Below are 227,357 nucleotides of genomic sequence, written 5' to 3'. Positions count from 1 at the left end.
GTTTCAAGTGCTCGTCGTGCTTCGACATGAAAAACCCCAAGGGTCGGATCTATGTCCAACTCTCGGGGTTCAGTTCAATTTTCGACCGGGCCTTTTGTTTGGCGTGATCGCGCCGTGATGTGCCGCTGCCGGGTGGCGCTCAGTGCGCCGCCGACGCCGCCGCACCGGCATCGCCGCCGCCCGCGCGTTCGGGCTTGGTGATCCAGATCAAGCCGATCAGCAGCACGAAGATCGCGGCCGAAATGTAGAACAGATCGTTCACGCCGAGCTGCGCCGCCTGCTGCGTGGCCATGTTGTTGATCAGGCCGTGTGCCTGCTCCTGCGTGAGCCCGAGATTACCCATCTGCGTGACGGCCTGATTGAACGTCGGGTTGTACGGATTCGTCTGTTCGACCAGTTGCGCGTGGTGGAAGTTGTTCCGATGATCCCACGCGGTCTGGAAGATCGACGTACCGATGCCGCCGCACATGATCCGCACGAAGTTCGACAGGCCGGACGCCGCTGGAATGCGGTGGCCGGGCAGCCCGGACAACGTGATCGACACGAGCGGGATGAAGAAGCCCGCCATCGCGATACCCTGCACGAGCGTCGGCAGCGTCAGCGACCATTCGTCGACGCCGGTCGTGTAGCGTGAACGCATCCAGAAGCACAGCGCGAACGTCAGGAACGACGCCGTCGAGATGAAGCGCGGATCGGTGCGCGGCAGATACTTCCCGGTGAGTGGCGACAACAGGATGGCGAACAACCCGACCGGTGCCATCACGAGGCCGGCGTCGGTCGCGGTGTAGCCGATTTGCGTCTGCAGCCACAGCGGTAACAGCACGAGATTGCCGAAGTACAGGCCGTAGCCGATCGACAGCGCGACCGTGCCGCCGGTGAAGTTTCGTATGCGGAACAGCGACAGGTCGACGACCGGGTGCTCGGCGGTCAGCTCCCAGATCACGAAGAACGCGAACGCGATGACGGCGGTCAGCGCGAGCACGACGATCGTCGTCGACGCGAACCAGTCCAGATCCTTGCCCTTGTCGAGCATGATCTGCAGCGAGCCGACCCAGACGACCAGCAGCGCGAGGCCCACGCCGTCGATCGGCGCACGGCGCACGGCCGACTCCCGACTCCGGTAGATCACCCACGTCGCGGCGGCGGCGGCGATGCCAACCGGGATGTTGACGTAGAAGATCCACGGCCACGAATAGTTGTCCGAGATCCAGCCGCCGAGAATCGGGCCCGCGACGGGTGCGATCAGCGTCGTCATCGCCCATAGTGCGAGCGCCATCGGCGCTTTCGCGCGTGGATAGCTCGACAGCAGGAGCGCTTGCGACAGCGGAATCATCGGGCCCGCGACGGCCCCCTGGAGCACGCGCGACGCGAGCAGGAACGGCAGGCTCGGCGCCAGCCCGCACATCCACGACGAGATGACGAACAGGACGATCGACGCGAGGAACAGGCGGACTTGCCCGAAACGGTCGGTCAGCCAGCCGGTCAGCGGCACCGAGATTGCGTTCGCGACCGCGAACGACGTGATGACCCACGTGCCCTGATCGGACGACACGCCGAGGTCGCCCGAGATGGTCGGGATCGCGACGTTCGCGATGGACGTGTCGAGCACGTTCATGAACACCGCGAGCGATACCGCGATCGTCCCGAGCAGGAGTTGTCCGCCCTGCAGCGGCGGATGGGAGACAGGAGCCTGTGCCATGTCGGTTGCCTTTCCGGAGTCGGAACCGTTACATCAGTTACATCATTTTCGCGGCGCTGCTCTGCTTCGCCGCGACCGGCGCCGACGCGTTGCCGCCGGCGTTCTCGGCGATGATGCGCGCGATTTCGGCGTCGGCTTCGTCGCCGTATTTCGCGAACACGTTGGTCTCGTAGACGGTGTTCGGTGCGTTGACGAGCTGGTCGCCGCGTTCGTCCTTGATGTCCACGTCGACCTGCATCGACAGGCCGATGCGCAGCGGATGCTTGTCGAGATCCTTCGGGTCGAGCTCGATCCGCACCGGCAGGCGCTGCACGACCTTGATCCAGTTGCCGGTCGCGTTTTGCGCGGGCAGCAGCGAGAACGCCGAACCCGTGCCGGCCGAGAAGCCGACGACCTTGCCGTGGTACGTGACCGACGAACCGTAGATGTCGGCCGTCATCTCGACCGGCTGGCCGATGCGCATGTGCTTCAGCTGGACTTCCTTGAAGTTCGCGTCGACCCACACGGCATTGAGCGGCACCACCGACATCAGCGGGTTGCCGGGCGACACGCGTTGGCCGACCTGCACCGAGCGCTTCGCGACGTAGCCGGTGACCGGCGCCGGCAGCACGTTACGCGCGTTCGCGAGGTACGCGTCGCGCACCTTCGCGGCGGCGGCCATCACGTTCGGGTGCGAGGCGATCGTCGTGTTCGCGGTCAATGCGCGATTCGATGCGAGCTGCTGTTGCGCGGCGTCGACCGATGCCTGCGCGGCCTTCACCGCGTCGCGGGCGTGCGAGATTTCTTCCTGCGACACGGCGCCCGTCTGCGCGACGGCCAACCGGCGGCGCAGGTCGTCCTGCGCCTTCGACAGGTCGGACTGGCGCAACGCGACCTGCGCACGGTACTGGTCGTCGTTGACGAACAGGCCGCGCACCTGGCGCACCGTCTGCGCGAGGTTCGCTTCGGCCTGCTGCAGCGCGACCTGCGAGTCGGCCGGGTCGAGCACGACGAGCGGATCGCCGGCCTTGACCGTTTGCGTGTCGTCCGCCTTCACGGCGATCACGGTGCCGGTGACCTGCGGCGTGATCTGCACGACGTTGCCGTTCACGTACGCATCGTCGGTGTCTTCATGGAAGCGGGCGACGAGGAAGTAGTACAGGCCGTATGCGATGGCCGCGATCACGATGACCGCGACGAGCAGCGTCATCATTCGTTTGCGCTTGCCGTTGTTCTGCGGCTGCGCGCTGGCGGCGTTTTGTTGGTCGCTCATGGCGATTTTCTCCGTCCGTTATTTCGAGTGTCTGCGTAGTGGTGGCGCCGGATCAGTTGGCGGCCTGTTTGGTCGGCGTGGCCGCATCGGGCGCGGCGAGCGGCGTGCCGGTCGCGTCGAATCCGCCGCCGAGCGCCTTGATGAGGGCAAGCTGCATGTCGCGCCGGCGCATTTTCAGGTTGGTCACCGTCTGCTCCGATGCGAGGCGGTTGCTGTCCGCCGTCAGCACCTGCAGTTGCGGCGACAGGCCGGCCTTGTAGCGGATGACCGCGAGATCGTACGCCCGCGTCGAGGCGTCGAGCGCACGTTGAGCGTCGCCCATCTGGCGATCGATTGCGCGGATCGACGCGACTTGCGTCGCGACGTCGTTCAGCGCGCTGATCAGCGTCTGGTTGTAGTTCGCGACCGACAGGTCGAAGTCGGCGTAGCGGCCCTTGAGCTGGGCGCGCAGCGCGCCGGCATCGAAGATCGGCAGGTGGATCGCGGGGCCGAACTGCGCCTGGCGACTCGCGAAGTTCAGGAATTTGCCCCAGCCGAACGCATCGAAGCCGAACCCGGCCGCGAGGTTCACGTCCGGGAAGAACTCGGCCTTCGCTTCCTTCACGTCGTGCATCGCGGCTTCGACCTGCCAGCGCGCGGCGACGATGTCGGGCCGGCGCGACACGAGGTCGGCGGGAAGATTGCCGGGCAGCGCGACTTCGCCGGTGGGGTTCATCACCGGCGCCGCGATCTGCAGCCCGCGATCCGGACCCTTGCCGAGCAGCGCGGCGAGCTGGTAGCGCACCGTCGTGATCTGGCCGTCGAGGTCCGACAGGGATGCCTGGGTGGTCGCGATGTTGCCGCGGGCCGTCTGGCGTTCGACGTTGGTATCGAGGCCGGCCGATACGCGGCCGTCGGTGATCTTGCCGACCGTCTCGCGGTTGGTGATCTCGCGTTGCGCGATGTCGCGCAACGCATAGAGCTGGGCGAGCGAGTTGTAGGTGCGTGCGACCGACGACGCGAGCGTGATGCGCGCCTGTTGCATGTCGGCTTCGGCGGCCTTTTCCTGCGACACGGCCGTGTGCAGGCGCTCGCGGTTCTTGCCCCACAGGTCGAGTTCCCACGAGGCGCTCGCCAGCGCGTTGTTTTCGCTGTACCACTGGCCGCCGTACGGGGGCGGGAACAGGCCGTTCGCCGAATACAGTTCACGCGTCCAGGAATAACTGGCTTCGGCCTTCGGCATCAGGTTGGAGCGCGACGATTCGATGTACGACGAGGCTTTCGCGATGCGCGCCTGCGCCTGTGCGATCGACGGGTTGCCCTGCAGCGCTTCGTCGATCAGCTTCGGCAATTGCGGATCGCCGAACTGGCTGGCCCAGTCGAGTGCCGGCCATTGGCCGCCCTGGGCCGGCAGGCTCTGGGCGGATTCGAATTGCGACGCGGGGGCGATCTGTTTGTCGCTCTTGATGCCGATGTAATTCGCGCAGCCCGCCAGCGCCAGCGCGGCGACCGCGGCGGCGACGGCGGCGCGGCACGACCCGGCGCGCACGGACAACGGGGAGGATTTCATCGCGCTAACCCCTGACTCGGAATGAATGATGGACACTGCAAGGATTTCCTTACATTAATCTGTCAAAAGTAATTGTTATGGCAACTATTACGTGATGCTGCCGCCGGCCGTCTCGCAATAGTTGCTGAGAATGCGGCGCAGCATGCTCTTCAGGAACCCGACTTCTTCCGGCGTAAACCCGTCCAGCACCTGGTCGAGCACGCTGCGAAAAATGGGCGGTAGCCGTTCGGCCAGCGCACGGCCTTCGTCGGTGAGCTCGAGGCGCACGACGCGTCGGTCCTCGATGCTGCGCACGCGCGACAGCAGGCCGCGTTTCTCGACCCGGTCGAGCAGGCGCGTGACCGCGCTTGCGTCGATCCCGTATTCGCGCGCGAGTTCGGCGGCCGTCGAGCACTTGCCGACCGCGATCATGAACAGCATGCTCGCCTGGGTGCCCGTGATGCCGAGCTCTTCCTGCGTGCGCTGCGTGACGAGGTTGGTCATCACCGACTTCACGCGCGACATCAGATAACCGACGCTGTCGTTCATCTGATACGAAGACAACTGCGAAACGGGCGGAGAGGTAGGAGAATCCGACATAAAACCCTGAAGCTGCAATAGTTGACTAGGCAGCAGTATAGGCACAATTGCTTGCCGCGGCAAATGTTAATCGAACGGCCAAACCCGCGCTGTGTCTGGCGAGAATCCCTTGTCTCGATAAGGTTTTTCGGCCGATCGGGGAGCGTGCGGAAGAGGATTCGTCCGTTCGGCAGAGGAGGGCGAAGCGGCCCGTTTTGCTGCATTGCAATGCGCGGGTCGGCTCTCGACACTCGCACGTGCTATAATTTGAGGCTTTCCAAGCTGCAACGCGCGCGCCCGTGAAAAACACGAGCGCGCGCGTTTGCGCGTTCAAACGATTTCCAGGTTTCTATGACCCGCGCCCTTCGCAATATCGCCATCATCGCCCACGTCGACCACGGCAAGACCACGCTCGTCGACCAACTGCTCCGCCAGTCCGGCACCTTCCGCGAGAACCAGCAGATTGCGGAGCGGGTGATGGACTCGAACGACATCGAAAAAGAGCGCGGGATCACGATTCTCGCGAAGAACTGCGCGGTCGAATACGAAGGCACGCACATCAACATCGTCGACACGCCGGGGCACGCGGACTTCGGCGGCGAAGTCGAGCGCGTGCTGTCGATGGTCGACTCGGTGCTGCTGCTCGTCGACGCGGTCGAAGGCCCGATGCCGCAGACGCGCTTCGTCACGAAGAAGGCGCTCGCGCTCGGCCTGAAGCCGATCGTCGTCGTCAACAAGATCGATCGTCCGGGCGCGCGGATCGACTGGGTCATCAACCAGACCTTCGACCTGTTCGACAAGCTCGGCGCGACCGAAGAGCAGCTCGACTTCCCGATCGTGTACGCATCGGGCCTGAACGGCTACGCGTCGCTCGACCCGGCTGCTCGCGAAGGCGACATGCGCCCGCTGTTCGAGGCGATCCTCGCGCACGTGCCGGTTCGCCCGGCCGATCCGGAAGCGCCGCTGCAGCTCCAGATCACGTCGCTCGACTATTCGACGTACGTCGGCCGGATCGGCGTCGGCCGCATCACGCGCGGCCGCATCAAGCCGGGCCAGCCGGTCGCGATGCGTTTCGGCCCGGAAGGCGACGTGCTGAACCGCAAGATCAACCAGGTGCTGTCGTTCAAGGGCTTGGAGCGCGTGCAGGTCGAGTCGGCCGAGGCGGGCGACATCGTGCTGATCAACGGTATTGAAGACGTCGGCATCGGCGCGACGATCTGCGCGGTCGACACGCCGGAAGCGCTGCCGATGATCACCGTCGACGAGCCGACGCTGACGATGAACTTCCTCGTCAACTCGTCGCCGCTCGCCGGCCGCGAAGGCAAGTTCGTGACGAGCCGCCAGATCCGCGACCGTCTGATGAAGGAGCTGAACCACAACGTCGCGCTGCGCGTGAAGGATACCGGCGACGAAACGGTGTTCGAAGTGTCGGGTCGCGGCGAACTGCACCTGACGATTCTCGTCGAGAACATGCGCCGCGAAGGCTACGAGCTGGCCGTGTCGCGTCCGCGCGTCGTGATGCAGGAGATCGACGGCGTGCGTCACGAGCCGTACGAGCTGCTGACGGTCGACGTCGAGGACGAACACCAGGGCGGCGTGATGGAAGAGCTGGGCCGCCGCAAGGGCGAGATGCTCGACATGGCGTCGGACGGCCGCGGCCGCACGCGTCTGGAATACAAGATCTCGGCGCGTGGCCTGATCGGCTTCCAGAGCGAATTCCTGACGCTCACGCGCGGCACGGGCCTGATGAGCCACATCTTCGACTCGTACGCGCCGGTCAAGGACGGCTCGGTCTTCGAACGCCGCAACGGCGTGCTGATCTCGCAGGACGATGGCGCCGCGGTCGCGTACGCGCTGTGGAAGCTGCAGGATCGCGGCCGCATGTTCGTGAAGCCGGGCGACGCGCTGTATGAGGGCATGATCATCGGCATCCACAGCCGCGACAACGACCTCGTCGTCAACCCGATCAAGGGCAAGCAGTTGACCAACGTGCGCGCGTCGGGCACCGACGAAGCCGTGCGTCTCGTGCCGCCGGTCCAGATGTCGCTGGAATACGCGGTCGAATTCATCGACGACGACGAGCTCGTCGAAGTGACGCCGCAGTCGATCCGCCTGCGCAAGCGCTTCCTGAAGGAGCACGAGCGTCGCCGCGCGAGCCGCGAAGGCGCGGTCGACTAAGCATCGACTGTTCCCGAGCACGACGAAAAGGCTGCCTTCGGGCAGCCTTTTTCGCATCTGCGCGGCGGGCAACCGGGCGACCTGCAAAACACTGTTCCCGCAGGCCGCGGCAATCCGGCAAAACCCCGCCGCGCGGTGCTTTCGCGCGCATTTCGCCGTGAACTCCGGTATCGGTTCTGTGATATGCTGCGCGCACGCAAGTTTTAGGTCCTTCCAAGCAAGACTTGATTCGCAATCCGCTAAACGGTCAGGCCGTGTCGCGGAAGGTTGAGTAACCCGCTATTTCTCGAGAAGCTCGAAGAAAGGTGAGCGTAAAATGTCAGATGTAATGAAGCAGTTTCAGCTGAACTCCTATCTGTTCGGCGGCAATGCTTCGTACGTTGAAGAACTGTACGATGCATACCTCAACAATCCGGCATCGGTGCCGGAGAACTGGCGAGAGTATTTCGACGCGCTGCAGAACGTGCCTGCGACGGACGGCTCGAATGCCAATGACGTCGCTCACTTCCCGATCGTCGAATCGTTCGCCGAGCGTGCGAAGGCCAATGCCTTCATTCCGCGCGAAAGCACTAGCAATCTCGCGACCGCACGCAAGCAGGTGCACGTCCAGTCGCTCATCAGCGCCTATCGCTTCCTCGGCTCGCAATGGGCCAACCTCGATCCGCTGAAGCGTCGCGAGCGTCCGGCCATTCCCGAGCTCGAACCCGCGTTCTACGATTTCTCCGAAGGCGACCTCGACCAGACGTACAGCGCAAGCAACCTGTACTTCGGTTTCGACCAGGCTTCGCTGCGCGACATCGTCAAGGGTCTGCGCGACACGTACTGCGGCACGATCGGCGCCGAGTACATGTACATCAGCGATCCGGAGCAGAAGCGCTGGTGGCAGGAGCGCCTGGAATCGACCCGCGCGACCCCGGCCTTCTCGGCCGACAAGAAGAAGCACATCCTGAATCGCCTGACGGCCGCCGAAGGCCTCGAGCGCTACCTGCACACCAAGTACGTCGGCCAGAAGCGCTTCTCGCTCGAAGGCGGCGAAAGCTTCATCGCGGCGATGGACGAAGTCGTCCAGCACGCGGGCAAGAGCGGTGTGCAGGAAATCATCATCGGCATGGCGCACCGCGGCCGTCTGAACGTGCTGGTCAACACGCTGGGCAAGATGCCGGCCGACCTGTTCGCCGAATTCGAAGGCAAGCACGTCGACGACCTGCCGGCCGGCGACGTGAAATACCACAAGGGCTTCTCGTCGGACGTGTCGACGGAAGGCGGCCCGGTCCACCTGTCGCTCGCGTTCAACCCGTCGCACCTCGAAATCGTGAACCCGGTGGTCGAAGGTTCCGCGAAGGCGCGGATGGACCGTCGCGGCGACGAAGACGGCCTGCAGGTGCTGCCGGTGCAGATCCACGGCGACGCGGCGTTCGCCGGCCAGGGCGTCGTGATGGAAACGCTGAACCTCGCGCAGACGCGCGGTTACGGCACGCACGGCACGCTGCACATCGTCATCAACAACCAGATCGGCTTCACGACGTCCGACCCGCGCGACGCGCGCTCGACGCTGTACTGTACCGACGTCGTCAAGATGATCGAAGCGCCGGTGCTGCACGTGAACGGCGACGATCCGGAAGCCGTCGTGCTCGCGATCCAGATCGCGATCGACTACCGGATGCAGTTCCACAAGGATGTCGTGATCGACATCGTCTGCTTCCGCAAGCTGGGTCACAACGAGCAGGACACGCCGGCCGTCACGCAGCCGCTGATGTACAAGAAGATCGCGCAGCACCCGGGCACCCGTGCGCTGTATGCCGAGAAGCTCGTGCAGCAGGGCGTGATCACCGCGGAAGACGCCGACAACTACGTGAAGGCGTACCGCAAGGCGATGGACGACGGCCACCACACCGTCGATCCGGTCCTGTCGAACTACAAGAGCAAGTACGCGGTCGACTGGGTGCCGTTCCTGAACCGCAAGTGGACGGACGCGGCCGACACGGCCGTGCCGCTCGCCGAACTGAAGCGCCTGGGCGAACGCATCACGACGGTCCCGGAAAACTTCAAGGTTCACCCGCTCGTCGAGCGCGTGATCAACGACCGCCGCAACATGGCGCGCGGCGACCAGCCGCTCGACTGGGGCATGGGCGAACACCTCGCATTCGCGTCGCTCGTCGCATCGGGCTACTCGGTGCGCCTGACGGGCCAGGACTCGGGCCGCGGCACGTTCACGCACCGTCACGCGGTGCTGCACGACCAGAACCGCGAGCGCTGGAACGACGGCACGTACGTGCCGCTGCAGAACATCGCCGAAGGTCAGGCGAAGTTCACGGTGATCGACTCGGTGCTGTCGGAAGAAGCGGTGCTGGGCTTCGAATACGGTTACTCGACCGCCGAGCCGAACACGCTCGTGCTGTGGGAAGCGCAGTTCGGCGACTTCGTCAACGGCGCGCAAGTCGTGATCGACCAGTTCATCTCGTCGGGCGAAGTGAAGTGGGGCCGCGTGTCGGGCCTCACGATGCTGCTGCCGCACGGCTACGAAGGCCAGGGTCCGGAACACTCGTCCACGCGTATCGAGCGTTTCCTGCAACTGTGTGCCGACCACAACATGCAGGTCGTCCAGCCGACGACGCCGGCGCAGATCTTCCACCTGCTGCGTCGCCAGATGATCCGCCTGTTCCGCAAGCCGCTGATCGTCGCCACGCCGAAGTCGCTGCTGCGTCACAAGGAAGCGGTGTCGGATCTGTCGGAACTGGCGAAGGGGTCGTTCCAGCCGGTGCTGGGCGAAACCGACGGCGGCATCGACGCGAAGAAGGTCAAGCGCGTGCTGGTGTGCTCGGGCCGCGTGTACTACGACCTCGTCGCGCATCGCCGCGAAGCGAAGGCGAACGACGTCGCGATCATCCGTATCGAGCAGCTGTATCCGTTCGCGCACAAGCAGTTCGAAGCCGAAATGAAGAAGTACGAGAACGCGACTGAAGTGGTCTGGGTGCAGGACGAGCCGCAGAACCAGGGCCCCTGGTTCTACGTCGAGCACCACCTGAAGGAAGGCATGAAGGAAGGGCAGAAGCTGGCATACAGCGGCCGTCCGGCTTCGGCCTCGCCGGCGGTTGGCTACTACGCGAAGCACTACGAGCAGCAGAAGGCCCTGATCGAAGGTGCATTCGGCCGCCTGAAGAGCGCATCGATCGCGAAATAATCGACGTCAAGCGAAACGGGAAGGCGCGCGGCGCTTTCCCGTTCCTTTTGGCCTGCCGGGCGCGTCGCGCGCCGCACCGGCCGAAGGAATCGCACGAACCTCGTCACACCCCAGATTAAGCATCCAGGAAAATCACATGGCTATCGTAGAAGTCAAAGTCCCCCAGCTTTCGGAGTCGGTGTCGGAAGCCACCATGCTGCAGTGGAAGAAGAAGCCGGGCGAAGCAGTCGCGCAGGACGAAATCCTGATCGAACTCGAGACCGACAAGGTCGTCCTCGAAGTGCCGGCGCCGGCAGCGGGCGTGCTCGCGCAAGTGCTGCAGAACGACGGCGACACGGTGGTCGCCGATCAGGTGATCGCGACGATCGACACCGAAGCGAAGGCAGGTGCTGCCGAAGCAGCGGCAGGCGCCGCCGAAGTCAAGCCGGCGGCAGCGCCCGCCGCAGCCGCACCGGCCGCACAGCCGGCCGCCGCGACCGCATCGAGCTCGGCCGCCGCATCGCCGGCCGCAGCGAAGCTGCTGGCCGAGAAGGGCCTGTCGACGGGCGACGTCGCAGGTTCGGGCCGTGACGGCCGTGTCACGAAGGGCGACGCGCTGGCCGCAGGCAGCGCACCGAAGGCTGCTCCGGCCGCCGCACCGGCGAAGACCGCCGCCGCGAAGCCGGCGCTGCCGGAAGTGAAGGTGCCGGCGTCGGCAGCGACGTGGCTGAACGACCGTCCGGAGCAGCGCGTGCCGATGTCGCGCCTGCGTGCGCGTATCGCCGAGCGCCTGCTCGAATCGCAGCAGACCAACGCGATCCTGACGACGTTCAACGAAGTGAACATGGCTCCGGTCATGGAACTGCGTAACAAGTACAAGGACAAGTTCGAGAAGGAACACGGCGTGAAGCTCGGCTTCATGTCGTTCTTCGTGAAGGCGGCCGTTCATGCGCTGAAGAAGTTCCCGCTCGTGAACGCGTCGATCGACGGTAACGACATCGTCTACCACGGCTACTTCGACATCGGTATCGCGGTCGGTTCGCCGCGCGGCCTGGTCGTGCCGATCCTGCGCAACGCGGATCAGCTGAGCCTCGCCGAAATCGAGAAGAAGATCGCCGAATTCGGCCAGAAGGCGAAGGACGGCAAGCTGTCGATCGAGGAAATGACGGGCGGTACGTTCTCGATCTCGAACGGCGGCGTGTTCGGTTCGATGCTGTCGACCCCGATCATCAACCCGCCGCAGTCGGCCATTCTCGGCGTGCACGCGACGAAGGAGCGCCCGGTCGTCGAAAACGGCCAGATCGTGATCCGCCCGATCAACTACCTGGCGCTGTCGTACGACCACCGCATCATCGACGGCCGCGAAGCCGTGCTGTCGCTCGTCGCGATGAAGGATGCGCTGGAAGATCCGGCACGCCTGCTGCTCGACCTGTAAGCCGAGTCTCACTGCATCGACCCGTTCGCAGGTTCGCGCGCATGCGTGAACCTGCGGGCGTACAAGTAGAAAGGATTGTCATGTCCAAGGAATTTGACGTCGTCGTGATCGGCGCCGGCCCCGGCGGCTACATCGCCGCGATTCGCGCCGCGCAGCTCGGCAAGACCGTTGCCTGTATTGAGAAGTGGAAGAACCCGGCCGGCGCGCTGAAGCTCGGCGGCACCTGCCTGAACGTCGGCTGCATTCCGTCGAAAGCGCTGCTCGCGTCGTCGGAAGAGTTCGAGAATGCGTCGCATCACCTGGCCGACCACGGCATCACGGTCGACGGCGTGAAGATCGACGTCGCGAAGATGCTCGGCCGCAAGGACGCGATCGTCGAGAAGATGACGAGCGGGATCGAGTTCCTGTTCAAGAAGAACAAGATCACCTGGCTGAAGGGCCATGGCAAGTTCACCGGCAAGACCGATGCCGGCGTGCAGATCGAAGTGAGCGGCGAGGGTGAAACCGAAGTCGTCACCGCGAAGAACGTGATCATCGCGACGGGTTCGAAGGCGCGTCACCTGCCGAACATCCCGGTCGACAACAAGATCGTGTCGGACAACGAAGGTGCGCTGACGTTCGACTCGGTGCCGAAGAAGCTCGCCGTGATCGGCGCGGGCGTGATCGGTCTCGAGCTCGGCTCGGTGTGGCGCCGCCTCGGCGCCGACGTGACGGTGCTCGAAGCGCTGCCGGCATTCCTCGGCGCAGCCGACGAAGCGCTTGCGAAGGAAGCGGCGAAGCTGTTCAAGAAGCAGGGCCTCGACATCCATCTCGGCGTGAAGATCGGCGAAGTGAAGACGACCGCGAACGGCGTGTCGATCGCTTACACGGACAAGGACGGCAACGCGCAGACGCTCGACGCCGACCGCCTGATCGTGTCGGTCGGCCGCGTGCCGAACACCGACAACCTCGGCCTCGAAGCCATCGGCCTGAAGGCGAACGAGCGCGGCTTCATCGACGTGGACGACCACTGCCGCACGGCCGTGCCGAACGTGTACGCGATCGGCGACGTGGTGCGCGGCCCGATGCTCGCGCACAAGGCGGAAGACGAAGGCGTGCTGGTCGCGGAAGTGATCGACGGTCAGAAGCCGCACATCGACTACAACTGCATTCCGTGGGTGATCTACACGTACCCGGAAATCGCATGGGTCGGCAAGACGGAACAGCAGCTGAAGGCCGAAGGCCGCGAGATCAAGACGGGCAAGTTCCCGTTCTCGATCAACGGCCGCGCGCTCGGCATGAACGCGCCGGACGGTTTCGTGAAGATGATCGCGGACGCGAAGACCGACGAACTGCTCGGCGTGCACGTGATCGCCGCGAACGCGTCGGACCTGATCGCGGAAGCCGTGGTGGCGATGGAGTTCAAGGCGGCGTCGGAAGACATCGCTCGCATCTGCCATCCGCACCCGTCGATGTCGGAAGTGATGCGCGAAGCGGCGCTCGCGGTCGACAAGCGCTCGCTGAACAGCTGAGCACGGTGTAGCGCCTGCCGGCCGTCGGCCGGCGCAGCCGTCTCATGACGAAGGCGGGCGGGGTTTCCCGCTCGCCTTCGTTCTTTCCGGTTTGCCCGATGAACGTCACCGAATACTACACGCGCGAACTGACCACGCGCGGCTATCAGTCCGATCCCGCTCAGCGCGCGGCCGTCGATCGCCTGCAGCGCTGTTTCGACGAGTGGGTCGACTACAAGGCGCGCCGCTCGAACGCTTTCAAGAAGCTCATCAATCACCCGGATCTCCCGCGCGGCGTCTACATGTGGGGCGGTGTCGGTCGCGGCAAGAGCTTCCTGATGGACAGCTTCTACGCAGTCGTACCCGTGCAGCGCAAGACGCGCCTGCATTTCCACGAATTCATGCGGGAAGTGCACCGCGAGCTCGAGGAACTGAAAGGGCAGGCCGATCCGCTCGACGAACTCGCGCGGCGCATCGCGAAGCGTTACCGGCTGATCTGCTTCGACGAGTTCCACGTGTCGGACATCGCCGACGCGATGATCCTGTATCGCTTGCTCGATCGCCTGTTCAACAACGGCGTGCAGTTCGTGATGACGTCCAATTACGATCCCGACGACCTGTATCCGGACGGCCTGCATCGCGATCGCATGCTGCCGGCGATCGCGCTGATCAAGGAAAAGCTCGACGTGCTCAACGTCGACGCAGGGGTCGATTATCGCCAGCGCACGCTCGCGCAGGTGAAGATGTATCACACGCCGCTCGGCGCGGAAGCCGATCGCGAACTGCGCCATGCATTCGGCAAGCTCGCGGCCGTGCCCGACGAGAGCCCGATCCTGCATATCGAGAAGCGCGAACTGAAGGCGCTGCGCAAGGCGGACGGCGTCGTGTGGTTCGATTTCGCGACGCTGTGCGGCGGCCCGCGTTCGCAGAACGACTACCTCGAACTGGCGAGCCGTTTTCATGCGATCGTGCTGTCCGAGGTGCCGCAGATGTCGCCGCGGATGGCGTCCGAGGCGCGCCGCTTCACCTGGCTCATCGACGTGCTCTACGATCACAAGGTCAAGCTGCTGATGTCCGCGGCGGTGCCGGCCGAAGCGTTGTACGTCGAAGGCCCGATGGCCAACGAATTCGCGCGTACGGTCTCGCGCATCGTCGAGATGCAGTCGAAGGAGTATCTCGAAACGCCGCGCCGCATCGTCGATACGTCGTTGACCTGAGCGGATGGCGGGTGCTCGCAATTGGCGTCATTCAAACGTCAATTTCGGTTAGATTCAGCCAATCCTCGGGTATTTTCGGATTTGTCTTATATTCATCGTTGAGGTGAGCCGATATTGTGGTGTCATGGTTATTAAGGCTGGAGATGTCCATGACACCGTATCGCGATTTGACCGACCACGAATGGCGCTGCGTCGCGCCGCTTCTGCCCGAAATGCAGCCGCGCACCGAGTTGCGCGGCCGGCCGTTAGCCAATACGCGGGCCGTGCTGAACGGTGTGCTTTGGGTGATCTACAGTGGCGCAACATGGTCGGCCATGCCGCGCCGTTACCCGTCGTATCAGACATGCCATCGCCGTTTCAAGGTATGGCACGAAACGGGCACGCTGATGAACGTGATGCGTGAGCTCTACGGCGACGCCGGCATGAATCTGTGCAACGAACTGTCCGCGCGGATGCGCAAGCATACGCAATCGAAGGCGGCGGAGGCGCGTAGCAACGCGGCGCCCGCGTATCGTGCACCGGGTAGCTATGCATCGGATGCGATGAAGCACGCGGCGTGATGTCCTTCGGTTTTCGCTGTGCCCGCCCCAAAAGGAAATCGGCCTGACGACGTCGTCGCAGGCCGATTTTTTTATTGAGCCGCGCGTTTTGGCGCGTACTGCGGGCGCGTACTGCGTTATTGCTGGCGGACCCAGGTCTGCGACCGGCCCAGCAGCGACACGCCGATGTAGCCGCGCACCACGAGCTTCTGGCCGCCGTCTTCAAGCGTCATCTTGCACTTGTAGACCTTGCCGTTCTCCGGGTCGAGAATGTTGCCGCCGTCCCAGTGGTCGCCGTCCTTCTTCATCGCCTTGATGATCGTCATGCCCTTGATGAGCTGATCCTTGCGCTCGTCCGTGCACGCGGTGCAGCGGCGATCGGGCGTATCGTTCGCGCCGAGGCCCTTGACGACCTTGCCCGTCAGCGAGCCGTCGCCGTCCTCGGCGATCTGCACGAGCGCCTTCGGTTGATGGGTGTTGTCGTCGATCGTCTGCCACATGCCGACGGGGCTGTCGGCTTGCGCGAACGTGGGGGTTGCGCACGCGAGCAGAGCGCCGGCAATGGCGATCGCCCGCAACGGGCGGGTCAGTTGAATCATTGTCATCCTCCTTGTTTTGCATGTCTGTTCGATTTGCCCGTACGCCCGTCTGCATGGGGCGGGTCTGTTGCGAGCTTCGCCAGAATACGTGAAACCGTGCGCCACGTTTGATAGAGGGGACTCTAATCGAAACAGCCCGCGTGACGCGGGCTGTGGGGTGACTTTGGTGACCGATCAGTTGAGCTGATACGAGAACGCGGCGTTGATGCGCGGGCTGCGTGACGCGCTTTCGACCGGTGCGTCGCCCACCGGTTTCGCGACGTTCAGATCGAGACTGTAGTAGCGGCTGTCCGTGAGCCGCACGCCGATGCCGACCGACGACATGCGGTTCGGCGATGGCGTGCCCGAGTGAAGATACACACGCGCCATGTCGTATGCGATGTACGGCGTAATCGATTTCAGATACGTCCAGCCCGGTGTGAAACCGCGGTTGACCTCCAGCGACATCCCCCAGCCCGAGTCGCCCGACGTTTCGCCCGGCTGGTAGCCGAGCGCGTAGCGGGTCGAGCCGAACGAGATCTGTTCGGACGTCGGCAGCGAGTCGGGACTGTATTGCCCGGTCAGCGACACCGACGTGCCGATCCGGAACGGCCATTCGTTCGTCTGCGTGAAGGTCGCGCCGGTGCGGACGAAGGTCAGCGAGATGGGGTCGTCGTAGTTTGTTGTGGTGCCGCCGTTGGTACCGACCTGCGATTTCGATGCGCCGAGGATATCGAATGCCTTGGCGACGTTGACGCTCAATTTACGTACCTGCTTCGGTTGGACACTCGTGTAGTCGAGCTGCATTTGAAGGACACGAACCTGCGACCGGTTGTCGAGCGTCGCACCGGTGATTTTGTTCTGGTAGCGATCTTCGTTATGCGACGCATAACCCGACACGGTGCCAAGCAGGCTGCGCTGGTTGTTCAATAAAATCGGATAGGAAGCCGAAAGACCTAGTTTTTCGTTCTTGACTGTACGTTCGATAGTCGACGGCAACCCCGGGTTATCGGTCGGTTTGCCGCGATACGTGCTGGCATCGAGGCGCGTGATCAGGCCGCTGCTGCCGACTGGCAGGGCGCCGCTGAACGCGAAGTAGGTCTGCTTGTCGCGTCCCGGCGGCGCGAGCGCCGAGATGCTCAGTTGCTCGCCGAACCGCGTCAGGCCGTTTTCGGTTGCGGTGATGAGGCCCTGGACGCCCGGGTGGTTGAAGTCGATACCCGTGCTGACGTTGAACGGCTTGCGATCCACCGCAAGTTCGAGCGTCGTCGCGCCGTCGGTGGTTTGCGGCGGCGGGACATTCGCTTTCACCGTCAGGCCGGGCAGCAGGCCGAACGTGTTCACGTAGCGCTCGAACGTCGCGCGGCGCAGCGGACGGTCGGCCGTGATGTGCGCGGCGATCGCGCGAATCTTCGGTTCCATCGCGCCGGGTTTGCCGGTGACCTTGACGTCCGCCACGTAACCTTCGACCACCGTGATGCGCACGACACCGTTCTCGAACGTCTGCGCGGGAACGAATGCGAACGACAGCGCGTAGCCGCGCTCCTGGTACAGCTTCGTCACGCCGTTGGCGGTTTCGATCAGCTCGCCGATCGTAATGTCCTTGCCGACGAGCGGTGTGAAGCGGCGCGTGATTTCCTCGAACGGTACCGACTTCACGCCTTCGACCTGGAACGTCGTCGGCGTCAGGTGCCGCGACAGCAGCTCCTGCAATTGCGGCGCCTGCGGGGCGACCTGAACGGTGACGTTCGGGCCCGTCTTCGGTGCGTTGATCTGGGGAAGGGAGTCGAGCGGGTTACCGCCGACGCGCGTTTGTGCCTGTGCCGTGCCTGCTGCCGCGATGGCGAGCAGCATCATCCATCTGTCGAGTCTGGATTTCATTGTTCTTCCTCGTAGGCCTTGCTTTTCGTCTTCTTTGTAATGCCGGCGCACGACACCAGGGTGTCGCGCGCCGCGTGCCGCAATGCCGGTTGTGTTTGTACGGCCGCGTCATTCGCTCCGGCTGCGATGACGCGACCGTCCTCCTTACTTGCCAACGCTACCCAACGTACCCAGCAACCCCGTGACCGGTGCCAGCAGCCCCGTCGAACCGCTGCCCGACGACGCCGTACCCGACACGCTGCCGACCAGCGACGTGACCGGCGCGAGCGGGCTCGAGCCCCCGGAGCCTGCCGCACCGCCAACCGCTCCGGTGACAGTATTCAGCAAACCGGTGACGGGCGCGAGAGGGTTAGCACTGCCCGCGCCACCCGTTGCGCCGCCGAGCGTGCCGGTGACCGTCGACACGAGATTCGTGACGGGCGCGAGCGGGCTGCTGCCCGAGCCGCCCGCTGCGCCGCCGAGCGCGCCCGTGAGCGAGCCGAGCGGCGTCGAGCCGAGACCCGACAGCAGGCCGCCGAGCGGGTTCGTCGAACCGGAACCGGAGGACGAGCCGTTCTGGACGGTTGCCGTCGAGCCGCCGACGAGGCTCGTGATCAGGCCGGGGATCGGTGCTGCGCCGTTCGGGCCGTTCGGATTGACGAGGCCGCCCGCGTTGGTCACGGTATTGCCGACCGCGGTCACGAGCTGGCCGACGTCGCCGACGAGCGGCTGGCTCGACGTGCCGGCGACCTGCTTGCCGGCCGAGCTGATTGCGCCGCCGATCTGGCCGAGCAGGCCCGAGACGGGTTGGCCCAGGCCGGTCGTCGTGCCGACCTGCTGCGTGACCTGGCCGGCGGTGATCACGAGCGGCGTAATCGCCGAGCTGATCGGTTGCGTCACCTGCTGAACGGCGCCCGACGACAGCGTCGAGCCGATCGTCGTGCCGGCGGCCGTCAGGCCGTTGGCGACCGTATCGAGCACGGTGCCGACCGGCGTCGTGACCGGTGCGAGCGGTGCCAACGGGCCGGTGCCCAGCGCCTTGACCGTCGAGCTCAGGCCGGACACCGTGTTGCTGGTCGCGCCGACGACGTTGCCGAGACCGGCAACCGTGGTGCCGACCGGGTCCTTCGTCGAGCCGATCTGCCCCAGCCCGTTGCTCACCGCATCGGCGGCCGCGCCGACGATCGTGCCGGTGCTGGACAGCGTGCTGCCGACGCCCTTCGTCACACCGTCGCCGAGGCCCGGCAGGCTGATGTTGCCGACCGTGCTGCCGAGGTCGGTGGCCGTCTGGCCGACCGTGCTGATGACGCCCTTGGTGCCGGTCGGCGAACCGCTGGTGCCGCTCGTGCCGGGCGTGCCGCTCGTGCTCGGGTTGTTGTTGTCGTTGCTGCTGGTCGGCGGCGAGCTGACGCCGCCACCGCCGCAGGCGGCCAGCAGGCACGCTGCGGCGAAGGCGGTGAGGGGCATGCGCCAGTGGCGCAGGGCGACCGTCGTGATGGAACGTTGCTGGGACATGATGGACTCCTCGCTGTCTTTTCGATGAATGGATGTCGGATTACTTGCCGTGCGTGCCGCCGAGCAGGCCGCCGATCAGCGACGTGACGGGCGCAAGCGGATTCGACGACGAGCCCGCGTTCGTGACGGCACCCGTGCCGCCGCTCAGTGCCGGTACGCCGACCGTGCTCGTGACCGTGGAGACGGCATTCGTCACCGGGGCGAGCGGGCTGCTGCCGCCTGCGCCACCCGTCACGCCGCCGAGTGCGCCCGTGACTGCGCCGAGGAGGCCCGTGACCGGGGCGAGCGGGCCGCCGCTGGTACCGCCCGTTGCGCCGCCGAGCGCGCCGGTGACCGTCGAGACGAGGCCCGTGACCGGTGCGAGCGGACCGCCGCTGCCGCCTGCTGCGCCGCCCAGTGCACCCGTGACCGTCGAGACGAGGCCCGTGACCGGTGCGAGCGGACCGCCGCTGCCGCCTGCTGCGCCACCCAGTGCACCCGTGACCGTCGAGACGAGGCCCGTGACCGGTGCGAGCGGACCGCCGCTGCCGCCTGCTGCGCCACCCAGTGCGCCCGTGACGGTCGAGACCAGGCCCGTGACCGGTGCGAGCGGGCCGCTGCCGCCACCCGTTGCGCCGCCGAGTGCGCCGGTAACCGTCGACACGAGACCCGTGAGCGGGGCAAGCGGGTTTGTCACGCCGCCGGTGCCGCCCGTGAGCAGGCCGCCGACGGCCTTCACGGTGTTGCCCGTCGACGAGACGGTGTTGCCGAGGCCGGTGGTGACCGGGTTGCCGCCCGTCGATGCGAGCAGCGCGCCGGCCTGATTCAGCCCGTTGCCGACCGTGCCGAGCAGCGTGTTGACCGGCGCGCCGAGGCCGGTTGCCGTGCCGATCGTCTGGGTCGTCTGGCCGACCATCGTCGTGATCGGCGTGATGGCCGAGCTGACCGTCTGCGTCACCTGCTGAATCGGGCCCGTCGACAGTGCGTTGGTGAGCGTAGTGCCGCCGTTCGACACGGCGCCGCCGAGCGTCGTGACGAGGCCGCCGACCGCGCCCGTAACCGGCGCGAGCGGCGACAGCGGGCCGCTGCCGAGGCTCGTGACCAGGTTGCCCGTTTGCGTGACTGCGCCGCCGAGCTGATTGACCACGCCGCCCGTGCTGGCGACCGTGGTGCCGATCGGATCCTTCGTCGCGCCGAGCTGGCCGAGCCCGTTGCCGAGGCCGTTGCCCAGCGCGGAGACCGCGCCGCCCACGCTTTGCACGATGCCGCCCGCGGCTTGCGTGGTGGCCGGATTGACGCCCGGCAGCGTTTGGCTACCGATGACGGAGCCGAGACCGGAGACGGTGCTGCCGGCATTCGTGATGATGTTGCTGCCGCTTGCGAGGACATTTCCCACCGGGTTCGCCGACACACCGGAGGTGCCGGACGTACCGCTCGTGCCCGACGTTCCGCTCGTGCCGGACGTGCCGCTCGTACCCGAGGTTCCGCTGGTGCCGGACGTGCCGCTCGTGCCCGAGGTTCCGCTCGTGCCGGAGGTGCCGCTCGTACCCGAGGTGCCGCTCGAGCCGTTGCCGCCCGACGTGGAGATCGTATCGCCGCCGCCGGAGCTCGAGCCGCCGCCGAGACCCTGGCTGATGGAGCCGGAGCCGCCGCACGCGGAAAGGGAAAGCATGGCTGCAACGGTGGCCGCGATCAGAGTCGTCCGGAACACGCCATGAGGGATAACCTTAATGTCCATTTCGTCCTCGCATTAAAAATGTGTTGTGAACTGCGTTGTGTTGAGTGGTGCGAGGACTACTCTGCAACTGTCGTGCCATTTCGATGCCCGACGGTTCGACAACCGGTTTTAAACGAGGCAATTCCTTGTCGGAGAAGGAGGTTATGGAAATTGAAAGATTGTTGAATCTGTTTAAGTGAGGATGAATGAGAACGGTTTCGGCCGTTTCGTAACGTAACGTCACAACATTGGCGTTACGGATGCGGCGTAACGTGGGGCCCAAGCAGGCTTGGTGGACGAGGCAATTGTTTTACTGGTGGATTAGGTGTGCACATCTAACCTATCGTAAATCCTATGTGTAAGTCGTACCGAAACGCCGTACAAATACGTTGTGCTCCTGATCATTTTTTCCGCCCGAGTAGTTGAAAAGAGGTTGGAATTTAAATGGGAACGGATATAGAATCGGGAGCAGATGTAAGCAAATGTACGGTTCGGTACACTACGTTCGAGGAGGGGCACTATCGCGAATGTTAACTTGCATCAAATCGTGAGCAATGCCCTTCGGGGCGACCTATAAAGAAAGCGCACCCGGTTGTCGTTACAGCAGATGTGGCGAACGGCTGGGGCAAACGGCCAGATATGCGGGGACGTATACGTATAAAAGGCCAGAATACGTAAATACAGGCACGAGGAATAAAATGAAAGCAATCATCAAGCGTTTCCTTAAGGAAGAAGACGGGGTTACCGCAGTCGAGTACGGACTCATCGCCGGACTCATCGCCGTCGCTCTCGTCAGTGCGATGAGCACGTTGACGGGTGGCATCTCGGGTGCGTTCACCTACATCGCCAGCAAACTGCCGGCGGCATAACGAACGAGCTTTGCTCATTTCCCTGTTGTCAGGGGCGCGGATTGCTTCGGCAATCCGCGCGGTAAGTTTTGCCGTTCGGGGTGTAAATGATCCTGCTCACTGGCGTCGGGGTTTTCCTCGCGTGGGCGATGCTTGTCGCGCTCGAGGACATCCGTCATAGGCGTATACCGAATTCACTGGTGATCGGTGGATTCGCGTTTGCATTTGTACTCGCCGGACATAATCCGTTCGGCATATCCGTGAATCAGGCGCTCATTGGCGTACTGGTCGGTTTTCTGAGCCTCTTTCCCTTTTTTGTGCTGCGCGTAATGGGTGCCGCGGATGTCAAGGTATTCGCGGTGCTGGGCGCGTGGTGCGGCCCGCATGCGCTGCTGTGGCTCTGGATCATTGCGAGCCTGCTGGCATTCGCGCATGCCGGTACGCTGATCTTCGCCACCCGTACGCCCGTGTCGGCGTTGTGGCAGCGGCGTTCGCCGACGATGCAGATCGCCGGTTTCCGGGCGTCGCCGTATGCCGCATTCCTCGTGATTCCCGCGGCGCTGTGGTGCCTGTACCGGATCGCGACCGGGGGGATGCAATGACGGTCGTTCGTCCGGTATCCGGTATGCGACGTCGCGAGCGCGGTGCGACGGCGATCGAATTTGCGCTGATGTTGCCCGTGTTCTTCCTGATCCTGTACGCGATCATCACGTACGGGATGATCTTCGCGGCCCAGCAGAACCTGACGCTTGCCGCAACGGAAGGCGCTCGCGCCGCGCTGAACTATCAGCAGGTCGGTGCGGCCGCGTCGGTGCAGGCAGCGCAGCAAGCTGCGTTGGCGGCGCGAGCCCAGGCCGCATGCACGGCCGCGACGAACCTGACCACGTGGCTGAAAGGGTCGACATGCTCGCCCACGCAGCAAGGCAATTGTTCGTACGACCCGACGATGCTGTGCGTGCAGATCACGCTGACCTACCCATACTCGCAGAGTCCCCTGATTCCGTCGTTCCCGCTGCTCGGTTCGCTGTTGCCGGTGCCATCGACACTCACCGGAACCGCGATGGTCCAGATCAGCCCGGTCAACATCATATAGACGGCAGCTGCGGCGTCGTGCCGGGTCGAGGGCGCCCGGTCGGCAACGTTGCGCGGAGAATTCAATCGTGAGTAGCGGGGAAGCATAACAACACCATGGCCAACAATCTGACGAAGATCATTGCGGGTTTGCTGATCGCGATCGCGATTCTGCTCGGCGTCTATGCATGGATGCTCGGTCGCAAGCCGGCCGATGTCGCGCCGGTTGCCTCGACGGTCGCCACGCAGAGCGTGCCGGTCGTCGTGACGACTCGGCCGTTGCAAGCCGGCCAACCGATTCCGGCCGATGCGCTGAAAGTCCAGCAGTCGACCGCCGCGCCCCAGGGGGCGTTCGCCGATCCGCTGCAACTGGTCGGTCGCACCCCGGCAGCCGACATTCCCGCACATGCGGCCGTCGTCGCGAGCGCATTGTCGTCCGGTCTCGCCGAGCAGATCGCACCGGGAGAGCGCGCCGTCGCGATCAAGGTCGACGAGACCAACGCGGTCGGCAATCGCGTGCGCCCCGGCAACTATGTCGACGTGTTCGTGAATCTGAAGCGCGACGGGACCGGCGTGGCGATCGGCGGGACGTCGACGGCGGAGATCGTGAATACTCAGGCGCGGCTGCTGATGTCGAAGGTTCGTGTGCTGTCGTTCGGCGATGCCACGACCGAGCGAGACAGTTCGAACGGCTCGGTGGTCGGGACGCGGACCGCGGTGCTGGCCGTGCCCACCGCACAGGTCGACGCGCTGACGCTCGCCGAGCAGAGCGGTCGACTCCTGCTCGCGCTGCGTAACCCGCGCGACGACGATGTCGCGGCGCAAACCGTCGCGGTTCGCGTCGGCGACGACAAGAGCCCGTCGGCGGTTGCCGCCGCCGGCATGGTGCTGGGCGAGTTGTCGAAGAGTGCGACGGCGCCGGCTCCGCGTGTGGCGCCGCGGGTGGTCGCACGGCGTCCGAGCGGTGGCGGCATCGAAGTGATTCGGGGTGGGCGGACCGAAACGGTCGCTTATTGAGTGGGACGAAGACGGCAAACAATGAAAAAGAAACTGATTGGTTTGGCTATTGCATTGAGCGCGCTGGCGATGCCGCCGCTGTCGGACGCGGCCGACACGAGCGGGACGATCAGCCTTGCAATCGGCGCGCAACGGCAGCTTGCGACGGGGCGTGCGCTGCAGCGGGTCGCGGTCGGCGATCCGTCGGTGGCCGACGTGCTCGTCGTCAAGGGCGGGCACGGCGGCGTGCTGCTGGTGGCGAAGAATGCCGGCGCGACGAACGTGATGATCTGGGAGCGCGGCCGCGACGAGCCGACCGTCTATAACGTGAACGTCACGAGCGGGGCGGCGCGGGCACTCCTCGACGGTGCGTCGCCGAGCGTGAACACGTACGGCGGCACGACGGTGATCGGCGGTACGTCCGGAACGCTCGACGGGCATCAGCGGGCCGTGCATGCGGCGAAGACAGTCGGCGGCAAGGACGGGACGACGCTGGATGCGTCGACGATCTCCGGCAAGAATGTCGTGCAGGTCGACGTGCGGGTCGTCGAATTCAGCCGCTCGGTGCTGAAGCAGGCGGGGCTCAACTTCTTCAAGCAGAGCAACGGCTTTGCGTTCGGGGCCTTCGCGCCGACGGGGCTGACAGCGATTACCGGCTCGCCGAACAGCTCGCTCACCTACAACACGAACGTGCCGATTTCGTCGGCGTTCAACCTCGTCATCCATTCCATGTCCCGCGGGTTGTTCGCCGACCTGTCGATTCTCGAGGCGAATAACCTGGCCCGAGTACTCGCGCAGCCGACGCTCGTCGCGTTGTCCGGTCAGAGCGCGAATTTCCTCGCGGGCGGCGAAATTCCGGTGCCGGTGCCGCAATCGCTCGGCACGATCTCGATCGAGTGGAAACCCTACGGCGTCGGACTGACGGTTACGCCGACCGTGCTGAATCCGCGGCGGATCGCGCTGAAGGTCGCGCCCGAATCGAGCCAGCTCGACTTCGTGCATTCGATCACGATCAACGGCGTGCAGGTGCCCGCGCTGACGACGCGGCGTGCGGACACGACGGTCGAGCTCGGCGACGGCGAAAGCTTCGTGATCGGCGGCTTGATCGACCGCGAGACCACGTCCAACGTCAACAAGGTGCCGTTCCTGGGCGATCTGCCGATCATCGGCGCGTTTTTCAAGAATCTGAGCTACCAGCAGAACGACAAGGAGCTCGTGATCATCGTGACGCCGCATCTCGTTGCACCGATCGCGCAGGGCGCACCGCTGCCGGCGACGCCGGGGGAGCTGTCCGAGCAGCGCGACGGTCCGGTGTGGCGTTCGTACCTGGGCGGCATGGCATCGCCGGACGCAGGGCCGGGGTTCTCGAAATGAGCGCGCCGAATCGTTACCGGACCGCGCAGGCCGTCGCGCATGACGCGATGCCTTGCTTCATTGGGAGTATTCAAGATGAATGCGAGAACCTATTCCTTGGCTGAGCCCGCCGTCACCGACCACTTCGTCTGCGCATCCTCTCTTGCCGAGCATGTGCATTGGCTGTCGCAATCGCTGGTGTCCGCCGGCGCGGTCGAAGGGGTACCGCTCGACGGCGCCGCGCTGTCGCAGCGTATCGGCGTGTTGAATCCGGCGCTGGCATTCATCGATTTTTCCGGTGATTGCGCGGCTGCAAGCACGGTGGTATCCGCGGTACGCGCGGCGCATCCGGGCGTGCCGGTCGTCGCACTGGGCTCGCTCGCGCAACCCGAAGGCGCACTCGCCGCGCTGCGCGCGGGGGTGCGCGATTTCGTCGATTTTTCCGCACCGGCCGACGAAGCGCTGCGGATCACGCGGGTGTTGCTCGACAACGTCGGCGAGCCGGCGAATCGCCACGGGAAGGTCACCGCCTTGCTCGGCGCGCGCGCCGGGATGGGGGTGAGCACGCTCGCCGCGAACCTGTCGGTGCTGATGCAGCGCCGGCCGGCCGCCCCCGCGCACACGGCGGCGCTCCTCGATCTCGGGCTGCCGGCCGGCGACGGCGCGCTGTTCCTGAACACGCGCTGCGAATTTCACTTCGTCGAGGCGGTGCGCAACCTGCGCCGGATCGACCGCACGTTCGTGACGACTGCGCTCGCGCGCCACTCGAGCGGCGTCGCCCTGACGACGCTGCCGCCGAATCTCGCCGAGCTGCGCGACGTGGCGACGGCGTCGTGCGCGGCGCTGCTGAACCGGCTGCGGGCGTTCTTCGATCATCAGATCGTCGATCTCGGCGGCTTTCCGAATCGCGAATTCATCGCGCAGGTCGTGAACCTGGCGGACGAAGCATGGCTGGTTTGCGACCAGGGCGTGGCGTCGGTCGTGTCTGCCGTCGAGATGCTGGACGGGTTGCGCGAGGCCGGTGCCGCGACCGACCGGATCCGGCTCGTCGTCAACCAGTTCGACGCCGAGCTCGGCTTGATGCCCGCGCAGATCGCCGAACGGCTCGAACTGTCGCTGGTTGCGACACTGCCGTCGCGGCGCGTGTCGATCGGGCATGCGGCGAACCAGGGCAAGCTGATCGCCGAGGTCGCGGAACGCGATCCGTACGTCCGTGCGCTCGGGCCGCTGGTCGAGCGCCTCGCGGGCGCGCCGGCGCCCGGAGCGACCCCGCGTGCGACCGGCGGCCTCTCGGCGCTCAGGCGCATCATTCAATCCTCAACGAAGCGGTCGTAAGCGATGGCACACGACATTCAATTTGCCGACGGCGCAGCGCCGTTCTCGCAAACGCAACAGTTCCACGACATCAAGAATGCCGCGCACGAGCATCTGCTCACGCGGATCGAGGAGCTGGGTGCCGAATTCGGCCGTTGGTCGCGACAGGCGATCAACCAGTTCGTCGATCTCGAAATCGACAGCTTCGTGCGGCTACGGCGCATCCCGCTCAACGAGAGCGAGGTGCGCGCGGTGGCCGAGGCGCTGACGAAGGAGCTCGCCGGCTTCGGGCCGATCGAAGACCTGTTGGCCGACCCGCACGTCGAGGACATCCTGATCAACGGCTACAACGACATCTACGTGTCGCGCCACGGGATCCTGTCGAAGCTGCCGATCCGCTTTACCGACAACGCGCATCTGCTGCGGATCGTGCGACGGATTCTCGCACCGGTCGGCCGGCGGCTCGACGAATCGAACCCGATGGTCGATGCGCGGCTGCCCGACGGCGGGCGGGTCAACGTCGTGATCGAACCGCTGTCGATCGACGGGCCGGTCGTATCGATCCGGAAATTCCGCAAGGACCCGCTGAAGCCCGAGGACCTGCTGGGCAACGGCACCTACAACGAGGAAATCGGCCGGCTGCTCGAAGCGGCGGTCGACGCGCGCTGCAACGTCCTCGTGTCGGGCGGCACCAGTTCGGGCAAGACGTCGCTGCTGAACGCGCTGGCGTTTCACATCCCGATGGCCGAACGCGTCGTGACGATCGAGGATACGGCCGAACTGTCGTTGAATCACCCGCACGTCGTGCGGCTCGAGAGCCGTCCCGGCGGGTTCGACGGCAGCGGCGTCGTGACGATTCGCGACCTGCTGCGAAACACGCTGCGGATGCGGCCGGACCGGATCATCGTCGGCGAAGTGCGCGGCGGCGAAGTGCTCGAAATGCTGCAGGCGATGAATACCGGCCACGACGGATCGATGGGTACCGTGCACGCCAGCTCGCCGCGCGAATGCCTGTACCGGCTCGAGATGCTGGCCGGCTTCGCCGGTTTTCAGGGCACCGAAGCAAGCCTGCGGCGGCAGATCGCCAACGCGATCGACTTCATCGTGCAGATCGGCCGGCTGTCCAACGGCCGCCGCCGCATCCTGTCGATCACCGAAGTCACCGGCATGTCGGACAACGTCGTGTCGACGCAGGAGCTGTATCGCTACGAGGCGCGTGTCACGCCGGAGGGCGAAGAGATCGATCATTGGGAGTCGCTCGGCATTCATCCGCATTCGCCGAAGCTGGCACGTTTCCGCAGCACGCTGGTGTCCGCGGGCGGCGGCGGGTTCGGTGGCAACTTCGGGCGAGGCGGGGGCTTCAATGTCTAGCGCCACCTTGCTCGCGCTGATGTTCGCGCTGATCTGCGCGGCGGCCGGATTGTTGCTGTGGCGCGGAAGTCAGGTGCGTGAAGGGCGTGCGCATACGCAGCGGTTCTTCGACAGCCGCGTGGGACAGGGCGCGCGTTCCGCTCCCCCGACTGGCGATACGCGCCCCGCACGCGCCCCGGCGGCCGGTACGGCGAACGCGCAGGCAGTCGAGCAAGGGCTCGCGCGCTGGCGCGCGTCGGTGCTCGACGCGTGGACCGTGCTGTCCGACCGCGCGGGCCTCGATGAAGTGCGCACCGGGCTCGTGATGGTGCTTGCAGTCATCGTGCTACTCGCGTTGTGGGCCGGCATGGCCGGCGGCGTGCTCGCCGCGGCGGCGGCGGCCGTGGCGGGCAGTGTGCTCGTCGTTCTGTGGGTCACGTCGCGCATCAGCCGGCGCCGCCTGAAGATCGTCCGTCAGTTGCCGTCGTTTCTCGACGGGATCGTGCGGCTCGTGACGCTCGGGAACAGCGTGCCGGCGGCGTTCCAGTCGGCGCTGCAGACGGCCGAGATGCCGCTGCGCCGCTGCCTCGACGACGTGTCGCAGATGCTGCGCTCCGGCGTCGAGATCGACCGCGCGATGCTGCACATCGCGCACACCTACCGTATCCGCGAATTCGAACTGGTCGGGGCGGTGTTGCGTCTGTCGGTCCGCTACGGCGGACGGGCGGACGTGATGCTCGACCGGATGTCGACCTTCATGCGCGATCTCGAGCAGGCGGAACGCGAACTGTCCGCGATGTCGGCCGAGACCCGGCTGTCCGCCTGGGTGCTGGCGCTGTTGCCGATCGCGGTCGGCAGTTTCGTCATCGCGACGAGCCCGCGCTACTTCACGGCGATGTGGAGCGACGATAACGGACGTCAGCTGATTTACCTGGCGTTCGCGCTGCAGGCGATCGGCGGTCTCTGGCTGTTCCGGCTCGCGCGGCTGAGGTGAATCGATGGATGCAAACCGTTTAGGCGCACTTGCGCTGGTGCTCGGATCGATCGGCGTGCTGCTGCTTGCCGCGCTCGCGATCGTCCGCGTCGTGCTCGTGCAGCGTGCCGAGCGCGCGCTGGCGCATGCGCTCGACCGCCGGGCCGCCGCAGTCGAAGCGGCTGCCGCGCGCGCCGGCTCCGCCGAAGCGGCACGCGAGGCGGTGACACCGCCCGCGCCGCGTGTCCGTTTCGCGGGGCTGCGCGAACGTTTCGAAGACGTCGGGATGCGGTGGCTCGATACCGGCTTCAGCAGATATCTGATCGCCGACGAAGATCGCCAACTGCTCGAACAGTGCGGTTTCGTCGACGTGCGTGCCAGAGCGCTGTTCGTCGGCGCTCGCATCGTCTGCGCGATCCTGCTGCCGGCGCTCGCGGTGCTGGTACTGATCGGCCGCGGGCAACAGGCGCGCTGGCCGCTGTGGATATCCGTCGCGCTCGTGACCGGCTACATGCTGCCGAAGATCTATGTGCGCCGGCGCGCCACCGCGCGCCGGCAGAGCATCGCGGCCGAACTGCCGCTGCTCGTCGACATGTTGCGGCTGCTGCAGGGCGTCGGCCTGTCGCTCGACCAGAGCATCCAGGTCGTCACGCACGATTTTCAGACGATGCTGCCGGTGCTGTCGTGGGAGCTCGGCGTCGCGCAGCGGCAGTTCGCGGCCGGGCGCACGCGCGAACAATCGCTGCAACGCCTGACGAACAGTTTCGACAACGAGGATTTGCGCGCGATCGTGCGCTTGCTGATTCAGGTCGACAAGCATGGCGGCGCGGTGCAAGAGCCGCTGAAACAATTCGGTGACCGTCTGCGCGAAGGGCGTCGCGCGACGCTGCGCGAACAGATCGGTCGCCTGACGGTGAAGATGACCGGCGTGATGATCGTCACGCTGTTGCCGGCACTGTTGATCGTGACCGCGGGGCCGGGGATCATGACCGTGCTGTCCGCGCTCGCTGCGATTCAGCATTGATGCGGCATGAGGGGAAGGAGCGACACGAGATGAATCGATTGGGTTGGGTTCGCACGCTCGCAGGCGCGACGGCGTGCGCGTTGCTCGCCAGCGGGTGTGCGATGTTCAAGGAGTCCGGATACGGAATCGGCGCGCAGGCCGAACGCGGCGCGCTGATGCAGGCCGCCGCCGACAAGAATGCGCCGCCCGATACGCCGGGCATGTATCTGGGCCTGATCGAGCGGATGCAGGGGCAGGGGCTGTATTTTGCGTCGCTCGCGCACATCGATCAGTACGAGAAGCAATATGGCGCATCGCCGGACACGATCCTGCTGCGTGCCGACGCGTTGCGCGCGACCGGCCAGTACGACGCCGGCGTGGCCGCCTATACCAAGTTGCTGACGACGCCGCTTGCCGCGCGCGGCTATCGCGGGCTGGGGCTGACCGCCGGCGCCCGCGGCGATTTCGCGCTGGCCGCGCAGCAGCTCGAACAGGCGACGGCACTTGCGCCGACCGATGCGGCGACGTTGTCCGACCTCGCGTATTCGAAGATGCGTGAAGGCGATCTGGCGGGGGCGCGCGTGCCGCTGCTGAAGGCGGCCGAACTCGAGCAGAAGAACCCGAAGATCCTCAGCAACTTCGTGCTGTATCTGCTCGCGACCGGCCATGCGAAAGATGCGCGGCGGCTGATGGATCAGCAGAAGCTGTCGCCCGCGGTGCGCGGCCAGATTCGTGACGACGAGACGAAGGTTGCGGCGGCGATGCGCGCGAAGCAGCGCGCCATCGCCTATGCGCCGGCCAGCGTGTCCGTGCCGTCGGTGGCGAGCAGCGACAATTTCGATCTTGCCGTGCCGCTGCTGCAGCGTTTCGCGCGATAACGACGATATTCACGGAGGCCATCATGTTTCACCTTTCCTTAATCCGCGTGCGGGCCGTGGGCATCGCGTTCGCGTGCTCGCTGAGCGCGGGCGTCGCGCATGCGCAAAGCGACACGCCGGCGTCCGAAATCGGTCATGCGACCAGCGCGCTGCTCGACCTGCAGCGCTCGAATCGGGCGGCCGCTACGCCGCAACCGATCGACGGCACGGCCGGGACGTATGCGTATCAGCGCTATATCGACTCGTTCAAGACGCCGATTCCGCAGTGGTTCGGCACGATGTCGGCGTCGGGCGGCGGCAGCAGCGGCGGCAGCGGCAGCGGCGGGCTGTCCGGCGGCGATCTCGCGCGCTGACGGAGCAAAACGGTGACTACCCGGCACAGTGGCGGCACGATCCGCCGCGCGTCACGACAGCGCGGCGCGTTCTCGGTGATGGCGATCATCGCGATGCTGATCGCCGTCACCACGCTTGGCGCCATTGGCGTCGGTAATCTCTTTTACCAGCGTCGAGACGTGCAGCGAATTGCCGACATGGCTGCGCTCGCGGCCGTGCAGCGGATGGACGATGCCTGTTCGCAGCCGACTGCCACCGCGACCAGCAATGCGCAGTCGAACGGGCTCAATGCGTCGAACGGCGACACGATCAGCATCGAATGCGGCCGCTGGGATACGTCTGCCAATCCGGCACCCAGCTACTACGCCGCCGCGACATCCGGGACCACGCAGTTGAACGCCGCCAAGGTGGTCGTCACGCGCCAGGTGCCGTTCTTCTTCGTCGGACCGCCGCAGACGGTGTCCGCGGTATCGACCGCGCGTTCGACGAACATCGATACGTTCTCGGTGGGCGCGACCCTTGCCGCGCTCGGCGGGGTTGGCTGCTCGGGCGGATCGGCGCCGACGTCCGGCAATCCGGGGCTCGTCAACGGGTTGATCGGCGCGCTGCTCGGCGCCAACCTGAACCTCAACATCGCGTCGTATCAAGCGCTTGCGTGCACCAACGTGACGGTCGGTGACCTCGTCGTGGCGGCGGGCGTCGGCACGGTCGATCAACTGCTCGCGCTGAAGCTCACGCTGCCGCAACTGATCCAGTTGATGGTGAAGGCGGCCTCGCAGACGTCCGTCGTGAACGCAAGCCTGCAGGCGAGCGTGGCCGCGCTGCAGGCGATCGTGAACGCCAACGTCCCGGGGACGTCGATCGGTCTCGGCGGCGCGGGCGGGTTGCTGAACGTCGCGCTCGCGGATACGCAAGCGGCGCTCAACGCGCAGGTCGATCTGCTCGACCTGCTGATGGTCGGCGCGGAGATTGCGGCAACGGGCAAGCCGGCGGTTACTGTCAACGTGCCGTCGCTGAATCTCGGCGGGCTGACGGGAACGCAGTTGCAGGTGCAGATCATCAGCCCGCCGTCGATCGGCGTTGGCGAGGGCGGGATCGATCCGGCGACGGGAACGTGGCGTACGAAGGCGTCGACGGCGGCAGTGGGCGTGTATCTGAATGTCGCTCTCGGCACCGCGCAGTTACCGATACTCGGAACGTTGCTGAATCAGATCGCATCGATCAATGTCAAGCTCCCGATTTACTTGCAAGTCGGCACCGGTAGCGCATGGCTGAATTCGACGCAATGCGCGTCCACGCAGGAGGCAAGTACCGTCGTCATTACGGCGCAACCGGGCGTGGCCAATCTGTGCATCGGTCAGCCGCCGCTCGACGCATCAGGCAAGATCAGTCTGTCGTCGAATTACAGTTGTGCGTCGCCGGCGCAGATCATCGACATGAACGCGGTGCTCGGGCTTGTTCGGGTGACGGCCTCCATGTCGAACGTATCTGTCCAGGTGCAGGGTGCTTCCCAATCGCATACGTTCAATGGCGTGCCGGGAACCGATGCGAACTATTGGACCGTGAATTCGAATGCACTCGGCTCAGCGCTCAGTTCGGCGCTGACTCAACTCGCGGCTGCGACGATCACTGTCAACCTCCGCTTGGCCGACCTGACCAGTTTGCCGATCCCCTCGACCTTCGTATCGACGCTGCTCGGTTTTCTGACCAGTCTGCTCGGCCCGGTGCTGTCGAGCCTTGACGCAGTCCTCGTGCCGCTGCTGAATCTGCTCGGCGTCCAGGTCGGCGCGGCGACGGTCCATCAGATCTCGCTTAGTTGCGGGGTCGCCCAAACGGTTTACTGAAGAAGCAGATCAGATGAGAAATACGCCCGCAATCGAAGAGCTCGACCTGTACGTCTGGGAAGGCAAGGCGGACATCGTCGACCGCGTCGCCCGATGCATGGCGAGCTTCGACGTCGAAGTGATCCGCGCCGACAACGCGGCGGTCTCGCCCGAGCGCGCCGCGATGCGGCGGTCGCTGGCGATCATCAGCGTGACGATGATCGAAGGCGGCGCGGCATTCCTGCGCGACTGGCAGGCCAACATCGGCATGCCGGTGGTCTGGGTCGGCGCGGCGCGCGACCACGACGCGTCGCAGTATCCGCCCGAGTATTCGCACATCCTGCCGCTCGACTTCACGTGCGCGGAATTGCGCGGCATGATCGGCAAGCTCGTCACGCAACTGCGTGCGCACGCGGCCGAAACGTTGCAGCCATCCGAACTCGTCGCGCACTCCGAATCGATGCAGGCGCTGCTGCACGAAGTCGATACGTTCGCCGATTGCGACACCAACGTGCTGCTGCACGGCGAAACCGGCGTCGGCAAGGAGCGCATCGCGCAACTGCTGCACGAAAAGCATTCGCGCTACCGGCACGGCGAATTCGTGCCGGTAAACTGCGGCGCGATTCCGGACGGCCTGTTCGAATCGCTGTTCTTCGGCCATGCGAAAGGGTCGTTCACCGGCGCGGTTGTTGCGCATAAAGGCTATTTCGAACAGGCGGCCGGCGGCACGCTGTTCCTCGACGAAGTCGGCGATCTGCCGCTGTATCAGCAGGTCAAGCTGCTGCGGGTGCTCGAGGACGGCGCGGTGCTGCGGGTCGGCGCGACGGCGCCGGTGAAGGTCGATTTCCGTCTGGTCGCGGCGAGCAACAAGAAGCTGCCGCAGCTCGTCAAGGAAGGGTTGTTCCGCGCCGATCTCTACTACCGGCTCGCGGTGATCGAGCTGAGCATCCCGTCGCTGGAGGAGCGCGGCGCGGTGGACAAGATCGCGCTGTTCAAGTCGTTCGTCGCCCAGGTGGTCGGCGAGGAGCGGCTCGCCGAGCTGTCCGATCTGCCGTACTGGCTCACGGATTCGGTCGCGGACAGCTATTTCCCCGGCAACGTGCGCGAATTGCGCAACCTCGCCGAGCGCGTCGGCGTGACGGTGCGGCAGACGGGCGGCTGGGACGCCGCGCGACTGCAGCGGCTGATCGCGCACGCACGCAGCGCGGCCCAGCCGGTGCCGGCGGAGAGTGCGGCCGAGGTGTTCGTCGATCGCAGCAAGTGGGACATGAACGAGCGCAGCCGCGTGATCGCGGCGCTCGACGCAAACGGTTGGCGGCGTCAGGACACGGCCCAGCAGCTCGGCATCAGCCGCAAGGTATTGTGGGAAAAAATGCGCAAATATCAGATCTTCGACGAAGAGCCCGAGACCCGCGAAAGCGAGTAATTAATGAGATAAAATCGCGGTGAATTACAACGACTCGGGCGGGAATAAAATTTCATGAGCCATATGACGGGGTTGAGGCGGGTAGGCGTGTTGCTCGCCATGATGGGAGGCATGCAAGGCGCGTTCGCGCAGGGGCTGGCAGGCAGCGATTCGCCGGCGGTGCAGCAGGCGTCGGCGCCGGTGGCCGCGATTCCGGTGATCGATTCGCAGGCGCAGACGTCGATACAGCCGCAGGCCGGCGAGACGACGGGGCCGAGCACGGTCGACGATTTGCAACGCCAGATCCAGGCGCATTCGCTGACGGAAATGCGCACGAGCTACAACGGCAGCTACGGCGCCAGCCTGCTGTTCAACGTCAAGGACGGTGCGTATTTCGTCGCGCTGTTCCAGCAGAAGGCGTTCTGGCGCGTGATCAAGACTTACGACGAAACGCGCGCGGAAGCGATCTATCGCGATTTCTCGCATCAGGCGGAGCGGCTGGCCGTCAACGAACTGCGGGCGGCGAAGCTGGAATCGCAGAAGGCGCAAATGGACAAGCAGATCGAAGTCACGCAGGAGCGCGCGCGGCGGCTGCAGGCGGACATCTCGATCGCGCGCCAGCAGCAGGCTGCGGTGGCGGATCGCCAGAAGAGCGTGCGGAGCGAAACGGCAGCGCTGCAAGCGCAACAGGCGCAGCTGCAGTCGCAATTGCGGGCGTTGCAGCAGCAGGTGCGTTCGCTGCAGCGCGAGGCCGACGCGGGGCTGCCGACGACGGCCCGCTGAACCCGGTGACGGCGGTGCGGCGACGCGCCGCATCGGCCGTACCAGTGAAAAGGGCAAGCCGGTTGGCTTGCCCTTTTTGTTTTACTGGCCGTCCGGCACGATTCGCCGGCGGCGCGTCACGATGACCGGCCCGTTGCCGCCGCGGGAATCCGACGGCGCGGCGTTGCCGGATGCATCGCCGGTGTCGCGCGGCGCGCCGTAGCTTTCACGCGGCTCGCGAGGTTCACGCGGTGCGCCGTAGCCTTCGCGCGGTTCGCGCGAACCGTAGCCTTCACGCGGCTCGCGGGCGCCGTAGCCGCCGTCGCCGCGCGATTCGCGCGGGCCGCCGTGCGAGCCGTACGGGCTGTGACCGCCGCCTTCACGGCCGCCGGGGCGACCGCCGGTGCGCGGGCCGCGGGGGCCGCCGCCGGGGCGCGAGCCGCCGGTGTCGAGCTGGATCGTGGAAATCGCACGCTTGTAGATGCCTTGCAGACCCACGGGGGTGCGCAGCATCACCAGATACTGGTCGAACGACTCGATACACCCCGTCAGACGAATGCCGTTGACGAGATAGATTTCAACACGCTTACGTTCCTTGCGTGCCGAATTGATGAAGTCGTTTTGCGGATGGGATTCTGCGGGATTGGCCATTGAGGTGCGGCAGGAGCCTGCGTCAGAGAATATGTTGTGCGTGTGTGTGGCGTGTTCGTCCACAAGGCGTTTGGCGGAATTCTACCTTGTTCGATAGGGAAGCGCGCAGTCGTGATTGTGTCGAACCGTAACCCACTATAGACGTTCCCGCGCATTTTCGCGATTAGGCCGAACGGCCAACGTCGTTTCGTTACGTCGCGTTACGACTCTCGCAGCCCCGTATCACCTCGGTGCGCGCGTCGCGCTTACATTGATCGCGCGAGCCGGGCAGGCCGGCTCATCAGGGATCCGGAGCATGAACAAGAGGCAAGTGGCAGGGATGATCGGGAGCATGGCGTTGCTCGTTTCCGGTAGTGCAATGGCGGGGCATGTGGACCTGTCGGTCGGCATCGGCGTGCCGGTCGCGCCGGTCTATGTCGAACCGGCGCCGGTCTATGTGGCGCCGCAGCCCGCCGTCGTCGCCTATCCGGGCTACGGATACGACTATGACGGCGATGACGACGACGATCGCTATCGCAAGTGGCGCAAGCACTATTACAAGCACTGGCATCGGCACCACGGCGACGACGATGACGATTGAGCCCCGTGGCGGCCCCGTCGGTGCGCGTCAGAACGCGTAGTCGGGGTTTTTCGGGTCGAATGCGGTGTCGTCGAGGGTCGCGGGCGCGATTTTCTCGATGACGATCCGCTCGAAGATCCTGCCGTCGTTGTCATAGGACTCGACGGTCCGGAAATAGGGGGCGTGCAGGTCGAGCCCCAGTACTTCCTTTTTCGCATAGAACTGCGGCCGGCCGGTCGGCGTTTCGTACGTGAGCGCGACGACGCGCACGCCGCCGATCGTCCTGGCTTCCACGTCGGTCGGCCGCTGCACGCCGGCTTCCAGGTATTTCTTCCCTTCGGTCAGGTACAGGTTCGCGATGAACTCGGTGCCGAGATCCTTCACCTGGTGATTCGACTGGGCGCGCGCGAGCGCGCCGTCGATCGCGGTCCATAACGGAATCTTGCCGAGCAGGCCGCCGAGATGGCCGTACATCTCGTCCTTGCGCTGCGTCGTGTCGTAGATCGTCTCCTGCCCGGCATGCGCGCCGCCCGGCAGCCATTTCGCATACACGCGCAGCGGCTCGCGGGTCGTCTTCACGAGCATGCGGTCGGGCGTGTCGGACCATTTCCCGTTGATGCGCTCCTGACGCACCATCGTGAACTGGTAAGACGGATAGCCGTTGGGGCCGTTACGGATATAGAGCGGCACGGCCAGCGGATCGAGCGCCTTGAAGAGCGCCGTGAGCGTCGCATCGTCGAGTTGCGCGAGCGTGCCGCGCTGGGCCGCCGTGCGCAGCCAGCGCGCCTGCTGCGCGAGCGGCTCGTGCGCGACCTTCGCGAGATCCGCGGGGAGCGCGGCGGCCGGTGCCGCGCTCGCGGCGTCGGCCTGTTCCTGTGCATGCAAGCCCGCCTGCGCGAGCGACAGCACGCATGCGACGGCTGCCGCGGCGGCATGCCGCGCGCGGCGCTTCATTCCTTCGTTCATCGATAGCGTCTCCCGCAGCGATGGATCGTTCAGCCTTGCTTCGCGGCCTGGATTTTGGCGAGTTCCTCGTCGCGCAGCGCGCGGCGCAGGATCTTGCCGACGTTCGTCTGCGGCAGTGCGTCGCGGAACTCGACGAATTTCGGCATCTTGTAGCCGGTCAGGTTCTTGCGGCAGTGCGCGAGTACGTCCTCGGCCGTCAACGACGGGTCGCGACGCACGACGAACACCTTGATCCGCTCGCCCTGTACTTCGTCCGGAATGCCGATCGCCGCGGCTTCGCTGATGCCGGGATGCATCACGAGCACTTCCTCGATCTCGTTCGGATACACGTTGAAGCCCGACACGAGGATCATGTCCTTCTTGCGATCGATGAGGCGGATGAAGCCGCGCTCGTCCATCACGCCGATGTCGCCGGTGGCGAGCCAGCCGTCGGCGTCGATCACCTTGGCCGTCTCGTCGGGGCGCTGCCAGTAGCCGCGCATCACCTGCGGGCCGCGCACGCACAGCTCGCCCGGCTCGCCGATCGCGGCCCAGGTGCCGTCCTCGCGACGAAAGCGCACGACGGTCGACGGCGCGGGCAGGCCGATCGAACCGCTGAACGCTGCCATGTCGTTCAGGTCCACGGGATTCATCGTGACGATCGGAGAACACTCCGTGAGACCGTAGCCTTCGACCACCGGCCGGCCCGTCACCTGCTGGAAGCGCTCGGCGACCGCGCGCTGCATCGCCATCCCGCCCGCCATCGCGAGCTTGAGCTTCGAGAAGTCGCGCTGGCGGAATTCGTCGTTGTCGAGGAACGCGTTGTACAGCGTGTTGATGCCGGTGATTCCCGTGAACGTCTCGTGGCGGATGATCTTCATCACCATCTTCATGTCGCGCGGGTTCGCGATCAGGATGTTGCGCCCGCCGAGCCCCATGAAGATGAACGCGTTCACCGTCAGCGAATAGATATGATAGAGCGGCAGCGGCGTGAGCACGGTTTCGACGTCGCCCGACACCTGGTCGGCGATCCAGGCCTTCGCCTGCAGCAGGTTCGCGATCAGGTTGCCGTGTGTGAGCATCGCGCCTTTCGCGACGCCGGTCGTGCCGCCCGTGTACTGCAGGAACGCGAGATCGTCGCGCGTGGTCTGCACCGGTTGCGGCTTGCCGCGCGCGCCGAGCGCGAGGGCGGAGCGCAGCCGGATCGCCTGCGGCAGGTGATAGGCCGGCACGAGCTTCTTCACGTGCTTCAGCACGAAATTGATCAGGCGTCCTTTCGCGTTGAAACCGTCGGCGAGCAGATCGCCGAGCGCGGTGACGACGATGTGTTTCACCTGCGTTTCCGGCAGCGCGTCCTGCAGCGTGCGCGCGAAGTTCTCGAACACGACGATCGTCTGCGCGCCGCTGTCCTTCAACTGGTGCGCGAGTTCGCGCACGGTGTAGAGCGGATTCACGTTGACGACGATCGCGCCGGCCTTCAGCGTGCCGAACAGCGCGACCGGATACTGGAACGTGTTCGGCAGCATGATCGCGACGCGGTCGCCGGGCTTCACGCCGAGGCTTTGCAGATACGACGCGAACGCGTCGACTTTCCGCGCGAGCGTGCGGTAGGTCATCGACGCGCCGGCGCTCACGTAGGCGACGCGGTCGGCGAAGCGGGTCGTGCATTCGTCGAAGAACTGCACGAGCGACGCGTATTGCGTGACGTCGATCTCGTGCGGGACGCCGGGCGGGTACGACGCGTACCAGATGGCATCGGTGTTCGGCGGAATCTGAGCCGAGGTGGGTGCTGCGGAAGATGACATGACGTGTCTCCGGTCTTGGCGCTCGGCGAGGGTCGGCGCGCCAGCGCCAGCCCATGCCCCGTGCTTCGCGGCCGGTCGACGCGGGCGCCTCGACGCCGCGCACGACCGCGCGTATCAATCAAATCGTGAACAGGAAGCCGCGCGTGGCCTCGCGCGCTCAGTTCGTGGAATGCAGCGGCGCCGTCTCGGCGGCGGTCGACCCCGACTGCGGCAGCCCGAATGCTTCGCTTGCACCGGCGTCGTCGAGCACCGCCGCGAAGATCGACAGTTGTGCGCTGTCGGGCATCGGCGCCTTCAGCGCGGCGACGATCAGCGACGACAGCCGCGCGATCATCTGCACGTCGTTCATCGTGCGGCCTTGCGAGAATTCGTCGATCAGGCTTTCCGTTTCGGCGCCCGCGAGCGCGCCGGACAGCGCGCCGATCGCGAAGTGCAGCCGCCAGCCGAGCTCGGTGCGGGGCAGGTGCGGCAGCGCGCGCTGGAAGGCGTCGAAGAAGCGGCCCGCGACGCTCGCGTAGTGCGCGGTCAGGAAGTTGCGCACGAACGGCGAAGGATCGGTGTAGGCGCGGCCGATCAGCCGCAGAAACCCCGGCCCGCCGCGTTCGGGATCGCGCGATGCCTTCAGCGCCGGAATGAACATCGCGCCGAGCACGTGCTCGCAAGTGATGTGCGTGCCGAGTTGCGCATCGAAGCGGTCGAGGATGCCGAGGCGCTCCTGGTTCAACTGGTCGAGCCGGCGCGACAGCATCGCGTGGATCAGCGCTTCCTTGCTGCCGAAGTGGTAGTTGACCGCGGCGAGATTGACCGCCGCGCGCGAGGTGATCTGCCGCATCGACATCGCTTCGAAGCCGTGTTCGATGAACAGATCCTCGGCCGCATCGAGAATGCGCGCCTTCGTCCCGCCGGTCTGCCGCGTGCCGGATGACCGCGCCCCGGACGACCGTCCCGCAGATGGCCGCCCCTCCTGACTTACTGCCATGTTCCGCCTCCCATGCCGGTTGCCCGGCCGCGAACAGGTGATTTGATTATCTGATTCAAACAGTCGTTTTTATTAAGATAAAAAAACGCGGGCGCACCGGGCAAGCGCGGAATCTGGACCAATTCCTCTAGTTCGATGTGCAGGTGCGGAAAGCGCGGCACCCGCTCCCGGCGGGGCGGGGCGCGCGCGATGATGCGATGCCGCAACGGGCGGGTTCACCCGGCGGTGGTACGCGTATTGACCGATTGCGTCATGTCGATGCCGCGCCGCTCGCGGCTGAACAGGATCAGCACCGCGATCGCGACGGCGACGATGCCGGCCACCAGTGCGAGCGCGAAGCCGTAATTGTTGTGGTTCGACACGGCGAGCGACGCCTGCATCGTCGCGTTGCCCGACGCGAGCAGGTTGCCGAGCTGGTAGACGACGCCGGGGAAGGTCGCGCGGATCTCGTCGGGCGAGATCTCGTTCAGGTGAACCGGTATCACGCCCCACGCGCCCTGTACCGAGATCTGCATCAGGAACGCGCCGGCGGCGAGCGCGATCGCGCCGCTCGAGAACGCCCACAGCGGCAGCACGGGCAGCGCGATCAGCGCGGCGATGAAGATCGCGCGGCGTCGGCCGATGCGCTCCGAGATCGCGCCGAACGACAGGCCGCCGACGATCGCGCCGATGTTCAGCACGATCGTGATCCACGATACGGTATGCGGATCGAAGCGATGCTGCTCGCGCAGGAACGTCGGATAGAGATCCTGCGTGCCGTGCGAGAAGAAGTTGAACGCGGTCATCAGCACGATCGCGTAGATCGTGAGCTTCCAGTTCTGCTTCAGCGTGGCGCCGAGGCTCGGGCGCGGGCGCTTCTCCATCTGTTTCCATGCCGGCGATTCGGGCACGTGCGCCCGCACGTACAGCACGAGCAGCGCGGGCAGCACGCCGACCATGAACATCCCGCGCCAGCCGATGTATTGGTAGAACAGGCCGAACACGACGGATGCGAGCAGATAGCCGCTCGGATAGCCGGCCTGCAGCAGCCCCGACACGAAGCCGCGCGCGTGGGTCGGCACGGTTTCCATCGTCAGCGCGGAGCCGACGCCCCATTCGCCGCCCATCGCGATGCCGAACAGCGCGCGCAGCACGAGCAGCGCGGTCAGGCTCGGCGCGAAACCCGACGCCAGTTCGAGCAGCGAATAGCACGCGATGTTGACCATCAGCGTCGGGCGGCGACCGAAGCGGTCGGCGAGCCGGCCGAAGATCAATGCGCCGAGCGGGCGCATCGCGAGCGTCAGCGTGAGCGCGAACGCGACGGCGGGAATCGTCGACGAGAATTCCGCGGCGATGTCCTTCAGCACGAAAACCATCAGGAAAAAATCGAATGCATCGAGCGTCCAGCCCAGGTAGGCGGCGATCGTGACGTTGCGTTGCTCGCGGGTCCAGCTCATGTCCGGGGTCTCCTCGTTGGCTTGCGCGCTCGCGATTTGCATGCGGATGCCGGCCCGGCGCGCGCGCGGCGCGGGGGCACTGATCGAGTGTAGGCTTGCGCGCCGCGCGAGGTGGGGCGCGATAACCGCGAATCGGGAATAATCCCTACGAAATGCACTGTTTCGGAAACGGAAACGGAACCGCGCGACGCACGCGACAGGTATCTGTATCCTTCCGGAAGGATTTTTGTATCCGTTCTGTAATGCGCTCGATGCGCAACGCCACCGCATCAGGAGTCCCGATGAATGACCGTTCCGCCGACACGTTGCCCGTGCTCGAAACCGCGAGGCTGTGGCTGCGGCCGCGCGTGTTGGCCGATCTCGATGCATGCATCGAGATGGATCGCGATCCCGAGGTCACGCGCCACATCGCGGGCCCGTGGCATGACCCCGACGAGCATCGACGCTTCGTCACGCACCGGATCACGTGCGACTATCCGCCGGGCCTCGGCTACTGGTCGATCTTCGAGAAGGCCGCGCCCGAGGTGTTCATCGGCTGGATCCTGCTGATTCCCGACTATCAGGACGCGTCGCGCGACGTCGAGATCGGCTGGCGGCTCGTGCGGGCGACGTGGGGGCGCGGCATCGCGAGCGAAGCCGCGGCGGCCGTCGTGCGGCATGCGTTCGACACCGTGCGCCTGCCGCGCGTGATCGCCGATATCGCGCAGGCCAATCTCGGCTCGCTGAACGTCGCGCGCAAGCTCGGCATGCGGCGCGTGAGCGTCGTGCACGACGGCATTCCTTACATTCGGCATCGTCTCGAACGCAACGATTTGCGCGCGTAGTGCGACGTCGTGCGCGCGGGCAGGTGTCAGAGATCGTCAAGCGGACGCACGTCGCGGTCATGAGGGATTAACGGCTTGCGCGATCAGGAGTATCGTTGCCGGAAATTCGCAACATGGGGTACGACCATGGCACTCGGCAACGACGTTCATCTCATTCCCGTCAGGCTCGACGCGCTGCGTCCGACCCAGATGACGGTCGGCTATCGCGAAGTCAAGGCGAAGCGCAAACACTGGAAGGCGCTGAACAAGCGCGCGCGCAAGGCCGCGATCGAATCGCACTGGTTCCCGGCCGTTCTCGGCCCGGACGGGCTGCACTACATCACCGATCACCACCATCTCGGCCTCGCGCTGATCGAGGAGGGCGAGGCGCGCGTGAACGCGATGCTGCTGAAGGACCTGTCGTGGCTCGACGACACGATCTTCTGGCGGATGATGGAGCACAACCAGTGGGTGCATCCGTTCGGCCCGGACGGCTCGCGGCGCGACTATGCGCATTTGCCGAAGGCGCTTACGGGGCTCGAGGACGATCCGTACCGCAGCCTCGCCGGCGAGCTGCGCACGGCGGGCGGCTATGCGAAGGACGCGACGCCGTTCAGCGAATTCCTGTGGGCCGACTATTTGCGTCAGCACATATCGCTCGACCAGATCCGCAAGAACTTCGCGAAGGCGCTCGATATCGCGCTGCAGCGCGCGCACGACCAGGACGCGCGCTATCTGCCCGGCTGGTCGGGCGTGATTGCCGTCAAACCCTGACCGGCGCCGACCGCCTCATGACGACCGCCCCGATCCGCCCCGACGCCGGCCCGCAGCGTCCGGACCATTTCGCGGCGCTCGACGCGCCGCCCGCACCGCGCATGCGGCGCGTCGGCCTCGATGCGCTGGCCGGCCTGTCGATTGCCGGCCTGCTGATTCCCGAGGCGGTCGCGTATGCGGGGCTCGCCAACCTGCCGCCGCAGGCCGGCCTGATCGCGCTGCTGTCGGGGCTCGTCGTCTATGCGCTGACGGGCAGCAGCCGCTTCGCGATCGTGTCGTCGACGTCGTCGTCGGCCGCGGTGCTCGCCGCGACCGTGCTTGCCGAATCGGGAATGGCGCTGGACGCCCAGCGTGCGCTCGCGGCCGCACTCGTCGCGATGACGGGCGTGCTGTTCATCCTGGCCGGGGCCGCGCGACTCGGCGGCATGTCGGATTTCGTCGCGCGGCCCGTGTTGCGCGGCTTCACGTTTGGTCTCGCGCTGACGATCGTCATCAAGCAGCTCCCGAAGATTCTCGCGATTGCCGTGCAGCACGGCGATGCGCCGCATGTCGCGCTCGACCTGCTCGCCGGCGCGCCGCACGCGAATCTCGCGAGCGCGGTGCTCGGCGCGACGGCGCTCGCGCTGCTGTTCGTACTCGGCCGCGGCTCGCGCGTGCCCGCGACGCTCGTCGTGATCGTGCTGTCGATCGCGGCGGGTTATGCGATCGACTGGAGGCGGTACGGAATCGCGGTCGTCGGCCATATCGATTTCCGGCACTTCGAATTCGGCTTGCCGTATCTCGACCGCAACGCATGGATGCAGACGGTCGAGCTCGCATTCGCGCTGATGCTGATCCTGTATGCGGAGTCGTACGGATCGATCCGCAATTTCGCGCTGAAGCACGGCGATACCGTGTCGCCGAACCGCGACCTCGTCGCGCTCGGCTGTGCGAATCTCGTGTCGGGCCTGCTGCACGGGATGCCGGTCGGCGCCGGCTATTCGGCGACTTCGGCGAACGAGGCGGCCGGTGCGCAGTCGCGCGTGGCCGGCCTGTGCGCGGCTGCCGTGGTCGCGCTGATCGTCTGGCTGCTGCTGCCGCAGCTCGCGCGTACGCCCGAGCCCGTGCTCGCGGCGATCGTGATCTTCGCGGTCAGCCACTCGCTGCATCCGTCCGTGTTCCGGCCGTACTGGGCCTGGCATCGCGACCGGCTCGTCGTGATCGCGTCGCTGCTCGCGGTGCTCGTGCTCGGCGTGCTGCACGGGCTGCTCGCGGCCATCGGCGTGAGCCTGCTGCTGACGCTGCGCAAGCTGTCCGAACCGAACGTCAGCGTGCTCGGCCGGCTGCGCGACAGCCACGATTTCGTCGACGTCGCGAGCCATGCCGACGCGAAGCCGGTGCCGGGCGTGCTGATCGTGCGGCCCGAGGCGCAGTTGTTCTTCGCGAATGCGGACCGGATGCTCAATCGCGTGCGTGCGCTGATGAAGGCCGCGCCGGACACACGGACCGTGATGTTGAGTCTCGAGGAAACGCCGGATGTCGACGGCACGACGATCGAATCGTTGCGCACGTTCGCGGCCGAATGCGCGGCGCGCGGGCTGCGGCTCGCGCTCGTGCGGCTCAAGGTGCACGCGCTGCATGCGCTGCGCCGCGCGGCGGACGACACGCTGCACGACGTTGCGATGTCGGAACTGAGCGTCGACGAAAGCCTGCAACTGTTGCAGGCCGGCAGTCCGCCGAACGGCAACGACGGCACGCCCGCCGCGTGACGGCGCGGCGCGTCGGCGCCGTCTATCGCGAAAGCGCGGCGCCGGCGGCGGTGCGCTCGATCATGTCGGCCACTTCCGCGGCCGTCGGCGCATAGGCACCCGCATGCGCACAGGCGACGGCCGCGCACGCGGCCGCGTAGCGCAGATGCTCGACGGCCGACGCGTCGGGCCGTGCAAGCTGGCTCGCGAGCCAGCCGCCGATGCTCGCGTCGCCGCAGCCGACCGTGTCGGCAACTTCGGTCGGGAACGCGGGCTGGAACAGCACGGTATCGCGATGCAGCAGTTGCATGCCGGCTGCGCCGCGCGTGACGAGCATCGTCGCGTCGGGCGCCCACGCGCGCAGTTGCGCGAGCGCGGCCGCTTCGTCGAATTCCGGAAACAGCCCGCGCAGATCCTCGTCGGATACCTTGATCCAGTCGGCGAGCGCGGTCAGCCGGCGTAGCGTGTCGCGATACGACGGCGCGGCCATCGGCGCGCGGAAGTTCGGGTCGAACGAGATTCGCTTGCCGGCCGCGCGCGCGGCCTGCGCGAGCGCGATCAGGCGCGACGCGAGCGGCTCGCGCACGACGCCGAGCGAGCCGACGTGCACGATGTCGGCCGCGTCGAGGGCGCCGGCGGGCAAGTCGTCCGGATCGAACGCGAGATCGGCGCTGTTTTCGCCGATGAAGAAATAGTGGGGCGGCTGCTTCGATACGACCATCGCGAGCAGCGGTGCGCGGTCGACCTGCCGGATGAAACGCATGTCGAGCCCGGCGTCGGCGCTCTTGCGCATCAGTTCGTCGCCGAAGATGTCGCGGCTCACCGTGCCGGCGAAGGCCGTCGGCGCGCCGAGTCGCGACGCGACGCGCGCGACGTTCCAGCACGAGCCGCCGGCGATGCTGTGCCAGTGCCGTGCGTCGTCGCGAATGAAATCGGTCAGCGCTTCGCCGAAAACGATCAGGCGGGGAAACGTCGTCGTCATGTTGAAACCTCGTGCCGCGGCGTCGCGCGCGGCCGTACGGCGGTTGATCCGAATCCGAACGGGCGGGCCGTGCCGACCGTCGCGCGCGGCGACGTGGCCCGGCACCGCCCGGCCTCGCGGGCGGGTCGCCGCGATCAGCGCGGGGAACTCCAGCCCTTGTAGCCCTTCACGTTGTCGCGCGTGACGAGCGTCGGCTCGATCAGGATCATCGGGTTGGCCGGCTTCTGGCCGTTCATGATCCCGTAGCCGACGTTGACGGCCTGCTGCGCCATCGCCCACGGATCCTGGCTCGACGACGCCTGCACGAGCGTGTTCGACTTCAGCGCGACCTCGATGTCGGGCGCGCCGTCGACCGACGTGATCACGATGTTCGGGCGGTTCAGCTGTTTCGCCGCGAGATCGCTGCCGATCGCCTGCGGGTCGTTGATCGTGAACACGCCGTCGAGCTTCGGAAAGCGCGTCAGGTAGCCCTGCATCGCGTTCATCCCGCCTTCGCGCGAGCCCTTGCCGTCCTGGTCGCTCGACAGCAGCTTGATGCCGGGATTCTTCGCGAGCACGGCCTTGCAGCCGTTCACGCGGTCGATCACGGCCGACACCTGCGGGCCATTCTCGATGATCACGTTGCCCTTGCCGTTCAGCTTCTTCGCGAGGTAGTCGCACGCGAGTTCGCCGGCCTTCACGTTGTTGGTCTGCACGGTCGCGTTCGCGCCGGCCGCCGCGACGTCCACCGCGACGACCGTGATGCCGGCCGCCTGCGCCTTCTTCACCGCCGGCTCGATCGCCTTCGGATCGGTCGCGTTGAGCAGGATCATGTCGACGTGCGCGGAGATGAAGTTGTCGATCTGCGTGAACTGCTTGTTCAGGTCGTAGTCGGCCGATACGGCCGTGATCTTCGCATTCGGGTTGAGCTGCTTCGCGCGCGCTTCGGCGCCTTTCACGATCGTGACGAAGTACGGGTTGCCGAGCGACCCGACCGTGACGCCGATCGATTTCAGCGGCTTGTCGGCTGCATGGGCGGCGCCGGCGCCGAAGGCGAGTGCGCAGGCGACGGCGGTCAGGGCGGCGGTGTGCTTGAACATGTCGTTGTGTCTCCGTGAGGTCTGTTGGCGAACGGGCGCAGGAGGACCGGCCTGCGCCTCGATGGTTGAGCGACGAGGAAAGGGATGTCAGGTCCGGGCCGAGTCGCGCTGGCGATAGCGGTCGAGCGCGACCGCGCCGATGATCACGAGCCCCTTGATGATGTACTGCCAGATGTCGGACACGCCGAGCAGCACGAGGCCGTTGGTCAGCACCGCGATGATCAGCGCGCCGATCAGCGTGCCGACGATCGAACCGACGCCGCCGACGAAGCTCGTGCCGCCGAGGATCACCGCGGCGATCGCGTCGAGCTCGTACGACTGGCCGAGCTGCAGGCCGTTGGCCGCGTACAGGCGCGCGGCCGACATCACCGCGCCGAGGCCCGCGAGCAGGCCCGACGCCGCATACACGAACATCTGGATCGCCCGCACGTTGATGCCGGACAGGCGCGCGGCTTCCGGGTTGCCGCCGACCGAGTAGATCCGCATGCCGAGCACCGTGCGGCGCAGGATGAACCACGAGATCGCGATCACCGCGCATGCGATCACGACGAGCCACGGTACGCCGAGGATCGAGCCGTTGCCGATGAACGCGAACGGCAGTTGCGGATTGAACACCGTCGTGTCGTTGCCGATCAGGCGGGCGACGCCGCGCACGGCCGTCATCGCGCCGAGCGTGACGATGAACGGCGGCAGGCGCAGGAACGAGATCAGCCCGCCGTTGATCGCGCCGAACACGAGGCCGACGGCGAGCGCGAACGGCACGCCGAGCCAGCCCCAGCCGGGAATGGTCGACGCGAGCAGCGCCGCGACGGCCGCGGCGGCGAGCACCGAGCCGACCGACAGGTCGATGCCGCCCGTCAGGATCACGAAGGTCATGCCGGCGGCGAGCACGATGTTGATCGACGCCTGCTGCGTGACGATCGACAGGTTCTGCAGCGTGAAGAAGCCGTCGGTCAGGAAGCCGAAGCCGACGCACAGGACCAGCAGCACCGGCAGCATGCCGGCCGTGCGGATCAGCGATTGCATGCGGGCGCGATGATCGGCGCCGCGCATCAGGGGCGTGCGGTTGGCGACCGGGTGGGCGGTCGCGGAAGCGAGGTTCCGCTGCTTGGTCGGGTTGATCATTTCGGTACCTTGAAAGAAGAGGGAAATGAAGGGGCCGTGGTCAGTGCGCGTCGGCCAGTTCGGCCTGCGAGCCGGTGGCGAGCGCGATGATCGCTTCCTGCGTGATCGGCGTATGCGTGTGGCCGCCGAGTTCGCCCGCGATCTCGCCTTCGCGCATCACGAGCACGCGGTCGGCGACGCCGATGATTTCCGGCAGCTCGCTCGAGATCACGATCACGCCTACGCCGGCACGGGCCAGTTCGTTGATGATCCGGTAGATCTCGGATTTCGCGCCGATGTCGACGCCGCGCGTCGGCTCGTCGAGGATCAGCACGCGCGGCTTCGTTTCGAGCAGGCGCGACAGCAGCACTTTCTGCTGGTTGCCGCCCGACAGCGCGCCGACGTTGACGTTCGCGTGCGGTACGCGGATCGACAGCGATGCGATCGCGTCGCGTGCGCGTTCGGCGCCGCGGGCGAGATCGAGCGCGCCGAGCCGCGCATCGCGGCTGCACACCGAGATGTTGATGTTGTCGCGCACGCTCATGTCGAGGAACAGGCCCTGGCGCTTGCGGTCCTCGGTCAGGTAGACGAGGCCCGCGTCGATCGCGTCGCGCGGCGAGTGCGCGCCGAACGTGCGCTCGCCGAGCTTCACGTCGCCGCGCACGCGCGGCTCGGCGCCGAAGATCAGCCGCGCGAGTTCGGTGCGGCCAGCGCCGACGAGGCCCGCGATGCCGAGCACCTCGCCCGCATGCAGGTCGAGGCTGCAGCCGCGCACGCGTGCGCCGTCGGCGACGTCGCGGACCGACAGCAGCAGGTGGCCGGGGTCGTACGGCGCGTGTTCCTTCTTGTAGAACCCGGAGATGTCGCGGCCGACCATCATCGCGACGAGCCGCTCGGCCGACAGCGCCGCGCGCTCCAGCGTGCCGACGTACGCGCCGTCGCGCAGCACCGACACGCGGTCGGACAGTTCGTAGATCTCCGCCATCCGGTGGCTGATGTAGATGATCGCGAGGCCTTCCTCGCGCAGCTGGCGGATCAGACGGAACAGGTGTTCGGTTTCGCGCGACGACAACGGCGTGGTCGGCTCGTCCATCACGAGGATGCGGGCGCGGGTGTGCACGGCGCGTGCGATTTCGACGAGCTGCTGTTCGGCGATCGACAGCGTGTCGACGAGCGTGTCGGGGCCGAACGGGGCGCCCAGGCGCGCGAGCACGTCCTGGCAGCCGCGCGCCATCGCCGCGCGGTCGATGGTGCCCCAGCGCCGGTTGCCGCGGCGCAGTTCGCGGCCGACGTAGATGTTTTCCGCGACGGTCAGGTTCGGCGACAGGCACAGCTCCTGGTAGATCACCGCGACGCCGGCATCGCGCGCGGCGAGCGGGCCGTCGATGTCGATGCGTTGGCCGTCGATCAGGATCTCGCCGCCTGCGTCGGCGCGATAGGCGCCCGACAGGATCTTCATCAGCGTCGATTTGCCCGCGCCGTTCTCGCCCATCAGCGAATGGATCTCGCCCGGATAGACGGTCAGGCTGACGTTGTCGAGCGCGCGCACGGCCGGGAACGTCTTGCTGATCCCGCGCATCTCGAGCAACGGACGGGGCGACTCAGATCGCGACATGGTTGACCTCCTGCGAGTCGGTGCGGGCGCCCTTGAGGATGCCGGCCCGCGGGGAGAAGTTGAAAAACATCGGCAGCGTGGCGGCGCCGATCGCGCCGGCGTCGGCGCCGAACGTGCCGCGCACGAGCACGGGCGTACCGCGCGCCTCCGGCGCGGTGGCCACGAGCGCCGCGCGCAGGCGGGTCGTGACCGCGTCGAGCAGGCCGGCGTCGGTGTCGGCGTCGATCACGACCACCGGCGCGTCGATCACGCACAGCACCGCGCGCAACGCTGGCGCGAGCGCATCGACGCAATCGTCGATCCATTCGTCGACGGCCGGCAGGCCGCGGGCGATGCATGCTTCGAGATCGGCGCGGTTCTCGACCGTTTCGCCGCGATGGCGCAGGTGGCGCACGAGTGCATGCAGCGACGCGCGCGCGAGCAGGATGTCCCATTGGCCGCGCGGCGGCGGCGCGGACGCCAGCCGGCTCGGCGGCACCGGAATCACCGCGATGTCCCCCGCATTGCCCGTCACGCCGCGCAGGCAGTCGCCGTCGATCGCGATCCCGCCGCCGATCGCCGGCCCGATGAACAGGTAGACGAAGTCGTCGCACTGCCGGCCGTATCCGTAGAACAGTTCGGCGATCGCGGCTGCGTTGCCGTCGTTTTCGCCGAAGACGGGCAGCGACAGCGTGCGACCGAGGTCGGCCGCGAAATCGACGTCTTCCCACGCGCGGAACGTGTCGGGCGCGAGGCCGAGCTCGCGCATCCACGCGCCGAGGTTGTACGGCTGCGCGACGCCGATGCCGGTCAGGCGGGCGCGTTCATGGTCGGGGAGCAGGGCCTGCATCGCGTCGATGTCGCGACGCACGATCTCGAGCACGTCGGCGGGCGGGGGAAGCAGCGTGTCATGCGAGCGGCGGCCGAGCACGTCGCCCGCGAAATTGACGAGCGCCGTCTCGATGCGCATCCGGTCGAGATGGACGCCGATGCCGAACGCGCCGCGCGGATCGAGCCGGATCAGCGAAGCCGGCTGGCCGCGCTGGCCTTCGGTGCGGCCGGCGAACTCGATCAGCTTTGCGTCGGCGAGCGACGCGATGATGCTGCCGACCGCCGTACCCGTCATGCTCGCGAGACGGGCGAGATCGGCCTTCGATGCGCTGCCCGCGCGGCGCAGCGTCTTCAGCAACAAGCGCTCGTTGTAACGGCGCACGTTGGCCGAATTGCTTCCCTGGCCGAAGTGCGGGCTTCTCATGGCGTCTCCTTCCATGTCGCACCGCTGGGCGGCGCATTAAATAAATCACGTTGATTTATTTAACCGCGCGAGCGAGAACCTGTCAGCCTAGGGAAATCCCGGTTTCTGTTTCGTGACGAGCGACGGAAGAGGGCGGGCGCGGACACCCGAAATCGGGGAGGGATGGCGGAGGGCCTGCAACGGTTCCGGGGCCGGAAATGAAAAAAGGCCGGCTAAAAGCCGGCCTTTTCAAAAAACAGATGGTGCCCAGGAGAGGACTCGAACCTCCACGGTGTTGCCACCGCTAGGACCTGAACCTAGTGCGTCTACCAATTCCGCCACCTGGGCACGTTCGCTTGCTGCGATGCGAAGACCGCTATTGTAGCGTGTCTTCGCGGACTGTCAACATAATTTTGGGACGCGAACCAAAATAATGGGCAGTTTGATGGAGGCGAAGCCCGTGCCGAACATGCGCATCGATTCGGAGGCTCGAAATGAAAAAAGGCCGGCTGAAAGCCGACCTTTTCAAAAACAGATGGTGCCCAGGAGAGGACTCGAACCTCCACGATGTTGCCACCGCTAGGACCTGAACCTAGTGCGTCTACCAATTCCGCCACCTGGGCACGTTTCGCTTGCTGCGATGCGAAGACCGCTATTGTAGCGTGCCGGGAAAGTCTGTCAATACAATTTCATCCGGCAACATAAAAAAATTTGCGGCCCTCGCGCGGCGGCATCTCACACGCCGACCGGCTCCGCGCGATTCGCCGTGAAATTCCAGCGCTGCGCTTCTTGCGTGTCGACTCGGGTCGGCAAGACCCCGGCCGCGAGGAACGTGTCGGCGATCTGCTGCTGCTCGCCGAAGTGTTGCGCGATCACCGGCCGCACGAGGTAGCTGCGTCGCGAATTCGCGCGTGCGATCGTCGCGGCGTCGAGCCCCCAGATGGGCGCGAGCGTATTCGCGACTTCCTGCTGGTGATCGCGCAGCCACGTGCCCGTCTGCGACAAGCGGTCGAACAGAATCCGGACGGCATCGGGATGCGCGGCGGCGAAGCCGCTCGATGCGAGGTAGTAGCGCTGATAGGATGCGAGTCCGCTGCCGTCGGCGAGAATCCGCACATCGGGACGCTGGTCGACCGACGCGATATAGGGATCCCACGTGATCCAGGCGTCCACGCTGTCGCGCTCGAACGCCGCGCGGCCGTCCGCGGGCGTCAGGTAGTGGATCGCCGTATCGGCGGCAGCGAGCCGTGCGCGTGCGAGCGCGGCGAGCAACAGGTAGTGGCTGCCGGCGGCCTTGGTGACCGCGATGCGCTTGCCCTTCAGGTCGGCGAGGGTGCGCAATGCGCTGTCCTTCTTCACGATGATCGCCTGTGCTTTCGGCGACGGCGCTTCCTGCGCGACATACACGAAACGCGCATGGGCCGCCTGCGCGAAGACCGGGACCGTATCGGCGACGTCGGCGCTGAAATCGACGGCGCCGACGTTGAGCGCCTCGGTCAGCGGCAATCCGCTCGCGAATTCATGCCACGACACGCGCAGGCCGAGCGGCGCAAGCGCGTGCTCGAGTGTGCCGTGCGCCTTGAGCAGCGTGATCAGCGTCGACGATTTCTGGTAGCCGATGCGCAGCGCGGCAGGCGCATTTTCCGCACGCGTGCGGATACCCGCGGCGGCGAGGCCCGCGGCCAGTATCGTGCGCGCAAACGCGCGGCGGTTCATCGACGTCATCAAGCGGGTTCCTCGGTGGATGGGTTGCGGTGAGGCGAGCCGGCTAACGTACCAACGCCGAGGGCGGTCGATAACCGATAAATTCTGCTATCGATCCAACCAGTCGGCATAAGCGGAGCGCTCGCTGATTCGGATGCGTTCGCCGGGTGTCGGAGCGTGCCGGTTTTCGGCTGCGCGCGGGGTGACCCGGATTGCGCCGAGCAGTCGCCGCACACGCGCGCGCTTCAAAGTGCGCCGGGTACGACCGTTGCTCGAAACAGCGCGTATGCCTTTATCGAGGAGAGTGATCATGCCCGAACAAAGAGCAATCCAGCGAGCGCGCGCCGACAAGCGCAGCGGCAAGTCGCCGAGCACGCAAGCAGGCGAGTTCGTCAAGGAAGAGATCGACCGCGTACGCAGCGGCAAGCACGGCGTACGCTCCGCCAAACAGGCAATCGCCATCGGTCTGTCGCAGGCGCGGCGTGCGGGTGTCGATCTCGAGCCGCCCGCGAAGGGCAAGACGAGCGAAGCGACCCGCAAGAAGGCGGCGCAGGACACCGCTGCGGGACAAGGCAGGAAAAAGACGAGCCCGAGCACCGAATCGAAAGCGAAACGCTCGCGCACCACGACCGCCGTGTTGAAGCGCGAGAGTAAGAAGGGGGCGTCGTCGACCGCGATGTCGGAGCAGGCGAAGCGCGCTGCCGCGCGCCGTCCGGCCGCGAGCCGTTCCGCGGCGGCCAGGAAGGCGGCGCAGACCAAGGGCGCGGCAGGCCGCTCGGCAGCGGCAAAGAAGGCGGCACAGACGCGGGCGGCTCGTTCGCATCATCACTGACGCGTTGGCCGACCGGCAACGCGCGCTCGATCGCGGCGCCGGCGAAGCGTCGGCAGCACGGGCAGACCTTGCGCGCTCGCGCGGAATGGGCTGCTGCGCGAGCACCCGCTGCCGCAGCGGTTGCCGGCTATGCCGGGCTCGATACGGCGTGGCCGGCATGCGATCTCTATCGAGGCGGAGACAGCCGCCTGAAGCGCTTCCACAATTTCTTCATGTGAGCGTAATCGGCGGCCACGCGCGAAGCCCAGAACCCTCGCACGAAAGCTGCGCCCGATGCGGTATCGGCGTGGACGCGGGGAAGCGAATCCAGCAGACGGTCCGCGACCACCGCGTCGTTGCGCCAGCCCAGATCGTCCTGCAGCGTACTCAACGTCGCCACGTAATGCTTCACGGCCGACTTCGAAAACAACGAGGCAAAGAATTCCGTCGCATACCGAAGTTTCTTCGCGGCGATACGCGCCCGATGTCGGCGGCGATCGTCGAGCCCGGCCAGCCCGCGGCCGCGTTTGAGCAACTTTTTGTGCCTGCGACGCACTATGTCGGATGCAAGCCGCTTCGCCGGCTTTTGCACGGCTTCGGACGCCTCGGGCGACATGCCGTCACGCCAGCGTGCACCGTTTAGCCATAGCGTCAGTTGCAGAATCAGTCGCGTGTAACGGACGGACGCCGCGGCAGCGGCCGCCTTGGCGCGCTTTTCCGTCGCCACCCGCTGGCACGCGCGTTCCACTGCCCGACGTTCCGGCTTCTTCTGCGTTTGCTCGAGTGCCTGGCCGAGTGTCGAGCGCACGAGTACCTCCCAGTCGCGCGCCTCTCCGAGCTCCGATGCGATCCAGCGCAGTTCGTCCTGAAGCCCCGGATAAGGGGGAATAACCTTGTCGAACAGATCGAGCGCCGAGCGCAGACGCCGCAGGCCGACCCGCATCTGATGCACGCTCGACGGGTCGTGACCGGACACGACACCGCGTTCGTTCGCGTGAATGTGCTCGAGGCAATTGTGCGCGATCTGGCGGAAGGCGTCTTCGATGCTGTCCCGTTTATGAAGCGTCACCGGCTTCGCTTTCACGGGCGTCTGGTGTCGTTGCACAAGCATTTCGTAGCCGCGATCGGCCTTGCTCAGGTGGTCGAAGCGCAACGGGACCGTCGCGAGCAGATCGAGCGCGATCTGATAGAGACGGTCGGGCCGGCCTCGCTTCAATTCCATCTCGACCGCGACGATGGGCGTCGAAGCCGTGTCGGTTTCGATGGTGCCCTCGTCGATCGCAAACTCGACTTCTTCGTCCGACGGCAGGCGCAATGGCAGCACCGTGCGGCGAATCCTGGTGACGAAGCGCGCTTCGAGATTCGAGGCAGTGCGTTCGTCGCGAATCAGCTTTCCCAGATCGCTGTCGGCGGGGATCGAATCGGTGAACAAGCTCAGATCCGGTACGTGACCGTCGACCGGCATTTCGAATTCATCGCGCTCGTACACGCCTGCCTGCGCCGAGCCGTCGAGCTTGATGGTCTGGACCGTCTCGTCACCGTGATCGCGCACGCGCAGCGACGCATTGCAGCGGCGAAATGCGAGTTCCGATGTGTCGTAGTAGATGCTGACGAGCGTTGTGTCCGACCACCCGGCGTTCCTGCTTTTCGCGAACAGCGGCGACTCGCGGATTCGACCCACATGCTCGCGGTCTACCAGCAGCTTCAGTTCCCTTTCCATTGCACTTCCTTGCTCTCGTCATCGGCCGGTCGACTCGCACGCCGTTTGGCGGCGGCGCTTCGCCGTCTGACGCAGGCGAGCATTTTTTGCACCCTTCGGCGGCGGCCTTGACCGTCCCGCCGATGGCGCCCGGCATGCCGACATACCCTGCGGGCTCGCGCCCCTCTGCATCCTCCCCGCCATGCGCCGCGGTCCGGACACGTACAGGTGCGCGAGCCAGGTAAAACGTACAAATCGACTGGTCGTCATCGGGAAGGGGGCATTCGAATCGAAGCGGTTCGACCGGTTGCGCGCTGCTGGCGGGTATGCGGCTTGCTGCACACGGGCACCCGGACCGATGCGTGACGTTTCCGCTACGCGACCTGACGCGTCGGGACTGGCGCAGTGCGATCGATCCGAACGCGTTGCGCAAACGCCGGCGTTCGCGGCAGCCTGGAGACGGCTCGACCGGGCTGTCACGACAGCGGCAAGGTGCCGCCCGCGCCGTTGGACGATTGGGAGAGGGCCCGGCATGGAATCACGAGATCCGACAGTTCATGAGCCGGCCACGACGCGCGGGGGCGACACGTGTGGCCGGCGATAGCCTCGTACGACGATTGAAGGAAATCGCGTGCCGCGTGCCCGGTATCGCATGGCTCGGCACGTACCGGATGGCCTGGCTGGCGGGCGACGCCACCGCGGGGGTGACGCTGAGCGCCGTGCTGGTGCCCGCCGGCATGGCCTATGCGATCGCGTCCGGCCTGTCCGCCGCGTCGGGGCTCTATGCGTCGATTGCCGCGCTGGTCACTTATGCGGTGTTCGGACCGAGCCGCATCCTCGTGCTCGGGCCCGATTCCGCGCTCATTGCGCTGATCGCGGCGAGCATCGTGCCGCTCGCGCACGGCAACTCCGCGCATGCGGCCGCGCTCGCGGGCGCGCTTGCGTTGCTGTCCGGCGGCCTGTGTCTGGCGGTTGGCCTGTTCCGGCTGGGCTTCATCACCGATCTGCTGTCTACGCCGATCCGCTACGGCTATCTGAACGGCATCATCGTCACGATCATCGTCAGCCAGTTACCGAAGCTGCTCGGCCTGACCGTGCATGAAGCATCGATTCTGCAGCAACTGCGCGCGGTAGCGAGCGCCATTTCTGCCGGCAAAACGAACCTCGCGGCCTTGTCGATCGGTGTGCTGTCGCTCGCCGTCATTCTCGCGTTCAGGCGCTGGGCGCCGAAAGTACCGGGAGTGCTGGTCGCCGTGGCCGTCGCCACCGTCGGGACCGCCTGTTTCGATCTGGCGGCCCGGGCCGGCGTCAGCGTAGTGGGCACATTGCCCCGGGGGCTACCGTCGCCGGACTTTCCGGCGCTTGCGTCGAGCGAATGGCTCGCACTGTCGGCCAGTGCCGCCGCCATCGCGCTGGTGTCGTTTACGGACATCAGCATGCTGTCGCAGATATACGGGATGCGCAGCGGCGACGGTGTCGACCGCAATCGCGAATTCGTCGCGCTCGGGATCGCGAATATCGCGGCAGGACTGTTCCAGGGCTTTTCGGTCGCGGCCAGCGGATCGCGCACGCCGGTCGCGGAGGGGGCCGGTGCGAAGAGTCAGGCCTGCGGCCTGATTGCCGCGCTCATCGTGGCGGCGTTGCTGGTTTTTGCCCCGCAGGCGCTCCGCGATACGCCGCAAGCCACCCTGGGGGCCGTGGTCGTGGCCGCCTCGTTTTCGTTGATCGAAATCGCCGGCCTGCGGCGGCTTTACCGGCTGCGCCGTCCGGAATTCGTGCAGTCGCTCGCATGCTTTGCCGGGGTCGTGCTGTCGGGCGTGGTGGCCGGCGTGGGTATCGCACTCGGGCTTGCCGTGCTGGCTTTCCTCTGGCGGGCGTGGCGTCCTTATTCGGCCGTGCTCGGCCGGCGCGACGGCGTGAAGGGCTATCACGATATCGCGCGTCATCCGGACGCGCGGCGCATCCCCGGGCTGGTTCTGCTGCGCTGGGATGCGCCGCTGTTCTTCGCCAATGCGGAAATCTTTCACGAGCGCGTGATGACCGCGGCGCGCGATGCGCCTACCCGTACCCGTTGGGTCGCCATCGCGGCCGAGCCCGTGACGGATATCGACGTCACCGCCGCCGACATGCTGGCGAGGCTCGACGGCGAACTCGACGATGCGGACATGCAGCTCTGCTTCGCGGAACTCAAGGGGCCGGTCAAGGACAGCCTGAAGCGATACGGATTGTACGAGCGGATCGGCGAGGATTACTTCATGCCGACGGTCGGCGAAACCGTGTCGGCGTATCTGAAATCCCATTCGGTCGAGTGGCACGATTGGGAAGGCGAAGGATGATGCGCCGCGTCCGGGCGGCGACGACGGGGTGCGGGTAGCGAGACGCGCGTCGCGAAAGCCGTTCCTTGCGAAGTGCGCGCAGCCCGCGCTGGGCGGGCAGGCATCACCGCGATGGTGGCGACGAGATCGTCCGGGTCGCCGCGGCCCGACATGCACGGTACCGACTGCGCATGGTCGGCCGGTTCCTGACTCGCTGCGGAGTCTGGCCGTCAGGCCGGGCGATTGCCACTCCAGTCGCCCCGTTGCGGTAGCCGGCAATGGCGGGCATTGAATTTCCCCGACGCGCAATGGTCGGCCGTGCCCGGCGGCCGGTCTTCAGTCGTTCCGGGTTCGGGCGGAAGGACGACCGGTGCAACAGCGGGAGTCAGCGCGTTGTCTTGGGTAACGGCATGCCGAGGACGGCGGAACGAGTCGCGTCCCCGACCGGCGTGCCCGGCGGCAGGCGCAGTCCTTTGGCCTTCTTGCGTTGGCCCGGCGGCGGGGCGGTCGGTTGCTGCGACTGCATCGCCGCGATCAGTTGCTGGCACGGCAGCGGTTTGTTGTTGCTCGGCGCGATCAGCGGAATCAGCGCGGCGAACGGATTGACGATGCCGAGGCCGACCATCGCGCCGCCGCGTAGCGCGAGCGCGGTCGGGTTCACGCCGACGTGCGGATTCTTGAAGGTACCCTTGACGTAGAGCGGCGAGCGCAGCGTGAAAATGCGAAAGCCCTTCGTGTGCGGGTGGACGCCGAGATCCATCGTTTCGTTCTTCATGTTCACCTTGCCGTCGATGTTGATGACGGCGTCGTCCGTGTCGAGTGCGAACGCATGCGAATCGAGCACGCCATCGGTGACGACGAAATCGGCGGCCGCGCAGTTGATGTGCACGGTGCGATCGCCATACAGCTTTTCGTAGACGACATTCGCGACGTTCAGGCCCGCGGCTTCCATGAGCAGTCGGCTCAGCACGCCGTCGGTAACGAGCAGCTTCACCTCGCCGTTGGCGCTGGCCGCGAGCGCCGCCGGCGTGTTGCCGGTCGCGGACAACTGCGCGTCGCCATTGACTTCGCCGAGCGCGCTTTGCATCGTCTTCACGGTGGGCAGCAGCTGCTTGAGCTTGAGATGGCGCACGCGCGTCGACGCGCGCGCCTTGAGCGGCCGCTCGCGGCCGTCGAGATGAAGGTCCGATGCGATCGAGCCACCCGCGACGCCGAACTTGAGCGGCTCCAGCGACAGCACGCCATCGATCATCACGATGTGCGTGTACAGATCCGTAATGGGCAGCGCCGGATCCTTGACGATGCGGCGGCCCGTGAATTTCACGTCGGCATCGATCGCCTTCCAGCGCTCGGTCCTGAAGCCCTCGACAGGCAGGGCCTTGTTCGGCGGCTGACGCGCGGTGTTGCCGCGTCTGGCCTTGCTCGCGTTGCTGTCCGCGCCGACCACCGGTGCCAGATCCTTGAACTGCAGCAGATTCGAGACCACCTCGCCCGTGAGCAGCGGTCGCGGTGCGCGCTGCGTATAGATCAGCGTGCCGTCGAGATCGCTGCCGCCCACGCGGCTTGAAAATTTTTCATAACGGAACACGCTGCCGCCGGCTTTGATGTTGCCCGTCAGATGACCCTCCGTGGCATAGGGCGGGGTCTGGGGGAGCGTGATGCCCGTCAATGGATACAGGCGATCGAGGCTCGAGCCTTGCAGCCACAGGCGCAAATCGACGGCAGCCAGATGGGCGGGGTCGGTGACGGTCCCGACCAATGAAACATGCAGGTCGCCCGCCTTGACGTCGGCCTGTACCGGGACGGGCCGCGACGCGTCCTGCAGCGCGAGCACGCCGCCGAGCTTGCCGCTGCCCGACAGCGCCGAATGCTTGTAGCTGCCTGTCGCTGTCCAGCCGATGCCGTATTGCGGCTCGCTCGTCGGTTGCGTGACGGCGGCAGCCGTTCCGCTTGCGGGCGGTTGGCCGGCAGAAGCGGGGCTTCCGGGCATGGTCGGCGCTGCCGATACGCCGGATGCCGCCGATGCCGCCGACGCCGACGCCGACGCCGCCGATGCCGCAGATGCCGCCGCTTGCGCCTGCGTGCTCAGTTTTTGCGCGCCGCGCTTGCCGACCACGTCGGCCGACGCGCTGCGCGACTTGTTTTCCTGTTGCTTCAGGACTTCGCCGATCGGGATCGCATGACCGAGCGTATTGACCGTCGCCTGCATCGCCACGTCTTGTGGCTGGTCGGACAGCGCGATGTTGCCCTGGTCGAGCCGAATGTCGTGCAGGTCGAGCTTCCACTCGAGCGGGTGCGCGGAGGACTTGAGCTTGAAGGTCCAGTTGTTTCGTCCATCGGCGACGCGTTCGAGGTCGATGGAAGGACGCACCAGGTTGATGGTCGGAATGACGATGTCGTGCGTGAGCAGCGGAAGCAGCTTCACCTGGAAGTCGATTTCGTCGAGCGTGGCGAAGTAGCGCTGTTTCGTCCAGTCCGGGTTCGCGATCGTGATGTTTCGCGCTGCAAAGGTCGGCCAAAGAATCCACGCGCGCCAGCCGGTTTCGCCGCTGGCGCGATGCCAGCTCACGGTCAGGTCGCCGTTGATCGTGAACGTACGACCGATCGCGGCGCTCACCTTGTCGTCGACCATGGGCCGCGCCCGGTTCCAGTCGAACGTGAAAATGAACAGCGCGATCGCCGCGATCAGAATGATCAGTACTGCGACGAGCCACGCAACGACTTTGCCTGCCATTCTGGCGATCGTCATTCCGGACGCGTTCAGTGGAGCCATGGCGAAGGTCTTGAGGTTGGTGGTCCGGCCCCCTCACGGGCCGGCCTTCGGCACGAAGGCAGCAATCGCCGTACCGCGAGCGGGCCCATGCGTTGCGGGACGATCGAGCAGTACCGAGCAGGTATCGATTTTGCTGTCCACATCGGGCAGCAGATTTTCTTACCGGATAAAGGAGCAGATCGATGACGAAATCACCTGCAACCCATGACGCCATACCCGAATCCAGCGACCCGTTCGTACTGGACCTCAAGAAAATTCGCGAGGACGCGCGCAAGCACATGTCGGACGGCCCGGTCACGCAAACGTACGGCGCGGACCGCACCAAGGTGCTGAAGCTGCTCAATGACGCGCTGGCGACCGAGATCGTCTGCACGCTGCGTTACAAGCGGCATTACTTCATGGCCAGAGGCATCAATTCGGAAGCCGTGGCGCAGGAATTCGCGCAGCATGCGACCGAAGAGCAGGAGCACGCCGACCGGATCGCCGAGCGCATCGTGCAGCTCGGCGGCGAACCCGATTTCGCGCCGGACGGCCTGAAAACGCGTGCGCATTCGGAGTACCGGGAAGGCACGAACCTGACCAGCATGATCGGCGAGAATCTGGTCGCCGAGCGGATTGCCATCGATACGTATCGGGAGATCATCCGCTACCTCGGCGAGAAGGATGTCACGACGCGCCGGCTGTTCGAGGAGATTCTCGCGGTCGAGGAAGAGCATGCCGACGATATGGCCGATCTGCTCCAGGGGCGCGGATAGTCCGTTGAAGACGTCGCGCCGGGGAACCCAGGCAACGCCTGCGGGCGGGGCGACAGGCGCGGGAAGGGCGTCCGGTCGGGCGGTGCTTCCCGCGAGAATGTTTTCTGCACCCGGGCGCGCCGGGAGGCGCGGGGCCTGCGAGCCTTCGCACAAAGTGGGCGGGCGCGGTGTTTCCCGAGCTCGAAATGAAAAAAGGCCGGCTAGAAGCCGACCTTTTCAAAAACAGATGGTGCCCAGGAGAGGACTCGAACCTCCACGATGTTGCCACCGCTAGGACCTGAACCTAGTGCGTCTACCAATTCCGCCACCTGGGCACGTTTTGCAGTAGCTGCTTGCTGCAAAGAAGCGAAATTATAGCGCCCCAATTATTCCTGTCAACATCTTTTTGCGATGCATCGCAAACCGGCCGCCGCCGTGCGCGGCCGCGGCATTCCCGTCATTTGGCGACACGGGCGGGTGATAGAATGACCCGCCGCCGTCAATATAGAACTGTCTCGGACGGACACCTCTATGTTGATGCCGTGCACCATCGGTCAACGCAACGAGAACAATCATCGACAAACCCTTGAGCAAATATCCGTACCCCATTCCGAGCCGTGAAGAGATTCTCGGCGTGCTGCGTACGAGCGACGCGCCGCTGGCCGCCAACGACATCGCCGAAGCCCTGTCGATCAAGCGTCAGGAGCGCGAGGGGTTCTTCCGGCGTGTCGCCGCGATGGAGCGCGACGGCCAGATCCGCCTCGACAAGCGCGGCCATTACCAGTTGACCCATCCGTCGAATTTCGTCGCGGGACGTGTGCAGGGGCATCGCGACGGCTACGGGTTCGTGATCCGCGACGACGGCCAGGACGACCTGTTTTTGCCGAACGGCGAAATGCAGAAGGTGATGCACAACGACCGCGTGCTCGCGCGGATCGTCGGCTACGATCGCCGCGGCCGGCCCGAAGGGCATGTCGTCGAAGTCACCGAGCGCGCGAACAAGCGCGTGATCGGGCGCCTGCTGAACGAGAACGGCGCGCTGATCGTCGCGCCGGAAGACAAGCGCATCGGCCACGACATCCTGATCACGCAGAACGTGAAGAAGGCGAAGGTCGGGCAGGTCGTCGTCGTCGAGCTGACCGATTTCCCGAGCCGCCATTCGCAGCCGCTCGGCCGCGTCGTCGAAGTGCTCGGCGATATCGACGATCCGGGCATGGAAATCGAAATCGCGGTGCGCAAGTACGGCGTGCCGCACGAATTCAGCCAGCCGGCGCTCGACGAAGCCGCCGCGCTGCCCGACAAGGTGCGGCCGGCCGACCTGCGTTTTCGCGTCGACCTGCGCGACGTGCCGCTCGTGACGATCGACGGCGAGGACGCCCGCGACTTCGACGACGCCGTCTACTGCGAGCCGGTCAAGGTCGGCCGCGGCGACGGCTTCCGGCTGATCGTCGCGATCGCCGACGTGTCGCACTACGTCCAGCCGGGTAGCGGGCTCGATGCCGACGCGCTCGAGCGCAGCACGTCGGTCTACTTCCCGCGCCGTGTGATCCCGATGCTGCCGGAGAAGCTGTCGAACGGCCTCTGTTCGCTGAATCCGCAGGTCGATCGCTGCGTGCTCGCGTGCGACATGGTGATCACCGCGCGCGGCGAGATCAAGGCATACCAGTTCTATCCGGCCGTGATCCATTCGGCGGCGCGCCTGACGTACACCGAAGTCGCGGCCGTGCTGTCGAATACGAAGGGGCCGGAGGCTGCGCGCCGCGCCGATCTGCTGCCGCACCTGCAGGATCTGTACGGCGTCTACAAGTCGCTGTTCGCCGCGCGGCAAAAGCGCGGTGCGATCGACTTCGACACGACCGAGACCTACATCGTCTGCAATTCGCAGGGCAAGATCGAGCAGATCGTGCCGCGTCAGCGCAACGACGCGCACAAGCTGATCGAGGAATGCATGCTGGCCGCGAACGTCTGCGCGGCCGATTTCCTGAAGCGCAACAAGCATCCGGGCCTGTACCGCGTGCACGCGGGGCCGACGCCGGAGAAGCTGGAGAACCTGCGCGCGTTCCTGCGCGGCATGGGTCTGTCGCTCGGCGGCGGCGACAAGCCGCATGCGAGCGACTACGCGGCGCTGATGGCGCAGATCCGCGACCGGCCGGACGCGCAGATGCTGCAGCCGATGCTGCTGCGCTCGATGCAGCAGGCCGTCTACAGCCCGGACAACATCGGCCACTTCGGTCTCGCGTACGAGGCATACGCGCACTTCACGAGCCCGATCCGCCGTTATCCGGACCTGCTCACGCACCGCGCGATCTACGCGATCCTGTCGGGCAAGAAGTACGTGCCGAAGGCGCCGGAAGGCTTCGAGCTGAATACCGCGCTGTCGCCGCGCGCCCGCGCGATGCAGCAGGCCGACGACGAAGCGCGCGGCCGCTCGCGTTCGAACACGGCGATCTGGGAGGAGCTCGGCCTGCACTGCTCGGCGAACGAACGCCGCGCGGACGAAGCGTCGCGCGACGTCGAAGCGTGGCTCAAGTGCTACTTCATGCGCGACAAGCTCGGCGAGGAGTACGGCGGGATGGTGAACGGCGTGACGTCGTTCGGCATCTTCGTGCAGCTCGACACGCTGTTCATCGAAGGGCTCGTGCACGTGACGGAGCTCGGCTCGGACTACTTCCAGTACGACGAGATCAAGAACGAGCTGCGCGGCGAACGCACGGGCATCCGCTATCGCCTGTCGGATCGCGTGCGCGTGCAGGTGAGCCGCGTCGATCTCGACGCGCGCAAGATCGATTTCCGCCTCGTGCGCGATACGCCGGTGAAGGCGCCGCGGCCGTCGCCCGCGCCGGCTGCCGGCGTCGATCGCAACGGCAGCGGCCCGCGCGTGCGTGCGCTGCCGCCGGCGGAGGAAACCGTGCCGCGCCGCAAGACGGCCGCGAGCGCGCCGAGCGTCGCGGTGAAGGAAGCGCGCGCCGCGCGTGGCGCCGCGAAGAAGAAGGGCGGCGGCGGCGGCGCGCCGGCGAAGCCGGCCGCGAAGAAGGCCCGCGCCCGCAAGAAGTATTGAGCGTTCGGGGCGGCGCAAGCGCACGCCCTGCAGTATCGAGAGACGCCGCGTCACCGGTCATCGGCCGGCCACGCGGCGCTTTCCTTTTCCATGGATCGCGGCTGCGCACGTCGCGCGGTCGCACGTTTGATCGAAGGTTGTTCCAGTCATGTCACGTCTGAAGGTTCTTTACGGTTTTCATGCGGTGACCGCACGTATGCGGCACGATGCATCGACGGTGGCGGAGGTGCTGTACGACCAGACGCGCCGCGACCGCCGCATGCAGGAGTTCCTGCACGCCGCGAAGGAAGCGGGCGTGCGGCTGATCGCAGCCGACGAAACGCGCCTGTGGGGCCTCGCGCATACCGAGCGCCACCAGGGCGTCGTCGCGCGCGTCGAGGACATGCCGCTCGCGCAGAACCTGTCCGAGCTGCTCGACGGCATCAACGGGCCTGCGCTGCTGCTCGTGCTCGACGGCGTCACCGATCCGCACAACCTCGGCGCGTGCCTGCGGGTCGCCGATTCGGCCGGCGCGCACGCGGTGATCGCGCCGCGCGACCGGGCGGTCGGCCTGAACGCGACCGCGGCCAAGGTGGCGAGCGGCGCGGCCGATACGGTGCCGTACATCACGGTGACGAACCTCGCCCGCGCGCTGCGCGAGCTGAAGGAAGCCGGCGTATGGATCATCGGCACGTCGGACGAGGCGCCGGCGACGCTCTACGAAACGAAGCTCGACGGCCCGGTTGCGCTCGTGATGGGCGCGGAAGGCGAAGGCATGCGCCGGCTCACGCGCGACACCTGCGACGAAGTGATGAGCATCCCGATGGCCGGCAGCGTGGAAAGCCTGAACGTGTCGGTCGCGAGCGGCGTGTGTCTGTACGAGGCCGTGCGCCAGCGGCGCGTGAAGGGCTGACCCCGAGGCTGCCCCCCGAGGCTGATCCGGGGGCCGGCCCGTCCCGCGCGCGATGCGCGGGCATCGAATGACCCGAACGACGCGTGCGCCGATGCAAGCTCTCCGGAATCCGAGACCGATGACCCTGTTCCGTGTCGGCGTCTCCTGCGCCGTGCTCGGCCTGCTGGCGGCCTGTACGTCGCCGACGCTCGTCGATCGCGGCGCCTACTACGCCGACACGAGCCTGCATGCGCGCGGCGCCGATTCGCGGGTCCGCTTTCTCGTGATGCATTACACCGAAAGCGACGAGGCGAAATCGCTGCGCACGCTGACCGGCGAGTCGGTCAGCGTGCATTACGTCATCCCGCCGCAGCCGCGCACCGAGCGTGGGATGCCCGTCGTCTACCAGCTCGTTCCGGAAGCGCGGCGCGCGTGGCACGCGGGTATCAGCGAGTGGCAGGGCACGACCGAGCTGAACGCGGTGTCGATCGGCATCGAGAACGTGAACCGCGGCCCGCTCGATCCGCAGCAGCGCACCTGGCAGCCGTATCCGCCCGAACAGGTCGACGCGCTGATCCGCCTGTCGAAGGACATCGTCGCGCGCTACGGAATTGCGCCGACGCGCGTGGTCGGGCACAGCGACATCGCACCGCAACGCAAGATCGATCCCGGGCCGCTGTTCCCGTGGCATGCGCTCGCGCAAGCCGGCGTCGGCGCATGGCCGGACGACGCGACCGTCGCCGCACGGCTCGGCGGCCGCGATCCGCACGCGCCGGTCGACGTGCGCGAACTGCAGCTCAAGCTCGCGCGCTACGGCTACGACGTGCCGACCGACGGCGTGCTCGACATGCGCACGCGGCGCGTGTTCGCGGCGTTCCAGATGCATTTCCGGCCGTCCGACTACGCGGGCAACCCGGACGCGGAAAGCGACGCGATCGCGCAGGCGCTGCTCGACAAGTACTTCCCCGGCACGCAAGCGGCGGACCCCGCGCCGGCCGCCGACACGCGCTGAATACGCGGCGCATCGCCCGCGGAAAAACGCGGGACCGTGCGCCGACTCCGGTAAACTGGCGGTTTTCCGCAATCCCGCAGCATTACCACGCCATGACTCAAGACGAACTCAAACGCCTCGTCGGCCAAGCCGCCGCCGATTACGTGATCCAGAACGTACCCGAAGGTGCGGTGATCGGTGTCGGCACCGGCTCGACCGCCAACTGCTTCATCGACGCGCTCGCCGCCGTCAAAACGCGCTATCGCGGCGCCGTGTCCAGCTCGGTCGCCACGACCGAACGCCTGAAATCGCACGGCATCAAGGTGTTCGACCTGAACGAGATCGAGTCGCTTCAGGTGTACGTCGACGGCGCCGACGAGATCGACGCGAGCGGCGCGATGATCAAGGGCGGCGGCGGCGCGCTGACGCGCGAGAAGATCGTCGCGTCGGTGGCCGACACGTTCGTCTGTATCGCCGACGCCAGCAAGCGCGTGCCGGTGCTCGGCGCATTCCCGCTGCCGATCGAGGTCGTGCCGATGGCGCGCACGGCGATCGGCCGGCGCGTGACCGCGCTCGGCGGCGTGCCCGTGCTGCGCGTGACGAAGGACGGCGCGCCCTACATCACGGACAACGGTAACGAGATCATCGACGTGAAGGGCCTGCAGATCGCCGATCCGCGCGGTTTCGAAGCGCAGGTGAACGCCTGGCCGGGCGTCGTGACGGTCGGCCTGTTCGCCGAGCGCGGCGCGAATCTGTGCTTGCTCGGCACGGAAAACGGCGTTGAAACGATCGTTTATCCGGCTGGCTGAATCTGAATGAGAAGCAGTCCGTAACGGCGCGCTATCCGCCGTCACGGATTGGATATATAAATCTTGTGGAAACCGGGGTCCGGCAGGCGCGACGCGCTTCCCGGGCCTTTTTTTTAGCCGTATAAATCACCTCGTTCAAAAGAGGGATAACCCTGTCAGGTGTTTACCAGATAGCGAAATATCGTCGAACTCATCAACTTATAGATCATAAGAACAGTAGTAACCAGGGCCGGCGGAACTGCGGAGCAGGTGTTCGCAAATCGACGCACGGGGAGGTGTCATGGAGCAGGGCAAAGACCGGTCACTGGTCGCCAAAGTGATGGATGGGCTTGTCGCGGGTATCGTCGAAGACAAGTACGGCGGCATCTTGCCGCCACAGGACGTGCTGTCGAAGGAGTTCGACGTGAGCCGCACGGTGATGCGGGAAGCGTTGTCGATGTTGCTTGCGCGCGACATGCTCGACGTGCGTCCGAAAGTCGGTACGCGCGTGCGGCCGATGCGCGACTGGCGGATGATCGACGAAGACGTCGTGAGCTGGCGATTTCGGGCGAAGCCCGATCCGCAGTTCATGCGCGACGTCATCGAATTCCGGATGCTGATCGAACCACGCGCGACCGCGCAGGCGGCGGTGCGCGCGACGGCGGCCGACATCGCGGGCATTCGCGAAGCGTTCGATGCGTTCAAGGTGCTGCAGCCGGGCGACCCCGGCTACGACACGGCGGACGAGTTGCTGCATACGCGGATCGTCCAGGCGAGCGGCAACCAGTTCTTCCAGCAGATGGCGGCGATCGTGCGCGGGGCAGTGCGTCTCGTGAATCCGCGCGTCGTGCAGAAGGAAGGCGCGCACGACATCGCGGTGAAGGCGCATGCGCGCGTCGTCGATGCGATCGAACGGCGCGACCCGCGCGAAGCCGAAGCGGCCTCGCTCGCGCTGATCGATTTCAGCGCGGACGAGATTTCGCGCGATTTCTCGGTCGACGTGCCGGTGCGTGCCTGACGCCGCGCGTATCGCTCATCCGTGTGCCGGGCCGTTTATCATGACGGCCGGCCGGCAGCGTGCCGGCAACCGTCATACGACCGACACGGAAGATCAGGATGAACGACAACGACCATCGCCCGGTGCGCTTCGGCATCGTCGGCGCGGGCAGCATTGCGCGCCGCTTCGCGCAAAGCCTCGCGCACGTGCCGGGCGCCACGCTCGCCGGCGTCTGGGCCCGCCGCGCCGACGCAGCGGCCGCCTTCTGCGAGACATACGGCGGCGTGCCTGCCGCGCGCCTCGACGCGCTCCTCGCGAGCGATATCGACGCGATCTACATCGCGACGCTCCATGACAGTCACGCGCAGTACACGCTGGCCGCATTGGCCGCCGGCAAGGCCGTGCTGTGCGAGAAGCCCGCGGCGCTGAACGCCGTGCAGCTCGACACGGTGCTGCACGTGGCGCGCGATGCCGGGCGGCTCTTCATGGAGGCGATGAAGCCGCCATTCTTCCCGCTGTACCGTCAGTTACGCGCGCATCTGCGTGACGATCCGATCGGCGAGATCCGGCTCGTGCGGGCCGGCTGCGCATCGTCGTCGGTGCCGGCGGACCATTCCGTCTATCGGCTCGATCGCGCGGGCGGCGCGCTGCTCGATATCGGCATCTACGAGGCGTTCCTTGCCGTCGACTGGCTCGGCGCGGCGCGCGACGTGCAGACGCTCGGCCGCGTCGGCGCGACGGGTGTCGACCTGTTCGCGAGCCTGAACAGCGTGCATGCGAACGGCGGGATCGCGCAGCTCTTTTGCGGCCTCGACGTGATGGGGCGCGGCGACGCGCTGATCGCCGCGGCGGGCGGCCACGTGACGATTCACGAGAAGTGGTGGAACCCCGCGCGGGCGACGATCCGCTACGCGGACGGGCGCACCGTCGAGCTCGACGCGCCGGTCGACGGCGGCGGGCTGAACTACGAAACCGCGCATTTCTGCGACCTGCTGCGCGCGGGCGAGATCGAAAGCCCGATCATGACGCACGACCATTCGCGGCAGATAATCGCGATGACCGACGCGGCGCGCGCCGTGCTCGGCGTGCGTTATTCGGGCGAGTAAGCGGCAAGGCGGGTGCCGGGCCCGCGAGCGCGGCCCGGTGCAATTGCGCGGCTCAGTGCCGCGACGGCAGCGACAGGCGCTTTTCGTACCAGCGCTGTACCCATTCGAGAATCTGGCACAGGATCCAGTACACGGCCGCGGCGGCGAGATAGAGCGGCAGCGGCTGATAGGTCGCCGCGATCACTTCCTGCGCGCTGCGCAGCAGTTCGGTCACGGTGATCACCGACACGAGCGACGTGTCCTTGATCAGGCTGATCAGGCTGTTCGACAGGCTCGGCACCGCGATGCGCAGCGCCTGCGGGCCGATCACGTAGCGCAGCGTCTGCCCCCACGACAGCCCGAGGCTGTACGCGGCGAGCCACTGGCCGCGCGCGATCCCGTTGATCGCGCCGCGCATGCTTTCCGACATGTAGGCCGCGACGTTCGCGGACAGCGCGATCACGCCGGCCGGCGTCGGGTCGAGCGAGATGCCGAGGCTCGGCAGCCCGTAATAGATGACGAAGATCTGCACGAGCAGCGGCGTGCCGCGCATCAGGCTCACGTACGCGCGTGCCAGCCACGCGAGCGCGTTGACCCAGATGCGCTCGAAGCCGTCGAGCGCTTCGCTTTGCCGGATGCCCATCATCGCGAGCACGACGGCGCCAAGCAGGCCGAACACCATCGACAGCACGGCGAACTTGACGGTCAGTACGGCACCCTGGGCGAGCACCGGCAGCGATTGGACGAGCAGGGACGTTGTCGACATGGAATACGAAGCGAATGCGTGCGCGAAAGCGCAATCATAAACCGGACCGATAAAACAAAGGGCGGCATCGTTGCGGATGCCGCCCTTTCCGGCCCGCCGTCGGGCGGGAAATGCAGGCGTGCTTACTTGATCGGTTTCGTCACGTCGATGCCGAACCACTTGTCGGAGATCTTCGTGAACGTGCCGTCGGCCTCGAGTTGCGCCATCGCGTCGTCGATTGCCTTCTGGAACTTCGGGTTGCCCTTCTTGAACGGGATGCCCGACGGGTTCGCCGAGCCGACGTTCGCGCCCGGGCGCAACGGCAGATCGGAATTCTTCGTCAGGTACGCGAGCATCAGGCGGTCGTTGAGCGCCGCGTCGAGGCGGCCGGCCGCGAGATCGCGCAGGTACTCGGGCGCGCCCGGGTACGTCTTCACGTCGATGCCCGGCACCGATTTCGCCATGTCCATGTAGTTCGTGCCGAGCGCGACGCCGAGCTTCTTGCCCTTCAGGTCTTCCAACGACTTGAACTGGCGCGTGTCGTCCTTGCGCTGGATCAGCTGCGCGGACGAGTACGTGTACGCTGGCGAGAAGTCGAGCGTTTCCTTGCGCTTGTCGGTGATGCCGACCTGGTTGGCGATCACGTCGAATTTGCCGGCCTGCAGGCCCGCGATGATGCCGCTCCATTCGGTCGTCACGAATTCGGCCTTCACGCCGAGCTTCGCTGCGACGGCCTTCGCGATGTCGACGTCGAAGCCGACGAGCTCCCCTTGCGGACTCTTCGAGTTGAACGGCGGGAACGTGCCTTCGAGGCCGACGCGCAGCGTGCCGCGTTGCTTGACCTGATCGAGGAGGTCGGCCGCATGCGCGGTTGCCGCAGCGAACGACATGCCGATTACGCCGGCAACCAGCAGCTTCTTCAGCAGCGAAAATTTCATCGTGAGTGTCCTTGCCCTGTCCGGGTCAATGATTCGGATAGTGAGGTCGATGATAGCAAAAATGCTATCGCTATCTAAATATCGTTTGCTTATGACTATATTACGCGCTGCGTTCGCGGGCAATCGCCTTCACGCACTCCGACACGAGTGCCGGGCCGCGATAGATGAAGCCGGTATAGAGCTGGACGAGCGCCGCGCCGGCCGCCAGCTTCGCACGGGCGTCCTCGCCCGAGAAAATGCCGCCGACGCCGATGATCGGCACGTCGTTGCCGACTTCCGCGTGCAGCTTGCGGATCACTTCGTTCGACGCATCGAACACCGGGCGGCCCGACAGGCCGCCGGCTTCGTCCGCGTGCGGCAGGCCCTGGACGGCCGCGCGCGACAGCGTCGTATTGGTGGCGATGACCGCTTCGATCTTGTGGCGCAGCAGCGTGTCGCCGATTTCCTTGACCTGTTCGTCGTCGAGGTCGGGCGCGATCTTCAGCGCGAGCGGCACGAGCTTGCCGTGCAGGTCGGCGAGGCGCTGCTGCTTGTCCTTCAGCGCGGCGAGCAGCGCGTCGAGTTCGCCCGCGCCCTGCAACTGGCGCAGGTTCTTGGTGTTCGGCGACGAGATGTTGATCGTCACGTAGCTCGCGAACGGGTACACGCGCTCGAGGCAGTACAGATAATCCTCGGCCGCGCGCTCGATCGGCGTGTCGGCGTTCTTGCCGATGTTCAGGCCGAGGATGCCGCGGTAGCGGGCGGCCTGGACGTTCTTCACGAACTGGTCGACGCCGTGGTTGTTGAAGCCCATCCGGTTGATCAGTGCTTCGGCCTGCGGCAGCCGGAACATCCGCGGGCGCGGATTGCCGGGCTGCGGGCGCGGCGTGACCGTGCCGACCTCGATGAAGCCGAAACCGAGCGCCGCGAGGCCGTCGATGGCCGCGCCATCCTTGTCGAGGCCGGCCGCGAGGCCGACCGGATTGCGGAACGTGAGCCCCATCACGGTGCGTGGCGCGTCGGGCACGCGGGCCGACAGCGCACAGGCGAGGCCCGTGCGGCCGGCCGCGCCGAGCGCGCGCAGCGTAAGGTGGTGAGCGTCTTCCGCATCCATTTTGAACAGGGATGCGCGGGCCAGCGGGTAGAGGGAACTGAACACGGGAATGGGGCGGGCAGCCGAAATGAATGACAACCCGCTATTTTACCGGGAGTTGCACGGCACGGGCGTGCTTCGCTCCGTAGCCGCCGCGACGCGCGTCAGCCCGTGCCCGAATGTCCGCCCGGCAACGGCGCGCGCGCGAGCGCCGCGTCGACGGGCGGCAGGTCGACCCGTTCGGGGTCGAGCGCCTTCCAGCGCCCGTCGATCAGGCCTTCGAGCGGATGGAAGTTCGCCTTGTAGGCCATCTTCGGGCTCTCGCGGATCCAGTAGCCGAGGTAGACGTAGGGCAGCCCGAGGGTCTTCGCCTGTTCGATCTGCCACAGGATGTTGTAGGTGCCGTAGCTCGTGTGCCGCTCGTCGGGCTCGAAGAACGTGTACACCGACGACAGCCCGTCGCCGAGGATGTCGATCATGCTGACCATCCGCAGCTTGCCGGGTTCGCCGCCTGGTGCGTCGAGGTCGCGGAATTCGACGAGGCGCGAATTGATCCGGCTTTGCAGCAGGAACTGTTCGTACTGGTCGCGGCTGTCGCGATCCATGCCGCCGCCCGCGTGGCGCGCGGACTGGTAGCGCATGTAGAGCGCGTAATGCTCTTCGTCGTAGTGCAGCGGCGAGACCGTCGCGACCAGCGCGCGGTGCCGCTTCCACATCCTGCGCTGCGTGCGCGTCGGCACGAACTTGCCGGCCGGCACGCGCACCGGCACGCATGCGCGGCAGCCGTCGCAGTACGGGCGGTACGTGAAGACGCCCGAGCGGCGGAAGCCGGCCTTCACGAGTTCGGTGTAGATGTCGGAATTGATCAGGTGGCTCGGCGTCGCGACTTGCGAGCGTGCGATGCGGCCGTCCAGATAGCTGCACGGATAGGGCGCCGTTGCATAGAATTGCAGCGCCGAAAGCGGTGAAAGCGGCAGCTCAGTCGGGTGAGTCATGGGCAGCTCTCGATGCAGGGAAGGAGTGCCGCGCTAGCGCTCGGTCCCGGAGGGCGCCGCCGTTTCGGCGGGGCTCGTCAGCGCGGCGAGCACGCGCTTGTCGAACTGCCACGGAATCGGCGGTTCGGCTACCGCGCGGCGCACGTGAGCGACAAAGGCCTTGCGTGCGATCTCGCGGCCGCCGAGCGACGCTAGATGCGACGTATTCTGCTGGCAGTCTATCATTTCCAGCCCGTGCTCGCGAAGGTGCGCGACGAGCGCGGCCAGCGCGATTTTCGACGCATCGGTCACGTCCGCATACATCGACTCGCCGAAAAACATCCGCCCGAACGAGACGCCGTAGAGGCCGCCGACGCGGCGCCCGCCGTGCCACGTCTCGATGCTGTGCGCGTTGCCGGTGCGGTAGAGCGACGTATAGGCGTCGATGATCTCGGCGGTGATCCAGGTGCCGCGCTGCCCGCGGCGCGGCGCCTGCGCGCACGCGCGCATCACGCCGGGAAAGTCGTGATCGACGCGCACCTCCCATTCCGGCTCGCGCAGCACGCGCTTGAGCGTCTTGCGCAGCGACGGCGCGACCTTGAATTCGGCCGGCACGAGGATCATGCGCGGGTCGGGGCTCCACCACAGCACCGGCTGGCCGTCCGAATACCACGGGAAGATGCCGCGCAGGTAGGCGTCGATGAGGCGCGACGGCAGCAGGTCGGCGCTCGCGGCGAGCAGCCCGGGGGCGCCGGTCGCGGGGCCGAGCGCGCGTTCGATGGACGGAAACGGATCGTCCGGACCGAGCCAGGGAACCATGGGTGCGGGGCTCAGCCGTTGCGCAGCGAGCGGAAGATATCGCCGGTGTGCACGCCGTAATCGCCGGCGGCGCGATCGGCGAAGAAGAAGCGCAGCGTCTGGCTGACGGTCGGGAACGCGATCTCGTCCCACGGGATGTCGGCTTCGTCGAACAGTTTGACTTCGAGGCTTTCCTCGCCGGCTTCGAAACCCGGATCGGTGAGCCGCGCAAGGTAGAACAGGTGGACCTGGTGCACGTGCGGCACGTTGAGCAGCGTGAACAGGTTCTGCACCTCGACGCGCGCGCCGGCTTCCTCGAGCGTTTCGCGCGCGGCGGCTTCCGCGGTCGTTTCGCCCATTTCCATGAAACCCGCCGGCAGCGTCCAGAATCCGTAGCGCGGTTCGATCGCGCGGCGGCACAGCAGGATCTGGTCGCCCCAGACCGGGACCGTGCCGACGACGTTGCGCGGATTCTGATAGTGGATCGTGCCGCAGTGATCGCAGACGAAGCGCTCGCGGTTGTCGCCCGGAGGAATGCGCGCAAGGACTTCGTGACCGCAGACGGAGCAGAATTTCATGTCGAGTGGAAGGGACGAGTTGATGCGAGTGTATCACCGGGCCGCGGCATTCTCGAACGCCCGCGCATGCCGCGGCGTGTCGCGCGAAACGGCGCTCGCGTGCGCGACGAGGGGGCGGCGCCCGGACGCGCAAAAACAAAAAGCCCGGCGCGAAGCCGGGCTTTTTGCGAAATTCTGGACGGTTGGTTGCGGGGGTAGGATTTGAACCTACGACCTTCGGGTTATGAGCCCGACGAGCTGCCAGGCTGCTCCACCCCGCGTCCGTCGAAGAAATAGATTATATGGGCTATCCAGAATGCGTGCAAGTGTTTTGTGATGACCGGATGGCGGGCCCCGGTGGGGCCGGTACGGGGAGGCACGTGCGCTAGAATCGAGCGGTTTGTGTCGTCATCCCGGCAGCGGCCCTGCGCGATCGCATCGGCGCCGTTGCGACTCTCACTACTGCATCGACGGATTCATGGACATCGCTCACGATCTGCAATCGATCGGCGCGCAGGAACAGGCGCTCGTGTTTCCCCATTTCGACCCGGCCCGCGCATGGGCGCTCGGCAACCGCATGCATGCGCTCGCGACGTCGCGCGGTCATGCGATCGCGATCGACATCGTCACGTTCGGCCAGCCGCTGTTTTACGCGGCGCTCGCCGGCGCGACGCCCGACAACGCCGACTGGGTGCGCCGCAAGCGCAACGTCGTCGCGCATTTTCGCCGCAGCTCGTACGCGATCGGCCTGCGCATGCAGCAGGCCGGCGCGACGCTCGCGGATAAGCACGGGTTGCCGGTCGCGGAGTACGCGTCGCACGGCGGTTCGTTTCCGCTGACCGTCGCCGGCGCCGGCGTGATTGGCTCGATCACCGCGTCCGGGCTGCCGCAGCGCGCGGACCACGAGTTCGTCGTCGAGGCGCTGTGCGCCGAGCTCGGTCACGACTATGCGGTACTGGCCCTCGCAAGGAGCTGAGCGATGCAACTGCCCGGTTACGCATGGCTCGCGATCGCGATCGTCGCGGAAGTGATCGGCACCTCCGCGCTGCGCGCGGCGGACGGTTTCACGCGCTTGTGGCCGTCGGTGCTTGTCGTCGCCGGTTACGGCGTCGCGTTCTACTGCCTGTCGCTCACGTTGCGCACGATGCCCGTCGGCATCATCTATGCAGTCTGGTCGGGCGCCGGCATCGTGCTGATCACGCTCGTCGCGATGCTGCTCTATCGCCAGGTGCCGGACGTGCCGGCGGTGATCGGCCTCGGGCTGATCATCTCGGGCGTCGTGGTGCTGAACCTGTTTTCGAAGATGCAGGCGCACTGAGCGTGCGCCCGCCGTTTGCCGGATGACCTTCATGACCGATTCCACTTCCGCCGCCGTTTCCGCCGAATCCGCCCAGCCCGACGTGCGTGCGTATGTCGCGAACCGCATCGGCTTTCTCGAACTGAACCGGCCGAAGGCGTTGAACGCGCTGTCGGTCGGCATGATCCGGCTGATGCAGCAGGCGCTCGACACGTGGCGCGACGATCCCGACGTCGTCGCGGTCGTCGCGCACAGCCCGCATCCGCGCGCATTCTGCGCGGGCGGCGACGTGCGCTTCTTCCACGACGCGTGGCAGCGCGGCGACCGCGATGCGGTCGACACGTTCTTCATCGAGGAATACACGCTCAACCATGCGATCTTCACGTATCCGAAGCCGTACATCGCGTTGATGCACGGCGTCGTGATGGGCGGCGGCATGGGGATTTCGCAGGCGGCGCGGCATACGGGCGGCCTGCGCGTCGTGACCGACTCGACGAAAATGGCGATGCCCGAAACGCGCATCGGCCTGTTCCCGGACGTCGGAATGAGCTGGTTCCTCGCGCGTACGCCCGGCGCGATCGGCCGTTATCTCGCGGTGACGGGCGCGACGCTCGACGCGGCCGGCGCGTTGTACGCGCAACTCGCCGACGTCTATCTGCCCGATGCCGCGCTGCCGGCGCTGCTCGACACGCTGCGCGGCGTGCGTCTCGACAGCGGTGCGCAGGCCGTCGCCTGCGTGACCGACGCGGCCGCCGCGCACAAGGTCGTGCCGACACCGGACACGTCGGCGCTCGCCGACGCGCGCGCCGGGATCGATCGGCATTTCGCGCAGCCCGACCTCGACGCGATCCTCGCGTCGCTCGACGCCGAGCAGGATTGCGCGGCGGTCGACGGATGGGTCGAGAAGGCGGCCCACGCGATGCGCGAGCAGCTGTCGCCGCTGTCGATGGCCGTGTCGCTCGAAGTCGTCGAACGCGCGCGCGGCGCGACGATGGCCGATTGCCTGCGGCGCGATCTCGATCTCACGCGCTCGACCTTCGCGCGCGGCGACGTGATCGAAGGCGTGCGTGCGCTGATCGTCGACAAGGATCACGAGCCCGTGTGGCGTTTCAAGTCGGCCGCCGACGTCGACCGTGCCGACGTGCTCGCGATGTTCGACAGCCCGTGGACGGCCGATACGCATCCGCTGCGCAAGCTGAAAGACTGACGTCGATCGGGCCGACCCGTGCGGCCGATCGACGCGCGACGCAGAAACGAAAAGGCCGCGTGCATGTGCACGCGGCCTTTTGCATGGATGTCGGCCGGGCCGGGCCCGACGGGCGTGTCGCCCGCGCCGGCGTTATTCGTCGCCCGCGTCGTCCGACATGAACGCGCGCATGAACACGAGCGCGCCGAAGCCCCACACCGCGTTCGCCGCGAAGCCGGCCGCGAGCACGGGCAACATGTTGCCCGACGGCCAGATACCGCGCAGCGGATCGATCGCGAACACGCGGGCGGCCGTCAGCACGATTCCGCCGAACACGAGCGCGCCGACCCACGATGCTTCGCGTTCCGGCGAGACGCGCAACAACCACGCCATCGGAATCGCACAGCACGCGCTGATCAGCGCATTCGCGACAAATTCAGGAATGCCGAGCGGCGCGAACGGTTGTGTCGAGAAGCCGGTCGCGGCGATCAGGTCGGCCGTGTGAAGGAGGGCGAGGGTGGCCTCGCGGAAGAACAGAGCGGCCAGGAAGCCGGACAGGAAGGGCAGGATGACTTTCTGCATCGATGAGCGCACCGCAGGCGCGCACGGCGAGGGCCGGACGCGCGGAGTTATTCGGATAGGTGCGTCATTATAGGGCCCCGCCGCGGCGATATTCGCTCCAGCGTCGTGCTAATCACGAAAGCGGAAAACCTAAGCTCAAAAAAATCGTTCCAAAGCCCTGTACCGATCCCTAGACTGATTTCCCGGAAACAGCCGTGCGATCGCGTCCTCGTCCGCTGCACGGCCTGACCGGCGAGCCATCCCGATTCGAATGCACACCATGCATGCGTCGCTCATCCACGACGCGAGCAGGGCGATGTTTTTTCAAATTTCGGCAGTGACAGTCAAGCAGGAGCAGCAGATGAATGTGTTCTGGTTTATCCCCACGCACGGCGACAGCCGCTATCTCGGCACGGCCGAAGGCGCACGTGCCGCGGACTACGATTACTTCAAGCAGGTCGCCGTGGCGGCGGACACGCTCGGCTACGACGGCGTGCTGCTGCCGACCGGTCGTTCCTGCGAGGATGCGTGGGTCGTCGCGTCGAGCCTCATTCCGGCCACGCAGCGCCTGAAGTTCCTGGTCGCCGTGCGCCCCGGCATCGCTTCGCCGGGGCTGGCCGCGCGGATGGCCGCGACGTTCGACCGCCTGTCGGGCGGCCGCCTGCTGATCAACGTCGTCACGGGCGGCGATGCGGCCGAGCTCGAAGGCGACGGTCTCTTCGCCGATCACGACACGCGCTACGAGATCACCGACGATTTCCTGAACATCTGGCGCGGGCTGCTGGCCGCGTCGCACGACAACGGCGGGTTCGACTACATCGGCAAGCATCTGCAGTCGAAAGGCGGCAAGGCGCTGTATCCGCCCGTGCAGCACCCGCATCCGCCGCTGTGGTTCGGCGGCTCGTCGCCGGCCGCTCACGCGATTGCCGCCGATCACATCGATACCTACCTGACCTGGGGCGAGCCGCCCGAGGCTGTCGCGAAGAAGATCGCCGACATCCGCGCCCGTGCCGACGCGCGCGGCCGCAAGATCAAGTTCGGCATCCGCCTGCACGTGATCGTGCGCGAGACCGAGGACGAAGCGTGGCGTGACGCCGAGCGACTGATCAGCCGGCTCGACGACGACACGATCGCGCGTGCGCAGAAGGCGTTCGCGAACATGGATTCGGAAGGCCAGCGCCGGATGGCCGCGCTGCACGGCGGCAAGCGCGGCGGCCGCGAGGCGCTCGAGGTCTATCCGAACCTGTGGGCCGGCGTGGGGCTCGTGCGCGGCGGCGCCGGCACGGCGCTCGTCGGCAATCCCGAGCAGGTCGCCGAACGCATGCGCGAATACGCGGATCTCGGCATCGAGACGTTCATCCTGTCCGGCTATCCGCACCTCGAGGAGTCGTATCGCTTCGCGGAGCTCGTGTTCCCGCTGATCAAGGGCAAGGGCGTCGAGAAGGCGGCCGGCCCGCTGTCGGGGCCGTTCGGCGAGATCGTCGGCAACAACTATCTGCCGAAGACGAGCCAGAGCTGAGCGAACGGAGGCTTGCGATGACAACGAAAACGTCGGCGACGGGTGTCGCCGTGGCCGCCCGCGCATGGCGCGGCGTCGCGCCGTGGCTCGTGCCGCTCGCGTTACTGGTGGCGTGGGAAGTCGGTGCGCGCACCGGCTGGCTGTCGACCCGCGTGCTGCCCGAGCCGGTGGCGGTCGTGCGCGCGGCGTGGTCGCTCGTGACGTCGGGCGAAATGTGGGCGAACGTGAAAGTGAGCACGTGGCGCGCGCTGTTCGGCTTCGCGATCGGCGGCGGCGTCGGCCTCGCGCTGGGGCTGGCGACCGGGCTGTCGAAAGCCGCCGAGGTCGCGCTCGACTCGACGATCCAGATGATCCGCAATATCCCGGCGCTCGCGATGATCCCGCTCGTGATCCTGTGGTTCGGCATCGACGAGAAGGCGAAGCTGTTCCTCGTCGCGCTCGGCGTGTTCTTCCCCGTCTACATCAATACCTATCACGGGATCCGCTCGGTCGACGCGAACCTGATCGAGATGGCGAAGAGCTACGGCGTGCGCGGTTTCGCGCTGTACCGCGACGTGATCCTGCCCGGCGCGTTGCCGTCGATCCTCGTCGGCGTGCGCTTCGCGCTCGGGCTGATGTGGGTGATGCTGATCGTCGCGGAGACGATCTCCGCGCAGTCGGGCATCGGCTACATGACGATGAACGCACGTGAATTCCTGCAAACCGACGTGGTGGTGGTCGGCATCCTGCTGTACGCGGTGCTCGGCAAGCTGGCCGACGTGCTGGCGAAATGGCTCGAACGCGTGACGCTGCGTTGGCACCCCGCTTATCAATCAGGAGCAAAGGCATGAATGCGACGACTTCGGCGGCCGCCTACGGCCCGCTCGCCGGCGCAGACCTGGAGGCCGAGCTGGCGCAGGCCCGCGTCGCGGACGGCGATGCGCGCGATGCGGCGATCCTCGAACGCGACGGCGGCGCATCGGTCGTGCCGCTCGCGCGGCGGCGCGCGGGCGGCACGGCTCCCGACGATGCGGTCACGCTGTCGGGCGTCAGCAAGCGCTTCGGCGCCCGCACGGTACTCGACAACGTCGAGCTCGGCATCGCGCGCGGCAGCTTCGTCGCGATCGTCGGCCGCAGCGGTTGCGGGAAATCGACGCTGCTGCGTCTCGTCGCCGGGCTCGAGCAGCCGAGCAGCGGCGCGCTCGTGACGCGCGGCGAGGGCGGCGGCGTGCTCGATACGCGGATCATGTATCAGGATGCGCGCCTGCTGCCGTGGAAGACCGTGCTGCAGAACGTGATGCTGGGCCTCGGCCGCGGTGCGCGCGACCAGGCCCGCGCGGTGCTCGACGAAGTCGGGCTGCTGGAACGCGCGAACGACTGGCCCGCGCAATTGTCGGGCGGGCAGCGGCAGCGCGTCGCACTGGCCCGCGCGCTCGTGCACCGGCCGCAACTGTTGCTGCTCGACGAGCCGCTCGGCGCACTCGATGCGCTTACCCGCATCGAAATGCATGCGCTGATCGAGCGCCTGTGGCGCGAGCACCGGTTCACCGCGCTGCTCGTCACGCACGACGTGCAGGAGGCGGTTGCGCTCGGCGACCGCATCCTGCTGATCGAGCAGGGGCGCGTGGCGCTCGACCAGTCGGTGCCGCTCGACCGGCCGCGTGCCCGTGCGTCGGCCGCATTCGCGGCGCTGGAGGATCGCGTGCTGAAACGCGTGCTCGCCGGCGGCCCCGGCACGGCCGATCAACACGCGGAGCAGGAAGCAGACGAGGTTCGACCGGTCGGGCAGATCCGCTGGGCCGTTTAATTCCGGGCGGCTCCGGCCGCCCGTTCTGAGACTTTTTTCTTCGGAGCGATCATCCCGATGAGCATCACTGCAATCAACGTACGGAACCAGTTCAAGGGCAAGGTCAAGGAGATCATTCGTGGGTCCGTGGTTTCCGAAGTCGACGTCGAGACGCCGTTCGGCATCGTCACGTCGGTGATCACCACCCGTTCGGTGGACGAACTCGAACTGAAGGTCGGCGCCGAAGTCGTCGCGCTCGTGAAGTCGACGGAAGTATCGATCGCGCGCCTCTGAGCGCGTGCGTCGCGCATCGGTGCGCCGCCGCCGGGTGGGCACGTGCCCGGTGGCGCCGCATGTGCATCCGCGCCGCGCGTTTGCCTCGGTATTCGACTCCCGGACGAAGTGCTAGGATGGAACGACACCGATGCCGGAGGCGAACGCATGACCCCCATCCTTTCCCCCGAAGCCATCGAGGCGCTGAAATGGATCGACCAGTTCGGCGACAGCCGGCCGGTTCCCCCCGTGTTCGACGATGTCGTCCATGCGTTGCTGAATGACGGGCTGATCTATCTGGCGGCGGCCGACCGGGTCGATCTGACGGCCGATGGCCGGTCTTTCTTGTCCGACGAATACGATTGAGCGCGCGGCGCCGGCCGCTCGGGCGGCCTGGCGCGGCGTCGTCACGGAGCGTGCGATGGAACCGAGAGGCAGCGACCTCGGCGATTTCAGCGAGCCGTACCGCGGTTTCGAGATCGAGGTGAAGACCGAGCAGGTCTGGGACGGCGAGCATGCGCACTATCGCGTGCTGCAGGGCGAGGCCGTGCGGATCGACTGGCGGCCGGTCAAGGTCGACGGGATGCTGCTGACCGAGCGGCGCGTGATCGAGCGCGTGCTCGACGAGGCACGCCGGGCGGTCGATGCGGAGCTGGGCGACGGCTAGCGCTCGCGTCGGGCGGGGGCGGCCAGGATTGCGGTAAAATACCCGGTTGTTTCCGCGCCGTCTGGCCTGTACCCGATTCCATGTCCGTTCCGTCCTCGCTTCCTCCCCGCCGTGTATCCGTCGCGCCGATGCTCGACTGGACCGACCGTCATTGCCGGTCGTTTCACCGCACGCTGACGCGCAATACGTGGCTGTATACGGAGATGATCACGACGGGCGCGCTGTTGTTCGGCGACGCCCAGCGGCATCTTGCGTTCACGCCGAGCGAATCGCCGATCGCGCTGCAACTGGGCGGCAGCGAGCGGGACGATCTCGCGCGCGCGGCGAAGCTCGGCGAGCAATGGGGCTACGACGAAATCAACCTGAATTGCGGATGTCCGTCCGAGCGCGTGCAGCGCGGCGCATTCGGCGCATGCCTGATGAACGAGCCGCAACTGGTTGCCGACTGCGTGAAGGCGATGCGCGATGCGGTGTCGGTGCCGGTGACGGTCAAGCACCGGATCGGTGTCGATGCGGTCGAGGACTACGCGTTCGTGCGCGACTTCGTCGGTACGGTGGCCGAGGCCGGTTGCGAGACGTTCGTCGTGCATGCCCGCAACGCGATCCTGAAGGGGTTGTCGCCGAAGGAGAATCGCGAGATCCCGCCGCTCAAGTACGACTATGCGTATCGGTTGAAGCGCGATTTTCCGTCGCTGGAGATCGTGATCAACGGCGGCATCACGACGCTCGATGAAGTCGAGCAGCATCTCGAGCACGTCGATGGCGTGATGCTCGGCCGCGAGGCCTATCACAACCCGTACGTGCTGGCGGAGGTCGATGCGCGCTTTTACGGATCGAGCGCAGCGGTGCCGACGCGCGAAGAGGCCGAGGCGCAACTGATCGCGTATTGCGCGGCCGAGCTGAAGCGCGGCACCTACCTCGGCGCGATCGTGCGGCACGCACTCGGACTGTATCGTGGCATGCCGGGCGCGCGTGGCTGGCGTCGTGTGCTGTCGGACAACAAGAAGCTCGCGCGCGGCGATCTGGCCGTGTTCGACGAGGCACGTGCGCATCTGAACGAAGCCGAAGAAATTTTTGAAAAAAAGGCTTTGCAAGATTCAAAAGTGTTCGTATAATCTTGTTCTTCGCTGCTGAAACAAAACAGCGAAACGAAGCAAGCAGTATCAGTGGTGGCTGTAGCTCAGTTGGTAGAGTCCAGGATTGTGATTCCTGTCGTCGTGGGTTCGAGTCCCATCAGCCACCCCACAGAATGCATTAACAAAACAGGCGCTTAGGCGCCTGTTTTGCTTTGCGGGGGACAACTCGGGGACAATAGCGTCGATTCGAGCCTCGCCATCTCTAGAGCGTTCTGCTCGCCATCCATCCATTTCGCGTACGTCGTCAGGAACATCTCGATGCTGTGTCCGAGCTGTTTCGCGCAAAAGGCTGGGGTCATTCCTGCCATCAGCATCGCTGTCGCGTAGCTATGCCGCATGTTGTACGGCCGGCGGTATCGAATCCCGAGCCGTTTCAGAATCGGCGTCCAGAAGCTCCTCCGGAATGCACGCTCGTCCTCCCACCGAGTGCTGTACCGCGGGTCATGAAAGATCGCGGCGCCTGCGATCTGGGTGAATGAGCGCTGACGTGTCAATGCGGCTAGGGCCCGGCTGTTCAGGCGAACTGTGCGAGCGACTGCTGTCTTGGTTCTATCCTTGTGCTCTCCGCGGACTAGCGCTTCGGCGACCAGGATGGTCGCGTTCTGCAAATCCACATTTAGCCACTGCAGGCCAAATATCTCCGATGTGCGAAGGCCGGTCCAGAACCAAAACTCGATGAGGTTGTATACCTGGCCGGGATAAGCGCGCTCGGCCTCATCGATGATTTTCTCAGACTCGTCGCGGGAAAACGGATCGGGCGGGGGCTTTTGGTGTTTCGCACGAGGCACATTTGCCGCGGGATTGTCGCTCAACACATTGTCCGATACGGCCAGGTCAAGTGCCTTTCGCATCACCGACACGTAATTGTTGACCGTTTTGCCGCTTAAGTCAGGCCGGCCCGCAATCGCAGTCAATATATGGCTCAACTTCAATCTGCGAAGGGGAGTGGGTCCGAGCGGATTCCGATTCTTGTCGCACGCCGCGGCTTTCCAGAATCGGATGGCGCTCTCATATCCGTCTTTCGTCGACGATTCAATTCGTTGGGCGGCGAGCCAGGTGTCAAGCCAGCCGCCGACGGTCAGAGTGCTGGGTGCTCCAGAGGTCGGAAAATACTCGACCAAACTGAAGGTTCCTAGTCTAATCCGATCGACGATCTCGGCGATCAGGCGGTGGGCGTACTTGACGTTTGCTGGAGTTGGCGGCATCGGCTTGCCGTTCAGCATCAGCGTTTGCCGTTCTCTTTTGCCGTCGAATGTGAAGTTCAGGCGAATGGATGACGTGCGAATTTCTACGCCGCCGCTTGCTCTACCCATAGTTGATACCCTTTGATGGAAATGAAGATGCCGCCGTCAGGCGAGCGCCGGTACTCTCGACCTTCGAGCCACTTTCCGTCCTCGATTTTTCGACGGATGGCTTTCTCAGTGAGGCCCGTGATCACGGCGGCAAGCGCCACGGTGACGTATGGGGCAGGCGCAATCAGAGTCGGTGAGTCGACCATGCTACGATCCCTCTGTCTCAAAAAGGCGTTGAATCAATGCAGAAGAAGTTTTTGATTCGCGGGTACGAGATGAACTGCGAGCAGCGCGTGACGGAGGACAGCAAGTACGCCGCCCAGGTCGAGGTAACGAAGGTCGGGGTTAGCCGGGAGGCTGCGTTCCGGAACCTTGGTGAGTTCGGCACAGTGGCGGAAGCGGTTGCCTACGCGAAGAACTTCTCGGTTGAATGGCTGAGTCGCTACGGCTACGATAAGGACATGCGGCTCGTTTGCCAGAGGAAACTGGCAGCATAGTTCGACCTCGCCTATCGCGCGCTCGATTGCGTTGTGCTCAGTACCCGTCAGGTCAGTCCGAGCATTTGTCTGCGCGGTCTTGCTTTCCACCAGGTTTGTCCTATCGTTCACCTCCTGTTCTTCCGACCTTCGGAGGTCATCGTGAATACTTGGCTGTGCATCAAGTGCCACAAGGAATGGGCCTTCGACGCGGAGAAAATCGGGATCGATTCGTTCGGTATCTACGTGTTCTGCCCACACTGCGGCCGGCGGAACCAGCTTGAGAGCCAGGGCAACCGACGTGGTGCGCTTATCCTTCGGCAGACGGGGAAGTAGCGGGATGCCGCGTGGCGGCTTCGATCGCTGCTCGATGCGCGGCATCGAGTGCGTCGTCTCGATCCTTCCCAGCTTGTTCCGTGGTGTTGAAAGCGATGAGCGCCTTCGCTCGCATGTCGTAGGAGCGCTGGATCGGCACGAGCGCATAGCCCGCTGGGATCGCCGCCGGCACGGGTGCGACTACCGATTTCGCCCACCACGAACAACCCTCAAGCACTCGCGGCAGGTCGCCGCCACACGCGCAACCGCCAGGCCGTTCACAGTATCCACTCAATATTCCTGAGGGCGGATCGCCAGGGGATGCGGCGAGGGCTGATCGCACGAATGCGCGCGCTTCGTCGATCGTGTCGGATACCGTCGTTCGCGCCATTCCCGGCGGCAACTCCGCGACAGCCAATTGCGCGCTGGCGACGCGCTGAATCAGGCGCTTGGCACGGTCCGTCAGCGCATCAGCGCGGCTCTTATCGGTGTTCGTCACGGTCGTCCTCGCGCGTGCGTTGCGTAGACCGCATACGGGCCGTCGTCGCCGTCGCCAATCTCGAGCAGCCACCAGTCCGGTTCGGGCGATGGATCCCATGCGCTAATGTTGAGGTTCCCGTTATCGAAATACGAGACGTATGCCGGGTGGTCCATGCTCTCGTTTTCGAGGTGGTAGATCGAGGTCTTGATCCCGGCCTGCGCTTCGAGCGCGACCCATTGTTCAGGCGTACAGCGCTCAGCGCCGTCCATCGTGACCATCCAGAAGTGGAGAAGGTCCGGGTGGACGAAGTATCCGTCCTTGTCGCGCACGACGGGGATCTTCTGCAGCATCGGAGACTCGCCAACTTTCGAACTCGTCTCTTTGCCGTTGGCGGTGCTCGTGTCGACAATGCCCTTGGCGGTCGGGTTTTCCGCCTCCGTGAGGGCTTTATCCGTGCCTGGCCGCTGTTGCGCCGCCTCGCTCGCCTGTTTGGGAGCGGGACGCCCATGTCGGCTAAGGTTTTCGGCCGCTGCGCCGTTATCTGCTGAGGACAGTCCTCGTGCCTCGATTGCTGTTCCGTTTTGTTGCCCGCTCGCGTTCAGCGTGAGCGGGCTATTTTCGTTTTGGAAGGTCATGGTGTGGTCCTCAGGTCATCAGGCAAGCGCGAGTCCCGGCTGGCGTAGCCGGTCGCGTTGCAGAGTCTCGTAGTCGGGATTCAGTTCGCAGCCGAGGAAGCGGCGCCCGAGCCGTTGCGCGACCTGGCCCGTCGTGCCGCTACCGAAGAACGGATCGAACACGACATCGCCCGGTCGGCTTCCGGCGAGTACGCACGGCTCGACCAGCGCCTCGGGAAACGTGGCGAAGTGCGCACCTTTGTATGGAGTTGTTGCGACCGTCCAAACTGAGCGCTTGTTTGCTCGGCCGCTTTCGCCTTTCCATTCATTGCCGCTTTTCGTGCGCGATTCCTCACGATCGTCGTCGCCGTATTTGTTGCCACCGAATCGAGGACCGACAGCGTTCATATTGCCGTTCGTCTTTCCTGGTACTCGGTCGCTGCCAGTTTGGTCGAGTAGGTTGGGCTGGGAGAGCCGTGCGACGCTCGATTCGGACAGTGGTTGAGAGATTGCCTCGGCATCGAAGTAGTAGTGCTCGCCCTTGCTCAGCAAGAACAGATATTCGTGCGCTTTCGTGCAGCGGTCGCGCACGCTCTCCGGCATGGGATTTGGTTTGTGCCAGATCAGATCCTGCCTAAGCCACCACCCTGCATCTTGCAGCGCGAATGCGAGGCGCCACGGCTGGCCCATCAGGTCTTTCGGCTTCAGCCCAGTCCGCTCGCGCGATCGGGTACCGTTCGCCCGATGCTGTGCGGACGCGATCTGCTGCGCGCTGATCACCGAGCGGTCCGACATTTGGCCGGTGCGACCCTGTGCGCCCCACGAGCCGGCATATGCGTCACCCATGTTCAGCCAGAGCGTGCCATTATCCGCGAGCAGCTCGCGCGCGAGATCGAACACGCCGACCAGCGTATCGATGAATTCGCGCAGCGTCTGTTCTTGCCCAATCTCGCGCGCCTTGTCAGGGTGGCCGTCGGGAAGGTATGAGCGCAGCCCCCAGTACGGCGGCGACGTGACGATCGTCTGGACGAGCACGCCGTCGGCGATCATCGCGCGCATCAGGTCGCGGCAGTCGCCGCGGTGGGAATGGTTGATCCAGTCTGTCATCTCGTGGCTCGGTAGGTCAGCCGCCGCACATGCAGTCGGCGATGTCTTCTTCGGTTTCGTCGGGCTGGAACAGATCCATCTGAGCGCGGTAGAAATCAGCCTGGCGCAACAGGTCGGCATAGCACGGACGGTCTTGCCGGAACCGCTGCCCGGTTTCGCGCTCCTGCCGAATCCACCACTCGGCCGCTTCGGGGCGCTTCATGAAGATGCGGACGATCTTGTGCTCGGCCTTCAGGAAGCACGCGTCACAGTTGCCTTCGTCGCTGTTCGGGTCGAGCTTCAGGTCGAACGGCATCGAGCGCCAGAACGCATTGACCATTGGCTTCGTCACGCCCGCGTGGAACATCGGCATGTAATTGGTCCAGCGGTCCGAGCCGCGTTCGTTCGCGGCCATGCGTTTGTGATACCGGCGTTCTTCATCGGCCCGGACGCCGATGATTGCGTCCCACTCGTCGTAACCGCGCTCGCGCATGAACCAGGACGCCGCCTTGATCTTCGTGCGATCGGTACACATACGGTTCGCGGGGTTCGGCAGGATCGGCGGCTCACCTTTCTCGATGGCTCGATACTGGCGGTAATACTCGATCACTCGCTCGAAGGGCTCGCCGTTACGTTCGGCATGCTCGAAGTCAGTCAGACGCCAGGTCAGGCCCGACCCATAGACGCCAGTGAATTCCGTCCAGTAGATTTGCACGCCGAGGTACAGCCCGACATCGCGTACGAATTCAAGCGTTTCCGGGCGCTCTTTGCCGGTGTTGTGAAACGTCACGTACACATCGTCCGGCAGCTTTCCGCCGTGCGCGTCAACCGTCTTGACCAGCATGTAGGCCGACGATCGGCCACCGCTAAAACCAAACTGGCTCGGACCATCGAGAAAATACGGGTTACACGAGGTCATTGCTTTCTCTACAGATAAAGCCTCAATGGCGGATGCTCGGCTGCACTGGGAAACCGAGCGTCTGCCGTTAAGGCCGGAAGTCAAAAAAAGGGGGCGCCCAAACAGGCCGCCCGCACGAAGAAACCGCGCATCCGAGGCAACGGTAAGTGCGCGGTTTTTGGGGTAGGGGCGTGCTAGGATTTCTCGTGCGGCGTGAGAGCGCCGAACGATTTCGAACGTAACTACGGGGATTGCTATGCGCTGGTTTACCTACGAACTGCCGCCAGTCGATTTTGGCTGGCAGCACGTGCAGACTGTTGAAGAGACAATCGTTAAGATTGCAGCTGACGATGCAAAAGTGAGGCTCGCAGGAGCGGATCAAGAAGAAGACCACATCACCGTGGACGATTTCCTGTTAGCTTGGGAAAGGGCAAAAGACGCTGCGGCGGACCATGGATGGGAAGGTGACTTTCGTCACGATCCAGTGGTGTTCTGGGTGCCAACGGAGGACGATTTCTGTTTCGGATTTGCGTTCAAGCAAGACAATAACGGCACGACATTTGTGCTATCGCCTTGCGAGCTTCCGCACTTGAACCGTCGCTAACGTGATTTAGCCGCTGCGTGGTCGGTGCAGGGATCTGCGCGGCCTTGCTGTCCATTTCGGCACACATCAACAAATAGACAGCTATGGCGACGGCCGCGCTGAACCAGACTTTCACCAGGACCATGCGAGCACCCCTGCGCGATAAGCAACACAGAGGAACCAGACGCAGCCAATAGCGATGCCGCAAGCGGCTGCGACGGTGCTTCCTTTCGCGACGTACCCATGCATTTGATCGCAAACGGCGAGCAGGGCGTTATCGCTCGGCACGCGCGTCACAAGCGATCGGTTGTTTTGTGGAAATGCAGGTTGTGGGTTGTTCATCGATTGCTTTGCACTATGGTCTGAGTGTAGAAAGTTCGGAGGTCCATTTGGGCTGCTAGTATCTCGACATGGTTTTTGTCTACCGCTACCGCGTGAAGTCTCTCAACGGACTGCTCAACAGGCAGAGCCGAGCGGTAAATTTTGTCTGGAACTTCTGCAATGACACGCAGAAGCACGCGCTCAAGTGGAGCAAGAAGTGGCCGACGGGATTCGACCTGAACGTGCTGACGGCCGGCAGCAGCAAGGAACTCGGTATTCACTCCGGCACGATCAACGCGACGTGCGAGCAATATGCGAAGTCGCGCAGTCAGCACCGTCGGCCCTACCTGCGCTATCGCGGCAGGAAATCGCTGGGCTGGGTGCCGCTGAAGGGGCGTGACCTGAAGCGCGAGGGTGACGCGTTCCGTTTCGCCGGCAACACGTTTCGCGTGTTCAACAGCCGGGCGCTTCCCGAAGGCAAGATCAAAGACGGAACCAACTTTGCGCAGGATGCGCGCGGCAATTGGTTCTTGAATATCGTGATCGAGATGTCCGATGTTCAGGCTCGACCGATCCGTTCTGGTATTGGCATCGATCTCGGCCTGAAAGACTTCGCCACACTTTCGACCGGCGAGAAGCTGCCTAATGACCAGTTCGGTCGACGCGCGGCGGAAAAGCTCGCGAAAGCGCAGCGAGCACGAAAGCACAAGCGGCATATCGCGAAGCTGCACGCCAAGGTCGCGAATGCCCGTGCCGATTTCCAGCATAAGCTCGCGCTCGATCTGGTGCGGCGTTTCGATTACATCGCGGTCGGCAACGTATCTGCCGTCAAACTTGCCAGAACCAGGATGGCGAAAAGCGTCTACGACGCGTCCTGGTCGTCCTTCCGAAACAAGCTCCGCTACAAGGCGATCGCGCACGGAGCCACGTTCGAGGAAGTCGACGAAAGCGGTTCGACCCAGTCCTGTTCGGCGTGCGGTTCGAAAGACAGCACGACGCGGCCGAAAGGTATCGCGGGACTGCGAATAAGAGAGTGGACCTGCAGTGGCTGTGGTGTCTTGCATGATCGAGATGCCAATGCTGCTCTGAACATTCTCCGATGCGGACGTGCATCGCCAGTGGTGGGAATCGCTTCCCCCTAAGGGGAGCGAGGACGTCAACGTCGTTCTCCTGTAGCGGGAGGGGGGGTAGGCGGCATGCAGTCGGGAATCGAGCGGGTGGGCGTGGCCACCGATATCGAACCGAACGCGGATGCGATGCACGCATGGCACGTTGGCCGTTCCTCGTTCCATTGACCGTGAAACCATTCCTTGCGGCCCTCGACGGTGCCTGCTTTGACACGGCCGGACTTTGTAGTCCAGGTGACGCGACGCCCTTGTTGCGGCATCTCGCGGTATGCCTTTCTGCGTTGACGTGCGTTCATCGTCGTTCCCCTTCGTGTTGCGTTGGTCAGTGCTTCTGCTTTCTACCTTTGCGCTAGCCAACGAACGCAGCGACGAGCAGCAGAGTCGAGGCGAAAACACCGGGATCAACGCCAATAAGCAGTGTGGTAATGATTCGTTATCCAAAATGAATTGAGGCCGGCTAGTTTTCTGGCGACCTGACTGCGCTCACGGAATGGCGCTGACGGCCAATGCGATTCGATCAGGGCAGTCGCAGAACAGCACTCAGGGAGGGCGCCTCCATTCCACCAACGGAGATCGTATGCATTTACGGGCTATTTAGAGCCGCCGCGCCGGCTTGAGGCGCCCTCACTGAAAGCTGCTGAGCGGTGTCGGGCGCTACCCCGTTTCTCGGCTACACCGTTGAGCCGGCCGGTTGCTCCCTGTACTGCGGTCCCGGCGCGCTAGCACTCTTAAAGATCATCCGCTTGGGCGGTGGCGCAGCGTCCTGTGCTGCGTTGAGATTGATAATCACATACGTGATTTATCGAGTCAACACATTTGTGATTATTTCGCGCGAAGCGATCGAGGCAAATGCATGAACGATATCGACTTGCAGGAGATGTGCGCCTTGACGCATAAAACTGCTCCACAGCAGCCCTCGAAGGCCATTGTGTCCGGTTGCGGCCAGTTCCTGAGGGGCTGTATTGGTCGATCGCGAGCGCGGGGAATGACATTTCCTTTGTCAATTCGGTCTGCCATTCCGGATGCTCGTGACGGATGCCTCTTGACACAAAGCCGTCGCTTGAGTCGCTGCAGTGGCTACAACCGCTTTCGAGCTTCAAGAGCCATCTGGCTACGCGATTTCCGGAGGCTAGAGATTCTCCCGGCCCCGCACTGTCCATCCGGCGTATACATTGGCAGGAGCAACCATGCAAGGTTGGCAGCTGTCTCGCGCTTCAGGAAATTTGACCTAGTGCAACGTTTCCCGGACTTGGGCACTGCGTTAATACGCCAGAAAAGCGTCGTGTAGTCCAATCTTAGCGGTCGCAGGGGGCAGCAAGAAGTTCGTCACGACCTAAACCTGTGTTCGATGCGAGCCGAGAGACTAAACTCAGGGTCAATCGGCGTGACGGCGTGGTGTCGTTCGCTATGCAAGCACACGGAAAATGATTTTCGATATCTCACCCACCCAGATTGAATCTCTGAACAGCTTGCAACTGGTCGAATTGTTGCGAAAACTACTTCATGCCGAAGCACAAAGCGCAGGAATAGCCCTTCGGGGCGTCTCCGTGCCCCTGCAGATCACCATTGCGGACGGGGGGGAGGATGCCCGAGTGCAGTGGAACGGTGGGAATGAAGGCACTGACTACCTCCCTTGCCGCATGAATGTATTCCAGTCCAAAGCAACAGATCCCGAGCCAGCTGGCTGGAAGAGGGAGGTCTGGACAAAGGCCTCACAGAGAGAAGGTGTGCCGCGGGTATTGAACGACGCCGTTTCGGCCGCGATTGCCGCACGCGGTGCATACATTGGATTTACGTCGGCTGCGATCGTTGGTAACAAGCTAACTCGGCGTATCGCCGGAATCAGGGAGGGCATTCGCGAGGCTGGCGGGAATCCCGACGATCTGATTGGCATCGCGATCTATGACGCCAATCAGATCGCAGCCTGGGCCAGCCAGCATCCTTCCGTCGCGGTCTGGCTGAACGAAGCACAGACCGGCCTTCCTTTGGGCGGGTTCCAGACGATTGACAGTTGGGGCGGACGCGCCGATTTTGCTACCATCAAGTTCGTCGATGATGAGGCTCCCCGCTATGACGTCGGCGAGAGTGGCAACGGAAAAGCCCATTCCGGCGATGTGCTGAATTCCCATCAGGCGCGCGAGCGCATTTTTGAGCACATAGCCGAGCCGAAGCGATGTGTTCGAGTCATCGGTCCGTCCGGGATCGGCAAGTCCCGCTTCGTATATGAGCTATTCCGTGACCGGAACACCTTGGAAAGAGTTATCACAGGTGTATCGGCGATCTACTGCGACTTTCGTAGCATTGGACAGGAGCGTCTTCTCCAGGTTGTCGAAGCCATGGCAGGGCGGAGCGTTCCGGCGCTAGTCGTTGTCGATGAGTGCCCGCGTGAATCAGCGTCAGTTCTGGCGGACATCGTGTCTGACGCGCGTAGTCGACTTCGACTGATCACTATCGATATAGACGATCGCACGATTACTGCGGAGAGTGTTCTCAATATTTCGGTGTCGAGAAGCGATGATGCGCTTGTTGAAGGAATCATTCGGCAACGGGCCCCGACAAGCGACGGCACAACGATTTCTTACCTCAAGAATCTCAGTGGCGGGTTTCCCCGAATCGCCGTTCTTGCCACGGACAATCATCTGGGAGGTATGCCGGCACTTAAGTCCATGGAGGACGTGGTCGAACGGGTCTTGACAGGCTGTGGCGTTGGTGAGCGGGACCAAGTACGCGCCATCGAATGCTTGGCACTATTCGAGCGCGTAGGGGCTGAAGACAACGTGGCAGGACAGCTCGATCTCGTCGCCGAACGGCTCGCGCGGCAATCCGGTGACGAAATGTATGAGCACCTGTCCGCGGCATCGAAGCACGAACTGGTGGACCGCCGCGGTCCTTTCTTTCGGGCGCAGCCATTGCCAATCGCCGCCTTTCTCGGAGCCAGAAGAATCGAGCTACTGCGCACCGAAACGATCATCCATTTCATCGAGTCTGCTCCGAACGAGCTGGTGGTCTCGCTTTTAGAGCAGTGGAGGTATTTTGATCGGACGCGCACCGCCGTCTCGGTGGCCGAAAGGCTGGTAGGGCGAGAAGGGCGTTTCGGGACGCTGGCCGCTTTGAGTTCTGAGTTTGGAGCTCAATGCCTGCACGCCTTATGTCATGTCGCACCGAACGCCTGCGCCGAAACAGTACGGCGAGTCTTCGGCGAATTGCCGCTTGATGAACTCAGGGAGCTCGGAGATGGGCGGCGTTTTCTCGTGCACACGCTCGAAAGACTTGTCTTTCGCCATCAGTCGTTCCGTTTGGCAGCTCATCTTCTGATGCGTCTCGCAGCAGTCGAGACGGAAAACTGGAGCAACAACGCAACGGGTCAGTTCAAGCAGCTGCTCCAGATAGATTTAAGTGGCACCGAGGCAGAACCTTCGGAAAGGTTTGCGGTAATAGATCATGGAATCGCATCTGGCGACGAGCGAATCATTGCAGTTTGCATCGACGCGCTCGAGGTGAGCCTTGGCCGCACATATTCCTCCCGGATCGCGGGCGCTGAGGAAATCGGCAGCCAACCGCCGTTGCGGGATTGGCATCCACAAACTTGGGAGGAGGTATTCGATTTCCATCGACGAAGCCTCGCTACGCTTGAGCGGATTCGCTCCACGTACGCGTCTTTCGAAAGCCGCTGCGATGAAGTTCTTGCAACGAGTCTGCGGGGAATTATCTGCGAACCTCTCATCACCGAAATTGAGACAGCCGCGAATGCCGTCGCGCAGCGGCGCGGCGTCTGGCTGGAAGGAATTCGGGCGGTTGGATCGTGGCTCTATTTTGACCGCAAGGCCTATCCAGAGGAATTGCAGGGTCGAGTAAGGGTTTTGTATGACAAGCTGATGCCGACGGACCTGATTCAACTCGCCCTTCTTTATACAAAATTCTGGGCTAGTGACCTTTACGACCCCGATCTGGAATACGACCAGAGCGACGATGCCACTCTGGCCTTCGATTACTCGTCGCGAAAGGCCAAAGAGGTTGCCGTGCAGATTGCGCAGGACGATAAACTGGTCGCGCGCGCAGTTCGCGAAATGGCGCCTCAGAAGCTCAACAATTCCCACCCCTTTGGCTACGAGCTGGCAAGAAATGTCGCTGACCCGCTGGCGACTTTCAAGCTTGCTGTCGAGATTATCAGCACGTCCGCGAATCTGGAGGGACTAGGATTTCTTCGGGGCCTGCTCGGCGGTATCGACGACCGCGACAGTGACGTTGCTGACGAGTGCGTGCGACTGGCGCTCGAGTGCGACGCGCTAAAACGCGGAGCCATCGATATCTACACTGCCGTGAAAGTCTCGGCGGAGCGGCTCAAGGAAATCGTCGAGAGCGTCAAGGCAGGGACCCTGGCCGCGGCTCACTGTGTCTATCTATCCTACGGCCAAGGGCTAGCGCACTTGAGCGCCAATCAGCTCCTCCCGTTAGTCGACGAACTTGCGAACAACCACAAAGGGGAAGGCGTCTGGTCTGCCCTTGAAATCATCACGATGTACCAGCATGGTCGGACTGTTTTCGATTCTGACCTAGTTGAACGCTCGAAAAGCATACTCGTATCGTCGACGCTAGTTGGGGAAGTCAGGCGTGGCAACCGGAACGGCTACCTTTTCGAAAACATGGTCAGGCGGCTTTACGAACACGCTGCACTTGACGACCGTTTTGCGGCGAAGTTGGGCGAGCAGTTCGTCCGTCTCTGCGTACTCAGCAAATATGATGCCTTTGATGCGCTTGATGATGCGGTCCGGAAGGTCGTCAAACTCCTAGTCACAGAACGGCCGCTCGAGTTGTGGGAAGTGGTTGCGCGGTTTGTAGAGCGCGCAACCCCGACCGAGCGATCCCGCCTGACTCGACTCGTCGGGCAGTCAAGCAGAGGGTTTAGGCGTCAAGATGATAGCGAGAACGGCGCAGGTCCCTTGTACGGTATTCCAGAGTCAGAGTGTTTCGCATGGGCGGATGCCGATGCACCAAACCGCTCGCCGTTTCTTTGCGAGTTCTATCCGCTCTTAGACAAAGATGATGCTGGAAATATGATGTGGAACCCTGCCATGGAAAGGCTTGCGGCCAGATACGGCGAGCATGCAGCATTTCGTGATGCGCTTACCAGCCGACTCCATATTGGTGCCTGGTCGGGTTCATTGATCCCTTATCTCGAGGCCTACTTCGCTCCTCTCGAGGTCTGGTACCGCCATACAGTTTTCCAACTTGCCCAGTGGGCGAAGGAAACGCGCCGCGCGCTCGACGTGCGCATCGCGTCAGCAAAGCAGATGGAAGGGGAGGAATCTTGATTGAGCGAAGTTTGATTAGCCGGCGTTTGCACGACGAGGAACAGAGCAGAGGCGACAGATTCCTTGCGGACCATGCGTGACGAGAAGCAGTCGTGCTCGATCGGTCTTATGCAACCGCCGAAGCGGGTTGAAAGCTAGTCGATTCCTTGGCAAACTACTGTATATACATACAGTTGTTTGAGATTATTGGAATACGAGGGCGGCTGATGAGAGAAGAAGCAACACCGCACCTTCGGTGCAAACCGGGGGATCTGGCAAGGGTGATCCACTCGATCAATCCTGCATTGATCGATCAGATTGTCGTCGTAGAAGGGTGGAGGGAGGAGCATGGCCGCTGGGCCGTTTGCCTTCTGGGAAGGGCGGTGCTAGGTGTTACGTTATCGGCCCAAGAGCCGATCATCACATCTCGGTATGGATTTCGCGACTCATCTCTTGAGCCGTTGCCGCCGGAGATTGCCGTGCCGCGCGGAAAGGCGGTTAGTCACCCGCGCCGAGCTTATCTGATGCGTGGAGCATCCGAAGTATCAGTTTGAACGTGGTTTCTGGTTCGCCAGCCTGATCTGCCTTTATGATGGCGTCGATCACTGCGCGGGCTGATTCGCTCGCGCTCGTGATCGCGTCGTCGTAGGTTGTACGAGCCTTTGAATTTGCTGCTGGCTCGCCTCGCCCTTCGGCAAGCCATAGAGCGTTGACTCCCAGAACAGCTGCGATCTGCGGGAGGCGTCGGGCGCTATTGCGAGTTCCAGCCTCCAAGTTTCCTATGGTCGACTGGGATACGCCGGCTTTCTTGCCAAGCTCCTCTTGGGACAAGTCCGCCTCCTGGCGGGCCCACTTCAGTCTGTCGGCTAATGTATACATATCACAATCGTAATAGGTAGTGCCATTCGATTTGTGTTGACTTGGCCAAACACAAATGTGATTATTGGGTGCATGGATATTCAAATTGCCATCACCGAGCTGCTCCGCTCGGGTATGACCCAGGCGCAACTTGCCAAGTTGATCCCGTGCTCTCAATCGCTCGTTTCGGCACTTCTCAACGGAACGAGGGGGGCGCGTACGTCACACAAGATCGCAAGCAGAGTGGTGGAGCTTCACGGGTCACATGTGGCGAGCTTTCGCCAGGCAGGGATCGCATGAAGCGCCTGTACGCACGTCTGCTTCATTTCGTCGCGTCGGATGTCCTTCGCTCCACAAAAGCAGATTGGCTGGCGTCAAAAAAACTCGAACGTTGCGCGCGGAGGCTGTCCGTCCGTGACGTAGACAGTCTCGCACGATGGGCAGCGGTAGCTACCGTGGCGTCCATACGGCTGCAGGGCGATCTCATCGCCCTTGCTCATGCAGGGCTGGCAAAGGTAGTGCGGAGCATCGCAACCTCCGTCGATGTGGTTGTAGCGGTACGCGAGCGCTCCGCCGCCGATGTCCGCCAGAACGTACTGACCGCGGCGATTCGCATTCGCCTTGAGCTCTTGGTTTTCACGCTCGAGAGCGGCAAGTTTTTGGTCCAGCGCGCGCATATCTTGCGCCGTCTTGAGTGCTTCTTGGGTCGCCACCAGGGCAGCTTGGTTGATTTCTCGGAGCTTGATTTCAAGTTCGGCGGTTTTGGCTCCCACCTTCGCTTCGTCGCGGACACTGAGCGCGTTTTTCAGAAACTCGAACGTGGTGTTTGCCGCTCCGACTGCGGAGACAAGTGAATCAATCATGAGTGTTATTTCACATTCCGTAACGTTAGTGGAGATCGCATGAAGCGCTTATACGCACGTTTGGTCCTCTGGCTGATCCGGCCGGCGCTCGAAGATGTCGAGCGCCGAGTGGTTCAGCGGGTTGAGCGCGAGGCCATGTCGCGTGTCGACGCAGACATGTCCTTACGTGCATATGTCGATCGCCGCGAGAGCAAGTCTGTCCGAACCGAGGCCGTCAGGGGGTTGCAGGTGTACGAGATCCCGCAGCGGTGAATGGGCACACATCGGCTCTAGGCTGCTTTCGCCGCGTCGACATTCAAAACGACGTCGACTACACCGTCTGCGCGAACTTGAAATTCGCGGGAGTGGATGAGGAAAGCGCCGGGTAGACCTTCGAAGGAAACGACGTCCCCGTGGTTAGGACTGAATCCAGCACGGAATTTAAGGACCTGCGGGATGTTCGTCGGGAGCGTAGAGGCCGAATTGCCGATGAAGTTGAAAATTACCTTGGCTTCTTCCATGAGGGTTCCCCGTATCGGAATGGTCGTGTGAGAGCTGCCAATTCTACAGATAGGGCCGGAACTCTCACTTATTGCTGTCAGCATCGAGATTCGATGCTTGAAGTTTAGAAAAATCGACCTTCAAGGTCATTCAATCAGTTTTGAACGGAGTTGAGTTGCTATGAACACGATTGAGGTCATCCGGAGACCCAGCATTGAGCGGGCGTTCCGGGAAGCGCTGAGCGATCCGCGCAGCCGCGGGCCGGTCGCTGATGCGCTCGGCTGGGACGATTCGCAGGTGAGCCGATTCCTGTCGGGGAATCTCGGCGTGCCGATCAACAAGATCGACGCAGGGCTGAACGCGCTCGAACTGCGCGTCGTCTCGCGCGAGTACCTGGACGGACTTTCGACTATGAGCAAGGTGGGTGTGAACTGCCACTGCGCACGCGAAGGATTCGGGGAGTGCGGCGGCCGGTGGTGATGTAACTAGCTGGCCCAGGCAAAAGCGTTTTCGACGGAGAGTGCTTCTGTCTTGGTTTAGTAATCCTAAAAATTGAATCTATGGAAACCAATCAGATCGACCGGCAGGCCGAAATGTGTCAGCGGAGCCTAGCCATTCCGGAAGCGGTGAAACGCATCGTGCGAGACGCCATCCAACACCCGAAGTACCCGCGCAAATGCCTGTCGTGCGGGGCGTCCGAATCCCTCGACGGCTCCGTGCCGTGCGGCCACTGAGTTGGCCCGCTTCCATTGCCGCTGCCGGTACTGTGAGACGCGTCGGGTGCTGAAGAAGCGCCCGGACGAGTACGTGCGGCAGCCGCAATGCGAAGTCTGCGGCCGGCGCGATTTCCGAATCGACTCCTGGATGCAGAAGCGCAACACGCGCCTGATGGCGTGCACGTGCGCCGGTTACTGGTTTTGGCATCGGCGCGGTTCGCTGTACTGCTGGCTCCGCGCCGACGGCTCAATCCGATCACCCGGCGATCCCGATTTTGCGGATCGCAATCCGCCGCCCGATGCACTGGCGGCCTGACTTTCTCTTCTGGAGGAAACGTGGCAAAAAGCTCCGTTGAAGCATATGGCGCGCAGAGCAAGGTAACTGCGCTCGCGATGGATCCGAACGACCTCGAGCTCGTTGTCGACCCGTCTCATCCACTGTACGACCGGCGCGTTCATCAAGAGCCGAACACGAAGACGGTGTTGAACTACCGCGCGATCGGGGTGCGCAAGCCGGTGCTGTTCTACAAGGATCCGGAGACCGGCAAGAACCTGGTCATCGACGGCCGCACGCGGGTGATCAATGCTCGCGAGCTCAACCGGCAGTTGATCGCCGCCGGCGAGCCGCCGATCACAATCCCGGCCATCCCGCAGAAGGTTATCAACGACGGCGGGAAGTCGTTCTCTGCCGTGATGGTTAGCACGAACGAGATCCGTAAAGAGGATTCGCCGATCAACCGCGCCGAGAAGATGGCGCGGATGCTCGACGTCGGCCACACGGAAGAAACCGTCGCAACCATGTTCGGCGTCGAGGTGCCGACGGTCCGCCAGCAGTTGAAGTTGCTCGATTGCACGGCTGCCGTCCGTGACGCGCTCGAGGCTGACCAAATCACCGTCTCGAACGCCCTGAAGCTCGCGAAGCTGACGCCGGATCAGCAGCGCCAGAAGGTGCAGGCCGTTATCGCAGCGGCTGACGGCAAGGAAGGGCATGCGAAGTCGCGGGCACAGAAGGCTGCGCTGACCGGCGATGCGGTCCCCCGCATGCGTACCCGCAAGCAGATCGCCGCCGAGCTCGAGAAGGCGACAGGTGAGCGTGCCGACGTGCTGCGGTGGGTTCTCGGGATCGACGCTGCGGCGCCGGCTACCGAGCCTGCGGATCCTCGGCAAATGTCGATCGACGGGGCGGCATGAGCATCAAGGTCCAAACAATGGTGTGGGACCGGTATCCGGGCGAGGACCACGAACTGTTGCTCGCCTTGAAGCTGGCCGACTTCTGCGACGACAACGGGGAACACATCTTCCCGAGCATCGAAACGCTGGCCGAGAAGACGCGCCGTTCGGTGCGCGCAGTTCAGTACCAGATGAAGAGCATGGTCGAGCGCGGTTGGCTGATCCTTGTGGCCAACGCCGCCGGCGGTCGTGGTCGCGCGTGCGAGTACCGCATCAATCCCGACTGGATAAACGGTGCAGAGATTGCACCCATTTCCGCTGGTTCAAAGGGTGCAACGGATGCACCCATAGGAAAGGGTGCAACGCGCAGCAAAAAGGGTGCAACGAACGATGGAAAGGGTGCAATGGGTTTCGCAAAAGGGTGCAATGGGTTGCACCCGATTCACCATGAACCACCACAGGAACCGTCAGAGAACCACCAAGGCGCACGGCGTGCGCCGAAAGTTGCGACTCACGGCGAGCTGCAGTCGATCGAACTGCCGGACTGGCTGGCGTTCGAGGACTGGGACATGTGGTGCGAACACCGCGAGGCGAAGCACAAGGACGCGCCATGGACGCGCCCGGCGGCGGTCGTCTCGATCCGCAAGCTGACGAAGTTGCGATCGCTGGGGCAAGACCCGAGGACCTGCATCGAAGAAGCCGTGCTGCGGGGCTGGACAGGCCTCTTTCCGCTGAAAGGCGACGTGGCCGCTACGTCGTCGGGTGCCGGAACCACAGTCGCGCCGGACTGGTGGAAATCAGCGCCGGGCATTCGCGAGCGCGGCAAGCAGCTGGGCATCGAAGAAAAGGCCGGACAAGTGTTCTACCGGTTCAAGGCGAAAGTCTTCAAGGCGGCCGGCCCGGGCGAATGGATGGAGGACATGTTGCGTACGGTGAGCCGCGAAAGCGAAGAGCGCTACGAGGCCCTGTACGCCTACTTCAACGACATTCCGCGAGATCAGGGCGCGCAACAGGTGGAGGCATGACGAAGCGAAGCACATGGCCGATGCGCGTCGACGCGGGTACGAGGAAGGTCGGCACGGCGCGTGTTCGTGACAACTCGCGGACCAAGATGACTACGGCACAGAAGGCCATTTTCGATTCGACTGGCAATCGCCCGCACGTCGACGCCGGTTTCGATGAAATCAGTGACGGAATCGATGCGGCACCGGTCCTGACACCGGCATATCGCCAGCCTGATGCGAAGACGCGGATGCAGGCGCTGGGCCGGCTCAAGAGCGGCCAGATGAACAAGACGGAACAGCGTTACGCCGATCACCTTGAAGCGCGCAAGCAGGCTGGCGAGATCGCCTGGTATCGATTCGAGGGTATCAAGTTCCGTCTCGCGGACAACACTTTCTACACGCCGGATTTCGCGGTGATGCTGGCGAGTGGCCAACTCGAGGCGCACGAAGTCAAAGGCCACTGGCAAGACGACGCGCGCGTGAAGGTGAAGGTCGCTGCGGACCAGTACCCAGTCCGGTTCCTGGCAGTGACGGCCGGTCGTGCAAGGGACGGTGGCGGTTGGCAAGTGGAGGAATTCTGATGAGCGGCGGAAAGATGAGCTTCGCGCAACGATGCATCTGTGAGCGTCTTGGAGAGAGTCCCGGCATTACGTTGCGGGCACTTTCATCGCAGTTGCGATCCACGCCTGACAGCATGAAGCGCACTGTGAACCGTCTGATTTCTACCGGGTATATCAGGCTCGGGCGGCGGGGCAAGAAGGGTTACGAGTTGCATCTTACTGGCAAGGCGTTCCCTGCGTCGATCGAGGTGATGCCGGCCGACAAGCGCCGCTACTTCGCGTTCGAGGTTGGAATTGCCGCGGTCATTCCGGCAATTCGAGCGATGGTCGACGTTGGGCGAGCGTCGGCATGAAGCGCTCAGGATTCAAGCCGCGCACGAAGCCGATGTCACGAGGGTCATGGTCACGGAAAAGTTCGCCGTTGCCGGGACGTGCCCCGCAGCAGGTGAAGAACACGCGCAGCCCGAGACGACCGACCGTCGCAGAAGGCCTGAAATACCTCGAGGCCTGCCGCGGCGAACCGTGTTACCTGCGGGTGCCAGGCATTTGCAGGCGAAACCCGATCGACGAAACCGTGGTGCCGTGTCATTCGAACCAGTCGCGCCACGGGAAGGCCGGGGCGATGAAGGCGAAAAACGAATTTACGGTTCCAGGTTGCGGCGCGTGTCACGCGTGGATTGATCAGAACCGCGTCGGCACGCCGAGGCAGAGCAAGTTCGACGTGTGGGACCGGGCATATGCGGAATGGGCGCCGGTGAGGGCCCGAAAGTTGGGAGAGGAAAATTGCCAGTGATTCTTACCGTGCAGTTGCCCGCGGGCCGGCACTGCTTCAAGCGAAAGCATGGCATGGGGCCAGCGATCAGTTCCGAGATGCATCGGCCGCTGGTAACGACCGTCTATCGGATCGCACGGATTCCGACCGTTAAGCGTCAATTGCTCGTAGTCGTCGAGGTCGATGCGTTCATCCCGGAGCGGCACCGGACACACATCGCACCGAGCGATCCCCGTTGGGTGCGGCCGGGCGTTTTGCGAACGAAGGCGTACTGGATCGACAACAAGAAGTCACGGGCGCTCGGGCAGTTTCTCGCGAGCGATGCGCTGGAAGTGGACTTGAGGGATGAGGTATGAGCGCAGCCGCATGCATCTTGTACGGGGATGTACCCGAGCCCCTGCTTATTTCGGCGATCCGCCATCGCGATTCGGTGACCGGCGCGGAACTTATCGCGTTCGACGAGTGCCCGTTCTCCGGGGAGATCACCGAGACGGAGCATGGGATGCAGATCGCCTTTCCGTGGCCGCGCAACCGAACGATGCGCCATGCAATCGGCGACTGGCTCACGCACTACGGCATCAACTTCACGGTCGTCATGTAACGACGAATGACAAGCCTATCAAGCACATCGAACACGGGAACAAGATGACAATCGATGAAAGCAATCAGATCGAAGAGCTGCTCGGCGAATGGTACGACTGGCAGGCAGGCTATGTGCCGAGCCTCGGCTATGGGCGTATCGATCCGTCGTGCCGTGGCTTCGCAGAATCCGAATACACGCTGACGGCCGACGAGCGTTCGGAAGAGGTAGACCGGAAGGCGGCGAAGAAGCGGGCGGAACAAATTGACGTGTGCGTTGATGCTCTGACGTGGCAGCAGCGCGCATCAATTCAGCGACACATGAAGGCGAAGCGAATCGGCGCGATGAACGAGGCATGCGGCGTAACAGTCTGGAGTAATCCGCGCGACCTTGATCTGTCGGACGCGCATGCAAGCTATCAGGCCGCGAAGGAAGAGCTGTATCCGCGTGTGAAGGCGCGTGGTCTGTTGAGGGAGCCGCGCCTAGCGTAGCACGGATAGACCCGATATCTCTGTCAGCGCCGTGTTATCAAGAGCAGTGATCGACCCAACATGGTCACGGCGATCCGTTAAAAGCGGACAATCGCATGCAGTCAGTAGTCTAGCGCTACTTCATGTAGGGCAATCCCTGGCACACGATGTTGAGGGGAAGAATCGCGCGCGGTTTGACTGCGAAGGCCTCCGGATCTCCGATGATCATCTTCTGCAGTTTTTGAGCCTCTTTAGTTGTGCGTACAAATACAGCGCGTAACGTTGGCTTTGGCAGTGCAAAATCGCCTTTGGCGCGCCATTCGCGCTGGTGCAGCCAATTGGTCTCCTTTCCGGTCACCCCTTCCAGGGTGACGACCCGCCACCAATTTTCCTCCCGTAACAGTTCTTCGCGTTCATCCTTCGACAGGTATAGGACAGGGCGGCACCCGCCTTTGTAGGCAAATTTCTTCGAGATGAGCACGCCGTAAGGTCTGTATCGCCGTGAGTCCCGCTGGTGAAGGACATATTTGAGTGAAGGCAGTGGAATATCCATGAAACAGGACGCAGGATTCGGCCCTGCGATGCGTCCTGGCCATCTCTTCGAGCCACGGATCACGCCAGTCTTAAGGATGCTGACAAGATTGTCGAACCCGGTTTTCCCGTTCGAGTTCTTAGTAAGGTGTAAGAGGAACGGCGTCAAATCAGGACGCTCAAAAAAGGGGAGATCGTATGAGTCGGAATTGTTATTGATCATTGTGAAATCAGGCAAACGAAGAATGATGAGTTGATGAAAAGTATAAGTCTACCTGAGCGCCAGCATCAGGCGGATTGCCATCAACCGAAGAATGTTGACAACTGGCAGAAAATAGCTGAGCGAAAACAGTCGTTCTGGCGCTGTCTATTTGGTGAGGCCCCATACACACAAATTGCTTGTAAACCTTGTCGCGTTTCGCTATATTGACGACGTCGGGCGCGAGGTGCGTCCAAATGAAGCCCGCCCGGATTCGCGCGGGCTTTGTCTATTGTGTGTCTATGCTAAGTTTATTGTCACGTCGACCATGGTAACCTTGAGTCTCATAGAACGTGGGCAGGGGGTGGCGTGAATTTCGCTCGATGCGCTGATTGCGGCCATGAACAACACGGACTGGCATACGGGCAGATGCCAATCAAACCATGTCCGTCGTGCGGTGGGGGAAGGCTGAAGCTTTGCGCTAAATTGTCTTTGGCGATTGGGGCGGAGATCCTGGGTGTCAAAGTCAAGGTGAAGGGCGTTAGGCGCCCACTATTGAACTATCAATCGAAGATTGAACTGTTCCGGAAGACACAACGCTGGCGAAAAGTTCGACGATATATTCACCGAGGGGCGATGGATCTCTACATTGAGACGATTACCGACTTAGAGACCGGAAAGCTTGAAAAACACGTTTGTCAGCCACTGTCGGAACATCAAGGGCACGGCACTGCGAAGCGAAAGACGCCGGAAGATCCGGGGTTAGAAGGTGAGTCAGAATGAGTGAATGTGAAGCCCGCTAGGTGAAAACCTCGCGGGCTTTTTCGTTTGTTCGTCCAATTCCCATGAGGTACGTCAATGCCCGCCCGACCGATGAAGCCCTGCAAGCACAGGGGATGCGGTGCGCTTGTTGCGGATGGCAAGACGCACTGCGATCAGCACGCTCAGGACGCTGTCAAGTGGAGGCCAGATACTGTTCGCGGCAATCGCCATACGCGGGGATACGGAAGCGCGTGGGAGCGGATCAGAATGCGCATCCTGCGCCGCGACGCTGGCCTTTGTCAGCCTTGCCTGCAAGCCGGGCGCGTGACGCCTGCGACTGCTGTCGACCACGTTATTTCGAAGGCGCGAGGCGGGACCGACCGCGACGAGAACCTGCAAGCGATCTGTCGTGACTGTCATGCCACGAAGACGTCGCGCGAGCGGTTGCGGTGACGCGAGAGCGGTTCCTCCCGGCCGTTGCCCGCCCGGCGGATGTGGTGGGTGGGGAGGGGGGTGAAAAAGTCTACGAGGCGTTGCCTTCGGGACCGCCCGCTTCGTCGAATTTTTACGCCCGCGAAATTAAAAATTCAGGAGTTGGCCAGTGGGAGGTATCGCGTCAGTGCCGGGGCGGGGCAGAAAACCCAAGCCGACGGCGCGGAAAATCGCCGCGGGAAACCCCGGCAAACGCGCGCTGAATAAGGACGAGCCGGATTTCGGTTTGGTCACCAACATCGAACCGCCAGAGTGGATTGCCGGCGAGGCGCGCGACATGTGGGAGCGCGTTGTCCCGCTGCTTTGCGGGCAAAAAATCTTGCAGGTGACCGACCTGCACATTGTCGAGATTTTCTGTTCGGCCTATGGAAACTGGCGCACTGCGCAGGACGATCTGACTCGCAACGGCACAGTCGTCGACAGCTCGCAAGGCAGTCCGATGAAGAACCCGGCCGCGACCGTTGTGAAGGAGGCGGCAGCGCAAATGGCGAGTTTCGGCGCAATGCTTGGGCTCGACCCGGCGAGCAGGCAGCGCTTGGTCGGCGCCAAGCCGAAGACACCGGACAACCCGTTCGCGAAGCTACTCGGCAAATGATTGGAAGACATGGCGACGAATTTCCCGCGCGTAGAGCAGGGGCTCAAGTTCGCGCGGGAAGTCGTTCGTGGCAAGCGGGTCGCCTGCCGCTATGTGCAACTTGCTTGCAAGCGCCACCTTGACGACCTTGCGGCGAGCCGAAAGAAGGACTTCCGATGGAAGTTCGATGCGGAGGCCGCAGAGCGAAAGCTCGCGCTCATTGAGCTGCTGCCGCACACAAAAGGCGAGTGGGCGTTCAAGGGACAGCTGGTAACGCTGGAGCCTTGGCAGAAGTTCGGCCTGATGGCGACCTTTGGATGGCTCAACAAGCGCACCGGTAAGCGCCGGTTCCGAGAAAGCTACTGGGAGGTGCCCAGAAAGAACGGCAAATCGGTGATTGCCGCAGGCGTCGGCATCGGGATGTTCGTGCTCGACGACGAGTTCGGCGCGGAGGTCTATTCGGGCGCGACGTCTGAAAAGCAGGCATGGGAAGTCTTTCGCCCAGCGCAGTTGATGGTCAAGCGCTCGCCGATGCTGATCGAGTCGGCCGGAATCGAGGTGAATGCCTCGAATATGAACAAGCCGGCAGATGGCAGTCGGTTCGAGCCGATCATCGGCAACCCGGGCGACGGCGCGTCTCCATCGTGCGCGATCGTCGACGAATATCACGAACACGACAGCGCCGCACTGTACGAAACGATGCTGACCGGGATGGGGGCGCGCCGTCAGCCGCTGATGTTCATCATCACGACGGCGGGTGCCAACATCGAGGGGCCGTGCTTCGACAAGCGCAGACAGGTGATCGAAATGCTCGAAGGGACCGTTCCTGACGACGAGCTTTTCGGCTGGATCTGGACGATCGACGACGGAGACGACTGGACCGATCCGCGCGTGCTGGCGAAAGCCAATCCGAATATCGGAATTTCGGTCTATCAGGAGTATCTGGAGAGCCAGCAGCAGCGCGCGATCAAGTCGGCGCGGTTCACGAACACGTTCAAGACGAAGCACTTGAACGTTTGGACGTCGGCCAAGGCCGGCTATTTCAACCTGGAGGACTGGAAAGCATGCGAAGACCGCTCGCTGGCCCTCGAGCAATTCGAGGGACAAGATTGCGTGCTTGCGCTCGACATGGCGCGCAAGCTCGACTTGAACAGCATGGCTCGCCTCTTCTGGCGTGATATCGACGGGCGGCGGCATTACTTCTGCGTTGCGCCGCGGTTCTGGGTGCCCGAGGACACGGTACGCAATACCGAGAATCGTCGCATGGCGGAGCGGTATCAGGCGTGGGTCAACCAAGGCTTTCTGTTCGAAACAGATGGAGCGGAGATCGACTATCGCGACATTCTGGAAGAAGCGAAGGACGCAAACCGGCGGTGTCCGGTTCAATGCACGCCGCTCGATCCACACGGCGCAACGAACCTGTCGCACCAGCTTGATGACGAAAGCCTCACGCCGGTCACGATCGTGCAGAACTACACGAACATGTCCGATCCGATGAAGGAACTGGAGGCGGCCATTACGTCGGGCCGGTTCCATCACGACGGAAATCCGATCATGACGTGGTGTATCGGCAACGTTATCGGCAAGAACTTGCCGGGTAACGACGACGTGGTGCGTCCGATCAAGCAGGGCAACGACAACAAAATCGACGGCGCCGTGGCGCTGATTATGGCAGTGGGCCGGGCAATGCTGGCCGACCGCGTCGATTCCGAGTCGATCTACGATCAAGGGGTGGGTGTTTGAATTCTATTGGTATTGCGGCCTGGGTGGCCGGCCTGCTCGGGTTCGCGCTACTGGTGACTGGTGTGGTGCTGATCAGCCTGCCGATCGGGCTTATCGTTGCCGGCGTGCTCCTGCTGGTGTGGGCGTTCCTTGCGGATCTGGCGGCTGCTCGCGCCGTGCGCGCCGGTCAGCCGAAGGAGTAACCCTATGTTTTTCAGTAGGCAATTGCTCTCCAACAGCGGCCAGACGCAGATGGGTGCTGGCGGGTGGATATCGGCGCTGCTTGGTAGCTCGCGATCCGACGCCGGCCAAGTGGTTACCCCTGCGAGCGCACTGTCGCTGACCGTCTTGCAGAACTGCGTCACGCTGCTCGCGGAGAGCATCGCGCAGTTGCCGATCGAGCTATATGAGCGATCCGGCGACGACAGGAAACCGGCGATCGATCATCCGCTGTATTCGATTCTGAAGTACGAGCCGAACCCGTGGCAGACGCCTTTTGAGTTTCAGGAACAGTCGCAGGTGGCTGCCGGCCTTCGCGGCAACAGCTACAGCTTCATCGATCGCGATCCGGACGGCGTGATTCAGGGGCTGTATCCGCTCGACAACGAGGCCATGACAGTCATGAAGGGCTCGGACCTCATGCCTGTCTATCGCATCTACGGATCCGATCCGATGCCGAAGCGGATGGTGCATCACGTTCGCTGGATGTCGATCAATGGCTATACGGGGCTGTCGCCGGTTCTGCTTCATGCGAACGCAATCGGGCATGCGCAGGCTATCCAGCAATACGCCGGCAAGTCGTTCATGAACGGCACGGCACTGTCGGGCGTGATCGAACGCCCAAAGGAGAGCCCGGCGCTCAAGGATCAAGCGAGCGTGGATCGCATCACGGACGGCTGGAACGCGAAGTTCGGCGGATCGGGTAACGCGAAGAAAGTCGCACTTCTGCAGGAGGGCATGACGTTCAAGCCGCTGTCGATGACGAACGTCGACGCAGCGCTCATTGACGCGTTGCGCCTCTCCGCGCTCGACATCGCCCGGATCTACAAAATTCCGGCCCACATGGTGAACGAGTTGGAGCGGGCGACATTCAGCAACATCGAGCATCAGTCGCTCCAGTTCGTAATCTACACACTGTTGCCGTGGGTTAAACGGCACGAGCAGGCAAAGACGCGTGACCTGCTCCTGCCGTCGGAGCGCAAGCAGTATTTCATCGAATACAACCTCGCGGGGCTGCTGCGAGGCGATCAGTCGTCGCGCTACGCAGCTTATGCGGTCGGACGCCAGTGGGGCTGGCTATCGATCAACGACATTCGCCGGCTTGAGAACATGCCGCCGGTCAAGGGCGGCGACGTCTACCTGAGTCCTATGAACATGGTCGACGCGTCGAAGCCGCAGCAATTCCCGCCGGGGAAGTCCGAGCCGACGAAAGCGCAGATCGACGAAATTGGGAGGATCCTTTCTTGAAACCGCACCTCAGACTCGCAAGTCTGATTTTCAATCAGCCGCAGCTCGTCACGGACCCGATGATGTCGCTGGCGGTTCAGTGGGCGAATCACGCGCTCAACCTGAACATCGTCAACCTGACCGTGAACGACGCACAGCCGAAGATCATGGAGGACGATGAGTTCGACAGCGGTGTGCAGATTGCCGCGGCATCGGAGCGTCGTCGTGCCCTGGTAGCTGATACCGGTATGGACATCATTCCGGTTTCGGGAATCCTGGTGTCGCGGTCCGCTCACATGAACCCGTGCGAGCCGATGACCAGCTACGAAGGGTTGCGTACGGCGGTGAACCAAGCTGTCGCAGATCCGGCCGTCGAGCACATCGTTCTCGATATCGACAGCAATGGCGGGAGCGCGACCGGCGCATTCGAACTGGCCGACGATATCCGGGCTGCGTCGCTGGTGAAGCCGGTCACGGCGATCGTCAACTTCTCGGCATTCTCGGGCGGGTATCTGATTGCATCCGCAGCATCGAAGGTCATCGTCAGTCGTACGTCCGGCGTGGGTTCGATCGGCGTAATCGCCAACCATCTCGACGTTTCGAAGCGTGACGAGCAGCAAGGGATCAAGGTGACCTCGGTGTTTGCCGGGAATCACAAGAACGATCTCACCCCGCATGAGCCGCTGAGCGATCAGTCGCTGGCGTTCCTCACCAGCATGGTGCAAAACAGCTACAAGCAGTTCGTCGATGCAATCGCGAGCTTTCGCGGGCTGAGCACGCAAGCGGTGAAGAACACGCAGGCGGGCGTCTTCTTCGGCCAGCAAGGGGTCGATGCAGGGCTTGCGGACAGCGTCGAAACGCCACAGGCAGCGATCAACCGGATTGCAGCCGAAGTGCGCGCATCGCGCGCCGAGCGCCAGGGCGGAAATACGCGGCGTAGTGTCTCCGCGCGCGCGGCCGCGATGAACATGCAATCCATGATGTAACCGGCCAAAAAATCGAATTTTTTACGATCAACATCCGAGCGCGTTCGCGTCTCAGTTGAGCACTGCCACCTTCGGGTGGCATTTTTTTTAGGAGAAGGGTAAGTGAACATCAATGAACTCCGCCGCGAACGCGCAGCCGTCAATCAACGTGTGCAGGCGTTGGCGCAGATCGAGGTGGGCGGCACCGCGTTGTCGGCCGAACAGCAGGCCGAATTCGATCAGCTCAGCTCGAAATTCAACGATCTGACTGCACAGATCGAGCGCGCGGAAGCGGCCGAGCGCATGGCTGCAACTGCGGCAGTGCCGGTTGACCCGGCGCCGGCCGCCGTTGCTGCTCCGGCCGCGGCGAGCGTTCCCGCACAGCCGAAGGCGCAGGAAGTGAAGGGCGCGAAGATGGCTCGCATGGTTCGCGCGCTTGCAGCAGCGCGGGGGGATGCGCAGCTCGCGTCGAAAATCGCGATCGAGCGCGGCTTCGGCGAAGAGGTCGCCATGTCGCTGAACACCCTTTCACCGGGCGCGGGTGGCGTCCTGGTGCCCGAGAACCTGTCGAGCGAGGTCATCGAACTGCTGCGCCCGAAGTCCGTGGTCCGCAAGCTCGGCGCTCGTACGCTGCCGCTCTCGAACGGAAATATCACCATCCCGCGTCTGAAGGGCGGCGCAATCGTCGGCTACATCGGCGCCGACACCGACATTCCGACGACGCAACAGCAGTTCGACGATCTGAAGCTGACGGCCAAGAAGATGGCCGCGCTGGTCCCGATCGCGAACGACCTGATCAAGTACGCCGGCGTGAATCCGAATGTTGATCAGATCGTGGTCGGTGACCTCACGGCAGCGATCGGGGCGCGGGAAGACAAGGCGTTCATTCGCGACGACGGCACCGCGAACACCCCGAAGGGCCTCCGCTTCTGGGCGCTTCCCGGCAACGTCTTGCCGGCCAGCGACGGTTCGACGCTGCAAAAGATCGAAACGGATCTCGGCAAGGCCATTCTGGCGCTGGAGAACGCCGACGCCAACCTCACGCAGCCGGGCTGGATCATGGCGCCGCGTACGTTCCGATTCCTCGAAGGCCTGCGCGATGGCAACGGCAACAAGGTCTATCCGGAACTCGCCAACGGCATGTTGAAAGGCTATCCGGTCGGCAAGACGACGCAAGTGCCGATCAATCTCGGCGACGGTGCGAACGCATCGGAAATCTACTTCACCGACTTCGGTGACGTGTTCATCGGCGAGGAGGAAACGCTGGAAATCGACTACAGCAAGGAGGCGACCTACAAGGACGCCGACGGCAACATGATCAGCGCGTTCCAGCGCGATCAGACGCTGATCCGCGTGATCGCGAAGAACGACTTCGGTCCGCGTCACGTCGAGTCGATTTCCGTGCTGGCCGGCGTGACCTGGGGCGCGTAAGCGTATCTGTAACCGTGCGGCCCGCCCGTTGGCGGGTAGGCCGCATGTCGGAGAAAAACATGAAGGTGGTCAAGTTCAAGCGGCACTACGCACAGTACACGCCCGGCGATGTCGCGGGATTCGAAGACGAGCACGCAGACCGGCTCGTCGATGCAGGAATCGCGGACGCGTCCGCGCCCGAACCGAAGGAGGCAAAAGTCTCGCAGAAGGCCGAAACGGGCAAGGCCGCAGCGGCAAAGGGGTGATCCGGGATGGCTGCTGTTCTCGTCGAATATCTGGACGATGTTGAGCCGCTTACCTTCGAGGAAGTCGCGATGCAGTGTCGAATCGATGATGACGATGAACGAGAGTTTGTCGAAAACATCGTGATTCCAGGTGCGCGCCAGGCAGCCGAGAGAAAGTCCGGTGCGGCTATCCGGAAAGCGCGGTATGTCGAACGGCTGGCCGGCTTCCCGACTGGTGAATTCTCGTTGTCCGTGGGGCAGGTGCTCAGCGTCGATAGCATCGAAGCGCGCGATGCGACCGGGTCTGCGTCGAAGCTCGATCCGAGTGGATATGAGGTAGTCCAACTGGGACGAGAAACGCTTTGCGCCCCGCTCGGCGCCGCTCGGTGGCCGAGTGCGAGTGTCGTGACGATCACGTATCAGGCCGGTATCGATATTGACAAGCATCCGTCGGTGCGCTCGTGGATGCTTCTCGCGGCGGCATGGGCCTACGATCATCGAGAGATGTTCTCCGAAGGCCAGACAGTCGCGCAAATACCTGACGGCTATGCCGATCTCCTGCTCGATTCAATCACCGTTCCACCGAGGTTTTGATGAAAGCTGGGAAATTGAAAGAGCGAATCGTCATCGAGCGGCCGAGCGGCGAAGAAAACGAGAACGGCGAACCGTTGCCGGGCGCATGGGTGGTCCATGCGCGCCCGTGGGCCGATGTGTTGTTCGTGAACGGAAAGGAGCACGTCGTTTCGGGGGCGGTGCGAGGTTCCACGGTCGCCAGCATGCGCATTCGCTATCGAGCAGGAATCGACGAGCAGATGCGCGTGCGGTATGACGGCCGGCTGTACGACATCACGGCCGTGCTGCCCGCGCGCATGCGCGGGTATCTCGACCTGTCGGTAAAGGTGGGGGAGAAGTATGTCTAGCGTCCAGATACTTGGGCTGGCCGACCTGCAAGCCGACTTCGCAAAGCTTGCGAAGGCACAGTCGACGAAGGCGCTCCGGCGCGCGACGTTGGCGGGTGCGAAAGTGATCCGCGATGAAGCTCGAGCGCGAGCGCCGAAGAAGACGGGGAAGCTGAAGCGGAGCATCCAATCGACCTCACTTCGGCAGAAAGAGTCACCGGGCATCGCGACGGCTGGTGTGCGAGTTCGGACGAAGGGAAAGGCCGAGTCGCCGACGAACGCGTTTTACTGGCGTTTTGTGGAACTCGGAACGCAGCACATGAAGGCGGAGCCGTTCATGCGGCCGGCCTTTGACGCTTCGATTACCCAAGCCGAGGGCGCTATTCGAACGGAGATTGGACGCGCGATCGATATGGTGTTTGGAGGTGGATCTTGAGCGCGCTTCTCGTCCGTGACGCAATCGGGTCAGTAGGCAACACGAAAGGGTACGTCGGCGTTGCCGGATCGAAAGCGCAATCGCCGTACTACGTCGTGTCGCGAGTGAGCGGCGAGCGCGATATTGCGCTTGGCGGTGCGACCGGCGGTAAGTCGGGCATATTCCAGATCGACGTGTACGCGAGCACCTATACCGAGGCCGACGCGATCGCCGATCAGGTGATCGACCGAGCATCGTCGAGCGGGCGGTTCGCCGTCGGTGGTGTCAGCGAACTGCCCGATGACTTTTCCAGTGATACCGGGGATTTCCGAGTGAGTCTCGAAATATCCGTTCAGTTCTGACCGATTCAATTTCTGTTTGGTCCGCCGAGTGCGGGCCTTTTTCATTCTGAGGGGCTTATGGCCGAGAAAAGCAAGCGCATCAAGGCGCAGGGCACGAAGGTCGAGGTATCGAAGACCGTTTCGACGGACCTCGATGACAAGACGCTCGTCTTCGTCGATCTGAATACGACGAGCAAGACTGTCCAGTGGCAGGGCGGGCAGTCGTCGGAAATCGATGCGACAACGCTCGCGAGCGAGGAAAAGGAATCCGAGCTTGGGTTGCCGGATCCGGGGGAATTTTCGGTCGACGGCAACTATTCGTCCGACGACGAAGGCCAAGTGATCCTCCGCGCTGCGCGCGGAACTGGTGAAAAGCGAGTTTTCCGGGTCACTTTCCGAAACGGCGCGCAGTTCCTGTTCGTTGGCATGGTGCGTCAGTACACCTGGTCGGCAGGCGTCGACGGCATCGTGACGTCGACCTACAGCATCCGTGTCAGCGGCTCGCCGAAGGAAGTGCCGCCGCCGGCCGTACCGGCGGGTTAATCGATCTGAATAATGTAAGGAAAAGGTGATGACGAAAACTCCGACGGCCGCTGGCGCACTGCGCGCCGCGATTCTCAACCCGCTGGCCGGCTGGCGGCATGAGATGGTCCACATGCCGGAATGGGGCGACGTGACGGTCGCAGTGCGCGAACCGTTGCTCGAAGACCGCGCATTCTGGCTCGAGCCGCTGCGCCTCGCTGCCGGCGTCGAGCCTGGCGACGACGAGGCAACAGCCCGCGAGAAGTATGCGCGCGTCACCGCGGAAGAGCACAAGCTGGCTTACGCGCGCCTGTTCGTTCGTGTCCTGTACGTGGAGACGTCGGTCGGCTGGCGTCGCGAATTCGAGGACGGCGACGCGCAGGAGGTTGCGTCGGCTTTCGGCGCCGCGCACGATCGCATCGTCACCAAGGCGCTCGAGCTCGGCAACATGAAGGCCGACGCGGAGGACGATGCAAAAAAAGCCTCCGCCGAAACCCCGATCTCCGACTCGAACTGACGTTGGCGTTGCGGCTCGGCAGGACGCTTGCCGAGCTGCGCGCCGATATGTCGACCGCTGAGTTCGCCTTGTGGCAGGCGTTCGATGCCGAGTCGCCGATTGCTGATGATCGTTACGACCTTCACGCCGCGATGGTCGCGTCTGCGGTGTTCCAGGCGCAGGGTGCGAAGGTGAAGGTGGCCGACATGATGCCGAACTGGTCGGGTGAGTCGGCAGAGGTTCAGGAGGTCGTCGATGATCCTTTCTTCGCAGGCCTAAAGAGATTGGTAAAGTAGGCGGATAGGAAATATGGGAACGAGTCTCCGCGAGCTGATCGTCAGCGTTACCGCAAATACGACCCAGTACGACCGACGCATGCAGCAGCTTGGGTCGACGGCCAGCGGCTATTTCAATGCGGTCCGGGATGGAGGCCGCGCCGCTGACGCGGCGTTCGCGTCCAACGCGTCGAGCGTGCAGGTGACGGTGCGTGCGATCGAGGCCGCGCGCGGCTCGCTTACGGCATATGCGCAAGCTGCTGCCGCGGCGTTCGGTGTGCACCAGCTGATCGAGTATGCCGACGAATGGACGAACCTGAGCAACCGGCTCAAGATCGTCACGCGGGATCAGATCGATTTCGCCATCGCGCAAGGCGACGTGCTGCGGATCGCGCAGTCGACACGTCAGCCGCTCGACGCGACGGCCGAGCTGTATCAGCGGATCGCGAACAACACATCGCACCTCGGCCTGTCGATTAAGCAGGTCGGCCCGCTGGTCGAAACGATCAGTAAGGCGGTGGCGCTGTCGGGCGTATCGGCCGACACGGCGCGGCTCGGCATCGTGCAGCTGGGGCAGGCATTCGCCTCCGGCCAGCTGCGCGGGCAGGATCTGAAGAGCGTGCTCGAGGAACTGCCGGGCGTTGCCGACGCGATCGCGCGCGGGATGGGCAAGGGCACGTCCGAACTGAAGGCGCTGGCCGAGGACGGCAAGCTGACCGTCGAAAGCCTGATCGACGCGCTGAAGAACGCCGGGTCGAGCACGGACGCGCTGTTCGGCAAGGTGGACATGACGGTCGGGCAGGCGATGACGCGCCTGCAAACGGAAATCATCGCGTACGTTGGGCACGCGAACGAGGCGACCGGCGCGAGCGCGAAGCTCGCCCAGAGCGTGGTCTACGTTGCTGATCACCTCGACGAGATCGTCACGATCAGCGCGTCGCTCGCGGCCGGTCGGCTCGGGGTCTATTTCGCGCAGACCACAGTGGCCGTCAGCAAGTCCGCCATCGCGTGGAACGCCGAGCGGCAGGCGCTGATCGCGAAGGCACAGGCCGAAAATGCGGCAGCGCTCGTCACGATTACGAAGGCCCAGAGCGACCGCGATGCGGCCGCGGCGAAGCTGCAGAACGCGCAGGCGGCAGAGGTTGCCGCGGTGGCCGAGCTGGCCGGCATGCGCGCGATGCGCGAAAGCCTCGCGATGCAGTCGGCGCTGACGGCCGGGTCGATCCAGTACACGCAGGCGAAGCTGGCCGAGGCGCGCGCGATCGAGGCGAGCGCGGTGGCGCAGGTCGCGACGGCGCGGTCGAATCTGGCGAACAGCCAGGAAATCGGCACGCGGATCGCCGGCACGCCGTACGCGGCGGTGATCGCTCGCGAGACGGCGGCGGCGCAGGGCGAGCTGGAACGGGCCGAGGCGTCCCTCGCGCTGGCGCAGCAGCGCCGTGTGGCGCTGGAGGCTGCGGCGGCCAAGGGTACGGTCGATCAGACGCGGTACGCGGCGGCGTTGGCCGAAACCGAGAAGGGGCTCGCGGTAGCCGAGCGCGAAGTCGCGGCCGCGACGCAGGCGCGTGAACGGGCCGAGCGCGGGGCGACGGCCGCAACGGCGGGTCTGGCCGCGGCGACCGAGCGCGCGGCCGTTGCGCAGACTGCTGCCGCGCGCGCGGGCTCGCTGATGCGCACGGTGGGGTCCGGCCTTCTGTCGGTGATGGGCGGCCTGCCCGGCATCATTGCGACGGTCGGCACGGTGGCGCTCGGCGCCGCGGTGAACTGGCTGGTATTTCGCGATCATGCGGGCAGCGCGACGTCGAGCCTGATCGACATGCAGGCGCCGCTCGACCAGATCATCGAGAAGTATCGGCAGCTGTCGCCGTTGCTGCAGGAGGTCGAGCGCAATCGGGCAAAGCAGGCGCAGACCGCGGCGCGTAGCGATGTAGCGGACGCGTACGCGGGCCTCGCGGCGCGCGCGTCGCAGAGCGTCATCGTGCCAGGCATTGGCGATAGCGCGCCGATCATCACGGACGAGAATCAGGTCGCGCTCGATCGGTTCATTGAAGGGCTGAACCGGATCAAGACCGAGAACCTCGGCGTCGACGAGAAATCGCGCGAGCTTGCGTCGCTGGTCGGTGTATTCATCGACGCGACGAAGGGCGGCGACGAACTGCGCGCCGAGCTGGTGCAGGCCGCGTCGGCGATCGACACGGCCGGCGCCGCCGCGGACAAGGGCACGCGCACGCTCGCCGCGATGGATGCAGCTGCGCGCGGTGCGACCGACGGCATTCGCCAGCTCACGGAGGAAAACAATTTCTTCGCGGGCGGCATGGCGGCCGAGGCCTGGAACAAATACGTCGAAAAGCTGAAAGAGGCCTCCGACGTCATCGGCATGACTGCGCAGCAGCGCGCCGAGTATGAAGCGAAAACGAAGGGCGCGAACACAGCGGAAGCACGTCAAGCCGGTTTGATCGCCGGTCGCGCGGACGCGTACAAATCGCTCGAAAAAGCGATCCAGGACAAAGACGCGAAGGCCGAGGCCGGCGCGCGGCGGAACATCGACAATCTGACGCGCGAACTCGCGCTGATGAATCAGCAGATGGTTGTTGCCGCCGCGCTGGCCGAGTTTCAGGCGGATCTCGTCAGCAAGAAATTCGAGAAATTCGGGTTCAACGCTGACGCGGCGCTCGCGGCCGCCGCGGCGCGCGGCAAAAAGGCGTTCGACGACACGGTGTCGGAATCTGCTGGCCAGGTCGCGCGCATTGGCGTCAATGCGCCGGCGCTCGCGCACAAGAGCCGGGCCGGCGGGTCGCGCGCCGAGCCGGAAAGCCAGCGCATGCTCGACAACATCGCGCAGCGCATTGCGCAGCTGCGCGTCGAGGCGGTCGCAACCGACAAGCTCACGCAGTCGGAGAAAGATCGGATCGGGTTCGACCAGAAGCTGACCGATCTGGCCGCGAAGCGCACGAAGCTGACCGACGGCGACAAGAGCCTGATTCGCGACCAGGCTGCAATTCGCGCGACGTATGACCGTGCGGTGCAGCTGGAGAAAGAGGTTCGCTATCACGAAGCGATCAACAAGCTGAAGGAGCGCAGCGCGCAGATCGACGCGGAGCTGGCGGACTACGCGTCCGAGCGGCAACGAGAAGTCGCGCGCGAGCTGGCCGCGATGCCAATGGGCGACAACGCGCGCGAGCTGAACCAGGCGACGAGTCGCGTCGGCGATGAATTCCGGCGCCGGCGCGACGACTTCACGAAGGGCGCGCGGAAGGACGGCACGCTCGGATCGCCGGAGTATCTGGCGGAAATCGATCGCGTCAACCGGGCCGAGGCCGAGCAGGTCGAGCGCGAGCGCGGGTATGTCGAGCAGCGGCTCGCTGTGCAGCGCGACTGGCGCGTCGGCGCGAGCCGTGCGGTGGCGCTGTATCAGGAATCTGCGGAGAACGCGGCAGGTCGCGCGGAGGAAGCATTTACGAGTTCGTTCCGCAGCATGGAGGACGCGCTCACCTCGTTCGTGTCGACCGGCAAGCTCGATTTTCGCGGACTGGTCAACAGCATGATCGCGGACCTGGCGCGGTTCGCCGCGCGCGCCGCGATGGTGCCGGTGTTCGGCGCGCTCGGGTCGGCGCTCGGGCTCGGTGCCGCGAGCGCTGGCGGGTTCAGTGCCTCGTCGTTGCTTGGCGGTGTGGCTGGCGGCATGTCCGACATGTTCGGTGCGGGTGGCGGCAACGCGTACGGTTTCCACCTGGCGACCGGCGGGCGCGTCACTGGTCCGGGCACGTCGACGAGCGACAGCATTCCGGCGTGGCTCTCCAACGAGGAATTCGTGGTGAAGGCGGCGGCGGTGCGCAAGCCGGGCGTGCTTCGGCTGCTGGAGGCGATCAACAGCGGACAGGATCTCGGCTTCGCGAAGTTTGCGAACGGCGGCCTGGTGGGCGGGGGCTCGGCCGGGGGGGCCGCGCTCGGCGCGCAGGGCGGTGGGATCGAACTGAATATCCCTGTGACGATCGACGGCGGCACGGGCAACGCGACGCAGATGATGGCGAGTGCCGAGTTCGTGAAGAAGCTCACGCAGATGGTGCAGGGGCTGATCGCGGTTGAGAGTCGTCAGGGTGGCGCGCTCTGGAAACTGAAAAACGGGATGGGGTGATGACCGACACGTTTATCTGGTCGCCGACGGTTGAAGGGTTCGGCGGCGATACGACGCTGCGTGTGCGAAAGGCCAGTTTCGCCGATGGATATACGCAGCGCGCGGCCGACGGCCTCAACAACCGTGTGTCGTCGTACAGCCTTCGATTCGTGGGGAATGCCGAAAAGATCTCGGCGATCCTCGAATTCCTCGACGATCACGCTGGCGCGGTGTCGTTTTTCTGGACGCCCCCGCTTCGGCCGCAGGGGCGATTCGTGTGTGAGAAGTACAGCGAGCCAGTGAAAAACGGCAACGTGTACACGATTACGGCGCAGTTTGAACAGACGTTTGCACCATAAGGTAGAAAATGCCGCAACTTCAAAAAGCGAACCTCGGCTCGGCGCCAAACGGTGACGGCGGGGACGATCAACGAACCGCGAACGTACGATATAACGCGAACGTCGATGTGCTCGCTGCCTGTGTCGCGCTTGGCTACACCATCTTGGGCGATAACACGACGATCAAGTCCGATCAGGTCGGCGTGCGGTTCGGGCTGAATATCGGCGTTCCCGGGAAGAAAATTGTGCTGCCCTTGGCCGGTTCGGTAATGGTCAATGCATGCGTTCATTTCTTCAATGTTGGTGTCGGAGTCGACATCGGGCTACAGGGAAGTGACGGCACGCAGACCACGACTCTTGCTCATGGTGACTGGATCACGTACGCATCGGACGGAGCGTCCTATTGGCATGTGGTTGCGCGCGGCAAAATGCTGCCGGACGAGGTTGTGTCCGGTTTTCTGTCTGTGTCGCGCGGTTTGAGTGTTGGCGGCGATGTCGCGATTGGCGGTCGGCTGAACTCGGTGAACAGTCCCAATCTGCTACCGAACTCGACCGGTGAGCTGCGAAATCAATGCTGGACCGGTACAAATTTCGGCTTCGTGGCCGGCGTGAGCGCGGAGGGAACAATTTTCGTCAACTCAGCTGCGATCAATGTCGCGGGCTGGGTGCTGGATTATTCGAACAACATCGCGTGCGGCCCCGGGTTGCTATTGACGCTTTCCGCGGAGATTGTGACAAACGGTTTGAATGCCGGTCAGGTATATATGAAGGTTGAGTCCTTCAATTCGTCCGGTACCGTTTTGGGGACGTTCTCAACAGTCCCAATTACGACCAAGCGGGACTACACGCTCATGACGGCTTCCGGGAAGACGCCGAGCGGGACCGCGTATGTGCGCGTGAGCAGAGTCGCCGATAACGCGCCGAACATTTCAGCATGGGGCGTGGCGTTTCGCCGAATCAAGCTCGAGCGCGGCGCATCGCCATCGTTGTATTCGCAGGAGGCGAGCCTCCTTTATCTGCAGGGCGCGCCGGCATTTGATGGCCGTCCAACGTTCGGGGGAAATATCCCGTGGGATAGCTGGAATCTGCAGAATCCTTGGCATGCAGGGAACTTCAATCCTGGGAACTACGCTCCGCTTAGTGGCAACCGACGATTCGTCGGCGGGGGCACCGCCTTCGATGGTTGGGGTATTCATGTGTCAGGCTCTGCGCCGTGGCTTGAGGAGCAGGGTGTGGCCCTTAGTTGGAACGATGACGTTGGCAAAGGGCAGGGCTTCCTGACCACCAATCGCGGCGCTGGTATCGGTGGTTGGATTCTGCGCACGATTTCTCAGGACGCGCGGCAGGAGATTGGCCGCTTTGTCGTCAATCCGGACGGCAGCTACGGTCAGTCGGACAAGCGCCTGAAGCGAGACATTCGCACTATCCCGAACGCACTGGAACGGATTCGTAAAATCCGAGGCGTTTCCTATGTTCGAAGAAGTACCGGTGCCGGAAGCTACGGCGTGATCGCGAACGAGCTCCGGAAGCATTTTCCATGGGCCGTGTCCGAGATCGGCGCTGGCAAGGGCAAGGAGCATTATCTCGGCGTGAATTATCAGGCGCTGGTCGCCCCGCTGATCGAGGCAGCGAAAGAGCTGGCTGATCGAGTGGAGCGGCTGGAGGGCGAGCTGGCTCAACTGAAAGGCGAGACTCAGGCATGACGATTACGGCCGATATCCAGCAACTGGAACCAGGCCGCCGTATCGAGCTGTTCGAAGTCGACTGCACGGAGATCGGCGGAGACGTGTTGCGCTTTCACGGTCATTTGCAGTCGGCGTCGATCGTGTGGCAGGGACTGGAATACAAGCCGTGGCCGATTCAGGCGGCTGGCTTCCAACGGACCTCTGACGCGCGGCAGCCGGCGCCGACACTGACCGTCGGCGACATCAACGGCACGATCACCGCGCTGTGCGTCGCGTTGGACGATCTTGTGGGCGCGAAGGTATTCCGCCGGCGCACGCTGGCGAAGTATCTCGACGCCGTGAACTTTCCCGACGGCAACCCGACCGCGGACCCTAGCGAGCAATGGCCGCCCGAGCAGTGGCGAATTGAGCAAAAAAGCGACGAGCAACCCGGCGTGCATGTCGAATTCACGCTGTCGTCGCCGCTCGATTTCGGCGGGCAGCAGGTGCCCGCGCGCCAGATCGTCGGCACGTGCCAGTGGCGCTATCGCGGGCCCGAGTGCGGATATGTCGGCGTGGTGTACTTCGACAAGAACGACAGGCCGGTGAGCGACCCGGCGCTCGATCGCTGTAGCCAGAAAATCAGCGGGTGCGAATGCCGGTACGGCGTGAACAACCCGCTGCCGCACGGCGGCTTTTTGTGCGACACGCTCGCCTAGGCCGTCGGCCAACCTCTCATCACGGACCCGCCGCACGGCGGGTTTTTTATGGACGAACGAATCAAGCAGGCGATCGCGGAGCACGCGCTCGCCGAGTACCCGCGCGAGTGCTGCGGATTTGTCGTCGCTACGGCGGCCGGCGATGTGTACGTGCCAGGCCGCAACATCGCGGCGGCGCCCACCGAGCAATTCGCGCTCGCGGCCGAGGATTACGCGGACGCGGAGGACATGGGCGAAATCCTCGCGTTGGTGCACTCGCATCCGAACGGCGCGGCACAGCCGAGCATGGCGGACCGCACCGTATGCGAACGCTCAGGCATTCCGCTGTGGGTGATCGTCTCGCTCGGCGTGCAGGCTAACGGTGCCATCGATGTCGACGACTGGTGCGAGTTCGGCCCGAGCGGTTACGCCGCGCCGCTCTATGGTCGGCCATTCGTGCATGGCGTGCTCGACTGCTATTCGCTGGTGCGCGACTGGTATCTCGCCGAGCTTGGCGTCGTGCTGCCGGATTTTGAGCGAAAAAACGGCTGGTGGGACGACGGGCATTCGAATTTGTATATCGCGCACTACCAGGATGCGGGCTTTCTCGACGTCGGGATCGACGTGCAGCTCGAGCCGGGCGACGTGCTGCTGATGCAGATCCGAAGCAAGAACGGCGTGCCGAATCACGCGGGCGTGTATCTCGGCGACGGCATGTTCGCGCATCACGTGTACGGGCGACTGTCGTGCCGTGCGACGTGGGGTTCGATGTGGCGGGACAGCTGCACGACGGTGCTGAGGCGTATAGGGGGTGCGAAGTGACGGAAAAGCTACGCGAGGTGAGGCTTTACGGGATCGCCGGCGCGCGATTCGGTCGGGTGCATCGTCTGGCCGTGTCGTCGACGGCGGAGGCCGTGCGCGCGCTGTCGGTCCTGATCCCTGGCTTTCGGAAATTCCTGCTCGACGCGCGCGACAACGGGCTGACGTTCGCCGTGTTCAACGGCCGCCGGAATCTGGCCGAAGAGGATCTCGGCGCACCGGTCGGTGGCGAAGCGATCCGGATAGCGCCGGTGATCATCGGCAGCAAGAGCGGCGGTCTGTTCCAGACGATTCTGGGCGCGGCGCTGGCCGTGGTCGGTTTCGTGTTCAGTCAGCCGACGCTGATCGGGCTGGGCGTGTCGATGGCGCTCGGCGGCATCACGCAGATGCTGAGCCCGCAGCAGGCAGGGCTGGCCGGTGCAGCCGACAACGGCACTTCGTACTACTTCAACGGACCGGTGAACAGCTCGGCCCAAGGCGAGCCGGTGTCGCTCGTATACGGCGAGATGGTCGTCGGATCGAAGGTCGTCAGCTCGGGCATCTACACAGAGGATCAGGTGTGAAAAAGATCTACGCGGAATCCGGACCGAAGCGGATTAGCGGGGCCAAGGGTGGCGGCGGTGGAGGCGGCGGCGGTGGGGAATCGCCGGACAGCCTGCATTCCACCGCGCGCGCGAAGGTGCTCGACGCAATCTCGGAGGGTCCGATTGTCGGCCTGGTGAAGGGCATGCAGTCGGTCTTTCTCGACGGCACACCGATCCAGAACGCCGACGGCTCGGTGAACGTCCAGAATTACAACGTCGACGTTCGCACGGGTACGCTCGATCAGGAATTCATGCCGGGCTTTCCGGCGGTCGAGCGCGAATCGGCCGTAGGCGTGCCGCTGACGTCTGATGCGCCGTGGGTGCGGCAGGTGCAAAACACGCAGCTGACGGCGGTCCGCATTCGCTTCGGCGTGCCCGCGCTGCAAAAGAGCGATCCGGCGACCGGCGTATTCGGCTATCGCGTGGAATATGCGATCGATCTGTCGGTCGACGGTGGCTCGTACGCGCAGGTGCTGTCGGCCGCATTCGATGGCAAAACGACGTCGCTTTACGAGCGCTCGCACCGGATCGAGTTGCCGCGTGCAACAACCGGCTGGTTGGTCCGCGTGCGGCGCATGACGCCGAACGCGCACAGCTCGTTGATCGCGGACACGGTGAATATCGAGGCGATCACGGAGGTGATCGACCGCAAGCTGCGGTATCCGATGACGGCGCTCGTTGGCATGGCGTTCGATGCGCGATCGTTCTCACAGGTGCCGGTGCGGTCGTACCACGTTCGCGGCCTGATCATTCGGGTGCCGTCGAACTACGATCCCGAGACGCGCACGTACTCGGGGGCATGGGACGGGACATTCAAGCCGGCGTGGACGAACAACCCGGCGTGGATTTTCTACGATCTGCTGCTGAACGATCGCTACGGCCTCGGCAAGACGGTCGACGCGTCCATGATCGACAAGTGGGGGCTGTACGAGATCGCGCGCTATTGCGACGTCAAGGTGTCCGACGGCAGGGGTGGCGTCGAACCGCGCTTCACGTGTAACTGCGCGATCCAGTCGGCGGCAGACGCGTACAAGGTGCTGCAGGATATCGCGAGCGTGTTCCGCGGTATTTCGTACTGGGGTCCGGGCGCGGTGGTCGCGTCCGCGGACATGCCGTCCGATCCGGTATACGTCTACACGGCGGCGAACGTGATCGACGGGGCGTTCCGTTACGTGGGGAGCGAGCGCAAGACGCGATACACGGTGGCGCTCGTCAGCTACAACGATCCGTCGAACCAATACAAACATGTGGTCGAGTATGTGCCGGACGACGACGGCATCGCGCGTTATGGCGTCATCAAGACGCAGGTAACGGCGTTCGGGTGCACGTCGCAGGCGCAGGCGCACCGGCTCGGGCGGTGGCTTCTCCTGACGTCGCGCTACGAGTCGGGCACGGTGTCGTTCAAGGTCGGGATGGACGGCGTGCTGGTCGGCCCGGGGCAGGTCATCGCGATCGCCGATCCGCGAAAAGCCGGCCGACGCATCGGCGGGCGCATTCGCGCGGTGGCTGGCAATGTTGTCACGCTCGACAAGGCGCCGACCGTGGCGCCGGGCGACCGCTTCACCGCGATTCTGCCGTCAGGTGTCGCGCAGTACCGTGCGGTGAAGTCTGTCGATGGCGACGTGCTCACGCTGGTCGACCGCTTCGACGCGGACCCCGTGCCCGGTGCGGTGTGGATGCTGGAAAACGCGGAGGTCGCTGCGCAGCTCTATCGCGTCGTGAGCGTTCAGGAAGGTGACGACGATGGTCTGCTCGAGTACACGATCACGGCGACGATGCACGAGCCGGGCAAGTACGCGGCGATCGATGACGGCGCGCAGATTCAGCAGCGGCCGGTGACGGTCGTGCCGCCATCGGTGCAGGCGCCGCCGATCAACGTGCGCGTGACGACGTATTCGGCCGTCGACCAGGGGATTTCCAAAACGACGATGGTGATCGCGTGGGACGCTGCGGATAACGCTGTGACGTACCTGCCGGAATGGCGGAAGGACAACGGCGAGTGGGTCAGTGTGCCGCGCACGGGCGGCCTGCAGGTCGAGGTGCCCGGGATCTACCAGGGGCGGTACGTGGCGCGCGTGCGCGCGCAGAACGTGATGGGCGTTACGTCACTGCCGGCGATCAGCGCGGAAACGCAGCTGAAGGGCAAAACGACGCCGCCACCGGCTGTCGCGTCGCTCAAGGCTGCCGGCATCGTGTTCGGGATTAATCTCGATTGGGCATTCCCGGGCGACGGCACAGCCGGCGATACGCAGCGCACCGAGCTTTGGTACAGCCGCACGCCGAGCCGCGACGATGCGATCAAGCTGTCGGACTATGCGTATCCGCAGGCATCGACGTCGCTGCAGGGGTTGGCGGTTGGCCAGGTGTTTTATTTCTGGGCTCGACTCGTCGACACGTCGGGGAACGTCGGGCCGTGGTATCCGGCGGCCGGGCCGGGGGTGCAGGGGCAGCCGACGACCGATCAAGGCGAATACGAAAAGTATTTCGCGGGACGGATTTCGCATTCGGCGCTGGGCGAGGATCTGCGCAAGCCGATCGACGCGATTCCGGGCCTTCAACATGGCGTCGCGGATAACGCGAATGCAATCGAAAAGGAGATTCGCGATCGAGCGGATGCGATCGCAAAGGAAGTTCGGGATCGGGCGGACGCGGTGGCCGAAGAGGCACGGCAGCGCGGTGCCGCGGTGACGTCCGAGCAGCAGGCGCGTCAGGCGGCCGACGTTTCGCTCGGGCAGCGTATCGATACCGTGACTGCCAGCGTCGGCGACGCGGCGGCGGCAATCAAGCAAGAGGCAACCGCGCGCGCCGATGCCGACGGTGCGCTGTCGTCGCGGATCGATACCGTCGTCAGCAAGGCGAACGACAACGCTGCGGCCATCTCGTCGGAGGTGACGGCGCGGGCTACCGCGGACACGGCGCTCGGCAAGCGTGTCGACGCCGTGACGGCCGACGTCGGCGCAAACAAGGCGGCGATTACAGCCGAGCAAAAAGCGCGCGCCGACGGCGACGGCGCACTGTCGAGTCGGATCGATACGGTATCGGCATCGGTCGGCGCGAACGCGGCGGCGATTGCGGCAGAGCAGAAGGCGCGTGCCGATGCGGATGGCGTGCTGGCAACCCAGATCAGCAAGGTGTCGGCGCAAATCAATGTGCCGATGGCGGGCGACAGTGGGCGCGCGGCCGGATCGACGCAGGTAAAGGCGGGCGTCTATTCGGAGCAATCCGCGCGTGCGGAAGCCGACATGGCGATCGCGCAGCGTATCGAAGCTGTTACCGCACAGATGGTATCCGGGCAGGCGTCTCTATCAGCCGGGATTCAGGCTGAGTCGCAGGCGCGCGTGGATGCCGACAGTGCACAGGCCGAGCAGATCACGACCGTGCGCGCACAGGCAAATGCGAACGCCGCAGCGGTACAGACGGTTGCGCAGTCGTATGCGGACCTGAATGGTCGTGTATCGGCGTCGTACCAGATCAAGACGCAGATCACGTCGGATGGTCGAACGTACATCGCCGGCATCGGCATTGGGGTCAACAACAACGAAGGCATTGTCGAGTCGCAGGTGCTGGTGTCGGCGCAGCGTTTCGCGGTGGTTGATCCGGACAACGGCGGGGCGTCGATCGTGCCGTTCGTGGTGCAGGGCGGGCAGGTGTTTATCCGCCAGGCGCTCATCGGTGCTGGTTGGATCACGAACGCGATGATCGGCAGCTATATCCAGTCCGACAACTTCATTCCCGGACGTCAGGGGTGGCGGCTTGATAAGAGCGGAAATTTCGAGATCAACGCGTCGAATGGTAGTGGCAATCGGTTGGTGATCGACGGCAACAGCGTTCGAGTTTATGACGCTAACGGCGTGCTGCGTGTGCGCATGGGGATGTGGTGATGACGGCCGGACTTCAGATTTTCGACGGCGCTGCCCGTCCGATCCTCAAAGCGACGTCGCGTGCAGGGCGGGTGGTCGGGATCGTGCACACGGGTGGCAATGACGGGAGCGTTGCGGCCGATATGTCGGGCGGGGAACCGTTTTGGGCGTTTATGCCTGATCAGATTTTTTACCGTGTGTCTGGCGCGGAGCCGTCTCCCGTTTTGTCGATCGACAGGGCGGGCGTGACCTGGCGCTATAGCGGTAACGCGAGTGGGTCGAACGCGTACGTGAGGGTGCCGGGCTGGATCGTCTTCGGAGTGTATTGATGCCGGCGGGATTTCAAGCATTTACTGATACGGGTGTGTACCAGATAGACGGGTCAACGCCGAACTATCAAATGGTGCAGGCGATGTCGGCGAATTCGGTGAACGGGGGGCTTCAGCTGGCGCTTAACGATGCCGGTAAGCCGTTTTACACCACGTTGCCGAATGTGTCGTTCTCGTTCAATTCGACGGCGGGCCCCATGTATGGAGTGTATGCAGCCGATGGTGTCGGGGTCACAGTTTGGCGTACCGATCGAAGTGGCGACGCCTACACGCTGACGTTTATCACCGAGCGGCCATGCATGGTGTTCTTCTTTCTGTTTGATCGTGTCCCGCCGACGGCCGGAAATTTTGGTCTGCAGGTATTCAACGAGCGGGGCGACCTGATCGCGGATTCGTCGAGGCCATTTCTGCGCGTACTCGATGTGATCTACAACGAGTACGTGCCGGGGGTGGGGTGGGCAACGCTCGGTGCGCCGAGTCCGCAGTGGGATTCGCGGACATACGGCGTTCCCGTGATCGTGTCGGGAATTTACCCGGTTCGCCAGGCATGGAGCTATGACCCGGCGGGCGTCGAATTGACGTCGATTCGTGTGAGCGGAAATTCGGTGTCGTGGGGCACAACGATGTATGGAGGTGGACGAAAACCGAACTGGTCAGGATTTCGAGAGCAATGGCATTCACGTTTCATGGTGTTGGATGCGACAGGAATTTTGTGACGGGCCGCCAATCTGAGCGGCCCTTTTCATTACGAGGAACATATGCGAGCGAGTCCAACCGAAGTGGCGAGCTATGTGGGGAGCGTTACTGCCGTGGCGTCTTCGCTGACGCTAACAGACATCGGGGTAATCGTCGGCATTTTGACTGCATTCGCTACGTTCGGACTCAATTTCTTTTTTATGTGGCGTAAGGATCGCCGAGAGCAGCGCGAGTCGGATATGCGCATCATGGAGATGGAGAAGCACGATGGCTGAAGTACCAAAGAAGACGCTTGCGGGTGTCGTGGGGGCTGCTGCGGCAGCCCTTCTTTTTCCCATGGTCCCGAAGTTCGAAGGGCTCGAGCTCGTCGCGCAGCCGGACCCGATCGGGATCATCACGGGCTGCAACGGCGACACGAAGGACGTGTATGCCGGCCAGCGCTTCACGCCGGAGGAATGCCGCGCGCGCCTCGAGCAGCGGCTCATCGAGCATGCCGAGCCGGTCCTGAAGTGCACCCCGGTTTTGAAGGGCCACACGTACCAGCTCGCGGCCGCAGTTAGTTTCGCCTACAACGTCGGAGCGGCCGCGTACTGCGGCAGCACGACGGCGAAGCGCTTCAACGGCGGCGATTGGAAGGGCGCATGCCGAGCGCTCAACGAGGCAGACAACGGCCGGCCGCAGTGGGTGACGGCCGGCGGCCGCGTGCTGCCGGGCCTGGTGAAACGGCGCGCTGAAGAGCGCGCATTGTGCGAGCGCGACCTATGACGACCACGAAGACCCATGAAACGCGGCGCACGCTGGCCGAGGACGTGTTCTACCCGGACCAGGAATCGCGCACCGAGTCGGCGACGTTCCGCGCGAGCAAGCGCGCGATGAAGGCGGCCGGCGGCTACGTCTGCGCGGTCTGCGGCGATGACCCGGCTGTCGAGTCGCACCACCGGTTCTTCGAGTGGGCGTTCTCACACGCGATCGACTGGAATTGGATCCGCGGCGTCGCGCTCAACCATGTCGACTCGACCTACAACCAACTGCTGTTGTGCGCGCTCCATCACCGGGGCAAGGACCACGGCCGGCATGAGGAAAGTGATCCGGTCTGGAGCGTGCAGGCGTTTCTGCTGCCGGGGTTCGTCTACTCGCCGGACGAGTTGAAGCAGATGCATGCGAAGGAGCCGAAATGATCGTCCTGAAACTTGCGTGGCCGTATCTGCTCGCCGCGCTGCTCGGCGCGGCGGCTGGGGCCACTGCCGAGCACCTGATCGGTGCACGGCAACTCGCCGACGAGAAGGCCGCGCGCGCCCGCGACGCGCAGCGGCATGCCGGCGAACTGACTGCGGTCTCGCAGGCGGCCCTCGCCGCAGAACAGCGCGCGATTGCTGTCCACGACGCAGCCGCCTCGCGGGTGGCCGCCGTCGACGTACAACTCACGAAGGAGCGAACCGACCATGAAACCGAAAATCGCAGCTTTCGTGCTGCTCTTGCCGCTGACACTGACCGGGTGCGTGTCGCCGTCCGGAACTGCACTGCAACCAGTGCCGACGGTGTGCCCAGAACTACCGGCGCCGCCGGCGTGGGCGATGGTGCCGCCGCCGTCGCAGACCTCGACCCAGCGGTTGCAGAACGCGCTTTCGCCGTCGCTGGCGACGACCAGCGCGAAATCGACAAACTGAAAGCGGTGCAGGAATATGTTTGTGCGATACGGCCTAGTACTTTAGGTTGTAAATAGTATTGCCTCGGCGGTAGACTCAAATCGGATGTGGGAAACATCCTCCGAGTGGGTAATCTCAACAATTCGAATATAACGAGGTCAAAATGAGGGCTTTTATTTGCGCGGTTCTTCTGGCACATCTTTCATTAGTTAGCGCACAAACTAATTTATCGTCTCCAGTATCTGTCGGAACATCTCTGATTCCTAATGCGTCACCGCCGATCAATACGACGGCATCGGTAACGAGTGGTTCGAATGTGATCACAGTAGCAAATGCCGCGGGGGTGGCAGTTGGCATGGGGATCTACGGAGGCTTCGTCAGCGAGTGCTCCACTGCTAACGCAGCTTATACCAATGCTTATGTCACGGCCGTTAATGGAAACTCGATAACAATGAGCTGCCCGTCTACGCAGACGAATTCATTGCCGGTTCAGTTTGGTCAGCAGCGAATCAGCACTGAATCCGCGATTCTGGCGAATAACTTGGGCACTTATTACGCAAAAATCGGAAGCGCATCAAACGGAAATTCGGCGGCTTGGTTAAATCAGGTTTCGACCGGTCAAGACTATCAGGCTACCTCGGCGCTGCAGGTTGTCGTTCCGCCGGGTGGCGGCTACGGTATTACAACAGCTGCACGCTCGTCGGATGCAACTGGGGGCGCGTCCGCGTTTCCTTTTCAGAGCATTCTTTATCTTGATTCCTGGCCGAACAATCACTATGGAGCCGAGAATACGTATCTTCAAGATAATCTCACTGCTGCTACTGATGGAAAGGCGCCGCATTTCCAAATGGAGCAATCGATTAATAGTCTGTGGACCCAGCAAGATGAGGACCCTTACACGATAAACAAGCCTGGGCAGACGATTTTACATCGATATGATTGTGGTACTGGTCAACAGTCACCTCCCTATCCCAATAACTGTACATCGGCAGTTGATATTGTTAAAAATGGCGCAAAATTGTTGAATGGGATCGTTGTTTCCAGTGATGCGCTTGATACTTCGGGTGGGTTTGGTAAGGTTTTGAGCATGCCGTTGAATAATGGGCTGATCTGGTTCTCGGCAGCGAATGCATACTCAGCGACTATTTCGTCAAAATCGCCTGGGATGCTTGACATCAACGTCCCAACCTCTGGCTCTGGTATCCGGTTGAATGGCTCTCTGCTGATTTCAGCGCAAGCACCGTCAATCAGCTCCGGGTTCGGATCTGGGGCGTCTGTCGTTGCAAGTAACGGAACTGCCGCATTTCGTATCAGCGTAGGGGCGTCGCCTGGAAGCGGAGGTACGTTGGGAATGCCTGAAGCGCCGAACGGCTGGGTGTGCGACGGAAGCGATCTGTCACAGATGAACTCGTCAGCGTTTTACTTTAGGCAAACAGCATTTACGAAAACCTCTGTAAGCATGGCGATGTACAACACGTCGGGTGTCCAGTCGAATCTTATTGCTGGTGATACTGTTGTGATGAAGTGCGTCGCGTTCTAAGCGAGCTGTGGCGCCATTTGGAGGGCTCCCGCGCTTGATGACGGGGTGTGGGAGACCCCCTGCGATCTGCTGCCGACGTGCTCGGCCGCGGTGACCGGCGCGCGGGCGAACTGGCAGAGTACGCTGACTGGGCCGCATCGCGGGCCAGCAGTGCGAGCGCGACTACGACGCGCTGACGGCGTCAAAGTAGGGGCGACGTGTCACTCGGGCGCGGGCTAATTGATCGGCTCGATGTAGAACCCGCGTGCTGTCAGGTCCATCGTGACGTCGCTGAATGAGTCGAAAATGTCGTATCCACATTCGACATACGTGGTCGTGGAATCGAAATTGAAATCCTCGATGTTTCGCTTCCAGGTGAGCGGCAAGTCGGTCGAGTGCCCCGGATCGAAGTGGGTGACGCTTAGGTACGGCGGACGAACGCCGCGAGGCGGATACTCCGTACGCAGTACGAGCTCGACGTTCACGATGACATGGTGTTCCGGGATGCGGTCCGCGTAACGCAGCAGGTACGCCCGCAGCGAATGGCCGTCCTTCCGGTCTTGCGCCGAGGCGAAACCGAACCAGTCGTCGTCGGAATCGCTGAATTCTTCCGCAATCGTGCGCATAGTCGCCTCCCGTGCGAGTGGCTTCAGGATGCCACAGCCGCCTCAAATCATCCCAGCGCGCGCGCGTTCCCTTCGGAGGAGATGGCGCAGCTTCTGAAAGTCCCCATTCCCGCCACTGAGCTGCCCGCGATCCGGGATGTTCTTGTCGACGTAGTCGAACCACTCTTGGATGTAGTCCAGCGATTTCCGAAGAGCGAGGATTTCAAGGATCAGCCATCGCACCTGTAGGTCGGTGTATTCCCGCCACAGGGCTCTAAGTTCGGCATCGCTTGGGGAGTCGAACTCAGGCAACTGGGGCTTCACCTTGAGGCTCCGGTCTCGTAGTGGCACGCGATTCCGGTCAATCCTCGTGCTTTCGATCGGCCTGGTTGTAGGCAGGTCCATGGCACCGATGCGGTCCTCTAGCCACGATTCGAGTTCACGTTCCGTGAGTTCGATAGGTGTGCGCTTCCAATCCTCACTCCCGAGGGTTCTGAACTCCCAGATGTACGCCCATTGCGGCTTGATCACGTTGCTACCACTGTATAAAAACACAGTGTATCGCGGGGTAAGATGGTCCCGTCAAGAATGAAAATTGGGGACGGTCTATGTGCACGAACTACGTCGCGCCAGGCGAAGATCCGGGGCTGAGCGAGCTGAAGATCAACAACTTCCGCGACCTGTATCGCTGGACGCCGTGGAAGCCCGAGATCTACGAGGATTATGACGCGCCGATCGTCGGCTACGTCGACGGGCAGTTCAAGCCGCTGATCGCCAATTTCGGCTTTGTGCCGCGTGCGATTCAGAAGGAGCGGATTGAAGCAGCGAAGGCGGCCGGCAAGAAGCCGGACATCATGCGCACGCTGATGAACGTGCGTGATGATAACGTGGGGAAGTCGCGGCTATTCGCTCCAACGTGGCGAGTCGGGGGCCGCTGCCTGATCCCGGCCAAGTACGTCGTCGAGCCGTCGTATCCGGATGCCTATCAAGGCAACGATGGAAAATGGGTGCTCGGGCCATGCGTGTGGCAGCGCATCGGCCTAATCGACCGGCCGACGATGTGCGTCGCCGGTATCTGGCAAACGCTGCGTCGGCGGGACGGCTCGGACGTTCATGCGATGGCGATGTTTACCGTCAACGCTGACGGCCACCAGCTGATGTCGCGCATGCACAGGCCGGCGGACGAAAAGCGGTCGGTCGTGATCCTGCGGCCGGACGACTGGGAGGAATGGCTGACGACATCGAACGTCGAGGCCGCGCGCGCGATGCTGCAGCTCTATCCGGCGGACGAAATGTACGCCGAGGCGAAGTGATTCAGCGTTACGCCAAATTTACGCCAAACTCGCCGATGAGGCTTGTCGTATAAGGCTGGGATGGGGTGTCGCTGGTCCCCCCGACAGGGATCGAGCCAAAGGGGCGTTAGTGGTGTAACGACGAAATTACACACCGTTTCTCACCGATTTGATGTCGAGAAGGTTAATCTGATCAATCTTGTCCCTGTGAATGACGATGGTCAGTTTAGCTGGATACTTGAATCGCATTTCACTGATTCTGAAGGTCCATAACATTATCTTCAAAAGATCCTCGTCGCTAATGTTCTTATGTCCCTTGATACGCGTAATTCCCGATCCGAAGATGGTGGTTGATACGCTTTGTTGAGCGTATATGTTGTTAACCTTGTCCCAAAATGTGATCAAAAATTCTAGGTATTCGGGCATCGTCAACAGCGCTTTATTGTTCTCGTCAAACTTGGAGAATGCTGTCAGCAGATAGTCCTTGTAGACGCAAACCGTTCCGACCTGATATTGCAGCTTCTTTCCCTGCTTTCGATCGTCATTTTTTCCGAGTAACTCGCTGCGATCAAATGCGTAATTTTCGATGTGACGATCCAGTTCGGAGACAGGGGCGTTCAAGTATTTTTTGATAAAAATGCCGTTGAGAGAGCCTTCCCCGATGATTACGTTGTCAACCTGGGTGTCGAAATATTCATTGAATGCGATCACCTTCAAGCCCGGTTGGTCGAAGATATCCCCCGTTTTTATCGTGACTTTGCTATCTTCGATTTTTATGTCGATGCTGTTCAGGCTATTCGACCAAATCCAGAGTGTCAGGTAAATTCCGAAAAGTAATGCTAGAAAAATCCAACCGTATAGTGACTTGTGATCACTTGGGATATTGACAAATAGTGCGAATAATGAGAGCGAGACACTAATGACGGACGTGATCTCAAGAAATTTCTTTCTAAGTCGCTTGTCAAAAAATTTAACTTTTGCCATTGGGTGGCCTGCGCTCTCTGTTTATTATTTTCTTAAACCTTGTACCAGTAGAAATCTGCGGCCAACTTGGTGTTGAGCATGAAGCCGCTGTGTTCTAGTGATTCTTTAATAAGGGCTTTTTTCATGGGAACGTGAAGCGTGGGCACATTGCTCATCGAATCCCGGAACACGGGTAAATTGTCCCAGAGGTTTTTAACCGCTTGCTTCAGCGAGCCGTTGTTCACAAGGCTCTCCTTCGTGTCGTACTCAGGATAAACGACGATTACCGGTAGCCCTTGGTCATTGATGCCGTAGTCGATCTCTTCCCTAAGGGCTCGCGAGTTTTTAGTGTTCGCGCTCAGGAACAGAACAATGTTCTTGGAATTTCGAATCCGCTCCCTGAGTCTTGGTTTTAATGTCACTTCCCAGTCGCTGCTGTCGCGGACGTTGTAAGTCTTGTTATGTGAGTCAACAAAGGGGAACGATGCGTCATTCCCCTTCCACGATCGCAGAAGATTGTAGTAGCAGAAGTCCTTCGTCGCATGAGCTCCTAACGCGCTAGCGCTGAACGGTTCAGCGACATAAAAGGCAGTGTAGTTCCCGTTTCGATACACCATGACCCCTCCAATGTGACCGGAATTTTCTGCAGTTTACACCCAATCTGCGTGGTATTTTTGACTGACTCGCGAAAACCAGAGTGGGAAAGAGGGAAGATGTCGGGCTTCCATTGGGAAGCCGGAGCTATGATCTTTGGGCGTAAGTTTTGGCGTAGTTTTTTGTGGGGTGCCTTAATGTGGTTGGGTACTGCATTACTTCGAAGGTAGCCGGTGAATGCTGCCCGCTTGAGCTCGTGGGCAACCATCCGACGATTGCTGGACACACTGAGTGTTATGCGAAGCTGCCTTCAAATCCGGTACACGGCGGGCAATCCGTGGCGAATGACGAGGCAGCACGCGCGATGGTGCAGCCTTATCCGGCTGACGAAATGATCGTGGGGCGGCCGTTCATGCGCTCACATTGATGTCGGCAGCTTCGGCGTCTTGTGTAGTTCGACCCAGTAGCCGTTGATGCGGTCTGGCTCGACGTCGAGCCGACGTAGCCAAGCTTCGGTCGCAACTTGAGAATTCAAAAGAGGCGCTGTGCTCGTCGCGGTTCCAGTCTGCAGGGTACCGATCTCGTCGGCAATGATCGGTCGCATTGCATTATTCAGCAGCACGTATGCGGCCGGAGGCTCGGGAGGGTGGCCCGGCTCGCCGGCAACACCCGTCTGCGGCGCGACGCCTGCCTGAATGATCAGGCCCCCGTTGTTGTAGGGCTGCTTGCGGAACCAGTCCGGCGGTAGGCCCAGTTTGTCCGCCCCCCCCAGCTTCTTCAGCAGGTCGGCGTTGACGGCCGTCAACCAATCCACCGTCTTGATGTGATCGGTGAGCCGACGGAGGTTCCGGCGCATCGGATCGCCGACATCCAGCCCGGGTCCGAACTTGCGCGCCCAGAAATATTCCGATGCCTCGTTCGGGCCCCGCTGCAGCAAAGAAAGGTTCGCGGCATATCCGGCGTGACCGTTGACCGCATCGAGCTCGCCGACGGCTTGCGCGAAGAGCGCCTCAAACACGCCTGGGCAGAGCGTTAGGAAGGCCTGCGGCACGGAGAACGTCACAACGTCCATGCCTCGGTTCAACGATGCTTGCCAGTCTTCGAGGCAGAACGTCGCGAATTCCATCGTGCCGGCCTCGTCCTTGTCTGCCGCATTGGAGACGGCCAGCGTGAACGGCGCATTTGCCGGGATGCCCGTGGACAACGAGGTGAGCGACGGCCCCTTTGATAGCTCCACCGGTTGCTTACCGTCCTGGTACAGCCATCGGAGCGGCGAGTCTTTCGACGGTTCGCGGCCGGCCGACTGTTCTGCGGCGTGCTGGTAGACCTGCAGCGCATCGATGTATCGCTCGTAGCAGGCGACAAGCGCCTTGCGTTTGGCCGGCGTATACCCGCCCGTGAAGTAGATCACGGCGCGCACGGCGAGGGCCGCGCCTACGATCGCGCGTTGGTGCTTCGGCTCGAACGCGCCAAACGGCAACGTCCCGACTCGGTTCGGGTCATTGGCCCACGCGATCAATTCGTCCTTCGTCATTGGCATGGTGTGTATCAGGGAAAAGCCGGGAATGGGGGGAGTGACGGGGGTATGAGCGGCGGGAACAGGCTTCCCGAGCGCGCATTGGAGCCGCCGCCGAGGATGCTCTCAAGGTCCGTTTGCGACTGCTTCGCCGATGAGCGCTGCGCCTCTTCGTCAGCGTCACCACAGCCGCAATCATCCGGGCTTATGCCGGCATACTTCGATTCGTCGCCTGCGATGTCCATGTACGCGGCTTCCTGTGTCTTCGAAAATGAGTCGGGTGGGAACTTCATTTCTACCACCTTTTTGATATTCGACTGTACAGGAGGAAGTGACGCGTCATTCACGATGACGACGTCCGGTCGTCGAATCCAAGGCTTGCTCTCTTCCTTATACGCATCCATGCCTCCTGGCCAATACTTCTGAATCCAAGCTGGAATCCACGGGTGCGGGGTCGACGGGTCGGACGCGCGCATGATTGGGGTTGGCGGCTCGTTCCGCATGTCATACGAGACTTCCGGAATGTAGGACGTCGTTTTGCCGGTCGCCACCTTCGACGCGAGGTTTTTTGCTCGTAGCCGCTGCGCGACGCACGATTGGCGGAGGAGCTTCGCGTCGCGGCTGAAAACGCCGATCGCCTTGCATCGACACAGCGCATCGCAGAGCACCGCAAGGTCTTCCGGGGACAGGTTGCCCTTGGTTATCCCGACCTGGGTGGTCATGCCGCTGCCGGCCCCCATGCTGCCCGATGCCGCGTTTGTCATACGTCGTTCGCCTGGCCGTTTTCGAAGTGGAGTGACGCCGCCTGATGGCTGCTTAGCCAGTCGGTGTGGCCATCCGCATCGGTTGTACCCTTGATAGTTTGGCCGTCGGCAGACGTGACGGTGTAGGGATGGTTCGCGAGGGGCGCGCGCGTCTTGTCGTCGACGAGCTGGAAGCGACCACGATAGGCACCGTCGGTTTGCGCGGTGGTCTGGGCGAGCACGCTTTTCCCCGTGCCGACGGAACCGCCCGCGCCGGACGTCGGCTCAACCGTTGCAGCGCCCTGAGACGCGATCAGTCGTGCGCCGCAGGCCGTTCTGTCACCATCGGTCGCCACGGCGCGGCCGCCGAACGTCATGCTTCGAACCCGGACGCCCACGATGGGATAGACGCCGCCACACTTCGGGCACGACACCATGTCACCTTCGAGGGCGAGGGGTTTACCGAAAACGATATTAGTCGACGTGCAGGCAATCACTCGGCCGCCGTGTGACGTCGTGTCGCCTTCTCGAATGAATGCTGAACCCATGCGTAATCCTCACAGGAAAAACTGAGCGGAATGTAGCATGCGCTGCACACGTCATTAGCCTGTCAGGATTGCGGGGTGGGGATCGGTGCGATGCCGGATCTGGCGCACTCGGGTGTATGACTACCGAAACGGGAGTGTGTTTTTCTGCCTTCGCATGCAGCGTCACTGTACGCATCCACAGCATTGACGAATGCCCAAACCCGCATCGCGCCGAGGGTCCGGGCCCTGTCAACCGTTTCTACGCACAGCGGAATCGGCCTTCGACTCCGGTAGGGGTCTAGTCGAACTTGTATCGGGCGCGGTGGCGGGCCAGGAAGGTTCTATTGCCCTTGGTTACCTTACGCAGCGCCCGATATCGGTCGAGCGCCAAGACCTGTTGGTCACGCTGGGACAGCTTCGGTCCTATCAATAGGCCGCCCTCCTGGTCAAACGAAATCAGGCCCTTGTCGAATAGCCGATCAATATGCGGAGCGAGCAGCAACCCGTTATCAGGATCGATCCGCTCGTCGTTCGTGCTGAGGCTCCAAGCGTGAATGTGTGAGGCGACGAGAAGGTCGGTGTTTGCAAGTCCAGTGAGCGAACACTGGCTGTCCCATCTCTTGAGCAGATCTGACCGAAATTTTCCTTGACCGACTCGGGCTTTCACGATCGCGTCACGTGTCGTCTTCGATACCTTCTTCCCGTTTCCGCCACCGGTTACCAGCGCGTCTTCGAAGCGTTCGATCATTTGCGATGACTCGAGCAGGTAGGCACCAGCATCTTGCGGCAAGTGCGCCATATAAATCTGCTTGAGCGTGCCCGTACTTGTGAACAGGGATGGTGACGTGTGCTCGTCAAACCGCGACATGAACTCGTCAGAGACTTCGTCACGAAGCACCGGGGTCTTCAGTTCGATCAGTTGGACATCGACACGGTACCCGCCGGCATTCCATTCGGAGAAGGAGCGACTTGGCGGCCTCGGGGCCGAGTACGCGTCCGCGGTCGCCTTGGCGATATGCGAAATGCGTTGGCTATGGCAACAGAAGATCAAGTCGCCGGCCTTGACCTTGGCGACGTTGTCCCAGTGTTCCAGGTGCTGTTCTTTACCCGATTGCGTGATCGTGTATTGCGGTGCCCAGAGGAAATTACCGCTTAGTACTTCATTGACGGTCAGCCCGACGTTTACCCAGTAGAACTCCATTGCCCCGTAGACCCGATTGTTGTGTTCGTGAGACGTTACCTCTCTTTAGTCGGAAGTGAAAGGGGCAGATCTGGGCGGGGGCGTCGACGCGTTACTGGCCTCTGGGGACAATTTCGGGGACAACTGCGGGGACAGAAGGGGAAGAGGTATCAAAGCGAATTTGATAATTCTATAAAAATCAATGATCTACTTCCCCTGCGTGCCCCTGCCTAACCCGCCTAATTGGGTTCGAGTCCCATCAGCCACCCCAACGAATTCAAGCAAAAAGCCCGGTTCATTGAACCGGGCTTTTTGCTTTCTGGCGTTCGGACACAGCCGCGGTGTGTTTTGGTCACGGCGTCTTTAACGAAGTGGCACGCCGTATTCAATGAATCAACCGCGATACCCTCTCGGCCTCGCGCTTCAAAAGACCGATAGCGCTAAAGCGCACTGCACGACAGCAGCATCAAGCGCATGAAAGCGGACACCCTATACGCAAGACAATCGAATGCCGTAGCGATGAATTCGACGGTTACGAAATCATCGTCGCGTTCGTGCAGCCGGCACCCGGCGGCATGTGGATGGTGAACGTTCGCGTTCGCACAAACGGAATCGAGTCGCCTCGTCGATATGACTTCGATGCCGAATATCAGACCGTCGGACGGAAGCGAGGCGGGCAGGAATCGAAATCGGGCGTGCGATCGTGCGTGGTATCGACCGATCGCACCGCTTGTCCGGCATCCCCGATGTGGAGACGGGCATGGCGACGAGACCGCGCGCGTACTGCATATCGCGTTTCCGTGTCGTTGCGACGACAACGTTCGTATCAATTTGCCCGCGACGCTTCCTTTCCGCCTAAGGTTCCCGCGCGCCGTGCCGTTATCTTGCCTGGACAGCCCTCGTGCCTCGAATGCTGATCCGTTTTCTTGCCTGCTCGCGCAAAACGCGAGCAGGCTTTTTTCGTTTACGGCTGCTCGCAATCGGCTGATTGGCGGAATCGAACAGGGGCTTGGCGCAAACCGACAAAGCGCAACAGTCTTACACGCGTGTAATGTATGACCTTCCTCGTGCCCTCATGCTTTGCAGGGCCGTTCGATCCCGACGACCGGAGAAGGTGTCGGGATTTTTTTTGCCGCGTGCCGACCTTCCGACGACGAGCCCCTGCGAAATGCATTCAGCAAAGCACGGTATATTTTGCGACGACACATGCCGATCGAGAGAACGAGCACGAGGAGTTGCTACCGATGCCGGACACCCGGACCACACTGCGCGCCGCGACGGCGCACGACGCGAACCACATTGCTCGCCTGCACACGCTGAGCTGGCAAACCGCTTATAGCCACATCCTTCCGGCCACCTATCTGTCCGACGAGGCGCCGACGGAGCATGCGATCCGGTGGCGCACGTATTTCGATCGCAACGCGCGCGACTGGGGCTTCGTGCTGATCGCCGAGTCGAATGGCGAGCCGGTCGGCTTCGTCAGTGCCGAGCGCCCCGTCGATCCGGCGCTGGGTGTGTTGCTTGACTGCCTGCACGTTCATCCGTCGCATCATGGCGGCGGCACGGGCAAGCGCATGATCGAAGCGGTTCGCGCATGGGCGCGGTCGATCGGCGTGGACAAGGTCCATCTGCAGGTGCTGGAGGGCAACGTGCGTGCGATCGGGTTCTACGAACACAACGGCTGGCAATTGGCCGGTGTCGAAACGAGCCGCATCGGCCGGACGGAAGTCGTCGACCGGATTTACGCGATCCAGGCTTGAACGCGTTGCCGGCGTCGGCGTGCCACGCACGCGCGTGCAGCCGCGGTCGGCCCGCTACGGCATCGCGGCCGGTGAAATCCGACCGGACTTCGCCATCATTCGCCGCAATACCGGACCAGCAAATCGGCTTCGGTCTCGTGGATTTCGACGGGCAAGATCGTCGCGCCGGCATAGGCGAGATAGCGCGCGCGATGCTGGCCGTTACGGAACGACGCGACGCCGATTTTCGACAGGCCGGGAATGCCGAGCAGCGTTCGCGTTCTCATCTCGCGAAACGTGATGAACGGCATGTCCGGAATCCGGTCCCGGTCCGGATCGAGGAATTCGCGAATGCCCGCGGCCTTGCCGGGTGCCCAATACTGAACCGACGGCAGCACATAGTCGGTGGTGTCGCGGTCGGCGCAGGTCAGCAGTTTCTTCAAGTCGACCGTCACGACCCGATGTCGAGAGTCGTCGGACGAAAATACCCGCTTGAGGTGCGTGTAGGCATAGGGCGCGTGCCCGGGAAGCTGGACGATCCAGACATCTACGCCGCCTTGTCGTGCGTGAGCGAGCGTCATTGATTTCCCCTGGTGGCGCAAGCGGCCCTCGTGATTCGAGTTTAGCAGCGCGGACGGCTGTACAGCAGTTCGATACCAAAAATAAGAAAATGGAGCGACTTACGGCTCAATCGACAAAAAGAATGGGAACGATCATGGGTTGACGGTCCATATCGACAGGTTGCGAGAATATCGCGATACTGCTAGCGAGAATGAAACCCTGCGCGAAATTCACGCAAGATTCACACGGTGTCGCGAAGCACGCCGGACATCGTGAAAAATGAGAGAGCGCATTGAGCGGAGAAGCCATGTCGTCGAAACTCGAGATCGAATATCTGGATTACTGCTTCACGGCGACGCTCGAAATCGCCGAGTCCGGCCGTACCGTCGTCGTCGACAGGCAGCTCGAATCCGAGGTGCGAAGCAAGACACTCGCGTGGATCGTATTCGATCGTTTTCTGGAGCGAAACGATTTCGCCGACGAGGCGGACGCGCGCGCCAATATCGTTGACTGGCTGGAGCGGCTTGCCGAACCGAGGTCCGTCGCATCGACCGCGATTGCGAAGGTGAGCGCGGGGGCAACCGGCGCGGTGGCGGCAGATTCGTCTGCAGCCGACATCGTCGGCGGCGCTGCTATTGAAATCGTCAGCAATCTCGACTGGATCGATCTGGTTGCCGACTGGTTTTCCAACGGCTCGTTGTAGCGACGAACTCGTATTTTCATGACGCAGATCATTGCGCGCAAGAAATCCCGCGCGAAAAAACGAGGCGGAAATCGCATCGTGCGAAAAAAATAGAATAATCCTGCTTTGACAATACTTGCGATTTACCGGAAGCTGCGCTTTTGGGCCTGAAAAAGCGACTTGATTAAAAAATAAAACGCCGGGATGAAAAGACGAACGCTGTCTCCCGGCTTTTCGTCGACGAGGCCGGCAAGCAGTGCGTCGCGCTTGAATCATGACGGTATTCGCCGGCACGCGAGCATGCCGGTTGCCGTCGCGTTGTCACTAAAGGGTGAGTTGCCGCACAGACCGCCGCGCGACCCGAGATCACAATTTGACCGGTTGACCGTTCTTCCCCGGCCCGGTCAACCATTTCCCCGCTCGCTCGCGCAGGAGCGGGGGCTTTTTGCCCCCCGACGCCGGAAAGTTGCGTCGGCGGAACCGGACAGGCGTTCGGCGGACTGCGCGACGGCACGCGTTCGCACGCCGACATCCGTTCGCCCGATCCGTACGAATTGCTTTCCTCGTGCCTGAGCGAACCCTCAGGCCCATCGCCGGTTTTTGCCGGCGATGCCTTGATCCCGGCAGCGCGCAACAACGCTGCCGGGATGTTTTTTGTCGCATGCGTGACGTCGCATCGCGCGCCGCTCAGCCCGCCTGCTCGACGCTGGTTTCCCATCCATCGTAATTGCCGCCGAGTGCGCGCACCTCGCGATTGAGCGCGATCGTATGGCGCGTGATATCGGCGAGGGCCATCGTCCCTTCGTGCGAAAACCGCACCGCCGACTTGCCGTCTTCGGTCGGCGCGACCGATTCGACCGGATAGCCTTTCGCTTCGGCCCAGTCCGCGAACTGGTGTGCGTCGCTCGGGTCGGGGAAGTACGCCCAGTGCATCACGCGCCGGCTCACGTCGGGGACGTCGCCTTGCTGCCGCAGCGCCTCCAGCGTGCGCATGTCGCGCATGATCTGCCAGTCGTCGTCGGTCGGGTAGAGCGTCTGCCAGTACGTCGTCTTGTCCGGGTCGTCCTGATGGGCGTACTGAAGCGCATAGGTCGTCTGGTCGGCCAGCGAGTCGACGATCTCCGCGGCCGCGGCTTCGTCGAACGGCACATAGAAAAGAAAATCGCGGTTGCCGTCGACGGTAATGCGGCCGACTTGCACGCCGTCTTTCGCGGCGATCGCGGCGTCGAGCAGATCCTCGATCTTGGCGAGATCGGCGAATTCGTCGCCGGTCGGCAGACCGTCGGGCGACGGATGCGCGAAGGGAACGCGCACGCTGAGCAGCGACGTGCGTGGATCGCCATCCGCGCTTTCCGCAAAGTCGTGGTTGAAGCTGATGAAAGCCTGATGGTCGCCCATTCTGGCAGGGAAGGTTCCCCAGGCGTCGCTCATGTGTTTCTCCCGTACACGATTGTCTGTTGACGGATGCAAAGCGTCCCAATGTATCATCGAAAATCGCGTTGGCCGGAGCCGCGCAGATGATCGCGGGCCGTGCACGCCGCGCAGGCGAGGTCCGGGCCGTTCGCAGCCCTTCGCATGCATGCGGGGGCGAAAAAACTCAAAGGAGATGCCGATGTCGACGTTCGCGGTGAATGGTGTCCGAATCGATCCGCGCAGCGCGCGCGTGACGCACGTGCGCTGGGCGGCCGTGAACCCGGTCGATCGCTCGTGGGCGGCGGCGCCCAGCGAGGCCCCGGTGGCGGACGTGGCGCGCGCACTCGCGTCCGGCAGCGATGTCCGCGCGATCTTCTCGGCATCGGACACTACTGCATTCGGGCCCAGGCTGAAGCGCGTGCTGTATCGCGATGCGTCCGAAGGCATCGAGCTCGACATCGATGCAACCAGCGAGTCGCGCACGTTGCGCGATCTGCCGCAAATCTGACTGCGAGCCGGTCCCCGAAACGCATCGCGCGAACGCGCCCATGACCATGCTCAGATCCGCCATCGCCTCGCTGGCATTCGCGCTTTGTTCGGCGCTTGCCGCCTGTCAGACCGCGTCCGGGCCGTCGCCCGTGCAACCGTCGCCGGAGACCGCATCGGCGACCGTCCCCGCGTCTTCGCCGCCGGCCGCGCCGATCCGCGGCATGGGCCTCGCGCCTCATCTGGCGGGGCAGAGCCACTGGGCCGTCGGGCAATGCACGACCAACGGCACGGTCAAGATATGCAATTGACCGACGTCGGCGCAATCGCGCGTGATTCGCGCAAACGTGACCGGAATCCCGGCATGTCGCCCGCGTCGCTGGCGCGGCGGCCGTCGACACGGGCCAGCGTGCAATGAACATACGCGAAACGACGGATTCCGGCTGGCACGTCGATCCCGTCGCGGGAACGGTCACCGGCTCGTTGCCGATCACGCTGGCAGTCGACGGCCGAAGCCTGAAAAGCAGGGCGATCGCGTGCGCGGGGCTGGCTGCGGCGAGCCTGTGCGGTTATGTGGCCGCCCCGACGCTCTGGCCGGTGGGGGCGCTGGCCGCGCTGCTGGGGCTGTCCAGCGCCGCGTTGTTCGTCTCGTCGCGGCGCAAGATGGCGCTGCAGATCGACGAGACGGGCTTCCGGCTGATCGGTTCCGCCCGCGAAAAGCCTGTCACGCGGTGGCGTGACGTCACGGAATTCCGGATCGTCCGCGTCGCCGGTCATCATTACATCGGCTATCAGTTCTCCGTTCATTCGTCGCGCACGAAGGTGCCGGGTGGCGTGATGCTGCCGATCGCCCGGTTCGTCGATCTTCCGCTCGACGCGGTGGCCGAGTTGCTGGAGGCCTGCCGCCGCCGGTTCGGCGAGCCGGACGAGCAGGCTGCGCGAACCGGCTGAAGAGGCCGGGGGGGCGCCCGGTGCACCCGGTGGCTCAGCCGAACAAAAAATTCCGTATGTCGTGTCGATTTCCGCGGGAGTCGTCCGTCGTAGCATCGGAGGCGTGCGCATCGCGCGTCCGTCCCGATTTTCGATACGACAACCGACTGAAGGAGCGACACCATGTCCACGCCCGTCAAGCCGATCCCGGAAGGGATGCGCACGCTGACCCCGCATCTGATCTGTGCGGGCGCGGCCGCAGCCATCGACTTCTACAAGCGCGCATTCGGCGCGACCGAACAGTTTCGCCTCGCGATGCCCGACGGCCGGCTCGCGCATGCGTGCCTTGCGATCGGCGATTCGACGCTGATGCTGGTGGATGAAATGCCCGAGCACGGTGCGCTGGGCCCGAAGGCGCTGAAAGGCACGCCCGTCTGTCTGCATCTGTACGTGCCGGACACCGATGCAGCGATCGCGAAGGCGGTCGAGGCCGGTGCGACGATCACGATTCCCGCCGCCGACATGTTCTGGGGCGATCGTTACGGGCAGGTCGAGGATCCGTTCGGGCATCGCTGGTCGCTGGCGACGCATCAGCGCGACCTGACGCCCGAGCAGATCGCGGACGCAATGGCTAGTGCGCCGCCTTGCGGAAGCTGAACCGACGTCCCGGCACGACCGCGGCCGAGCGACGGCGCGGCAGCCGGATTGCGCCGCGCCGGCCCGGCTCGTTCGCGGTCATGCGCCGGTCGTCTTGCCGCGCTGCTTGTGTTCGTACATCCGGCGATCGGCCGATGCGAGCAGGTCGGCGACGGTGCGATGGCGTGCGAGATCGTACGCAACGTGTCCGACGCTGAAACGGATCGCGTAGCCGCGAGCATCGGCGGCATTGCGCTGCGCGAGCGCCTGCGTCACGCGTTCGACGGGCTCGGCGACGTCGGCCGGATCGGTGGCGCTCAACAGCGCGACGAACTCGTCGCCGCCGAGTCGCGCGATGACGTCGCTGTCGCGCAGCGCGTCCGTCAACGTTTCGGCGAACGCCTTCAGCGCGCGATCGCCTTCGGCATGGCCGAAGCGATCGTTGATCGCCTTGAAATCGTTCAGGTCGAAGAACAGCAGCACGGCGTGACGGCCGACGCGATCGCACAGGCTCAGCACATGGCGGGCGAGAATCTCGAAGCCGCGCCGGTTCGTCAACTGGGTGAGCTCGTCGGTGGTCGCGAAATGCAGTGCGGCGATCTCGCGCTCGGTCATGTGGGCGAGATCGCCGAGGAGTGCGAGCTCGTCGGGTTCGAGCGAGCGGGGCCGCGTGTCGATCAGGCATAGCGTGCCGATGGGGGCGCCGTTCGGTGCGGTGAGCGGCCGGCCCGCGTAGAAGCGGATGCCGGGCATGCCGGTGACGAGGGGGTTGTCGTGGAAGCGATCGTCGTTCAGTGCATCCTGGATCACCATCGTATCGCCCGCGAGCAGGGCGTGCGCGCAGAACGACACGTCGCGCGGCGTCTGCGTGGCGTCGAGTCCCGCATGACTCTTGAACCACTGGCGATTCTCGTCGACGAGGCTGACGAGGGCGATCGGTACGTCGAACAGCCGTCGCGCGAGACGCGTCAGGCGGTCGAAGCGTTCTTCGGGCGGTGTATCGAGGATCGAGAGCGAACGAAGCGTATCGAGCCGGGCCGCCTCGTCGGTCGGTTTCGGTGCGATTTGCATGGGCCTTGTGCCTTGTTCCGGCCGTCGGGCCGGTCATGGGTCGTACGTCGAGCAAGTATCGCGCATTCCTCGATGCATCGCCACGCTGCCCGTCTTGCGGCTGCGGCGGCCGGCCGCGTGAGTGCCGGCGAAGATGCAGTGAGAAGCGGGTGTCATCGGCCCGTGTTTCGTTCCGACACCGAGTCCCACAAGCGATACCTCAAGGTGCGCGTCGCGATGCCGTAAACAGGACGAGTCCAATCGTTCATCGCATCCCATCGCACCATGGTTCGAATTCTGTACGCGGGCTATCTCGCGTTTGCGCTGTATCTCCTTTACCCGCTGGTTCAGAACACGCTGGTGTTCAGCACCGATTGCGTGCGCAGCGTGCTGCCGATGGACGAGCACGGCTTGCCGGCGAATTCGGCGAGCGATGCGGACGGGCACGCGAACCGCTGCGTGTCGGGCGCGCATGCCGGCGCAGCGACCGGGCGGGTGCCCGAAATCCATTGAACGTGGCGGCGTCGTGCGTGATGGGCGCTTCCCGAGCCGGCATGCTGGCCATCTGGCCGAATTGAACATCGCGCGATGCTCGCCGATCATCTGTCACGCGGCGACAAAAATGCGAACGGTCGAGCGCCGGACGAACGCGCGTGTCGCGCGTCAGTAGCTGGAGCGGTACGGCGTGCCCTGGTCGAAGCGGCTTTGCCAGTGCGTGAGGTAGCGCGACGCGAGTTGCGGATTGTTCCAGACCACGACGACGTTCTCGGAATTGCGGCTGGCCGCCGACGCACTGTAGTTGAACGAACCCGTTTCGACGTGCTCGGCGTCGATCACGAGGTACTTGTCGTGATGGATCGCATAGGCGTCGATCGTGCGCGTCGGGATGCCCGCGTTGACGAGCAGGTTCAGCGCCTGCTTGCTGCTCTTCGCGCGGTTGCCCTTGTCGTCGACGACCACCGCGACATTCACGCCGCGGCGCTTGGCGGCAAGCAGTGCGCGCGCGACGGGCGGCGACGTGAACGAGTAGGCGGCGACCCGGATCGAGCTGCGCGCCGCCCCGATCGCTTTCAGCACGAGCGCTTCGGCGCCGCCGTCGGGCGAGAACGCCGATTCGACGACCTGCGTCGCGGGTGCTTCGTGAGTGGGGGCCGGCAACCATCGCGACACGAGATCGATCGCTTGCTGGAGCAGCGATTCGCTTTGCGTCTTGCCGAAGGCGGCGAAGGGTGTGGCGAGCAGGGAAGCGGCGAGACAGGCGGCAGCGAGGCGGTTGCGCGACAACATCTTGGACAGCGAATAATTTCGAGACAGCGGGCCGTGAGTGTAACGCACGCGTGGCGGCCCGGTCACGTGCGGATGCGAAGCGAGGGGCCGCGCGGTGATCGGCAGGGGCGGTGAGGGTGACGCGAAGTTGCGTTGTGCAACTCGTGTATGCGCGCGGGGCGGTTAACGGACAGTGGTCAACGGACAGCGGACAGCGCCGGCGATGGTATGCGATTGCATTCGCCGTTGCAGGATACGCGTGTGCGAACAATGCGTGCCCTCGGTCGAGCGGGCTCGGCCCCCATGCGGCCTGTCGCCGAAGCGTGCGTGCAATGGGCGCGTCTGACGGACATCCGCGCGCAATGCATCGTCAATCCGTGGCGGCAGACGCGCCGGCCTCGTCGGGCGCGATCCATCCTGGTCCAGGCTCGGGCTGCACGTCGTGCGCGTCGAGCGGCTCGCCACAGGCCGAGCACACGGTCACCGCGTGCATCAGCTGGCCGCAGGTCCGGTGTCGCAATTGCACCGGCGGCCCCTGGCCATCGTCCTTCCAGCGATCGCCCCAGGCCATCAGCGCGAGTAGCGCCGGGTAGAGGTCGCGGCCTTTTTCCGTCAGCCGGTATTCGAAGCGCGGCGGGCGTTCCTGATACGCGCGCTTGACGAGCACGCCTTCGTCGACGAGCCGCGCCAGCCGTTCGGCCAGCACGTGGCGCGTCACGCCAAGCTGGGCCTGGAATGCATCGAAGCGGCGGCAGCCGAGGAAGGCGTTGCGCAGGATCAGCATGGTCCAGCGGTCGCCGAGCACGGCGAGCGTGCGCGCGACCGAACAGTTCAGCGTGCCGATGTCATCCCATTTCATCGTCGAGTCTCTTGCCTCTTGCGGCGGTCTTGCGGCGGTTCAGCGACATAGCGGGTTCGATTATAGAACCCGCCTTCGGTCGCAATGGGCGCAGCCGCGTTGACAACGACCGGTGTCGCTGCCAATAATGAGTTCCAATTTAGAACTTACTCGCGCGGCGACGCGCTTTCAACCCGGAGACAACCCGATGAATCCGCTTTCCCTGTCTGGCCTGGATCTGCTGCGTGCCGCCGCGTCGGGCGACGCGCCGCTTGCGTCGATTTCAGAGACGATCCCGATGCGTCCGCTCGACGTCGAGCTCGGCTACGTGAAGTTTTCGGCGCGGGCGGACGGCCGCCACCTGAATCCGCTGGGCGGCGTGCACGGCGGGTTCGCCGCGACGGTGCTCGATTCGGTCACCGGGTGCGCGGTGCATTCGATGCTCGACGCGGGCGTCGGTTACGGCACCGTCGATCTGCACGTGAAGATGCTGCGGCCCGTGCCGCGCGACGTCGACCTGATCGCGGAAGGGCGCGTGATTCATCTGTCGCGTTCGCTGGGCGTCGCGGAGGGCACGCTGAAGACGCCGGACGACAAGATCGTCGCGCATGCGTCCGCGACCTGCTTCATCCAGCGGCCGCAGTGACGGCAGGCGGCCGCACCGTCGTCCGGGCAGCAGGCGCGTAAGCGCGCCGGGCCGCCCAAAAGCCGCTTGTAAGCGTGCGCGGCGCCCGCCTGAAGCAACCGCTTCGATGTGATAGCGTTCCTGCTTTCCACCGACGCGACAGGAACAGCATGGAATACCGCACACTCGGCGATTCGGGCATCGAGGTCAGCCTGATCGGTCTCGGCACGATGACGTGGGGCGAGCAGAATTCGGAGCGCGACGCGCACGAGCAGATCGACTATGCGCTCGGGCAGGGCGTGACGCTGATCGACGCCGCGGAGATGTATCCGGTGCCGCCGAAGCCCGACACGCAGGGCCGCACCGAGCAATACATCGGCACCTGGATCGCGCAGCATCGCGCGCAGCGCGATCGCATCGTGCTCGCGACGAAGATCGCGGGGCCGGCGCGGCAGCCGCACAATCCGCGCCACATTCGCGGCGAGGGCAACCAGTTCGACCGCAAGAACCTGACCGAAGCGCTCGACGGCAGCCTCAAGCGCCTGCAGACCGACTACGTCGATCTCTACCAACTGCACTGGCCCGATCGCAGCACGACCACGTTCGGCCGTCCCGCGTATCCGTGGGTCGACGACGCGTACACGGTGCCGATCGAGGAAACGCTCGGCGTGCTCGCGGAATTCGTGAAGGCCGGCAAGGTGCGCGCGATCGGCGTGTCGAACGAAACGCCGTGGGGTGTCGCGCAGTTCCTGCGCGCGGCCGAGCGGCTCGGGCTGCCGCGCATCGCGAGCATCCAGAATCCGTACAGCCTGCTGAACCGCACGTTCGAAAACGGGCTGTCGGAATTCACGCATCGCGACGGCGTCGGCCTGCTCGCGTATTCGCCGCTCGCGTTCGGCTGGCTGTCCGGCAAGTACGAGAACGGCGCGCGTCCGGCCGGCGCGCGCATCACGCTGTTCGAACGCTTCCAGCGCTACAGCAAGCCGCAGGCCGTCGAGGCGACGTCGCGTTACGTCGCGCTCGCGCGGCGTCACGGGCTGTCGCCCGCGCAACTGGCGCTCGCGTTCGTCAACAGCCGCCCGTTCGTGCGCAGCAATCTGGTCGGCGCGACGTCGCTCGAGCAGTTGAAGGAGAACATCGGCAGCATCGACGTGACGCTGTCCGACGAGATCCTCGCCGAGATCGACGCGTTGCACGAACGGCAGCCGAATCCGGCGCCGTAAACGGCGCGCGGCCCGCGCGGCAGCGATGCCGCGACGGGCCGTGTCGGCGGCGCATGGCTGCGCCGCCGTTTCTCGCGTCAGCGCATCTTCAGCCGCGTGCGCGCGACGAACAGCGCGGCGAGGCTCAGCAGCGCGCACCCGATCAGATAGAGCGCCGGCGACAGCCGGTTGCCGGTCGCGCTGATCAGCCAGGTGATGACGAACGGCGCGAAGCCGCCGAACAGCGTGACGCCGGTGTTGTAGCTGACCGCGAGCCCGGTGGCGCGTGTCTGCGACGGGAACAGTTCGGCCATCAGCGCCGGCAGCGCGCCGCAATACATCGCCTTCAGCGCGCCGATCCACACCAGTGCGGCGAGCATCGTCGCGAACGACGCGTGGCGCGTGAGCCATGCGAACGTCGGCCACACGGTCACGAGCATCAGCACGGCGGCGACCGCCATCATGCGGATCCGCCCGGTGCGGTCGGACAGGTGGCCGACGACCGGCGTGACGAGCGTCAGCACGAAGCCGGTCGCGAGCGTCGCCGCGAATCCCGTCGAGGCCGGCAGCCCGAGCTGCTTGATCGCGTAGGTCGGCATGTACAGGATCATGTAGTTGATCGCGGTCGAGATCACGAGCGCGCCGATCGACAGCAGCAGCCGCAACTTCTGGTGCGCGAACAGCTCGCGCACCGGCGCGTCGGAGCGCGCCTGCGTCTTGAATTCGACGCCTTCGTCGACGTAGCGGCGGATGTACAGCCCGACCGGGCCGATCGCGAGGCCGAACAGGAACGGCACGCGCCAGCCCCAGCTTTCGAGTTGCGCGGAGCTCAGCGTGGCCGTCAGCAGCGCGCCGAAGCCCGACGCGAGCAACGTCGCGAGGCCCTGGCTCGCGAACTGCCAGCTCGACATGAAGCCGCGCCGTTGCGGCGCATGTTCGACGAGAAACGCGGTCGAACTCGCGAATTCGCCGCCCGCGGAAAAGCCCTGCATCAGTCGCGACAGCATGATCCCGAGCGGCGCGAGAATGCCGATCGATGCGTAGGTCGGCATCAGCGCGATCAGCAGCGTGCCGGCCATCATCATCGCGATCGACAGCAGCAGCGACGCCTTGCGGCCCGCGCGGTCCGCGTACGCGCCGAGCACGAAGCCGCCGATCGGCCGGATCAGGTAGGACAGCCCGAACGTACCGAGCGTCAGCATCAGCGACGTCGCTTCGCTCGTGGCGGGGAAGAACAGCTTGGCGATCGTGACCGCGAAGAAGCCGTAGACGATCAGGTCGAACCATTCGAGCGCGTTGCCGATCGACGCCGCGAAGATGATGCGGCGGATCTTCGCGGCGCTGGGGCGCGCGGCGTCCTGCGAGGTCAGGGTGGTCGTATTCATCGTGTGTGCAGTCCCGTGAAAGGGGCGAAGCGCGTTACAGGGCGGCGCCGGCCGCGGCGGCTGCCGCGCGGCGAACGGGCGGCGCGTCGTCGCCGAGATCCCAGAAGAGGCCGGCCATCATCTGCAGCCCCTCGCTGACGACGCTCGCGAGCAGATGCTCGTCGGGCGCGTGCTGCGAGCACGCCGGGTACGAGTGCGGCACCCACAGCGTCGGTAGCCCGAGCGTGTCGGCAAACACCTCGTTCGGCAGCGTGCCGCCGAGATTCGGCAGGATCGCCGGCTTTTTGCCGGTGGTGCGCGCGAGCGACGCGACGGCCCAGCGGACCCACGGATCGTCCGGCGGCACGCGCGTCGCCGGTGCGCCGCGTTCGACGTCGATCTCGATGTCGGCGAAGCCGTGCGCATCGAGATGCGCGCGCAGATGCGCATGCAGCGCTTCCCAGTCGGTGCCGACGACGAAGCGCAACTGGCAGTGCGCATACGCGGCGGGCGGGATCGCGTTGACGGGATGCTCCGGGTTGCCGGCCTTGAACGCGAGAATCTCGAACGTGTTCCAGCCGAATACGCGCTCGGCCGCGGACAGGCCGGGCTCGCCCCAGTCGGCGTCGAGCGTCGGATCGCCGGGGCCGCCGCCGACAGTGAGATCGGCGAGCGCGTCGCGCACGGCAGCCGGGATCGGCGGCGGGCGCAGCCCCGCGACGCGAATCGCGCCGCGCGCGTCGACGAGGCTCGCGAGCGCATGCGCGAGCACGACCGCCGGATTGCGCAGCAGTCCGCCCCAGTTGCCGGAGTGATGTGCGCCGTCGCGGGCGTGCAGGCTCAGCTTGAAGTTGACCGCGCCGCGCGAGCCGAGGAATACCGTCGGGCGCGCGGCGGCGATGCGCGGGCCGTCGGACGCGATCAGCACGTCGGCCGCGAGCGCGTCGCGTTCCCGGCGGCACAGCGCGTCGAGGCCCGGCGACCCGGTTTCCTCGCCCATCTCGATCAGCAGCTTCGCGTTGAAGCCGAGCCGGCCGCCGCGCGCATCGAGCACGCTCGCCAGCGCGGCCAGGTTGATCGAGTGCTGGCCCTTGTTGTCGGCGCTGCCGCGGCCGTACCAGCGGTCGCCGTCGGCCGTCAGCGTCCACGGCGACAGCGGCGCGCGCCACTGCGCGTCGTAGCCGCGCACGACGTCGCCGTGGCCGTAGATCAGCACGGTCGGCAGCGCGTCGTCTTCGTGGCGCGACGCGAGCAGGAACGGGCCGCCGCCGTCGACCGGGTTGTCGACGATCCGCGACGCGAAGCCGAGGCGGGCGGCCTCGGGCGCGATCTCGTCGGTCAGGTAGGCGCGCAGCGCGGCGCCGCTGCCGCTTTCCTGGCTTTCGGTGCGCAGGCCGACGCGGCGGCTCAGGGTCGTGAAGAATGCACCGGATTCGAACTGGTTCAGTGCGTGCTGGATGGCGGCGGTACGGCTCAAATCGTGTCTCCTCCGAGGGTTCGCTGCGCGCGGGCCGCGTACGCAACGTGAAGTGCGATCGATTCTAGAAAGCCGGTTTTTTTGTCACAATGATCGAATTTCGAACCTTTCTTTGCCGAAAAGGCAAAGCAGCGCGACCGGATGCGGCGCGGAGACAGAACGATGGCGGCTTTCCTGCATGGTCTGGCGTTGCGATATTTCGTCGAGGTGGCGCGTACCGGCTCGATCAGCGACGCGTCCGCGCGGCTGCACGTGGCCGTGTCGGCGATCAGCCGTCAGATCGCGAAGCTGGAGAGCGAGCTCGGCGCGCCGCTGTTCGAGCGGCGACCGCGCGGGATGGCGCTGTCGGAGGCCGGCGAGCGGCTGCTGGCGTTCGCGCAGCGCAGCCTGCTGGAGGCCGAGCACGTGATGAAGGACATCGGCGGGCTCGACGCGCTGCACGGCAGCCTGCTGAAGATCGCGTGCTCGGAGGGGTTCGCGATCGATTTCCTGCCCGGCGTGCTCGCGAGCTTCAAGGCGCGCCACCCGGGCGTCGATTTCATCGTGTGGGTCGTGTCGCCGGCGGACGCGACCCGGCGCGTGCGCGACGGCGATGCGGACATCGCATTGACCTTCAGCCTCGCGCCGGAGAAGGGCGTGCGCGTCGACCACACCGAGCGCGCGCCGGTCTTTGCGCTGGTCCGGCACGATCATCCGCTCGCGGCGCGCGACGCGGTGTCGCTCGCCGACGTCGCGCGGCACGCGCACGTGCTGCCCGAGGCCGGCACGACGGTACGCCAGTTGATCGACATCGCGTGCGCGCTCGATGGGTTGCTGCTCGAGCCCGAACTGACGAGCAACAATACCGCGGCGATGTACGGCTACGCGCGGCGCACGGGCGCGGTGATGTTCACCGGGCTGTTGTCGGTGCGCGATCGCTCCGATGCGGACGGCTTCGTCGTCGTGCCCGTGACGAACCCGCAATTGCGCGAACGCAGCATCCAGGTGCAGACGATGGCGGGGCGCGATCTGCCCGCGTCGGTGCGCGCGTTCCGCGATCATCTGATCGACGCGATGCAGGCCGCCTCGCCGCCGCCGACTGCCGCACGACGCCCGGGACGCCGGCCCGTGAGATAATCGTCAATCCGCCTTCCGTGCCCGTGCGGCTCCCCGAGCCGTATCGCCCCTGTTCGACGCCAAATTGAAGAACCTGATTGTCACCCTCGATCGCGCCGGCGAGTTCGACGAGATCATCGACGTGCGCACGCCGCTCGAGTTCGCCGAGGACCATATCCCCGGCGCGCTGAACGCGCCTGTGCTCAGCAACGAAGAGCGCGTGCTCGTCGGCACGATGTACCGCCAGGTATCGCCGTACGAGGCGACGCGCGTGGGCGCGGCGATCGTCGCGCGCAACATCGCGCGCCATCTCGATACGACGTTCGCCGACCGGCCGCGCAACTGGCGGCCGCTGATCTATTGCTGGCGCGGCGGCAAGCGCTCGGGTTCGATGACGACCTGGTTCAATCTGATCGGCTGGAAGGCGCGCCAGCTCGACGGCGGCTACAAGGCGTACCGCCAGTCGGTGTGCGCTACGCTCGACTCGCTGCCGACGCGCTTTCGCTACATCGCGCTCGTCGGCCATACGGGCTGCGGCAAGACGCGCCTGCTGAACGCGCTGCGCGACGTGGGCGCGCAGACACTCGATCTCGAAGCGCTCGCATGCCATCGCGGCTCGCTGCTCGGCGCGCTGCCGGGCAAGCCGCAGCCGGCGCAAAAGGGGTTCGATTCGGGGCTCGTCGAGACGCTCGGACGTTTCGACCCCGAATGGCCGGTGTTCGTCGAGTCGGAAAGCCGCAGGATCGGCCTCGTGCAGTTGCCGATCGCGCTGGTCGACGCGTTTCACGCGGGGCCGTGGGTCCAGGTCGAAGCGGCCCACGACGAGCGGATCGCGTTCCTGCTCGACGATTACGCGCATCTGTTCGACGAACCCGATGCGTTCAAGGCGCAGCTTCATCGGCTGATCGGCCTGCACAGCCGCGAAGAGGTGACGCGCTGGAAAGGGCTGATCGATGCCGGCGCGCGGGCCGATTTGTTCGCCGAACTGATCGACAAGCATTACGATCCCGCCTATGCGCGCACTTACCGCGCGACGTACAACAAGCCGAACCGGGCGCTGACGTTCACGTTCCGGCCCAACGCAGCCGACGTGCGCGATCAGGCGCGCAGGCTGCTGGCCGAACTCGCGCGAGCCGGACTGCCCGCATCGGCTGCGCTTGCCGCCGGCGCGACATCCGAAACCGACAAAGACCAATCGACGACGACACGATGACGACCACACGCACCCAACCCACACCGGCGCTCGGCTGGATGACCTTCCTGCTGATCGCGGTCGCAGGCCTGTTCTATGTGAAATGGTTCCCGTACTACAACAAGGCGTTCGTTGCCGCCGAGCACCATTCGATCGGGCAGTCGATCCTGATGGGCACGTCCGCGGCCGCACCCGAACCGTCGCTGAAGGCGGCGCTCGACTATGCGTGGGCGTACGGCAAGGCGATCTGGCAGGCGATGGTGCTCGGCCTGCTGCTCGGCTCGGCCGTGCAGGCGCTGCTGCCTGCGCACTGGGTGGCGCGCGTGCTCGGCCGCACGGGATTCGGCAGCGTCGCCGCGGGCGGGCTGCTGTCGCTGCCCGGGATGATGTGCACGTGCTGCGCGGCGCCGGTGGTGGCGGGCCTGCGTGCGCGCCATGCGTCGCCGGGCGGCGCGGTCGCGTTCTGGCTCGGCAATACGGTGCTGAACCCGGCGGCGCTGGTGTTCATGGGCTTCGTGCTCGGCTGGCACTGGAGCGCGCTGCGCGTCGTGCTCGGCATCGCGATGGTGTTCGGGATCGGCTATCTGCTGAACCGCATCGCGCGTCCCGAAGACCGCGGCATCGACGATGCGCAGCTCGCCGCGCTGGCGGCCGAGCAAGCCGCGGCCGGCAATCCGTTCGTCCGCTGGATGAAACTGCTCGCGCGCATGGCCGTGCGGCTCGTGCCCGAATACATCGTGCTCGTGCTGCTGCTCGGCGCCGCGCGCGCATGGCTGTTCCCGCATATCGGCCCGGACATCGGCAATCATCTCGGCTGGATCGTCGCGTTCGCGGTCGCGGGCATGCTGTTCGTGATTCCGACGGCCGGCGAGGTGCCGATCATCCAGGCGATGCTGTCGCTCGGCATGGGTGTCGGCCCGGCCGCCGCGCTGCTGATGACGCTGCCGCCGATCAGCGTGCCGTCGCTCGCGATGCTCGCGCGGTCGTTCAAGCCCTACATGCTGGCGATCGTCGCGGCGCTCGTCGTCGTGTTCGGGATCGCGAGCGGCTTGCTCGCGATCGCGTTCGGGTTCTGACGCACGCAAACGGCGCGCCCGTCGCGCGCCATCGCCGTATTCATCCGGCGCCGCCGCTTCACGTGTGCGGCGCCTTTTACAAGAAGCAAACAGGAAAACGCATGACCCAACCGAAGATCCATCCTCGACTCGAAAAGGCGCTGACGCGCGGCGATCTCGCGATCCGCCAGGCCAATTCCGCGCGGGCGACTGCCGTGCTGCAGGCACTCGGCACGATGATCATCGAGGCCTCCGCAACGATCGGTGTCGAGGCCAGCATCGACATTCCGCAAGGCGATCGGATTTACGATCCCGTCAACGGCCTCTGGCCGCAGAAGATGCTGGTGTCGTTCGACGGCCCGGTGGACGAAGCCGACAAGGAAGAGCTGCGCACGGTCTATCTGCTGGCCGACGATCCCGGCACGCAGTTCCGCGTCGAATGGCATCGCGCGGACGGCAAGCTCGGTCGCCAGGAAGGCGGACCGCTCGCGACCGTCGCGTTCCTGACCGACGTCGAGATTCCGTGGAGCGACGACGACGAGTAACGTCGTCGCATGAAGCCGGCGGCCGGTGCGCCGGCCGTCAGCGCATCATCCGCCGCCGGAACAGCCACGCGGACAGCAGGAACCCGCCGACCGCATAGCCGGCGAGCACCGCGACGTGCAACGCGATGTCGGTCGCCGGCCGGCCGAGCATCGCAGGGCGGATCAACTCGACCGCGTTCGCGAGCGGCAGCGCCTGGGCCGCGTGCTGCGCGAGCGGCGGCAACTGCGCGATCGGGAAGAACACGCCCGAGAGCAGCAGCATCGGCGTCAGCACGAGCGTCTGATAGAACATGAAGAAATCGTACGACGGTGCGAGCGCCGTGACGATCATCGCGATGCTCGCGAACGCGAGGCCGGCCAGCGCGATCACGGGCAGCACCGCGAGCATCGACGGAAACTGCGCGTAGCCGAGCCCGCCCGCGACGAGCATGATCGCGCCGCCCGACAACATCGCCTTGCTGGCCGCCCAGACGATCTCGCCGAGCACGATGTCGCCGAGTGCGAGCGGCGTATGCATGATCGCTTCCCACGTGCGCTGCACGTGCATCCGCGAGAAACCCGAATACATCGATTCGAAGCTCGCGGACATCATCACGCTCGAGCCGACCGTGCCGGCCGCGAGGAACGCGATGTACGACACGCCGTCGACGTGGCCGAGCATCAGGCCGAGCCCGAAACCCAGCCCGAACAGATAGATCATCGGATCGGCGAGATTGCCGAACATCGACGCGAGCGCGAGCTTGCGCCACACGAGATAGTTGCGCCGCCACACGGCGATCCAGTTGCTGGCGTTCGCCGGCATCGCTATCGCGAAGCGCGATTCGCGCGGCGGGGCCGACGGCGTGGTGGCGGAATAGTGACGGACGTCCATGGTCGATCAATCCTGCATCTCGCGGCCCGTGAGCCGCAGGAACACATCCTCCAGATTGGCCGGGCGATGCAGATAGCGCAGCCCCGGACGGCCCTTGATTCGTGCGCTGACCGGTTCGGGGTCGGTCACATAGCAGAATAGCGTCTCGCCGCTGATCTCGGTGTGCTTCGCGAATGCGGACAACTCGTCGCGCAGCGCGGCCGGATCGGGCCCGTAGATCTCGATCACGTCGCAACCGATTTCCGATTCGATCAGCGCGTGCGGCGCACCTTCGGCGATCTTGCGGCCTTCCTCGATCACGCACAGCCGATCGCACAGGCGCTCGGCTTCCTCCATGAAATGCGTGGTGATCAGGATCGTCTTGCCGCGCGCGAGCAGCGAGCGCAGCCGCTCCCACATCAGGTGCCGCGCCTGAGGGTCGAGGCCCGTCGTCGGTTCGTCGAGCACCAGCACATCGGGATCGTTGACGAGCGCGCGGGCGAGCGTGAGGCGGCGCTTCATGCCGCCCGACAGCTCGCCGACTTTCGCATCGGCCTTGTTCTCGAGCTTCGCGAATTCGAGCAGCGGCGGCACGAGTGCGCGTGCGGCCTGCGCCGACATCCCGAAATAGCGGCTGAACACGAGCAGGTTTTCCCGGACCGTGAAGTCGGGGTCGAGGTTGTCGAACTGCGGGACGACGCCGACCCGCCGGCGCGCATGTCGAGCACGCGATGGAACCGGTTCGCCGCACAGCGAAATGGTGCCTGCATCGGGATGCGCGAGGCCGAGCAGCATCTTCAGCGTCGTGGTCTTGCCGGCGCCATTCGGCCCGAGCAGGCCATAGCATTCGCCGGCCTTCACGTTGAAGGACAGACCGTCGACGACGAGCTTGTCGCCATAGTGCTTTTCGACGTTGCGGAAATCGATCGGTGCGACGGACATGGGCGGGTTGTCGTTGTATGCGGGCGCGTTCCGCTGCCGGTGCGCGGCGGGTGGGCGAACGGATCGCGCGAATGCGTGTCACACGGGCATGGCCGAAGCATACGACGCCGGTGCGACGCGATCCGCTCGAGATGGAACGGGCCATTCTAGTGCATCGGCTGCATCGCTTCAGCGCATGCCTGCACGGTGCGATGCAGGTGCGCACCGATCGTGCACCGCATCATCGCGCACGCGCCGCGCGGGGCGAATCAGCGTTTTCCATCCCTTGCGTCCTGAATTGCGGCGCACCATGATGAATGCGTAGGCTCGTTGTCGCGATAGGGAGGCTCCATGGCTAGCTACAACAAGATTTTGCTGTGTTACGACGGCACGCTCGAAGGGCGCAAGGCGCTGCGTTGCGGCGCCAATCTCGCAATGGACCTGAAGGCCGAAACGCATTTGCTGTCGGTCGTCGACATGCGTTCGAGTATTGCGCAAAGCGCAGGCTTGCTGACCGATGTCGCATGCGGGCGCTTCGAGGAAACCGCGCGCGAAATCCTGCAGGAAGGCGTGAACTGGCTGCGCGAGCGCGGCGTCCAGGCCGAAGGCCATTTCGCGTTCGGTTATCCGATCGACGAAATCGCGAATCTCGCGTCGGAGCTGAAGGTCGATCTCGTCGTCGTCGGCCACCGGTGCCGCAGCGGATTGTCGAGATGGTGGATGGGGTCGGGCAACACGCAACTGCTCGATCGCGTGAACTGCAGCATTCTGGTGGCGTGTTCGTCGGCGGAAGAGCAGAAGGCCGAAATCGCGCGCGAGCGTGACGCAACCCTCGCGAGCGGCAAATGATCTAACGGCCGGATGGCCGCCTGACCGGCGATGCATGCCGGCCAGGCGTCGCACGGCATCGGCAGTGTGCGCGTCGAGCGCGGCCTGCTACGCATGCAGGTCGATGCCGGACAATTTCCATGAGAACAGCCCGAAGCGGTGGAAGATCGCCGCATAACGCGTGCCGTCGGCGCTGCGCTGATACGTCACGACGAATTCATCGATATTTCGGTAGCCCGCGCTGGTTTGCTGCTGGGGCGGCGCTGGCGTTGCTTCGCTCGGGCTGGCCGGTGCGGGCGCGGGTGCCGATGCCGCCGAAGCGATCGCGTTGCTGCCCGGTGCGCCGGCACTTGCCGGCGCAGGATGGGCAGGCGGTGCGGCAGGCGTGTTGCCGGGTGCATTGCCTGCTGGCGGCGGGTTTGACCACTCGGGCGGACGCTCGCCCGGATTGCCGCGCGGCGGCAATCCGCTCATCAGTGCGGCGACGCCCTCCGGGGTCGCGTACGCATCCACCAGCGGGCCGATCAGCGCAGACCCGATCAGCGCGCCAATCACCGCGAACGGATTGTTTTTCTTCACGGCGTCGATCCGACGCATCAACTCTTCCGTGACCTGCTGCTTCAGGCTGATGCGCAGCGACGGAAAATCGACATATTCGCTGATCGCCTGCGCATCACGCGCATCGATCGCCGATTTCAGGCGACCGAGCGCGACATACGGCGACGCGTACGCATAGCCGAGCGTCGCAATGACGGCGACGACCAGCACGACGATCAGCAGGGGCTTGAGGCGCCGTGCGCGGCGCGACGATCCAGTCACGTTGCCTCCGGTGCGGGAACGTTCCGCAATCAGAGACCGCCCGGCGTGGCCGATCGTTCCTCCGCAATGCAGCGATCGATCATGCGGCACACGGCATCGATCGTACCCACCATGATCAGGCGCGAGCGGCCGTGATAGACGCGCACCGGCGCGCGGCGTGCGGGTTCCGCGTGATTCAGACCGGCATTCAGCGATACCCGTGCGAATGCGGGAAGCGCTGACGGCAGCAGGGACGCCTGCCGTTCGACTGCGACTGCTTGTTGCACTGGCGCCGCCGCGGACAGCGGTGCGCAGGGCGTGCGGCCGCGCAGATGACGCAGGCGACCGAATTGACGGAAAGGCAGCAGGCGGGCAAGGCGTTCCATGATGTTCTCCTGGAGAGACGGAATGTCAGAGTTCGCCCGAGCGGATCAGCCCGACGGCGATGCCTTCCAGCGCGAAATCCGCGCTGCCGGCCTTGACGAAGATGTTTTCGTAATCCGGGTTCTCCGCGATCAGCTCGAGGCCGCCGGGCCGGCGCATCAGGCGCTTGACCGTGACGTCGTCGCCGAGACGCGCGACGATGATCTGGCCGTCCTTCGCTTCCGTGCGCTTCTGCACGGCGAGGAGATCGCCGTCGAGAATGCCGGCGTCGCGCATCGACAGGCCACGCACCTTCAGCAGGTAGTCGGGCTTGCTGGTGAACAGCGCGGGATCGCACGCGTAATGCTGCGAAATGTGCTCCTGCGCGAGGATCGGGCTACCGGCCGCGACGCGGCCGACGAGCGGCAGCGACAGTTGCATCAGGCCGGCGTGCGGCAGCGTGAATTGGTGCGGGGCATCGTCGATGCCGAGCAGCCGGATGCCGCGCGATGCGCCGGCGGCCAGCTCGATCACGCCCTTGCGCGCCAGCGCGCGCAGATGCTCCTCGGCCGCATTCGGCGAGCTGAAGCCCAGTTCGGCCGCGATCTCGGCGCGGGTGGGCGGGAATCCGGAACGCTCGATCGCGCGACGGATCAAGTCGAACACTTGCTGCTGACGGGCGGTGAGTTTGGTCATGGCTCAACTGTATGGATAGACAGTGAGCTGTATTTTTATACAGTACTTGGTGAATTTCAAGTGTTACTTGAGGTTCGACGCGATCACACCGATTCCGGCGCGATTTCGCGACGCCCGGACGCCGGTTTGTCCGCCGCAACCGTCCGTCCCGCTTGCGTTAGCACTTTTGAGTATTAAAAAATGAGGAACGATTATTTTTAATCATGTAACCCGTTCGCTAGACTGGCCCGACATCGCAATACCGACAACACTGGAGAACCAAGGATGGCGAAGCGCAATACGGGGCTGGTGGGCGGCGTGGGCCGCCTGATCGCGACACTCGCGCTGGGCGCGGCGGCGGCGCTGGGCGTCGCGGCGCATGCGCAGGCCGATACGACTTTCCTGAACGTGTCGTACGACCCGACGCGCGAGCTGTATCAGGATTTCAACCAGGCGTTCGGCAAGGAGTGGAAGGCGAAGACGGGCGAAACCGTCAACTTCAAGCAGTCGCACGGCGGCTCGGGCGCGCAGGCGCGCTCGGTGCTCGACGGCCTGCAGGCCGACGTCGTCACGCTGGCGCTGGCGTACGACATCGACGCGCTCGCGAACAAGGGGCTGGTGAACAAGGATTGGCAGAAGCGCCTGCCCGACAACGCGTCGCCGTACACGTCGACGATCGTGTTCCTCGTGCGCAAGGGCAATCCGAAGGGGATCAAGGACTGGGACGACCTGACCAAGCCGGGCATCTCGATCGTCACGCCGAATCCGAAGACCTCGGGCGGCGCGCGCTGGAACTACCTGGCGGCCTGGGCCTACGCGCTGCACAAGCCGGGCGGCAACGAGCAGACGGCGAAGGAATTCGTCACGAAGCTCTACAAGAACGCCGGCGTGCTCGATTCGGGCGCGCGGGGCGCGACGACGAGCTTCGTGCAGCGCGGGATCGGCGACGTGCTGATCGCGTGGGAAAACGAGGCGTTCCTGTCGGTCAAGGAATTCGGAACCGACAAATTCGAGATCGTCGTGCCGTCGGTGAGCATCCTGGCCGAGCCGCCCGTCGCGGTGGTCGACAAGGTGGTCGACAAGAAGGGCACGCGCAAGCTGGCCGAGGCCTACCTGAACTTCCTGTACAGCCCGCAGGGCCAGGAAATCGCGGCGCGCAACTATTACCGGCCGCGTTCGAAGAACGTGCCGGCGGAGCTGACCAAGCAGTTCCCGAAGCTGAAGCTGTACACGGTCGACGACACGTTCGGCGGCTGGACGAATGCGCAGAAGACGCATTTCGCGGACGGCGGCGTGTTCGATTCGATCTACAAGCCGCAGTAACGCCATAACGACAAGCGGCGCGCCACGACAGCGCGCCGCATCCCCGACGGCCCGCCGGCGCGATTCACCGCGCCGGCGTTTGCGTCGGGCCCATGAGCAGCATCGACCCAGCAAGAGCATCCGATGACGACGTACACCTTTCGCAAGCCGAGCGCGCTGCCCGGTTTCGGCGTGACACTCGGCATCACGGTGGCCTATTTGAGCCTCGTGGTGCTGATTCCGCTCGCCGCCACGTTCCTGAAGACCGCGACGCTGTCGTGGAGCCAGTTCGTCACCGCCGTCACGTCGCCGCGCGTGCTCGCGTCGTACCGGCTGACATTCTCGGCCGCGTTCGGCGGCGCGCTGATCAATGCCGTGTTCGGCTTCCTCGTCGCGTGGGTGCTGGTGCGCTACACGTTCCCGTTCAAGCGCCTCGTCGATGCGATCGTCGATCTGCCGTTCGCACTGCCCACATCGGTGGCCGGCATCTCGCTCGCGGCCGTGTACGCGACCAACGGCTGGGTCGGCCAGTATCTGGCGCCGCTCGGCATCAAGATCGCGTTCACGCCGGCCGGCGTGCTGGTCGCGCTGACCTTCATCGGGCTGCCGTTCGTCGTGCGCACCGTGCAGCCGGTGCTCGAGGATTTCGAGCGCGAGCAGGAAGAAGCCGCCGCGTGCCTCGGCGCGTCGCGCTGGCTGACGTTCCGGCGCGTCGTGCTGCCGGCCGTGCTGCCGGCGCTGCTCACCGGTTTCGCGCTGGCGTTCGCGCGCGCGCTCGGCGAATACGGATCGGTGATCTTCATCGCCGGCAACGTGCCGATGAAATCCGAGATCACGTCGCTGCTGATCATCACGAAGCTCGAGCAGTACGACTACGCGGGCGCGACCGCGCTGGCGGTCGTGATGCTGGTCGTGTCGTTCCTGATGCTGCTGCTGATCAACACGCTGCAGTGGTATCTGCAGCGCAGGACGAGCAAGGGCGCGAGCGGTCCGGCGCCCGCCGCCGTCAGCGCCGTCGCAGCAGGAGGCCAGCAATGAGCCAGGAGGCCACCGTCGTGCTGAAAACCCCGTCGCCGGCCGCGCGCGCCGCGAAGCGGCTCGACCCCGTCAGCGAGTCGCGCGTCGTGCGCTGGCTGCTCACGGGCATCGCGCTGGCGTTTCTCGCGTTCTTCCTCGTCGTACCGCTCGCCGCGGTGTTCGTCGAGGCGCTGCGCAAGGGCGTCGGCTTCTATCTCGAATCGCTGGCCGATCCCGATGCGTGGTCGGCGATCAAGCTGACGCTGACCGTCGCCGCGATCGCGGTGCCGCTGAACCTCGTGTTCGGCGTGTGCGCATCGTGGGCGATCGCGAAGTTCGAATTCCGCGGCAAGGCGCTGCTGACGACGCTGATCGACCTGCCGTTCTCGGTGTCGCCGGTGATCTCGGGCCTCGTGTACGTGCTGCTGTTCGGCGCGCAGGGCTGGTTCGGGCCGTGGCTGCAGGATCACGACGTCCAGATCATCTTCGCGGTGCCGGGCATCGTGCTCGCGACGATCTTCGTCACGTTCCCGTTCGTCGCGCGCGAGCTGATTCCGCTGATGCAGGCGCAAGGCACCGACGAGGAAGAAGCCGCGCGCGTGCTCGGCGCGTCGGGCTGGCAGATCTTCCGCCGCGTGACGCTGCCGAACGTGAGGTGGGGGCTGCTGTACGGCGTGATCCTGTGCAATGCGCGCGCGATGGGCGAGTTCGGCGCGGTGTCGGTCGTGTCCGGCCACATCCGCGGCGTGACCGACACGATGCCGCTGCACGTGGAGATCCTGTACAACGAATACAACTTCGCGGCGGCGTTCGCGGTGGCGTCGGTGCTGGCGCTGCTCGCGCTCGTCACGCTCGCGCTCAAGCTGATCGCCGAGCGTCATCTCGCGGCCGAACTGGCCGACGCGCACGACGCCGGTCCCGCACATGCCGGCCCTGTCGGCGCCGTTTCGTCGAAATCGTAAAGAGGCAACCAGAATGGGTATCACCGTCCGTAATCTTCAGAAGCGCTTCGGCGATTTCACGGCGCTCGACGACGTGTCGCTCGACTTTCCGCCCGGCGAACTGGTCGCGCTGCTCGGGCCGTCCGGCTGCGGCAAGACCACGCTGCTGCGCGTGATCGCGGGCCTCGAGCACGCGGACGCCGGCCAGGTCGTGCTGCAGGGGCTCGACGTGGCGTCGGTCGGCGCGCGCGACCGCCAGGTCGGCTTCGTGTTCCAGCACTACGCGCTGTTCCGCCACATGACGGTGTTCGAGAACGTCGCGTTCGGGCTGCGCGTGAAGCCGCGTCGCGAGCGGCCGTCGGAGGCCGCGATTCGCGACAAGGTGCACGAGCTGCTCAAGCTCGTGCAGCTCGACTGGCTCGCGCAGCGTTACCCGTCGGAGCTGTCGGGCGGCCAGCGCCAGCGCATCGCGCTCGCCCGCGCGCTCGCGGTCGAGCCGAAGGTGCTGCTGCTCGACGAGCCGTTCGGCGCGCTCGACGCGAAGGTCCGCAAGGAACTGCGCGGCTGGCTGCGTCGGCTGCACGACGACCTGCACATCTCGACGATCTTCGTCACGCACGACCAGGAAGAGGCGCTCGAAGTGGCCGATCGCATCGTCGTGCTGAACCGCGGCCACGTCGAGCAGGTCGGCAGCCCGCAGGACGTCTACGATCATCCGCAAAGCGCGTTCGTGTACGAGTTCCTCGGCGCGGCGAACCGGTTGCCGGGCACGGTTGCCGGGCGTGGCTTCGTCGCCGAGGGCGCGGCTGCGCCGATCGAGGTCGACGCCGATTTCGCGGGCCCCGCGAACGCTTACGTGCGGCCGCACGATCTGCAGCTGTGGCCGGCGGGCGAAGGGCATCGCGACGGCATCGCGGTGGACGTGCGGCGCGTGATTCCGCTCGGCGGTTCGGTGCGCGTGGAGCTCGAGGCGCGCGCGGGCGGCGCGCTCGAGGCGGAACTCGACCGCGACGCATGGCGGGCGCTTTCGCTGCAGGTCGGCGACGGCGCAACGGCCGTGCCGCGCGCCGTGCGGGTGTTTCCCGCCCGTTGACGGGACAATGCAGGGCAGAGGGCGGGATTCGCTCCGATTCGACAATCAAACAACGACAGCCTAAGAGGCATACCCATGAATTTTCAGCAATTGCGGTTCGTGCGCGAAGCGGTGCGCCAGAACATGAACCTGACGGAAGTCGCGAACGTGCTGTACACGTCGCAGTCGGGCGTGTCGAAACAGATCAAGGATCTGGAGGATGAGCTCGGCGTCGACATCTTCATTCGGCGCGGCAAGCGGCTGACGGGGCTCACGGAGCCGGGCAAGGCCGTGCACCAGCTGATCGAGCGGATGCTGCTGGACGCCGAGAACCTGCGCCGCGTCGCGCGCCAGTTCGCCGATCAGGACAGCGGCCACCTCGTCGTCGCGACCACGCACACGCAGGCGCGCTACGCGCTGCCGAAGGTGATCCGGCAGTTCACCGACGTGTTCCCGAAGGTGCATCTCGCGCTGCGCCAGGGCAGCCCGCAGCAGATCGCGCAGATGATCCTGAACGGCGAGGCCGATCTCGGCATCTCGACCGAAGCGCTCGACCGCTATCCGGACATCGTCACGTTCCCGTGCTATTCGTGGCACCACACGGTCGTCGTGCCGAAGGGCCACCCGCTCGTCGGCCGCGAGAACCTGACGCTCGAGGAGATTGCCGAGTACCCGATCATCACGTACGACCAGGACTTCACGGGCCGCTCGCACATCGACCAGGCGTTCGCGCAGGCGGGCGCCGTGCCGGACGTCGTGCTGACCGCGATCGACGCGGACGTGATCAAGACCTACGTCGAGCTCGGAATGGGGATCGGCGTCGTCGCGGCGATGGCCTACGATCCGCAGCGCGACACGGGGCTCGTCGCGCTCGACACGCAACACCTGTTCGAGGCGAGCACGACGCGGGTCGGTCTGCGCAAGGGCGCGTTCCTGCGTGCGTATGCGTACCGGCTGATCGAAATGTTCGCGCCGCATCTGAACGAAGCGGAAATCGCGGGGCTGTTGCGCGAAGCCGTTTGATCGGCGCATGTCGCCTGCCGTCCGGGCAGATGCCGCGGACGGTGCGCGACATGCGCCGCGCATAGCCTGCCGCACACCGCACCGGGCGGCGGAGGGGATTGCCGCCGGCGCGTCCGAATCATCAGCCGAGGCATCCGATCAGGTGCGTCGCGTCAGGACGATCGGCGCGCGTTTCCGTGCCAACGGAAAACAAGAACGGTCTGCAACGCCGAATCTCGGCGCGGAACGCCGGATCGGCAGCCATCCTCATTCACGAGGCGGCGCGATACGAATCGCCGGTTCCGTTACAGTCGGCCGCATATCGGGCCGGTGGATACCGGCGATCCGCGTGCCGATCGCGTCGTTCGCGCCGAACCGCTTCATCGTCGGCCCGCCGCCTGCGACGCGCATCGGCGAGCCGCCGTCGGCATCGCGAGTGTCGCATTTGCGCGTCGCGGAGCGCACTCGCGCGCTCCGAATAAACCCTTAAATATTGATCAGACAGGTTGCGCGCCGAAGCGAATCGGTACAGCATAGCCTTCACTCCGCCGGCGTCCCGCCGGCGGTGGCGCGTCGACGACAGCACGCGCCAGGCAGTCGGCCGTCTGCCTTGCTTCCATTCCGTGGTACCGACAGCAGCATCGATGGCCATTGCCCGGGTAGTGTGGCGCAAACGTTTGCTCACATTAAAACAACAACCAGATAACAATCCGGCCCTTCGGGCCAGTCGCCAGGAGATGTGTATGAATGTCCGCTTTCGCCGTCGCTTCCTGACCGCCGCGCTCGCCGCCGTCGCGGTGGTCGCCGCACCGGCTGTCCACGCGCAATCCGCCGCCGCCAAGCCGAAGGTCGCGCTCGTGATGAAGTCGCTCGCCAACGAGTTCTTCCTGACCATGGAAACGGGCGCGAAGGAATACCAGAAACACAACGCGAACCAGTTCGACCTGGTCACCAACGGCATCAAGGACGAGACCGACACCGCGAACCAGATCCGCATCGTCGAGCAGATGATCGTCTCGAAGGTCGACGCGATCGTGCTCGCGCCGGCCGATTCGAAGGCGCTCGTACCGGTCGTGAAGAAGGCCGTCGACGCCGGCATCGTCGTCGTCAACATCGACAACCGGCTCGATCCGGACGTGCTGAAGTCGAAGAACCTGAACGTGCCGTTCGTCGGCCCGGACAACCGCAAGGGCGCGCGCAAGGTCGGCGATTACCTCGCGAAGCGGCTGAAGGCGGGCGACCAGGTCGGCATCGTCGAAGGCGTGTCGACGACCACCAACGCCCAGCAGCGCACGGCCGGCTTCCAGGACGCGATGAAGGCGGGCGGGATGAAGGTCGTGTCGGTGCAGTCGGGCGAATGGGAGATCGACAAGGGCAATGCGGTGGCCGCCGCGATGCTCAACGAATACCCGAACCTGAAGGCGCTGCTGTGCGGCAACGACAACATGGCGATCGGCGCCGTGTCGGCCGTGCGCGCGGCCGGCAAGCAGGGCAAGGTGCTCGTGGTCGGCTACGACAACATCAACGCGATCAAGCCGATGCTGAAGGACGGCCGCGTGCTCGCGACCGCCGACCAGTACGCGGCGAAGCAGGCCGTGTTCGGCATCGACACGGCGCTCAAGGCGATCGCCGAGCATCGCAAGCAGGCCGACATGTCCGGCGTGGTCGAGACGCCGGTGGATCTCGTGACGAAGTAACGCCGCACCGGTCCGGCCGCCGCCCTCAAGAATCCGGCGCGGCGGCCGTTATCCGGTGTGAGCGCGATCACGGCCACTGCATGCACATGCACTTGTGAGCGTCATATCCGCGCGCCCCGTGCGCGCGGCCGCAACCAGGATCGCGATGGAACCGACCTTCCAACCCTCCCGTTCAGCCCACCCCGTGCTGGCCGTATCCGGCATCGGCAAGACCTATGCCGAACCCGTGCTCGCCGACGTCACGCTGACGCTCGACGCGGGCCAGGCGCTCGCGCTGACGGGCGAGAACGGCGCCGGCAAGAGCACGCTGTCGAAGATCATCGGCGGGCTCGTCGACCCGACCGCCGGCACGATGCAGCTCGGCGGCCAGGCCTATGCGCCGGCGAGCCGCACGCAGGCCGAAGCGCTCGGCGTGCGCATGGTGATGCAGGAGCTGAACCTGCTGCCGACGCTGAGCGTCGCCGAAAACCTGTTCCTGAACCGCCTGCCGCGGCGCTTCGGGATCATCGATCGCGTGCGGCTGCGCGACGACGCGCGCGCGGCGATGGCGCAGGTCGGGCTCGACGCGGTCGATCCGGATACGCCGGTCGGCGCGCTCGGCATCGGCCACCAGCAGATGGTCGAAATCGCGCGCAACCTGATCGGCGACTGCCGCGTGCTGATTCTCGACGAGCCGACCGCGATGCTGACCGCGCGCGAAGTCGAGCTGCTGTTCGAGCAGATCGACCGGCTGAAGGCGCGCGGCGTCGCGATCGTCTACATCTCGCACCGGCTCGAAGAGCTCGCGCGCGTCGCCGAGCGCGTCGCGGTGCTGCGCGACGGCCGGCTCGTGCATGTGGGCGACATGGCGGCGACGACGTCCGACGGGCTCGTCACGCTGATGGTCGGGCGCGAGATCGGCGAACACATCGATCTCGGCGAACGGCGTTTCGGCGCGCCGCGGCTCGCGGTGTCGGGTCTCACGCGCGGCACGGCCGTGCGCGACGTGTCGCTCGAGGTACGCGCGGGCGAGATCTTCGGCATCTCGGGGTTGATCGGCGCGGGTCGCACCGAGCTGCTGCGGCTGATCTACGGCGCCGACACGCCCGATGCGGGGACGATCGCGGTGGGCCAGCCGCTGAAGCCGGCGCGGATCGCGTCGCCGGTCGACGCGGTGCGGCAGGGCATCGCGCTGATCACCGAGGATCGCAAGGGCGAGGGGCTGCTGCTGTCGCAGTCGATCACCGCGAACGTGTCGCTCGGCCAGCTCGACCGGCTCGCGCGCGGCGGCATCGTCGATGCGGCGCGCGAGACGGCGCTCGCCGAGCAGCAGATCGACGCGCTGCGCATCCGCACGCACGGGGCGACGCAGCCGGTCGGCGAGCTGTCGGGCGGCAACCAGCAGAAGGTCGTGATCGGCCGCTGGCTCGCGCGCGACATGGGCGTGCTGCTGTTCGACGAGCCGACGCGCGGGATCGACGTCGGCGCCAAATTCGAGATCTACACTTTGATGGGCGCGCTCGCGCGCGAAGGCCGCGCGCTGGTGGTCGTATCGAGCGACCTGCGCGAGCTGATGCTGATCTGCGACCGGATCGGCGTGATGTCGGCCGGCCGCATGACGGCCGTGTTCGAGCGCGGCAACTGGACCCAGGATGCGCTGCTGGCCGCGGCGTTCGCCGGCTTCGGCCGCGAGACGCCGGCGGCCGCCATGCAGCATCCGGATGCGGGGCAGGCGCGCGGCGCCGCTCCGGGCACTTCGACGACAGGACCACAGCAATGACCCAGCCTCCCGTATCCCCGACCGACGCAGGCGCGCAGCAGGACGTGACGGGGCGCCGCGCGCGCACGCTGTCCGGCACGCGGCTCGGCCTGTCGAACTATCTCGGGCTCGCCGGCGCGCTGGCCGCGATGATCGCGCTGTTTTCGGTGCTGAGCGCGCATTTCCTGACCTACGACACGTTCAGCACGATCGCGAACCAGATTCCCGATCTCGTCGTGATGTCGGTCGGGATGACCTTCGTGCTGATCATCGCCGGGATCGACCTGTCGGTCGGCTCGGTGCTCGCGCTGGCCGCGTCGATGGTCAGCGTCGCCGCGCTGAAATGGCAGTGGGGGCCGCTGCCGGCCGCGCTGATCGGGATCGCGGTCGCGACCGCGACGGGCGCGCTGACCGGCACCGTCACGGTCGGCTGGCGGATTCCGTCGTTCATCGTGTCGCTCGGCGTGCTGGAGGCCGCTCGCGGCCTCGCGTACCAGCTGACGAATTCGCGCACCGCGTATATCGGCGACGCGTTCGATTTCCTGTCGAACCCGATCGCGCTGGGCATCTCGCCGGCGTTCCTGATCGCGGTCGCGGTGATGATCGCGGCCCAGTTCGTGCTCACGCGCACGGTGTTCGGGCGCTATCTGATCGGGATCGGCACGAACGAGGAAGCGGTGCGACTTGCAGGGGTTAACCCGCGGCCGTATAAAATTCTCGTATTCGCACTGATGGGCGCGCTCGCGGGGCTCGCGTCGCTGTTCCAGATTTCGCGGCTCGAGGCGGCCGATCCGAACGCGGGCGCGGGCCTCGAGCTGCAGGTCATCGCCGCCGTCGTGATCGGCGGCACGAGCCTGATGGGCGGGCGCGGCTCGGTGATCAGCACGTTCTTCGGCGTGTTGATCATCTCCGTGCTGGCCGCGGGGCTGGCGCAGATCGGTGCGAACGAGCCGACGAAACGGATCATCACGGGTGCGGTCATCGTGGTGGCGGTCGTGCTCGATACGTATCGCAGCCGGCGTACGCGCGTGCGGTAAGAAGACACACAGAACAGACCAGAGAGAAACGGGAAATGGCGACGATCAAGGATGTGGCGGCCATGGCGGGCGTGTCGTTTACGACCGTCTCGCACGTGGTGAACAATTCGCGGCCGGTGTCCGCGGATGTGCGTGCGAAGGTCGAGGGCGCGATCCGCGAGCTGAATTACGTGCCGTCGGCCGTGGCGCGCTCGCTGAAGGCGCGGGCGACGGCGACCATCGGCCTCGTCGTGCCGAACAGTACGAATCCGTACTTCGCGGAGCTTGCGCGCGGCATCGAGGATCAGTGCGCGGCCAACGGCTATTGCGTGTTCTTCTGCAATTCGGACGATGATCCCGTGAAGCAGCGCAATTACCTGCGCGTGTTGCAGGAAAAGCGCATCGACGGTCTGATCGTCGCGTCGGCGGGGGAGGACGCGGTGCTCGCGCAGACGCTCGCCGATATCCACGCGCCGCTCGTCGTCGTCGACCGCAACATCGAGGGGCTCGCGGCCGATCTCGTCCAGATCGACCACGAGCGCGGCGCGTACCTGGCGACGCGCCATCTGCTCGAACTCGGGCACGCGAAGATCGGCTGCATCACCGGGCCGACCGACACCGCCGTCAGCGCGATGCGCGTGCACGGCTTCATCCGTGCGATGGCCGAGCGCGGGGTCGACATCGTGCCGGGCGCGATCGCCGAAAGCGATTTCTCGTGCCTGGGCGGCTATCACGCGGCGTCGCGGCTGTTCGAATCGGTGCGGCCGAGCGCGATCTTCGCGGGCAACGACCTGATGGGGGTCGGCGCGCTGCGCGCGGCGGCCGAGCGCGGGATGCGCGTGCCCGACGACTGCTCGATCATCGGGTTCGACGACATCGAATTTTCCCGCTACACGTATCCGGCGCTGTCGACGGTCGGCCAGTCGGTGCGCGCGCTCGGCGAAATGGCCGCGCAGACGCTGATCGAACGGATCGGCGGCGGTTCGAGCGCCGTGCCGAGCCGCCGCCGCGTCGTGTCGCCGCGCCTCGTGCTGCGCGAATCGACGGCGGTCTACCGCGAGCCGGCCGCGCCGGGCGCCCGCGCATGACGGCGAGCGCAATCGGCGCCGGCCGCGTGACGGTGGTCGGCAGCCTCAACATGGATCTCGTCGTGCGGGCGCCGCGCTTGCCGCTGCCGGGCGAAACGCTGGCCGGGCACGCGTTCGCGCAGGCGGCGGGCGGCAAGGGCGGCAATCAGGCCGTCGCCGCCGCCCGGCTCGGCGCGCAGGTCGCGATGATCGGCTGCGTCGGCGCGGATGCGCACGGCGCGGCGCTGCGCGCGGGCCTCGAGGTCGAGGGAATCGACTGCACGGGGCTCGCGACGAGCGCGTCGGCGTCGACCGGCGTCGCGCTGATCGTCGTCGACGATGCGAGCCAGAACGCGATCGTGATCGTCGCAGGCGGCAACGGCGAGGTCACGACCGACACGATCGCCCGGCACGAGGCCGCGCTCGCCGCGGCCGACGTGCTGATCTGCCAGCTCGAGACGCCGCCGGATGCGGTGTTCGCGGCCTTGTCGGCCGGGCGCCGGCTCGGCCGCACGGTGGTGCTCAATCCGGCCCCGGCCGTCGCGCCGCTGCCGGACGGCTGGCTGCCGCTCGTCGATTACCTGATCCCGAACGAGGTCGAGGCGGCCGCGCTCACCGGGCTGCCGGTGCGCGACCCGACGGAGGCCGAAGCCGCCGCACGGGCGCTCCAGGCCGGCGGTGCGCGCAACGTGCTGGTCACGCTCGGTGCGCGCGGCGTGCTCGCGTTGACGGCCGACGGCGCCGCGCGACACTATCCGGCGCCGGTCGTGCAGGCCGTCGACACGACGGCGGCCGGCGACACCTTCATCGGCGGCTTTTCCGCACGGCTCGCGGCCGGCGCGGACGTCGACACGGCCATCCGCTTCGCGCAACGCGCGGCGGCGCTGTCGGTCACGCGCGCGGGCGCACAACCGTCGATTCCGAGCCGCATCGAACTGGCCGACTAGGGCCGGATCATCGTTTTCCGGTTCCGCTACGCGGGCCGCCCGTCGCACGAGACGGCCGGCCGCGTACCGGCGCGCCTTTCTCCTGTTCGCCATCCCGCCCCGAATTGCGTCAATAATTCAGCTATTTGTAATAAACAGACGAATAATTCGAAATAATGACGCCAAAACCATCAAGTTATGCGCCGCACGGTCGTAATTGCACCGAGTGAAGCAATGCTTCGAGCCAACGGGCCGGGCCCGTTCATGACGACGCAATACAGGATGGATGATGGTGTTCAGGAACCTGACGATTCGTGCGCGCATCGGTTTGACGATGGCGTTTCTGGCGGTACTGCTGGGTGTCACCGGCGTGCTCGGTCTGTACGGCATGACGCGTTCGAACGATTCGACGCGCGAGATTTTCACGAACCAGATGCCGAGCGCGGTCGACGTGTCGGTCGCGGAAATGTTCGCCGCGCGCGAGCGCCTCGCACTCGACCGGGCGGCACTGCTGGCCGGCACGCCTGATTCCGCGGCTGCCGTCGAGCGCAGCCGCGCGATGCGCACGCAATCCGACGCATGGTGGCAAAAGTACCTCGCGCTGCCGCGCGGCGCCGAGGAGGATCGCCTCGCCCAGGACGTCGCCGCCCGGCGCAAGGTGCTGCAGGATGCCTGCGATGCGTTCGCGAGCGCGATCGGCACGGGCGATCACGACCGGATCGGCGACGGCGCGAAGCAGCTTCAGGCGCGCTATAACGAACTGGCCGTGGCCGGCGAAGCGCTGCGCAACTTTCAGTTCACCGATGCGCAGGCGCGCTTCGATCGGGCGGAATCGGTGTTCGAGACGATGCGCGTGCTGTCGATCGTCGTGCTGCTGGCCGGCATCGGGGCCGCGGTGCTGTCGTGGCTGACGCTGAGCCGCGCGATCGGCCGCCCGATCGCCGATGCGCTGTCGCATTTCGATGCGATCGCCGCGGGCGACCTGCGCCGCCCGATCGTCGTCGACCGGCGCGACGAGATGGGGCAGTTGCTGGAAGGCCTCGCGCGGATGCAGCGCGGGCTCGTCGACACGGTGCGCACCGTGCGCGGCGGCAGCGAGTCGATCGCGACCGCGGCTCGCCAGATCGCGGCCGGTAACATCGACCTGTCGTCGCGTACCGAGGAACAGGCCGCTGCGCTGCAGGAAACCGCGTCGAGCATGGAGCAACTGACCGGCACCGTGAAGCAGAATGCGGACAATGCGCGCCAGGCAAGCTCGCTGGCCGCGAATGCGTCCGACATTGCAAACAAGGGTAATACGGTGGTGGGCCAGGTGGTCGGCACGATGGGCGAAATCAACGACAGCTCGGCGAAAATCGCGGACATCATCACGATCATCGAGGGAATCGCGTTCCAGACCAACATACTTGCGCTGAATGCGGCCGTCGAAGCCGCGCGGGCGGGCGAGGAAGGCCGCGGCTTCGCGGTCGTCGCCGGCGAAGTGCGCAGCCTCGCGCAGCGTTCGTCGAGCGCGGCGAAGGAAATCAAGGCGCTGATCGATGCGTCGGTGGAGCGTATCCGGACCGGCTCGACGCTGGTCGACGAAGCTGGGCGCACGATGAACGACGTGATCGGCGCGGTCCAGCGCGTGACGGACATCATGGGCGAGATCGCGGCGGCGTCCGAGGAGCAGAGCGGCGGGATCGACCAGGTGGCGCGCGCGGTCGCGCAGATGGACGAGGTCACGCAGCAGAATGCGGCGCTCGTCGAGGAAGCCGCCGCCGCCGCGCAGTCGCTCGACGAACAGGCGACGCGCCTGCGCGAAACGGCGGCGGTATTCCAGCTCGACGACGAAGCGGCGCGTGCGGACACCGTCGTTGCGGTGGCGCGGCACGCACCACGCACGCCGTCCGCGCCGGCGGCGGCGCCGGCACAGGCTGCCACGCGCATCGAACGCGATGCCGCGCCGAAGCGCGCGGCCGCCGCGATGGCGGCGCGCAAGCCTGCCGCCGTATCGGCTGCGCCGGCGCCCGCGCCGGCCGCCGCGAGTGCCGGCGGCGACGACTGGGAGACGTTCTGATCCGCGTGCGCCGCGTATCTATCCCCATTTGGTGACGAACGACGCCCGCGCTCCGCGGGCGTCGTCGTTTCTGCGACAGGCCGAATGTGACAACGCGGACGATCGATCGGGCACAGGCACGTGCGTCGCGCATCGTGCGTCACGCACCGACGGATTCGCGCGGATGCGCTGCGTGCGCGTCATGTTCCCGCGTTCGCCGTACGGGTATGTCCGTAAGGGACTGCGAAAAAAATTTGTAACGGTGCGAGCGGCGTGTCATCGCACGCGGCCGCTCGAACGTATAGGGATGAAGGGGAGAAGTGGCGACGTCGGCGGCGTCCAACGCACGAGCCGTTTCGATGTTCGACGAGATGCGGCGGATGCAGTTTCTGCGGCTCGGGAAGTCGATTGTAAAACGACGAAATGCGTTGTCCAAGCGGTGTTGTCGAGAATGACGAACTTCATACGAAGAGTTCGTGAAAAAAAATAAGAAAGGGTTTAGGATGAATTCGAACGCGCTTGCTTCTGCGCAGTCATACGAAGGCAGGCACGTCTTCAGACTCAGGCGAGGGAGGTAGCATGGATATTTACAGCAGCTTCGCGAACCGCTTCGAAAAAACGCGAGAGGAAGAGCTCTCGCTGGAGGAGTATCTCGCGCTCTGCAAGAACGATCCATCCGCGTATGCGACGGCGGGTGAACGCATGCTGGAAGCAATCGGGGAACCTGAACAGATCGATACCCGCAACGACCCGCGCCTGTCGCGGATCTTCGCGAACAAGGTCATCAAGGTGTATCCGGCATTCCGTGAGTTCTACGGAATGGAGGAGGTGATCGAGCAGGTGGTCGCGTATTTCCGCCACGCTGCGCAAGGTCTCGAAGAGAAGAAGCAGATCCTCTACCTGCTGGGCCCGGTGGGCGGCGGCAAGTCGTCGATCGCCGAGCGTCTGAAGCAACTGATGGAGCGCGTGCCGTTCTATGCGCTGAAGGGCTCGCCCGTCAACGAATCGCCGCTCGGGCTGTTCGACTACGACGAGGATGGTCCGATCCTCGAGGAACAGTACGGCATTCCGCGCCGCTACCTGAAAAGCATCCTGAGTCCGTGGGCCGTCAAGCGCCTGCACGAATACAACGGCGACATCCGCCAGTTCCGCGTGGTGCGGCGCTATCCGTCGATCCTGCGGCAGGTCGGCATCGCGAAGACGGAGCCGGGCGACGAGAACAATCAGGACATCTCGTCGCTGGTCGGCAAGGTCGATATCCGCAAGCTCGAACAGTACGCGCAGGACGATGCCGACGCATACAGCTACTCGGGCGGCCTGTGCCTCGCGAACCAGGGCCTGCTCGAATTCGTCGAAATGTTCAAGGCGCCGATCAAGGTGCTGCACCCGCTGCTGACCGCCACGCAGGAAGGCAACTTCAAGGGCACCGAAGGCTTCGGCGCGATTCCGTTCGACGGCGTGATTCTTGCGCACTCGAACGAATCGGAGTGGAAGGCCTTCCGCAACAACCGCAACAACGAGGCGCTGCTCGACCGGATATTCGTCGTGAAGGTGCCGTACTGCCTGCGCGTGTCGGAAGAGATCAAGATCTACGAGAAGCTGATCCGCAATTCGTCGCTGGCCGAGGCCGTGTGCGCGCCGGGCACGCTGAAGATGATGTCGCAGTTCTCGGTGCTGTCGCGGCTGCACGAGCCGGAGAATTCGAGCCTGTTCTCGAAGATGCAGGTGTACGACGGCGAAAACCTGAAGGACACCGATCCGAAGGCGAAGTCGTACCAGGAGTATCGCGACTACGCGGGCGTCGACGAAGGGATGACCGGCGTATCGACGCGCTTCGCGTTCAAGATCCTGTCGCGCGTGTTCAACTTCGATACGAGCGAGGTCGCGGCCAACCCGGTGCACCTGATGTACGTGCTCGAACAGCAGATCGAACGCGAGCAGTTCCCGCCGGAAACCGAGCAGAAGTACCTGTCCTTCGTGAAGGACGTGCTCGCGTCGCGCTATGCGGAATTCATCGGCAAGGAGATCCAGACGGCGTATCTCGAATCGTATTCGGAATACGGGCAGAACATCTTCGATCGCTACGTCACGTATGCGGATTTCTGGATCCAGGATCAGGAATTCCGCGACCACGACACGGGCGAGAGCTTCGACCGCGCCGCGCTGAACGCGGAGCTGGAGAAGATCGAGAAGCCGGCCGGGATCAGCAATCCGAAGGATTTCCGCAACGAGATCGTGAATTTCGTGTTGCGCGCACGGGCGGCGAACGCCGGCAAGAACCCCGTGTGGACGAGCTACGAGAAGTTGCGCGTCGTGATCGAGAAGAAGATGTTCTCGAACACCGAGGAGCTGTTGCCGGTGATTTCGTTCAACGCCAAGGGTTCGGCGGAGGAGCAACGCAAGCATGAGGACTTTGTGAACCGGATGGTCGCGAAGGGCTATACGCCGAAGCAGGTGAGGCTGCTTTGCGACTGGTACCTGCGCGTGCGCAAGTCGTCATGACACGCGCGGTATCGTGCCCGGACGGCGAGTCCGTCCGGGCGCTTTCAGAGGCGCCGCCCGCATGACGGCAGACGGCATGCGCGGCGAGTGCCCCGGCAGATCGACTTTCGAGCGGGAGACCGGGAGTGCTTCATCAAATCATCGACCGCAGGCTGGCCGGCAAGAACAAGAGCATCGCCAATCGCGAACGCTTTCTGCGTCGCGTCAAGAACTACATTCGTCGTGCCGTGTCCGACGCGGTGCGCGACCGTAGCATCAAGGATATCCAGAGCACGCAGAGCATCACGATCCCGCGCAAGGACATCGCGGAGCCGAATTTCCGGCACGCGCCGGGCGGGCGTCGCGAATACGTGCACCCCGGCAACGAGGACTACGTGCGCGGCGACAAGATTCCGCGTCCGCAGGGCGGCTCGGGCGGCGGCGGCAGTCAGGCGAGCAACGAGGGCGAAGGGCAGGACGACTTCGTGTTCGAGCTGTCGCGCGACGAGTTCATGCAGTACTTCTTCGACGATCTCGAACTGCCGCGCCTCGTGAAGACGCACCTGCTGACGGTGCCGAGCTGGAAGAACGTGCGCGCGGGCTGGTCGGCGGAGGGTACGCCGAACAACATCGACGTCGTGCGCTCGCTGCGCAGCGCGCTCGGCCGGCGCATCGCGCTCGGCTCGCCGCTCGTCAACGAGTTGCGCGAGCTCGAGGCGCGGCTCGAAGCGCTGAAGAACGACACCGAAGACCGCCGCGCGGAAATCGCGACGCTCGAAGCCGAGATCCATCACCTGAAAGGGCGCATCTGGCGGATTCCGTTCATCGATCCATTCGACCTGCGCTACATCAACCGCGTGAAGCAGCCGCAACCGTCGAGCCAGGCCGTGATGTTCTGCCTGATGGACGTGTCGGGCTCGATGGACGAGCAGCGCAAGGATCTCGCGAAGCGCTTCTTCATCCTGCTTTACCTGTTCCTCAAGCGCAACTACGAGCGCATCGAAGTGGTGTTCATCCGTCACCATACGCGCGCCGAGGAGGTCGACGAAGATACCTTCTTCCATTCGACCGAAAGCGGCGGCACGGTGGTGTCGAGCGCGCTCGAACTGATGCGCAAGGTGATGAACGAGCGCTACTCGCCGACCGAGTGGAACATCTACGGCGCGCAAGCGTCCGACGGCGACAACTGGACTGACGATTCGCCGAAGTGTCGCAAAATCCTGGAAGAGGATATTCTCACCAAGACGCGTTACTTCGCGTATATCCAGGTCGCGCCGGAAGAGCAGAATCTGTGGCTGGAATACGCGCAACTGGCCCTGTCGCAACCGCATCTCGCGATGAAAAAAGTGGAATCGGCTGCGGACATTTACCCGGTGTTTCGCGAATTGTTCGAAAAGCAGGTGGAAATGTCATGACGACCCGCCATCTGCACAACGAGTCGCGCGGCTACGAGCCGCGCCCTTCCGGCGACGACACGGCCGGCCCTGCCGCACCGCAGCAACGCGTGCAGGCCGAACCGCCGCCGCCGGCCGCCGACTTGCCCGGTTCCGGGCAAAAGGAAGCGCGTATGAACGTTGCCGAACGCAAGCCACTGCCGTGCCCGTCCGACTGGACGTTCGAATTGCTCGAGGAATACGACACGCACATCTCGCAGGTCGCCGAACAATACGAGCTCGACATCTACCCGATCCAGCTCGAGCTGATCAGCGCCGAGCAGATGATGGATGCGTACGCGTCGGTCGGGATGCCCGTCAACTATCGCCACTGGTCGTTCGGCAAGCACTTCCTCGCGACCGAAAAGAGCTACCGCCGCGGCCAGATGGGCCTGGCCTACGAAATCGTCATCAATTCGAACCCGTGCATCGCGTATCTGATGGAAGAGAACACGATGACGATGCAGGCGCTCGTCATCGCGCACGCGGCGTACGGGCACAACTCGTTCTTCAAGGGCAACTACCTGTTCCGGCTGTGGACCGACGCGCACGCGATCATCGACTATCTCGTGTACGCGAAGAACTACGTCGCGGAATGCGAGGAGCGCTACGGCCTCGATCGCGTCGAGGAACTGCTCGACTCGTGCCACGCGCTGATGAACTACGGCGTCGACCGTTACAAGCGGCCGCAGAAACCGTCGCTGTCGAAGGAAGCGGCACTGCGGCGCGAGCGCGAGGCGTACCTGCAATCGCAGGTCAATGAACTGTGGCGCACGCTGCCGGGCAAGAAGCCCGAGCTGACCGAGGAGCAGGAAGACCGCTATCCGCCCGAGCCGCAGGAGAACCTGCTGTATTTCGCGGAGAAGAACGCGCCGCTGCTCGAACCGTGGGAGCGGGAAGTAATCCGCATCGTGCGCAAGATCGGCCAGTATTTCTATCCGCAGCGGCAGACGCAGGTGATGAACGAAGGCTGGGCGACGTTCTGGCACTACACGCTGCTCAATACGCTGTACAACCAGGGGAAGCTGGAAGACGGCTTCATGATGGAGTTCCTGCATTCGCACAGCAACGTGGTCTACCAGCCGCCCGTCACGAAGCCGTACTACAGCGGGATCAACCCGTATGCGCTCGGTTTCTCGATGATGAGCGACATCCGAAGGATCTGCGAAGCGCCGACGGAAGAGGACTACAAGTGGTTTCCCGAGATCGCGGGCACGCCGTGGCTGCCGGCGATGCACTATGCGATGCGCAACTTCAAGGACGAGAGCTTCATCGCGCAGTATCTGTCGCCGAACCTGATTCGCGAGATGCGGCTCTTCTCGGTGCTCGACGACGACATGCGCGATTCGCTCGAGGTATCGGCGATCCACGACGATTCCGGCTATCAGTACGTGCGGCAGGCGTTGTCGCGGCAGTACGACATCCATCATCGCGAGCCGAACATCCAGGTATGGGCCGTGAACACGCGCGGCGACCGTAGCCTCACGCTGCGTCACTTCATGACCGACAACCGTCACCTGTCGAACGACAGCGAGGAGGTGCTCAAGCACATGGCGCGGCTCTGGCAGTTCGACGTATATCTGGAAAGCGTCGACGAGGCCGGCACCGTGCGCAAGCGCTACGAGTGCCGCTACGTGCCGCCGGAAGTGCGCGTGTGATCGTCGCACGCGAAAATGTTTGCATCGGACGCCAGCCTGAGGGCTGGCGTTTTCATATGACGAACGCGCGGCCGGAGAAAAATTTTCTACATCCGGACGAACCCGGAGCGCTTGTTACTTTACATTTCGCTAAAATCCCGTAGCGCCGTGCGCCGGAACCGGTGCCACGTGCGACCGCACGCGGCGGCCCAGCCGTCTCGCCCAGAAAGCACTAAAAGGAACAGACCAACCCATGGACGTCCAGACCGACCAAGCTGCGCTGTCCGCGCATGACACCCGGCGGCGCGTGTTCGCCATCGTCGGCGCCTCGTCGGGCAACCTCGTCGAGTGGTTCGACTTCTATATCTACTCGTTCTGCGCGCTGTACTTCGCACCGGCATTCTTCCCGAGCGGCAACACGACGACCCAGCTGCTGAACACGGCGGGCGTGTTCGCGGCCGGCTTCCTGATGCGTCCGATCGGCGGTTGGCTGTTCGGCCGCATCGCCGACCGTCACGGCCGTCGCACGGCGATGATGATCTCGGTGCTGATGATGTGCGGCGGCTCGCTCGTGATCGCGGTGCTGCCGACCTATGCGCAGATCGGCGCGCTCGCGCCGGCGCTGCTGCTGGTCGCGCGCCTGTTCCAGGGGCTCTCCGTCGGCGGCGAATACGGCACCAGCGCGACCTACATGAGTGAAGTCGCGCTGAAGGGGCGGCGCGGCTTCTTCGCGTCGTTCCAGTACGTGACGCTGATCGGCGGCCAGCTGTGCGCGCTGCTGGTGCTCGTGATCCTGCAGCAGACGCTGTCGGCCGGCGAGCTGAAAGCGTGGGGCTGGCGCATTCCGTTCGTGGTCGGCGCGGCGGCCGCGCTGATTTCGCTGTACCTGCGCAAGTCGCTCGACGAGACGTCGACGAGCGCATCGCGCGACAAGAAGGACGCCGGCACGATCCGCGGCGTGTGGCAACACAAGGGGGCGTTCTTCACGGTGGTCGGCTTCACGGCCGGCGGCTCGCTGATCTTCTACACGTTCACGACGTACATGCAGAAGTACCTGGTCAACACCGCCGGCATGCATGCGAAGACGGCCAGCAACGTGATGACCGTCGCGCTGCTCGTCTACATGCTGATGCAGCCGGTGTTCGGCGCGCTGTCGGACAAGATCGGCCGCCGCACGTCGATGATCCTGTTCGGTGCGTTCGCGGTGATCGGCACGGTGCCGCTGATGCATGCGCTGAAGGACGTGACGAGCCCCGTGGCCGCGTTCGTGCTGATCACGGTCGCGCTGGCGATCGTCAGCTTCTACACGTCGATCAGCGGCCTCATCAAGGCCGAGATGTTCCCGCCGGAAGTGCGCGCGATGGGGGTGGGCCTGTCGTATGCGGTCGCGAACGCGATCTTCGGCGGTTCGGCCGAGTACGTCGCGCTGTGGTTCAAGTCGATCGGCAGCGAGGAAACCTTCTACTGGTACGTGACGGTGCTGTGCGCGATCTCGCTGATCGTGTCGTGGCGCATGCGCGATCCGAGCAAGGAAGGGTATCTGCGCCACGAGCCGTGATCGGAGGCGCGTCGCGCGTACTTGCACGATGACGAACGTCCGGTCGGTTGGCGGTTTTTTGCGGCGTGCGATGACACGTGCGGCGACATCCGCTGTTCGACCCGGCACGTGCCGGCACGAGCGTGCCGCGTCATATCGATATGGAAATCGATTCGTTGTCCGCGGCGCGCGATTTCCTTAATCTGACTGCGTAGTTCGTGTGACACCTCCTTGACTGGGATTCGCGCCCGCTGCTTGCAGCGGGCGTTTTTTTATGCGGCAGCGCGTGCCTGCAGCCCGCGCGCCTCATCACGAAACCCGCAGAGCAAAGCACCATTTGTTGGTTCGAATTCGCCGCGCGCGCTGATACGTTAGCGGCTTCGCGACGACACACTTCGTCGCGATGTTCTTCGAACCGTGCCGCCGCGCGATCCGCGGCGGCCTCCATAACAAATCAGGTCGTGCTCATGAAAATCAACACGCTCGCTACGTGGCTCATCGGGGTCGCGCTCGTTACCGCAGGCACCGTCGCGCATGCGGACCGTCTCGACGACATCAGGAAGGCCGGCGTGCTGCGGGTCGCGACGTTCGACAGCAATCCGCCGTTCGGCTATGTCGACGCGAAAAGCAATCGCATCGTCGGTCTCGACGTCGATTACGCGAAGGCGTTGGCCGACAAGCTCGGCGTGAAGCTGCAACTGCAACCGACCAACCCCGCGAACCGCATCCCGTTCCTGACGTCCGGCAAGGTCGATCTCGTGCTCGCGAATTTCACGATCACCGACGAGCGCGCGAAGCAGGTCGACTTCAGCATTCCGTATTTCTCGTCGGGCCAGCAGTTTCTCGCGAAGAAGGGCGTGCTGAAATCGGCCGACCAGTTGAACGGCCTGCGCGTCGGCGCGGACAAGGGCACGACCAACGAGATCACGCTGCGCGAGAAATTCCCGAAGGCGACGATCGTCGCGTACGACGACACGCCGTTCGCGTTCGCCGCGCTGCGCGCCGGCAACGTGCAGGCCATCACGCAGGACGGCCCGAAGCTGATCGGCCTGCTCGCGAACGTGCCCGACAAGCAGAACTACGAGATCCCGGCGTTCACGATCTCGAACGACTACATGGGCGTCGGCGTGCCGAAAGGCGAGACGCGCCTGCTCGGCTTCGTCAACGACACGCTGAAGGGGCTCGAGGCGAGCGGTCGCGCCACGCAGATCTACGACGCATGGTTCGGGCCGACCACGAAAACGCCGCTCACGCGCATTTTCCGTATCGGCGACAAGACCTGAGCGGTCTCGCACGTGCGCCGCGATCGGCCTGAACATCGGCCGTGCGGCGCTTTTTGTTTTCATCCGAACGTGCGCTTCGTGCGCGCGCCACAGCATGCTCGGCTTGGCTCCCAAATATCTGTCCTGGCTCTGGCAGGGCTTCCTGCTGACACTCGGCCTCGCAGCCGCGTCGGCGGTCGCCGCGACCATCGGCGGGCTACTGCTCGCCGTGATGCGGCATGCGCGCGGCAGGGCGCCGCGCGCGGTCGCCGCGGCCTACGTCGTCGCGTTCCGCAACACGCCGCTGCTCGTGCAGTTGCTGTTCTGGTATTTCGGCGTCGCGTCGTTGCTGCCCGATACGTGGATCGCGTGGCTCAACGCGCGCCATGCGGCGAGCGTGGGCCCGTTCACGCTCGCGTGGCCGTCGTTCGAATTCGTCGCGGGCTGGGTCGGCTTGAGCGCCTATACCGCGGCATTCGTCGCCGAGGAATGCGAGGCCGGCCTGCGCGGCGTGCGACGTGCGCAACACGATGCGGCGGCCGCGCTCGGCCTCACGCCGATGCAGTCGCTGCGCTACGTGGTGCTGCCGCAGGCCGTGCGCATCGCGCTGCCGCCGCTGTTCGGCCAATACATGAATCTCGTGAAGAACTCGTCGCTCGCGATGGCGATCGGCGTCGCCGAGCTGTCGTATGCGTCGCGGCAGGTGGAGACCGAGACGTTCAAGACGTTCGCCGCGTTCGGCGTCGCGACGTTGCTGTACGTCGCGGCGGTGGCCGCGATCGAGGCCGGTGCGTATGCGGCCACGCAATGGCGCGACCGGCTCGGAGCGGGGCGCTGACGATGGATCTTTCGCTGCTCGTCTCCAATTTGCCGTACCTGCTCGTCGGCGCGTTCCCTGACGGTCCGCTCGGCGGCGCCGCGCTGTCGCTGGTGCTGGCGCTCGCGTCCGCGATCGCGTCGGCCGGGCTCGGCGTGGCGCTCGGCGTCGCGATGGCGCTCGCACGCGGTCCGGCGCGCGTGCTGCTGCTCGCATTCATCGGCTTCTTTCGCGCGATTCCGGTGCTGATGCTGATCTTCTGGACGTATTTCCTGATGCCCGTGCTGCTGCACATGGACGTGCCGGGGCTCGCGACGGTCGTGTGCGCGCTGGCGCTGGTCGGCGGCGCGTATCTCGCGCATGCGGTGCATGCGGGGATCGTCGCGGCGGGCGACGGGCAATGGCAGGCCGGGCTGTCGCTCGGGCTCACGCGCTGGCAGACGGTGCGCTACGTGCTGTTGCCGCAGGCGATCCGGATCATGACGCCGTCGTTCGTCAACCAGTGGGTCGCGCTCGTGAAGGACACGTCGCTCGCGTATATCGTCGGCGTGCCGGAACTGTCGTTCGTCGCGACCCAGGTGAACAACCGGCTGATGGTGTATCCGGCGCCGATCTTCCTGTTCGTCGCGGCGATCTATCTGGTGCTGTGCACGTCGCTCGACGGCGCGGCGCGGTGGTTGCTGTCGCGCCGTCCGAGGGCGCAGCGCATCGCGCAGGCGGCGGAGCGCACCGAACCCGCGCGGTGACGGCGTGCCGCCCGATGCAGGCGGCGGATTTCCGGTGATGAAGATAGGTGGCCGCGTCGCCGCTGGTCGAGCGGCGACGGGCGTGAGCATGCTGCTGTGGTCGCGGTGCGCTTCTTGGCGTGAATGCCGGCGTTCGCGCGTCAGGACGCGCTGTAATGCGTATCGAACACCGCGCGCAGCGTCGACGAACCGGTCGCGAAGTCGCCCCACAGCGGGCCGTCGCTTTGCGCGAACGCGAACGGCGTCGTACTGATCGACGCGAGGCGCAAGCGCCATTGCGCGGCTTCCTGGCGGAACGCGGTGAGCTGCATGTCGGACAGCGCCGTCTGCGCGCTGGCCAGCGTGACGAGCGGATCGACCGGATCGTTCGCGATTCGCACCTCGAAATGCAGGTGCGGGCCCGTTGCGGCGCCGGTCATCCCGACCGAGCCGATGCGCTGGCCTTGCTTCACGGTTTCGCCGACCTTCAGCCCGCGCGCGAACGCGGACAGGTGCGCGTAGTAGGTCGAATAGCCGTCCGCATGATCGACGATCACATAGCGGCCGTAGCCGCCCGGATCGGTGCCGACGAACGACACGACGCCGTCGGCGGCCGCATCGACCGGCGTGCCGCTGGGCGCGGCGAGGTCCACGCCCGTATGGAACGCCATCGCCTGCGACAGCGGATGGATGCGCTCGCCGAAGAACGAGCTGATGCGCGTCCACTTGACCGGCATCGTGAACGCGGCAGCTTCGAGCGGCGAACCGTCGAGCGTGTAGTAGGCCCCGTGCTCGGCGCCCGGCGCGCGGAACCAGATCGCGCCGAACGTGCGGCCGGCGACGCGCAGCTCGAGCGCGGTGAGGCGCGGCGTGCCGTCGTTCGTGTCGAACGCGATGCGGTAATAGTCGCCGCGCTGCGCACTCGCGCGCATCGCGACCTTGCCGGTGACGAGATCGCCGAGCTGGATGCGTACTTCGGGCGGCACGTCGAGACGGTTCAGCGTATCGGACAGCGTGAGCTCGATGTCGCCCGCGCGCATCCCGCGCTGGGAATCGGGCGACGCGAACTGGAACAGGCTCGCGTAGCCGAGCATGTCGTTGCGATGCGCGCTGAGCGGCGCGAACAGGCCCGGCTGCAGGCTGCGATCGGTGCGATCGACGTGTTCGTTGCGTTCGCCGATCGTGCGGGCGAGCTCGCTCGTCACGAAATGCTGGGCGGTGGGAAACGGCGTATCGGACAGCACGCGCTGCGGCAGCGCGGCCGTGCCCGAGTCGACGGCGCCCGGCAGTTGCGACACGGCCGGCAGGGCGGCGGCGAGGCCGAATGCGGCGAGCGCGCCGAGCACGGCGGCCGGCACGAGCGCGCGCACGGCGCGCTGCGCGCGACCGGGCGCGGCGGCATCAGGGGTTGCGACGGACTTGACCAAGGTGTCCACATCCAGGAAAGCGGTTCAAAGGGGTGTGGGCGAGGGCCGCCGGCGGCACATCGTCGAACGGCGACGGGGCGGGCGGCGGGCGTGCAACAAAACAGGCCCCGCCAGGGGCCTGTGTCGTTTCCGTTCGACCCAACGCGCGGGGCGGGCCCGCTTCGAACGGCGGCGTGCATACCGGGTCGAACCCGGTTATCACGCAGACGCTAAAGAAAGATGACAGCGTCAGTCTACCGATGTTCCGCGAAACGTTAAAAATTTTAAAGGGGGTCAGCTCATTCGTTTCACAGTGCGGTAAATCGGGTTAAATCAGCATTTGTTACGACGATTTTGATCGGTCAGGCAATTTTTGCGCGCGTCGGCGCAGGGCGGCGGAGGTGCGGACGGCGTCGAAACCGGCGTCGAGCATCGCCTCGGCGTCGTTCCACAGGTTGCCGCGCAGCCGGTTGGTCCAGATCATCGACGCGAACACGCCTTCGAGCAGCGACACGAGATAGACGGCGGCCAGATGCACGTCGAGATCGGCGGCCACTTCGCCGGCCGCGATCGCGCGACGCAGCAGCGCCTTGGTGATGCGCAGCATCTGCAACTCGAGCAGCATGCGGCGCCGCTGCAGCGCACCGTTTTCCTCGCTCTGCTCGCACTTCGTATAGAGAATCACCAGCACGCGCTGCATCGGGCCCGGCTCGCCGCATTCCTGCAGGTAGTGCGACGCGGCGCGCCGCAGCGTCGCGAACGGCGGCAGGCCGTCGCCCGCGTCGAAACCTTCGGAGGTGCGTGCGAACGCGCGGTCGCACATCGCCAGACACACTTCCATCTTGTTGCGGTAGTGGCCGTAGACGGCGCCCCGCGACATCCCGGCGGCCTCGGCGAGGTCCGCCATCGCGGTTTGCGCGACGCCGCGCTCGAGCAGCACGAGCTCGGCGGCGTCGAGGATCCGGTGCTTGATGGCGAGCGATTCTTCCCGGGTCTTGCGGGCCATGTCGTGAAATTCCTTACAGTTCGCTGTCGTTTTATTGAGACAAAGTGTGTGCCGGATTGAGGCGGCCTGTATTTAATCAGTCGTGACTGATTATAATCGGCCACCCTGAGCCGCCGCATTGTATCGGCGGCGAGTGATCCGAGGTCAGAACATGAATAACAAACGCACCCTGTGGCGCCGCCTGCGGCCGGCGCCGTTCGCGCTCGCGGCGCTGCTGGCCGTGGCGGGATGCGGAAAGGGCGACAAGAACGCCGCGCCGGAGACCGCGAAGCAGGCCACCGTCGTGACGGTACGCCCGACGGCCGTGCCGATGACCGTCGAACTGCCGGGCCGGCTCGACGCATATCGGCAGGCGGAGGTGCGCGCGCGGGTCGCGGGCATCGTCACCGCCCGTACCTACGAGGAAGGCCAGGAAGTGAAGCAGGGCGCGGTGCTGTTCCGCATCGATCCCGCGCCGCTGAAGGCCGCCCGCGACGCCGCGCAGGGCGCGCTCGCGAAGGCGCAGGCCGCCGCGCTCGCGGCGACCGACAAGCGCCGCCGTTACGACGACCTCGTGCGCGATCGCGCGGTGAGCGAGCGCGACCACACCGAGGCCGTCGCGGCCGACACGCAGGCGAAGGCCGAGGTCGCATCCGCGAAGGCCGAACTCGCGCGGGCCCAGCTGCAGCTCGACTACGCGACCGTCACCGCGCCGATCGCGGGCCGCGCACGGCGCGCGCTCGTGACCGAGGGAGCGCTCGTCGGCCAGGACCAGGCGACGCCGCTCACGACCGTCGAGCAGCTCGATCCGATCTACGTGAACTTCTCGCAGCCGGCCGCCGACGTCGACGCATTGCGTCGCGCGGTGAAGAGCGGGCGCGCGACGGGCATCGCGCAGCACGACGTCGCGGTGACGCTGCTGCGCGCCGACGGCACCGCGTATCCGCTGAAGGGCAAGTTGCTGTTCAGCGATCTCGCGGTCGATCCGACCACCGACACCGTCGCGATGCGCGCGCTGTTCCCGAATCCGGAGCGCGAGCTGCTGCCCGGCGCGTATGTGCGGATCGCGCTCGACACGGCGGTCGACCAGCGGGCGATCCTCGTGCCGCGCGACGCGCTGCTGCGCACGACCGACCGGACGTCGGTGCGCGTGGTCGGCGCGAACGGCAAGGTCGAGGACGTCGAAGTCACGGCCGACCAGATGAGCGGCCACGACTGGCGCGTCACACGCGGCCTCGCGGGCGGCGAGCGCGTGATCGTCGACGACGCCGCGCAGTTCGCACCTGATACGGTCGTCAAGCCCGTCGAGAAGGCGCCGCCGTCGAAGGCGGCGCCGGCCGCGGCCGCTTCGCAGGCGGCCGCCCGTCAAACCTGACCGGTTCAAACCAACATGGCACGTTTCTTCATCGATCGCCCCGTCTTCGCGTGGGTGATCGCCATCTTCATCATGCTGGGCGGCCTGTTCGCGATCCGCGCGCTGCCCGTCGCGCAGTACCCGGACATCGCGCCGCCCGTCGTCAGCATCTATGCGACGTACCCGGGCGCGTCCGCGCAGGTCGTCGAGGAATCGGTGACCGCGCTGATCGAGCGCGAGATGAACGGGGCGCCGGGGTTGCTGTATACGTCCGCGACGAGCAGCGCCGGGGCGGCGTCGCTGTACCTGACGTTCAAGCAGGGCGTGAACGCCGATCTCGCGGCCGTCGAAGTGCAGAACCGGCTGAAGACGGTCGATGCGCGCCTGCCCGAGCCCGTGCGCCGCGACGGCATCCAGGTCGAGAAGGCCGCCGACAACATCCAGCTCGTCGTGTCGCTGACGTCCGACGACGGCCGGATGACCGACGTGCAGCTCGGCGAATACGCGTCGGCGAACGTCGTGCAGGCGCTGCGCCGCGTCGAGGGCGTCGGCAAGGTACAGTTCTGGGGCGCCGAATATGCGATGCGGATCTGGCCCGACCCGGTGAAGCTGGCCGGGCACGGCCTCACCGCGTCGGACATCGCGTCGGCCGTGCGGGCGCACAACGCGCGCGTGACGATCGGCGACATCGGCCGCAGCGCGGTGCCGGACAGCGCGCCGATCGCGGCGACCGTGTTCGCGGACGCGCCGCTGAAGACGCCGGCCGAGTTCGGTGCGATCGCGTTGCGCGCGCGGGCCGACGGTTCCGCGCTGTTCCTGCGCGACGTCGCGCGCGTCGAATTCGGCGGCAACGACTACAACTATCCGTCGTACGTGAACGGCAAGGTCGCGACCGGGATGGGCATCAAGCTCGCGCCGGGCTCGAACGCGGTGTCCACCGAGAAGCGCGTGCGCGCGACGATGGACGAGCTGTCCGCGTACTTCCCGCCGGGCGTGAAATACCAGATTCCGTACGAGACGTCGTCGTTCGTGCGCGTGTCGATGAACAAGGTCGTCACGACGCTGATCGAGGCCGGCGTGCTGGTGTTCCTCGTGATGTTCCTGTTCATGCAGAACCTGCGCGCGACGCTGATCCCGACGCTCGTCGTGCCGGTCGCGCTAGCGGGCACGTTCGGCGTGATGTATGCGGCCGGCTTCTCGATCAACGTGCTGACGATGTTCGGGATGGTGCTCGCGATCGGCATCCTCGTCGACGACGCGATCGTCGTCGTCGAGAACGTCGAGCGACTGATGGTCGAGGAGGGGCTCGGGCCGTACGACGCGACCGTCAAGGCAATGCGGCAGATCAGCGGCGCGATCGTCGGGATCACCGTGGTGCTGACGTCGGTGTTCGTGCCGATGGCGTTCTTCGGCGGCGCGGTGGGCAACATCTACCGGCAGTTCGCGCTGTCGCTCGCGGTATCGATCGGCTTCTCGGCCTTTCTCGCGCTGTCGCTGACGCCCGCGCTGTGCGCGACGCTGCTCAAGCCGGTGTCCGGCGACCATCACGAGAAGCGTGGCTTCTTCGGCTGGTTCAACCGCTTCGTCGCGCGCGCGACGCAACGCTACGCGACGCGGGTCGGCACGATGCTGAAGAAACCGCTGCGCTGGTTCGTCGTGTACGGCGCGCTGACCGCGGCGGCCGCGCTGATGCTCACGCAGTTGCCGAGTGCATTCCTGCCCGACGAGGACCAGGGCAACTTCATGGTGATGGTGATTCGCCCGCAAGGCACGCCGCTCGCGGAAACGATGCAGAGCGTGCGCGAGGTCGAGTCGAGCATCCGCCGCGACGAGCCGACCGCCTATACGTATGCGCTCGGCGGCTTCAACCTGTACGGCGAAGGGCCGAACGGCGGGATGATCTTCGTCACGCTGAAGAACTGGAAGGAGCGCAAGGCCGCACACGATCACGTGCAGTCGATCGTCGCGCGCATCAACGAGCGCTTCGCGGGCACGCCGAACACGACGGTGTTCGCGATGAATTCGCCGGCACTGCCCGATCTCGGTTCGTCGAGCGGTTTCGACTTCCGGCTGCAGAATCGCGGCGGGCTCGACTACGCGGCGTTCAGCGCCGCGCGCGAGCAACTGCTCGCGGCGGGGCGCAAGGATCCGGCGCTGACCGACCTGATGTTCGCGGGTACGCAGGACGCGCCGCAACTGAAGCTCGACATCGATCGCGCGAAGGCGTCCGCGCTCGGCGTGTCGATGGACGAGATCAACACGACGCTCGCGGTGATGTTCGGCTCCGACTATATCGGCGACTTCATGCACGGCACGCAGGTGCGGCGCGTGATGGTGCAGGCCGACGGGCTGCACCGGCTCGATCCGGACGACGTGAGGAAGCTGCGCGTGCGCAACGCGCGCGGCGAGATGGTGCCGCTCGCGGCGTTCGCGACGCTGCACTGGACGCTCGGGCCGCCGCAGCTCACGCGCTACAACGGCTATCCGTCGTTCACGATCAACGGCTCGGCCGCGGCAGGCCACAGCAGCGGCGAGGCGATGAGCGCGATCGAGCGGATCGCCGCGACGCTGCCGCCCGGCATCGGCCATGCGTGGTCGGGGCAGTCGTTCGAGGAGCGGCTGTCGGGCGCGCAGGCGCCGATGCTGTTCGCGCTGTCGGTGCTCGTCGTGTTCCTCGCGCTCGCGGCGCTCTACGAGAGCTGGTCGATTCCGTTCGCGGTGATGCTGGTCGTCCCGCTCGGCGTGATCGGCGCGGTGCTCGGCGTGACGCTGCGGGCGATGCCGAACGACATCTATTTCAAGGTGGGGCTGATCGCGACGATCGGGCTGTCCGCGAAGAACGCGATCCTGATCGTCGAAGTCGCGAAGGATCTCGTGGCGCAGCGCGTGTCGCTCGTCGACGCGGCGCTCGAGGCCGCGCGCCTGCGGCTGCGGCCGATCGTGATGACCTCGCTCGCATTCGGCGTCGGCGTACTGCCGCTCGCGTTCGCATCGGGCGCCGCGTCCGGCGCGCAGAGGGCGATCGGCACGGGCGTGCTCGGCGGCGTGATCACGGCGACCGTGCTCGCGGTGTTTCTCGTCCCGCTGTTTTTCGTGATCGTCGGCCGCCTGTTCGACGTCGGCCCGCGCCGGCGCGGCGGGTCGCGGCCGGCGACGATGGAGGGTTCGCAACCATGATGTTCGCGCTGAACGTATGCGCCGCGCGGCGGGTTCCGGTCGCGCTGGCCGCTGCACTCGCGCTCGCCGGCTGCTCGCTCGCGCCGCGTTACGAGCGCCCGGCGGCGCCGGTGCCGGCAAGCTATGCGCCGCTCGACGGCAGTACCGCGCCGGCGGCCGAACCGGCCGCGGCGCAGGATGCCGCGTTGCTCGACGACTGGCATGCGTATTTCACCGATCCGGCGCTGCAGGCGTGGATCGATGCGGCGCTCGCGAACAACCGCGACCTGCGGATCGCGGCCGGCCGGCTCGAGGAAGCGCGCGCGTTGTACGGCGTGCAGCGCGCGGACCTGATGCCGTCGGTCGACGCGCAGCTCGGCTATGAACGCGCGCGCCAGTACGATCCGGTCGTGCGCGAAAGCGCGATCAGCGGGCTGTATCGCGCGGGCGTCGGCGTCAGCGCGTACGAGCTCGACCTGTTCGGCCGCGTGCGCAACCTGTCCGACGCGGCGCTCGCCGAATACTTCGCGACGGCCGACGCGCAGCGCACGGTCCGCATCGGCGTGATCGCCGAAGTGGCCGGCGCGTACGTATCGGAACGTGCACTGCACGAGCAGCGGGCGCTGGCGCAGCGCACGCTCGATGCGCGCGAGCGGATCGCCGCGCTCACGCAACGCCGCTATGCCGCCGGCACGAGCGACGCGATCGAGTTGCGCTCGGCCGAGATGCTGGTCGCGTCCGCGCGCGCGTCGCAGGCCGCGCTGCAGCGCGAGCATGCGCAGGCCGTGCGGGCGCTGCAACTGCTGGCGGGCGATTTCGCGCGCCACGTGCCCGCCGACGCGACCGCGCTCGACACGCTGTCGATCGCACCCGTGGCGCCGGGCGCGCCGAGCGCATTGCTCGAACGGCGGCCGGACGTTCGCCAGGCCGAGGCACGGCTGAAAGCCGCGAACGCGAACATCGGCGCGGCGCGCGCGGCGTTCTTCCCGCGCATCGCGCTGACGACCGACTACGGCTCCGTGAGCGACGCGTTCTCGAATCTGTTCGCGGCCGGCACGAGCGTGTGGACCTTCGCGCCGCGCATCACGCTGCCGATCTTCGCGGGCGGACGCAATCGCGCAAACCTCGACGTTGCGAACGCGCGCAAGGACATCGCGGTCGCCGAATACGAGAAGGCCGTGCAGACCGCGTTTCGCGAAGTGGCCGATGCATTCGCCGCGCGCGACTGGATCGACCGGCAGCTTGCCGCGCAGCAGGACGTGTATGCGGCGGACGGCGCGCGGCTGAAGCTCGCGGAGCGTCGTTACGCGGGCGGCGTCGCGACCTATCTCGAACTGCTCGACGCGCAGCGCAGCACGTACGAGTCGGGGCAGGAGCTGATCCGGCTCAGGCAGCTCAGGCTCGCGAACGCGATCGCGCTGTATCGCGCGCTCGGCGGCGGCTGGGCGCCGGCATCGGCGCAGGCCGCGGCTTCCGCGTGAGATGGGCGATTGTGTTGCCTGGCGCCGCCGCGTGCCGGGCAACACGACGGCGGCTGCACGATTCGATGTGCGGTCGTCGCTTCGACGGGGCGTGCTGTCCGCCGTACCGCCTTGCGCCATCGGCGCTTCTTTTTGCCGGCCCGCGCATCGTTCTCATCTCCCGGCCGCGCGCAGCGGCGGCTTCTGCTGCCGCCCCCATCCATAGACCCATCGTGTCGCCCGCCGGCGCAAGCATGTGCCGCGTCTCTTCGTTTCTCATCTCATCCGATCCGGCATGCCACGCGTGTTCCGGCGGCCGAGCATGCTGTCGATTCCCGATCCGTAATTGACGATCGAATTAATCAATGTATTGGAATCAATCGCGGCGGCAAAGTGTCGCAGTAAAACGTTTGTATGCTTTTCGCAATCGTTTGCGCGATAAATCCATATTGATAAGATTCCGCCGTTAATTTCCTGTCAGTTGAAAATGATTCGATATTCATGTTGCGATCGGACAACGATGGCGGCACTGGACAATGTTTTGTCCTTTGACAGGAGGCCGCGCGCAAGCCGGTGCCGACGAGGAGGGATATGGCAGAGACGATTATCGGCAAAAAAATCCCTTAATCTTCAAGCGCTTCCGGAAAATCAAAAAGGAGTGCGGATAAAAGATCCGGAATTGAAAGACAAAAGGAATGAATGAGCTTCTGGAGGGGTGAATCGAACATTGTCAGATGCATTTGACAATGATTTACAGAAATCTTTCGTTGTTATCTCGATAATGCCGCCTCGTGTCGGACGGGAGCCAGCACACGCTGCCGTTTTTATCCGCCACGTCGTTCATTCCATTTGCACTCCTTACGGGAAACGTCATGAAAAAATCTCTCCTGACCGCTGTCGCACTCGCGGCCCTGTCCACCTCGGCCTTCGCGGCGGGCACCGGCACGATCAACTTCACGGGCGAGATCGTCGCGGGCGCATGCGGCATCGATGCGAACTCGGTCAACCAGACCGTGCAGCTCGGCAAGGTGCCGACCAACAAGTTCAAGCAAGCCGGCGACAAGTCGGACCCGGTGTCGTTCGACATCAAGCTGACCGACTGCGACACCAGCATCGCGCAGAACGCGTACTTCACGTTCACGGGCACGTCGAGCGCCGGCCAGCCGAAGCTGCTCGCCACGATCGGTTCGGCAACCAACGTCGGCATCCGCCTGCAGTCCGCGTCGGGCGAATACCTCGACAACGGCGCCGAGCAGAAGGCGCCGACGCTGCTGCAGAACGGCACGAACACCGCGCGCTTCGCGGCGATGTACGAAGCGACGGCAGCCGGCGTGACGCCGGGTACCGCCGACGGCGTCGCGAACTTCACGGTCCGCTACCAGTAAGCGTCCGTACCGGAGGAGGGAGGCGTGCGTCCCTTCCTCCTTCGTCTTTCCTCCCGTTTTCCTTCTCCCTGGACTCCCGGTAGCGCCGCGTGCGAATCAGACATTCCTTCCTTTGCGTCTCCGTGCTGGTCGTCGGCAGCCAGAGCCATGCGACGGAATTCAATTCGTCGTTCCTCGACATCGACGGAACGAGCAACGTCGACCTGTCGCAGTTCTCGCAGCCGGACTTCACGTTGCCCGGCGAGTACATGCTCGACGTGCAGGTCAACGACCTGTACCTCGGACTGCAGCCGATCGAATTCGTGACCGTCGATGCGACGGGCGCGGGCAAGCCGTGCCTGCGACCGGAGCTCGTCGCGCGGTTCGGCCTGAAGCCGTCGCTGGTCAAGGATCTGCCGCGCTTTCGGGGCGGTTGCGTCGACCTGGCTGCGATCGAAGGGGCGACCGTGCGTTACCTGAAAAGCGACGGGCGGCTCAAGATCACGATTCCGCAGGCCGCGCTCGAATTCACCGATTCGACTTACCTGCCGCCGGACCACTGGTCCGAAGGGATTCCCGGCGCGATGCTCGACTATCGCGTGATCGCGAACACGAACCGCAACTTCGGTGCGGCCGGCGGGCAGACGAATTCGATCCAGGCCTACGGGACGGTGGGCGCGAACTGGGAGGCGTGGCGCTTGCGCGGCGACTACCAGGCGCAATCGAACGTGGGTAACACGGCGTACGCGGATCGCACGTTCCGCTTCAGCCGGCTCTACGCATTTCGCGCACTGCCGTCGATCCAGTCGACGGTGACGTTCGGCGACGACTACCTGAGCTCCGACATCTTCGACACGTTCGCGCTGACGGGCGCGTCGATCCGCAGCGACGACCGCATGCTGCCGCCGTCGCTGCGCGGCTATGCGCCGCTGATCTCGGGCGTGGCGCGGACCAACGCGACCGTGACCGTGTCGCAGGCCGGCCGCGTGCTGTACGTGACACGCGTGTCGCCGGGCGCGTTCGCGCTGCAGAACATCAACACGAGCGTGCAGGGCACGCTCGACGTCGCGGTCGAGGAAGAGGACGGCAGCGTGCAGCGCTTCCAGGTGACGACCGCCGCCGTGCCGTTCCTCGCGCGCACCGGACAGTTGCGCTACAAGGCCGCGGTCGGCAAGCCGCGACTGTTCGGCGGCGCCGGCATCACGCCGTTCTTCGGTTTCGGCGAAATCGCATACGGCCTGCCGTTCGACGTCACCGCGTATGGCGGCTTCATCGCGGCGTCGGGCTACACGTCGGTCGCACTCGGCGTCGGCCGCGATTTCGGCGCCTTCGGCGCGGTGTCGGCCGACGTCACGCACGCGCGGGCGCGCCTGTGGTGGAGCGGCGCGACACGCAACGGCAACTCGTATCGCATCAACTATTCGAAGCACTTCGACGGGCTCGATGCCGACGTGCGCTTCTTCGGCTACCGCTTCTCCGAGCGCGAGTACACCAACTTCGCGCAATTCTCCGGCGATCCGACGTCATACGGCCTCGCCAACAGCAAGCAGCGCTATTCGGCGACGATGTCGAAGCGCTTCGGCAATACGTCGACCTATTTCTCGTACGACCAGACGACCTACTGGGCGCGTGCGTCCGAGCAGCGGGTCGGCCTGACGCTCACGCGTGCGTTCTCGATCGGCACGCTGCGCAACCTGAACGTCAGCGTGTCGGCATTCCGCACGCAGAGCGCGGGCGCGAGCGGCAACCAGTTCTCGGTCACCGCGACGCTGCCGATCGGCGGCAACCACACCGTCACGTCGAACCTGACGACGGGCAGCGGCAGCACCAGCGTGAACGCCGGCTACATCTACGACGACCCGGCCGGCCGCACGTACCAGGTCAATGCGGGCGCGACCGACGGCCGCGCGTCGGCGAACGCGAGCTTCCGCCAGCGCACGTCGGCGTACCAGCTCACCGCGCAGGCGTCGACGCTCGCCAATGCGTATGCGGCCGCGTCGCTCGAAGTCGACGGCTCGTTCGTCGCGACGCAGTACGGCGTGTCCGCGCACGCGAACGGCAATGCGGGCGATACGCGGCTGCTGGTGTCGACCGACGGCGTGCCCGACGTGCCGTTGTCCGGCACGCTCACGCATACCGACTCGCGCGGCTACGCGGTGCTCGACGGCATCTCGCCGTACAACGTGTACGACGCGACCGTCAACGTCGAGAAGCTGCCGCTCGAAGTGCAGGTGACGAACCCGATTCAGCGCATGGTGCTGACCGACGGCGCGATCGGCTTCGTGAAATTTTCCGCCGCGCGCGGCAGCAACCTGTACCTGACGCTGACCGACGCGGCCGGCAAGCCGCTGCCGTTCGGTGCGTCGGTGCAGGATGCGGCGAACGGCAAGGAACTCGGCATCGTGGGCGAAGGCGGCGCGGCGTTCCTGACCCAGGTTCAGCCGAAATCCACGCTGGCGGTGCGGGCGGGCGAACGGACGCTCTGCACGATCGACGCACTGCCGAACCAACTCCAACTCGAAGGCACGCCGATTCCGCTGACGTGCCGGACACCCGGCGAGTCGCATGCGGCGGCCGTGCGGGTCGAACGATGATTTCCATGGATCCAGCGATGAAGAACGTTTTCTCCCTTGCTTTCCCGCGGCGCGCGCTGTGCGCGTTCGCGGCCGTCGGTGCGGTGCTGGCAGGCGCCGCGCATGCGGCGATCGTGCCCGACCGCACGCGCGTGATCTTCAACGAAGGCGAGCAGGCCGCGATCGTGACGATCGCCAACAAGAGCACGACGTATCCGTATCTCGTGCAGTCGTGGCTCGAGGATGCGAAGGGCAACAAGATCACGTCGCCGCTGATGGTCGTGCCGCCGCTGCAGCGGGTGGAGGCGAACGAGCGCAACGTGCTGCGGATCGCGAAGCTGCCCGGCGCGCAGTTGCCCGCCGATCGAGAAACGGTGTTCTACCTGAACATCCGCGAAGTGCCGCCGAAGACCGACACGCCGAACACGCTGCAGATCGCGCTGCATACGCAGATGAAGCTGTTCTACCGGCCGAAGGCCGTGCAGCCCGCGCGCGACGAGGATTGGACGCTGCCGATGACGCTGCGGGTGGATGCGGCCGCGCACAAGCTGGTGTTCGACAACCCGACGCCGTACCACGTGACGGTGGTCGACGTGAGCGCGGGCGCGCAAAAAACGCCGGTGCCGATCGAGCCGACGATGGTGAGCCCGATGAGCACGGCCGACGTGCCGTTCAAGGCGGCGACGCCATCGACGCTGTTCGTCACGCATATCGACGATTACGGCGGCCAGGTGGCGGTCGAGTATGCGTGCGAGGCCGGTGTGTGCAAGAGCGTGAAGAAATGAGCGGGGGCGCTCGAAGCGGGGCGGCGACGCGAACGCCCGGGTGGCTCCGGTGGTGGGTGCTCGCGCTGTTCGTCGCGTTTGCGCAGCCGGCGTGGGCGTTGAAATGCGTCGCGAACGGCAGCGGCATGTCGCTGACCGAATCGATCGGCAACGTCGCGTCGTATCCGACCGACGCGCCGGACGGCTACGTGATCTGGGTTTCCCCGCCGCGCACGACGACCGGCTATTGCTACAAGGATATTCCCAGGCTGCAGAACTTCCCCGAGCAGGTTTACTTCTACGCGAATCCGGCGATGCAGAATCCGGCGGCATGGGGGCTCGAAGTCGGCATTCGCTACGGTGGCGAAGACCATTACGGGCGCGGCAACCTGCAAGGCGATCGCATCGATACGGGCAGCTCCGTCGGTGTGTGCCATTTGAGCGATTGGGAGGTCGGGCAAGGGCGGTGCCCCAAGGTGCCGATCAGCATCACGTATCAGATCGTCGTGCGCAAGCGCGGAACATGGGTGACGCCGCCGTCGGACGTCTACGCGGTGTTCCAGTTCGACGGCGAACGCGGGCTGAACAGCAACGGGAGCTTCCGCTACTACCTGAGCGGATTGCAAAAGCTCAAGCCGACGCCGTGCACGGTCGACGTGCTGGTGACGCCCGAGCCGGGCATCGTCAATTTCGGGCAGGTGCAGACATCCGGCAACGGCTTCCTGCCGGCCGTGCCGCGCCGGCGGTTTTCGCTGTCGCTGACGAAGAAATGCAGCATTCCGGTGCGCGTCGACGGTTACTTCGAAGCGACGAAAGGCATCGTGCAGAACGGCTTGCTGGTGCCTGACAGCAAGAGCAACTTCGGCATCGGCCTCGAGGACAGCCAGGGCAAGGCGATCGAGTTCAACAAGCAGTTCACGCTCACGCAGTTTCCGGCCAACGTCGCGAATCAGAGCGTGTTGCTCGATGCGGTGCTCAAGTCGTTCGGACCACCGAAGATCGGGCCGTTCGATGCGGCCGCAACGATCCGGATTTTCCTGTATTGAGCGTTGTGCGGCGTCGATCCATTGACCGGGATCGGCGCGACCCGAGCGAACGCGCGCGGCCCGTCGCCGGGGCAGCGTACGGCAGCACGAACCGCCGGGCCGTGTCTCGACCCTACGAAGCCGTTGCTCGAGCAACCTCATCCAGCGACGGCTTCGCACCGGCCCGGTGCCGGCCGATCACCTCACCCAGCCGTTCGAACCGGTACACGAAGGCCGGCGGAAAATTCATCCACGCGACGCCGACCCGTACGGCGCGAATGCGCATGGCTTCCAGATGGCGCGCGGGAATCGGGCAGCGCGGCACATAGGTGAACTGATGGAACGCGCCACCGGCGGCCAGATGGCGCGCAAATGCGCACTGCACGATCGCGACGGCTTGTTCGACCGGCATCGCGACGAGCGGCAACCCGCTCACGATCGCCTGCGCGCGCTGCCCGCCGAAGAAGTCGCCGGTCGTCCCGAGCTCGGCCGCGTCCATCTGCATCACCCGCAACGCCGGAAACTGATGCCGCAGCGCGTTCGCGAAACCGGGATCGGCTTCCACCAACACCAGCCGATCGCTCGCGACGCCGCGTGCGAGCAGCGCGCGCGTGAACACGCCGGTGCCGGCGCCGAGTTCGATCACGGCCGCGCCGTCGCACGGCACCTGTGCGGTGATCAACGCGGCGAGCGCCGGACCGGACGGCGCAAGTGCGCCGACCCGGCGCGGATTGCGCCACCAGCTACGCAGAAACAGCATCCAATCGGGGATTCGCATCGACAGGCTCCTGGAGGGTCGATCGGTCAATGACAGGCGCGGCTAGGCGACCGCTTGCGCGGCGAGATAGCCGGCCGTGATGAACAGCGTGTTCCATAGCGCAATGCCGGCCGCGGCGCCGGACGCGAAACGCGTGAAGCTCGTTTCGAGCAATCCGGCGAGCGCCGGCGCGACGAGCCGGACGAACGGCACCAGTTGCGACCACAGGGCGAGCCGCGTGGGCCGCGCGCGGATGCTTTCGATCAGCGCGTCGATTCTGGCGGGCTGCAGCCGGCCCAGCGGCGCGAGGCGGCGCAGCAGGGTCAGCACGCTGTCTTCCGGCCACAGATTGCCGAGCACGTAATGAAAGAGGCAGCCGGCGAAACTGCCGAGCACCGTGACGACGATCGCTTCCGGCAAGGTCCACGCGCCTTGCGCACCGGCGACGCCGATCATCGCGAGCAGCACGTGCGACGGCAGCACGGGAATCAGCCGTTCGATCAGCGACAGCCCGGCGAGGCAGACGATGCTGTTGGCGCTGGCCAGGCTCAGCGCGAGGCCGAACGGGACGAGCGTGGCGAACTGGTTCATCGCGCGGCTCCCGTGCGACCCGTGCACGACGAGCACGACCAGCACGACGGACACGACGCGTGCGGCCTTCCATGCCAGAATGGCGCGCACCGGCCCGGCGCGAAGGTGGCGCGCCGCGCCGTCTTGCATCGCAGCAACGAAATCGAAGAACGGAACACGGTCATGGCGGGCCTCTCTGGAAAGCGCCGGATGCATGGCGCCGGCAATGCGGCGATCGATGCGCATCGTGGCCCCTCGGCTTTAAGAAGTTTTTAATCGCGGTCCGTCAGGCTGGCGACCTCGCCATTCGAGGAGCGATACCGATGCATATCCTGCTGGTGGAAGACGATGTGATGCTGGCCGACGCCGTGCGGGCCGGCCTCGCGCAGAACGGTTGGCGCGCGGACTGGTCGGCCGACGTGCCGGCGGCGCGGCTCGCGCTCGTCGGGCACGACTACGACGCGGTGCTGCTCGACCTGCAACTGCCGGGCGCGTCCGGTTTCACGCTGCTGGCCGCGATGCGGGCGAACTACGATGCGACACCGGTGCTGATCGTGACCGCGCGCGATCAGTTGAGCGACCGTATTCGCGGCCTCGACGCCGGCGCCGACGACTATCTCGTGAAGCCGTTCCAGCTGGACGAGCTGTATGCGCGGCTTCGGGCGCTGACGCGCCGCAGCCAGGGCCGCGTGTCGGAGCGGCTGGTGTGCCGCGATGTCCATGTCGATCCGGCGCGCCGGGAAGTCACGCGCGCCGGCGAACCGGTCGCGTTGAGCATCCACGAATACCGGACGCTGCTCGCGCTGATGGAGCGGCAAGGGCGAGTCGTCACGCGGGCGCAGCTCGAGGAGCGCGTGTACGGCAACGACGGCGCAATCGAAAGCAACACGATCGCGGTGTACATCCATCAATTGCGGCGCAAGCTCGGCGACGAGCTGATCGTGACGGTGCACGGCTTCGGCTATCGCGTCGGGGAGGGCACGGCATGAGGTCGCTGCGCGTACGCCTGCTCGCGACCGTGATGGCGACGGTCGTCGTGTTCTGGGCCGGCTGGGGCGCGTTTCTCGGCATCGGCCTGTGGCGCGAACAGCGCGGCTGGCGCGACGGCTTGCTCGAGGGCGCCGCGCAACTGCTGCTGTTGTCGTTGCCCGATACGATCGATCGTCTGCCCGAAGTGCGCACGCAGGCGGTGTTGCCGAAAACGGCGTACGGCAAATACGACGTCGCGTTCCAGATCTGGGTCGACGGCCGCAATGTCATGCACAGCGCGGATGCGCCGGGACCCGCGCTCAAGCCGGACATGCGCAATGGCTACGGCGTGAGCGCCGGGCGCGGTATCGCACGCGACGAGACCTGGCGGGTCTATTCGCTGTCGGATCCGGCCGGCCGGATTCACGTGCAGACCGGCGGGCCGGCCACGACGTGGCAGGAGAAGGCCAGCAATGCGGTGCAGCTCGGCCTGTTCAATACGGCGGTGATGCTCGCGATGCTGGGCGTGGCGATCTGGTGGGGGATCCGCTGGTCGTTCGGGCCGGTGCGCGAGGTTCAGCGGGCGATCCAGCACAAGGCCGCGTTCGATTTTTCACCGTTGCCGTTGACGATGCTGCCACGCGAACTCCGGCCGCTCGTCGAATCGTTCAATCGGCTGCTCGCGCGGCTGAGCCAGGCCGTCGATACCGAGCGCCGTTTCATCGGCGATGCGGCGCACGAATTGCGCATTCCGCTGGCGGCGTTGTCGGCGCAGGCGGAAGTGGCATTGCGGGCGGACGATCCGACGGACAAGGACGCCGCGCTGCGCCGGCTGGCAACGGGCGTCGAGCGCAGCGCGCGGCTGTCGGCGCAATTGCTCGAGCTGGCGCGGCTGGATGCCGGCTCGCGTGCGGAGCAGCATGGGCCGGTCGACCTGGCACGGCTGATTGCGCTGATCGCGAGCGACTTCGACGCGGCCGCGCATGCGCGCGGGCAGACGGTGCGGGTGGCGGTCGAGCCGGTATGCGTGTGGGGCGACCTGGACGAAATCGCGATCGCGGTGCGCAACCTGATCGACAACGCGCTGCGTTACGGCCGTGAAGGCGGGCGGGTCGAGATCGCATGCGATGGCGTTGCGGATGCAGGGCGGGTCAGGTTGCGTATCGCGGACGACGGGCCGGGCGTGCCGATCGATCAGCGCGAGCGAATCTTCGAACGCTTCTACCGGGTGCCGGGCACTGCGCAGCCGGGAAGCGGCATCGGCCTGTCGCTGGTCGCGCGCATCGCCGAGTCTCATGGCGGGGCGGTCGACGTGACGTCCGGTATCGACGGGCACGGGCTCGCGGTGATCCTGTCGTTTCCGATCTGGCTCGCGCCGGAGCGGTGGCAGCGCTAGCGTGGACGCCGCCTGGCATCGACCGCGAAAAAAAGCGCCGGCAAGCGGCGCTTCTTCGCATCGGCTACGCGACGCTCAACGCACCCAGCGGCACACCTTGTGATGGTGATGCTCGAAGTGACACACGCGGTGCGGATGCGCTTCGGCGATGGCCGGCACGAGCACGGCGGCGGCCACGGCGGCGGCGGTGAGGGTTTTCAGTAGCGTCTTCATGTCGAGGTCCTGTCGTTGAATGATGAATCAAGAGTGCGCAGCGGCATCACCACTGCGGCCGCTGATCGTCGCGACGGTCGTCACGGTGGTCATCCCGGCGATCGCGGTCGTCACGCGGGCCCGGATGCCGGGCTTCCCAGTCGCGGCGCTCCCAGTAGCGATTTCCGTCCCAGTAACGATCGCCATGCCAGCCGATCGTGACTTCGGCGGGGCCAGGGTAGGCGACGCACCCGGCGAGCATCACGCTCGAGAGCGCGCCCACCATGACTGCGGATAACACGATGGATTTCATGTCGTTCTCCCTTGGTAACGGCAAGTGGATCGTACGAGCCCCCAAAATTTCACGCGGTAAGAAGTTGCTACCGCCGATGACACGTGCAGGCGTTTCGTCAGGAACGTGAAAGCATGCGTTCGCGGTGTGCGGGCCGTCCGCGCAGCGCAGATGCGCACCCGTCCGCGCCGACGACGACTCCGTCCATTGTTCAGACAAATCCTGACGACCCAAAGGGGCATCCCGTAATCGGATTGAGAATGATTTGCGTTTACGTTAAATTTCGTTATCTCGGAATTTGACGGAGCAGATCGATGGCCATGGCGGAAGTACTCGACCGACCGGCGGCGACCGCGGCAAACCCGTTCCTCGGCAGTTGTCCGGACTTGCCGCCGCGCGCCGCGCCGCGTGCGCGCCGGGCGTCCGAGCCCCGTGCGCAGGGCGCGCTGCTCGACGTGCTGATCGCCCATCGCGCGATGCTCGTCAACGTCGCGCGCGGCTTCGTCGGTTGCGCGAGCCGCGCGGAAGACGTCGTGCACGACGTGTTCGTGAAGCTCGTCGAATTTCCGAACCAGGACGCGGTGCGCCAGCCGGTCGCGTACGTGACGCGGATGGTGCGCAATGCGTCGATCGACGCATGCCGCCGGCAGAGCCTGGAAAACGTCTATCACACGGAAGAGGACGACGGCTTCGACGTGCCGTCGCCCGAGCCGACGCCGGAAGCCGCGCTGATGACGCGCGATACGCTGCGGCGCGTGTGGGCCGCGCTCGACGACCTGCCGGCGCGCAGCCGTGCGGCCTTCGAGATGGTGCGGCTGCGCGAGGAGACGCTGCAGACCGCGGCGCGCGCGCTGAACGTGTCGCAGACGCTCGTGCATTTCATGGTGCGCGACGCGGAGCGCCATTGCGCGGAATGCCTCGACGCGTGCCATCGCGGCGTCGCCTGCCCGGTGTTCCTCGGCGGCCGTGCGCGGCGGCGGTAAAAATACGCGCCGGTCAACCGTCTATCAGACAGGAGCGGCCGAATCCGCCGCTTCGCCTCCTTCAACCGCCCAGCGATTTCCGATCATGACGCAAGCCCCGACGCCTTCCGCCGACACCGACGATCTCGTCTATACGGTCGTCATCAACGACGAAGAACAGTATTCGATCTGGCCGACGTTCCGGCCCGTGCCCGCCGGCTGGCGCGAAGTGGGCGTGAGCGGCCCGAAGGCCGATTGTCTCGCGCACATCGAGACCGTCTGGACCGACATGCGCCCGGCGAGCCTGCGCCGCGCGATGGACGGCGAGCGCGCGACGCGCGCGTCGTGATCTGCTGCGCCGCGGGTGCGGCGCCTCACCTGAAGAGGACGTTTGCATGACCCTGCTTTCGTTGCCGACGCTCGACGACCTGCGTATCGAGCCGGGGCTGCCCACCGTCGTGTCGCCGCGCGGCAACGACGGGATGTCGATCGACGACGTCGCGCCGCTGGCGCGCGAGATCGCGGCCGACACGCTCGAACGGGCGGGCGGCGTGCTGTTCACGGGCTTTCGCGTGCCGTCGATCGACGCGTTCCAGCAATTCGCGGCGTCGTTCGGCGATCCGCTGATCGGCTATGAATACGCGTCGACGCCGCGCAGCCAGGTCGAAGGCGCGGTCTACACGTCGACCGAATACCCGCCGCACCGCGCGATTCCGCTGCACAACGAACAGTCGTACACGCGCGAATGGCCGCTGCGCATCTGGTTCCACTGCGCGCTCGCCGCGCCGAAGGGCGGGGCGACGCCGATCGCGGACAGCCGCGCCGTGTACCGTGCGCTCGATCCGGCGCTCGTCGCGCGCTTCGAGAAACGCGAGCTGCTGTACGTGCGCAATTTCGGGCAAGGGCTCGACCTGCCGTGGCAGCAGTCATTCGGCACCGACGAGCCGGCCGAGGTCGAGCGGATGTGCGCGGCGCGCGGCATCGAGTGCGCGTGGCGCACCGACGACGACGGCGAACTGCTGCTGCGCACGCGCGAACGCTGCCAGGCCGTCGCGCGCCATCCGCGCACGGGCGAGCGCGTCTGGTTCAACCAGGCGAACCTGTTTCACCTGTCGGCGCTCGACGAAGACATGCAGGAAGCGCTCGTCGACGCGGTCGGGCTCGAGAACGTGCCGCGCAACGTGTACTACGGCGACGGCGAACCGCTCGAGGCCGACGCGCTCGCCGAGATCCGCGGCGTGCTCGACCAGCAGCGCATCGTGTTCCCGTGGCGCACCGGCGACGTGCTGATGCTCGACAACATGCTGAGCGCGCACGCACGCGACCCGTTCGAGGGGCCGCGCAAGGTCGTCGTCGCGATGGCGCAGAGTTACACGGTCCCGCGCGACCGAACGGAGGATCGATGACGCGTAGTACCGCCGCGCTTGCCGCGCGCGGGCTGTCGGTGGGATATCGCGACCATGTCGTGATCGACGGACTGGACCTGTCGATCGCGGCCGGCCGCGTCACCGCGCTGTGCGGGCCGAACGGCTGCGGCAAGAGCACGCTGCTGCGCACGCTCGCGGGCCTGCAGCCCGCGCGTGCCGGCCATGTCGAAGTGAACGGCAAGCCGCTTGCATCGTTTCGCCGTCGCGCGCTCGCGCGCGAGCTGACGATGCTCGCGCAGTTCAACCAGATTCCGTCGGGCCTCACGGTGCGCGAGCTCGTCGCGTACGGGCGCTATGCGTACGGCGGCTTCCTGCGCGGCCTGTCGCGGATCGACCATGCGGCAATCGACGAGGCGCTCGAGACGAGCGGCCTCGCCGACGATGCGCAGCGCGACGTCGGCGCGCTGTCGGGCGGCGAACGCCAGCGCGCATGGATCGCGATGGCGCTCGCGCAGCAGGCGCCGATCGTGCTGCTCGACGAACCGACGACCTATCTCGACATTCATCACCAGCTCGACATCCTCGATGCGCTGCGTGCGCTGAACCGCGCGCGCGGGCTGACGATCGTGTGGGTGCTGCACGACCTGAACCAGGCGGCCGCGTACAGCGACGAGATCGTGCTGATGCGCGCGGGCCGCCTCGTCGCGCAGGGCACGCCCGACGCGATGCTCGACCCGGCGCGGCTGCGCGCGGCGTTCGGCGTCGAGATGCTGAAGCTCGCGCATCCGCGCACGGGCGCACCGATGTGCGTGCCGGCCTACGGGCCGTCGACCGACGGCGCGGCGCAGGCGGCCGGCGTCTTCGACCGGGATCTCGCCGTATGACGACGTTCGCGATGCGCAAGCGCCTCGCGGCTGCGGGCCACGGAGCGACGACGGGGCGGGCCGGTGCGCTCGCGTTCGGCCTCGTCGCGCTGATCGCGCTGCTCGCGGCGCTGCGGATTGCCCCCGATCTGCGCGTGTGGTGGGGCGCGGCGCCCGGCAGCGATGCCGCGTCGCTCGCGCACGTGTTCCTGTTCGATCTCAATCTGCCGCGCGTCGCGGCCGCGCTCGTCGCCGGTGGCTGCCTCGGCATCGCCGGCGCGCTGTTCCAGTCGCTCACGCGCAATCCGCTCGCGTCGCCCGACCTGCTCGGCGTGACGGGCGGCGCCCAGCTCGGCCTGCTCGCGGCGATGCTCGTGCCCGCGCTGGCGGGCGTCGCGTCGGTGCCGCTGCTGTTCGTGTGCGGGCTCGCGGCGGCCGCGTGCGCGATCGTCGCGGCGGGCGGCTGGCGCGCGACGCCGTTGCGGCTCGTGCTCGCGGGCAGCGTGTGCATGCTGCTGTTCGCCGCACTGTCGACGCTCGTGCTCGCGTTCTTCGAGCAGAACATCGCGGGCGCCGCGCTGTGGACCAACGGCAGCCTGTACCAGCCGGGCGCGACGGGCCTCGCGCTCGCCGCGCGCTGGCTCGTCGTGCCGCTGATCGCGCTGCCGTTCGTGATCCGGCCGCTGAATCCGCTCACGCTCGGCGACGAGGCGGCGGCCGCGGCCGGCGTGCGCGTCGATGCGACGCGACTCGCCGCGACGATCGTCGCGGTCGCGTTCACGAGCGTGGCCGTCAGCATCGCCGGCCCGCTGTCGTACGTCGGCCTCGTCGCGCCGAACCTGCTGCGCCAGGTGCGCGGCGCGCGCGCGGCCCGGCTCGGCGTGCTGGTGCCGCTGTCGGCGCTCGCCGGCGGCGCGCTCGTGCTCGTCACCGACAGCGCGGTGCTCGCGTCGGGCCTCGACGCGACGCTGTCGACCGGCGTCGCGATCGCGCTGGTCGGTACGCCGCTGATGCTCGCGATGATCCGGCGCGGCGCCGCGTGGTCGGGCGTGCTGCACGCGGATGCCGAACGCGCGACGGGTGGCGACGCGACGCGGCTCGTCGGCTGGCTCGAACGGCTCGACTGGCCGCTGCGCACCGCGCTGTTCGTCGCGACGGGCGTGCTGGTGGTCCTGGTCGGCGTGTCGGCCGGGCCTGAGTGGCTGTCGCCCGTGCGCTGGTCGGCCGCGCTGTCCGGTCACGATGCGCTCGCACGCATGCTGATCGACCTGCGCATGCCGCGCCTGCTGTGCGCGCTGCTCGCCGGCGCGCTACTTGCCGTCAGCGGTGTCGCGATGCAGAGCGTCGTGCGCAATCCGCTCGCAGGCCCCGAAGTGCTCGGCGTCACGCAGGGCGCGGGGCTCGTCACGCTGTTCGCGTTGTCGACGTGGCCGCTGATGGGCCACGTGACGCTTGCCGCCGCCGCGCTGATCGGCGGCGGGCTGTCGCTCGCGATCACGCTCGCGCTGAATCACCGGCATCGCTACGCACCGCTCGCGGTCGCGCTGACGGGCATCGTGATCGGCGCGTTGTGGACCACGCTCGCGCAGTGGCTGATCACGCAGGAAAGCGTGCAGCCCGCGCGCTTCGTCGTGTGGCTCGTCGGCGGCACCTATGGCCGCAGTTGGGGCGAGGTCTCGATGCTGTTGCCGTGGTGCGTGCTCGCGGTGCCGGTGTTCGCGTGGCTCGCGAAACCGCTCGACATGCTCGCGCTCGGCGACGACCAGGCCGCTGCGCTCGGCCTGCCGGTGGCGGCGCTGCGGCCGCTCGCGCTGACGATCGCGACGCTCGCCGCATGCGCGGCGGTCGCGGCGGTCGGGCCGGTCGGCTTCATCGGGCTGATGGCGCCGCACGTCGCGACGATGCTCGGCGCGCGCCGGCATCGCACGCGGCTGTGGCTCGCGGCGGCGTGCGGCGCGTTGATCCTCGGCGTCGCGGATCTCGCGGCGCGCATCGTCGTCGCGCCGCGCGAAGTGCCGGCCGGCGTGCTCACCGCGCTGATCGGCGCACCGTACCTGCTCGGGCTGCTGATTCTCGAGGGGCGCCGCGCCCGGCGCGCGGGGCGATGACGCCGTCGCACGACGGCGCGCGCGCCACGCGGTTTTCGGCGTTCGCGCCGCAACCGTTCGCCGACCACCTCGACGTCGTGTGGCTCGGCATGCCCGACGACGCGCACGCGCCGGACCGCATCGTCGTGCCCGTCAGTGCGCTGCCTGCGCACCGCGACGCCGTGCTCCGCGCGATGGTCGACCATTACGGCGGCGATCCGGCGCAGCATGCGCGTGCGCTGATGTCGCAGTGGAGCAAATACTATTTCGGCCGCGCGGCGCCGGCCGGCGTCGTCGCCGCGCTGACGCTCGGCCGGCCGCTCGACATGACGCCCGAGCGCACGTTCGTCGCGCTCGACGACGGGATGCCGGCCGCGCTGTATTTCGCCAGCGATGCGCTCGGTGCGCCGTGCGACGATCCCGAGTCGCGCTATGCGGGGCTCGTCGCGCATCTCGGTGCGGTGATCGACCTGCTCGCGGCGATGGGCCGCGTCACGCCGCGCGTGCTGTGGAGCAACGCGGGCAATCTGCTCGACTATCTGCTCGATACGTATCGTTCGCTGCCGTGCGCGGCGGATCCCGTTCGCGATGCGGGTTGGCTGTTCGGTTCGACTTGCATGCACGGCGAGCCGAATCCGCTGCGCATGCCCGTGCGCGACGCGCTGCCGCGCTCGCCGCTGCTGCCGACGCCGTTTCGCGCGCGCCGCGTGTGCTGCCTGCGCTACGAAATTCCTGGAGAAACGCAACTGTGTGGAAGCTGCCCCCTGCTACTGACGATGGACGACGCGGCGCTGGCCGAGCAGGACGCGACCCGGTGACGCCTACCGGCCGCCGGCACGCGCTCGGTACACTCGCGGCGCTCGGCGCCGCGTGCTGCGGCGCGTTGTCCACAGCGGCGGCCGCCGTTTCCGCGCCGGGTGGCGCCAGCGGTACGCAGGGCGCCGTGTCGCTGGCCGGCAATCCCGTCGTGTCGCAAGCCAGCGCGACGATGCCCGTGCGGCCGCAGCGCGTGGTCGCGCTCGACTTCATGTTCGCGGAAAGCGTGATCGCGCTCGACATCGTGCCGGTCGGGATGGCCGATACGGCGTTCTACCCGGGCTGGCTCGGCTACCGGAGCGAGCAACTCGCGCGCGTGACCGACGTCGGCTCGCGGCAGGAGCCGGGCCTCGAGGCGATCGCGGCGGTCAAGCCGGATCTCGTCATCGGCGTCGGCTTCCGGCATGCGCCGATCTTCGACGCGCTCGACCGGATCGCGCCGACGATCCTGTTCCAGTTCAGCCCGAACGTGTCGGAGGGCGGCGTGCCGGTCACGCAGCTCGACTGGATGCGGCAGATCTTCCGGACGATCGGCACGGTGACGGGGCGCGACGCGCGCGCGCACGCAGTCGAAGCGCAACTCGACGCCGGCATCGCGCGCAATGCGGCGCGGCTCGCGGCCGCGGGCCGCACCGGCGAGCGCGTCGCGCTGCTGCAGGATCTCGGCTTGCCCGATCGTTACTGGGCCTATACGGGCAACAGTACGTCCGCGGGCCTCGCGCGGGCGCTCGGGCTCGATCCGTGGCCGAAGAAGCCGACGCGGGAAGGCACGCTGTACGTGACGTCGGCCGATCTGCTGCGGCAGCGCGATCTCGCCGTGCTGTTCGTGACCGCGTCGGGGATGGACGTGCCGTTGTCAGCCAAACTCGATTCGCCGGTGTGGCGTTTCGTGCCCGCGCTGAAGGCGCACCGGATCGCGCTGATCGAGCGCAACATCTGGGGGTTCGGCGGCCCGATGTCGGCGCTGAAGCTGGCCGACGTGATGACCGACACGATGCTGAAGCTGCCGGCCGTGCGCTGAGTGCGCGGAGCATGCCGCCCGCGGGCGGCCGCGTTGACTGGCAGGACGCCGTGTTCGCTTGACGATGCGTGGCTTCCGCCTTTTCCTTTTCTCCACGCGTGAGCCCGATTCCCTGCCGAAACGACAATCGCCGACACACTGCCAGTGCAGCGTGTCGGCGATTTTTCGATCGGCCGTCGCGTTACGCGCTCAGCGCATCGACGCCATCCTGCGCACGCAGGCGCGCCGGTTGCGTGTCGCTGACGATGCGCCCGTTGTCGAGCTTCAGCAGACGGTCGGCGAGGTTGAAGTAGCGGTCGTCGTGCGTGATCACGATCACGGCCTTGCCGCGCGCGCGCAGCTCGGGCAGCAATTGCTCGTAGAACACGGCCTTGAACGACGGATCCTGGTCGGCCGCCCATTCGTCGAACAGGTAGAACGGACGATCCTCCAGATACGCGACGACGAGCGCGAGCCGCTTGCGCTGCCCGGTCGACAGCGCGCGCGTCGAGAACGCGCCGTCGACCACCTTCACCTTGTGGTCGAGCGCGAGTTTCGCGACGAGCGCGTTCGCCCGCGCGTCGGCCTGCGCGCGCGACGGATCGTCGGGGTCGACGATGCCGAGCAGCGCATCGAACAGATGGAAATCGTTGAACACCGCGCTGAAGCGCTGCCGGTAGGCCGCGCGCTCGCGCCAGCCGATCGTGCGGCCGTCGACCTCGATCGTGCCTTGCTCGGGCTCGTAGAGCCCCGTCAGCACCTTGGCGAGCGTCGTCTTGCCGCTGCCGTTGCCGCCGACGATGAACACGAGCTCGCCCGGCTTGATCGTCAGGTCGATCGGCCCGATGCTGAACATCCGTTCGTCGCGCTCGTGGAAATACGCGTGCGTGACGCCGCGCAGCGTGACGGCGCCGGCCGGCGGCACGTCGGGCGCATCGGCCGCGGGCGGCACCGTGCGCAGCGCGCCGAATTCGGCCATCACACCTTCGATCCGCGTGAGCGACACGCGCGCCGCGTTGACGGTCGGCAGGTTGTTCAGCAGGCCGTCGAGCGGCACGAGCATGAACAGGAACACGACGACGTAGCCGGCGGCCGCGGCCGGGTCGGCATGCACGCCGAGCTGCGGCCAGAACGACGCGATGCCGAGGAACACGTAGAACAGGAAGATGATCCAGCCGACCCCGACCGCATACGCGCTGAACGCGCGGCGGCGGTGGTCGCGCACCTCGCCGATCGCGGCGCCGAGCTGGCCGTCGACGAACTGGCGGGCGCGCGCATCGTGCAGCTTCAGCTCCTTCGCACCGGAGAACAGCGAGCCGAGATAGCCGAACAGGCGGTCCTGCGCGTGGCCGGCGGCTTCGAGCGACGCGATCGCGCGGCGGTCGCCGGTGTGATAGCCGAGCGAGCCGGCGACGATCGCGGCCAGCGCCAGCACGCACACGGGCCAGGACAGCCACGCCAGATAGCCGAGGCAGCCGAATACGATCGAGCCGTGCATGACCAGGTTCGGCAACGCGAAGAACAGCATCGACACGTTGGTCGCGTCGTCGGTCAGCACCGACTGCACGGGGGCGGCGCCGATTCGTTCAATGTCGCGCAATTCGGCCGCGCCGACGCGCCGCGCCAGATGCACGCGCAGCCGCGCCATCGTGTCCTGCGACAGGCGGGCGAACAGCGTGCCCGACACGATGCGCGTGACGAGCGCGATCACCGCGCACAGCGCGAAGCGCCACGCGAGCGACGCATCGGCCGCCGCGGGTTGCGACAGCGCGCGGTTCAGCGTCGCGACGAGCAGCACGCTCGCGACGCCGTTCAGCACGCACGCGGTGAGCGCCAGCGCGAGCGACACGCGGCTTTCGCGCAGCAGCGCAAGGATCAGGCGCGCCGCGGGGCGGGCGGGGGAAGCGTCGAGGGACGGCGGGGAGGAGGGCTCGTGGGCGGCTGTCATCGGCAACGTCGGTAAAGAGAAGGCAGGCAATAACGCGAAAACGGCAAATCCGGCGCGAACGCAGCGAGCGGGGCCGGCCCCGTTGCGGCGTTCCTCCCTGATAGACGAACGGGCCGCGCAAATATTTAGCCCCATCGTCAAAAAAAAGCGGTCGCGCGCACTTTGCGGTCAAAACGGTAAAAAATCGGCCGCGTCGTTCGTCACACCAGTGAAGCCGCCCCAAGCGGCCCCGAGACTTGGCCGAAGCGGCCGGACCGAAGGACTTCACGCACATGACGAGTTTCCCGACTGCGCTGCATCACCGAATCCGCGCACTGGCGCGCATCGCGCCCGACGCACCCGCGATCGCGGTGCCTTTCCAGAACGACCTGCGTCTGTCGCGCGGTGCGCTCGACGCACGTGCATCGCAACTCGCCCGGCAACTGCGCGCGGCCGGCGTCGGCGCCGAGGTGCGGGTCGGCGTGTGCGTCGAGCGTTCGTGCGAACTGTTCGTCGCGCTGCTGGCCGTGCTCAAGGCGGGCGGCGTGTTCGTGCCGCTCGATCCGCGCCATCCGGCCGCACGCCTCGACTGGATCGTGCAGGACGCGCAATTGCGGCACGGCATCGTCGACGCCGCCGGCCGCGCGGCGCTCGGCGCGCCGTTCGAACACGCGTTCGACGCGACGGCCGACGTATCGGGTGTCGTGCAGGACGATGCGTTCGACGACGATACGACGACCGTGCACCCGCGTTCGGCCGCGTACATGATCTATACGTCGGGCTCGACCGGCACGCCGAAGGCGGTGGTCGTCGAGCACGGCCCGCTCGCCGCGCATTGCGACGCGCTCGCGGCCGCGCTGCCGATCGAGGCGGGCGACCGTCTGCTGCATTTCGCGTCGGTCAATTTCGACGCCGCGCACGAATGCTGGCTCGCGCCACTCGCGGTCGGCGCCGGCATCGTCGTCGCGCCGCCGCAGCCGTTCGCGCCGGACGCCGCGCATGCGTTGATGGTGCGCGAAGCGGTCAGCGTCGCGGCATTTCCGCCCGCGTATCTGCGCGAATTCGCGGCCGTCGCCGCGCGCGACGGCGTGCCGCCGGCCTTGCGCGTACTCGCGTTCGGCGGCGAGGCGCTGCCGCAGCAGGCGTTCGAATGCGTGCGCCGCACGTTCCCGGCAGTCCGCCTGATCAACGGGTACGGGCCGACCGAGGCCGTGATCTCGCCGATGCTGTGGCCGGTCGAGCCGGGCGAAACGCCGGCGCTGGCCGCGGACGACGCGTATGCGTCGCTGCCGATCGGCCGCCCGATCGGCCCGCGCGTGGCGCGCATCGACGGCGCCGCAGCCGATGGCGTGGGCGAGCTGCTGCTCGGCGGCGTCTGTGTCGCACGCGGTTATCACGGTCGCGCGGCGCTCACGGCCGAACGTTTCATTCCCGATGCGCACGGCGAACCCGGTGTGCGCGTCTATCGCACCGGCGACCTCGCACGCCTGCGCGACGACGGCGCTTTCGACTATCTCGGCCGCCTCGACGATCAGGTTCAGGTGCGCGGCGTGCGCGTGGAGCCGGCGGAAATCGCCGCATGCCTGCGCGCGCACCCGGCCGTGACCGACGCGGCCGTGGTGGCCGAAACCGCCAATGGGCCGACGCGGCTGATCGCGTGCGTCGCGCTGCGCGCGGCGGCCGACGATGCCGCATTGAAGGCGCACGTGGCCGCGCACTTGCCGGCCGCGTGGCAGCCGCATCGGTTCGTGCGTTGCGATGCGCTGCCGTACACGCTGAACGGCAAGCTCGACCGTGCCGCGCTGCGCGAGCGGATCGCCGCCGCGCGCGACACGGCGCAAGCCGTGGGCGATGCGCCGCGCACGCCGACCGAGCGGCAGATCGCGGGCCTCTGGCAGACGCTGCTGGGCCTCGACGTCGCGCCGTCGCGCGACGATCGCTTCTTCGCGCTGGGCGCCGATTCGCTCGCCGCGATGCAGTTGCAGGCCGCGATCCGCGCCACCGTGCGCGTGAATCTGCGGCTCGATACGCTGTTCGCCGATCCGGCGCTCGCCGAACTGGCCGAAACGCTCGACCGGGCGGAACGCGAGACCGGCGAACCGGTGGCCGCAATTGCCGCGCGCCGTGCGGCGGCCGATGCGGTCGCTGCGGGTGCGCCGCACGTCGACCGTGCGGCATCGCTCGCGCAGCAACGTTTCTGGGTGCTCGCGCAAACGCGCGACGCGAGCGCCGCGTATCACATCGCCGCACACTGGACGATCGACGGCGTGCTCGACCGCGACGCGCTGCAGCGCGCGCTCGATCACGTGATCGGCCGTCACGAAGCCTGGCGCACGACGCTCGTCGACAACGACGACGGTGTCGTGATGCAGCGGATTCATACGCATCTGCCGGTGTCGATCGCCGCGGTCGACCTGCGCGACCAGCCGCCGGCCGCCCGCGACGCGCAAGCCGCCCGTCTCGCCGAGCGCGACGCGGCCGAGCCGTTCGACCTCGCGCGCGGTCCGCTGCTGCGCGCGACGCTGATCGCGCTTGCCGACGATCGTCACCGCCTGCTGCTGACCGCGCATCACGCGATCACCGACGGCTGGAGCTCGCGCTGCGCGTTCGACGAACTGTCGGCTGCGTACCGCGCGTATGCCGAAGGCCGCGAGCCGTCGCTGCCCGACTTGCCGATCCAGTATTCCGACTACGCGGCTTGGCAGCGCGACATGCTGGCCGACGGCGAGGGCGCGCGCCAGCTCGACTACTGGCGCGGCGCGTTGCGCGACGTGCCGGGCCCGCTCGCGCTGCCGGTCGACCGCCAGCCGGGCGCGGTACGCACGCTGCACGGCGCGCGCGTGTCGGTGCGCCTGCCCGACGCGGTCGCGGCCGACGTGCGGCAGCTCGCACGCGACGCACGGGCCACCGTCTTCACGGTGCTGCTGGCCGCGCTCGACGCGTGGCTGTCGCGCCTGACCGGCGAAACGGACGTCGTCGTCGCGGTGCCGGTCGCGCATCGCCAGCGCCCCGAAACGCGTGCGTTGCTGGGGCTTTTCCTGAATACGGTCGCGCTGCGCGTACGCGTGGCGCCGACGCTGCCGTTCCGCGCGCTCGTCGACGCGGCGCGCACCGCGGCGCTCGACGCGGTCGCGCACCAGGACGTGCCGTTCGAGCGCGTCGTCGACGCCGTGAAACCGCCCGTCAAGCGCGGCGACGAATGGCTGCGGGTGAAGTTCGCGCAGCAGTTCGACGCACGGCACGACAGCGTGCTGCCGGGCGCGACGGCGGTCGCGACGCCGGGGCCCGATCTCGCCGCGCGCTTCGACTTCGCGCTGGATTTCACCGACGACGCGAACGGGATCGAACTGGTCGCGGCCTATGCGACCGACTGCATCGACGCCGATACCGCGCGTGCATGGCTCGACAGCTATGCGGCGCTCGTCGGCGCGGCCGCGCGCGATCCGCAGCACACGACCGCCACGCTACCGTGCGATGCTTCGGCCGCGACGCGCCAGCCGCGCGACGGCCGTGCGCTGCAAGTCGAGCATGCCGACGTCGTCGCCGCATTCGCCCGGCAGGCGGCCGCGTATCCGCATCGCATCGCGCTTTCCGACGCATCGGCATCGCTGACGTTCGCCGAGCTCGACGACGCATCGAACCGCATCGCGCGGGCGTTGGCGCAACGCGGCGTCGCCGCCGAAGCGGCCGTCGTCGTCTGCATCGAGCGCTCGGCGCGTTTCGTCGTCGGTCTGCTCGGCGCGCTGAAAGCCGGCGCGCTGGCCGTGCTGCTCGATCCCGCGCAGCCGGCCGCGCGACTCGCCGCCGCGGCGGCCGACTGCGGCGCGCGCTGGGCGCTCGTCGCGGAGCCGGCTGCGTGGCCGGCCGGCCTCGACGCGCAGCCGCTCGACGTCGACGCGCTCGTGCAGGACGCGACGCTCGCCCATGCGGCCGGCGTGCGCGTCGCGCCGCACCCGGAACAGGGTGCGTACCTGATCTATACGTCGGGCTCGACCGGCGCGCCGAAGGGCGTCGTCGTCTCGCACGGCGCGCTGGCCGACTACGTGCAGGGGATGCTCGACGAACTCGCGTTCGCACCCGACGCGTCGTTCGCGATGGTGTCGACCGTCGCGGCCGATCTCGGCCACACGACGCTGTTCGGCGCGTTGTGCGCGGGCCGTACGCTGCACCTGCTGCCGGCCGCGTGCGCGTTCGATCCGGATCTGTTCGCCGATGAAATGCGCGGTCGCGACATCGGCGTGCTGAAGATCGTGCCGAGCCACCTACAGGCGCTGCTCGAGGCGCGCGCGCCGGCCGACGTGCTGCCGCGCCACGCGCTCGTCACGGGCGGCGAAACGCTCACGTGGGCGCTGGTCGCGCGGCTGGCCGCGCTCGCACCGGCCTGCCGCGTGATCAACCATTACGGGCCGACCGAAGCGACGGTCGGCGCGATCGCATGCGACACGGCCTCGATCGCCGCCGGCGCGCGCGATCCCGCGAGCGGCGTGCCGCTCGGCGTGCCGCTGCCGAATGCGCGCGCGCTGGTGCTCGATGCGTTCGGCGCGTGCGTGCCGGCCGGCGCGACGGGCGAGCTGTATCTGGGCGGGCCGGGCGTCGCACGCGGCTATCTCGGACGCCCCGCGCAAACCGCCGAGCGCTTCGTGCCCGATCCGTTCACGCCCGGCGCGCGGCTGTATCGCACGGGCGACCGCGTGCGGTTGCGCGCGGACGGCCGCCTCGTCTTCCTCGGCCGTATCGACGACCAGGTGAAGATTCGCGGCTACCGCGTCGAGCCGGGCGAGGTGAGTGCGGCCGTGCGCGCGGCCGGCCCGATCGCGCAGGCCGAAACGCTCGCGATCGAGCACGATGGCCGCCTGCGGCTCGCGACGTTCGTCGTGATGCGCGACGGCGCGACATTCGACGAGGCCGCGATGCGCGCCGCGCTCGCCGCGACGCTGCCCGACTACATGGTGCCCGCGCAGTTCGTCGCGCTTGCACGCCTGCCCGTGACGGCGAACGGCAAGATCGATCGCGCGGCATTGCGCGAGCGGGCGGCCGTGCCGGTCGCGGTCGCGTCCGGCGACGCGCCGCAGGGCGCGGTCGAAACGGTGCTCGCCGATGTCTGGCAGGCCGTGCTGAAGGCGCCGAAAGTCGGCCGCGACGACAATTTCTTCGAACTCGGCGGCGATTCGATCCTCGTGCTGCAGGTGATCGCCCGTGCGCGCAAGCGCGGCGTGCGCTTCACGCCGAAGCAGCTGTTCGACGGGCCGACCGTCGCCGAACTCGCACGCATCGCGAAAACGGACGACACGGCCATCGCCGCCCGGCCTGCAAGCGCAGACGCGACTGCCGTCGCGCTGCCGGCTGCCACGTCGATCCTGACGCCCGCGCAACAACGCTTCTTCGCGCTCGATATCCCGCACCGCGGCCACTGGAACCAGGCGGTGTCGTTCGATGTGCGCGGCGCGTTCGACGCGGACGCGTTCGCCCGCGCATTCGACGCGCTGCTCACGCATCACGACGCGTTCCGTCAGCGTTTCGCGCGCGGCGCGGACGGCACATGGCACGCGAGCGATGCGGCGAAGCCGTACGACGCGCTGCCGTTCGTCGAAGTCGCCGCCAGCGATGAAGCCGACGCGCTGGCGCGTTTCGACGCGCTGCAACGCCGTCTCGACCTCGGCAGCGGGCCGCTCGCGTGCGCGTGCGCGGCACGACTGCCGGACGGTTCGACGCGGCTCTATCTCGCGATTCACCATGCGATCGTCGACGGCGTGTCGTGGCGAATCCTGCTCGACGACCTGGACACCGCTTATCGCGCCGCATGCGAGCGCACGTCGATCCGCCTGCCGCAACCGGGCCTGCGCGCGGACGTGTGGGCCGCACGGCTCGCCCGCGCCGCAACGGAACCGGCGTCGCCGTTCGCCGCCGAAGCCGCCTACTGGGCCGGCATGGCGCAGGGCGACGACATCGTGCCCGATCATCCCGACGCAGCGGCGACGAACGCCGACGCGGCCGTCGTCGTGCAGACGATCGACGCGGGATTGACCCGCGCCGCGCTGACCGACGCGCACGCGGCCTATCGCACGCAGACGATCGAGCTGCTCGGCGCGGCGCTCGCGCTGGCGCTGGCCGGCGCGCGCGGCGCCGCATCGTGCCGGGTCGAACTGGAAGGACACGGCCGCGAAGCGCTGTTCGACGACGCGGATGCCAGCCGCACGATCGGCTGGCTGACGAGTCATTACCCGGTGACGCTGCCGGTCGAAGCGACGGCCCGCGACACGCTGTGCGCGGTCAAGGACACGCTGCGCGCGGTGCCGCACAAGGGGCTCGGCTTCGGCGTGCTCGCGCACCATGGCGATGCGGCGACGCGCGCAACGCTGGCCGCCGTGCCGCGCCCGCGCGTCACGTTCAACTATCTCGGCCAGTTCGACGCGCCGCGCGATGCGATGCTCGTCCCGCGTTTCGGCGGCACCGGCGTCGAGCGCGACCCGCAGGGCCCGCTCGGCAATACGCTCGCGATCCATGCGTACCTCGACGCGGACGGCGACGGCGCGCGCACGCTGAAGGTTCACTGGGTCTACGGTGCGCCGCAATTCGAACGCGCGACGATCGACGCGTTCGCCGAACGTTTCGCGCTCGCGCTGCGCGAACTCGTCGATGCCTGCGCGTCGCGCGTCGCGCATCGCGGCGCCGGCGCGACGCCGGGCGATTTCCCGCTCGCGCAGGCGGCCGGTCTCACGCAGGCCGCGATCGAGCGCGCACCGCTCGACTGGCGCGCGATCGACGACGTGTATCCGCTGTCGCCGATGCAGCAGGGCATCCTGTTCCATGCGCTGTTCGCGCCAGGCCACGCGAGCTACGTGAACCAGCTCGTCGCGACCGCAACGGCGCTCGACGCCGACCGGCTCGCGGCCGCGTTCGACGCATCCGTCGCGCGTCACGACATCCTGCGCACGAGCGTGATGCCCGACGAAGCCGCGCCGCTGCAGTGCGTGCATCGTCACGCGCGCATGCCGGTCGAGCAGCTCGACTGGCGCACGCGCGGCGACACGCTCGACGCCGATTTCGACGCGTGGCTCGCGGCCGATCGCGCACGCGGCTTCGACTGGCGCGAGCCGCCGCTGATGCGGCTCACGCTGATCCGCGTGACGGACGACGCATGGCGCGTCGTATGGACGCGTCACCACGTGCTGCTCGACGGTTGGAGCACCGCGCGCCTGCTCGCCGACGTGCTGCGCGACTACCGCGACCCCGACGCCGTGTCGCCGTTCGCGAGCCGTCCGGCGCTGCGCTATCGCGACTTCATCGCGTGGCTCGGCACGCGCGAGCGCAACGCCGACGAGCGCTTCTGGACCGAGCGCCTGGCGCGGCTCGATGCGCCCACGCTGATCGCGGAACGCACGGCCGACCGCGCGGATGCCGAGATGGTCACGTGGCGCGCGACGCTCGATGCCGACACGACGATGCGCGTCGCGCAGACCGCCCGCGCGTTGAAACTGACCGTCAACACGCTGGTGCAGGGCGCATGGGCGCTCGCGCTGCAGCGGATGACGCACCAGCCGGCCGTCGCGTTCGGCGCGACCGTCGCGGGCCGTCCCGATGCGCTCGCGGACGTCGACTCGGTGCTCGGTCTTTTCATCAACACGCTGCCGGTGATCACCGCGCCGGCGCCGCAGCAACGGGCGGCCGACTGGCTGCACACGCTGCAACGCGAGAACGCGGCCGCCGCCGAACACGCGCACACGCCGCTCGCCGACATCCAGCGCTGGGCGCGCGGGGCGGGCGGCGCACTGTTCGATACGCTCGTCGTATTCGAGAACTATCCGGTGGACGACACCGCGCGCGATGCCGATCCGCGCGGGCTGGCGTTGAGCGGCGTACGCAGCATCGAAGCGACCGATTTCGCGCTGACGCTCGTGATCGAAACCGGCGTCGAACTGACGATCGACTACGGCTACGACGCCGCGCGCATCGACGCGCGTCAGGTCGAGACCTGGCACCGCGCCTTCGCCTGCGCGCTCGATGCGCTGGCCCGGACGCCCGACGCGCGGCTCGGCACGCTGTCGATCGCCGACGATGCGACCCGCGATGCGCTGACGCGCGCGCAGGACACCGCGCGGACCTGGCCGGTGGAACGACGGCAGCCGCTGCACCTGCAATTCGGCGACGCGGCACGGGCGACGCCCGACGCGACCGCGCTCGAATACGCGGACGCTCACGGCCATGTGCAGCGCGCGACCTATCGCGAACTCGACGCCGCGACGTCGCGCATCGCCGCCGCACTGCGCCGGCGCGGCGTGCAGCCCGATACGCCGGTCGCGCTGTGCGTCGAGCGCTCGTTCGACATGGTGATGGCGCTCGTCGGCGTGCTGAAGGCCGGCGCCGCGTATCTGCCGGTCGATCCCGACTATCCGGCCGAGCGCATCGCGTACCTGCTGCGCGACGCGCGGCCGGCCGTCGCGATCACGCAGGCGCATCTGCGCGAACGGGTCGAGGCCGCGCTGGGCGAGGGCGCCGGGACGCAACTGCTGACGGTCGCGGAACTGCTGGCCGACGGGGCGGGCGATACCGACGATGACGCCGCCGCGATCGACGACGCGCAGCTCGCGTACCTGATCTACACGTCCGGCTCGACCGGCAAGCCGAAGGGCGCCGGCAACACGCACGGCGCGCTCGCGAACCGGATCGCGTGGATGCAGCACGCGTACCGGCTGACGCGCGACGACGTCGTGCTGCACAAGACGCCGTTCGGCTTCGACGTGTCGGTGTGGGAATTCGTGTGGCCGCTCGCGATCGGCGCGAAGCTCGCGATCGCGGCGCCGGGCGACCACCGCGATCCGGCGCGTCTGGCCGCCGCGATCCACGCGCACGGCGTGACGGTGCTGCATTTCGTGCCGTCGATGCTCGCGGCGTTCGCCGCCTATCTCGACGATTTCTCAGCCGCCGCGCAATGCGACAGCGTGCGCCTGATCGTCGCGAGCGGGGAGGCGCTGGCGCCCGAACTCGTCGCGAAGATGGCGCGCCTCTTGCCGAACGCGACGCTCGTGAACCTGTACGGGCCGACCGAAGCCGCGATCGACGTGTCGCACTGGACCTGCGGCCCCGACGACGCGCGTGCGGCCGCGGTGCCGATCGGCCATCCGATCGCGAACCTGCAACTGCACGTGCTCGATGCCGCGTGGCAGCCGGTGCCGGCCGGCGCGACCGGCGAGCTGTATCTCGCGGGCGCGGGCCTCGCACGCGGCTATCTCGGCCGTCCGGCGCTGACCGCCGAGCGCTTCGTGCCCGACCCGTTCGTGCCGGGGGGCCGCATGTACCGCACCGGCGACCTCGCACGCCGGCGCGCGGACGGCGCGCTCGACTACCTCGGCCGCGTCGACGCGCAGGTGAAGCTGCGCGGCCAGCGAATCGAGCCGGGCGAGATCGAGGCGCTGCTGCGCGCGGCGCCGGGCGTCAACGACGCGGTCGTGATCGTGCGCGACGAGCAGCTGATCGGCTACGTCGCCCGCGGCGACGCGGGTCCGCTCGACCGCGCGGCGTTGCTCGATGCGCTGCGTGCGCAACTGCCGGCGTACATGGTGCCGTCGCAGCTGATCGAACTCGATGCCTTGCCCGTCACGCCGAACGGCAAGTGCGACCGCCATGCGCTGCCCGCGCCGGTGCGTGAAGCGACCGAAGCCATCGAACTCGCGACCGATACCGAACGTGCGCTCGCGGCAATCTGGCAGCGCGTGCTGCACGTGGACGCGATCGGCCGCGACGGCGATTTCTTCCTGCTCGGCGGCCACTCGCTGCTCGCGACGCAGGCCCACGCGCAGGCCAACCTGCATTGGGGGCTCGCGCTGCCGCTGCGCACGCTGTTCGACACGCGCACGCTGGCGCGCTGCGCGCAAGCGATCGACGCGGCTTGCGCGGCACGCGGCGCAACCGATGCGGCAAGCGCGATCGACGCGCTGCTCGGCGAACTGGAAACCCAATAAGGACGACGGATGACGAAGGTTCAACCCGACTGGCTCGCGCTCGCGACGCGTTTCGCGCAACTGCCCGATGCGCAGCGCGCGGTCTTCATCGACAAGCTCGGCGCGGCCGGCATCGACTTCCGCGTGCTGCCGATCCCGCCGCGCACGCCGCGCAGCGACCGCGTGCCGGCGTCGTTCGCGCAGACGCGTCTGTGGCTGCACGCGCGGCTGATCGATGCGCCGGACGCGTACCACATCACCGAGCGCCTCGCGCTGACCGGCCCGCTCGACGTGCATGCGCTGCGTCTCGCCTGCGATGCGCTGATTGCGCGCCACGAGGCGCTGCGCACGACCTTCGACGAAGCGCAGGACGGCGTCGCGCAAACGATCCACGCGCCGTTGCGCTGCCCGTGGCGCGAAACCGATCTCGACGCGTTGCCGGATGCGCAGCGCGTGCCGCGCGCGCAAGCGCTCGCGACGGCCGACGAGGCCGAACCGTTCGATCTCGGCGCGGCGCCGCTCGTGCGCGCGCATCTGATTCGCTTCGACGCGACGCATCACTGGCTCGCTCTCACCGTGCATCACATCGTGTCGGACGGCTGGTCGTCGGGCGTGATGCTGGACGAACTCGCGGCGTTCTATCGCGCGTATGCGTCGGGCGCGCCGGTGCCGCTCGCGCCGCTGCCGATCCAGTATGCCGACTACGCGCTGTGGCAACGCCGCTGGCTCGACGCCGGCGAGCGCGACCGTCAGCTCGCGTTCTGGCGCGAGCGGCTCGATCCGCAGCGCGGCGTGCTGACGCTGCCCGGCGCGGCCGCGCGGCCGGCGCGGCGCAGTGCGCGCGGCGCGCGTCATGTGTTTTCGCTCGACGCGCGCATCGGCGCGCGGTTGCGCGCGTTCGCGGCCGCGTCCGGCGCGACCCCGTTCGCGGTGCTGCTCGCGGCGCTCGACGCGCTGCTGGCGCGCGCGACCGGCGACGCACGGATCTGCGTCGGCGTGCCGGCCGCGAACCGCGAGCGCGCGGAAGTCGCCGGCCTGATCGGCTTCTTCGTCAACACGCTCGCGATCGACGTCGACGTGCCCGCGCACGGCGATTTCTCGTCGCTGGTCGCGCGGACGCAGCGCGCGCTCGTCGATGCGCAGATGCACCAGGACGTGCCGTTCGAGCAGGTGGTCGACGCGCTCGGCGTGCCGCGCAGCGCAAGCCACCATCCGCTGTTCCAGGTGATGGCCGCGTACGGCGAACGCCGCGCGCTGCCGGCATTCGGCGCGGCGTCGGCCGCATTGCTGCCGTCGGGCACGCCGTCCGCGAAATTCGACCTGACGCTGTCCGTCGAAGCGACGCCGGACGGCACCTTCGACGCTGCCTTCATCTACGCGCTCGACCTGTTCGACGCCGATGCGATCGAACGGCTGGCCGCGCGCTTCGTCACGCTGCTGACCGATGCGCTCGCGCTCCCCGACATACCGATCGGCGATCTCGACTGGCTGCCTGCCGACGAACGCGCGCAGCTCTTCGCATGGAACGCGCCGGCCGGCGCGACCGCTGCCGAGCCGTTCGTGCCGGTGCATGCGCGCATCGCCGCGCATGCGCACGCGCGGCCCGACGCACGCGGCGTCGCCGATGTCGATCGGGCATTGACCCGCGGCGAAGTCGATGCCCGCGCGGCGCGCCTGGCGCGCCATCTGGTGGCGGCCGGCGTGCGGCCCGAGATGCGCGTGGGCGTCGCGCTGCAGCGCTCGGTCGACCTGCTCGTCGCGCTGATCGCGGTGCTGAAGTCGGGTGCCGCGTTCGTGCCGCTCGACCCGGCTCACCCGCGCGAACGGCTGGCGCAGATCGTCGGCGACGCGAACATCGCGCACGTGCTGACCGACGCCGCGAGCGCCGCGTCGCTGCCCGAACTGCCGGCGCTGCGCGTGTGGCGCGCCGATGCGATCGATGCGCTCGACGAAGCCGCGCACGTCGCGTTGCCGGACGTGCTGCCCGGCCACGCGGCCTATGCGATCTATACGTCGGGCTCGACCGGCAAGCCGAAAGGCGTGATCGTCGACCACGCGTCGTTCGCGCGGCATTGCGCGGCGATCGCTGAGCGTTACGGCGCGGGCGAGAACGACGTGTTCCTGCTGTTCCAGTCGGTCAATTTCGACGGTGCGCACGAAGGCTGGTTTTCGCAATACATGTCGGGCGCCGCCGTGTCGGTGACGGCCGACGTGCTGTGGCCGCCCGCGCAGACCTGCGCGATGATGATCCGCGACGGCGTGACGATGACCTACGTGCCGCCCGGCTGCGCGGCACAGCTCGCCGAATGGGCGCTCGCGCACGGCGCGCCGCCGACACTGCGCTCGCTGACCGTCGGCGGCGAGGCCACGTCGCGCGAGGCGTTCGCGATGTTGCGCCGTGCGCTGCCGAACGTGCGCGTGGTCAACGGCTACGGCCCGACCGAAACGGTCATCACGCCGACGCTGTGGATGTTCCGTCCCGGCGACGATCTCGCGAAGCTCGGCGACGCCGCGTATCTGCCGATCGGCACGCTGGTCGGCGCGCGCACCGCGCACGTGCTCGACGCGCGACTGCATCCGCTGCCGGTCGGCGTGATCGGCGAACTGTATCTGGGCGGCGAGGGGATCGGCGTCGCACGCGGCTACCTCGACCGCCCGGCGCTGACGGCCGAGCGTTTCGTGCCGGATCCGTACGGCGCGCCGGGCGCGCGGCTGTACCGGACCGGCGACCTCGTGCGGCGCCGCGCGGACGGCGTATTCGATTTCATCGGCCGCGTCGATCACCAGGTGAAGCTGCGCGGCCTGCGCATCGAACTCGGCGAAATCGAAGCGCAGCTCGCCGCGCACGACGCAGTGCGCGAAGCCTGCGCGGTCGTGCACGGGCAGGGCGCGCTCGCGCAACTCGTCGCGTACGTCGAACTGACCGCCGACGCGCAGGCAGCCGCGCAGCCGGTCGAAGCCGCGACGCTCGACGCGCACCTGCGCCGCACGCTGCCCGACTACATGGTGCCCGCGCAACTGATCGTGCTCGACGCGCTGCCGCGCAACGCGAACAGCAAGGTCGACCGCGCGAGGTTGCCGGCGCCCGTGCGTGTCGAACGGGCGTACGAGGCGCCGCACGACGGCGACGAAGCCGCGCTCGCGGCGATCTGGTGCGACGTGCTGAGTCTGGAGCGCGTCGGCCGCGGCGATCACTTCTTCGATCTCGGCGGTCATTCGCTCGCGGCCGTGCGCGTCGCGACGCGCGTGGCCGAACGGCTCGGCCGCGACGTGCCGGTGCGTGCGCTGTTCGAGGCGCCCGTGCTGGCGCAATACGCGCAGCAGGTGGCCGATGCGCCGCGCGCCGCGCATGCGCTCGCCGCGGCGCCGGGCGTCGCGGCGGTCAAACCGGACGCGCACGGCGTATGGCCGCTGTCGCCCGCGCAGGTCGGCCTGTGGTTCCTGTGGCGCGCGCAACCGGACAGCGCCGCGTACAACATTCCGGTCGCGCTGCGCGTGCGCGGCCCGCTCGATGTCGACGCACTGCGCGCGGCGTTCTCGGACGCGGCGGCCGTGCATCCGGCGCTGCGTGCGCGGCTCGTCGTCCGTGACGGCGCGCTGCCGGGCCAGCGGATCGACGCGGACGTCGCCGTCGATCTGCCGGTGATCGACCTGTCGTCCCACGCCGATGCGCCGGCCCGCGCGGCCGCGCTGACCGACGCGGATGCGCTCGCTCCGTTCGACCTCGCGGCCGACGCGCCGCTGTGGCGCGCGCGCGTGCTGCGGCTCGGTGCGGACGATCACGTGCTGTCGGTGACGATTCACCACATCGTGTCGGATGGCGAGTCGATCGAGCTGTGGCTCGATGCGGTGCGCGCCCGCTATGTCGCCCGCGTGCGGCGCAGCGCCGAGCCGGCCGCCGAAGCCGTGCGGTCGACCTTGCCGCTCGTGCTGCCCGCGCCGTGCGATCCGGCGCGTGTCGCGTACTGGCGCGATGCGCTCGCCGATCTGCCGTCGCGCGTGCTGCCGCAGCGTGCCGACGCGCCGGCCGTACCGCAATGGCGCGCGGCCCGTATCGCGTTCGAATTCGATGCGCCGCTGATTCGCGCCGCGCGCGACGCCGCGTCGGCCGCGCACGCCACGCTGCCGATGCTGCTGCACGCGGCGCTCAACACCGCGCTGTTCCGCGCGACGGGCGCGGCCGACCAGCCGATCGGCGTGCTCGCGTCGACGCGCGAGCTCACGGGCGACGCGGCCCGCGCGGCGCTCGGCCTGTTCATCAACTCGGTCGTCGTGCGTACGCGGATCGACCCGGCCGCCCGTCGCGCGGACGTGCTCGCGCAGGTGCGCGACACGGCGCTCGCCGCGTATGCGCATGCCGACGTGCCGTTCGCCGACGTCGTGGCCGCGCTGCGTGCGCCGCGCGCCGCGCAGGCCAATCCGCTGTTCCAGGTGATGTTCAACTACCTGCGCCCGACGGGGGCGGCCGCGCGCGACTGGGCCGGCCTGTCGCTGACCGAATTCGACGACGTGCGCCATCGCGTCGTATTTACGCTGGAGCTCGACGTCGTCGAGCATCCGGACGGCCGCGTGAGCGCCGCGTTCTCGTATGCGGACGAACTGCTCGCGCGCGATTTCGTCGACGGGCTCGTCGATCGGTATCACGACGAAGTCGCGCGCTTCGCCGGCGCGTCGGAAGCCGCGCTCGGCGCGCCCGATGCGCGCGCGGACACGCATGTCGCGTTCGGCCCACGCGCCGACGGCGCGACGCGGCACCACGCGATGCCGTCGCGTGCCGCTGCCGCGCTCGCCGCGCTGTGGTCGGACACGTTCGCGACGGCCGCCCCCGAGCCCGATGCGGACCTGTTCGAAGCCGGCGCGACGTCGTTCGACGTCGTGCGCTTCGTCGACGCCGCAAGCCGTGCCGGTCACGCGCTGACGATCGCCGACGTGTTCGCGGCGCCGACGCTCGCGGCGCTCGGCGCGCGGCTCGATGCGCAAGCGGAAACGGGACAGGAGGCGCGCCATGCTGGCTGAGGTGCGTCCGGACGGATTCACGATGCTCGATACCTACCGCCTCGCGTTCGCGGACGGCCTGTTCGCGGTGCGCGACGGCGTGGAGATCCGCGTCGCGCACGGCGACGGGATCGGCGCGCAGTTGCTGCGCGCGCAGCTCGGCGACGACGGCGCGCTGCGCCTCGTCGCCTACAACCATCGCGCGGCGCCGGCCGACCAGCGGCGGGCGCTGCTGGCCGCGCTGGCCGCGGCGTTCTCGGACAGCGCGCGCCACGCGGCGATCCGGCTCGACCCGGCGGCCTGGCCGGCGGTCGCGCTCGACGCGCTGCGCGCGAGCGGCGTACTCGCCGACGGCGGCCGCTGCGTGCGCGACGGCTGGGCGCAACAGGCCGACCTGTGGCGCGTCGGCGCGCTTGTGCCGTGCGCGACGCTGCCGACGATCACCGACGGCCGGCGTCACCCGCGCCGGCCGCCCGCGCCGCGCGGCGACGTCTATGCGCGCGACCTGCCGGCGCTCGGCGTGCGCTTCACGCTGCGCGGCTGGCAGCCGGAGGAGGACGCCGAACGGCTCGCGCGCTGGTTCGACGAGCCGCGCGTGCGCGACGGCTGGCCGGGCGCACGGCCCGCGCCATGCGGCGCGGCAGGCCCGCAGGAAGCCGATCCGCACGTCACGCCGCTCGTCGGCTGCTTCGACGGCGAGCCGTTCGCGTATTTCGAGGCGTTCTGGCTGAAGGAGGACGCGCTCGCGCCGCACGTCGCGGCGCGCGACTACGACCGCGGGCTGCGGATGCTGGTCGGCGAGCCGCGCTGGCGCGGCCCGCACCGCGTGGCCGGCTGGCTGCCGTCCGTCGTGCATTACCTGTTTCTCGACGACCTGCGTACCGACGCGGTCGGCTGTGCCGTTCCGGCCGGCCACACGCGGGTTGCCGATCATCTCGCGCGGCACGGCTTCGCGCGGCAGCGCCGTCTCGCGCTGGCCGACGCACAGCCGCTGTGGATGCGCACGCTGCGCGAGACGTTCTTCTCCGGCCGTCACGTCTGACGGGCCGGATTCACCGACAAGGGAGCTGAGACATGCAGAGAGAAACCGTATTCGACCTGATCGGCGTGGGCTTCGGGCCGTCGAATCTGGCGCTGGCCGTGCGCCTCGCGGAGCGCGGCGGCGTGCACACGCTCGCCCATTGCTTCGTCGAGCGCCAGCCGGAATTCGGCTGGCATCGCGGGATGCTGCTCGACGACTGCCGGATGCAGATCTCGTTTCTGAAGGATCTCGTCACGATGCGCGATCCGAAAAGCCGCTACACGTTCATCAACTACCTGTTCGAACGCGGCCGGCTGAACGAATTCGTCAACCTGAAGAATTTCTACCCGACCCGCGTCGAATTCCACGACTACCTGAGCTGGGTGGCCGACGCGTTCGACGATCGCGTCCATTACAGCGAGACCGTGCTCGGGATCGAACCCGTGCGCGGCGAGGGGGCGAAGATCGACGCACTGCGCGTGCTGTCGCGCGACGCGGCCGGCCACGAGCGGCAGCGCGTGACGCGCGCGCTGTCGGTCGGCGTCGGCGGCACGCCGGCGGTGCCGGACGCGTTCGCCGCGCTCGGCCGCGACCGCGTGATCCACTCGTCATCGTATCTGACCGACATCGACCGGCTGGTCGCGTCGCCGGACGGCGAGCGCCGCCGCGTCGCGGTGATCGGCGCGGGCCAGAGCGCGGCCGAGGTGTTCGTCGATCTCGCGCGCCGCTTCCCGCACGTCGACGCGAGCCTCGTGATGCGCGCGGGCGCGCTGAAGCCGGCCGACGACAGCCCGTTCGTCAACGAAATCTTCAGCCCCGAATTCACCGACGTCGTCTATGCGCAGCCGCACGATGCGCGCCGCGCGCTGCTCGAGCGTTATCGCGACACGAATTACGCGGTGGTCGACCGGCCGCTGATCGAGCAGATCTACGAAATGCTGTACCTGCAGCGCATCGACGGCACACCGCGTCATGCGCTGCTCGCGAACAGCGCGATCGAGGCCGCGGTGCGCAGCGCCGACGGCCGCATCGAATTGACGTTGCGCGACCGGTTGAGCGG

207 protein-coding genes, 5 tRNA genes and 1 pseudogene (1 of these 213 running past the window's edge) are annotated in these 227,357 nt (G+C 65.6%); 144 read left to right on the top strand and 69 right to left on the bottom strand.

All coding sequences use genetic code 11. From position 1 onward, the window contains the following. Positions 1–139: 139 nt before the first annotated feature. The 4 genes from WS96_RS04505 to WS96_RS04490 all read right to left on the bottom strand — a co-directional run bounded on the left by WS96_RS04505 (position 140) and on the right by WS96_RS04490 (position 5,079). Complete coding sequence (locus tag WS96_RS04505; protein WP_034207117.1) at positions 140–1,699, bottom strand: DHA2 family efflux MFS transporter permease subunit; 1,560 nt, start codon at positions 1,697–1,699, stop codon at positions 140–142. 37 nt (positions 1,700–1,736) lie between these two features. Beyond that, positions 1,737–2,951 (bottom strand): HlyD family secretion protein, encoded by a 1,215-nt coding sequence (locus tag WS96_RS04500; protein WP_034207118.1) that lies wholly within the window; start codon positions 2,949–2,951, stop codon positions 1,737–1,739. A 52-nt stretch (positions 2,952–3,003) separates the two neighbouring features. After that, the gene (locus WS96_RS04495) at positions 3,004–4,500 is read right to left on the bottom strand and encodes an efflux transporter outer membrane subunit (protein ID WP_034207119.1); all 1,497 of its coding nucleotides are present in this window, start codon (positions 4,498–4,500) and stop codon (positions 3,004–3,006) included. Positions 4,501–4,587: 87 nt separating this feature from the next. Beyond that, positions 4,588–5,079, bottom strand: coding sequence for a MarR family winged helix-turn-helix transcriptional regulator (locus WS96_RS04490; RefSeq protein WP_034207120.1), 492 nt, complete (start codon positions 5,077–5,079; stop codon positions 4,588–4,590). 330 nt (positions 5,080–5,409) lie between these two features. Here WS96_RS04490 and typA point away from each other — a divergent pair, with 330 nt between their 5' ends. From typA to WS96_RS04460, 6 genes are all read left to right on the top strand, one after another. Further along, positions 5,410–7,236, top strand: coding sequence for a translational GTPase TypA (typA, locus tag WS96_RS04485; RefSeq protein WP_034207121.1), 1,827 nt, complete (start codon positions 5,410–5,412; stop codon positions 7,234–7,236). A gap of 316 nt (positions 7,237–7,552) precedes the next feature. Beyond that, positions 7,553–10,417 (top strand): 2-oxoglutarate dehydrogenase E1 component, encoded by a 2,865-nt coding sequence (locus WS96_RS04480; RefSeq protein ID WP_059830899.1) that lies wholly within the window; start codon positions 7,553–7,555, stop codon positions 10,415–10,417. Positions 10,418–10,553: 136 nt separating this feature from the next. Further along, positions 10,554–11,831, top strand: a complete 1,278-nt coding sequence (gene odhB, locus WS96_RS04475) for a 2-oxoglutarate dehydrogenase complex dihydrolipoyllysine-residue succinyltransferase (RefSeq protein WP_059785457.1) — start codon at positions 10,554–10,556, stop codon at positions 11,829–11,831. Positions 11,832–11,911: 80 nt separating this feature from the next. Beyond that, entirely contained in the window at positions 11,912–13,342 is a 1,431-nt protein-coding gene (lpdA, locus tag WS96_RS04470) for a dihydrolipoyl dehydrogenase (RefSeq protein WP_059830898.1), read from the top strand. A gap of 98 nt (positions 13,343–13,440) precedes the next feature. Continuing rightward, complete coding sequence (gene zapE / locus WS96_RS04465) at positions 13,441–14,538, top strand: cell division protein ZapE (protein WP_059499047.1); 1,098 nt, start codon at positions 13,441–13,443, stop codon at positions 14,536–14,538. Positions 14,539–14,657: 119 nt separating this feature from the next. After that, the gene (locus tag WS96_RS04460; protein ID WP_156443573.1) at positions 14,658–15,098 is read left to right on the top strand and encodes a transposase; all 441 of its coding nucleotides are present in this window, start codon (positions 14,658–14,660) and stop codon (positions 15,096–15,098) included. Positions 15,099–15,214: 116 nt separating this feature from the next. Here WS96_RS04460 and WS96_RS04455 read toward each other — a convergent pair whose 3' ends face one another. The 4 genes from WS96_RS04455 to WS96_RS04440 form a co-directional block, all read right to left on the bottom strand. Then, entirely contained in the window at positions 15,215–15,676 is a 462-nt protein-coding gene (locus tag WS96_RS04455) for a DUF2147 domain-containing protein (RefSeq protein WP_034207127.1), read from the bottom strand. A 174-nt stretch (positions 15,677–15,850) separates the two neighbouring features. Beyond that, positions 15,851–17,536: a ShlB/FhaC/HecB family hemolysin secretion/activation protein gene (locus WS96_RS04450; protein WP_059830895.1), complete on the bottom strand. Its 1,686-nt coding sequence runs from the start codon at positions 17,534–17,536 to the stop codon at positions 15,851–15,853. Positions 17,537–17,680: 144 nt separating this feature from the next. After that, on the bottom strand, positions 17,681–19,030 hold the full coding sequence (locus WS96_RS04445; protein WP_059785468.1) for a collagen-like triple helix repeat-containing protein: 1,350 nt from the start codon (positions 19,028–19,030) through the stop codon (positions 17,681–17,683). A gap of 40 nt (positions 19,031–19,070) precedes the next feature. Then, positions 19,071–20,747: a collagen-like triple helix repeat-containing protein gene (locus WS96_RS04440; RefSeq protein WP_059830893.1), complete on the bottom strand. Its 1,677-nt coding sequence runs from the start codon at positions 20,745–20,747 to the stop codon at positions 19,071–19,073. A 677-nt stretch (positions 20,748–21,424) separates the two neighbouring features. On the opposite strand from WS96_RS04440, the gene WS96_RS04435 reads away from it, so the two are divergent. The 14 genes from WS96_RS04435 (at position 21,425) to WS96_RS04370 (ending at position 34,856) form a co-directional block, all read left to right on the top strand. Continuing rightward, entirely contained in the window at positions 21,425–21,595 is a 171-nt protein-coding gene (locus WS96_RS04435) for a Flp family type IVb pilin (protein WP_059785476.1), read from the top strand. 86 nt (positions 21,596–21,681) lie between these two features. Further along, positions 21,682–22,176 (top strand): A24 family peptidase, encoded by a 495-nt coding sequence (locus WS96_RS04430; RefSeq protein ID WP_059785479.1) that lies wholly within the window; start codon positions 21,682–21,684, stop codon positions 22,174–22,176. Next, positions 22,173–22,667, top strand: a complete 495-nt coding sequence (locus WS96_RS04425; RefSeq protein ID WP_059830891.1) for a TadE/TadG family type IV pilus assembly protein — start codon at positions 22,173–22,175, stop codon at positions 22,665–22,667. Before WS96_RS04430 ends, WS96_RS04425 begins: the two co-directional genes overlap by 4 nt. A 95-nt stretch (positions 22,668–22,762) precedes the next feature. Beyond that, positions 22,763–23,662, top strand: a complete 900-nt coding sequence (cpaB, locus tag WS96_RS04420) for a Flp pilus assembly protein CpaB (protein WP_034207134.1) — start codon at positions 22,763–22,765, stop codon at positions 23,660–23,662. A 21-nt stretch (positions 23,663–23,683) separates the two neighbouring features. Next, complete coding sequence (locus WS96_RS04415) at positions 23,684–25,015, top strand: type II and III secretion system protein family protein (protein ID WP_059830888.1); 1,332 nt, start codon at positions 23,684–23,686, stop codon at positions 25,013–25,015. 75 nt (positions 25,016–25,090) lie between these two features. Continuing rightward, entirely contained in the window at positions 25,091–26,329 is a 1,239-nt protein-coding gene (locus tag WS96_RS04410) for a fimbrial protein (RefSeq protein ID WP_059830887.1), read from the top strand. A 3-nt stretch (positions 26,330–26,332) separates the two neighbouring features. After that, complete coding sequence (locus tag WS96_RS04405; protein ID WP_034207137.1) at positions 26,333–27,679, top strand: CpaF family protein; 1,347 nt, start codon at positions 26,333–26,335, stop codon at positions 27,677–27,679. Then, the gene (locus tag WS96_RS04400) at positions 27,672–28,652 is read left to right on the top strand and encodes a type II secretion system F family protein (RefSeq protein WP_059830885.1); all 981 of its coding nucleotides are present in this window, start codon (positions 27,672–27,674) and stop codon (positions 28,650–28,652) included. The genes WS96_RS04405 and WS96_RS04400 overlap by 8 nt, the downstream gene beginning before the upstream one ends. Before the next feature lie 4 nt (positions 28,653–28,656). After that, positions 28,657–29,655: a type II secretion system F family protein gene (locus WS96_RS04395; protein WP_034207139.1), complete on the top strand. Its 999-nt coding sequence runs from the start codon at positions 28,657–28,659 to the stop codon at positions 29,653–29,655. A gap of 29 nt (positions 29,656–29,684) precedes the next feature. Then, complete coding sequence (locus WS96_RS04390; protein ID WP_059826542.1) at positions 29,685–30,512, top strand: hypothetical protein; 828 nt, start codon at positions 29,685–29,687, stop codon at positions 30,510–30,512. A 23-nt stretch (positions 30,513–30,535) separates the two neighbouring features. After that, complete coding sequence (locus WS96_RS04385) at positions 30,536–30,865, top strand: DUF3613 domain-containing protein (protein ID WP_059830884.1); 330 nt, start codon at positions 30,536–30,538, stop codon at positions 30,863–30,865. Between the two features lie 12 nt (positions 30,866–30,877). Further along, positions 30,878–32,689, top strand: coding sequence for a TadG family pilus assembly protein (locus WS96_RS04380; protein ID WP_059830882.1), 1,812 nt, complete (start codon positions 30,878–30,880; stop codon positions 32,687–32,689). Between the two features lie 13 nt (positions 32,690–32,702). Beyond that, on the top strand, positions 32,703–34,094 hold the full coding sequence (locus tag WS96_RS04375) for a sigma 54-interacting transcriptional regulator (RefSeq protein WP_034207143.1): 1,392 nt from the start codon (positions 32,703–32,705) through the stop codon (positions 34,092–34,094). Between the two features lie 54 nt (positions 34,095–34,148). After that, positions 34,149–34,856: a DUF2968 domain-containing protein gene (locus tag WS96_RS04370; protein ID WP_034207144.1), complete on the top strand. Its 708-nt coding sequence runs from the start codon at positions 34,149–34,151 to the stop codon at positions 34,854–34,856. Between the two features lie 81 nt (positions 34,857–34,937). Here the strand turns inward: WS96_RS04370 and hfq are convergent, their stop codons facing one another. After that, the gene (gene hfq / locus WS96_RS04365) at positions 34,938–35,486 is read right to left on the bottom strand and encodes an RNA chaperone Hfq (protein WP_059785501.1); all 549 of its coding nucleotides are present in this window, start codon (positions 35,484–35,486) and stop codon (positions 34,938–34,940) included. A gap of 295 nt (positions 35,487–35,781) precedes the next feature. Here hfq and WS96_RS04360 point away from each other — a divergent pair, with 295 nt between their 5' ends. Beyond that, a complete protein-coding gene (locus tag WS96_RS04360; RefSeq protein WP_059830881.1) occupies positions 35,782–36,066 on the top strand; it encodes a PXPV repeat protein in 285 nt (94 codons plus the stop codon). Between the two features lie 27 nt (positions 36,067–36,093). Here the strand turns inward: WS96_RS04360 and WS96_RS04355 are convergent, their stop codons facing one another. The 4 genes from WS96_RS04355 to WS96_RS04340 form a co-directional block, all read right to left on the bottom strand. Further along, positions 36,094–37,011, bottom strand: a complete 918-nt coding sequence (locus tag WS96_RS04355; protein WP_059830879.1) for a DUF1571 domain-containing protein — start codon at positions 37,009–37,011, stop codon at positions 36,094–36,096. Between the two features lie 29 nt (positions 37,012–37,040). Continuing rightward, a complete protein-coding gene (locus WS96_RS04350) occupies positions 37,041–38,795 on the bottom strand; it encodes an AMP-binding protein (RefSeq protein WP_059785511.1) in 1,755 nt (584 codons plus the stop codon). Positions 38,796–38,952: 157 nt separating this feature from the next. Further along, positions 38,953–39,774, bottom strand: a complete 822-nt coding sequence (locus tag WS96_RS04345; protein WP_059830878.1) for a TetR/AcrR family transcriptional regulator — start codon at positions 39,772–39,774, stop codon at positions 38,953–38,955. 215 nt (positions 39,775–39,989) lie between these two features. After that, positions 39,990–41,210 carry an MFS transporter gene (locus WS96_RS04340; protein WP_059830877.1) on the bottom strand — a complete coding sequence of 407 codons (1,221 nt, stop codon included), beginning with the start codon at positions 41,208–41,210 and terminating at the stop codon, positions 39,990–39,992. Between the two features lie 281 nt (positions 41,211–41,491). On the opposite strand from WS96_RS04340, the gene WS96_RS04335 reads away from it, so the two are divergent. The 3 genes from WS96_RS04335 (at position 41,492) to WS96_RS04325 (ending at position 44,535) form a co-directional block, all read left to right on the top strand. Next, entirely contained in the window at positions 41,492–42,034 is a 543-nt protein-coding gene (locus WS96_RS04335) for a GNAT family N-acetyltransferase (protein ID WP_059830875.1), read from the top strand. A 126-nt stretch (positions 42,035–42,160) separates the two neighbouring features. Further along, positions 42,161–42,787, top strand: coding sequence for a ParB-like protein (locus tag WS96_RS04330; RefSeq protein ID WP_059830874.1), 627 nt, complete (start codon positions 42,161–42,163; stop codon positions 42,785–42,787). A 17-nt stretch (positions 42,788–42,804) separates the two neighbouring features. After that, positions 42,805–44,535, top strand: a complete 1,731-nt coding sequence (locus WS96_RS04325; protein WP_059830872.1) for a SulP family inorganic anion transporter — start codon at positions 42,805–42,807, stop codon at positions 44,533–44,535. 22 nt (positions 44,536–44,557) lie between these two features. On the opposite strand, the gene WS96_RS04320 is transcribed toward WS96_RS04325, so the two are convergent. From WS96_RS04320 to WS96_RS04285, 8 genes are all read right to left on the bottom strand, one after another. After that, positions 44,558–45,496 carry a carbohydrate kinase family protein gene (locus WS96_RS04320; RefSeq protein ID WP_059830930.1) on the bottom strand — a complete coding sequence of 313 codons (939 nt, stop codon included), beginning with the start codon at positions 45,494–45,496 and terminating at the stop codon, positions 44,558–44,560. Positions 45,497–45,630: 134 nt separating this feature from the next. After that, positions 45,631–46,575 (bottom strand): ABC transporter substrate-binding protein, encoded by a 945-nt coding sequence (locus WS96_RS04315; RefSeq protein ID WP_059830871.1) that lies wholly within the window; start codon positions 46,573–46,575, stop codon positions 45,631–45,633. 87 nt (positions 46,576–46,662) lie between these two features. After that, positions 46,663–47,700 (bottom strand): ABC transporter permease subunit, encoded by a 1,038-nt coding sequence (locus WS96_RS04310; protein ID WP_034207155.1) that lies wholly within the window; start codon positions 47,698–47,700, stop codon positions 46,663–46,665. Positions 47,701–47,740: 40 nt separating this feature from the next. Beyond that, complete coding sequence (locus WS96_RS04305) at positions 47,741–49,294, bottom strand: sugar ABC transporter ATP-binding protein (RefSeq protein ID WP_059785527.1); 1,554 nt, start codon at positions 49,292–49,294, stop codon at positions 47,741–47,743. Further along, positions 49,281–50,528 carry an ROK family protein gene (locus WS96_RS04300; RefSeq protein WP_059826768.1) on the bottom strand — a complete coding sequence of 416 codons (1,248 nt, stop codon included), beginning with the start codon at positions 50,526–50,528 and terminating at the stop codon, positions 49,281–49,283. Before WS96_RS04300 ends, WS96_RS04305 begins: the two co-directional genes overlap by 14 nt. A gap of 240 nt (positions 50,529–50,768) precedes the next feature. Beyond that, positions 50,769–50,855 (bottom strand) — tRNA-Leu (locus WS96_RS04295). 188 nt (positions 50,856–51,043) lie between these two features. Then, positions 51,044–51,130: transfer RNA gene (locus WS96_RS04290), tRNA-Leu, on the bottom strand. A 112-nt stretch (positions 51,131–51,242) separates the two neighbouring features. Beyond that, entirely contained in the window at positions 51,243–52,232 is a 990-nt protein-coding gene (locus WS96_RS04285) for an aliphatic sulfonate ABC transporter substrate-binding protein (RefSeq protein WP_059830869.1), read from the bottom strand. Positions 52,233–52,521: 289 nt separating this feature from the next. Between WS96_RS04285 and WS96_RS04280 the strand changes: the two genes are divergently transcribed. Continuing rightward, positions 52,522–53,043: a DUF6496 domain-containing protein gene (locus WS96_RS04280; protein ID WP_059830867.1), complete on the top strand. Its 522-nt coding sequence runs from the start codon at positions 52,522–52,524 to the stop codon at positions 53,041–53,043. 166 nt (positions 53,044–53,209) lie between these two features. Here WS96_RS04280 and WS96_RS04275 read toward each other — a convergent pair whose 3' ends face one another. Beyond that, entirely contained in the window at positions 53,210–54,742 is a 1,533-nt protein-coding gene (locus tag WS96_RS04275; protein WP_059830866.1) for a CYTH and CHAD domain-containing protein, read from the bottom strand. Positions 54,743–55,278: 536 nt separating this feature from the next. Here WS96_RS04275 and WS96_RS04270 point away from each other — a divergent pair. After that, positions 55,279–57,057 (top strand): SulP family inorganic anion transporter, encoded by a 1,779-nt coding sequence (locus tag WS96_RS04270; protein WP_059830864.1) that lies wholly within the window; start codon positions 55,279–55,281, stop codon positions 57,055–57,057. Positions 57,058–57,421: 364 nt separating this feature from the next. On the opposite strand, the gene WS96_RS04265 is transcribed toward WS96_RS04270, so the two are convergent. Then, entirely contained in the window at positions 57,422–59,809 is a 2,388-nt protein-coding gene (locus tag WS96_RS04265; protein WP_059830863.1) for an AsmA family protein, read from the bottom strand. Positions 59,810–59,991: 182 nt separating this feature from the next. Here WS96_RS04265 and WS96_RS04260 point away from each other — a divergent pair, with 182 nt between their 5' ends. After that, a complete protein-coding gene (locus WS96_RS04260; RefSeq protein WP_059830861.1) occupies positions 59,992–60,564 on the top strand; it encodes a ferritin-like domain-containing protein in 573 nt (190 codons plus the stop codon). Positions 60,565–60,791: 227 nt separating this feature from the next. On the opposite strand, the gene WS96_RS04255 is transcribed toward WS96_RS04260, so the two are convergent. Continuing rightward, a tRNA-Leu gene (locus WS96_RS04255) sits at positions 60,792–60,878 on the bottom strand. Between the two features lie 251 nt (positions 60,879–61,129). Here WS96_RS04255 and rnr point away from each other — a divergent pair. The 6 genes from rnr (at position 61,130) to WS96_RS04225 (ending at position 68,354) form a co-directional block, all read left to right on the top strand. After that, positions 61,130–63,601 (top strand): ribonuclease R, encoded by a 2,472-nt coding sequence (rnr, locus tag WS96_RS04250; protein ID WP_059830859.1) that lies wholly within the window; start codon positions 61,130–61,132, stop codon positions 63,599–63,601. A gap of 148 nt (positions 63,602–63,749) precedes the next feature. Then, a complete protein-coding gene (gene rlmB, locus WS96_RS04245) occupies positions 63,750–64,493 on the top strand; it encodes a 23S rRNA (guanosine(2251)-2'-O)-methyltransferase RlmB (RefSeq protein WP_034207165.1) in 744 nt (247 codons plus the stop codon). Positions 64,494–64,611: 118 nt separating this feature from the next. Then, the gene (locus WS96_RS04240) at positions 64,612–65,484 is read left to right on the top strand and encodes an N-acetylmuramoyl-L-alanine amidase (RefSeq protein ID WP_059830858.1); all 873 of its coding nucleotides are present in this window, start codon (positions 64,612–64,614) and stop codon (positions 65,482–65,484) included. Between the two features lie 92 nt (positions 65,485–65,576). Next, positions 65,577–66,272, top strand: coding sequence for a ribose-5-phosphate isomerase RpiA (gene rpiA / locus WS96_RS04235; RefSeq protein WP_059830856.1), 696 nt, complete (start codon positions 65,577–65,579; stop codon positions 66,270–66,272). Between the two features lie 280 nt (positions 66,273–66,552). Continuing rightward, entirely contained in the window at positions 66,553–67,269 is a 717-nt protein-coding gene (locus WS96_RS04230) for a FadR/GntR family transcriptional regulator (protein WP_006476118.1), read from the top strand. A 98-nt stretch (positions 67,270–67,367) separates the two neighbouring features. Further along, positions 67,368–68,354, top strand: coding sequence for a Gfo/Idh/MocA family protein (locus tag WS96_RS04225; protein ID WP_059830854.1), 987 nt, complete (start codon positions 67,368–67,370; stop codon positions 68,352–68,354). A 52-nt stretch (positions 68,355–68,406) separates the two neighbouring features. Here WS96_RS04225 and WS96_RS04220 read toward each other — a convergent pair whose 3' ends face one another. The 7 genes from WS96_RS04220 to WS96_RS04190 all read right to left on the bottom strand — a co-directional run bounded on the left by WS96_RS04220 (position 68,407) and on the right by WS96_RS04190 (position 73,698). Beyond that, on the bottom strand, positions 68,407–69,099 hold the full coding sequence (locus tag WS96_RS04220; protein WP_006484207.1) for an amino acid ABC transporter permease: 693 nt from the start codon (positions 69,097–69,099) through the stop codon (positions 68,407–68,409). 122 nt (positions 69,100–69,221) lie between these two features. Beyond that, positions 69,222–70,016: a cystine ABC transporter substrate-binding protein gene (locus WS96_RS04215; RefSeq protein ID WP_059830852.1), complete on the bottom strand. Its 795-nt coding sequence runs from the start codon at positions 70,014–70,016 to the stop codon at positions 69,222–69,224. A gap of 100 nt (positions 70,017–70,116) precedes the next feature. After that, entirely contained in the window at positions 70,117–71,154 is a 1,038-nt protein-coding gene (locus WS96_RS04210) for a quinone-dependent dihydroorotate dehydrogenase (RefSeq protein WP_027807358.1), read from the bottom strand. Positions 71,155–71,252: 98 nt separating this feature from the next. After that, positions 71,253–72,083: an arginyltransferase gene (locus WS96_RS04205; protein ID WP_059830850.1), complete on the bottom strand. Its 831-nt coding sequence runs from the start codon at positions 72,081–72,083 to the stop codon at positions 71,253–71,255. A 33-nt stretch (positions 72,084–72,116) separates the two neighbouring features. Then, positions 72,117–72,881, bottom strand: a complete 765-nt coding sequence (aat, locus tag WS96_RS04200; protein WP_059785558.1) for a leucyl/phenylalanyl-tRNA--protein transferase — start codon at positions 72,879–72,881, stop codon at positions 72,117–72,119. A gap of 11 nt (positions 72,882–72,892) precedes the next feature. Then, positions 72,893–73,438: an NUDIX hydrolase gene (locus WS96_RS04195; RefSeq protein WP_006476111.1), complete on the bottom strand. Its 546-nt coding sequence runs from the start codon at positions 73,436–73,438 to the stop codon at positions 72,893–72,895. Between the two features lie 183 nt (positions 73,439–73,621). Continuing rightward, positions 73,622–73,698: transfer RNA gene (locus WS96_RS04190), tRNA-Met, on the bottom strand. Between the two features lie 197 nt (positions 73,699–73,895). On the opposite strand from WS96_RS04190, the gene WS96_RS04185 reads away from it, so the two are divergent. Genes WS96_RS04185 through WS96_RS04175 form a run of 3 tightly spaced genes read left to right on the top strand, consistent with a single transcriptional unit; the run spans position 73,896 to position 75,921 of the window. Beyond that, the gene (locus WS96_RS04185; RefSeq protein WP_006476110.1) at positions 73,896–74,393 is read left to right on the top strand and encodes a heme-degrading domain-containing protein; all 498 of its coding nucleotides are present in this window, start codon (positions 73,896–73,898) and stop codon (positions 74,391–74,393) included. A 9-nt stretch (positions 74,394–74,402) separates the two neighbouring features. Further along, positions 74,403–74,735, top strand: a complete 333-nt coding sequence (locus tag WS96_RS04180; protein ID WP_373557168.1) for a DMT family transporter — start codon at positions 74,403–74,405, stop codon at positions 74,733–74,735. Between the two features lie 31 nt (positions 74,736–74,766). After that, entirely contained in the window at positions 74,767–75,921 is a 1,155-nt protein-coding gene (locus tag WS96_RS04175; RefSeq protein WP_059830928.1) for an enoyl-CoA hydratase/isomerase family protein, read from the top strand. A gap of 132 nt (positions 75,922–76,053) precedes the next feature. On the opposite strand, the gene WS96_RS04170 is transcribed toward WS96_RS04175, so the two are convergent. Beyond that, entirely contained in the window at positions 76,054–76,482 is a 429-nt protein-coding gene (locus tag WS96_RS04170; RefSeq protein WP_059785560.1) for a hypothetical protein, read from the bottom strand. A gap of 340 nt (positions 76,483–76,822) precedes the next feature. On the opposite strand from WS96_RS04170, the gene ssuD reads away from it, so the two are divergent. From ssuD to WS96_RS04130, 8 genes are all read left to right on the top strand, one after another. Further along, a complete protein-coding gene (gene ssuD / locus WS96_RS04165; protein WP_059830926.1) occupies positions 76,823–77,980 on the top strand; it encodes an FMNH2-dependent alkanesulfonate monooxygenase in 1,158 nt (385 codons plus the stop codon). Between the two features lie 17 nt (positions 77,981–77,997). Next, positions 77,998–78,810 carry an aliphatic sulfonate ABC transporter permease SsuC gene (gene ssuC / locus WS96_RS04160; RefSeq protein WP_059499003.1) on the top strand — a complete coding sequence of 271 codons (813 nt, stop codon included), beginning with the start codon at positions 77,998–78,000 and terminating at the stop codon, positions 78,808–78,810. Next, the gene (locus WS96_RS04155) at positions 78,807–79,766 is read left to right on the top strand and encodes an ATP-binding cassette domain-containing protein (RefSeq protein WP_059830848.1); all 960 of its coding nucleotides are present in this window, start codon (positions 78,807–78,809) and stop codon (positions 79,764–79,766) included. Before ssuC ends, WS96_RS04155 begins: the two co-directional genes overlap by 4 nt. A gap of 57 nt (positions 79,767–79,823) precedes the next feature. Further along, positions 79,824–80,039: a TOBE domain-containing protein gene (locus WS96_RS04150; protein ID WP_006476104.1), complete on the top strand. Its 216-nt coding sequence runs from the start codon at positions 79,824–79,826 to the stop codon at positions 80,037–80,039. A 147-nt stretch (positions 80,040–80,186) separates the two neighbouring features. Continuing rightward, positions 80,187–80,384, top strand: coding sequence for a hypothetical protein (locus tag WS96_RS04145; protein WP_034207176.1), 198 nt, complete (start codon positions 80,187–80,189; stop codon positions 80,382–80,384). Between the two features lie 55 nt (positions 80,385–80,439). Next, positions 80,440–80,685: a hypothetical protein gene (locus WS96_RS04140; RefSeq protein WP_059830846.1), complete on the top strand. Its 246-nt coding sequence runs from the start codon at positions 80,440–80,442 to the stop codon at positions 80,683–80,685. A gap of 128 nt (positions 80,686–80,813) precedes the next feature. Then, a complete protein-coding gene (gene dusA, locus WS96_RS04135; RefSeq protein WP_059785570.1) occupies positions 80,814–81,800 on the top strand; it encodes a tRNA dihydrouridine(20/20a) synthase DusA in 987 nt (328 codons plus the stop codon). Positions 81,801–81,854: 54 nt separating this feature from the next. Continuing rightward, positions 81,855–81,930: transfer RNA gene (locus tag WS96_RS04130), tRNA-His, on the top strand. Positions 81,931–81,955: 25 nt separating this feature from the next. Here the strand turns inward: WS96_RS04130 and WS96_RS04125 are convergent. Together WS96_RS04125 and WS96_RS04120 are read right to left on the bottom strand one after the other, a co-directional pair. Beyond that, on the bottom strand, positions 81,956–83,134 hold the full coding sequence (locus WS96_RS04125; protein ID WP_059830844.1) for a site-specific integrase: 1,179 nt from the start codon (positions 83,132–83,134) through the stop codon (positions 81,956–81,958). Continuing rightward, the gene (locus WS96_RS04120; RefSeq protein ID WP_010110038.1) at positions 83,110–83,319 is read right to left on the bottom strand and encodes an excisionase; all 210 of its coding nucleotides are present in this window, start codon (positions 83,317–83,319) and stop codon (positions 83,110–83,112) included. The genes WS96_RS04125 and WS96_RS04120 overlap by 25 nt, the downstream gene beginning before the upstream one ends. A 36-nt stretch (positions 83,320–83,355) precedes the next feature. Here WS96_RS04120 and WS96_RS04115 point away from each other — a divergent pair, with 36 nt between their 5' ends. Next, the gene (locus WS96_RS04115) at positions 83,356–83,610 is read left to right on the top strand and encodes a hypothetical protein (RefSeq protein WP_059830842.1); all 255 of its coding nucleotides are present in this window, start codon (positions 83,356–83,358) and stop codon (positions 83,608–83,610) included. A gap of 289 nt (positions 83,611–83,899) precedes the next feature. On the opposite strand, the gene WS96_RS33535 is transcribed toward WS96_RS04115, so the two are convergent. From WS96_RS33535 to WS96_RS04095, 4 genes are read right to left on the bottom strand one after another with little or no spacing between them, the layout of a single operon-like run. Then, positions 83,900–84,403, bottom strand: coding sequence for a hypothetical protein (locus tag WS96_RS33535; RefSeq protein WP_156443572.1), 504 nt, complete (start codon positions 84,401–84,403; stop codon positions 83,900–83,902). Continuing rightward, positions 84,400–85,020, bottom strand: a complete 621-nt coding sequence (locus tag WS96_RS34340; protein ID WP_257127934.1) for a hypothetical protein — start codon at positions 85,018–85,020, stop codon at positions 84,400–84,402. Before WS96_RS34340 ends, WS96_RS33535 begins: the two co-directional genes overlap by 4 nt. Positions 85,021–85,038: 18 nt before the next feature. Beyond that, positions 85,039–86,106 (bottom strand): DNA-methyltransferase, encoded by a 1,068-nt coding sequence (locus WS96_RS04100; RefSeq protein WP_059830836.1) that lies wholly within the window; start codon positions 86,104–86,106, stop codon positions 85,039–85,041. Positions 86,107–86,122: 16 nt separating this feature from the next. After that, positions 86,123–87,004, bottom strand: a complete 882-nt coding sequence (locus tag WS96_RS04095; protein ID WP_082720179.1) for a hypothetical protein — start codon at positions 87,002–87,004, stop codon at positions 86,123–86,125. A gap of 235 nt (positions 87,005–87,239) precedes the next feature. Between WS96_RS04095 and WS96_RS04090 the strand changes: the two genes are divergently transcribed. The 3 genes from WS96_RS04090 (at position 87,240) to WS96_RS04080 (ending at position 94,326) form a co-directional block, all read left to right on the top strand. Next, positions 87,240–87,587: a hypothetical protein gene (locus tag WS96_RS04090; RefSeq protein ID WP_059668017.1), complete on the top strand. Its 348-nt coding sequence runs from the start codon at positions 87,240–87,242 to the stop codon at positions 87,585–87,587. Positions 87,588–87,976: 389 nt separating this feature from the next. Further along, positions 87,977–89,029 carry an RNA-guided endonuclease InsQ/TnpB family protein gene (locus tag WS96_RS04085; protein ID WP_059830832.1) on the top strand — a complete coding sequence of 351 codons (1,053 nt, stop codon included), beginning with the start codon at positions 87,977–87,979 and terminating at the stop codon, positions 89,027–89,029. A 1,409-nt stretch (positions 89,030–90,438) separates the two neighbouring features. After that, on the top strand, positions 90,439–94,326 hold the full coding sequence (locus WS96_RS04080) for a hypothetical protein (protein WP_059830830.1): 3,888 nt from the start codon (positions 90,439–90,441) through the stop codon (positions 94,324–94,326). Positions 94,327–94,803: 477 nt separating this feature from the next. Here WS96_RS04080 and WS96_RS04075 read toward each other — a convergent pair whose 3' ends face one another. Beyond that, a complete protein-coding gene (locus WS96_RS04075; protein WP_059830828.1) occupies positions 94,804–95,184 on the bottom strand; it encodes a helix-turn-helix domain-containing protein in 381 nt (126 codons plus the stop codon). A gap of 353 nt (positions 95,185–95,537) precedes the next feature. Further along, positions 95,538–96,026, bottom strand: a complete 489-nt coding sequence (locus WS96_RS33530) for a hypothetical protein (RefSeq protein WP_156443571.1) — start codon at positions 96,024–96,026, stop codon at positions 95,538–95,540. A 39-nt stretch (positions 96,027–96,065) separates the two neighbouring features. Here WS96_RS33530 and WS96_RS04060 point away from each other — a divergent pair, with 39 nt between their 5' ends. Beyond that, positions 96,066–96,278, top strand: a complete 213-nt coding sequence (locus WS96_RS04060; protein ID WP_059830825.1) for a hypothetical protein — start codon at positions 96,066–96,068, stop codon at positions 96,276–96,278. A 17-nt stretch (positions 96,279–96,295) separates the two neighbouring features. Here WS96_RS04060 and WS96_RS31800 read toward each other — a convergent pair whose 3' ends face one another. Next, a complete protein-coding gene (locus WS96_RS31800) occupies positions 96,296–96,526 on the bottom strand; it encodes a hypothetical protein (protein ID WP_082720177.1) in 231 nt (76 codons plus the stop codon). 160 nt (positions 96,527–96,686) lie between these two features. Here WS96_RS31800 and WS96_RS04055 point away from each other — a divergent pair, with 160 nt between their 5' ends. From WS96_RS04055 to WS96_RS04015, 10 genes are all read left to right on the top strand, one after another. Continuing rightward, positions 96,687–96,986, top strand: a complete 300-nt coding sequence (locus WS96_RS04055; protein WP_014899191.1) for a hypothetical protein — start codon at positions 96,687–96,689, stop codon at positions 96,984–96,986. Between the two features lie 300 nt (positions 96,987–97,286). After that, entirely contained in the window at positions 97,287–97,538 is a 252-nt protein-coding gene (locus WS96_RS04050) for a hypothetical protein (RefSeq protein WP_230946394.1), read from the top strand. A 20-nt stretch (positions 97,539–97,558) separates the two neighbouring features. Continuing rightward, complete coding sequence (locus WS96_RS04045; protein ID WP_059830821.1) at positions 97,559–98,413, top strand: ParB/RepB/Spo0J family partition protein; 855 nt, start codon at positions 97,559–97,561, stop codon at positions 98,411–98,413. Then, positions 98,410–99,417, top strand: a complete 1,008-nt coding sequence (locus WS96_RS04040) for a helix-turn-helix domain-containing protein (protein ID WP_059830820.1) — start codon at positions 98,410–98,412, stop codon at positions 99,415–99,417. The genes WS96_RS04045 and WS96_RS04040 overlap by 4 nt, the downstream gene beginning before the upstream one ends. Continuing rightward, a complete protein-coding gene (locus WS96_RS04035) occupies positions 99,414–99,977 on the top strand; it encodes a hypothetical protein (RefSeq protein ID WP_059830818.1) in 564 nt (187 codons plus the stop codon). The genes WS96_RS04040 and WS96_RS04035 overlap by 4 nt, the downstream gene beginning before the upstream one ends. Then, complete coding sequence (locus WS96_RS04030) at positions 99,977–100,309, top strand: hypothetical protein (protein ID WP_156443570.1); 333 nt, start codon at positions 99,977–99,979, stop codon at positions 100,307–100,309. The genes WS96_RS04035 and WS96_RS04030 overlap by 1 nt, the downstream gene beginning before the upstream one ends. Further along, complete coding sequence (locus tag WS96_RS31795) at positions 100,306–100,749, top strand: nuclease domain-containing protein (RefSeq protein ID WP_082720176.1); 444 nt, start codon at positions 100,306–100,308, stop codon at positions 100,747–100,749. Before WS96_RS04030 ends, WS96_RS31795 begins: the two co-directional genes overlap by 4 nt. Beyond that, a complete protein-coding gene (locus WS96_RS04025) occupies positions 100,746–101,084 on the top strand; it encodes a hypothetical protein (protein WP_034207197.1) in 339 nt (112 codons plus the stop codon). The genes WS96_RS31795 and WS96_RS04025 overlap by 4 nt, the downstream gene beginning before the upstream one ends. Further along, entirely contained in the window at positions 101,081–101,329 is a 249-nt protein-coding gene (locus tag WS96_RS04020; protein WP_059830817.1) for a hypothetical protein, read from the top strand. The genes WS96_RS04025 and WS96_RS04020 overlap by 4 nt, the downstream gene beginning before the upstream one ends. Before the next feature lie 44 nt (positions 101,330–101,373). Further along, positions 101,374–101,799: a hypothetical protein gene (locus WS96_RS04015; RefSeq protein ID WP_059830815.1), complete on the top strand. Its 426-nt coding sequence runs from the start codon at positions 101,374–101,376 to the stop codon at positions 101,797–101,799. A 115-nt stretch (positions 101,800–101,914) separates the two neighbouring features. On the opposite strand, the gene WS96_RS33525 is transcribed toward WS96_RS04015, so the two are convergent. Next, positions 101,915–102,532, bottom strand: a complete 618-nt coding sequence (locus WS96_RS33525) for a hypothetical protein (protein WP_156443569.1) — start codon at positions 102,530–102,532, stop codon at positions 101,915–101,917. 612 nt (positions 102,533–103,144) lie between these two features. On the opposite strand from WS96_RS33525, the gene WS96_RS33520 reads away from it, so the two are divergent. The 31 genes and pseudogenes from WS96_RS33520 to WS96_RS34725 form a co-directional block, all read left to right on the top strand. Continuing rightward, the gene (locus WS96_RS33520; protein WP_156443568.1) at positions 103,145–103,291 is read left to right on the top strand and encodes a hypothetical protein; all 147 of its coding nucleotides are present in this window, start codon (positions 103,145–103,147) and stop codon (positions 103,289–103,291) included. A 75-nt stretch (positions 103,292–103,366) separates the two neighbouring features. Next, a complete protein-coding gene (locus tag WS96_RS34730) occupies positions 103,367–103,723 on the top strand; it encodes an HNH endonuclease (protein WP_082720175.1) in 357 nt (118 codons plus the stop codon). A 148-nt stretch (positions 103,724–103,871) separates the two neighbouring features. Next, positions 103,872–104,357, top strand: a complete 486-nt coding sequence (locus WS96_RS04005; RefSeq protein WP_082720174.1) for a phage terminase small subunit P27 family — start codon at positions 103,872–103,874, stop codon at positions 104,355–104,357. Positions 104,358–104,366: 9 nt separating this feature from the next. Next, positions 104,367–106,079 (top strand): terminase large subunit, encoded by a 1,713-nt coding sequence (locus tag WS96_RS04000; protein WP_059830811.1) that lies wholly within the window; start codon positions 104,367–104,369, stop codon positions 106,077–106,079. Further along, positions 106,076–106,261 (top strand): hypothetical protein, encoded by a 186-nt coding sequence (locus WS96_RS03995; RefSeq protein WP_059514084.1) that lies wholly within the window; start codon positions 106,076–106,078, stop codon positions 106,259–106,261. Before WS96_RS04000 ends, WS96_RS03995 begins: the two co-directional genes overlap by 4 nt. A 4-nt stretch (positions 106,262–106,265) precedes the next feature. After that, on the top strand, positions 106,266–107,525 hold the full coding sequence (locus WS96_RS03990; protein WP_059830810.1) for a phage portal protein: 1,260 nt from the start codon (positions 106,266–106,268) through the stop codon (positions 107,523–107,525). Continuing rightward, positions 107,522–108,490, top strand: coding sequence for a S49 family peptidase (locus WS96_RS03985; RefSeq protein ID WP_059830808.1), 969 nt, complete (start codon positions 107,522–107,524; stop codon positions 108,488–108,490). Before WS96_RS03990 ends, WS96_RS03985 begins: the two co-directional genes overlap by 4 nt. Before the next feature lie 102 nt (positions 108,491–108,592). Next, positions 108,593–109,900: a phage major capsid protein gene (locus WS96_RS03980; RefSeq protein WP_059830807.1), complete on the top strand. Its 1,308-nt coding sequence runs from the start codon at positions 108,593–108,595 to the stop codon at positions 109,898–109,900. A 59-nt stretch (positions 109,901–109,959) separates the two neighbouring features. Continuing rightward, complete coding sequence (locus WS96_RS03975) at positions 109,960–110,145, top strand: hypothetical protein (RefSeq protein ID WP_059830920.1); 186 nt, start codon at positions 109,960–109,962, stop codon at positions 110,143–110,145. Between the two features lie 6 nt (positions 110,146–110,151). Then, positions 110,152–110,718, top strand: coding sequence for a hypothetical protein (locus WS96_RS03970; RefSeq protein ID WP_059830805.1), 567 nt, complete (start codon positions 110,152–110,154; stop codon positions 110,716–110,718). Next, on the top strand, positions 110,718–111,044 hold the full coding sequence (locus WS96_RS03965) for a phage head closure protein (RefSeq protein WP_080747767.1): 327 nt from the start codon (positions 110,718–110,720) through the stop codon (positions 111,042–111,044). Before WS96_RS03970 ends, WS96_RS03965 begins: the two co-directional genes overlap by 1 nt. Continuing rightward, a complete protein-coding gene (locus WS96_RS03960; RefSeq protein WP_059830803.1) occupies positions 111,037–111,459 on the top strand; it encodes an HK97-gp10 family putative phage morphogenesis protein in 423 nt (140 codons plus the stop codon). The genes WS96_RS03965 and WS96_RS03960 overlap by 8 nt, the downstream gene beginning before the upstream one ends. Continuing rightward, a complete protein-coding gene (locus tag WS96_RS03955) occupies positions 111,456–111,800 on the top strand; it encodes a DUF3168 domain-containing protein (RefSeq protein ID WP_059830802.1) in 345 nt (114 codons plus the stop codon). The genes WS96_RS03960 and WS96_RS03955 overlap by 4 nt, the downstream gene beginning before the upstream one ends. A 57-nt stretch (positions 111,801–111,857) precedes the next feature. Continuing rightward, on the top strand, positions 111,858–112,322 hold the full coding sequence (locus WS96_RS03950) for a phage tail tube protein (protein ID WP_059830800.1): 465 nt from the start codon (positions 111,858–111,860) through the stop codon (positions 112,320–112,322). 28 nt (positions 112,323–112,350) lie between these two features. Next, positions 112,351–112,818: a phage tail assembly chaperone gene (locus tag WS96_RS03945; RefSeq protein WP_059830798.1), complete on the top strand. Its 468-nt coding sequence runs from the start codon at positions 112,351–112,353 to the stop codon at positions 112,816–112,818. Further along, on the top strand, positions 112,815–113,093 hold the full coding sequence (locus tag WS96_RS03940) for a phage tail assembly protein T (protein WP_059830918.1): 279 nt from the start codon (positions 112,815–112,817) through the stop codon (positions 113,091–113,093). The genes WS96_RS03945 and WS96_RS03940 overlap by 4 nt, the downstream gene beginning before the upstream one ends. A gap of 13 nt (positions 113,094–113,106) precedes the next feature. Then, complete coding sequence (locus WS96_RS03935; protein WP_059830797.1) at positions 113,107–117,207, top strand: phage tail tape measure protein; 4,101 nt, start codon at positions 113,107–113,109, stop codon at positions 117,205–117,207. Next, on the top strand, positions 117,207–117,545 hold the full coding sequence (locus tag WS96_RS03930) for a phage tail protein (protein WP_034207214.1): 339 nt from the start codon (positions 117,207–117,209) through the stop codon (positions 117,543–117,545). The genes WS96_RS03935 and WS96_RS03930 overlap by 1 nt, the downstream gene beginning before the upstream one ends. Before the next feature lie 8 nt (positions 117,546–117,553). Next, positions 117,554–119,227: a tail fiber domain-containing protein gene (locus WS96_RS03925; protein WP_059830795.1), complete on the top strand. Its 1,674-nt coding sequence runs from the start codon at positions 117,554–117,556 to the stop codon at positions 119,225–119,227. After that, positions 119,224–119,907 carry a phage minor tail protein L gene (locus WS96_RS03920; RefSeq protein ID WP_059830794.1) on the top strand — a complete coding sequence of 228 codons (684 nt, stop codon included), beginning with the start codon at positions 119,224–119,226 and terminating at the stop codon, positions 119,905–119,907. The genes WS96_RS03925 and WS96_RS03920 overlap by 4 nt, the downstream gene beginning before the upstream one ends. Before the next feature lie 48 nt (positions 119,908–119,955). Next, positions 119,956–120,708 (top strand): C40 family peptidase, encoded by a 753-nt coding sequence (locus WS96_RS03915; RefSeq protein ID WP_059830792.1) that lies wholly within the window; start codon positions 119,956–119,958, stop codon positions 120,706–120,708. After that, a complete protein-coding gene (locus tag WS96_RS03910; protein ID WP_059830790.1) occupies positions 120,705–121,268 on the top strand; it encodes a tail assembly protein in 564 nt (187 codons plus the stop codon). Before WS96_RS03915 ends, WS96_RS03910 begins: the two co-directional genes overlap by 4 nt. After that, the gene (locus WS96_RS03905; RefSeq protein WP_059830788.1) at positions 121,265–125,170 is read left to right on the top strand and encodes a phage tail protein; all 3,906 of its coding nucleotides are present in this window, start codon (positions 121,265–121,267) and stop codon (positions 125,168–125,170) included. Before WS96_RS03910 ends, WS96_RS03905 begins: the two co-directional genes overlap by 4 nt. After that, positions 125,170–125,478, top strand: a complete 309-nt coding sequence (locus WS96_RS34330; protein WP_257127931.1) for a hypothetical protein — start codon at positions 125,170–125,172, stop codon at positions 125,476–125,478. Before WS96_RS03905 ends, WS96_RS34330 begins: the two co-directional genes overlap by 1 nt. Beyond that, the gene (locus WS96_RS03895) at positions 125,478–126,194 is read left to right on the top strand and encodes a hypothetical protein (protein ID WP_059830784.1); all 717 of its coding nucleotides are present in this window, start codon (positions 125,478–125,480) and stop codon (positions 126,192–126,194) included. The genes WS96_RS34330 and WS96_RS03895 overlap by 1 nt, the downstream gene beginning before the upstream one ends. Before the next feature lie 42 nt (positions 126,195–126,236). Next, positions 126,237–126,449 (top strand): HP1 family phage holin, encoded by a 213-nt coding sequence (locus WS96_RS03890; protein WP_034207220.1) that lies wholly within the window; start codon positions 126,237–126,239, stop codon positions 126,447–126,449. Beyond that, positions 126,442–126,939: a lysozyme gene (locus WS96_RS03885; RefSeq protein WP_059830782.1), complete on the top strand. Its 498-nt coding sequence runs from the start codon at positions 126,442–126,444 to the stop codon at positions 126,937–126,939. The genes WS96_RS03890 and WS96_RS03885 overlap by 8 nt, the downstream gene beginning before the upstream one ends. Beyond that, entirely contained in the window at positions 126,936–127,352 is a 417-nt protein-coding gene (locus tag WS96_RS03880; RefSeq protein WP_059830781.1) for an HNH endonuclease, read from the top strand. The genes WS96_RS03885 and WS96_RS03880 overlap by 4 nt, the downstream gene beginning before the upstream one ends. Further along, positions 127,349–127,897, top strand: a complete 549-nt coding sequence (locus tag WS96_RS03875; protein WP_059830779.1) for a lysis system i-spanin subunit Rz — start codon at positions 127,349–127,351, stop codon at positions 127,895–127,897. Before WS96_RS03880 ends, WS96_RS03875 begins: the two co-directional genes overlap by 4 nt. Positions 127,898–127,983: 86 nt before the next feature. Then, entirely contained in the window at positions 127,984–129,360 is a 1,377-nt protein-coding gene (locus WS96_RS33515; protein WP_156443567.1) for a hypothetical protein, read from the top strand. Between the two features lie 50 nt (positions 129,361–129,410). Next, a pseudogene (locus WS96_RS34725) lies at positions 129,411–129,550 on the top strand (DUF2514 family protein); the annotation flags it as partial. Positions 129,551–129,575: 25 nt separating this feature from the next. Here WS96_RS34725 and WS96_RS03870 read toward each other — a convergent pair. Together WS96_RS03870 and WS96_RS03865 are read right to left on the bottom strand one after the other, a co-directional pair. After that, a complete protein-coding gene (locus tag WS96_RS03870; RefSeq protein ID WP_059830778.1) occupies positions 129,576–129,965 on the bottom strand; it encodes a hypothetical protein in 390 nt (129 codons plus the stop codon). Between the two features lie 42 nt (positions 129,966–130,007). Beyond that, on the bottom strand, positions 130,008–130,475 hold the full coding sequence (locus WS96_RS03865; protein ID WP_306454024.1) for a hypothetical protein: 468 nt from the start codon (positions 130,473–130,475) through the stop codon (positions 130,008–130,010). A gap of 77 nt (positions 130,476–130,552) precedes the next feature. Here WS96_RS03865 and WS96_RS03860 point away from each other — a divergent pair, with 77 nt between their 5' ends. Next, positions 130,553–131,257 (top strand): SOS response-associated peptidase family protein, encoded by a 705-nt coding sequence (locus tag WS96_RS03860; RefSeq protein ID WP_059830774.1) that lies wholly within the window; start codon positions 130,553–130,555, stop codon positions 131,255–131,257. 126 nt (positions 131,258–131,383) lie between these two features. Here WS96_RS03860 and WS96_RS03855 read toward each other — a convergent pair whose 3' ends face one another. From WS96_RS03855 to WS96_RS03830, 6 genes are all read right to left on the bottom strand, one after another. After that, on the bottom strand, positions 131,384–132,220 hold the full coding sequence (locus WS96_RS03855) for a macro domain-containing protein (RefSeq protein WP_059830773.1): 837 nt from the start codon (positions 132,218–132,220) through the stop codon (positions 131,384–131,386). 32 nt (positions 132,221–132,252) lie between these two features. Further along, positions 132,253–132,816, bottom strand: a complete 564-nt coding sequence (locus tag WS96_RS03850; RefSeq protein ID WP_059830771.1) for a TIR domain-containing protein — start codon at positions 132,814–132,816, stop codon at positions 132,253–132,255. Between the two features lie 395 nt (positions 132,817–133,211). Further along, a complete protein-coding gene (locus WS96_RS03845; RefSeq protein ID WP_059830770.1) occupies positions 133,212–134,327 on the bottom strand; it encodes a DUF3396 domain-containing protein in 1,116 nt (371 codons plus the stop codon). A gap of 14 nt (positions 134,328–134,341) precedes the next feature. Beyond that, positions 134,342–135,073 carry a VRR-NUC domain-containing protein gene (locus WS96_RS03840; protein ID WP_059830768.1) on the bottom strand — a complete coding sequence of 244 codons (732 nt, stop codon included), beginning with the start codon at positions 135,071–135,073 and terminating at the stop codon, positions 134,342–134,344. Next, positions 135,070–135,600, bottom strand: coding sequence for a PAAR domain-containing protein (locus WS96_RS03835; protein WP_059830766.1), 531 nt, complete (start codon positions 135,598–135,600; stop codon positions 135,070–135,072). Before WS96_RS03835 ends, WS96_RS03840 begins: the two co-directional genes overlap by 4 nt. Positions 135,601–135,877: 277 nt before the next feature. Next, positions 135,878–136,780 (bottom strand): HNH endonuclease, encoded by a 903-nt coding sequence (locus tag WS96_RS03830; protein WP_059830765.1) that lies wholly within the window; start codon positions 136,778–136,780, stop codon positions 135,878–135,880. Between the two features lie 1,223 nt (positions 136,781–138,003). Between WS96_RS03830 and WS96_RS03825 the strand changes: the two genes are divergently transcribed. Further along, a complete protein-coding gene (locus WS96_RS03825; protein ID WP_059830763.1) occupies positions 138,004–138,519 on the top strand; it encodes a GNAT family N-acetyltransferase in 516 nt (171 codons plus the stop codon). A 95-nt stretch (positions 138,520–138,614) separates the two neighbouring features. Here WS96_RS03825 and WS96_RS03820 read toward each other — a convergent pair whose 3' ends face one another. Further along, positions 138,615–139,079, bottom strand: coding sequence for a plasmid fertility inhibition factor family protein (locus WS96_RS03820; protein WP_059785576.1), 465 nt, complete (start codon positions 139,077–139,079; stop codon positions 138,615–138,617). A 287-nt stretch (positions 139,080–139,366) separates the two neighbouring features. Between WS96_RS03820 and WS96_RS03815 the strand changes: the two genes are divergently transcribed. Then, positions 139,367–139,762, top strand: a complete 396-nt coding sequence (locus tag WS96_RS03815; RefSeq protein ID WP_059830761.1) for a hypothetical protein — start codon at positions 139,367–139,369, stop codon at positions 139,760–139,762. Positions 139,763–140,428: 666 nt separating this feature from the next. Here the strand turns inward: WS96_RS03815 and WS96_RS03810 are convergent. Next, the gene (locus WS96_RS03810) at positions 140,429–141,172 is read right to left on the bottom strand and encodes a DUF695 domain-containing protein (RefSeq protein WP_059830759.1); all 744 of its coding nucleotides are present in this window, start codon (positions 141,170–141,172) and stop codon (positions 140,429–140,431) included. 181 nt (positions 141,173–141,353) lie between these two features. On the opposite strand from WS96_RS03810, the gene WS96_RS03805 reads away from it, so the two are divergent. The 4 genes from WS96_RS03805 to WS96_RS03795 all read left to right on the top strand — a co-directional run bounded on the left by WS96_RS03805 (position 141,354) and on the right by WS96_RS03795 (position 143,227). Next, positions 141,354–141,662 (top strand): hypothetical protein, encoded by a 309-nt coding sequence (locus tag WS96_RS03805; protein ID WP_059830916.1) that lies wholly within the window; start codon positions 141,354–141,356, stop codon positions 141,660–141,662. A gap of 40 nt (positions 141,663–141,702) precedes the next feature. Continuing rightward, entirely contained in the window at positions 141,703–141,951 is a 249-nt protein-coding gene (locus tag WS96_RS34720; RefSeq protein WP_082720173.1) for a hypothetical protein, read from the top strand. A gap of 103 nt (positions 141,952–142,054) precedes the next feature. Next, complete coding sequence (locus WS96_RS03800; protein WP_034207231.1) at positions 142,055–142,591, top strand: hypothetical protein; 537 nt, start codon at positions 142,055–142,057, stop codon at positions 142,589–142,591. Between the two features lie 162 nt (positions 142,592–142,753). After that, positions 142,754–143,227 carry a VOC family protein gene (locus tag WS96_RS03795; RefSeq protein ID WP_059830757.1) on the top strand — a complete coding sequence of 158 codons (474 nt, stop codon included), beginning with the start codon at positions 142,754–142,756 and terminating at the stop codon, positions 143,225–143,227. Between the two features lie 78 nt (positions 143,228–143,305). On the opposite strand, the gene WS96_RS03790 is transcribed toward WS96_RS03795, so the two are convergent. Then, complete coding sequence (locus tag WS96_RS03790) at positions 143,306–144,277, bottom strand: GGDEF domain-containing protein (protein ID WP_059830755.1); 972 nt, start codon at positions 144,275–144,277, stop codon at positions 143,306–143,308. A gap of 264 nt (positions 144,278–144,541) precedes the next feature. Here WS96_RS03790 and WS96_RS03785 point away from each other — a divergent pair, with 264 nt between their 5' ends. Then, a complete protein-coding gene (locus WS96_RS03785; RefSeq protein WP_059830753.1) occupies positions 144,542–144,769 on the top strand; it encodes a hypothetical protein in 228 nt (75 codons plus the stop codon). A 150-nt stretch (positions 144,770–144,919) separates the two neighbouring features. Here the strand turns inward: WS96_RS03785 and WS96_RS03780 are convergent, their stop codons facing one another. Together WS96_RS03780 and WS96_RS03775 are read right to left on the bottom strand one after the other, a co-directional pair. Then, complete coding sequence (locus WS96_RS03780) at positions 144,920–145,543, bottom strand: phospholipase D family nuclease (protein WP_027784365.1); 624 nt, start codon at positions 145,541–145,543, stop codon at positions 144,920–144,922. 349 nt (positions 145,544–145,892) lie between these two features. Then, positions 145,893–146,381, bottom strand: a complete 489-nt coding sequence (locus WS96_RS03775; RefSeq protein ID WP_059830752.1) for a winged helix-turn-helix transcriptional regulator — start codon at positions 146,379–146,381, stop codon at positions 145,893–145,895. 187 nt (positions 146,382–146,568) lie between these two features. On the opposite strand from WS96_RS03775, the gene WS96_RS03770 reads away from it, so the two are divergent. Together WS96_RS03770 and WS96_RS03765 are read left to right on the top strand one after the other, a co-directional pair. Beyond that, a complete protein-coding gene (locus WS96_RS03770; protein ID WP_050012568.1) occupies positions 146,569–147,006 on the top strand; it encodes a PaaI family thioesterase in 438 nt (145 codons plus the stop codon). Between the two features lie 149 nt (positions 147,007–147,155). Continuing rightward, on the top strand, positions 147,156–148,208 hold the full coding sequence (locus WS96_RS03765; protein ID WP_059785601.1) for an NADP(H)-dependent aldo-keto reductase: 1,053 nt from the start codon (positions 147,156–147,158) through the stop codon (positions 148,206–148,208). A 77-nt stretch (positions 148,209–148,285) separates the two neighbouring features. Here the strand turns inward: WS96_RS03765 and WS96_RS03760 are convergent, their stop codons facing one another. Continuing rightward, positions 148,286–149,572 (bottom strand): MFS transporter, encoded by a 1,287-nt coding sequence (locus tag WS96_RS03760; protein ID WP_059830750.1) that lies wholly within the window; start codon positions 149,570–149,572, stop codon positions 148,286–148,288. 34 nt (positions 149,573–149,606) lie between these two features. Continuing rightward, positions 149,607–151,028: a M20 family metallopeptidase gene (locus WS96_RS03755; protein WP_059830749.1), complete on the bottom strand. Its 1,422-nt coding sequence runs from the start codon at positions 151,026–151,028 to the stop codon at positions 149,607–149,609. Positions 151,029–151,190: 162 nt separating this feature from the next. Between WS96_RS03755 and WS96_RS03750 the strand changes: the two genes are divergently transcribed. The 4 genes from WS96_RS03750 to WS96_RS03735 all read left to right on the top strand — a co-directional run bounded on the left by WS96_RS03750 (position 151,191) and on the right by WS96_RS03735 (position 154,915). Then, positions 151,191–152,144 carry a LysR substrate-binding domain-containing protein gene (locus tag WS96_RS03750; protein WP_059830747.1) on the top strand — a complete coding sequence of 318 codons (954 nt, stop codon included), beginning with the start codon at positions 151,191–151,193 and terminating at the stop codon, positions 152,142–152,144. Positions 152,145–152,208: 64 nt separating this feature from the next. Further along, the gene (gene mnmH / locus WS96_RS03745; RefSeq protein ID WP_059830745.1) at positions 152,209–153,336 is read left to right on the top strand and encodes a tRNA 2-selenouridine(34) synthase MnmH; all 1,128 of its coding nucleotides are present in this window, start codon (positions 152,209–152,211) and stop codon (positions 153,334–153,336) included. Continuing rightward, positions 153,333–154,391: a permease gene (locus tag WS96_RS03740; protein WP_059830744.1), complete on the top strand. Its 1,059-nt coding sequence runs from the start codon at positions 153,333–153,335 to the stop codon at positions 154,389–154,391. The genes mnmH and WS96_RS03740 overlap by 4 nt, the downstream gene beginning before the upstream one ends. A gap of 101 nt (positions 154,392–154,492) precedes the next feature. Then, on the top strand, positions 154,493–154,915 hold the full coding sequence (locus WS96_RS03735) for a hypothetical protein (protein WP_034207242.1): 423 nt from the start codon (positions 154,493–154,495) through the stop codon (positions 154,913–154,915). Between the two features lie 37 nt (positions 154,916–154,952). Here the strand turns inward: WS96_RS03735 and WS96_RS03730 are convergent, their stop codons facing one another. Both WS96_RS03730 and nodI read right to left on the bottom strand, forming a co-directional pair. Next, positions 154,953–155,786 carry an ABC transporter permease gene (locus WS96_RS03730; RefSeq protein WP_059498984.1) on the bottom strand — a complete coding sequence of 278 codons (834 nt, stop codon included), beginning with the start codon at positions 155,784–155,786 and terminating at the stop codon, positions 154,953–154,955. 6 nt (positions 155,787–155,792) lie between these two features. Further along, positions 155,793–156,707 carry a nodulation factor ABC transporter ATP-binding protein NodI gene (gene nodI, locus WS96_RS03725; protein ID WP_059830742.1) on the bottom strand — a complete coding sequence of 305 codons (915 nt, stop codon included), beginning with the start codon at positions 156,705–156,707 and terminating at the stop codon, positions 155,793–155,795. Positions 156,708–157,037: 330 nt separating this feature from the next. Here nodI and WS96_RS03720 point away from each other — a divergent pair, with 330 nt between their 5' ends. Continuing rightward, positions 157,038–157,535 (top strand): universal stress protein, encoded by a 498-nt coding sequence (locus WS96_RS03720; RefSeq protein ID WP_059830741.1) that lies wholly within the window; start codon positions 157,038–157,040, stop codon positions 157,533–157,535. Between the two features lie 87 nt (positions 157,536–157,622). On the opposite strand, the gene WS96_RS03715 is transcribed toward WS96_RS03720, so the two are convergent. From WS96_RS03715 to lexA, 3 genes are read right to left on the bottom strand one after another with little or no spacing between them, the layout of a single operon-like run. Then, a complete protein-coding gene (locus WS96_RS03715; protein ID WP_059830739.1) occupies positions 157,623–158,333 on the bottom strand; it encodes a DUF2939 domain-containing protein in 711 nt (236 codons plus the stop codon). 29 nt (positions 158,334–158,362) lie between these two features. Beyond that, positions 158,363–158,698 carry a hypothetical protein gene (locus WS96_RS03710; protein ID WP_059830737.1) on the bottom strand — a complete coding sequence of 112 codons (336 nt, stop codon included), beginning with the start codon at positions 158,696–158,698 and terminating at the stop codon, positions 158,363–158,365. Positions 158,699–158,723: 25 nt separating this feature from the next. After that, a complete protein-coding gene (lexA, locus tag WS96_RS03705; RefSeq protein WP_006476077.1) occupies positions 158,724–159,371 on the bottom strand; it encodes a transcriptional repressor LexA in 648 nt (215 codons plus the stop codon). Between the two features lie 264 nt (positions 159,372–159,635). Here lexA and WS96_RS03700 point away from each other — a divergent pair, with 264 nt between their 5' ends. The 19 genes from WS96_RS03700 (at position 159,636) to WS96_RS03610 (ending at position 183,079) form a co-directional block, all read left to right on the top strand. After that, positions 159,636–160,673 carry a sulfate ABC transporter substrate-binding protein gene (locus WS96_RS03700; RefSeq protein WP_059830735.1) on the top strand — a complete coding sequence of 346 codons (1,038 nt, stop codon included), beginning with the start codon at positions 159,636–159,638 and terminating at the stop codon, positions 160,671–160,673. A 123-nt stretch (positions 160,674–160,796) separates the two neighbouring features. Continuing rightward, entirely contained in the window at positions 160,797–161,690 is an 894-nt protein-coding gene (cysT, locus tag WS96_RS03695; RefSeq protein WP_059830734.1) for a sulfate ABC transporter permease subunit CysT, read from the top strand. Beyond that, a complete protein-coding gene (gene cysW / locus WS96_RS03690) occupies positions 161,687–162,631 on the top strand; it encodes a sulfate ABC transporter permease subunit CysW (protein WP_059785626.1) in 945 nt (314 codons plus the stop codon). The genes cysT and cysW overlap by 4 nt, the downstream gene beginning before the upstream one ends. A gap of 13 nt (positions 162,632–162,644) precedes the next feature. Beyond that, positions 162,645–163,703 carry a sulfate/molybdate ABC transporter ATP-binding protein gene (locus WS96_RS03685; RefSeq protein WP_059785629.1) on the top strand — a complete coding sequence of 353 codons (1,059 nt, stop codon included), beginning with the start codon at positions 162,645–162,647 and terminating at the stop codon, positions 163,701–163,703. A gap of 75 nt (positions 163,704–163,778) precedes the next feature. Then, complete coding sequence (locus tag WS96_RS03680) at positions 163,779–164,705, top strand: CysB family HTH-type transcriptional regulator (protein WP_034207252.1); 927 nt, start codon at positions 163,779–163,781, stop codon at positions 164,703–164,705. A 7-nt stretch (positions 164,706–164,712) separates the two neighbouring features. Further along, positions 164,713–165,174, top strand: a complete 462-nt coding sequence (locus WS96_RS31770) for a hypothetical protein (RefSeq protein ID WP_257127929.1) — start codon at positions 164,713–164,715, stop codon at positions 165,172–165,174. Positions 165,175–165,427: 253 nt separating this feature from the next. After that, positions 165,428–166,381 (top strand): sugar ABC transporter substrate-binding protein, encoded by a 954-nt coding sequence (locus WS96_RS03670; protein WP_059785633.1) that lies wholly within the window; start codon positions 165,428–165,430, stop codon positions 166,379–166,381. A gap of 145 nt (positions 166,382–166,526) precedes the next feature. After that, the gene (locus tag WS96_RS03665) at positions 166,527–168,140 is read left to right on the top strand and encodes a sugar ABC transporter ATP-binding protein (protein ID WP_059785636.1); all 1,614 of its coding nucleotides are present in this window, start codon (positions 166,527–166,529) and stop codon (positions 168,138–168,140) included. Continuing rightward, positions 168,137–169,156 carry an ABC transporter permease gene (locus WS96_RS03660; protein WP_059830731.1) on the top strand — a complete coding sequence of 340 codons (1,020 nt, stop codon included), beginning with the start codon at positions 168,137–168,139 and terminating at the stop codon, positions 169,154–169,156. Before WS96_RS03665 ends, WS96_RS03660 begins: the two co-directional genes overlap by 4 nt. A gap of 35 nt (positions 169,157–169,191) precedes the next feature. Beyond that, positions 169,192–170,223, top strand: a complete 1,032-nt coding sequence (locus tag WS96_RS03655; protein WP_034207256.1) for a LacI family DNA-binding transcriptional regulator — start codon at positions 169,192–169,194, stop codon at positions 170,221–170,223. Continuing rightward, positions 170,220–171,149, top strand: coding sequence for a ribokinase (rbsK, locus tag WS96_RS03650; protein WP_059830729.1), 930 nt, complete (start codon positions 170,220–170,222; stop codon positions 171,147–171,149). Before WS96_RS03655 ends, rbsK begins: the two co-directional genes overlap by 4 nt. Positions 171,150–171,417: 268 nt before the next feature. Continuing rightward, complete coding sequence (locus tag WS96_RS03645; RefSeq protein ID WP_059830728.1) at positions 171,418–173,187, top strand: methyl-accepting chemotaxis protein; 1,770 nt, start codon at positions 171,418–171,420, stop codon at positions 173,185–173,187. Between the two features lie 558 nt (positions 173,188–173,745). Continuing rightward, on the top strand, positions 173,746–175,668 hold the full coding sequence (locus WS96_RS03640; protein WP_027784391.1) for a PrkA family serine protein kinase: 1,923 nt from the start codon (positions 173,746–173,748) through the stop codon (positions 175,666–175,668). Positions 175,669–175,793: 125 nt separating this feature from the next. Continuing rightward, entirely contained in the window at positions 175,794–177,062 is a 1,269-nt protein-coding gene (locus WS96_RS03635; protein ID WP_034207259.1) for a YeaH/YhbH family protein, read from the top strand. Then, complete coding sequence (locus WS96_RS03630) at positions 177,059–178,738, top strand: SpoVR family protein (protein WP_059830727.1); 1,680 nt, start codon at positions 177,059–177,061, stop codon at positions 178,736–178,738. Before WS96_RS03635 ends, WS96_RS03630 begins: the two co-directional genes overlap by 4 nt. Before the next feature lie 232 nt (positions 178,739–178,970). Continuing rightward, positions 178,971–180,275: an MFS family transporter gene (locus WS96_RS03625; RefSeq protein ID WP_034207261.1), complete on the top strand. Its 1,305-nt coding sequence runs from the start codon at positions 178,971–178,973 to the stop codon at positions 180,273–180,275. Between the two features lie 446 nt (positions 180,276–180,721). Next, positions 180,722–181,537, top strand: a complete 816-nt coding sequence (locus tag WS96_RS03620) for an ABC transporter substrate-binding protein (RefSeq protein WP_059498964.1) — start codon at positions 180,722–180,724, stop codon at positions 181,535–181,537. Between the two features lie 94 nt (positions 181,538–181,631). Then, the gene (locus WS96_RS03615) at positions 181,632–182,354 is read left to right on the top strand and encodes an amino acid ABC transporter permease (RefSeq protein ID WP_059830725.1); all 723 of its coding nucleotides are present in this window, start codon (positions 181,632–181,634) and stop codon (positions 182,352–182,354) included. 2 nt (positions 182,355–182,356) lie between these two features. After that, positions 182,357–183,079 carry an amino acid ABC transporter permease gene (locus WS96_RS03610; RefSeq protein WP_034207264.1) on the top strand — a complete coding sequence of 241 codons (723 nt, stop codon included), beginning with the start codon at positions 182,357–182,359 and terminating at the stop codon, positions 183,077–183,079. A gap of 140 nt (positions 183,080–183,219) precedes the next feature. Here the strand turns inward: WS96_RS03610 and WS96_RS03605 are convergent, their stop codons facing one another. Both WS96_RS03605 and WS96_RS03600 read right to left on the bottom strand, forming a co-directional pair. Further along, entirely contained in the window at positions 183,220–184,485 is a 1,266-nt protein-coding gene (locus WS96_RS03605; protein WP_059830724.1) for a M23 family metallopeptidase, read from the bottom strand. A 322-nt stretch (positions 184,486–184,807) separates the two neighbouring features. Continuing rightward, positions 184,808–185,470, bottom strand: coding sequence for a TetR family transcriptional regulator (locus tag WS96_RS03600; RefSeq protein WP_059830722.1), 663 nt, complete (start codon positions 185,468–185,470; stop codon positions 184,808–184,810). Positions 185,471–185,621: 151 nt separating this feature from the next. On the opposite strand from WS96_RS03600, the gene WS96_RS03595 reads away from it, so the two are divergent. From WS96_RS03595 to WS96_RS03565, 7 genes are all read left to right on the top strand, one after another. Continuing rightward, the gene (locus WS96_RS03595) at positions 185,622–186,824 is read left to right on the top strand and encodes a MexX/AxyX family multidrug efflux RND transporter periplasmic adaptor subunit (protein ID WP_059830720.1); all 1,203 of its coding nucleotides are present in this window, start codon (positions 185,622–185,624) and stop codon (positions 186,822–186,824) included. A 15-nt stretch (positions 186,825–186,839) separates the two neighbouring features. Next, positions 186,840–189,980, top strand: a complete 3,141-nt coding sequence (locus WS96_RS03590) for a multidrug efflux RND transporter permease subunit (RefSeq protein ID WP_059830718.1) — start codon at positions 186,840–186,842, stop codon at positions 189,978–189,980. Continuing rightward, on the top strand, positions 189,980–191,440 hold the full coding sequence (locus WS96_RS03585) for an efflux transporter outer membrane subunit (RefSeq protein WP_059830914.1): 1,461 nt from the start codon (positions 189,980–189,982) through the stop codon (positions 191,438–191,440). Before WS96_RS03590 ends, WS96_RS03585 begins: the two co-directional genes overlap by 1 nt. Before the next feature lie 851 nt (positions 191,441–192,291). Beyond that, on the top strand, positions 192,292–192,804 hold the full coding sequence (locus WS96_RS03580; RefSeq protein ID WP_034207269.1) for a fimbrial protein: 513 nt from the start codon (positions 192,292–192,294) through the stop codon (positions 192,802–192,804). 122 nt (positions 192,805–192,926) lie between these two features. Beyond that, a complete protein-coding gene (locus WS96_RS03575; protein WP_059830716.1) occupies positions 192,927–195,377 on the top strand; it encodes a fimbria/pilus outer membrane usher protein in 2,451 nt (816 codons plus the stop codon). 17 nt (positions 195,378–195,394) lie between these two features. Next, positions 195,395–196,141 (top strand): fimbrial biogenesis chaperone, encoded by a 747-nt coding sequence (locus WS96_RS03570; RefSeq protein ID WP_059785665.1) that lies wholly within the window; start codon positions 195,395–195,397, stop codon positions 196,139–196,141. Continuing rightward, positions 196,138–197,166, top strand: a complete 1,029-nt coding sequence (locus WS96_RS03565; RefSeq protein WP_059830714.1) for a fimbrial protein — start codon at positions 196,138–196,140, stop codon at positions 197,164–197,166. Before WS96_RS03570 ends, WS96_RS03565 begins: the two co-directional genes overlap by 4 nt. Positions 197,167–197,278: 112 nt before the next feature. Here WS96_RS03565 and WS96_RS03560 read toward each other — a convergent pair whose 3' ends face one another. Next, a complete protein-coding gene (locus WS96_RS03560; protein ID WP_156443565.1) occupies positions 197,279–197,923 on the bottom strand; it encodes a class I SAM-dependent methyltransferase in 645 nt (214 codons plus the stop codon). Between the two features lie 42 nt (positions 197,924–197,965). After that, positions 197,966–198,583, bottom strand: coding sequence for a DedA family protein (locus WS96_RS03555; protein ID WP_257127928.1), 618 nt, complete (start codon positions 198,581–198,583; stop codon positions 197,966–197,968). A 212-nt stretch (positions 198,584–198,795) separates the two neighbouring features. Between WS96_RS03555 and WS96_RS03550 the strand changes: the two genes are divergently transcribed. Further along, positions 198,796–199,461, top strand: a complete 666-nt coding sequence (locus WS96_RS03550; protein ID WP_034207275.1) for a response regulator transcription factor — start codon at positions 198,796–198,798, stop codon at positions 199,459–199,461. After that, positions 199,458–200,837 carry an ATP-binding protein gene (locus WS96_RS03545; protein ID WP_059830713.1) on the top strand — a complete coding sequence of 460 codons (1,380 nt, stop codon included), beginning with the start codon at positions 199,458–199,460 and terminating at the stop codon, positions 200,835–200,837. Before WS96_RS03550 ends, WS96_RS03545 begins: the two co-directional genes overlap by 4 nt. A 75-nt stretch (positions 200,838–200,912) precedes the next feature. On the opposite strand, the gene WS96_RS33985 is transcribed toward WS96_RS03545, so the two are convergent. Together WS96_RS33985 and WS96_RS03540 are read right to left on the bottom strand one after the other, a co-directional pair. Then, entirely contained in the window at positions 200,913–201,050 is a 138-nt protein-coding gene (locus WS96_RS33985) for an HHHH-motif protein (RefSeq protein ID WP_014897078.1), read from the bottom strand. 46 nt (positions 201,051–201,096) lie between these two features. Further along, complete coding sequence (locus WS96_RS03540; protein ID WP_059830710.1) at positions 201,097–201,342, bottom strand: hypothetical protein; 246 nt, start codon at positions 201,340–201,342, stop codon at positions 201,097–201,099. A 293-nt stretch (positions 201,343–201,635) separates the two neighbouring features. Here WS96_RS03540 and WS96_RS03535 point away from each other — a divergent pair, with 293 nt between their 5' ends. From WS96_RS03535 to WS96_RS03505, 7 genes are all read left to right on the top strand, one after another. Further along, positions 201,636–202,304, top strand: a complete 669-nt coding sequence (locus tag WS96_RS03535) for an RNA polymerase factor sigma-70 (protein ID WP_059785676.1) — start codon at positions 201,636–201,638, stop codon at positions 202,302–202,304. Positions 202,305–202,389: 85 nt separating this feature from the next. Continuing rightward, positions 202,390–202,632 (top strand): MbtH family protein, encoded by a 243-nt coding sequence (locus tag WS96_RS03530; protein ID WP_006476052.1) that lies wholly within the window; start codon positions 202,390–202,392, stop codon positions 202,630–202,632. 46 nt (positions 202,633–202,678) lie between these two features. After that, positions 202,679–203,689, top strand: coding sequence for a TauD/TfdA family dioxygenase (locus WS96_RS03525; RefSeq protein ID WP_059789845.1), 1,011 nt, complete (start codon positions 202,679–202,681; stop codon positions 203,687–203,689). After that, positions 203,686–204,534 carry an ABC transporter ATP-binding protein gene (locus tag WS96_RS03520; RefSeq protein WP_034207281.1) on the top strand — a complete coding sequence of 283 codons (849 nt, stop codon included), beginning with the start codon at positions 203,686–203,688 and terminating at the stop codon, positions 204,532–204,534. Before WS96_RS03525 ends, WS96_RS03520 begins: the two co-directional genes overlap by 4 nt. Then, positions 204,531–206,621: a Fe(3+)-hydroxamate ABC transporter permease FhuB gene (fhuB, locus tag WS96_RS03515; protein ID WP_059830708.1), complete on the top strand. Its 2,091-nt coding sequence runs from the start codon at positions 204,531–204,533 to the stop codon at positions 206,619–206,621. The genes WS96_RS03520 and fhuB overlap by 4 nt, the downstream gene beginning before the upstream one ends. After that, positions 206,618–207,418, top strand: coding sequence for a siderophore-iron reductase FhuF (fhuF, locus tag WS96_RS03510; protein ID WP_059830706.1), 801 nt, complete (start codon positions 206,618–206,620; stop codon positions 207,416–207,418). The genes fhuB and fhuF overlap by 4 nt, the downstream gene beginning before the upstream one ends. Next, positions 207,415–208,437 (top strand): ABC transporter substrate-binding protein, encoded by a 1,023-nt coding sequence (locus tag WS96_RS03505; RefSeq protein WP_059830704.1) that lies wholly within the window; start codon positions 207,415–207,417, stop codon positions 208,435–208,437. Before fhuF ends, WS96_RS03505 begins: the two co-directional genes overlap by 4 nt. Positions 208,438–208,618: 181 nt before the next feature. Here the strand turns inward: WS96_RS03505 and WS96_RS03500 are convergent, their stop codons facing one another. Continuing rightward, a complete protein-coding gene (locus WS96_RS03500; RefSeq protein ID WP_059830703.1) occupies positions 208,619–210,364 on the bottom strand; it encodes a cyclic peptide export ABC transporter in 1,746 nt (581 codons plus the stop codon). Positions 210,365–210,636: 272 nt separating this feature from the next. Here WS96_RS03500 and WS96_RS03495 point away from each other — a divergent pair, with 272 nt between their 5' ends. The 4 genes in view from WS96_RS03495 to WS96_RS03480 are tightly spaced (at most 32 nt apart) and all read left to right on the top strand, a layout consistent with a single transcriptional unit that may run on beyond the window. Continuing rightward, a complete protein-coding gene (locus WS96_RS03495) occupies positions 210,637–220,302 on the top strand; it encodes a non-ribosomal peptide synthetase (protein ID WP_059830910.1) in 9,666 nt (3,221 codons plus the stop codon). 9 nt (positions 220,303–220,311) lie between these two features. Beyond that, entirely contained in the window at positions 220,312–225,297 is a 4,986-nt protein-coding gene (locus WS96_RS03490; RefSeq protein ID WP_059830701.1) for a non-ribosomal peptide synthetase, read from the top strand. After that, positions 225,287–226,318, top strand: a complete 1,032-nt coding sequence (locus WS96_RS03485; protein WP_059830699.1) for a GNAT family N-acetyltransferase — start codon at positions 225,287–225,289, stop codon at positions 226,316–226,318. Before WS96_RS03490 ends, WS96_RS03485 begins: the two co-directional genes overlap by 11 nt. Before the next feature lie 32 nt (positions 226,319–226,350). Beyond that, positions 226,351–227,357, top strand: the 5' portion of a protein-coding gene (locus tag WS96_RS03480; protein WP_059830697.1) for a lysine N(6)-hydroxylase/L-ornithine N(5)-oxygenase family protein. The gene runs 370 nt beyond the window's last position; only the first 1,007 of its 1,377 coding nucleotides appear in the window; its start codon is at positions 226,351–226,353; its stop codon lies off the right edge, out of view.

The organism is Burkholderia sp. MSMB1835, from assembly GCF_001526365.1.
GTDB lineage: Bacteria > Pseudomonadota > Gammaproteobacteria > Burkholderiales > Burkholderiaceae > Burkholderia.
Note: the sequence above shows the minus strand (reverse complement) of the source record. Positions and strands in the feature narration are given on the sequence as shown.

What these genes read in the sequence shown, in the direction of transcription:
- WS96_RS04310 (WP_034207155.1), bottom strand. Translation starts at nt 47,700, where the DNA reads ATGATCAACCCGACCAAGCAGCGGAACCTCGCTTCCGCGACCGCCCAC.
- WS96_RS04305 (WP_059785527.1), bottom strand. Translation starts at nt 49,294, where the DNA reads ATGTCGCGATCTGAGTCGCCCCGTCCGTTGCTCGAGATGCGCGGGATC.
- WS96_RS04095 (WP_082720179.1), bottom strand. Translation starts at nt 87,004, where the DNA reads ATGACCTCGTGTAACCCGTATTTTCTCGATGGTCCGAGCCAGTTTGGT.
- WS96_RS04075 (WP_059830828.1), bottom strand. Translation starts at nt 95,184, where the DNA reads ATGTATACATTAGCCGACAGACTGAAGTGGGCCCGCCAGGAGGCGGAC.
- WS96_RS04395 (WP_034207139.1), top strand. Translation starts at nt 28,657, where the DNA reads ATGGATGCAAACCGTTTAGGCGCACTTGCGCTGGTGCTCGGATCGATC.
- WS96_RS04205 (WP_059830850.1), bottom strand. Translation starts at nt 72,083, where the DNA reads ATGACTCACCCGACTGAGCTGCCGCTTTCACCGCTTTCGGCGCTGCAA.
- WS96_RS03545 (WP_059830713.1), top strand. Translation starts at nt 199,458, where the DNA reads ATGAGGTCGCTGCGCGTACGCCTGCTCGCGACCGTGATGGCGACGGTC.
- WS96_RS04400 (WP_059830885.1), top strand. Translation starts at nt 27,672, where the DNA reads ATGTCTAGCGCCACCTTGCTCGCGCTGATGTTCGCGCTGATCTGCGCG.
- hfq (WP_059785501.1), bottom strand. Translation starts at nt 35,486, where the DNA reads ATGGCCAATCCCGCAGAATCCCATCCGCAAAACGACTTCATCAATTCG.
- WS96_RS34720 (WP_082720173.1), top strand. Translation starts at nt 141,703, where the DNA reads ATGACCATGCTCAGATCCGCCATCGCCTCGCTGGCATTCGCGCTTTGT.
- WS96_RS04500 (WP_034207118.1), bottom strand. Translation starts at nt 2,951, where the DNA reads ATGAGCGACCAACAAAACGCCGCCAGCGCGCAGCCGCAGAACAACGGC.
- odhB (WP_059785457.1), top strand. Translation starts at nt 10,554, where the DNA reads ATGGCTATCGTAGAAGTCAAAGTCCCCCAGCTTTCGGAGTCGGTGTCG.
- WS96_RS03810 (WP_059830759.1), bottom strand. Translation starts at nt 141,172, where the DNA reads ATGAGCGACGCCTGGGGAACCTTCCCTGCCAGAATGGGCGACCATCAG.
- WS96_RS03990 (WP_059830810.1), top strand. Translation starts at nt 106,266, where the DNA reads ATGTTTTTCAGTAGGCAATTGCTCTCCAACAGCGGCCAGACGCAGATG.
- lpdA (WP_059830898.1), top strand. Translation starts at nt 11,912, where the DNA reads ATGTCCAAGGAATTTGACGTCGTCGTGATCGGCGCCGGCCCCGGCGGC.
- WS96_RS03700 (WP_059830735.1), top strand. Translation starts at nt 159,636, where the DNA reads ATGGCGAAGCGCAATACGGGGCTGGTGGGCGGCGTGGGCCGCCTGATC.
- WS96_RS04410 (WP_059830887.1), top strand. Translation starts at nt 25,091, where the DNA reads ATGAATGCGAGAACCTATTCCTTGGCTGAGCCCGCCGTCACCGACCAC.
- WS96_RS03580 (WP_034207269.1), top strand. Translation starts at nt 192,292, where the DNA reads ATGAAAAAATCTCTCCTGACCGCTGTCGCACTCGCGGCCCTGTCCACC.
- WS96_RS03595 (WP_059830720.1), top strand. Translation starts at nt 185,622, where the DNA reads ATGAATAACAAACGCACCCTGTGGCGCCGCCTGCGGCCGGCGCCGTTC.
- WS96_RS03915 (WP_059830792.1), top strand. Translation starts at nt 119,956, where the DNA reads ATGGACGAACGAATCAAGCAGGCGATCGCGGAGCACGCGCTCGCCGAG.
- WS96_RS31795 (WP_082720176.1), top strand. Translation starts at nt 100,306, where the DNA reads ATGAAGCGCTCAGGATTCAAGCCGCGCACGAAGCCGATGTCACGAGGG.
- aat (WP_059785558.1), bottom strand. Translation starts at nt 72,881, where the DNA reads ATGGTTCCCTGGCTCGGTCCGGACGATCCGTTTCCGTCCATCGAACGC.
- WS96_RS03880 (WP_059830781.1), top strand. Translation starts at nt 126,936, where the DNA reads ATGACGACCACGAAGACCCATGAAACGCGGCGCACGCTGGCCGAGGAC.
- WS96_RS03825 (WP_059830763.1), top strand. Translation starts at nt 138,004, where the DNA reads ATGCCGGACACCCGGACCACACTGCGCGCCGCGACGGCGCACGACGCG.
- WS96_RS03895 (WP_059830784.1), top strand. Translation starts at nt 125,478, where the DNA reads ATGCCGGCGGGATTTCAAGCATTTACTGATACGGGTGTGTACCAGATA.
- WS96_RS04345 (WP_059830878.1), bottom strand. Translation starts at nt 39,774, where the DNA reads ATGGCAGTAAGTCAGGAGGGGCGGCCATCTGCGGGACGGTCGTCCGGG.
- WS96_RS03750 (WP_059830747.1), top strand. Translation starts at nt 151,191, where the DNA reads ATGGCGGCTTTCCTGCATGGTCTGGCGTTGCGATATTTCGTCGAGGTG.
- WS96_RS03670 (WP_059785633.1), top strand. Translation starts at nt 165,428, where the DNA reads ATGAATGTCCGCTTTCGCCGTCGCTTCCTGACCGCCGCGCTCGCCGCC.
- WS96_RS03795 (WP_059830757.1), top strand. Translation starts at nt 142,754, where the DNA reads ATGTCCACGCCCGTCAAGCCGATCCCGGAAGGGATGCGCACGCTGACC.
- lexA (WP_006476077.1), bottom strand. Translation starts at nt 159,371, where the DNA reads ATGACCAAACTCACCGCCCGTCAGCAGCAAGTGTTCGACTTGATCCGT.
- WS96_RS04325 (WP_059830872.1), top strand. Translation starts at nt 42,805, where the DNA reads ATGACGACCGCCCCGATCCGCCCCGACGCCGGCCCGCAGCGTCCGGAC.
- WS96_RS03730 (WP_059498984.1), bottom strand. Translation starts at nt 155,786, where the DNA reads ATGGACGTCCGTCACTATTCCGCCACCACGCCGTCGGCCCCGCCGCGC.
- WS96_RS03935 (WP_059830797.1), top strand. Translation starts at nt 113,107, where the DNA reads ATGGGAACGAGTCTCCGCGAGCTGATCGTCAGCGTTACCGCAAATACG.
- WS96_RS03550 (WP_034207275.1), top strand. Translation starts at nt 198,796, where the DNA reads ATGCATATCCTGCTGGTGGAAGACGATGTGATGCTGGCCGACGCCGTG.
- WS96_RS04455 (WP_034207127.1), bottom strand. Translation starts at nt 15,676, where the DNA reads ATGATTCAACTGACCCGCCCGTTGCGGGCGATCGCCATTGCCGGCGCT.
- fhuB (WP_059830708.1), top strand. Translation starts at nt 204,531, where the DNA reads ATGACGACGTTCGCGATGCGCAAGCGCCTCGCGGCTGCGGGCCACGGA.
- WS96_RS04385 (WP_059830884.1), top strand. Translation starts at nt 30,536, where the DNA reads ATGTTTCACCTTTCCTTAATCCGCGTGCGGGCCGTGGGCATCGCGTTC.
- WS96_RS03945 (WP_059830798.1), top strand. Translation starts at nt 112,351, where the DNA reads ATGACGAAAACTCCGACGGCCGCTGGCGCACTGCGCGCCGCGATTCTC.
- WS96_RS04145 (WP_034207176.1), top strand. Translation starts at nt 80,187, where the DNA reads ATGACCCCCATCCTTTCCCCCGAAGCCATCGAGGCGCTGAAATGGATC.
- WS96_RS03920 (WP_059830794.1), top strand. Translation starts at nt 119,224, where the DNA reads ATGACGATTACGGCCGATATCCAGCAACTGGAACCAGGCCGCCGTATC.
- WS96_RS03830 (WP_059830765.1), bottom strand. Translation starts at nt 136,780, where the DNA reads ATGGAGTTCTACTGGGTAAACGTCGGGCTGACCGTCAATGAAGTACTA.
- WS96_RS04480 (WP_059830899.1), top strand. Translation starts at nt 7,553, where the DNA reads ATGTCAGATGTAATGAAGCAGTTTCAGCTGAACTCCTATCTGTTCGGC.
- WS96_RS03845 (WP_059830770.1), bottom strand. Translation starts at nt 134,327, where the DNA reads ATGACGAAGGACGAATTGATCGCGTGGGCCAATGACCCGAACCGAGTC.
- WS96_RS04490 (WP_034207120.1), bottom strand. Translation starts at nt 5,079, where the DNA reads ATGTCGGATTCTCCTACCTCTCCGCCCGTTTCGCAGTTGTCTTCGTAT.
- WS96_RS33515 (WP_156443567.1), top strand. Translation starts at nt 127,984, where the DNA reads ATGAGGGCTTTTATTTGCGCGGTTCTTCTGGCACATCTTTCATTAGTT.
- cysT (WP_059830734.1), top strand. Translation starts at nt 160,797, where the DNA reads ATGACGACGTACACCTTTCGCAAGCCGAGCGCGCTGCCCGGTTTCGGC.
- WS96_RS03680 (WP_034207252.1), top strand. Translation starts at nt 163,779, where the DNA reads ATGAATTTTCAGCAATTGCGGTTCGTGCGCGAAGCGGTGCGCCAGAAC.
- WS96_RS03710 (WP_059830737.1), bottom strand. Translation starts at nt 158,698, where the DNA reads ATGGAACGCCTTGCCCGCCTGCTGCCTTTCCGTCAATTCGGTCGCCTG.
- WS96_RS03820 (WP_059785576.1), bottom strand. Translation starts at nt 139,079, where the DNA reads ATGACGCTCGCTCACGCACGACAAGGCGGCGTAGATGTCTGGATCGTC.
- WS96_RS04435 (WP_059785476.1), top strand. Translation starts at nt 21,425, where the DNA reads ATGAAAGCAATCATCAAGCGTTTCCTTAAGGAAGAAGACGGGGTTACC.
- WS96_RS04405 (WP_034207137.1), top strand. Translation starts at nt 26,333, where the DNA reads ATGGCACACGACATTCAATTTGCCGACGGCGCAGCGCCGTTCTCGCAA.
- WS96_RS04450 (WP_059830895.1), bottom strand. Translation starts at nt 17,536, where the DNA reads ATGAAATCCAGACTCGACAGATGGATGATGCTGCTCGCCATCGCGGCA.
- WS96_RS04415 (WP_059830888.1), top strand. Translation starts at nt 23,684, where the DNA reads ATGAAAAAGAAACTGATTGGTTTGGCTATTGCATTGAGCGCGCTGGCG.
- cysW (WP_059785626.1), top strand. Translation starts at nt 161,687, where the DNA reads ATGAGCCAGGAGGCCACCGTCGTGCTGAAAACCCCGTCGCCGGCCGCG.
- WS96_RS03525 (WP_059789845.1), top strand. Translation starts at nt 202,679, where the DNA reads ATGACCCTGCTTTCGTTGCCGACGCTCGACGACCTGCGTATCGAGCCG.
- WS96_RS33525 (WP_156443569.1), bottom strand. Translation starts at nt 102,532, where the DNA reads ATGATCAATAACAATTCCGACTCATACGATCTCCCCTTTTTTGAGCGT.
- dusA (WP_059785570.1), top strand. Translation starts at nt 80,814, where the DNA reads ATGCTCGACTGGACCGACCGTCATTGCCGGTCGTTTCACCGCACGCTG.
- WS96_RS04265 (WP_059830863.1), bottom strand. Translation starts at nt 59,809, where the DNA reads ATGGCTCCACTGAACGCGTCCGGAATGACGATCGCCAGAATGGCAGGC.
- WS96_RS03640 (WP_027784391.1), top strand. Translation starts at nt 173,746, where the DNA reads ATGGATATTTACAGCAGCTTCGCGAACCGCTTCGAAAAAACGCGAGAG.
- WS96_RS04125 (WP_059830844.1), bottom strand. Translation starts at nt 83,134, where the DNA reads ATGGGTAGAGCAAGCGGCGGCGTAGAAATTCGCACGTCATCCATTCGC.
- WS96_RS04015 (WP_059830815.1), top strand. Translation starts at nt 101,374, where the DNA reads ATGACAATCGATGAAAGCAATCAGATCGAAGAGCTGCTCGGCGAATGG.
- WS96_RS03570 (WP_059785665.1), top strand. Translation starts at nt 195,395, where the DNA reads ATGAAGAACGTTTTCTCCCTTGCTTTCCCGCGGCGCGCGCTGTGCGCG.
- WS96_RS03930 (WP_034207214.1), top strand. Translation starts at nt 117,207, where the DNA reads ATGACCGACACGTTTATCTGGTCGCCGACGGTTGAAGGGTTCGGCGGC.
- WS96_RS04030 (WP_156443570.1), top strand. Translation starts at nt 99,977, where the DNA reads ATGAGCGGCGGAAAGATGAGCTTCGCGCAACGATGCATCTGTGAGCGT.
- WS96_RS33985 (WP_014897078.1), bottom strand. Translation starts at nt 201,050, where the DNA reads ATGAAGACGCTACTGAAAACCCTCACCGCCGCCGCCGTGGCCGCCGCC.
- WS96_RS03875 (WP_059830779.1), top strand. Translation starts at nt 127,349, where the DNA reads ATGATCGTCCTGAAACTTGCGTGGCCGTATCTGCTCGCCGCGCTGCTC.
- WS96_RS04055 (WP_014899191.1), top strand. Translation starts at nt 96,687, where the DNA reads ATGAACACGATTGAGGTCATCCGGAGACCCAGCATTGAGCGGGCGTTC.
- WS96_RS03565 (WP_059830714.1), top strand. Translation starts at nt 196,138, where the DNA reads ATGAGCGGGGGCGCTCGAAGCGGGGCGGCGACGCGAACGCCCGGGTGG.
- WS96_RS04260 (WP_059830861.1), top strand. Translation starts at nt 59,992, where the DNA reads ATGACGAAATCACCTGCAACCCATGACGCCATACCCGAATCCAGCGAC.
- WS96_RS04375 (WP_034207143.1), top strand. Translation starts at nt 32,703, where the DNA reads ATGAGAAATACGCCCGCAATCGAAGAGCTCGACCTGTACGTCTGGGAA.
- WS96_RS03765 (WP_059785601.1), top strand. Translation starts at nt 147,156, where the DNA reads ATGGAATACCGCACACTCGGCGATTCGGGCATCGAGGTCAGCCTGATC.
- WS96_RS04425 (WP_059830891.1), top strand. Translation starts at nt 22,173, where the DNA reads ATGACGGTCGTTCGTCCGGTATCCGGTATGCGACGTCGCGAGCGCGGT.
- WS96_RS04215 (WP_059830852.1), bottom strand. Translation starts at nt 70,016, where the DNA reads ATGAAATTTTCGCTGCTGAAGAAGCTGCTGGTTGCCGGCGTAATCGGC.
- WS96_RS03860 (WP_059830774.1), top strand. Translation starts at nt 130,553, where the DNA reads ATGTGCACGAACTACGTCGCGCCAGGCGAAGATCCGGGGCTGAGCGAG.
- WS96_RS04115 (WP_059830842.1), top strand. Translation starts at nt 83,356, where the DNA reads ATGCAGAAGAAGTTTTTGATTCGCGGGTACGAGATGAACTGCGAGCAG.
- WS96_RS03630 (WP_059830727.1), top strand. Translation starts at nt 177,059, where the DNA reads ATGACGACCCGCCATCTGCACAACGAGTCGCGCGGCTACGAGCCGCGC.
- zapE (WP_059499047.1), top strand. Translation starts at nt 13,441, where the DNA reads ATGAACGTCACCGAATACTACACGCGCGAACTGACCACGCGCGGCTAT.
- WS96_RS04140 (WP_059830846.1), top strand. Translation starts at nt 80,440, where the DNA reads ATGGAACCGAGAGGCAGCGACCTCGGCGATTTCAGCGAGCCGTACCGC.
- rbsK (WP_059830729.1), top strand. Translation starts at nt 170,220, where the DNA reads ATGACGGCGAGCGCAATCGGCGCCGGCCGCGTGACGGTGGTCGGCAGC.
- WS96_RS03780 (WP_027784365.1), bottom strand. Translation starts at nt 145,543, where the DNA reads ATGTTGTCGCGCAACCGCCTCGCTGCCGCCTGTCTCGCCGCTTCCCTG.
- WS96_RS03560 (WP_156443565.1), bottom strand. Translation starts at nt 197,923, where the DNA reads ATGCGAATCCCCGATTGGATGCTGTTTCTGCGTAGCTGGTGGCGCAAT.
- WS96_RS03735 (WP_034207242.1), top strand. Translation starts at nt 154,493, where the DNA reads ATGACCCAACCGAAGATCCATCCTCGACTCGAAAAGGCGCTGACGCGC.
- WS96_RS04285 (WP_059830869.1), bottom strand. Translation starts at nt 52,232, where the DNA reads ATGACGTCGATGAACCGCCGCGCGTTTGCGCGCACGATACTGGCCGCG.
- WS96_RS03625 (WP_034207261.1), top strand. Translation starts at nt 178,971, where the DNA reads ATGGACGTCCAGACCGACCAAGCTGCGCTGTCCGCGCATGACACCCGG.
- WS96_RS03685 (WP_059785629.1), top strand. Translation starts at nt 162,645, where the DNA reads ATGGGTATCACCGTCCGTAATCTTCAGAAGCGCTTCGGCGATTTCACG.
- WS96_RS04350 (WP_059785511.1), bottom strand. Translation starts at nt 38,795, where the DNA reads ATGTCATCTTCCGCAGCACCCACCTCGGCTCAGATTCCGCCGAACACC.
- WS96_RS04280 (WP_059830867.1), top strand. Translation starts at nt 52,522, where the DNA reads ATGCCCGAACAAAGAGCAATCCAGCGAGCGCGCGCCGACAAGCGCAGC.
- WS96_RS03600 (WP_059830722.1), bottom strand. Translation starts at nt 185,470, where the DNA reads ATGGCCCGCAAGACCCGGGAAGAATCGCTCGCCATCAAGCACCGGATC.
- ssuC (WP_059499003.1), top strand. Translation starts at nt 77,998, where the DNA reads ATGACAACGAAAACGTCGGCGACGGGTGTCGCCGTGGCCGCCCGCGCA.
- WS96_RS04020 (WP_059830817.1), top strand. Translation starts at nt 101,081, where the DNA reads ATGAGCGCAGCCGCATGCATCTTGTACGGGGATGTACCCGAGCCCCTG.
- WS96_RS04195 (WP_006476111.1), bottom strand. Translation starts at nt 73,438, where the DNA reads ATGAAATTCTGCTCCGTCTGCGGTCACGAAGTCCTTGCGCGCATTCCT.
- WS96_RS03615 (WP_059830725.1), top strand. Translation starts at nt 181,632, where the DNA reads ATGCTCGGCTTGGCTCCCAAATATCTGTCCTGGCTCTGGCAGGGCTTC.
- WS96_RS04335 (WP_059830875.1), top strand. Translation starts at nt 41,492, where the DNA reads ATGAATGACCGTTCCGCCGACACGTTGCCCGTGCTCGAAACCGCGAGG.
- WS96_RS04360 (WP_059830881.1), top strand. Translation starts at nt 35,782, where the DNA reads ATGAACAAGAGGCAAGTGGCAGGGATGATCGGGAGCATGGCGTTGCTC.
- WS96_RS04320 (WP_059830930.1), bottom strand. Translation starts at nt 45,496, where the DNA reads ATGACGACGACGTTTCCCCGCCTGATCGTTTTCGGCGAAGCGCTGACC.
- WS96_RS31800 (WP_082720177.1), bottom strand. Translation starts at nt 96,526, where the DNA reads ATGGAAGAAGCCAAGGTAATTTTCAACTTCATCGGCAATTCGGCCTCT.
- typA (WP_034207121.1), top strand. Translation starts at nt 5,410, where the DNA reads ATGACCCGCGCCCTTCGCAATATCGCCATCATCGCCCACGTCGACCAC.
- WS96_RS04300 (WP_059826768.1), bottom strand. Translation starts at nt 50,528, where the DNA reads ATGAGAAGCCCGCACTTCGGCCAGGGAAGCAATTCGGCCAACGTGCGC.
- WS96_RS03760 (WP_059830750.1), bottom strand. Translation starts at nt 149,572, where the DNA reads ATGAATACGACCACCCTGACCTCGCAGGACGCCGCGCGCCCCAGCGCC.
- rpiA (WP_059830856.1), top strand. Translation starts at nt 65,577, where the DNA reads ATGACTCAAGACGAACTCAAACGCCTCGTCGGCCAAGCCGCCGCCGAT.
- WS96_RS03840 (WP_059830768.1), bottom strand. Translation starts at nt 135,073, where the DNA reads ATGACAAACGCGGCATCGGGCAGCATGGGGGCCGGCAGCGGCATGACC.
- WS96_RS03805 (WP_059830916.1), top strand. Translation starts at nt 141,354, where the DNA reads ATGTCGACGTTCGCGGTGAATGGTGTCCGAATCGATCCGCGCAGCGCG.
- WS96_RS03520 (WP_034207281.1), top strand. Translation starts at nt 203,686, where the DNA reads ATGACGCGTAGTACCGCCGCGCTTGCCGCGCGCGGGCTGTCGGTGGGA.
- WS96_RS03950 (WP_059830800.1), top strand. Translation starts at nt 111,858, where the DNA reads ATGGCCGAGAAAAGCAAGCGCATCAAGGCGCAGGGCACGAAGGTCGAG.
- WS96_RS33530 (WP_156443571.1), bottom strand. Translation starts at nt 96,026, where the DNA reads ATGATTGATTCACTTGTCTCCGCAGTCGGAGCGGCAAACACCACGTTC.
- WS96_RS03890 (WP_034207220.1), top strand. Translation starts at nt 126,237, where the DNA reads ATGCGAGCGAGTCCAACCGAAGTGGCGAGCTATGTGGGGAGCGTTACT.
- WS96_RS04000 (WP_059830811.1), top strand. Translation starts at nt 104,367, where the DNA reads ATGGCGACGAATTTCCCGCGCGTAGAGCAGGGGCTCAAGTTCGCGCGG.
- WS96_RS03490 (WP_059830701.1), top strand. Translation starts at nt 220,312, where the DNA reads ATGACGAAGGTTCAACCCGACTGGCTCGCGCTCGCGACGCGTTTCGCG.
- WS96_RS04120 (WP_010110038.1), bottom strand. Translation starts at nt 83,319, where the DNA reads ATGGTCGACTCACCGACTCTGATTGCGCCTGCCCCATACGTCACCGTG.
- WS96_RS03585 (WP_059830914.1), top strand. Translation starts at nt 189,980, where the DNA reads ATGTTCGCGCTGAACGTATGCGCCGCGCGGCGGGTTCCGGTCGCGCTG.
- WS96_RS03720 (WP_059830741.1), top strand. Translation starts at nt 157,038, where the DNA reads ATGGCTAGCTACAACAAGATTTTGCTGTGTTACGACGGCACGCTCGAA.
- WS96_RS04270 (WP_059830864.1), top strand. Translation starts at nt 55,279, where the DNA reads ATGAGCCGGCCACGACGCGCGGGGGCGACACGTGTGGCCGGCGATAGC.
- WS96_RS04445 (WP_059785468.1), bottom strand. Translation starts at nt 19,030, where the DNA reads ATGTCCCAGCAACGTTCCATCACGACGGTCGCCCTGCGCCACTGGCGC.
- WS96_RS03855 (WP_059830773.1), bottom strand. Translation starts at nt 132,220, where the DNA reads ATGGCAAAAGTTAAATTTTTTGACAAGCGACTTAGAAAGAAATTTCTT.
- WS96_RS04220 (WP_006484207.1), bottom strand. Translation starts at nt 69,099, where the DNA reads ATGTCGACAACGTCCCTGCTCGTCCAATCGCTGCCGGTGCTCGCCCAG.
- WS96_RS03785 (WP_059830753.1), top strand. Translation starts at nt 144,542, where the DNA reads ATGGTTCGAATTCTGTACGCGGGCTATCTCGCGTTTGCGCTGTATCTC.
- WS96_RS04240 (WP_059830858.1), top strand. Translation starts at nt 64,612, where the DNA reads ATGACCCTGTTCCGTGTCGGCGTCTCCTGCGCCGTGCTCGGCCTGCTG.
- WS96_RS04440 (WP_059830893.1), bottom strand. Translation starts at nt 20,747, where the DNA reads ATGGACATTAAGGTTATCCCTCATGGCGTGTTCCGGACGACTCTGATC.
- WS96_RS04035 (WP_059830818.1), top strand. Translation starts at nt 99,414, where the DNA reads ATGACGAAGCGAAGCACATGGCCGATGCGCGTCGACGCGGGTACGAGG.
- WS96_RS03540 (WP_059830710.1), bottom strand. Translation starts at nt 201,342, where the DNA reads ATGAAATCCATCGTGTTATCCGCAGTCATGGTGGGCGCGCTCTCGAGC.
- WS96_RS03790 (WP_059830755.1), bottom strand. Translation starts at nt 144,277, where the DNA reads ATGCAAATCGCACCGAAACCGACCGACGAGGCGGCCCGGCTCGATACG.
- WS96_RS03495 (WP_059830910.1), top strand. Translation starts at nt 210,637, where the DNA reads ATGACGAGTTTCCCGACTGCGCTGCATCACCGAATCCGCGCACTGGCG.
- WS96_RS03800 (WP_034207231.1), top strand. Translation starts at nt 142,055, where the DNA reads ATGAACATACGCGAAACGACGGATTCCGGCTGGCACGTCGATCCCGTC.
- WS96_RS03535 (WP_059785676.1), top strand. Translation starts at nt 201,636, where the DNA reads ATGGCCATGGCGGAAGTACTCGACCGACCGGCGGCGACCGCGGCAAAC.
- cpaB (WP_034207134.1), top strand. Translation starts at nt 22,763, where the DNA reads ATGGCCAACAATCTGACGAAGATCATTGCGGGTTTGCTGATCGCGATC.
- WS96_RS04185 (WP_006476110.1), top strand. Translation starts at nt 73,896, where the DNA reads ATGGACATCGCTCACGATCTGCAATCGATCGGCGCGCAGGAACAGGCG.
- nodI (WP_059830742.1), bottom strand. Translation starts at nt 156,707, where the DNA reads ATGTCCGTCGCACCGATCGATTTCCGCAACGTCGAAAAGCACTATGGC.
- WS96_RS04330 (WP_059830874.1), top strand. Translation starts at nt 42,161, where the DNA reads ATGGCACTCGGCAACGACGTTCATCTCATTCCCGTCAGGCTCGACGCG.
- WS96_RS03965 (WP_080747767.1), top strand. Translation starts at nt 110,718, where the DNA reads ATGAAAGCTGGGAAATTGAAAGAGCGAATCGTCATCGAGCGGCCGAGC.
- WS96_RS03500 (WP_059830703.1), bottom strand. Translation starts at nt 210,364, where the DNA reads ATGACAGCCGCCCACGAGCCCTCCTCCCCGCCGTCCCTCGACGCTTCC.
- WS96_RS34340 (WP_257127934.1), bottom strand. Translation starts at nt 85,020, where the DNA reads ATGACCTTCCAAAACGAAAATAGCCCGCTCACGCTGAACGCGAGCGGG.
- WS96_RS34330 (WP_257127931.1), top strand. Translation starts at nt 125,170, where the DNA reads ATGACGGCCGGACTTCAGATTTTCGACGGCGCTGCCCGTCCGATCCTC.
- WS96_RS04080 (WP_059830830.1), top strand. Translation starts at nt 90,439, where the DNA reads ATGATTTTCGATATCTCACCCACCCAGATTGAATCTCTGAACAGCTTG.
- WS96_RS03815 (WP_059830761.1), top strand. Translation starts at nt 139,367, where the DNA reads ATGTCGTCGAAACTCGAGATCGAATATCTGGATTACTGCTTCACGGCG.
- WS96_RS03590 (WP_059830718.1), top strand. Translation starts at nt 186,840, where the DNA reads ATGGCACGTTTCTTCATCGATCGCCCCGTCTTCGCGTGGGTGATCGCC.
- WS96_RS03835 (WP_059830766.1), bottom strand. Translation starts at nt 135,600, where the DNA reads ATGGGTTCAGCATTCATTCGAGAAGGCGACACGACGTCACACGGCGGC.
- WS96_RS04275 (WP_059830866.1), bottom strand. Translation starts at nt 54,742, where the DNA reads ATGGAAAGGGAACTGAAGCTGCTGGTAGACCGCGAGCATGTGGGTCGA.
- WS96_RS04430 (WP_059785479.1), top strand. Translation starts at nt 21,682, where the DNA reads ATGATCCTGCTCACTGGCGTCGGGGTTTTCCTCGCGTGGGCGATGCTT.
- WS96_RS04495 (WP_034207119.1), bottom strand. Translation starts at nt 4,500, where the DNA reads ATGAAATCCTCCCCGTTGTCCGTGCGCGCCGGGTCGTGCCGCGCCGCC.
- WS96_RS03975 (WP_059830920.1), top strand. Translation starts at nt 109,960, where the DNA reads ATGAAGGTGGTCAAGTTCAAGCGGCACTACGCACAGTACACGCCCGGC.
- WS96_RS04175 (WP_059830928.1), top strand. Translation starts at nt 74,767, where the DNA reads ATGACCGATTCCACTTCCGCCGCCGTTTCCGCCGAATCCGCCCAGCCC.
- WS96_RS04355 (WP_059830879.1), bottom strand. Translation starts at nt 37,011, where the DNA reads ATGAACGAAGGAATGAAGCGCCGCGCGCGGCATGCCGCCGCGGCAGCC.
- WS96_RS04505 (WP_034207117.1), bottom strand. Translation starts at nt 1,699, where the DNA reads ATGGCACAGGCTCCTGTCTCCCATCCGCCGCTGCAGGGCGGACAACTC.
- WS96_RS04150 (WP_006476104.1), top strand. Translation starts at nt 79,824, where the DNA reads ATGAGCATCACTGCAATCAACGTACGGAACCAGTTCAAGGGCAAGGTC.
- WS96_RS03925 (WP_059830795.1), top strand. Translation starts at nt 117,554, where the DNA reads ATGCCGCAACTTCAAAAAGCGAACCTCGGCTCGGCGCCAAACGGTGAC.
- WS96_RS04340 (WP_059830877.1), bottom strand. Translation starts at nt 41,210, where the DNA reads ATGAGCTGGACCCGCGAGCAACGCAACGTCACGATCGCCGCCTACCTG.
- WS96_RS03530 (WP_006476052.1), top strand. Translation starts at nt 202,390, where the DNA reads ATGACGCAAGCCCCGACGCCTTCCGCCGACACCGACGATCTCGTCTAT.
- WS96_RS03645 (WP_059830728.1), top strand. Translation starts at nt 171,418, where the DNA reads ATGGTGTTCAGGAACCTGACGATTCGTGCGCGCATCGGTTTGACGATG.
- WS96_RS04085 (WP_059830832.1), top strand. Translation starts at nt 87,977, where the DNA reads ATGGTTTTTGTCTACCGCTACCGCGTGAAGTCTCTCAACGGACTGCTC.
- fhuF (WP_059830706.1), top strand. Translation starts at nt 206,618, where the DNA reads ATGACGCCGTCGCACGACGGCGCGCGCGCCACGCGGTTTTCGGCGTTC.
- WS96_RS03485 (WP_059830699.1), top strand. Translation starts at nt 225,287, where the DNA reads ATGCTGGCTGAGGTGCGTCCGGACGGATTCACGATGCTCGATACCTAC.
- WS96_RS04155 (WP_059830848.1), top strand. Translation starts at nt 78,807, where the DNA reads ATGAATGCGACGACTTCGGCGGCCGCCTACGGCCCGCTCGCCGGCGCA.
- WS96_RS03770 (WP_050012568.1), top strand. Translation starts at nt 146,569, where the DNA reads ATGAATCCGCTTTCCCTGTCTGGCCTGGATCTGCTGCGTGCCGCCGCG.
- WS96_RS04230 (WP_006476118.1), top strand. Translation starts at nt 66,553, where the DNA reads ATGGAGCAGGGCAAAGACCGGTCACTGGTCGCCAAAGTGATGGATGGG.
- WS96_RS03660 (WP_059830731.1), top strand. Translation starts at nt 168,137, where the DNA reads ATGACCCAGCCTCCCGTATCCCCGACCGACGCAGGCGCGCAGCAGGAC.
- WS96_RS04090 (WP_059668017.1), top strand. Translation starts at nt 87,240, where the DNA reads ATGCGCTGGTTTACCTACGAACTGCCGCCAGTCGATTTTGGCTGGCAG.
- WS96_RS03960 (WP_059830803.1), top strand. Translation starts at nt 111,037, where the DNA reads ATGTCTAGCGTCCAGATACTTGGGCTGGCCGACCTGCAAGCCGACTTC.
- WS96_RS03970 (WP_059830805.1), top strand. Translation starts at nt 110,152, where the DNA reads ATGGCTGCTGTTCTCGTCGAATATCTGGACGATGTTGAGCCGCTTACC.
- WS96_RS04370 (WP_034207144.1), top strand. Translation starts at nt 34,149, where the DNA reads ATGAGCCATATGACGGGGTTGAGGCGGGTAGGCGTGTTGCTCGCCATG.
- WS96_RS04100 (WP_059830836.1), bottom strand. Translation starts at nt 86,106, where the DNA reads ATGACAGACTGGATCAACCATTCCCACCGCGGCGACTGCCGCGACCTG.
- WS96_RS03740 (WP_059830744.1), top strand. Translation starts at nt 153,333, where the DNA reads ATGACGACCACACGCACCCAACCCACACCGGCGCTCGGCTGGATGACC.
- WS96_RS04040 (WP_059830820.1), top strand. Translation starts at nt 98,410, where the DNA reads ATGAGCATCAAGGTCCAAACAATGGTGTGGGACCGGTATCCGGGCGAG.
- WS96_RS34730 (WP_082720175.1), top strand. Translation starts at nt 103,367, where the DNA reads ATGCCCGCCCGACCGATGAAGCCCTGCAAGCACAGGGGATGCGGTGCG.
- WS96_RS04170 (WP_059785560.1), bottom strand. Translation starts at nt 76,482, where the DNA reads ATGCAGAAAGTCATCCTGCCCTTCCTGTCCGGCTTCCTGGCCGCTCTG.
- WS96_RS33520 (WP_156443568.1), top strand. Translation starts at nt 103,145, where the DNA reads ATGGATCTCTACATTGAGACGATTACCGACTTAGAGACCGGAAAGCTT.
- WS96_RS04060 (WP_059830825.1), top strand. Translation starts at nt 96,066, where the DNA reads ATGAAGCGCTTATACGCACGTTTGGTCCTCTGGCTGATCCGGCCGGCG.
- WS96_RS31770 (WP_257127929.1), top strand. Translation starts at nt 164,713, where the DNA reads ATGTCGCCTGCCGTCCGGGCAGATGCCGCGGACGGTGCGCGACATGCG.
- WS96_RS03610 (WP_034207264.1), top strand. Translation starts at nt 182,357, where the DNA reads ATGGATCTTTCGCTGCTCGTCTCCAATTTGCCGTACCTGCTCGTCGGC.
- WS96_RS03665 (WP_059785636.1), top strand. Translation starts at nt 166,527, where the DNA reads ATGGAACCGACCTTCCAACCCTCCCGTTCAGCCCACCCCGTGCTGGCC.
- WS96_RS03775 (WP_059830752.1), bottom strand. Translation starts at nt 146,381, where the DNA reads ATGAAATGGGATGACATCGGCACGCTGAACTGTTCGGTCGCGCGCACG.
- WS96_RS04225 (WP_059830854.1), top strand. Translation starts at nt 67,368, where the DNA reads ATGAACGACAACGACCATCGCCCGGTGCGCTTCGGCATCGTCGGCGCG.
- WS96_RS04390 (WP_059826542.1), top strand. Translation starts at nt 29,685, where the DNA reads ATGAATCGATTGGGTTGGGTTCGCACGCTCGCAGGCGCGACGGCGTGC.
- WS96_RS03870 (WP_059830778.1), bottom strand. Translation starts at nt 129,965, where the DNA reads ATGCGCACGATTGCGGAAGAATTCAGCGATTCCGACGACGACTGGTTC.
- ssuD (WP_059830926.1), top strand. Translation starts at nt 76,823, where the DNA reads ATGAATGTGTTCTGGTTTATCCCCACGCACGGCGACAGCCGCTATCTC.
- WS96_RS04315 (WP_059830871.1), bottom strand. Translation starts at nt 46,575, where the DNA reads ATGTTCAAGCACACCGCCGCCCTGACCGCCGTCGCCTGCGCACTCGCC.
- WS96_RS03620 (WP_059498964.1), top strand. Translation starts at nt 180,722, where the DNA reads ATGAAAATCAACACGCTCGCTACGTGGCTCATCGGGGTCGCGCTCGTT.
- WS96_RS03885 (WP_059830782.1), top strand. Translation starts at nt 126,442, where the DNA reads ATGGCTGAAGTACCAAAGAAGACGCTTGCGGGTGTCGTGGGGGCTGCT.
- WS96_RS03655 (WP_034207256.1), top strand. Translation starts at nt 169,192, where the DNA reads ATGGCGACGATCAAGGATGTGGCGGCCATGGCGGGCGTGTCGTTTACG.
- rlmB (WP_034207165.1), top strand. Translation starts at nt 63,750, where the DNA reads ATGTCACGTCTGAAGGTTCTTTACGGTTTTCATGCGGTGACCGCACGT.
- WS96_RS03850 (WP_059830771.1), bottom strand. Translation starts at nt 132,816, where the DNA reads ATGGTGTATCGAAACGGGAACTACACTGCCTTTTATGTCGCTGAACCG.